At 64.1% G+C, this 192436-nt stretch carries 173 protein-coding genes, 2 pseudogenes and 3 riboswitches (1 of these 178 only partly in view); of the genes and pseudogenes, 92 read left to right on the forward strand and 83 right to left on the reverse strand.

Going from position 1 to position 192436, the window contains the following annotated elements:
* On the forward strand, positions 1–799 hold the end of the coding sequence (locus ACFQX9_RS02550) for an FGGY-family carbohydrate kinase (protein ID WP_085395492.1). The gene continues 848 nt to the left of window position 1, outside the view; the window shows 799 of its 1647 coding nt (coding positions 849–1647); its start codon lies beyond the left edge, outside the window; it ends in the stop codon at positions 797–799.
* Between the two features lie 5 nt (positions 800–804).
* Complete coding sequence (locus ACFQX9_RS02555) at positions 805–1740, forward strand: carbohydrate kinase (protein WP_377786419.1); 936 nt, start codon at positions 805–807, stop codon at positions 1738–1740.
* A gap of 7 nt (positions 1741–1747) precedes the next feature.
* On the opposite strand, the gene ACFQX9_RS02560 is transcribed toward ACFQX9_RS02555, so the two are convergent.
* A complete protein-coding gene (locus tag ACFQX9_RS02560; RefSeq protein ID WP_018458637.1) occupies positions 1748–2635 on the reverse strand; it encodes a LysR family transcriptional regulator in 888 nt (295 codons plus the stop codon).
* Positions 2636–2756: 121 nt separating this feature from the next.
* On the opposite strand from ACFQX9_RS02560, the gene ACFQX9_RS02565 reads away from it, so the two are divergent.
* From ACFQX9_RS02565 to ACFQX9_RS02595, 7 genes are all read left to right on the forward strand, one after another.
* The gene (locus tag ACFQX9_RS02565) at positions 2757–4178 is read left to right on the forward strand and encodes an amidase (RefSeq protein ID WP_085385944.1); all 1422 of its coding nucleotides are present in this window, start codon (positions 2757–2759) and stop codon (positions 4176–4178) included.
* Between the two features lie 99 nt (positions 4179–4277).
* A complete protein-coding gene (locus ACFQX9_RS02570) occupies positions 4278–5228 on the forward strand; it encodes an ABC transporter permease (RefSeq protein ID WP_026233628.1) in 951 nt (316 codons plus the stop codon).
* Entirely contained in the window at positions 5225–6118 is an 894-nt protein-coding gene (locus ACFQX9_RS02575) for an ABC transporter permease (protein WP_018458640.1), read from the forward strand. The genes ACFQX9_RS02570 and ACFQX9_RS02575 overlap by 4 nt, the downstream gene beginning before the upstream one ends.
* Positions 6119–6120: 2 nt before the next feature.
* On the forward strand, positions 6121–7134 hold the full coding sequence (locus ACFQX9_RS02580; RefSeq protein WP_247393840.1) for an ABC transporter ATP-binding protein: 1014 nt from the start codon (positions 6121–6123) through the stop codon (positions 7132–7134).
* Entirely contained in the window at positions 7131–8135 is a 1005-nt protein-coding gene (locus tag ACFQX9_RS02585) for an ABC transporter ATP-binding protein (RefSeq protein WP_377786422.1), read from the forward strand. The genes ACFQX9_RS02580 and ACFQX9_RS02585 overlap by 4 nt, the downstream gene beginning before the upstream one ends.
* A 55-nt stretch (positions 8136–8190) precedes the next feature.
* Positions 8191–9687: an ABC transporter substrate-binding protein gene (locus ACFQX9_RS02590; protein ID WP_377786424.1), complete on the forward strand. Its 1497-nt coding sequence runs from the start codon at positions 8191–8193 to the stop codon at positions 9685–9687.
* Between the two features lie 354 nt (positions 9688–10041).
* A complete protein-coding gene (locus tag ACFQX9_RS02595) occupies positions 10042–11016 on the forward strand; it encodes a magnesium transporter CorA family protein (protein WP_204510757.1) in 975 nt (324 codons plus the stop codon).
* Between the two features lie 42 nt (positions 11017–11058).
* Here ACFQX9_RS02595 and ACFQX9_RS02600 read toward each other — a convergent pair whose 3' ends face one another.
* Both ACFQX9_RS02600 and ACFQX9_RS02605 read right to left on the reverse strand, forming a co-directional pair.
* Positions 11059–11685 (reverse strand): alpha/beta hydrolase, encoded by a 627-nt coding sequence (locus ACFQX9_RS02600; RefSeq protein WP_247370821.1) that lies wholly within the window; start codon positions 11683–11685, stop codon positions 11059–11061.
* A complete protein-coding gene (locus ACFQX9_RS02605; protein WP_018458646.1) occupies positions 11682–12620 on the reverse strand; it encodes a ring-cleaving dioxygenase in 939 nt (312 codons plus the stop codon). Before ACFQX9_RS02605 ends, ACFQX9_RS02600 begins: the two co-directional genes overlap by 4 nt.
* Before the next feature lie 130 nt (positions 12621–12750).
* Here ACFQX9_RS02605 and ACFQX9_RS02610 point away from each other — a divergent pair, with 130 nt between their 5' ends.
* A complete protein-coding gene (locus ACFQX9_RS02610) occupies positions 12751–13662 on the forward strand; it encodes a LysR family transcriptional regulator (protein ID WP_247370820.1) in 912 nt (303 codons plus the stop codon).
* A gap of 52 nt (positions 13663–13714) precedes the next feature.
* Here the strand turns inward: ACFQX9_RS02610 and ACFQX9_RS02615 are convergent, their stop codons facing one another.
* The 6 genes from ACFQX9_RS02615 to cobU form a co-directional block, all read right to left on the reverse strand.
* A complete protein-coding gene (locus ACFQX9_RS02615) occupies positions 13715–14596 on the reverse strand; it encodes an alpha/beta fold hydrolase (RefSeq protein ID WP_247455170.1) in 882 nt (293 codons plus the stop codon).
* A 76-nt stretch (positions 14597–14672) separates the two neighbouring features.
* Positions 14673–17348 (reverse strand): hybrid sensor histidine kinase/response regulator, encoded by a 2676-nt coding sequence (locus tag ACFQX9_RS02620; RefSeq protein WP_247370818.1) that lies wholly within the window; start codon positions 17346–17348, stop codon positions 14673–14675.
* Positions 17345–18376, reverse strand: coding sequence for an ABC transporter substrate-binding protein (locus ACFQX9_RS02625; RefSeq protein WP_204510761.1), 1032 nt, complete (start codon positions 18374–18376; stop codon positions 17345–17347). The genes ACFQX9_RS02620 and ACFQX9_RS02625 overlap by 4 nt, the downstream gene beginning before the upstream one ends.
* Before the next feature lie 177 nt (positions 18377–18553).
* Positions 18554–19186 carry a 5,6-dimethylbenzimidazole synthase gene (gene bluB, locus ACFQX9_RS02630; RefSeq protein ID WP_204510762.1) on the reverse strand — a complete coding sequence of 211 codons (633 nt, stop codon included), beginning with the start codon at positions 19184–19186 and terminating at the stop codon, positions 18554–18556.
* A 4-nt stretch (positions 19187–19190) separates the two neighbouring features.
* Positions 19191–19973 (reverse strand): adenosylcobinamide-GDP ribazoletransferase, encoded by a 783-nt coding sequence (gene cobS, locus ACFQX9_RS02635; RefSeq protein WP_204510763.1) that lies wholly within the window; start codon positions 19971–19973, stop codon positions 19191–19193.
* A complete protein-coding gene (gene cobU, locus ACFQX9_RS02640) occupies positions 19970–20473 on the reverse strand; it encodes a bifunctional adenosylcobinamide kinase/adenosylcobinamide-phosphate guanylyltransferase (RefSeq protein ID WP_204510764.1) in 504 nt (167 codons plus the stop codon). Before cobU ends, cobS begins: the two co-directional genes overlap by 4 nt.
* Before the next feature lie 121 nt (positions 20474–20594).
* On the opposite strand from cobU, the gene cbiB reads away from it, so the two are divergent.
* Positions 20595–21536, forward strand: a complete 942-nt coding sequence (gene cbiB, locus ACFQX9_RS02645; RefSeq protein ID WP_085385847.1) for an adenosylcobinamide-phosphate synthase CbiB — start codon at positions 20595–20597, stop codon at positions 21534–21536.
* 11 nt (positions 21537–21547) lie between these two features.
* Complete coding sequence (gene cobD, locus ACFQX9_RS02650) at positions 21548–22510, forward strand: threonine-phosphate decarboxylase CobD (RefSeq protein WP_377786429.1); 963 nt, start codon at positions 21548–21550, stop codon at positions 22508–22510.
* Here the strand turns inward: cobD and ACFQX9_RS02655 are convergent.
* Complete coding sequence (locus tag ACFQX9_RS02655; RefSeq protein WP_377786431.1) at positions 22499–23947, reverse strand: cobyric acid synthase; 1449 nt, start codon at positions 23945–23947, stop codon at positions 22499–22501. The genes cobD and ACFQX9_RS02655 overlap by 12 nt on opposite strands.
* A 10-nt stretch (positions 23948–23957) precedes the next feature.
* A complete protein-coding gene (gene cobO / locus ACFQX9_RS02660) occupies positions 23958–24593 on the reverse strand; it encodes a cob(I)yrinic acid a,c-diamide adenosyltransferase (RefSeq protein WP_247338640.1) in 636 nt (211 codons plus the stop codon).
* Positions 24594–24633: 40 nt separating this feature from the next.
* Positions 24634–24852, forward strand: a riboswitch (cobalamin riboswitch).
* A 94-nt stretch (positions 24853–24946) separates the two neighbouring features.
* Between cobO and ACFQX9_RS02665 the strand changes: the two genes are divergently transcribed.
* From ACFQX9_RS02665 to cobJ, 7 genes are read left to right on the forward strand one after another with little or no spacing between them, the layout of a single operon-like run.
* Complete coding sequence (locus ACFQX9_RS02665; protein ID WP_018458658.1) at positions 24947–25330, forward strand: DUF1636 domain-containing protein; 384 nt, start codon at positions 24947–24949, stop codon at positions 25328–25330.
* Positions 25327–26376, forward strand: coding sequence for a cobalamin biosynthesis protein CobW (gene cobW / locus ACFQX9_RS02670; protein WP_085352367.1), 1050 nt, complete (start codon positions 25327–25329; stop codon positions 26374–26376). The genes ACFQX9_RS02665 and cobW overlap by 4 nt, the downstream gene beginning before the upstream one ends.
* Positions 26376–29624: a cobaltochelatase subunit CobN gene (gene cobN, locus ACFQX9_RS02675; RefSeq protein ID WP_377786434.1), complete on the forward strand. Its 3249-nt coding sequence runs from the start codon at positions 26376–26378 to the stop codon at positions 29622–29624. Before cobW ends, cobN begins: the two co-directional genes overlap by 1 nt.
* Positions 29621–30784, forward strand: coding sequence for a precorrin-3B synthase (cobG, locus tag ACFQX9_RS02680; RefSeq protein WP_377786436.1), 1164 nt, complete (start codon positions 29621–29623; stop codon positions 30782–30784). The genes cobN and cobG overlap by 4 nt, the downstream gene beginning before the upstream one ends.
* Positions 30784–31413 carry a precorrin-8X methylmutase gene (locus ACFQX9_RS02685; protein WP_018458662.1) on the forward strand — a complete coding sequence of 210 codons (630 nt, stop codon included), beginning with the start codon at positions 30784–30786 and terminating at the stop codon, positions 31411–31413. Before cobG ends, ACFQX9_RS02685 begins: the two co-directional genes overlap by 1 nt.
* 2 nt (positions 31414–31415) lie before the next feature.
* Positions 31416–32147: a precorrin-2 C(20)-methyltransferase gene (locus ACFQX9_RS02690; RefSeq protein ID WP_026233633.1), complete on the forward strand. Its 732-nt coding sequence runs from the start codon at positions 31416–31418 to the stop codon at positions 32145–32147.
* On the forward strand, positions 32144–32878 hold the full coding sequence (gene cobJ / locus ACFQX9_RS02695) for a precorrin-3B C(17)-methyltransferase (RefSeq protein WP_377786439.1): 735 nt from the start codon (positions 32144–32146) through the stop codon (positions 32876–32878). Before ACFQX9_RS02690 ends, cobJ begins: the two co-directional genes overlap by 4 nt.
* Here the strand turns inward: cobJ and ACFQX9_RS02700 are convergent.
* On the reverse strand, positions 32854–33600 hold the full coding sequence (locus tag ACFQX9_RS02700; RefSeq protein ID WP_377786441.1) for a cobalt-precorrin-6A reductase: 747 nt from the start codon (positions 33598–33600) through the stop codon (positions 32854–32856). The genes cobJ and ACFQX9_RS02700 overlap by 25 nt on opposite strands.
* Here ACFQX9_RS02700 and cbiE point away from each other — a divergent pair.
* From cbiE to cobT, 8 genes are all read left to right on the forward strand, one after another.
* The gene (cbiE, locus tag ACFQX9_RS02705) at positions 33599–34780 is read left to right on the forward strand and encodes a precorrin-6y C5,15-methyltransferase (decarboxylating) subunit CbiE (protein WP_085362420.1); all 1182 of its coding nucleotides are present in this window, start codon (positions 33599–33601) and stop codon (positions 34778–34780) included. The two genes, ACFQX9_RS02700 and cbiE, sit on opposite strands and share 2 nt — an antisense overlap.
* Complete coding sequence (locus ACFQX9_RS02710) at positions 34777–35145, forward strand: cobalamin biosynthesis protein (RefSeq protein WP_018458667.1); 369 nt, start codon at positions 34777–34779, stop codon at positions 35143–35145. The genes cbiE and ACFQX9_RS02710 overlap by 4 nt, the downstream gene beginning before the upstream one ends.
* Complete coding sequence (gene cobM / locus ACFQX9_RS02715; protein ID WP_085352374.1) at positions 35142–35924, forward strand: precorrin-4 C(11)-methyltransferase; 783 nt, start codon at positions 35142–35144, stop codon at positions 35922–35924. Before ACFQX9_RS02710 ends, cobM begins: the two co-directional genes overlap by 4 nt.
* On the forward strand, positions 35924–37234 hold the full coding sequence (locus tag ACFQX9_RS02720) for a cobyrinate a,c-diamide synthase (protein ID WP_018458669.1): 1311 nt from the start codon (positions 35924–35926) through the stop codon (positions 37232–37234). The genes cobM and ACFQX9_RS02720 overlap by 1 nt, the downstream gene beginning before the upstream one ends.
* Positions 37231–37962, forward strand: a complete 732-nt coding sequence (gene cobA, locus ACFQX9_RS02725; protein ID WP_018458670.1) for a uroporphyrinogen-III C-methyltransferase — start codon at positions 37231–37233, stop codon at positions 37960–37962. The genes ACFQX9_RS02720 and cobA overlap by 4 nt, the downstream gene beginning before the upstream one ends.
* 45 nt (positions 37963–38007) lie before the next feature.
* A riboswitch (cobalamin riboswitch) is annotated at positions 38008–38228 on the forward strand.
* A gap of 36 nt (positions 38229–38264) precedes the next feature.
* On the forward strand, positions 38265–38942 hold the full coding sequence (locus ACFQX9_RS02730) for an energy-coupling factor ABC transporter permease (RefSeq protein ID WP_085352375.1): 678 nt from the start codon (positions 38265–38267) through the stop codon (positions 38940–38942).
* A 45-nt stretch (positions 38943–38987) separates the two neighbouring features.
* Positions 38988–39737, forward strand: coding sequence for a precorrin-6A synthase (deacetylating) (gene cobF / locus ACFQX9_RS02735; protein ID WP_377786445.1), 750 nt, complete (start codon positions 38988–38990; stop codon positions 39735–39737).
* Between the two features lie 15 nt (positions 39738–39752).
* Complete coding sequence (gene cobT, locus ACFQX9_RS02740) at positions 39753–40805, forward strand: nicotinate-nucleotide--dimethylbenzimidazole phosphoribosyltransferase (RefSeq protein ID WP_247338652.1); 1053 nt, start codon at positions 39753–39755, stop codon at positions 40803–40805.
* On the opposite strand, the gene ACFQX9_RS02745 is transcribed toward cobT, so the two are convergent.
* A complete protein-coding gene (locus ACFQX9_RS02745) occupies positions 40806–41378 on the reverse strand; it encodes a histidine phosphatase family protein (protein WP_162496359.1) in 573 nt (190 codons plus the stop codon).
* Positions 41379–41450: 72 nt separating this feature from the next.
* Positions 41451–41653: riboswitch (cobalamin riboswitch) on the forward strand.
* Between the two features lie 116 nt (positions 41654–41769).
* On the opposite strand from ACFQX9_RS02745, the gene ACFQX9_RS02750 reads away from it, so the two are divergent.
* The 7 genes from ACFQX9_RS02750 (at position 41770) to ACFQX9_RS02780 (ending at position 52675) form a co-directional block, all read left to right on the forward strand.
* Positions 41770–44127, forward strand: a complete 2358-nt coding sequence (locus tag ACFQX9_RS02750) for a TonB-dependent siderophore receptor (protein WP_247370780.1) — start codon at positions 41770–41772, stop codon at positions 44125–44127.
* A gap of 11 nt (positions 44128–44138) precedes the next feature.
* Entirely contained in the window at positions 44139–45572 is a 1434-nt protein-coding gene (locus tag ACFQX9_RS02755; RefSeq protein ID WP_377786448.1) for a PepSY domain-containing protein, read from the forward strand.
* Positions 45573–46041: 469 nt separating this feature from the next.
* Positions 46042–48048: a hydantoinase/oxoprolinase family protein gene (locus tag ACFQX9_RS02760; RefSeq protein ID WP_247370776.1), complete on the forward strand. Its 2007-nt coding sequence runs from the start codon at positions 46042–46044 to the stop codon at positions 48046–48048.
* Positions 48045–49625, forward strand: coding sequence for a hydantoinase B/oxoprolinase family protein (locus ACFQX9_RS02765; RefSeq protein WP_247455103.1), 1581 nt, complete (start codon positions 48045–48047; stop codon positions 49623–49625). The genes ACFQX9_RS02760 and ACFQX9_RS02765 overlap by 4 nt, the downstream gene beginning before the upstream one ends.
* A gap of 10 nt (positions 49626–49635) precedes the next feature.
* Complete coding sequence (locus tag ACFQX9_RS02770; protein ID WP_377786450.1) at positions 49636–50931, forward strand: aminotransferase class III-fold pyridoxal phosphate-dependent enzyme; 1296 nt, start codon at positions 49636–49638, stop codon at positions 50929–50931.
* Between the two features lie 137 nt (positions 50932–51068).
* Positions 51069–52001, forward strand: a complete 933-nt coding sequence (locus tag ACFQX9_RS02775; protein ID WP_247370768.1) for an N-carbamoyl-D-amino-acid hydrolase — start codon at positions 51069–51071, stop codon at positions 51999–52001.
* Positions 52002–52006: 5 nt separating this feature from the next.
* On the forward strand, positions 52007–52675 hold the full coding sequence (locus ACFQX9_RS02780) for a flavin reductase family protein (RefSeq protein ID WP_085385942.1): 669 nt from the start codon (positions 52007–52009) through the stop codon (positions 52673–52675).
* Here the strand turns inward: ACFQX9_RS02780 and ACFQX9_RS02785 are convergent.
* Complete coding sequence (locus ACFQX9_RS02785; RefSeq protein ID WP_085385840.1) at positions 52672–53334, reverse strand: aspartate/glutamate racemase family protein; 663 nt, start codon at positions 53332–53334, stop codon at positions 52672–52674. The genes ACFQX9_RS02780 and ACFQX9_RS02785 overlap by 4 nt on opposite strands.
* Positions 53335–53390: 56 nt before the next feature.
* On the opposite strand from ACFQX9_RS02785, the gene hydA (ACFQX9_RS02790) reads away from it, so the two are divergent.
* The 13 genes from hydA (ACFQX9_RS02790) to ACFQX9_RS02850 all read left to right on the forward strand — a co-directional run bounded on the left by hydA (ACFQX9_RS02790) (position 53391) and on the right by ACFQX9_RS02850 (position 68966).
* The gene (gene hydA / locus ACFQX9_RS02790; RefSeq protein WP_377786453.1) at positions 53391–54860 is read left to right on the forward strand and encodes a dihydropyrimidinase; all 1470 of its coding nucleotides are present in this window, start codon (positions 53391–53393) and stop codon (positions 54858–54860) included.
* A 16-nt stretch (positions 54861–54876) separates the two neighbouring features.
* A complete protein-coding gene (locus ACFQX9_RS02795; protein WP_377786455.1) occupies positions 54877–55851 on the forward strand; it encodes an NAD-dependent epimerase/dehydratase family protein in 975 nt (324 codons plus the stop codon).
* Position 55852: 1 nt separating this feature from the next.
* Positions 55853–56602: an SDR family oxidoreductase gene (locus ACFQX9_RS02800; protein WP_377786457.1), complete on the forward strand. Its 750-nt coding sequence runs from the start codon at positions 55853–55855 to the stop codon at positions 56600–56602.
* Positions 56599–58035, forward strand: coding sequence for an NAD(P)-binding domain-containing protein (locus tag ACFQX9_RS02805; protein WP_377786459.1), 1437 nt, complete (start codon positions 56599–56601; stop codon positions 58033–58035). The genes ACFQX9_RS02800 and ACFQX9_RS02805 overlap by 4 nt, the downstream gene beginning before the upstream one ends.
* A 119-nt stretch (positions 58036–58154) precedes the next feature.
* Entirely contained in the window at positions 58155–59774 is a 1620-nt protein-coding gene (locus ACFQX9_RS02810) for an ABC transporter substrate-binding protein (RefSeq protein WP_085352389.1), read from the forward strand.
* 25 nt (positions 59775–59799) lie between these two features.
* Positions 59800–60834, forward strand: coding sequence for an ABC transporter permease (locus ACFQX9_RS02815; protein ID WP_377786573.1), 1035 nt, complete (start codon positions 59800–59802; stop codon positions 60832–60834).
* Positions 60831–61679 (forward strand): ABC transporter permease, encoded by an 849-nt coding sequence (locus ACFQX9_RS02820; RefSeq protein ID WP_027569265.1) that lies wholly within the window; start codon positions 60831–60833, stop codon positions 61677–61679. The genes ACFQX9_RS02815 and ACFQX9_RS02820 overlap by 4 nt, the downstream gene beginning before the upstream one ends.
* Entirely contained in the window at positions 61676–63346 is a 1671-nt protein-coding gene (gene nikE / locus ACFQX9_RS02825; protein ID WP_085352390.1) for an ABC transporter ATP-binding protein, read from the forward strand. The genes ACFQX9_RS02820 and nikE overlap by 4 nt, the downstream gene beginning before the upstream one ends.
* A 141-nt stretch (positions 63347–63487) precedes the next feature.
* Positions 63488–65089 carry an ABC transporter substrate-binding protein gene (locus ACFQX9_RS02830; RefSeq protein WP_377786462.1) on the forward strand — a complete coding sequence of 534 codons (1602 nt, stop codon included), beginning with the start codon at positions 63488–63490 and terminating at the stop codon, positions 65087–65089.
* A gap of 17 nt (positions 65090–65106) precedes the next feature.
* Positions 65107–66048 (forward strand): ABC transporter permease, encoded by a 942-nt coding sequence (locus tag ACFQX9_RS02835; protein ID WP_085352392.1) that lies wholly within the window; start codon positions 65107–65109, stop codon positions 66046–66048.
* The gene (locus ACFQX9_RS02840) at positions 66045–66968 is read left to right on the forward strand and encodes an ABC transporter permease (protein WP_018458693.1); all 924 of its coding nucleotides are present in this window, start codon (positions 66045–66047) and stop codon (positions 66966–66968) included. Before ACFQX9_RS02835 ends, ACFQX9_RS02840 begins: the two co-directional genes overlap by 4 nt.
* Positions 66969–66987: 19 nt before the next feature.
* Complete coding sequence (locus tag ACFQX9_RS02845; protein ID WP_204510786.1) at positions 66988–67977, forward strand: ABC transporter ATP-binding protein; 990 nt, start codon at positions 66988–66990, stop codon at positions 67975–67977.
* A complete protein-coding gene (locus tag ACFQX9_RS02850; protein WP_377786465.1) occupies positions 67974–68966 on the forward strand; it encodes an ABC transporter ATP-binding protein in 993 nt (330 codons plus the stop codon). Before ACFQX9_RS02845 ends, ACFQX9_RS02850 begins: the two co-directional genes overlap by 4 nt.
* 179 nt (positions 68967–69145) lie before the next feature.
* On the opposite strand, the gene ACFQX9_RS02855 is transcribed toward ACFQX9_RS02850, so the two are convergent.
* The 11 genes from ACFQX9_RS02855 to ACFQX9_RS02905 all read right to left on the reverse strand — a co-directional run bounded on the left by ACFQX9_RS02855 (position 69146) and on the right by ACFQX9_RS02905 (position 80020).
* Positions 69146–69433, reverse strand: a complete 288-nt coding sequence (locus ACFQX9_RS02855) for a YciI family protein (protein ID WP_018458696.1) — start codon at positions 69431–69433, stop codon at positions 69146–69148.
* Positions 69434–69513: 80 nt separating this feature from the next.
* Positions 69514–70488, reverse strand: coding sequence for a sugar ABC transporter substrate-binding protein (locus tag ACFQX9_RS02860; RefSeq protein WP_377786468.1), 975 nt, complete (start codon positions 70486–70488; stop codon positions 69514–69516).
* A gap of 42 nt (positions 70489–70530) precedes the next feature.
* Positions 70531–71508 carry an ABC transporter permease gene (locus ACFQX9_RS02865; RefSeq protein ID WP_377786470.1) on the reverse strand — a complete coding sequence of 326 codons (978 nt, stop codon included), beginning with the start codon at positions 71506–71508 and terminating at the stop codon, positions 70531–70533.
* Positions 71505–72455, reverse strand: a complete 951-nt coding sequence (locus ACFQX9_RS02870) for an ABC transporter permease (protein WP_204510790.1) — start codon at positions 72453–72455, stop codon at positions 71505–71507. Before ACFQX9_RS02870 ends, ACFQX9_RS02865 begins: the two co-directional genes overlap by 4 nt.
* Positions 72448–73974, reverse strand: coding sequence for a sugar ABC transporter ATP-binding protein (locus ACFQX9_RS02875; RefSeq protein ID WP_085352395.1), 1527 nt, complete (start codon positions 73972–73974; stop codon positions 72448–72450). Before ACFQX9_RS02875 ends, ACFQX9_RS02870 begins: the two co-directional genes overlap by 8 nt.
* The gene (locus ACFQX9_RS02880; protein ID WP_377786473.1) at positions 73971–75365 is read right to left on the reverse strand and encodes an FAD-linked oxidase C-terminal domain-containing protein; all 1395 of its coding nucleotides are present in this window, start codon (positions 75363–75365) and stop codon (positions 73971–73973) included. Before ACFQX9_RS02880 ends, ACFQX9_RS02875 begins: the two co-directional genes overlap by 4 nt.
* 57 nt (positions 75366–75422) lie before the next feature.
* Complete coding sequence (locus ACFQX9_RS02885) at positions 75423–76307, reverse strand: intradiol ring-cleavage dioxygenase (RefSeq protein ID WP_377786475.1); 885 nt, start codon at positions 76305–76307, stop codon at positions 75423–75425.
* A gap of 15 nt (positions 76308–76322) precedes the next feature.
* A complete protein-coding gene (locus ACFQX9_RS02890) occupies positions 76323–77225 on the reverse strand; it encodes an NAD(P)-dependent oxidoreductase (RefSeq protein WP_377786477.1) in 903 nt (300 codons plus the stop codon).
* Between the two features lie 20 nt (positions 77226–77245).
* A complete protein-coding gene (locus ACFQX9_RS02895) occupies positions 77246–78616 on the reverse strand; it encodes an amidohydrolase family protein (protein ID WP_377786479.1) in 1371 nt (456 codons plus the stop codon).
* A gap of 4 nt (positions 78617–78620) precedes the next feature.
* Positions 78621–79700 carry a maleylacetate reductase gene (locus ACFQX9_RS02900; RefSeq protein ID WP_377786481.1) on the reverse strand — a complete coding sequence of 360 codons (1080 nt, stop codon included), beginning with the start codon at positions 79698–79700 and terminating at the stop codon, positions 78621–78623.
* Complete coding sequence (locus tag ACFQX9_RS02905) at positions 79697–80020, reverse strand: Dabb family protein (RefSeq protein WP_247393752.1); 324 nt, start codon at positions 80018–80020, stop codon at positions 79697–79699. The genes ACFQX9_RS02900 and ACFQX9_RS02905 overlap by 4 nt, the downstream gene beginning before the upstream one ends.
* Before the next feature lie 108 nt (positions 80021–80128).
* Between ACFQX9_RS02905 and ACFQX9_RS02910 the strand changes: the two genes are divergently transcribed.
* The 6 genes from ACFQX9_RS02910 (at position 80129) to mdlC (ending at position 87870) form a co-directional block, all read left to right on the forward strand.
* Positions 80129–81052: a LysR substrate-binding domain-containing protein gene (locus ACFQX9_RS02910; protein ID WP_377786483.1), complete on the forward strand. Its 924-nt coding sequence runs from the start codon at positions 80129–80131 to the stop codon at positions 81050–81052.
* A 43-nt stretch (positions 81053–81095) separates the two neighbouring features.
* Positions 81096–81572, forward strand: coding sequence for a MarR family winged helix-turn-helix transcriptional regulator (locus tag ACFQX9_RS02915; RefSeq protein ID WP_085352402.1), 477 nt, complete (start codon positions 81096–81098; stop codon positions 81570–81572).
* 46 nt (positions 81573–81618) lie between these two features.
* The gene (locus tag ACFQX9_RS02920) at positions 81619–83328 is read left to right on the forward strand and encodes an FAD-dependent oxidoreductase (protein WP_377786485.1); all 1710 of its coding nucleotides are present in this window, start codon (positions 81619–81621) and stop codon (positions 83326–83328) included.
* An 89-nt stretch (positions 83329–83417) separates the two neighbouring features.
* Positions 83418–84743, forward strand: coding sequence for an MFS transporter (locus ACFQX9_RS02925; protein ID WP_085352450.1), 1326 nt, complete (start codon positions 83418–83420; stop codon positions 84741–84743).
* A gap of 35 nt (positions 84744–84778) precedes the next feature.
* Positions 84779–86227, forward strand: coding sequence for an aldehyde dehydrogenase (locus ACFQX9_RS02930; protein ID WP_377786488.1), 1449 nt, complete (start codon positions 84779–84781; stop codon positions 86225–86227).
* Positions 86228–86262: 35 nt separating this feature from the next.
* Positions 86263–87870: a benzoylformate decarboxylase gene (mdlC, locus tag ACFQX9_RS02935; protein ID WP_377786490.1), complete on the forward strand. Its 1608-nt coding sequence runs from the start codon at positions 86263–86265 to the stop codon at positions 87868–87870.
* Here mdlC and ACFQX9_RS02940 read toward each other — a convergent pair.
* From ACFQX9_RS02940 to ACFQX9_RS02950, 3 genes are all read right to left on the reverse strand, one after another.
* A complete protein-coding gene (locus ACFQX9_RS02940) occupies positions 87867–89402 on the reverse strand; it encodes a hypothetical protein (RefSeq protein ID WP_377786492.1) in 1536 nt (511 codons plus the stop codon). The genes mdlC and ACFQX9_RS02940 overlap by 4 nt on opposite strands.
* 30 nt (positions 89403–89432) lie before the next feature.
* Positions 89433–90608 (reverse strand): glycosyltransferase family 4 protein, encoded by a 1176-nt coding sequence (locus tag ACFQX9_RS02945; RefSeq protein ID WP_377786575.1) that lies wholly within the window; start codon positions 90606–90608, stop codon positions 89433–89435.
* A 308-nt stretch (positions 90609–90916) separates the two neighbouring features.
* Positions 90917–92263: a lipopolysaccharide biosynthesis protein gene (locus tag ACFQX9_RS02950; protein WP_377786494.1), complete on the reverse strand. Its 1347-nt coding sequence runs from the start codon at positions 92261–92263 to the stop codon at positions 90917–90919.
* Positions 92264–92696: 433 nt separating this feature from the next.
* Here ACFQX9_RS02950 and ACFQX9_RS02955 point away from each other — a divergent pair, with 433 nt between their 5' ends.
* A complete protein-coding gene (locus ACFQX9_RS02955) occupies positions 92697–93920 on the forward strand; it encodes an NAD(P)/FAD-dependent oxidoreductase (RefSeq protein ID WP_018458716.1) in 1224 nt (407 codons plus the stop codon).
* 30 nt (positions 93921–93950) lie between these two features.
* Here the strand turns inward: ACFQX9_RS02955 and ACFQX9_RS02960 are convergent, their stop codons facing one another.
* Positions 93951–95087, reverse strand: coding sequence for a GNAT family N-acetyltransferase (locus ACFQX9_RS02960; protein ID WP_377786497.1), 1137 nt, complete (start codon positions 95085–95087; stop codon positions 93951–93953).
* A 1067-nt stretch (positions 95088–96154) separates the two neighbouring features.
* Between ACFQX9_RS02960 and ACFQX9_RS02965 the strand changes: the two genes are divergently transcribed.
* On the forward strand, positions 96155–97303 hold the full coding sequence (locus tag ACFQX9_RS02965; RefSeq protein ID WP_085352421.1) for an ABC transporter substrate-binding protein: 1149 nt from the start codon (positions 96155–96157) through the stop codon (positions 97301–97303).
* Positions 97304–97337: 34 nt separating this feature from the next.
* Here the strand turns inward: ACFQX9_RS02965 and ACFQX9_RS02970 are convergent, their stop codons facing one another.
* The gene (locus ACFQX9_RS02970; protein WP_018458719.1) at positions 97338–98096 is read right to left on the reverse strand and encodes an SDR family NAD(P)-dependent oxidoreductase; all 759 of its coding nucleotides are present in this window, start codon (positions 98094–98096) and stop codon (positions 97338–97340) included.
* 163 nt (positions 98097–98259) lie between these two features.
* On the opposite strand from ACFQX9_RS02970, the gene ACFQX9_RS02975 reads away from it, so the two are divergent.
* The 6 genes from ACFQX9_RS02975 to ACFQX9_RS03000 are packed head-to-tail and all read left to right on the forward strand — an operon-like array spanning position 98260 to position 104125.
* Positions 98260–99519: an extracellular solute-binding protein gene (locus ACFQX9_RS02975; protein ID WP_085352422.1), complete on the forward strand. Its 1260-nt coding sequence runs from the start codon at positions 98260–98262 to the stop codon at positions 99517–99519.
* Positions 99520–99521: 2 nt separating this feature from the next.
* Positions 99522–100463, forward strand: coding sequence for a carbohydrate ABC transporter permease (locus tag ACFQX9_RS02980; RefSeq protein ID WP_377786578.1), 942 nt, complete (start codon positions 99522–99524; stop codon positions 100461–100463).
* Entirely contained in the window at positions 100456–101304 is an 849-nt protein-coding gene (locus tag ACFQX9_RS02985; RefSeq protein ID WP_085352423.1) for a carbohydrate ABC transporter permease, read from the forward strand. Before ACFQX9_RS02980 ends, ACFQX9_RS02985 begins: the two co-directional genes overlap by 8 nt.
* Positions 101305–101326: 22 nt before the next feature.
* Complete coding sequence (locus tag ACFQX9_RS02990; protein WP_247370706.1) at positions 101327–102424, forward strand: Gfo/Idh/MocA family protein; 1098 nt, start codon at positions 101327–101329, stop codon at positions 102422–102424.
* A gap of 10 nt (positions 102425–102434) precedes the next feature.
* A complete protein-coding gene (locus tag ACFQX9_RS02995) occupies positions 102435–103079 on the forward strand; it encodes a ThuA domain-containing protein (RefSeq protein WP_085352425.1) in 645 nt (214 codons plus the stop codon).
* Positions 103076–104125, forward strand: a complete 1050-nt coding sequence (locus ACFQX9_RS03000; protein WP_085352453.1) for a LacI family DNA-binding transcriptional regulator — start codon at positions 103076–103078, stop codon at positions 104123–104125. Before ACFQX9_RS02995 ends, ACFQX9_RS03000 begins: the two co-directional genes overlap by 4 nt.
* Before the next feature lie 23 nt (positions 104126–104148).
* Here the strand turns inward: ACFQX9_RS03000 and ACFQX9_RS03005 are convergent, their stop codons facing one another.
* From ACFQX9_RS03005 to ACFQX9_RS03125, 25 genes are all read right to left on the reverse strand, one after another.
* Positions 104149–104775: an FMN-dependent NADH-azoreductase gene (locus ACFQX9_RS03005; RefSeq protein ID WP_085352426.1), complete on the reverse strand. Its 627-nt coding sequence runs from the start codon at positions 104773–104775 to the stop codon at positions 104149–104151.
* Between the two features lie 3 nt (positions 104776–104778).
* On the reverse strand, positions 104779–106353 hold the full coding sequence (locus tag ACFQX9_RS03010; protein WP_085352427.1) for an isochorismatase family protein: 1575 nt from the start codon (positions 106351–106353) through the stop codon (positions 104779–104781).
* An 18-nt stretch (positions 106354–106371) separates the two neighbouring features.
* Positions 106372–107220, reverse strand: coding sequence for an MBL fold metallo-hydrolase (locus tag ACFQX9_RS03015; RefSeq protein WP_007593031.1), 849 nt, complete (start codon positions 107218–107220; stop codon positions 106372–106374).
* A gap of 41 nt (positions 107221–107261) precedes the next feature.
* The gene (locus ACFQX9_RS03020) at positions 107262–108146 is read right to left on the reverse strand and encodes an amidohydrolase (RefSeq protein ID WP_085394194.1); all 885 of its coding nucleotides are present in this window, start codon (positions 108144–108146) and stop codon (positions 107262–107264) included.
* Positions 108143–109264 carry a VWA domain-containing protein gene (locus ACFQX9_RS03025; RefSeq protein ID WP_377786503.1) on the reverse strand — a complete coding sequence of 374 codons (1122 nt, stop codon included), beginning with the start codon at positions 109262–109264 and terminating at the stop codon, positions 108143–108145. The genes ACFQX9_RS03020 and ACFQX9_RS03025 overlap by 4 nt, the downstream gene beginning before the upstream one ends.
* Complete coding sequence (locus ACFQX9_RS03030) at positions 109261–110142, reverse strand: MoxR family ATPase (protein WP_018458729.1); 882 nt, start codon at positions 110140–110142, stop codon at positions 109261–109263. Before ACFQX9_RS03030 ends, ACFQX9_RS03025 begins: the two co-directional genes overlap by 4 nt.
* Before the next feature lie 7 nt (positions 110143–110149).
* Positions 110150–111169: a xanthine dehydrogenase family protein molybdopterin-binding subunit gene (locus tag ACFQX9_RS03035; protein ID WP_247338708.1), complete on the reverse strand. Its 1020-nt coding sequence runs from the start codon at positions 111167–111169 to the stop codon at positions 110150–110152.
* Position 111170: 1 nt separating this feature from the next.
* Positions 111171–112766 carry a xanthine dehydrogenase family protein molybdopterin-binding subunit gene (locus ACFQX9_RS03040; RefSeq protein ID WP_247412971.1) on the reverse strand — a complete coding sequence of 532 codons (1596 nt, stop codon included), beginning with the start codon at positions 112764–112766 and terminating at the stop codon, positions 111171–111173.
* A gap of 11 nt (positions 112767–112777) precedes the next feature.
* Positions 112778–113254, reverse strand: a complete 477-nt coding sequence (locus ACFQX9_RS03045; RefSeq protein WP_085350838.1) for a (2Fe-2S)-binding protein — start codon at positions 113252–113254, stop codon at positions 112778–112780.
* Positions 113255–113259: 5 nt separating this feature from the next.
* Positions 113260–114078 (reverse strand): xanthine dehydrogenase family protein subunit M, encoded by an 819-nt coding sequence (locus tag ACFQX9_RS03050; protein ID WP_085350839.1) that lies wholly within the window; start codon positions 114076–114078, stop codon positions 113260–113262.
* Positions 114075–114524: an SRPBCC family protein gene (locus ACFQX9_RS03055; protein ID WP_018458733.1), complete on the reverse strand. Its 450-nt coding sequence runs from the start codon at positions 114522–114524 to the stop codon at positions 114075–114077. The genes ACFQX9_RS03050 and ACFQX9_RS03055 overlap by 4 nt, the downstream gene beginning before the upstream one ends.
* A 5-nt stretch (positions 114525–114529) precedes the next feature.
* Positions 114530–114967 carry an SRPBCC family protein gene (locus tag ACFQX9_RS03060; RefSeq protein ID WP_018458734.1) on the reverse strand — a complete coding sequence of 146 codons (438 nt, stop codon included), beginning with the start codon at positions 114965–114967 and terminating at the stop codon, positions 114530–114532.
* Positions 114968–114976: 9 nt separating this feature from the next.
* Complete coding sequence (locus ACFQX9_RS03065; protein ID WP_026233647.1) at positions 114977–117880, reverse strand: flotillin family protein; 2904 nt, start codon at positions 117878–117880, stop codon at positions 114977–114979.
* 25 nt (positions 117881–117905) lie between these two features.
* The gene (locus tag ACFQX9_RS03070; RefSeq protein WP_018458736.1) at positions 117906–118739 is read right to left on the reverse strand and encodes a phosphoenolpyruvate hydrolase family protein; all 834 of its coding nucleotides are present in this window, start codon (positions 118737–118739) and stop codon (positions 117906–117908) included.
* Positions 118740–118742: 3 nt separating this feature from the next.
* Positions 118743–120956 (reverse strand): ABC transporter permease, encoded by a 2214-nt coding sequence (locus ACFQX9_RS03075; RefSeq protein ID WP_247337534.1) that lies wholly within the window; start codon positions 120954–120956, stop codon positions 118743–118745.
* A complete protein-coding gene (locus tag ACFQX9_RS03080; protein ID WP_007593014.1) occupies positions 120949–121731 on the reverse strand; it encodes an ABC transporter ATP-binding protein in 783 nt (260 codons plus the stop codon). Before ACFQX9_RS03080 ends, ACFQX9_RS03075 begins: the two co-directional genes overlap by 8 nt.
* On the reverse strand, positions 121724–122845 hold the full coding sequence (locus ACFQX9_RS03085; RefSeq protein ID WP_018458739.1) for a branched-chain amino acid ABC transporter permease: 1122 nt from the start codon (positions 122843–122845) through the stop codon (positions 121724–121726). Before ACFQX9_RS03085 ends, ACFQX9_RS03080 begins: the two co-directional genes overlap by 8 nt.
* A 1-nt stretch (position 122846) precedes the next feature.
* Positions 122847–123857 carry a branched-chain amino acid ABC transporter permease gene (locus tag ACFQX9_RS03090; protein ID WP_018458740.1) on the reverse strand — a complete coding sequence of 337 codons (1011 nt, stop codon included), beginning with the start codon at positions 123855–123857 and terminating at the stop codon, positions 122847–122849.
* 200 nt (positions 123858–124057) lie between these two features.
* Positions 124058–124885, reverse strand: coding sequence for an AraC family transcriptional regulator (locus tag ACFQX9_RS03095; RefSeq protein WP_027569321.1), 828 nt, complete (start codon positions 124883–124885; stop codon positions 124058–124060).
* 130 nt (positions 124886–125015) lie between these two features.
* Positions 125016–126266, reverse strand: coding sequence for an ABC transporter substrate-binding protein (locus ACFQX9_RS03100; protein ID WP_026233649.1), 1251 nt, complete (start codon positions 126264–126266; stop codon positions 125016–125018).
* 339 nt (positions 126267–126605) lie between these two features.
* On the reverse strand, positions 126606–127571 hold the full coding sequence (locus ACFQX9_RS03105; RefSeq protein WP_018458743.1) for an ABC transporter ATP-binding protein: 966 nt from the start codon (positions 127569–127571) through the stop codon (positions 126606–126608).
* The gene (locus tag ACFQX9_RS03110) at positions 127568–128542 is read right to left on the reverse strand and encodes an ABC transporter ATP-binding protein (RefSeq protein WP_026233650.1); all 975 of its coding nucleotides are present in this window, start codon (positions 128540–128542) and stop codon (positions 127568–127570) included. The genes ACFQX9_RS03105 and ACFQX9_RS03110 overlap by 4 nt, the downstream gene beginning before the upstream one ends.
* A gap of 3 nt (positions 128543–128545) precedes the next feature.
* Entirely contained in the window at positions 128546–129406 is an 861-nt protein-coding gene (locus tag ACFQX9_RS03115) for an ABC transporter permease (protein ID WP_018458745.1), read from the reverse strand.
* Positions 129403–130347, reverse strand: coding sequence for an ABC transporter permease (locus ACFQX9_RS03120; RefSeq protein ID WP_085350845.1), 945 nt, complete (start codon positions 130345–130347; stop codon positions 129403–129405). Before ACFQX9_RS03120 ends, ACFQX9_RS03115 begins: the two co-directional genes overlap by 4 nt.
* Positions 130348–130425: 78 nt before the next feature.
* A complete protein-coding gene (locus ACFQX9_RS03125) occupies positions 130426–131967 on the reverse strand; it encodes an ABC transporter substrate-binding protein (RefSeq protein WP_085350846.1) in 1542 nt (513 codons plus the stop codon).
* A gap of 239 nt (positions 131968–132206) precedes the next feature.
* Here ACFQX9_RS03125 and ACFQX9_RS03130 point away from each other — a divergent pair, with 239 nt between their 5' ends.
* Positions 132207–133163 carry a MurR/RpiR family transcriptional regulator gene (locus ACFQX9_RS03130; RefSeq protein WP_377786513.1) on the forward strand — a complete coding sequence of 319 codons (957 nt, stop codon included), beginning with the start codon at positions 132207–132209 and terminating at the stop codon, positions 133161–133163.
* Positions 133164–133196: 33 nt separating this feature from the next.
* Here the strand turns inward: ACFQX9_RS03130 and ACFQX9_RS03135 are convergent, their stop codons facing one another.
* Both ACFQX9_RS03135 and ACFQX9_RS03140 read right to left on the reverse strand, forming a co-directional pair.
* A complete protein-coding gene (locus ACFQX9_RS03135) occupies positions 133197–134564 on the reverse strand; it encodes an amidase (RefSeq protein ID WP_377786515.1) in 1368 nt (455 codons plus the stop codon).
* Complete coding sequence (locus ACFQX9_RS03140; protein ID WP_377786517.1) at positions 134545–135741, reverse strand: MFS transporter; 1197 nt, start codon at positions 135739–135741, stop codon at positions 134545–134547. Before ACFQX9_RS03140 ends, ACFQX9_RS03135 begins: the two co-directional genes overlap by 20 nt.
* Positions 135742–135767: 26 nt before the next feature.
* Here ACFQX9_RS03140 and ACFQX9_RS03145 point away from each other — a divergent pair, with 26 nt between their 5' ends.
* Complete coding sequence (locus ACFQX9_RS03145) at positions 135768–136103, forward strand: hydroxyisourate hydrolase (RefSeq protein ID WP_026233653.1); 336 nt, start codon at positions 135768–135770, stop codon at positions 136101–136103.
* On the opposite strand, the gene ACFQX9_RS03150 is transcribed toward ACFQX9_RS03145, so the two are convergent.
* The 4 genes from ACFQX9_RS03150 to ACFQX9_RS03165 are packed head-to-tail and all read right to left on the reverse strand — an operon-like array spanning position 136104 to position 139971.
* A complete protein-coding gene (locus tag ACFQX9_RS03150) occupies positions 136104–136919 on the reverse strand; it encodes an ABC transporter permease (protein ID WP_377786519.1) in 816 nt (271 codons plus the stop codon).
* Positions 136919–137782, reverse strand: coding sequence for an ABC transporter permease (locus ACFQX9_RS03155; protein ID WP_085362425.1), 864 nt, complete (start codon positions 137780–137782; stop codon positions 136919–136921). The genes ACFQX9_RS03150 and ACFQX9_RS03155 overlap by 1 nt, the downstream gene beginning before the upstream one ends.
* Positions 137783–137799: 17 nt before the next feature.
* Entirely contained in the window at positions 137800–138846 is a 1047-nt protein-coding gene (locus tag ACFQX9_RS03160) for an ABC transporter substrate-binding protein (protein WP_007608710.1), read from the reverse strand.
* A gap of 30 nt (positions 138847–138876) precedes the next feature.
* The gene (locus ACFQX9_RS03165; RefSeq protein WP_018458754.1) at positions 138877–139971 is read right to left on the reverse strand and encodes an ABC transporter ATP-binding protein; all 1095 of its coding nucleotides are present in this window, start codon (positions 139969–139971) and stop codon (positions 138877–138879) included.
* An 88-nt stretch (positions 139972–140059) separates the two neighbouring features.
* Between ACFQX9_RS03165 and ACFQX9_RS03170 the strand changes: the two genes are divergently transcribed.
* Positions 140060–141451: an amidase gene (locus tag ACFQX9_RS03170; RefSeq protein ID WP_247370667.1), complete on the forward strand. Its 1392-nt coding sequence runs from the start codon at positions 140060–140062 to the stop codon at positions 141449–141451.
* On the opposite strand, the gene ACFQX9_RS03175 is transcribed toward ACFQX9_RS03170, so the two are convergent.
* Together ACFQX9_RS03175 and ACFQX9_RS03180 are read right to left on the reverse strand one after the other, a co-directional pair.
* On the reverse strand, positions 141448–142197 hold the full coding sequence (locus ACFQX9_RS03175; RefSeq protein ID WP_018458756.1) for an aspartate/glutamate racemase family protein: 750 nt from the start codon (positions 142195–142197) through the stop codon (positions 141448–141450). The genes ACFQX9_RS03170 and ACFQX9_RS03175 overlap by 4 nt on opposite strands.
* On the reverse strand, positions 142194–142910 hold the full coding sequence (locus tag ACFQX9_RS03180) for a GntR family transcriptional regulator (protein WP_018458757.1): 717 nt from the start codon (positions 142908–142910) through the stop codon (positions 142194–142196). Before ACFQX9_RS03180 ends, ACFQX9_RS03175 begins: the two co-directional genes overlap by 4 nt.
* Positions 142911–143116: 206 nt before the next feature.
* On the opposite strand from ACFQX9_RS03180, the gene ACFQX9_RS03185 reads away from it, so the two are divergent.
* The gene (locus ACFQX9_RS03185; protein WP_085394736.1) at positions 143117–143872 is read left to right on the forward strand and encodes an aspartate/glutamate racemase family protein; all 756 of its coding nucleotides are present in this window, start codon (positions 143117–143119) and stop codon (positions 143870–143872) included.
* Positions 143857–145278 carry a dihydropyrimidinase gene (hydA, locus tag ACFQX9_RS03190; RefSeq protein ID WP_201263813.1) on the forward strand — a complete coding sequence of 474 codons (1422 nt, stop codon included), beginning with the start codon at positions 143857–143859 and terminating at the stop codon, positions 145276–145278. The genes ACFQX9_RS03185 and hydA (ACFQX9_RS03190) overlap by 16 nt, the downstream gene beginning before the upstream one ends.
* A 225-nt stretch (positions 145279–145503) precedes the next feature.
* Here the strand turns inward: hydA (ACFQX9_RS03190) and ACFQX9_RS03195 are convergent, their stop codons facing one another.
* From ACFQX9_RS03195 to ACFQX9_RS03205, 3 genes are all read right to left on the reverse strand, one after another.
* Complete coding sequence (locus ACFQX9_RS03195; RefSeq protein WP_377786524.1) at positions 145504–145800, reverse strand: hypothetical protein; 297 nt, start codon at positions 145798–145800, stop codon at positions 145504–145506.
* Between the two features lie 141 nt (positions 145801–145941).
* Positions 145942–147102, reverse strand: coding sequence for an iron-containing alcohol dehydrogenase (locus ACFQX9_RS03200; protein ID WP_204510818.1), 1161 nt, complete (start codon positions 147100–147102; stop codon positions 145942–145944).
* A gap of 35 nt (positions 147103–147137) precedes the next feature.
* Positions 147138–147716: a TetR/AcrR family transcriptional regulator gene (locus ACFQX9_RS03205; protein ID WP_026233656.1), complete on the reverse strand. Its 579-nt coding sequence runs from the start codon at positions 147714–147716 to the stop codon at positions 147138–147140.
* Between the two features lie 86 nt (positions 147717–147802).
* Here ACFQX9_RS03205 and ACFQX9_RS03210 point away from each other — a divergent pair, with 86 nt between their 5' ends.
* The 5 genes and pseudogenes from ACFQX9_RS03210 (at position 147803) to ACFQX9_RS03230 (ending at position 153352) form a co-directional block, all read left to right on the forward strand.
* Entirely contained in the window at positions 147803–148909 is a 1107-nt protein-coding gene (locus tag ACFQX9_RS03210) for an efflux RND transporter periplasmic adaptor subunit (RefSeq protein ID WP_085350855.1), read from the forward strand.
* Between the two features lie 39 nt (positions 148910–148948).
* Positions 148949–149404 carry a nuclear transport factor 2 family protein gene (locus ACFQX9_RS03215; RefSeq protein WP_018458764.1) on the forward strand — a complete coding sequence of 152 codons (456 nt, stop codon included), beginning with the start codon at positions 148949–148951 and terminating at the stop codon, positions 149402–149404.
* Between the two features lie 65 nt (positions 149405–149469).
* Positions 149470–149862, forward strand: a pseudogene (locus ACFQX9_RS03220) (efflux RND transporter permease subunit); the annotation flags it as partial.
* Positions 149863–150292: 430 nt separating this feature from the next.
* Positions 150293–151492, forward strand: a complete 1200-nt coding sequence (locus ACFQX9_RS03225) for an ABC transporter substrate-binding protein (RefSeq protein ID WP_377786527.1) — start codon at positions 150293–150295, stop codon at positions 151490–151492.
* 57 nt (positions 151493–151549) lie between these two features.
* Positions 151550–153352, forward strand: a complete 1803-nt coding sequence (locus ACFQX9_RS03230) for an AMP-binding protein (RefSeq protein WP_247337503.1) — start codon at positions 151550–151552, stop codon at positions 153350–153352.
* Between the two features lie 26 nt (positions 153353–153378).
* On the opposite strand, the gene ACFQX9_RS03235 is transcribed toward ACFQX9_RS03230, so the two are convergent.
* A complete protein-coding gene (locus tag ACFQX9_RS03235) occupies positions 153379–153891 on the reverse strand; it encodes a helix-turn-helix domain-containing protein (RefSeq protein ID WP_018458768.1) in 513 nt (170 codons plus the stop codon).
* A 239-nt stretch (positions 153892–154130) separates the two neighbouring features.
* Here ACFQX9_RS03235 and ACFQX9_RS03240 point away from each other — a divergent pair, with 239 nt between their 5' ends.
* On the forward strand, positions 154131–154763 hold the full coding sequence (locus ACFQX9_RS03240; RefSeq protein WP_085351026.1) for a 2-hydroxychromene-2-carboxylate isomerase: 633 nt from the start codon (positions 154131–154133) through the stop codon (positions 154761–154763).
* A 99-nt stretch (positions 154764–154862) separates the two neighbouring features.
* Positions 154863–156062, forward strand: coding sequence for a CaiB/BaiF CoA-transferase family protein (locus tag ACFQX9_RS03245; protein ID WP_085350859.1), 1200 nt, complete (start codon positions 154863–154865; stop codon positions 156060–156062).
* A 33-nt stretch (positions 156063–156095) separates the two neighbouring features.
* Here ACFQX9_RS03245 and ACFQX9_RS03250 read toward each other — a convergent pair whose 3' ends face one another.
* Both ACFQX9_RS03250 and ACFQX9_RS03255 read right to left on the reverse strand, forming a co-directional pair.
* A complete protein-coding gene (locus ACFQX9_RS03250) occupies positions 156096–156773 on the reverse strand; it encodes a glutathione S-transferase family protein (RefSeq protein WP_085350860.1) in 678 nt (225 codons plus the stop codon).
* 1 nt (position 156774) lies between these two features.
* The gene (locus ACFQX9_RS03255) at positions 156775–157518 is read right to left on the reverse strand and encodes an SDR family NAD(P)-dependent oxidoreductase (RefSeq protein WP_026233658.1); all 744 of its coding nucleotides are present in this window, start codon (positions 157516–157518) and stop codon (positions 156775–156777) included.
* Between the two features lie 229 nt (positions 157519–157747).
* Between ACFQX9_RS03255 and ACFQX9_RS03260 the strand changes: the two genes are divergently transcribed.
* From ACFQX9_RS03260 to ACFQX9_RS03290, 7 genes are all read left to right on the forward strand, one after another.
* Positions 157748–157993 (forward strand): hypothetical protein, encoded by a 246-nt coding sequence (locus tag ACFQX9_RS03260; RefSeq protein ID WP_143273138.1) that lies wholly within the window; start codon positions 157748–157750, stop codon positions 157991–157993.
* A 14-nt stretch (positions 157994–158007) separates the two neighbouring features.
* On the forward strand, positions 158008–158745 hold the full coding sequence (locus tag ACFQX9_RS03265; protein ID WP_085350861.1) for an SDR family oxidoreductase: 738 nt from the start codon (positions 158008–158010) through the stop codon (positions 158743–158745).
* A gap of 9 nt (positions 158746–158754) precedes the next feature.
* A complete protein-coding gene (locus tag ACFQX9_RS03270) occupies positions 158755–159936 on the forward strand; it encodes an acyl-CoA dehydrogenase family protein (RefSeq protein WP_018458775.1) in 1182 nt (393 codons plus the stop codon).
* Between the two features lie 23 nt (positions 159937–159959).
* Complete coding sequence (locus ACFQX9_RS03275) at positions 159960–161090, forward strand: acyl-CoA dehydrogenase family protein (protein ID WP_018458776.1); 1131 nt, start codon at positions 159960–159962, stop codon at positions 161088–161090.
* Positions 161091–161104: 14 nt separating this feature from the next.
* Positions 161105–162292, forward strand: a complete 1188-nt coding sequence (locus tag ACFQX9_RS03280; protein WP_085350862.1) for an acetyl-CoA C-acyltransferase — start codon at positions 161105–161107, stop codon at positions 162290–162292.
* Between the two features lie 22 nt (positions 162293–162314).
* Positions 162315–163325: a nitronate monooxygenase family protein gene (locus ACFQX9_RS03285; RefSeq protein ID WP_018458778.1), complete on the forward strand. Its 1011-nt coding sequence runs from the start codon at positions 162315–162317 to the stop codon at positions 163323–163325.
* A gap of 154 nt (positions 163326–163479) precedes the next feature.
* Positions 163480–163776, forward strand: a complete 297-nt coding sequence (locus ACFQX9_RS03290) for a YciI family protein (RefSeq protein ID WP_085350863.1) — start codon at positions 163480–163482, stop codon at positions 163774–163776.
* A 24-nt stretch (positions 163777–163800) separates the two neighbouring features.
* Here the strand turns inward: ACFQX9_RS03290 and ACFQX9_RS03295 are convergent.
* Positions 163801–163968: pseudogene (locus ACFQX9_RS03295) on the reverse strand (acetyl-CoA C-acetyltransferase); the annotation flags it as partial.
* 170 nt (positions 163969–164138) lie between these two features.
* On the opposite strand from ACFQX9_RS03295, the gene ACFQX9_RS03300 reads away from it, so the two are divergent.
* The 7 genes from ACFQX9_RS03300 (at position 164139) to ACFQX9_RS03330 (ending at position 171140) form a co-directional block, all read left to right on the forward strand.
* Positions 164139–165026 (forward strand): AraC family transcriptional regulator, encoded by an 888-nt coding sequence (locus tag ACFQX9_RS03300; RefSeq protein WP_204510826.1) that lies wholly within the window; start codon positions 164139–164141, stop codon positions 165024–165026.
* Between the two features lie 206 nt (positions 165027–165232).
* On the forward strand, positions 165233–166306 hold the full coding sequence (locus tag ACFQX9_RS03305; RefSeq protein ID WP_377786533.1) for a sugar ABC transporter substrate-binding protein: 1074 nt from the start codon (positions 165233–165235) through the stop codon (positions 166304–166306).
* A 60-nt stretch (positions 166307–166366) separates the two neighbouring features.
* Positions 166367–167191 (forward strand): ATP-binding cassette domain-containing protein, encoded by an 825-nt coding sequence (locus ACFQX9_RS03310; RefSeq protein WP_085350866.1) that lies wholly within the window; start codon positions 166367–166369, stop codon positions 167189–167191.
* A complete protein-coding gene (locus ACFQX9_RS03315; RefSeq protein ID WP_085350867.1) occupies positions 167188–168444 on the forward strand; it encodes a sugar ABC transporter permease in 1257 nt (418 codons plus the stop codon). Before ACFQX9_RS03310 ends, ACFQX9_RS03315 begins: the two co-directional genes overlap by 4 nt.
* A 27-nt stretch (positions 168445–168471) precedes the next feature.
* Positions 168472–169200, forward strand: coding sequence for an SDR family oxidoreductase (locus ACFQX9_RS03320; protein WP_085350868.1), 729 nt, complete (start codon positions 168472–168474; stop codon positions 169198–169200).
* Positions 169201–169224: 24 nt separating this feature from the next.
* Complete coding sequence (locus ACFQX9_RS03325) at positions 169225–170850, forward strand: FGGY-family carbohydrate kinase (protein WP_377786536.1); 1626 nt, start codon at positions 169225–169227, stop codon at positions 170848–170850.
* A 113-nt stretch (positions 170851–170963) separates the two neighbouring features.
* Complete coding sequence (locus ACFQX9_RS03330; protein ID WP_158091523.1) at positions 170964–171140, forward strand: hypothetical protein; 177 nt, start codon at positions 170964–170966, stop codon at positions 171138–171140.
* Between the two features lie 23 nt (positions 171141–171163).
* Here the strand turns inward: ACFQX9_RS03330 and ACFQX9_RS03335 are convergent, their stop codons facing one another.
* The 4 genes from ACFQX9_RS03335 to ACFQX9_RS03350 form a co-directional block, all read right to left on the reverse strand.
* Positions 171164–172090: a calcium-binding protein gene (locus tag ACFQX9_RS03335; RefSeq protein WP_377786538.1), complete on the reverse strand. Its 927-nt coding sequence runs from the start codon at positions 172088–172090 to the stop codon at positions 171164–171166.
* A 33-nt stretch (positions 172091–172123) separates the two neighbouring features.
* Positions 172124–172366 (reverse strand): hypothetical protein, encoded by a 243-nt coding sequence (locus ACFQX9_RS03340; protein WP_377786540.1) that lies wholly within the window; start codon positions 172364–172366, stop codon positions 172124–172126.
* Positions 172367–172614: 248 nt separating this feature from the next.
* Positions 172615–172896 (reverse strand): hypothetical protein, encoded by a 282-nt coding sequence (locus tag ACFQX9_RS03345; protein ID WP_377786542.1) that lies wholly within the window; start codon positions 172894–172896, stop codon positions 172615–172617.
* Positions 172897–172919: 23 nt separating this feature from the next.
* Positions 172920–173816 carry a hypothetical protein gene (locus ACFQX9_RS03350; protein WP_377786544.1) on the reverse strand — a complete coding sequence of 299 codons (897 nt, stop codon included), beginning with the start codon at positions 173814–173816 and terminating at the stop codon, positions 172920–172922.
* A gap of 136 nt (positions 173817–173952) precedes the next feature.
* On the opposite strand from ACFQX9_RS03350, the gene ACFQX9_RS03355 reads away from it, so the two are divergent.
* Complete coding sequence (locus tag ACFQX9_RS03355) at positions 173953–174261, forward strand: hypothetical protein (RefSeq protein WP_377786546.1); 309 nt, start codon at positions 173953–173955, stop codon at positions 174259–174261.
* Positions 174262–174347: 86 nt separating this feature from the next.
* On the opposite strand, the gene ACFQX9_RS03360 is transcribed toward ACFQX9_RS03355, so the two are convergent.
* The gene (locus ACFQX9_RS03360; protein ID WP_377786548.1) at positions 174348–174740 is read right to left on the reverse strand and encodes a response regulator; all 393 of its coding nucleotides are present in this window, start codon (positions 174738–174740) and stop codon (positions 174348–174350) included.
* 197 nt (positions 174741–174937) lie between these two features.
* On the opposite strand from ACFQX9_RS03360, the gene ACFQX9_RS03365 reads away from it, so the two are divergent.
* The gene (locus tag ACFQX9_RS03365; RefSeq protein WP_377786550.1) at positions 174938–175243 is read left to right on the forward strand and encodes a response regulator; all 306 of its coding nucleotides are present in this window, start codon (positions 174938–174940) and stop codon (positions 175241–175243) included.
* Positions 175244–175271: 28 nt separating this feature from the next.
* On the opposite strand, the gene ACFQX9_RS03370 is transcribed toward ACFQX9_RS03365, so the two are convergent.
* On the reverse strand, positions 175272–175424 hold the full coding sequence (locus ACFQX9_RS03370) for a hypothetical protein (RefSeq protein WP_377786552.1): 153 nt from the start codon (positions 175422–175424) through the stop codon (positions 175272–175274).
* Between the two features lie 412 nt (positions 175425–175836).
* Here ACFQX9_RS03370 and ACFQX9_RS03375 point away from each other — a divergent pair, with 412 nt between their 5' ends.
* From ACFQX9_RS03375 to ACFQX9_RS03385, 3 genes are all read left to right on the forward strand, one after another.
* Positions 175837–176190 carry an MBL fold metallo-hydrolase gene (locus tag ACFQX9_RS03375; RefSeq protein WP_377786554.1) on the forward strand — a complete coding sequence of 118 codons (354 nt, stop codon included), beginning with the start codon at positions 175837–175839 and terminating at the stop codon, positions 176188–176190.
* A gap of 536 nt (positions 176191–176726) precedes the next feature.
* Positions 176727–178388 carry a cytochrome b5 domain-containing protein gene (locus tag ACFQX9_RS03380; protein ID WP_085350873.1) on the forward strand — a complete coding sequence of 554 codons (1662 nt, stop codon included), beginning with the start codon at positions 176727–176729 and terminating at the stop codon, positions 178386–178388.
* 1224 nt (positions 178389–179612) lie between these two features.
* On the forward strand, positions 179613–179900 hold the full coding sequence (locus ACFQX9_RS03385) for a hypothetical protein (RefSeq protein WP_377786556.1): 288 nt from the start codon (positions 179613–179615) through the stop codon (positions 179898–179900).
* 128 nt (positions 179901–180028) lie between these two features.
* On the opposite strand, the gene ACFQX9_RS03390 is transcribed toward ACFQX9_RS03385, so the two are convergent.
* The 7 genes from ACFQX9_RS03390 to ACFQX9_RS03420 form a co-directional block, all read right to left on the reverse strand.
* A complete protein-coding gene (locus tag ACFQX9_RS03390; RefSeq protein WP_338014023.1) occupies positions 180029–180472 on the reverse strand; it encodes a GcrA family cell cycle regulator in 444 nt (147 codons plus the stop codon).
* On the reverse strand, positions 180396–180566 hold the full coding sequence (locus ACFQX9_RS03395; protein WP_377786558.1) for a hypothetical protein: 171 nt from the start codon (positions 180564–180566) through the stop codon (positions 180396–180398). The genes ACFQX9_RS03390 and ACFQX9_RS03395 overlap by 77 nt, the downstream gene beginning before the upstream one ends.
* Positions 180567–180719: 153 nt before the next feature.
* A complete protein-coding gene (locus ACFQX9_RS03400; RefSeq protein WP_085350876.1) occupies positions 180720–181031 on the reverse strand; it encodes a hypothetical protein in 312 nt (103 codons plus the stop codon).
* Between the two features lie 158 nt (positions 181032–181189).
* The gene (locus tag ACFQX9_RS03405) at positions 181190–181555 is read right to left on the reverse strand and encodes a dodecin family protein (protein WP_094183281.1); all 366 of its coding nucleotides are present in this window, start codon (positions 181553–181555) and stop codon (positions 181190–181192) included.
* A gap of 2162 nt (positions 181556–183717) precedes the next feature.
* A complete protein-coding gene (locus ACFQX9_RS03410) occupies positions 183718–189597 on the reverse strand; it encodes an AAA family ATPase (protein ID WP_377786561.1) in 5880 nt (1959 codons plus the stop codon).
* A gap of 1650 nt (positions 189598–191247) precedes the next feature.
* A complete protein-coding gene (locus ACFQX9_RS03415) occupies positions 191248–191430 on the reverse strand; it encodes a hypothetical protein (protein ID WP_085350878.1) in 183 nt (60 codons plus the stop codon).
* Positions 191431–191844: 414 nt separating this feature from the next.
* Positions 191845–192436, reverse strand: a 592-nt coding sequence (locus ACFQX9_RS03420; protein ID WP_377786563.1) for a Crp/Fnr family transcriptional regulator, incomplete at its 5' end; no start/stop codon positions are given.

Genomic DNA, 192436 nt, shown 5'->3' on the forward strand with positions numbered 1-192436 from the left:
CATCATGGGAACGTCGGCCTGCATCATGGCGACGACGAAAGAACCGTGCTTCGTACCGGGCGTGTGGGGTCCTTACTATTCGGGCATGGTACCAAATTTCTGGCTCAACGAGGGCGGGCAGTCGGCTGCGGGCGCTGCGATCGACCATCTTCTCAAGTCGCATCCCGGCCACGCCGAGGCGAGCGTGGCGGCGCGCAGCGAGGGCCTCGACCTCATCGAGTTTCTCGAGCGCCGCATCATCGCGCGCGCAGGCGGCGCCAGCCGCGCCGTGCTGCTGGCCCGCAACGTCCATGTGCTTCCTGAGTTCATCGGCAACCGCTCGCCCTATGCCGACCCTGACACGCGCGCGGTGATCGCGGGCCTCGATCTCGACACCGACATCGCCTCGATGGAACGGCTGTTCGTCGCCGGTCTGTGCGGGCTCGCCTATGGGCTTGCCGAGGTGATCGAGGCCTTTGCCGCGCATGGCGTCCATTCCAGCATCATGATCATGGGCGGCGGCGCCAGCCGCAGTCCGCTGGTGCGGCAGATCATGGCCGATACGACTGGCCTCACCGTGGCGCTGCCGCAGACCAGGGAGCCCGTGCTGCTCGGCGCCGCGATGCTCGGCGCAGTCGCCGGCGGCGCCTATGCCTCGATCGGCGAAACCATGGCCAAGATGTCGGCGCTGGGACAGAAGAGCGAGCCCACTACGCCCGACATTGCCGCCTTTCACGCCCGCAAGCGCGAGGTCTACAAGTTGCTGCGCGAGGTCGATCGCGGCAGCCGCGCCGCGATGCGTGGAATGGCCGGAGGTTGAAACGGATGTTGATTTCCTGCGGCGACGCGCTGATCGATTTTGTCCCGACGCGAAATACCGACGGGCGCGAAGCGGTGATGCCGGCGGTCGGCGGCTCCTGCCTCAACGTCGCAATCGGCATGGCGCGGCTCGGCGCGCCGACCGGCTTTGTCGGCGGGATCTCGACGGACATGTTCGGGCGCATGATCGCCGACCACGCCGCTGCATCCAATGTCGAGCTCGGTCTCGCCACAAGCAGCGATCACCAGACCACGCTCGCCTTCGTGCGTATCGTCGCGGGAGAGTCGCATTATGCTTTCTACGACGCCGAGACCGCGACGCGGAATTGGACCTACCGGCGCGGCTCTATTCCCTTCGATACGGTCGAAGTTCTCCATGTCGGCTCGACCACGCTGGTCAATGACCAGGGCGCGAGCGAGACCATGGCCCTGATCGCGGACGCACGAGCGTCCTCGACAATCTCCTTTGATCCGAACTGCCGGCCCAACCTCGTGAAGGACAAGCCGGCTTATCTCGCCCGCATGGCCGAGTTTTCCGGCTGTGCCGATCTCATCAAGATGTCAGACGTCGATTTTACCTATCTGTTCGCCGACGAGCCGTATCACCAGCGTGCGAGCACGCTGCTTGCACGCGGCGCGAGCCTCGTCGTCATCACCCGTGGCGACAACGGTGCGATCGCGTGGCATGCGGGGGCAGGGCAGATCGAGGTCGCCGCCCCCAAGGTCGTGGTCGCCGACACCATCGGCGCGGGTGACAGTTTTCAGGCGGCGTTGTTGTTCGCCCTGCACAAGCAGGGACGCCTCGCCCGACAGCAACTGAAGGATATCGGCGCGGACGAGCTTCGCGGTGCACTATCCTTTGCTGCCAATTGCGCCGGTCTCACCTGCACCCGTCCCGGTGCCGATCCGCCGTGGAGTCACGAGATTATCTGGAGCTTGTAGCGTCGCGTCACAGCGGTGCCACGACCTTCTCGGCGCATTTGAGGAAGGTCCGGATCAGCGGGCTGTGAGAATCCCGCCGCCAGCAGACCGCGATGTCGATGGAATCGGTCGCATCCCGCAACGGCCGGAACACGATGCCGCGCGGCGCCCCGAGCTGGGCGCAGGCGGGCAGGATGGCGAGGCCTTCACCGGCGAGAACCAGGTTCATCGCCGAATGCACTGTCTCTACCCGGCTCGCAATCGGCATCACGATCTGATGCCGCCGCAGCAGGGCCGCGACCGCGGAGGAGGAGGGGTCCCGCTCCGGCGGCGGCAACGCGATCAGCGGACGGCCTTGTAGTCGTGTCATTGACACCGCGCTCAGGCGCGCAAGCGGCGAACGGTTTCGCACCGCCAGCACGAACGGCTGCGCGCCGATTCGGGCCACCTGGATCTCGGGATGGTGGATCGCCGGCATGCACAGCGCGACCGTGACGCTACGGTCGAGCAGACGCGGCTCGCGCGTCGTGGCACTGAGCTCGGCGAAATCGAGATCGACGCCGGGAACGGATCGCCGCAACTCGGGGATGAGACGCGGCAGCATCGCGTTCGCCAGTACGAACATGTAGCCGACGGACAGCCGACCACGGCTGCCGGCCGCGACCGCGCGCGCGGCCTCGATGCCGTCGGCCGCCAGCGCCAGCGCCTCGCCGGCGCGCGCCAGCAGCGCCTGGCCCGCTTCGGTCAAATCCATGCCGCGCGTGCCGCGGCGGAACAGCGGCGCGCCGACCTCGGCCTCCAGCTTGCGGATTTGGACCGAGAGCGGCGGCTGCGCCATCCGCAGCCGCTCGGCCGCCTTGCCGACGCTGCGCGCCTCGGCGACGGCAACGAAATAGCGGAGCCGGCGAAGATCCATTGGCATACCGAAATCGTATGGGTTGGTGCTCAAAATCGTATTGGACGGCGAGTTAAAAAAACTGTCATCCTGGCTGTCAATGCTATCGGCCAACGGCGGCCCGCTTCGGAGCGATGTGACGATGAACGGCGATCCTTGCCTGCTATCCGCAACCGTGCTGCGCGGTCTCATCGCGACAAAGCAGATCTCGCCCGTCGAGCTCACCCGCGCGGTGCTCGCCCGCGCCGAAGCGCTCCAGCCCGAGCTGAACTGCTTCATCACGATCTGCGGCGACGAGGCGCTTGCCGCCGCGCGCGAAGCCGAGCGCAAGCTGATGGCGGGCGAGCCGCTCGGCCTGCTGCACGGCATCCCCGCAACCGTCAAGGACATCGTCAACACCAGGGGTGTCACGACCAGTTTCGGCGCCATTCCCTACAAGGATAATGTTCCGAACGAGGATGCCGTCGCGGTTGCAAGGCTGCGTGCGGAAGGCGCCATTCTGATCGGCAAGACCACGACGCCCGAATTCGGCAGCAAATGCCTGACCGACTCGCCGCTGTTCGGCCGCACCCGCAATGCGTGGAGCGCCGAGCGCTCGTCGGGCGGCTCCAGTGGCGGCGCGGCGGTGGCGGTGGCGAGCGGCATCGCGCCGCTTGCGATCGCAACCGATGGCGGCGGCTCGACGCGGATTCCCGCCGCTTGCAACGGCGTGGTCGGGCTGAAGCAGAGCAATGGCGTAATCCCGCATAGCCAGGCGCTGGACGTGTTCGGCAACCAGACCTATGTCACGCCGATGACGCGGTCCGTCCCCGACACCGCGCTGATGATGCAGGCGATGGCCGGCGAGGATTCTTGCGATCCCTGGTCGATCGGCGTTCCCGTGCCCGACTTCATCGGCACGGCCGCCCCGCGTGGCGATCTGCGTGGGCAGAAAATCCTGTATTGCCTGTCGCCACCCGGACGCCCGGTATCTGTCGACGTCGAGGCCGGCTTCAAGGCGAGCCTCGATCGACTTGCGGGCCTAGGTGCCGAGCTCGAGGAGTTTTCGGGCGAGGGGTTCGACATCGAGCCGATCTGGCGCGCCATCAATCACACGGTCTGGCGGACGCGCTTTGCAAAATTCGCGGCCGAGCATGGGGACGCGCTGAGCGAGGCCTTCCTCAGGCAGCTTGCGCTCGCCACCGACTTCAGCGGCGTTGCCTATCAGGAGGCGATGTTCGCGCGCACGGCGCTGTTCCGCCGGGTGCAGTCCCTGCTTGCGCATGGGCATCTGCTGGCGATGCCGACCCTCACCCGCACCGCCCTGCCGATCGATCAGGACCTGTTCGGCACCATCGAGATCGACGGCAAGCAGTTTGGCAGCGTCCGGCCGCACTGGTTCCCCTGGACCATGCCGTTCAACATGACCGGACACCCCGCGCTCAGTCTGCCCTGCGGCTTCGGCCGCGACGGCCTGCCGATCGGCTTGCAACTCGTCGGCCGCTTCCGCGCTGATGCGCACTTGCTGCGCGTGAGCGCGCTGTTCGAGGCGTCGCATGACCTCCTGTCCCGCTGGCCCGGCTGAGGTGAGGCACATGCCGCAAGGGACTTGTTTGCAAAGCACTTGCCTCCGATGCCCGGACATGTTGATCGTGCTGCGGATGAGCCCTGAATCCGAGCGCGCATGAGCGTATTTGTCCTCCGACGTGTGCTGACCCTGCTGGCGACGCTGGTCGGCGCGTCCGTGATCATTTTCCTGGTGCTGGATGCGCTTCCGGGCAACGCCGCGCAGATGCTGATGGGCGCCGACGCCTCGCCAGATGCGGTCCGCGCGCTCACCGTCAAGCTCGGGCTCGACCAGCCGCTGGCGGTTCGCTATCTGCATTGGATCAAAGGGCTGCTCGTCGGCGATCTCGGCAACTCCTATGTCTACGGCACACCGGTCGCCAGCCTGATCGTGGAGCGGCTGGTGTTGACCATTCCGCTCGCGATGATGTCCATGCTGATCACGGTGACGCTGGCGCTCTCGGCCGGCATCTACACCGCCGCCAACCACAACAAGCTCGGCGACGTCGGCGTGATGTCGCTGACGCAGATCGGCATCGCGCTGCCGAATTTCTGGTTCGCAATCCTGCTGGTGCTACTGTTCTCGGTACGGCTGCAATGGCTCTCCGCGGGCGGCTTTCCCGGTTGGGAGGACGGCGTCTGGCTCGGCATCAAGTCGCTGCTGCTGCCGGCGGTGTCGCTTGCGGTCGTGCAGGCCGCGATCCTCGCACGCGTCACGCGCTCGGCTGTGCTGGAAGTGCTGCGCGAAGACTTCGTCCGCACGGCGCGCGCGAAGGGCCTCGGCAAGCGCGAGGTACTGTGGAGTCATGTGCTGCGCAACGCCATGATCCCTGTGATGACGGTCATGGGCCTGCAATTCGCCAATCTGCTCGCCGGCACCATCGTGATCGAGAACGTGTTCTATCTGCCGGGGCTCGGCCGCCTGATCTTTCAGTCGATCGCCAACCGCGACCTCATCGTGGTGCGCAACTGCGTGATGCTGCTCGCGACCATGGTGGTCATCGTCAATTTCGTGGTCGACGTGCTCTATGCCTTCGTCGATCCCCGCATCAAGGTCCACGATCTGTGAGCGCGCCGTTGACCACCCTCGTCGACGCGCCGGCCGTAGCGCGCCCTCTGCCGGCCCGGACCTTCTGGCGCCGCGCGCTGCGTCATCGCAGCTTCGTGCTCGGCGGCGCGCTGAGCCTGCTGGTTCTCGCCTCGGCGCTGCTGTCGCTGGTGTGGACGCCCTGGTCGCCCTATGAGATCGACATCGCGTCAAAGCTCCGGCCGCCCTCGGCCGCGCACTGGCTCGGCACCGACGTCTTCGGCCGCGACATCGTTTCGCTGCTGCTCGCCGGCGCCCGCTCCACCATCATGGTCGGCATCATCGCGGTCAGCATCGGCCTCACCTTCGGCGTCTGTCTCGGCCTCATCGCGTCGGCCAGGCGCGGGTGGACCGAAGAGATCATCATGCGCTTCTCCGATTTCACCTTCGCCTTTCCGGCCGTGCTCTCGGCGATCATGCTCGCCGCGGTCGTGGGGCCCGGCATGGTGACCTCGATCGTCGCCATCGGCATCTTCCAGATCCCGACGCTGATCCGGCTGACGCGCGGCTCGGCCAACGCGATCTGGGCGCGCGAATTCGTGCTGGCCGCGCGCGCCGCGGGGAAAGGGCGCTTTCGCATCACCATCGAGCACGTGCTGCCCAACATCATGTCGATTCTGATCGTACAGGCGACGATCCAGTTTGCGCTCGCGATCCTTGCCGAAGCCGCCTTGTCGTATCTCGGTCTCGGCACGCAGCCGCCGCAGCCGTCCTGGGGACGGATGCTGAACGACGCGCAGTCGCTGCTGTTCCAGTCGCCGATGCTCGCCGTCTACCCGGGTGCTGCGATTGCAATCGCGGTGCTCGGCCTCAATCTGCTCGGCGACGGACTGCGCGATCTGCTCGACCCTCGACTGGCGCGGGAGCGATGATGATGAGCGAGCGCTCGTCCATGCCGTTGATCGAGGTTGTCAATCTCGGCGTGCGCCTCAACACCAGCCGCGGGCCGGCGCAGGCCGTGCGCGGCGTCAGCTTTGCGCTGAAGCGCGGCGAGACGCTCGGGCTCGTCGGCGAATCCGGCTGCGGCAAGTCGGTCACCGCGTTGTCGCTGATGGGGCTGCTGCCGGATAGCGCGTCCGTCACCGGCAGCATCAAGCTGGATGGCGGCGAACTCGCTGGTTTGTCGGACGCGGAATATTGTCGGCTGCGCGGCAATCGCATCAGCATGATCTTCCAGGAGCCGATGACCGCGCTCAATCCGATGCACACGATCGGCAACCAGGTCGCCGAGCCGCTGCGGCGTCACAGGAAATTTTCGGCATCGCAGGCGCGGCGAGAGGCGATCGCCTTGCTCGACCGCGTCGGGTTGCCTGATCCGGCCAGGCGCGTCGACGCTTATCCGCACCAGTTTTCCGGCGGCCAGCGTCAGCGCGTCACGATCGCGATGGCGCTCGCCTGCGAGCCCGACCTTCTGATCGCGGACGAGCCGACCACGGCGCTCGACGTCACCATCCAGGGCCAGATCCTCGACCTCATCGCCGATCTCATCGAGGAGCGCGGCATGTCGATGATCCTGATCTCGCACGATCTCGGCGTCATCGCCGAGAACGTGCAGCGCATGATGGTGATGTACGGCGGCACGATCATCGAGAGCGGACCGACCGACGAGGTGTTCCGCCGGATGGGCCATCCCTACACGCAGGGCCTGTTCCGCGCCCGACCGAAACTCGGCGCACGCAAGGGGACGCGGCTGACGACGATATCGGGCACGGTGCCGGAGCTCGCCGATCTGCCTTCCGGTTGCACCTTCGCCGATCGGTGTCCGCTCGTGATCGAGCAGTGCCGGGCTGCGCTTCCAGCAATGGTGGACGTCGGACCGGGCCATTTCGTGCGCTGCATCCGGACGGACGTGTCGATGGCCGAACGCGTCGGAGCGCTGACCGTATGAGCACGGCGCCTCTTCTCGACGTGAAGGATCTCGAGCAGCGCTACACGTTGCCGCGCGAAAGCGTGTTCCGCCCGCCCGGGCAGGTGCGCGCGCTCAACGGTGTCAGCGTGCGGGTCGACGCCGGCAAGAGCCTCGGCATCGTCGGCGAATCCGGCTCCGGGAAGTCGACATTCGCGCGGGTGGTGATGGCGCTGGAGCGGCCGACATCGGGGCGGGTCGCGCTGCTCGGCCGCGACCTCAACCGCATCTCCGCCGACGAGTTGCGCCGCGCCCGCCGCGATTTCCAGATGGTGTTCCAGGATCCCTACGGATCGCTCGACCCGCGCCAGACCATCGCGCGCATCGTCGCCGAACCGCTCACCGTGCTGGAGGGGATTGATCGCACGACGCTACGTGCCCGCGTCTCCGCAGTGCTACGGCAGGTGGGTCTGCGCGATGCCGACATGGAGAAATATCCACACGAGTTCTCCGGCGGCCAGCGCCAGCGCATCGCCATTGCGCGCGCGCTGATCACCCAGCCGAAGCTGATCGTCGCCGACGAGCCGGTCTCCGCGCTCGACGTTTCCGTGCAGGCGCAAGTCTTGAACCTGATGCAGGACCTCCAGGAGCAGTTCGGCCTCAGTTACGTCCTGATCAGCCACGACCTGGCCGTCGTCGACTATCTCTGCGACGAGGTCGCGGTGATGTATCTGGGCCGGATCGTCGAACAGGGCAGGCCTGAGGATTTGTTCGAGCGTTGCGCCCATCCCTATACGCGAGCGCTGCTGGAGGCCGTGCCGCGGGTGCGCGCCGGCGGAGGCCGGCGGCGGCGCGGAGCCCAGGCGATCGCCTCGCAATCGGCGGCCGCGACCGGCTGCCCCTATGTCTCGCGGTGCGCGCTAGCCGACCAGCATTGCCGCGAGGTTCTGCCTGAGCTACGCAAGGTGGGCGAGACGCATCTGGCCGCTTGCCACAAGGCGGAAGCCGTGATGGCGTTGCCGCAATTGCCCGTGGAAGGTTAGCGTCCGCGGCAGGATTGGCGTAGGCTTGAGACAAGACAAGGCCGGGGAGTTACGCATGTTCAGGAAACTATCGATCGTCGCATTCGCCGCCGCACTTGCCGCTGCTCCGTTGCCGGTGCTGGCTCAGAGCAAGAAGGACAGCGTCGTCATGGCGATGGCGCTGGAACCGCCGGGGCTCGATCCCACCAACGCCGCCGCCGCCGCGATCGCCGAGGTCACGCTCTACAACATCTATGAGACCCTGACCAAGATCAACGAGGACGGCACCACCTCGCCCCTGCTGGCGGAGAGCTGGACTGCATCGCCCGATCTGAAGACCTATACGTTCAAGCTGCGCAAGGGCGTCAAGTTCCACAACGGCGAGCCGTTTGACTCCGCAGCCGTGAAGTTCTCGTTCGAGCGCAACGCGGTCCCCACCAGCACCAACAAGGACAAGAGCCTGTTCCAGAGCTTCGAGAAGGTCGATGCGCCCGACGCCGACACGGTCGTGATCAGCCTGAAAAATTCCGAGCCGAACCTGCCGTTCCTGCTGGGGCAGGCGAGCGGCTCGATCGTCGAGCCGAAGAGCGCTGCCACCAATATCACGCAGCCGGTCGGGACCGGGCCCTATCAGCTGGGCGCCTGGGCCAAGGGCTCCTCGATGACCCTGACCAAATGGGCTGACTATCGCAACGCCGCCGCGATCAAGCTCGCGAAGGTGACGATCCGCTTCATCTCCGATCCGTCCGCACAGACGGCGGCGCTGCTGTCGGGCGACGTCGACGCGTTTCCCCGGGTGTCGGCCCAGCGCACCATCGCGCAGTTCAAGGCGGATCCGCGCTTCAACGTTATGGTCGGCGGCTCCAGGGCCAAGACCATCGTCGGTATCAACCATCGCAAAAAGCCGCTCGACGATGTTCGCGTGCGCCGTGCCATCCTCGCCGCGATCGATCGCAAGGCGATGATCGACGGTGCGGTCGACGGTTTCGGCACGCCGATCGGAAGCTTCTACGTGCCGGGCGCGCTCGGCTATGTCGACACGACAGGCATCAACCCCTACGATCCCGAGAAGGCCAAGAAGCTGCTGGCCGAAGCCGGCGTTACCACCCCGCTCGAGCTGTCGTTGAAGCTGCCGCCGCCGTCCTATGCGCGCCAGGGCGGCGAGGTCCTCGCGGCCCAGCTTGCCAAGGTCGGCATCGTCGCCAAGATCGAGAACGTCGAATGGGCGCAATGGCTGTCGCAGGTGTTCGCCGGCAATGGTCCGCATAATTTCGACCTCACCATCGTCAGCCATGTCGAGCCGTTCGATCTCGTCAAGATCACCGAGCCGGACTACTATCTCGGCTACAACAACGACGCCTTCAACGCGCTCTACAAGCAGATCGTGTCGACGCCGGATGAAGCCGCCCGTGCCAAGCTTCTCGGCGACGCCCAGCGCATGCTGGCCACCGATGCAGTCTCGGGCTATTTGTACCAGCCGCAGCTGATCACCATCACCAACAAGAAGCTGAAGGGCGTCTGGAAGGACGTACCCCAATACGAGAACGATTTCTCGACATGGGCGTGGGAGTAGGGCGCGCATGTCGATTGCGCGATGTCGGTGACGATCTCTCCCAACGGAAGAGATCGTCACGAGACCGGTCCAAACAAAAAACCTGAAGAACAACCCCATGCACAGTAGCCGAGGGTAGTGATTTCAATGACTTGCGCGCGACGCGATTGATGAGTTGCGCGTCGCGCGATGCCGTTGACGCGTCGGGCAAAACACTGGCATGATGGCATCATCGAAGAAGGCCGCGCCCGCTTGGTTTGATTGGGCCGCTCGATGCTCCCCCGACTTTGAACGTTCGGAACCCTCATGCGTTAGCTTGGCGCAGGATGGCCGCAGGCCGTGCGATCCGGCGCGAGGGTATGCGGAGTTCGGTTCTTGCTCAAACTATACAGGTGGCCATCCGACGACTGGCAGAAGATCGGCGCGGAGATGCCCTCCGAGATCATCTGGGCTGATCTATTGGACGCAACCGCGGAGGAAAAGCAGTTCGTCGAACGATTGCTCGGGATACGCGTTCCGTCCGAGGATTCGCTCAGCGAGATCGAAGCGTCGAGCCGCCTGATCCTCGACAACGGCACGCTCTATCTCAGCTCGCCGGCGGTCCGGCTCAACGAGAACAACGAGGCCGAGATCACGCCGGTGGGATTCGTCATCGGACCGCACGTGCTGGTGACGGTGCGTTTCGCGCAGCTGCCGATCTTCGAGGACATCGGCAAGCGCATCGGTTCCGATGACAGCCTGGAGAACGGCATGTGCGTGTTCACCAGCCTGATCGAGGCCATGGTCGACCGCGGCGCCGATGTCCTTGAGCATCTCGGCGCGAAGGTCGACAGGCTCTCGCGGGACGTCTTCAAGGGCGGGCTCGTTCGCAGCAAGCGGCCGGTCCGCTCCAGCCGGCGGATGCGCGAGGCGCTGGAAAACATCGGCGAGTTGGCGGATCGGCTCGCCAAGGCGCGCGATGTCCTGCTTGGCGTTGGCCGCATCGCTTCATTCGCCGGCGATGTCGGGGGTGAATGGATCACCGCCGCGTCGAAGAAGCGGCTCGAAGCCGTCTCCAAGGATGTCGCTTCGCTCGGCGATTACGAGACGCGATTGTCGGACAAGATCCAGCTTCTGCTCGATGCCGTGCTCGGCTTCATCAACATCCAGCAGAACGAGCTGTTCAAGATCTTGACGATCGTCTCGGTCGTCGGCGTGCCGCCCACGATTCTGGTCGGCATCTGGGGCATGAACTTCAAGCACATGCCGGAGCTGGACTGGACCTTCGGCTATCCGCTGGCGTGGCTCGCCATCATTGCCAGCGGCGTGCTGCCGCTGATTTGGTTCAAGCGGCGCGGCTGGTTCGAATGAAGCCGCGGCGCACCGTTCGAAATCGATGCGCCGCTTCTTCTGTCAGGCGACTTCGGCGGCGAATTTGCCGATCCAGTCGCGGGCAAGCGTCAAATCGGCCTGCGATAATTGATGGCCCGCCGGCAGGACCTTGTGACCGACCTGCGCGCCCGCTTCGGAAAGCAGTGATGCGAGCCGGGCCGAATTGCTCGCCGGCACGATCGGATCAGCCTGCCCGGACAACAGCAGGATCGGCTTGCCTGCGAGGTTGACCTTGGGCGGATCCGACAGCGGCACCATGGCGCGGAGCAGGATCGCACCAGCAAGCGCGTCCGGCTTCAGCAACAACAGCGCGGCTGCGATGTTGGCGCCGTTGGAGAAGCCGACCGCGACCGGCGCGGCGAGGCCATATCGCTGCCGCGCTTCCGCAACGAAGTCGCCGAGCTCAAGGGCGCGGCGGCGCACGTCGTCCTCGTCGAACACGCCCTCAGTGAGGCGGCGGAAGAAGCGCGGCATGCGGTGTTCGAGCACGCGGCCGCGCGGCGATAGCAGGGCCGAGCCGGGCGAGATCATCTTGCCGAGCCCGAGCAGGTCGTTCTCGTCGCCGCCGGTGCCGTGCAGCAGCAGGAGAGGAGGAGAGCCCGCGTCACGCGCGGGCTCGAAACGATGGATGAATGAACTCTCGGTCACGACACCCTCTCTTCCAGGTTCGGCAACACGCCCTCGATCTGCTTGCGCTGTGCTTCGAGGAAGCTCGGCAGCTTCAGGTCGTGTCCCAGCGTTGCCACGGGCTCGTCGACGGCGAAGCCTGGGATGTCGGTCGCGATCTCGAACAGCACGCCGCCGGGCTCGCGGAAGTAGATCGAGCGGAAGTAGTTGCGGTCGCGCTGTTCGGTCGGGTGCAGGCCGTGATTGCTCACGAGCCTTTGCGCCATCTTGCCCTGCTCGGCGTCATCGGCCGCGCGGAAGGCGATGTGATGCACGGAGCCGCCACCTTGGTGTCCGCGCAGGAAGCCCTTGGCTTCGTAGATGTCGACGACGCTGCCTTCGGCATCGCCCGGTGCCTTGAAGCGGATCACCGAGCCTTCGCGCGCCGTCTCCTTGAAGCCGAACACGTCGGTGAGGACGGCAGCCGTTTTTGCCGCGCTGTCGAGCAGCAAGGTCACGCCATGGAAGCCGCGGATCGCATGCTCGGCCGGCACCTCGCCATTGCTCCAGCCGGGCTCGCTCTCGGCGCCGGGGATACCGACGAGCGCGAGCGCCATGCCATCAGGGTCTGTGAACGGCAGCACGGACTCGCCAAAACGCTTCTCCAGCGCCTCATAAGCGATGCCCTTCTCGACGAAGCGTTGCGTCCAATAGCCGAGCGAGCTTTGCGGCACGCGGAAGGCGGTCTGGTGCGTCTCGCCGACGCCGCGGCGCCCGGCCGGCACGCCGGCCCAAGGAAAGAACGTCAGGATGGTGCCGGGGCGGCCGGTCTCGTCGCCATAATAGAAGTGATAGGTGCCGGGATCGTCGAAATTGACCGTCTTCTTGACGAAGCGCAGACCGAGATCACGGGTGTAAAAGCCGAAATTCCTGATGGGGTCGCCCGCGATCGCGGTCACATGGTGCAGTCCAGACATTGTCGGTCCTCCAAAGCTCGGGGAGCGGTCTTGCTCTGCAGGGAAATATCGTTCCGCTTTGGATTGGAGACAATCCATGCAAATATGACGGCTATGTCTACGATTTGGAAACAATCGCCGGCGCCAGCCCGTGGATAAGGTCGCCAGCCTGCGAGCCTTCGTAAAGGTGGTCGAAAGCGGCAGTTTTGCCGAGGCGGGCCGGCAGTTGCGGCTGTCACGCTCGGCGATCAGCAAATACATCGCCGACCTCGAAGAAAGCCTCGGCGTGCAGCTCCTGAACCGGACCACGCGCCATGCGAGCCCGACCGAGAACGGCCAGCGCTATTTCGAGCGCGCGGTCGTGATCCTGTCGGAGATCGAGGCGGCCGACCAGGCCGTGGTGCAAGCGCAATCGGCGCCGCGCGGCCTGTTGCGCGTCAACGCGCCGATGTCGTTCGGCACCCTGCGGCTCGGGCCGGTGCTTGCCGATTTCATGGCGCGATATCCGGAGCTGCAGCTCCAGCTCGTGCTCAGCGACGACCTGCTCGATCCCGTGCAGGACGGTTTTGACGTGACCTTGCGCATCGCGGAATTGGAATCGTCGAGTTTGATCGCGCGAAAGATCATCCCGGTGGCGCGCATGATCTGCGCTTCGCCCGATTATCTGGCGCGTCACGGCACCCCAAAACATCCGCAGGATCTGCGCGAACATGTCTCGCTGACCTACGGCTTCCTGCTCACTGGCAATCAGTGGAAGCTCACCGGCACCGACGGCGATCATTGGATCCAGCCGGCCTGGTCGCTCTGCGTCAACAATGCCGAGGTGCTGCGCGATGTCGCGATCAAGGGCAGGGGGCTCGCGCTGCTCCCGGAGTTCATCGCCGCCGACGCCTTGAGGACAGGCGAACTGCGAACGGTGCTGGACGATTATTCTGCGCCGCCGCTTGCGCTCTATGCGGTGTATCCGCCGACCCGACATCTGTCGGTGAAAGTGCGGCTGTTCATTGATTTCCTGGTCGAGCGCTTTGGCCGGGAGGGCGAGGCGTCAACCCGATCAAAATGACCCGCGCGGAAGGGCTGAGCCGAGATATGTCGGCTCCGCGCGGCTCGCTGCTCTATTTTTTGGTATCGAGGAATTGGCGTATCGCCTTCACGGTCACCGCCGGTTGCTCTTCCATCAGCCAATGACCGGCGTCCGGAATGACCAATTCGGTGACGTCAGTCGCGGCGTTTCGCATCACGACGGCCTCTGTCGCACCGAAGGATTTTTCGCCCCCGACAGCCAGCACGGGAATGGTCAACTTGGTCGCGATCGCCTTCTTGTTGTCCTCGGCGTCGGTTCGGATCGACCTGAACTGGGCGAACGCAGCACGCATGGCGCCCGGCCGCGCATAGAGCGCTGCGTAATGACGGCGTGTTGCGTCCGCGATCCTGGAAGGCGTCCCCGCGAAGTCATTCCAGAAGCGGTCGAGGTAGATGCGCTCGCGGCCCTTGACCAGCCGCTCCATGTCCGGGCCTCCGAGATCAAAATGCCAAAGCTGCGGGCTGCGAACCACCTCGTCCCATGGCGGCACCCCAGGCACCGGGGCATCCATCACGATCAGCTTCTCGGCCAGGTCGCGATAACGGGCCGCGTAGGCATAGGCCACCATGGTTCCGATGTCGTGGCCGACGACGACGGCCTTTTCGATGCCGAGCGCTGCGAGAACGGCCCGCATGTCGGCAGCCTGGGTCCATTTGTCGTAGCCATTGTCGGGCTTGCTCGAGAGGCCCATACCGCGAAGATCGGGCACGACAACGGTGTGGTCGCGCGCGATATCAGCGGCGAGCTTGACCCACATGTCGCCGGTATCACCAAAACCGTGGATCAGGATCACGACAGGCCCCTGACCGCCGACGCGAACATGAATCTGCGTGCCGTTGGCCGCGATGGTTTTGGTCTTGAAGCCGGACGGAAACTGTTCGACCTCGGCGCGCGCGGCAGGGGCGAGCAGCATGAGAAGAATGGCGAGACATCTTGCGCGCACCGGCGCCTCCGATCATCTTGTATCTCAGTCCAGTGACTGAACGCTGTTAGGCCGGCCGGAGCAGATCGTCCAGCGCGCTCATCGAGGCCTCTCGAAGCGCGGCGAGTTCGCGGGCGGCTCTCTCGCATTCGGGCCGGGACATCGTGACTGCCGCCAGCTCGACCTCACGGCAGAATTCGAAAAGGCGGACGAGGCCGAGCGCACTCGCGCCGCTGCCGAGCTGGTGCGCGCAGCGCGCGAGCTGCGCGGGATCGTCAGTCGCCGCAGCCTTGGCAATCTCCTCGACCAGCTTTTCGCTCGTCAGTTCCAGCAGGTCGTGGAGTTTTGCGATCTGCGCCGCGCCCAGCAGCTCCTTCTGGTCATCAAGGAAATGCCGGTCGATCAATGCGCCTGCGGCGAGTTGCGGCGCGGCCGGCTGGTTCTGGGCATCGTCCTCGATCGCCTCGCGCAGCGCATTGATCAGGATCGGCTTGCTGACGATCCTGGCAATGCCTGCCCCCGCGAGCCGCTCGCGGGCGCGGCCCGACATGTCCGCGGTTACCGCGATGATGCGCGGCATGGTCGGCAGACCGAGCTTGCGGATCCGCGATGCCGCCTCGACGCCGTCCATGTCGGGCATGTGCAGATCCATCAGGATGATGTCGAACGCCTGATCGCGGGGGAGCGCGACGGCCGACGCGCCGTTCGTGGCGATGGTGGCGTGGTGGCCGAGCCTCTTCAACATCGCTTCACCGACCTCGCAATTGACGGGGTCGTCGTCGACCAGCAGCACGCGAAGCTGCCGTGATGGCGGCTGAACCGCGCCTTGCGCGATGTCGGTGGTGGCGAGGCCAAGCGGTACCTCAAGCATGAAGGAGCTGCCCGTACCCGGCGTGCTCGCCACCGTCAGCTCGCCGCGCATCAGGCGGGTGAGGCGCCGCGCGATCGCCAGTCCAAGGCCGGTGCCGCCGAACCGCCGCGCGATACTGTCGTCAGCCTGGACGAAATCCTCGAAAATCCGCTCGTGCATGTCGGGCGCGATGCCGATGCCGGTATCGCGCACGGTGATGCGCAGCAGGACATGATCGTCATGTCTCTCGGCGGCCGCGCTCAAGCCGATGCCGCCGCGCGGGGTGAACTTGATCGCGTTGCCGATCAGATTGAGCAGGATGCGATTGAGCCGCACCGGATCGCCGTGCACGGAGGTATTGACCGTCGCATCGCAGGCGAGATCGAAAGTCAGGCCCTTGTCAGAGGCCTGCGGACGCATCAGATCGGCGGCCGTCTCGATGAGCTGGTCGAGGCGGAAATCGCGGGTCTCCAGAGTCTCGGCGCTGGCCTCCAGGCGCGCATATTCGAGGATGCCGTCGACCAGCGCGATCAGCGTTTCGCCCGACGCGGCCGCGGTCGTGAGGTGGCGCCGCTGCGCTTCGCCGAGACTGCCGTCGTCGAGCAGTTGCAGCACGCCCATGACGCCGTTCAGCGGCGTGCGCAGCTCGTGGCTGACGACCGCGAGAAAGCGCGATTTGGTCTCGTTGGCCGCGACCGCCGCGCTGCGCGCACGCTCGGCGGCATCGTGCTCGGCAAGGGCCTGGTCGCGGGTCTTTTCCAGTTCGGAGGTGCGCTCGATCACCTTGCGCTCGAGCGTCGCATAGGATTCGCGCAAGTGAGCGGCCATCCGGTTGAATTGATCGCCGAGCGCCTCCAGCTCGTCGCCGGTCTTGATCGCGAGCCGCAGGCTGAGGTCGCCGCTGCCGATCCGCCGCGCGCCCTGCGTCAGGATCTGGATCGGCACGGTCATGCGCCGGCTCAGAAAGAGAGAGACCAGCACCGCACATGCCAGCAGGATGACCAGGAGAAAAGTCGAGCGCCCGATCGACGCATAGATCGGCGCATAGGCCTCGGTGAGCGGCAGCTCGACGAACACCAGCCAGCCCAACGAGGGGACCGTCGCATAGGTCGACAGCACGCGTTGACCGGACAGATCCTCCTTGACCAGGCCGCCGGAGGGCGGCCCGATGCCATCGAGCGCGGCTCGGACGTCGGGATGGCCGGAGAGATCGCTGCGGCGCAGCGCCCGCCACAAATCGGGATGCGCGATCAGGATACCCATGCGATCGACCACATAGGCCTTGCCGGTGTTGCCGACCCTGATTCCGGCGACGAGGTCCCAGATGAAGCGAAGATTGACCTCGGCGACAATCACATCCGGCGCCAGGCCCGTTCCGCGCGTGGCGAGTGTCATGAACGGCTCGGTGTCGCCGAGGAAGTAGACCGGCCCGTAATATGCGCGGCTTTCGTTGGCGCCGCGGAAGGCCTGCGAGGCGGAGAGGTCGGTCTTGCTGCCGATCCTGTCCGCGACACGGCGCGACACGCGCACCTGCTCGCGGCCTTGGGCGTCGAGCTCGGCGATGTCCGCAATCGCAGGCGAGAGGCGCAGGAGGCGGATGGCGTTCAGGCGCTGGTCCTCGTTCGTGGACAGCTCGGGGGGCAGGCGCGAGAGCCATCTGATCTGGTTTTCGATCTGGCCAATGAACTGGCCGATCTGGACGGCGGCGCTTGCTGCCTGCTCGCGCTGGGTCGCCGCCAGGAGTTGCTTCTGCTCGCGATAGGAGAACCAGACGTCGAAGCCGGTGTTGATGGCGAGCGCGGCGAAAGCGAGCGCGACGATCGAGTAGAGGTATTTGCGGAACAGCCGGCCGGGAGGTGGCCGCAAATCTCCCTGGTCGATCGTCTCGTTCACTCGCGGATCTCGTCGGCGCGCGCGAGCAGTGTGAATGGTATCGTCAAATCCAGCGTGCGAGCGACCGTGCGGTTGATCAGGAGCTCGTATTTTCGCGGCGATTGCACCGGCAGATCTCCGGCCTTGGTACCGCGCAGGATGAGATCGACATAGTCGGCCGAGCGCACTTCGAGCGTCGGCCCGTAGCTCATCAGCCCGCCCGCATCCATGAAATAATAGAACGGGTAAATCGCAGGGACGCGATATTTGGCCGCCGCCGCCACCGCCGCCTGCCGGTGGACCACCAGGAAGCTGTCGACCAGCGCAATCATTGCCGCCTTGGGGGGAGCGGAAAAGGGCCTGACGGCTTCGTCGATCTCCGTTGGCGCGCTGACGGGGGCGGGGATCACGGACACGCCGGCCAGTGCTGCCTCTTGCTCGATGGAATCGAGGAAGAAACGGCCGCCGCGAGGAGTGGTCGCCGGGTTGTACAGGATACCGACGCGCGCAAGATCCGGCACGGCCTCCCGGATGAGCTGAAGCCATTTGCCGCCCATCTCGGCGGTGCTGTTGGTGAAGCCGGTCACGTTGCCGCCGGGATGAGCAAGGCTTTCGACGAAGCCGTTGCCGACGGGATCGTTGGCGGTCGCGAACACGATCGGGATGGTTTTTGTGGCTTCCAGGACGGCCGCGGTTTCGACCGTCGAGCCGGTCAGGATCACATCCGGCTTGAGCGCCAGCAATTCCTGAACCGCGGTCTTCAGCCGATCCGGCGCGCCGAAGGTCGATCGGAGCTCGAGGCGGAAATTGACGCCTTCGACCCAGCCTCGCTGCCTCAAGCCCACGATGAGGCCACCCAGGCGGGAGGTCGGGCTGTCGATCATGCTCCTTCTGGTCAGCTCGTCGTCGAGCGGCAACGCCGTCAGCGATCCCACGACCCGCACGCGATCAGATGTTGCGCCGAGCGCCAGCCACCCCGCGGCGGTCGTGCTGGCAAGGCGAATGAACCCGCGGCGATCGACCGCGAGAGCGGAAGGCCGTTCGGTCATGACATTCTTTGCATGGTGGCTAGCCCCAGGCGCATGCTTAGCGCGAACGGCCGGCATCCACAATTGACGAAAAAATGCGCTTGTGACTGCTCATTCGCAGCGTTTGGCAGTCCGATACCGTATTCCTACGTCGGCAGTCGCTCGCAACACGGAAGATGGATATCCGGCGTGGCCTGATTAACGCTGCAGCGTGAATTCCTCTGCCCCCCGCCGCTGCTCCCACTTCGCCTGTTCCAGCTCGGGCCGGTCGCATTCGACTTCCGGATAGCCGATACAGAGATAGGCGATGAATTTCCAGGTGTCGGGCACGTCGAGAATGGCGTGGATGCGATTCGGATGGAGGATCGATACCCAGCCAAGCCCGATGCCCTCGGCGCGCGCGGCCAGCCACATCGCGGTGATCGCCGCAACCACGGAATATTCCGTCGTCTCCGGCATCGTCGCGCGGCCGAGGCCGTGACCGGTGTCGCTGGCCTTGTCCGCGAACACGGCGAGGTGGCCGGGGGCCTGTTCGAGACCCGACAGTTTCAGCGTGGCATAGCGTGCTGCGCGCTCACCGGCATAGGAATTCAGCGCGTCCGCGTTGCACGCTTTGAAGTCGTCGATCACGGCGCGACGCCGTGCGGCCTCATCGACGATGACGAAGCGCCAGGGCTGGCTGAGGCCGACCGAGGGTGAGAGACAGGCCGTCTCGATCAGGCGATCGATGGCGCCGTCCGGCAACGGATCGGCGCGAAAGCGGCGCACGTCGCGGCGCCACACGAACAGCTCGCGCAAGTGCTGGCGGAAGGTGTCGTCGAATTCGACCATTGCGTCACCCTCCGATCTGGAAAGCTGCGGCAACCAGCAGGATCAGAATCTCGCCGGTCTGCTCGAACGCGCCGAGGATGTCGCCGGTCTGCCCGCCGATCTGGCGGATGGCAAGTCGCGCCAGCATCAGGCCGGAGAGAGCGAGCAGGATCAGGCTCACCAGCGCCTTGCCCGGCCCAAGCGCGAGCACGAGCGCGAGGATTCCAACAGCGAATGCGATCGCAACGCTGCGGCCCGGCGGTGATCCCGCACTCGCCGACAGGCCGTCAGGTCGCGCAGGCGCGACCTGCGACATGAAGGCCGGCAAGCCCGCGCGGGCCGCAGTGTGCGCAGCGCACAGTGCGAGCGCGACGACCCACGGATTGGCGATCGTCGCGAGCGCGCTCCAGCGCAGGCCGAACGACAGGATCAGCGCGCAGACGCCATAGGTGCCGATCCGGCTGTCGCGCATGATCTCGAGCTTGCGCTCGCGGGTGCGGCCGCCGCCGAGCCCGTCGGCGGTATCGGCAAGGCCGTCCTCGTGCAGCGCGCCGGTGACGAGGGCGGTCGCGGCCAGCGCGAGCAGGGCGGCAAGGTTCGGCGACAGACCCAACAGGCTCGCGACCTTGTAGACTAAGGCGCCGGCAAGGCCGACCAGCAGTCCCGCGACTGGAAGAGCCCAGGTCGCGCGTGCGACGGCGCCGTCAGCTGCGGGCTTCGACAATGCGACGGGGAGGATTGTCACGAACGATGCCGCCATCCTGAGATCGGCGATGACGTCTCGCAAAAATTGGTCGCGCGGCATCATTTCAGTTTCATCGGCAGGCCGGCGACGACGAACTCGGCCTCGTCCGCAACGGCCGCGATGGCCTGGTTCATGAAGCCGGCGGCGTCGCGGAAGCTCCGCGCCAGCGCATTGTCGGGGACGATGCCGAGGCCGACTTCGTTGGTGACGAGAACGACGGGACTTTTCAGCCGGGGCAGGGCGCCGGCAAGCTCCTTGATCTCGCGTTCCCAGTCGCGCCCCCCATGCATCAGGTTGGAGAGCCAAAGCGTCAGGCAATCGACGAGCCGCGCGCCGCCGCCGTCGGTGGCGAGCAGCGCGGGCAAGAGATCGAGCGGCACTTCGCGTTCAATCCAGTCGGTTCCGCGGCGGGCGCGATGCATGGCGATGCGCGCCTCCATTTCGGCATCGAGAGCCTCGGCTGTCGCGAGGTAGACCGGCCGCCCGGGAAAGGCGCGCGTGCGCATTTCCGCGCGCTTGCTCTTGCCCGACCGTGCTCCGCCGGTGATCAAAATGACGGCCATGAAGTCTCCTGTCGGCCTGCACTAATCACCAAACGCGGCCAAAAACAAAGCCGAAATCCGCCAATCAGGGGCTTGCGCTCCGGCCACCCTTTGCGCAACAGGGGCAGGACAGGAGACGGGTGTGGGTTTTGCGGGTGCGATGGCGGTTGCGATGGTGGTGGATGCCCTGTTGGGCTGGCCGTCGTGGTTGTTCGCGCGGATCGGCCATCCCGTCACCTGGCTGGGCTGGCTGATTTCTGCCATCGACACCGCCTGGAATCGACCGTCTGATCCGCCGGCATTTCGCCGCGCCGCTGGTCTCGCCGGAGCGCTCGCGGTGATCGCGCTCTCGGTCGCGCTCGGCTGGGCGCTGCAGTCCCTGCTTCCCTTGGGCTGGATCCAGATCGTGCTGGTCGGCGTCCTCGCCTGGCCGCTGGTCGCCCTACGCTCCTTGCACGACCACGTTGCTGCCGTCGCAAACCCGATGCGAGCGGGTGACATCGCCGCCGCCCGAGACGCGGTCTCGCGCATCGTCGGCCGCGATCCCGCAGCGCTCGACGAGGCCGGGATCGCGCGTGCGGCGATCGAGAGCCTCGCCGAGAATGCATCCGACGGCATCGTCGCACCCGTGTTCTGGGGCGCGCTGTTCGGTCTTCCCGGCATTTTGGGCTACAAGGCGATCAACACGCTGGACTCCATGATCGGCCATCGCTCCGAACGCCACGAAGCCTTCGGCTGGGCCGCGGCGCGCATCGACGATGTCGCCAATTTCATTCCGGCGCGGCTGACCGGATTTCTGTTCGTGCTGCTGGCGCCCCAGCGATCCGAGGCGCTGTCGTGCATGACGCGGGACGCACGCCGTCATCGTTCGCCCAACGGCGGCTGGCCGGAAGCAGCCATGGCGGGTGGGCTCGGTGTGCGGCTCAGCGGTCCGCGGATCTATCACGGCAGCATCACGAACGAGCCATGGCTGAATGAAGCTGCGCGCGATCCGCTTGCCGCCGACATCGATCGAGGCTTGACGGTTTACCGCCGCACCATGCTGCTGCTCGCCGGCATCCTTGCGATCCTGGCCTTCGCGTGAAAGAACAGCGCATGCGCGAGCACGGTGGAAATCTCGATCAGGCCCAGCAGCGCTTCGGCGGTCGCGCGGAGGACTGGATCGATCTGTCGACCGGTATCAACCGCCTGCCTTATCCCGTGGGCGAGGTGAGTTCGCGCGCGTGGAGCGCGTTGCCGTCGCGCGCCGAGATCGAGGCGCTGCATCAGGCGGCGCGGCACGCTTACCGCACGAGCGCGGCGGTTGTCGCGCTCGGCGGCGCACAGGCGGCGATTCAACTGCTGCCGCAACTTGCGCCACCCGGCCGCGCGCGCATCCTCGCCCCGACCTACAACGAATATGCCGGGGTCCTCTCGGCCGCGGGCTGGGAGGTCCAGGAGGTCGGGGACTTCGACGCATTGGCGGGCGCGGACCTCGCCATAGTCGTCAATCCCAACAATCCCGACGGCCGATGCCACCCACCAAGGGATTTGCTGACGCTGCTGCCGCGCGTCGGTCGTCTCGTCGTCGACGAGAGTTTCGCCGATGTAGCCCCGCAGCTATCGCTTGCATCCGGGGACCGGCCGGGGCTGCTGATCCTGCGCTCCTTCGGAAAGTTCTATGGCCTTGCCGGCCTGCGGCTCGGTTTCGCGCTCGGCAATTCGTCCGACATCGCCAGGCTCGCCTCGATGTCGGGGCCTTGGCCGGTCTCGGGAGCGGCGATCTCCATCGGCTGCCGCGCGCTGCGTGACGATGCCTGGGCGGAGGCCACGTCCGCGCGGCTGGCGCGAGACTGCGGTCGTTTCGACGGCATGGTGCAGTCGCAAGGCTGGACGCTCGTCGGCGGGACCCAGCTGTTTCGTCTCTACGAGACGCCCGACGCGCCTGCCGCGCAGGAGAAGCTGGCGCGTCGCCATATCTGGTCGCGCGTGTTCGCGCGAGAGCCGACATGGCTGCGCCTCGGGCTTCCGGGCTGCGAATCCGAATGGACGCGCCTGGCCGAGGCTCTAGCGCGCTAGCGCGAGCAGGCCGTCGATGTCGAGATGTTGCTCGATGTGATCGGCGAGCGCATCGAGCGCGCTATCGACCCTGGCGTGATAGGGCTCGTCGCCGGCGGGAATGTCGAGCTTCGCCAAAAAGGCCTTGCGGAAATCATCCGACGTGAACAGGCCGTGCAGATAGCTGCCTTGCACGCGCCCGTCGCGCGAGATCGCGCCTTCCGGTTCGCCATTCAGCCTTGCGAATGGCCGCGCGCGATCCGGCCCATCAGTGCGGCCGATGTGGATTTCGTAGGCTTCGATCGGTTGATCCGTCGCGGCATGCACGGCCGCGACACGCGTCAGCGTCTTCTGCGGGCTCATCACCGTCTCGACATCCAGAAGTCCGAGACCCGGTGTGTCGCCGGCGGGGCCCTCGATCCCCTCGGGATCAGCGACGCTGCGTCCGAGCATCTGATAGCCGCCGCAGAGGCCGAGCACATGGCCGCCTCTGCGGTAATGCGCCAGGAGATCGATGTCCCAGCCCTGCGCGCGCAGAAAGGCGAGGTCGCCACGAGTGGATTTCGAGCCGGGAATGATGACGAGGCGCACGTCGCCGGGAATGGCCTCGCCCGGCCGCACCATCACGAGATCGACGCCAGGCTCGAGCTTGAGCGGATCGAGATCGTCGAAATTGGCGATTCGCGACAGCGCGAGACAGGCGATCTTGCATTGGCCCGGTTTGCGCGCATCGCTCAGGCCCAGCGCATCCTCGGCCGGCAGCTCGCCGGCGCGCGCGAACCAGGGCAGCACGCCGAGGCCGCGCCATGCGGTCTTTTCTTCGATTAGTCTGTAGCCGTCGTCGAACAATGTGGGATCGCCGCGGAACTTGTTGATGACAAATCCCTGGATCATCGCGGCATCGTCCGGGTCGATCACCGTCTTGATGCCGACGAGTTGCGCGATGACACCGCCGCGGTTGATGTCGCCAACCAGCACGACCGGCACGTCGGCCTTGCGCGCAAAACCCATATTGGCGATGTCGGCCTTGCGCAGGTTCACTTCGGCCGGACTGCCGGCACCCTCCACCAGAACGAGATCGGCGCGCGCCTTCAGCCGCTCGAAGCTCTCCAGCACGGCGCCCATCAATGACGGTTTCATCGCCGCATATTCACGCGCACGCGCGGTCGCGATGCGTTTTCCTTGCACGATCACCTGCGCGCCGACATCGGTCTCGGGCTTGAGCAGCACCGGGTTCATGTCGGTGTGCGGCTCGACGCCGGCGGCGAGCGCCTGGAGTGCCTGGGCGCGGCCGATCTCGCCGCCGTCAACGGTGACGGCTGCATTGTTCGACATGTTCTGCGGCTTGAACGGGACCACGCGCAGGCCGCGTCGCACAAAGGCGCGTGCGAGGCCGGCAACGATGAGCGACTTGCCCACGTCCGAGCCGGCTCCCTGGATCATCAATGCGCGCGCCATCGCGAGTTTCTTAGAACTCGACGCCGGCTTGCGCCTTGATGCCCGAGCGGAAGGGATGCTTGACCAGCGTCATCTCGGTGACGAGATCGGCGATCTCGATCAGCTCGTCCTTGGCGTTGCGGCCGGTGAGCACGACATGCGTCATCGGTGGCTTCTGCGTCGTGAGGAATTCGACGACCTCCGCGATGTCAAGATAGTCGTAGCGCAGCGCGATGTTGATCTCGTCGAGCACGACCATGCGGAGATTCTGGTCGAGGATCAGCTCCTTGGCCTTCTCCCAGCCGGCGCGCGCGGCGGCGATGTCGCGGGCGCGGTCCTGCGTCTCCCAGGTAAAACCCTCGCCCATGGCGTGGAATTGGCATAGGTCGCCGAAATGGCCGGTCAGCATGCGGCGCTCGCCGGTGTCCCAGGCGCCCTTGATGAACTGCACGACCGCGCAGGGGAAGCCATGGGCGACGCAGCGGACGATCATGCCGAAGGCCGAAGAGGACTTGCCCTTGCCGGCCCCGGTGTGGACGATGATCAGGCCCTTTTCGCCGCTCTTGGTCGCCATGATCTTGTCGCGGGCGACCTTCTTCTTCGCCATTTTCGAGGCGTGGCGGGCGTCGGTTTCGTCGGCCGTCTGGGTATCCGGTTCGGGCGTCATCGGACGGGGTCCTTCGGCTTGACAAGAGGCGGTCGGGGGCAAATGGTGGCCCGGCGTTGGTTCCTGTCCTACGACAGGCGAAGAGGGAATGCGATAGGGTCCGAATCGGCAAGATTTGGTTCCAAAATGCAGCCGCCCCCGCGACCGTGACCGGAGAGATGCCCGAAGCCACTGATCCCCTGGGGATCGGGAAGGCGGGGATCGAAGGGGAAACCCTGCTCCGCAAGCCGGGAGACCTGCCAACGCGGACGATTTTGGACCGGCGGACGGGGTGTTCCGCGACGGGGAAACGGGCCTTCGCAAGAACGGTTCGTGGGCCTCATCGCTTCCCGCTGTTTATTCTGGAAGAAGCGATGACCGTCACACTTCATGTCTGCATTACCTGCCGCGCCGGCGAGACACTTGGCGAAGGCGAGACGACGCCCGGCAAGCGCCTGCATGGCGCGATCCTCGAGGCCGGCGTGCCCGACGGCGTCAGCGTGGTTCCCGTCGAATGCCTGTCTGCATGCAACCAGGGTTGCTCCGTCGCGCTCAGCGCGCCCGGCCGCTGGTCCTATGTCTATGGCCGTCTGTCGGATGCGAATGCGAGCGATGTGGTCGCGGGCGCCGCGGCCTATGCGGCCGCGCCCGACGGCCTCGTGCCCTGGCGCAGCCGCCCGGAGATATTCCGCAAGCAATCGCTTGCCCGCATTCCCCCCATTTCCCCCTTGGCCGTCGTGCCGGAGGCCGCCGAATGAATTCGCTCGCAAAAGTCCCGGTCACGGTCGTCACGGGCTTTCTCGGCTCCGGCAAGACCACGCTGATCCAGCATCTGCTTGCCAATGCCAACGGCAAGAAGCTCGCGGTGCTCGTCAACGAGTTCGGCAGCGAGGGCGTCGATGGCGAGATTCTGAAATCCTGCGCCGATGCGAATTGCCCGGAAGAGAACATCATCGAGCTCGCCAATGGCTGCATCTGCTGCACCGTCGCCGACGATTTTATTCCGACCATGGAGAAGCTGCTGTCGCGGGCCGTCAAGCCCGATCACATCCTGATCGAGACCTCGGGCCTGGCGCTGCCCAAGCCGTTGCTCAAGGCGTTCGATTGGCCGGAGATCCGTTCGCGCATCACGGTCGACGGCGTGATCGCGCTGGCCGACGCCGAAGCTGTCGCCGCCGGCCGTTTTGCGCCCGACCCTGACGCCGTCGAAGCGCAGCGCGCGGCGGACGGCAATCTCGACCATGAGACGCCACTGTCGGAAGTGTTTGAGGACCAGATCGCCTGCGCCGACATCGTGCTGCTGACCAAGGCCGATCTTGCGGGCGCGGCAGGCCTCGAAGCAGCCAAGGCGGCGATCACCGCCGAGATGTCGCGCCGCGTGCCGATGCTGGCGATCACCGACGGCGCGATCGACGCGCGCCTCATCCTCGGCCTCGGTGCTGCCGCCGAGAACGATCTCGCCGCGCGTCCCTCGCATCACGACGGCGAAGAGGATCACGAGCACGACGATTTTGCGTCCGTCGTGATCGATCTTCCTGAGGTCACCGATATCGAAGCGCTGGTTGCATCCGTTCAGCGTCTGGCGCGCGAGCAGAATGTGCTGCGCGTCAAGGGTTACATCGCGGTGCAAGGCAAGCCGATGCGCCTCTTGCTGCAAGCGGTGGGCGAGCGCGTGCGCCACCAGTTCGACCAGCCCTGGGGCGCGGGTGCGAGGCAGTCAAAGCTGGTCGTGATCGGCGAGCACGGCGATATCGACGAGGCCGCGATCAAGGCGGGACTCGGTCTTTCAGGATCCGGTATCTGATGCACGTCGTCTTCCGCGAGAGCCGCGGTCTCGAGGAGATCGCGATACCAAGGGACATTGGCCAGGACCCGGCCGATCTCGTGGTGCTCTCGTATTCGGATTCCGATCTTGCCGCGTTCGCGGCCGGCTGGCGCCGTGGCCGCGACAGCCTGCCGTCGCTGCGGCTCGTCAATCTCGCAGAACTTCGTCATCCGCTCTCGGTCGACACCTATGTCGAACGCACGCTTGCGCACGCGCGCGGCATTCTCGTGCGTTTGATCGGCGGGGAATCCTATTGGCCGTATGGGCTCGCGGCCCTGCAGCAGCTGGCGAAGGAGCGCGGCATCGTGCTGGCCGTGCTGCCGGCCGACGGCCGCGACGATACGCGGCTGGACGCGTATTCGACCCTGCCGGTCTCGACGTTGCGGCGGCTCAAGGTGCTCTGCGACACCGGCGGCCCCGTCCCATCGCAAGCCGCGATCGCGCAGCTTGCGCTGGCTTCGGGCCTCTATGCGGGACCTGTTATCGGCGACATGACCGTGCCCGAGATGGGCTTTTACGATCCCGCGCGCGGCGTCATTGCCGCGCCGGCGTCGGGTGAGGGCAGGCCGCGCGCGCTCGTGGCCTTCTATCGCTCCTATCTCACCGCTGCCGACACCGGCCCGGTCGATGCCCTGATCGCCGCATTGCGCGAGAAGGGGTTCGACGCGTTTGGTGTCTTCGTTACCTCGCTGAAGGCTCCAGGCGTTGCAGATTGGTTGCGCGGATATCTCGCGCAAAATCCTCCGGCCGCGATCGTCAATGCGACCGCGTTCTCGGCGATGGGCGACGACGGCACGACGCCGTTCGACGCCGCATCCTGCCCCGTGTTCCAGGTCGCGCTCTCCACGGCCCGCCGCGAGGACTGGGCGAGCTCGCTCCGCGGCCTGTCGCCCGGCGACCTCGCGATGCATGTGGTGCTGCCCGAGGTCGACGGCCGCCTGTTCGCGGGCGTGGTGAGCTTCAAGTCTGCCGCGATGCGGGATCCCGATTTGCAATTTTCGCATCTGGCACACAGGCCTGACGAGGAGCGCGTGAAGGCCGTCGCCGCGCGCGTTGCGGCCTGGCGGCGCCTTGCGGAGACGCCGGCCGCTGACAAGCGGATGGCACTCGTGCTCTCCAACTATCCGGGCCGTCCGCATCAGATCGCGCACGCGGTGGGTCTCGATGCGCTGGCGTCGGTCGAGGCTTTGGTGTCCGACTTCGCGGAGGCCGGATTTGATCTCGATCCGGTCCATGCCCTCGGCGAGACGCTGCTCGAGCGGACCTTGAGCTGGAGCGTCGCCGATTACCGTGCTGCACTCTCGCGCCTTCCGCAAGTGTTGCAGGATGATCTCGCGCAAGCCTGGGGCGCGCTGGAGACCGATCCGGGTTGTCGCGACGGCGCGTTCCATTTCGCTGCGATTCAATGCGGCCGGTCGATCATCGCGGTTCAGCCGGAGCGTGGCGATGCGACCGCGCGCGATGCCGACTATCACGATCTCGCCCGCACGCCGCGCCATGCCTATGTCGCGTTCTATCTCTGGCTCCGCGAGCAGGGCTGTGATGCCGTCGTGCACATGGGCGCGCACGGCACGCTGGAATGGCTGCCCGGAAAATCCGTGGCGCTGTCGCAGGCGTGCTGGCCGGAAGCCCTGATCGGCGATTTGCCCGTCATCTATCCCTTCATCGTCAACGACCCCGGCGAGGCTGCGCAGGCCAAGCGGCGCCTGGGGGCCGTCACCATCGGCCATCTGCCGCCGCAGCTCGCAATATCAGCGGTGCCGGACGGATTGCGCAGGCTTGAACAGCTCCTCGACGAGTACTCGACGGCCGATGGTCTCGATCCCGCCCGCCGCCAGCGTCTGATCGCCGCGATCCGCGATGAGGCACGAGCGGCTGGCCTCGAAGACGATCTTGGCCTCGATGCAGCGGCCGCTCCGGCCGAAGCGATCCCGCGGATCGACCGCTTCGTCTGCGATCTCAAGGAAAGCCAGTTCGGCGACGGCCTGCACGTGTTCGGCCGCGGCGCCTGCGGTGAAGCAGAGCGCGACGCTTTGCGGGCCGCGCTTGCAGGCCGCCGCGTCGCGCCGGGGCCGTCAGGTTCGCCCTATCGCGGCCGCCAGGACGTGCTGCCCACGGGACGCAACCTTTTCGCCGTCGATCCGCGCGCGGTGCCGACGCCGTCGGCGCACGCGCAAGGCATCAAGCTCGCCGAAGAACTGCTACGTCGTCATTTGCAGGATCATGGCGACTGGCCAAAGGGCCTTGTCGTCGATCTCTGGGGCTCGGCGACGATGCGCACCGCGGGCGAAGAGTTTGCCATGGCGCTGCATCTGGCTGGCCTCGCACCGCGCTGGGATCATGCTTCCGGCCGTGTGACCGGCTACGACATCATCGCGCCCGCCGAGCTTGGCCGACCCCGCATCGACGTCACGCTGCGCGTCTCGGGCCTGTTTCGCGACGTCTTCTCAGGCCTTGCGCAATTGTTCCAGGCGGCAGCCGAGGCGCTGTCGGCCCGCGAGGACGAGGGCGACGAAAATCCCTATCGCCATCGCACATCGCGCGTGTTCGCGCCGCGTCCCGGGCAATACGGCGTGGGCCTCTCGGCAATCCCGGACGCCTTCACGCCCGAGACGCGCGAAGCCGCCGGCGAAGCGTGGCTCTCGGCATCGTCATGGGCGTTCTCGGCCGATGGCGAGGTCAAGCCCGATCGCGCCGGCATCGAGAAGCGGCTCTTGTCGGCCGATGCATTTGTTCACGTGCAGGATCTGCCGGAAACCGATCTTCTGCTCGCGGCCGACTATGCCGCGCATGAGGCCGGCATTGCGGCCGCCGCAGCACATCTCGGCGCGGCAGGACCATCGCTCTATCATCTCGACGCGACGCGCCCCGAGCAGCCGCATGCGCGTACGCTGACCGAGGAAATCTCCCGTGTCGTCCGCGCGCGCGCGGCCAACCCGGCCTGGATCGGGGGCATGATGCGCCACGGTTTTCGCGGGGCGGCCGAGATCACCGCGACGCTCGAGCACATGGCCGCCTTCGCGCATCTGGCCGGCGCCGTGCCGCCGCATCTGTTCGACCTCTACTACGATGCGACGCTCGGCCATGACGACGTCCGCGCCTTCATGGCCCGCGAAAATCCGGCGGCACTCGCCGCGATGGAAGCGTGTTTCACGCGCCTGCATGAAGCCTCGCTCTGGCGAACGCGCCGCAACTCGATTGCGGCTGCGCTGCGGGAGGCCTCATGAGTGCTTCCGTGGTCAAGGGCTGGTGTCCCGGCGCGCTGCGCCCGATGCAATCGGGCGACGGGCTGGTGGTCCGCGTGCGTCCGTTCGGCGGACGGCTCGACGCGGCGCAGATCTCCGGACTGGCTCATCTCGCCGAACGCCATGGCAATGGCCTGATCGACGTGACCAGCCGGGCCAATCTCCAGATCAGGGGCGTCAACGAGACCAGCCACAGGCTGCTGCTCGATGGCCTCTCCCAACTGGCGCTGCTCGACCCGGATGCGGAGACCGAATCCCGTCGCAACATCCTCGTGACGCCGTTCTGGCGTAGCGGCGACGCGACCCAATCGCTCGCCGCCGAACTCGAGGAGGCGCTTGCCGACAGCCGGCTCGAACTTCCAACCAAGTTCGGCTTCGCCATCGATGACGGCACCTCACGCGTGCTGGCGGGCGCTTCCGCGGACGTGCGGATCGAGCGCGATCGTTCCGGCGGACTGCTGGTGCGGGCTGATGGCGACAAACTCGGCCGCTCCGTCGCCCGTGGCGAGGCCGTGAGCACCGCGCTCGCATTCGCCGGCTGGTTCGTGACCTCAGGCGGCGCGAGAGGCGGGCGAGGGCGGATGGCGGCGCATCTTGCGGCCGGTGCAATCCTGCCGGCGGAATTGCGCGGCGAGGCCGAGCCGGCGCCGATCATGGCCGCGGCGCGTCCCGGCCTCTATGCGCAAGGTGCGATGGTCGGGGTCGCCTTCGGACAGATGGCGCATGCAACGCTCAACCAGTTCGCCGGTTGCGGACATGCGCTGCGCATGACGCCGTGGCGAATGGTTTTGAGCGAAGGCAAGCGCGTGATGCCGAACGCGACCGGCCTGATCACCGAGGCCTACGACCCTGCGCTGCGCGTCATCGCCTGTAGCGGTGCGCCACGCTGTCGCGAGGCGCATGCCGATACCCGTGGCCTTGCCGCGGCCCTGGCGCCGAACATCGGCGCGGCCGCACGGCTACACGTCTCCGGCTGTGCCAAGGGCTGCGCCCATTCTGGTCCCGCCGCCATCACTCTGGTCGCGACCGGCGCAGGCTTCGATCTCGTGCGCGCCGGGTCGACGCGCGATGAGCCCATCCTGCGCGGGCTGAATCGCGACGACATCGTCAAAGATCCCTCCATCCTGATGGGAGGGCACTGATGCCGCACACGTACGAGACCGACGGCGCGGCGATCTACCGGCAGTCCTTTGCCACCATCCGGGCCGAAGCCGATCTTGCGCGCTTCACGCCGGACGAGGAGCAGGTGGTGGTGCGGATGATCCATGCCGCCGGCATGGTGGGCCTCGAAGCGCATATCCGCTTCACATCAGGCATGGCGGTCGCCGCACGCGCGGCCTTGCAGAAGGGCGCACCGATCCTGTGCGACGCGCGCATGGTCTCTGAAGGAATTACGCGGGCGCGGCTTCCCGCCGCCAACGCCGTCATCTGCACGCTGGGCGACGAGACCGTTCCCGCGCTCGCGCAGTCCATGCGCAACACCCGTTCGGCCGCGGCCCTGGAGCTGTGGCGGCCGCATCTCGACGGCGCGATCGTGGCGATCGGCAATGCGCCGACCGCGCTGTTCCATCTCCTCAACATGCTGGAGGACCGGGACTGCCCACGGCCCGCGGCAATCATCGGCTGTCCGGTCGGCTTCGTCGGCGCGGCCGAATCCAAGGCTGCGCTGATGGCCGTTTCCCCGGTGCCGGCGCTGACGGTCGAGGGCCGCCTTGGCGGTTCCGCGATCACGGTCGCCGCCGTGAACGCGCTGGCGAGCCGGAGCGAATAGCGATGGGACGCATCATCTGCTGCGGTCTCGGCCCCGGTGACCCTGATATGATGAGCGTGCGCGCCGATCGCACGGTGCGCGGCGCGAGGCATGTCGCCTATTTCCGCAAAAAGGGCCGGCCCGGCCAGGCGCGCCGCATCGTCGAGGGCATGCTGGCTGCCGACGTCACCGAATATCCGATGGAATATCCTGTTACGACCGAGATCGCCTTCGACACGCCTGAATATGTCCAGTTGCTTGCCGGCTTCTACGACGAATGGGCGGAGCGACTGGCGCGGCTGGCGCGCGCGGTCGACGTCGTCGTGCTCTGCGAGGGCGATCCTTACTTCTACGGCTCCTTCATGCATCTGCACATGCGCCTGCAGGGCCGCGTCGAGATCGAGGTGATCGCCGGCATTCCCGGCATGGTCGGCTGCTGGAATGGCGTGGGACAGCCGATTGCGCTCGGCGACGACGTGACGACGGTGCTCATGGGCACGCTCGCCGAGGACGAGCTCGAACGCCGCATGCGCGATTCCGATGCGCTCGTGATCATGAAGACTGGGCGCAATCTCGCGAAAGTGCGCCGCGCGCTCGCTGCCGCCGGACGGCTGGACGATGCGTGGCTGGTCGAGCGCGGCACCATGCCGGGCGAGCGCGTGGTGCGGCTTGCGGAGATCGACGCCGCCGACTGCCCCTATTTTGCGATCGTGCTCGTGCACGGCAAGGGCCGGCATCCGGACGCCGCCGAATGACGGGCACGCTGACCATCGCTGGCCTCGGCCCGGGCAGCGCTGCGCTGGTGACGCCCGAGGTCTCCGCCGCGCTTGCCGCCGCGACCGACATTCTGGGCTACGCGCCCTATGTCGCGCGCGTGCCAGCGCGGGCAGGGCTCACTTTGCATCCTTCCGACAATCGCGAAGAGCTGCAGCGCGCGAGCGAGGCGCTGCGGCTCGCGGCCGAAGGCGGCCAAGTCGTCATCGTGTCCTCCGGCGACCCCGGCGTCTTCGCGATGGCGTCCGCCGTGTTCGAGGCGCTCGAACAGGCGCCGCAATGGCAGGAGCTGCCGATCCGCGTGCTGCCCGGCGTCACTGCGATGCTGGCGGCTGCCGCGCGCGCCGGCGCACCGCTCGGCCATGATTTCTGCGCGATCAATCTCTCCGATAATCTCAAGCCGTGGGCGGTGATCGAGAAGCGCCTGCGGCTCGCCGCGGAAGCCGATTTTGCCATCGCGATGTACAATCCGCGCTCGGCGAGCCGGCCGGAAGGATTTGGCCGTGCGCTCGCGGTGCTGAACGAGGCCGGCTGTGGCGACCGTCTTGTGATTTTCGCGCGCGCGATCAGCGCCGCCGACGAAAAGATCGAGACCGTCAGGCTGAACGAAGCCCGGCCCGAGATGGCCGACATGCGCACGCTGGTGATCGTCGGCAACTCGCAGACACGCGGCGTCGGCCGCTGGGTCTATGCGCCGAGGCAGGCCCGATGACCGAGCCACTGCATGATCTCGGCCACGCTCTCGACCCGCAAGCGTTCCGGCAGTTGCGGCCGCGAGATCATGATCACGGGCAGGCCGAGCCTGCGGGCGGCGTCGATCTTGGCGCGCGCGCCGTCGCCGCCGGAATTGCGGGCGACAATCCGGGTGATGCCTCGCGCGCGCAGCATCTCCAGTTCGCCCTCAAGCGTAAACGGCCCACGCGACACGATGACGTCCGCGGCGAAGGGCAGCGGCGCATCGGGCGGATCGACGAATCTCAGCGTGTAGGCGTGCTGCGGCTTGGTCGCGAACGGCGCGATGTGCTGGCGGCCGATGGCGAGGAACACATTTGCCGGCACTTCAGGCAGTGCGGTGACCGCGGCGTCGACATCAGGTATTTCGATCCAGTTGTCGCCGGGCGCTTTGGTCCACGGCGCTCGCTCGAGAGCGATCAGCGGCGTGCCGGTTTCCGCACATGCCGCGACCGCATTGCGGCTCATCTCGGCGGCAAAGGGATGCGTCGCGTCGATTACATGCGTGATGTGTTCCCGACCAATGTAATCGACAAGTCCGCTTGCGCCGCCAAAACCGCCGATCCGCGTCGGCAACGGCTGACCGGCGGGCGCGCGGGTGCGGCCGCCATAGGAATACACGGCATCGACGCCGGCGCGCGCGATCTCCGCCGCGAGCAGGCTCGCGTCGGCCGCTCCGCCCAGAATGAGGGCGCGCGTCATGGCTGATCCCTGGCTGACCATCATCGGTATCGGCGAAGATGGCCTTGCCGGGCTGTCCGAGGCAAGCCGAAAGGCGCTCGATGATGCCGAAACTGTCTTTGGCGGTGAACGGCATCTTGCACTCGCCGGCATAACCGGGCGCGGCCGTCCATGGCCGGTGCCGTTCGATGCAGAAATCGTGTTGAGCTGCCGTGGTCGCCCGACGGCGGTGCTCGCCTCCGGCGATCCGTTCTGGCACGGGGCCGGCGCGAGCCTCGCCGAGAAGCTCCATGGCGACGAATGGATCGCGTATGCGGCTCCCTCGACATTCTCGCTCGTTGCTGCGCGGCTTGGCTGGCGTCTGGAATCCGTTGCCTGTCTCGGTCTCCACGCCGCGCCATTCGAGCGTCTCGTGCCACACCTGGCGCGAGGGGCACGCATCATTTGTCTCGTGCGCGACGCAAAGGCGGCAGGCGATCTCGCGAAATGGCTGACGGCGCGCGGATGGGGTGCCTCGGCATTCTGGACACTCGCTGCGCTTGGCGGGCCGCGCGAAAGGATCAACGCGCATCGCGCCGACAGCTTCGCAGGCGATCTTGCCGGAAATCTGGTCGCGGTAGCCGTTGAGGCGGCGGGCGCGCAGGGCATCCCCCACAGCTCGGGACTATCGGACGAACTCTTCGTCCATGACGGCCAGATCACCAAGCGTCCGGTCCGTGCGCTCGCGCTTTCGGCGCTGGCGCCGCGTCCCGGTGAACGGCTATGGGACATCGGTGCGGGCTCGGGCTCGATCTCGGTCGAGTGGACGCTGTGCGGGGGCACCGCGATCGCCGTCGAGGCGCGCGAGGATCGCGCAGCGAACATTCGCAGCAATGCGACGGCGTTCGGGTTGGCACATCGGATCACAGTCATCGCGGGAAAAGCGGCTGAAGCCCTTGCTACGCTGGACGGGCCTGACGCCGTGTTCATCGGCGGCGGTCTCGACATCGCGATGTTCGACGCCATCTGGCCGCGGCTCTCGCCCGGTACGCGGCTGGTCGCGCATTCAGTAACGTTGGAGACGGAAGCGTTGCTCGGTGAGCTGCACCAGCGCCACGGCGGCGAATTGATGCGGGTCGAGATTGCGCATGCCGCTTCGCTCGGCCGCTACCGGTCCTGGGAGGCCGTGCGGCCCGTGGTGCAATGGAGCGCGGTCCGATGAAGGTCGCCGGGCTCGGATTCAAGCGGGACGTCACGCTGGCCTCGCTGCGTGAGGCGCTTCTGGCGGCCGGTGGTCCCGAAGGCCTCGCAGCAGTGGCGACGGTCAGCGATAAGGCCGACGAGGAGGTGTTGAAGCAGCTCGCGCGCGAATGCGGCTTGCCGATCAAGGCGGTTGCCGCCGAAATGCTTGTTGGCATCGACACGCCGACGCAGTCAAAGCTCGTCGTGGAAAAGTTCGGGACGGGATCGGTTGCCGAGGCGGCGGCGCTCGCAGCGGCCGGACCTCGCGCGCGATTGATTGCGACGCGGGTGGTCTCGCAGGATCGCACCGCGACCGCGGCGATCGCGGAAGGAGACGGCGCATGACGGTGCATTTCATCGGGGCAGGGCCAGGCGCTCCTGACTTGCTGACGTTGCGCGGCCGCGATCTCATCGCCGCCTGTCCGGTCTGCCTCTATGCTGGCTCACTTGTGCCCGAGGGCGTCTTGGCGCATTGCCCGCCCGGGGCGCGGATCGTCAACACCGCGCCGCTGTCGCTCGATGAGATCGTCGCGGAGATCGCCGCCGCCCATGCCGATGGCAAGGACGTTGCGCGGCTGCATTCCGGTGATCTCTCGATCTGGTCGGCGATGGGCGAACAGCTCCGCCGCCTGCGCACGCTCGACATTCCCTACACGGTCACGCCCGGCGTTCCCTCTTTCTCGGCCGCCGCGGCTGCGCTGGAGGCCGAGCTGACGCTGCCCGGCCTTGCCCAGACCGTGGTGCTGACGCGCACGCCGGGCCGCGCCAGCGCGATGCCCGAAGGCGAGAAGCTTGCCGCCTTCGCCGCCACCGGCGCGGTGCTCGCCATCCATCTGTCGATTCATCTGCTCGACAAGGTCGTCGCTGAGCTGACGCCGCATTATGGCGCGGATTGCCCGGTCGCGATCGTCTGGCGTGCGAGCTGGCCCGAGCAGCGCATCATCCGCGCCACGCTCGCAACACTCGACGCTGCTGTCGGGGGCGAGATGGAGCGCACCGCGTTGATCCTGGTCGGCAAGACGCTGGACTCGGCGGATTTTTCCGAGAGCCGTCTCTATGCTGCCGACTATGACCGCCGCTATCGGCCGGTCGGCGCCGAGCCGCGCTTTCCGGAGGTGTCGTGATGGCGGCAGGGCTCGTTATCTCCGCGCCGGCCTCCGGCGTCGGCAAGACCACACTGACGCTGGCGCTTGCCCGCGCCTGGCGCAACAGCGGATTGCGGGTGCAGTGCTTCAAGAGCGGCCCCGATTACATCGATCCCGCGTTTCATGCCGCCGCGACGGGACGCGCCTCGGTCAATGTCGACAGTTGGGCGATGGATCGCGGGACAATCTCGCATCTCGTCAGTCGCGGCATTGACGCCGATGTCGTGCTGGCCGAAGGCTCGATGGGTCTGTTCGACGGCGTCGCCGCGCGTGGCGTCTGCGGCACCGGGGCGACCGCCGACATCGCGGAGATGCTGGACTGGCCGGTGCTGCTGGTGATCGATCCCTCAGGACAGGCACAAACGGCGGCCGCGATCGCGGCGGGCCTTCGCGACTACCGCCCCGGTGTGCGCCTTGCAGGCGTCGTGCTCAATCGCGTTGCCAGCCCGCGCCACGAAGCCCTCGTGCGGCGCGCGCTGCTGGATGCCGGCATCGCCGTATTCGGCGCGCTGCCGCGCCATGCCGAGATCAGCCTGCCGAAGCGGCATCTCGGACTGGTGCAGGCCGAGGAGCAGGCGGAAATCGGCAAGCTGATCGACGAAGCTGCGCGCTTCGTCGCCGAGCATGTCGATCTCGACGCGGTGCTGCGTTCGGCGGCCACCTGGTCGCCGCAACCTGCCGCAAGCGGCGTCAACGTGACGCCGCCCGGCCAGCGCATTGCGCTTGCCCGTGATGCCGCGTTCTCCTTCGTCTATCCGCACATGCTGGAAGCGTGGCGCGCGGCGGGTGCGGAGATCTCGACATTCTCGCCGCTCGCCGATGAAGCCCCTGATCCGGTCGCCGATGTGTGCTGGCTGCCTGGCGGCTATCCCGAGCTGCAGGCCGGCAGGATCGCTGCCAATGCGCGCTTCCGCAGCGGATTGCGCGCCTTCGCCGAGACGCGCCCGGTGCACGGCGAATGCGGGGGCTATATGGTGCTGGGCACCGCTTTGACCGACGCCGATGGCATCAGCCACGAGATGACGGGCCTGCTCGGCCTGGAGACGAGCTTTGCCAAGCGCCGCATGCATCTGGGCTATCGTCTGGCCGAGCTCGCCGCGCCGATGCCGGGTCATCAGGCGGGTGCACGCCTGCGTGGCCATGAATTCCACTATTCGACCATAGTCGCGCAGCCCGACACGGCGCTGGCGGTCGTGCACGACGCGACAGGTGCGGTCATTGCCGAGACCGGCTCGCGGCGGGGACAAGCCACCGGCACGTTCTTCCATCTGATCGCGGAGGACCGGTGAGCGGTTTTGTCTCCTTTGTCTCCGCCGGGCCCGGCGATCCCGAGCTGCTCACGCTCAAGGGTGCAGCGCGGCTGCGCGAGGCCGACGTTGTGCTCTATGACGATCTTGCTTCAGGCGCGATCCTCGATCTGGCCCGGCCCGGCGCCAATCTCGTCGCGGTGGGAAAGCGGGCAGGGCGGGCCTCGACCAAGCAGCACCATGTCAACCGCCTGCTGGTCGACTATGCCGTGACAGGCGCGCGCGTGGTGCGATTGAAGTCGGGCGATGCCGGCATCTTTGGCCGGCTTGAGGAGGAGCTCGAGACGCTGCGCGAAGCGGGCATCGGCTACGAGATCATTCCCGGCGTCACCTCGGCCTGTGTCGCCGCCGCGCAAGCCGGCATTCCGCTGACCCGGCGTCACACCTCGCGCCGCGTGCAGTTCGTGACCGGGGCGGACGTCACCGGCGAGCTGCCGCCAGATCTCAATTGGGCGGCGCTGGCCGATCCGGAGGCGACAACCGTGGTCTATATGGGCCGGCGGACGTTTCCGGCGTTGGTCGTCAAATTGATCGAGCACGGGCTCGCCCCAACCACGCCGGCGTTGTTTGCCGAATCGCTCGGCCGTCCCGATGAGCGGCTGGTCCGCACCACCATTTCGGAACTTGCCGAGCAGCTTGCGCGGGGCGGAGCGGCCTCCACGGCGGCCGTCATCCTGTTCGGCGCGCTGGCGGGGAATTATCCGTCATGACCGCCTCGTCCGCCCGTCGCCCCTTGACGCCCGGCCGGCGAAAGAGGCACACAGGAGACGCATGGTGCTCGACGCGGCGCAAAGCGCCGGAGCATAATCGGGAATGGGGATGGGCGGACCCAGTTGCGGCGCCCAAAACCCCAGCCGCCCCCGCGACTGTAAGCGGTGAGGGACTTCGATCAGCCACTGGGCCGCGAGGCCCGGGAAGGCCGGAGACTCCCAGTGAACCGCGAGCCAGGAGACCGGCCGTGCATGTTTTGAGGCCAAGGCCGTCGGGTGTGACGGCAAGAAGGATCTGAGCCATGCATATCGAACCCGGACTAGTCTCGGACGCCAAGCTCGTATTGAGTTACGCAACCGGCATCGCTGTCGGCGGTGTTGCCCTGAAGCTCGCGGCTGAGACCGTGCGCGAGCAGGGCATCACGTCGTTCGCGGCGCGGACGCTCGCCACCACGGGACTTGTGTTTATCTTCTTCGAGATCCTGCCGCACTTCCCGGTCGGCGTCTCCGAAGTGCACTTCATCCTCGGCTCGACCTTGTTCCTGCTGTTTGGCGCGGCGCCTGCGGCCTTCGGCCTCGCGTTTGGCCTGCTGTTCCAGGGCATCTTCTTCGAGCCGCCCGACCTGCCGCAATATGGCATGAACGTCACCACGCTATTGGTGCCGCTGTTCGGAATCCAGGCGATCGCCACGCGGATCATTTCGAGCAACACGGCCTATGTCGATCTGAAGTACCGCCAGGCGCTGGCGCTTTCGACGACCTATCAGGCGGGCGTCATCGCCTGGGTGGCGTTCTGGGCGATTTATGGCTCCGGCTTCGGCGCGACCAACCTCGCCAACATCGCGACCTTCGCGGCGTCCTATGCGCTGGTCATCGTGATCGAGCCGCTCGCCGATCTCGGCGTGCTCGCGCTGGCGAAGTCGTTGCGCGGCGTCACCGCGCCCGGCCTCGTCACGCCGCGTTTGCACAACGCGGCCTAGAGACAAGCGAACGGGCGGCCATGATGGCCGCCCTTCGCAGCCACGATGCTCACGCTCTCTCTGATAGGCATCGGTTGCGGCGATCCCGAGCAGCTGACGCGCGCCGCGATTACTGCCATCAACGCGGCCGATCTCGTCCTGATCCCGCGCAAGGGGACTACAAAATCCGATCTCGCCGATCTCAGGCGGACGATCTGCGCGGATGCGCTCACCAGCGACAGGACGCGTATTGCCGAGTTCGATCTGCCCGTGCGGGACGCCGCTGAAGCGGACTATCGCAAGGGCGTGGACGATTGGCATGATGCCGTGGCCGCCGTCTGGTCGCAGACGATCGGGGATCATCTCGAAGGCGAAGGCAAGGTCGCGCTGTTGATCTGGGGCGATCCCTCGCTTTACGATTCCTCGCTGCGTATCGCGCGGCGGCTCGATCCCTTGCCGACAATCGAAGTCGTGCCCGGCATCACCTCGATCCAGGCGCTGTGTGCGGCGCATGCGTTGCCGCTCAACGACATCGGCGAGCCCTTTCTAGTTTCGACCGGACGCCGCTTGCGCGATGGCGGTTGGCCGGCAGGTGTCGATACCGTGGTGGTGATGCTCGACGGCGGCACGGCGTTCCAGTCGCTTGATCCGGCGGGCCTGCACATCTGGTGGGGGGCCTATCTCGGCATGCCCGATCAGATCGTCATGTCCGGCGCGCTGGCCGAGATCGGCCCGCGCATCGTCGCCGTGCGGCAAGAGGCGCGCGAACGGCACGGCTGGATCATGGACAGTTACATCCTCAAGCGCAGGCTGTGAGGCAAGCGAGGCAGCATGCTCCCCGAATGGGTCACCCAACAATGCCCCGACATCTCCGCAGTCCACCGCGAGGCGGCGGTGGCGCGGCAGGCGCAACTGACGAAACCGACCGGCGCGCTCGGCCGGCTCGAGCAGCTCGCGATCGAGCTTGCGGGCCTGCAAGCAACCGAGCAGCCGCGCGCGGCGCGGGTGCCGATCATCATCTTCGCCGGCGATCACGGCATCGTCGCGCAGGGCGTCTCGGCCTATCCGCAGGAAGTGACGATCGCGATGCTGGCGAACTTCGCCTCCGGCGGTGCCGCAATCTCGGTGCTGGCGCGTGAGCTGGGCTCCAGCCTGGAGGTCGTCGACGCCGGCACGCTGGCGCAGGAGGAGATGGCTGGAATCGTGACCGACAAGCCGCGCAGCGGTACGCGCGATTTCAGCGTCGAAGCTGCGCTCACCCCCACGGAGCTGGCATTTGCGTTCGAAGCCGGCCGACGTGCGGTGACGCGCGCACAGGCCGGGCAGCCCGATCTTCTGATCTTCGGCGAGATGGGCATCGGCAACACCACGACATCGGCGGCGATCGCGGCCGGCTTGCTCGGCGTGAGCGCCGCGGAGATCGCGGGCAGCGGTACCGGCATCGACGCGGCCGGCCGTGTGCACAAGGCGCGGGTGATCGACGCTGCAATCGCACGCCATGACGTTGCGGGCGCTGCGCCCGAAAAGATCCTGTGCGCCGTCGGCGGTCTCGAGATCGCCGCCATCTGCGGTGCCGTTATCGCGGCTGCACAGCACCGCATCCCCGTGTTGATCGACGGCTTCATCGTGTCGGTCGCGGCGCTGGCGGCGGTGCGGCTCAACCCTTCGTGCCAGCTGTTCCTGCTGGCCTCGCACCAGTCGGCGGAGCAGGGGCATCGGCTGGTGCTGCGCGCGCTGAACGTGCAGCCGCTGATCAGCCTGGATCTCAGGCTCGGCGAAGGATCGGGCGCGGCCATCGCGCTGCCGCTGGTGCGGTCGGCCTGCGCGCTCCACAACGGCATGGCGACCTTTGCGCAGGCCAATGTGCCTGATCGTCCGGCCTGATCAAATCGTCCGCTGATTGACGGAGACGACGCGCCAGCCGGTCGCGAGCCGGTCAATCCTGGTCAGCGACAGCGGATCGATCATGAAGCGCAGGGCCGCTTGTGGCGTCAGGTCGAGCGCGATGCACAGCGCCGCCCGGATCGTGCCGGAATGCACGACGAGCGTTGCGGCCCCGGTGCCGATCTTCGACAAACCCAGGCGGACCCGCGCGACCTGTTCCTCAAAGCTTTCGCCGCCGGGCGGCCGTCCGCGCGCCGGATCGCTCCAGAACCGTGCATAGGCCTCGCCACCGGTCGCGGCGAGTTCGTCATGCCGACGGCCGGTCCAGTCGCCAAAGTCTTGCTCGCTGAATTCGTCCAGCTGCAGCGGCTCGAGTCCCAGCGCGCGGGCCGTTTCGACGGTGCGCCGCGACGGGCTCGCATAGCTCGCGGCGTCCCGCGGCAAGCGCTGGCGCAGCGCCTCCAACTGCGCGCGAGCACCGAGATCGGCCGGCGCGTCGGCTGCATGGATGATCCCCGAAACGCCATCGACGGGCGCGTGCCGTATCAGCCAGAGGAAGGTCTCGCCTTCCATGCTTTTCTCCAAGGAAACTGGTCGTTGTGGCAATAGCGCCGCAACTGGCACATTGACTCTGTCTGGATCGTAATCCTAGATGCTCGCGACGGTTTCCCCGAGAGGGGATGAAAAGGGAATGCGGTGCGGGGACGTTGTCCCCAATGCCGTGGCTGCCCCCGCAACTGTAAGCGGCGAATCTTGCGTCACGAGCCACTGGGTATCTCGGTCCCGGGAAGGCGATGCAAGGTACTGACCCGCAAGCCAGGAGACCTGCCGTCAGCCGTGGTCACACGCGAAGATGTCGGTCGGGGAGTACAGACATTCGGCTTCACCGGAAGGCTGACAAGCCGGACGATGGGACCCTGGTTCGCGGTGACGTGCCACTGACGTCACTCCGAGGTCCAAGACCGTGTATTCCCTTCGTATTGTACGACCACGCCGTTTCCTACTGGCATCCGCCGCTCTCACATCTTTCGTCGCCATCGACATGCCAGCGGCCTTGGCGCAGCAGGCCCGCGAGCCACTGCCGCCCGTCGAGGTGTCGGCGCCACAATCCCGCAGGCAGGCCAAGCCGGCCGGACGGGACGCGCAGCGCTCACGCCGCGCAGCAGCGCGCCGGCCGGAGACTGCATCCGCAGTGCCCAAGCCCGTCGCGCCGACCACGGCGGCACAGACGCCGCTCAACACCAATGCCGTCGCCGAAAGCGCTTCGCGCCTCGGCCTGACCGTGCGAGAAACGCCCGCGACCGTGGAGGTGATCTCGGCCGCAACCATGCGCGAGCAGGGCTACCGCACCGTGTCCGACGTTGCGCAGGGAGCGGTGGGCGTCACAGCCGGCGACAATCCGGCCGAGCCTTCGGCTTTCTCCATGCACGGCTTCACCAACAGCCAGATCAACACGCTCTATAACGGCATCAAGATCGGTCCGCAGAACATGACCTCGCGGATCATGGACACGGCCAATCTGGAGGCAGTCGAATTCCTGAAGGGTCCGGCGTCGCTGATGTCGGGCGAGGGCGCCGCCGGCGGCGCGATCAACTTCGTCACCAAGCAGCCGCACACCGGTCCGATCCGGAACGAGGCAGATTTCTCCTGGGACTCGCTGAACTCGTTCCGGGCGCATTACGGCTCGGGCGGCAGCACCAATGTGCAGGGGCTGGACTACCGCTTCGACGTCAGCCGTTCCTCGCTCAACGGCTTTGCCGACGACACCAACACCAAGACGCTCGATGTCTCCGGCCAGCTCAACTACCGCATCTCCGACAGCCTCAAGGTCTGGGGCGCGATCGAGTATCGGGAAGATCGCTCGAAAGCCTATTGGGGTGCGCCGCTGGTGCCGATTGCCTTCAGCGGCTCGCATGCGACGACGGGGATCGTTTCCGGCAATTACGTCTCGAACTACAACAAAACCGATCTCGGTGCCGTCACGATCGACGACCGCACCTTCAATACTAACTACAACGTCCTCGACAACAGGAACGTGGCGAAGGAGGTGTGGCTGCGCGGCGGTTTCGAGCTGAATCTGGCGCCCGACCTGACGCTGAAAAGTCAAGCCTATGCTTACGGAGCTGAGCGCACATGGTTCAACAATGAGATCGAGGCGTTCAATTCCGGGACCAACATGGTCGATCGTGAGCGCTTCTATGTCGCGCACAGCCAACGCTTGGTCGGCAACGTCACCGATTTGATCTGGGATGCGAATATCGCCGGCTTTGACAACCGTTTGGTCACGACGCTTTCCTCAAGCTACCTTGATTTCGTGAGGCCGGGCGCCGCAAATTTCCCCGGCGATTCCGTTCCGCTGGTCGATCCGCCTCGCGGCTATTACGGCCTGCTCACCATTCAGCAGCAGACCGCGCGCATCGACAATGAGGCGCTGTCGTTCGAGGACCGGTTGAAGTTGACACGGACCTTTGCGCTGGTCGGCGGCCTGCGCGTCGAGCATATCGGGCTCGACCGCAATTCGACCGACAAGTTCGGTCTGGAGAAGGCGAACTTCCCGTTCTCGCAATCCTGGGTCCCGACCACGGGGCGTATCGGCTACACCTGGGAAGCCGTACCGGGCCTGACCTTTTTCAGCCAATACGCCACCGGCGCAGACATCTCGGCCAACAACATCTTCCTGCTCAATCCGACCGATCCGCTGAACCTGACCACCGCGCGCACCTACGAGACCGGCGTCAAGCACCTGTTCTGGGACAACCGGGCGGAGTGGTCGTTCTCGGCCTACGACATCCTGCGCAAGAACGTCTATGCCGCGGCCGGCGGCATGCAGCTCAACCTTGCCGGACGGCAGGAATCGAAGGGCGTCGAGCTTGCCGCGTCCGTGCGTCCGATCGGTCCCCTGCGTCTCTGGGGCAACATCGCCTATGTCGATGCGCGCTACGCCGACTTTAATTTTGTCGGCGGCTCGTTCTCCGGCAACACGCCGCCGAACGTGCCGCGCGTCGTGGCGAATGCCGGAGCGTCGTATCGGTTCTTCACGCCGTGGCCCGTGGAAGTCGGCGTCACCGGCCGTCACGTCGGCGACCGCTACAACACCGATGCGAATGTCGTGACGATGAAGGCCTACACTGTCGCGGACGTCTATGCCTTCGTCGACATCCCGAAGACGGTGTTCAACGCGGTCGACCAGGCTCGCCTGACTTTCCGGGTGCGCAACATCGCCGACAAGCGCTATGCGATCTGGGGCGATCCGTTCTATCCCGACCAGATCCTCTTGGGTGCACCGCGCACCTATGAACTCTCGGCCGCATTCAAATGGTAGGATGCTGATCGATGATGCGCGCGATCGTCCTGCTGCATCGATGGCTCGGGATCGCGTTCTGCCTGGTGTTCGCGATGTGGTTCGCGACGGGAATCGTGATGCACTTCGTTCCGTTTCCGTCTCTGACGGAAGCGGAACGCTTCGCCGGGCTTGGGCCGCTGGCGAGTGCTGGGACGAGGATTGCAGTCGCCGATGCCGTTGCCGCGAGCGGCATCGCGGATGCGACGCGCGTTCGCCTGATCCAGCGCAGCGACGGCCCGGTCTATGTCGTCTCGGGGCCATCGCGCGCAGGCGCAATCCGCGCCTCCGATGGGGGCGACGCGTCGGTCGCGTCTTCCGACGTCGCATTGGCCATCGCGCGAGATCACGCCCGCAGCCGCGGGCTGGATGCCGGACCAACCGAGATCGTTGCGCGCTCGGACTACGACCAATGGAGCGTGCCGAACGGCTTTGACCGCCATCGGCCCTTGTTTCGGGTTGCCCTCGGTGATGCCGACGGGAGGGAAGTCTATGTCTCCTCGCTCACCGGCGAGATCGTCCTGGATACGACGCGCAACGAGCGGACCTGGAATCTGGTCGGGAGTGTGCTGCACTGGATCTATCCAACGGTCCTGCGAAGCAACTGGTCGCTGTGGGATCGCGTGGTCTGGACCTTGTCGCTGCTGGCCCTGATCGCGGCTTTGCTTGGCTCTGTGCTCGGGCTTGCGCGGATCAAACCTCGCAGCGGTCTGATCGGCTCGCCCTATCGCGGCTGGCATGCGCTGCATCATCTCATCGGCCTCGTTGCGATGGTGTTCGTGCTGAGCTGGATTTTCAGCGGCTGGCTCTCCATGGATCACGGGCGGCTGTTCTCGCGCGGGCAATGGGCCTCCGCTGAATCCAGCGTGATGAACGCTTCACCGAACTGGACGGCGGCCCCATCGCTCGATCGGCAGCCTGTATCGCCATCGACCCGTGAAATCGAATGGTTTGCCTTCAACGGCACTCTCTATCGGCGGGATCGAACGGCCCTTGCCGGTCAGACCTTGATCAAGGCAGGGGACGCGCCCCGCGATGGACCGACGAGATCTCTGGATGTGCACGAGGTCCAGGGGTTGACCGCGCGCCTGGCGGCCGGCTGCGGCGGTCCGTCTGTACTTGCCGAGGACGACAACTATCCCGCGCGGTCCACTGTCCCGGGCGCCCCGGTCTACCGCTCGTATTGCGGTGACCTCTGGTTCGACATCGACGGCGCCGACGGCAATTTGCTGCAAAGGCTGGATCCATCGCGGCGGGCCTATCGCTGGTTCTACGGCGCGCTGCACACGCTGGATTTTCCGGTTCTCGTCGCGCACCCGTTGCTGCGCGACGGCTTGGTCGTCGGGCTCTGCTCCCTTGGCTTTCTGTTCTCCATCACGGGCATCATCATCGGCTGGCGCCGCCTGCGTCCGTCCTTCGCGGCCTGAGAGCCGGAGCGGGCAAAACCACCGCTTACTGATCGTACAATAAAGAGAGGCTGAGCCGACTGCCATGCATAGCTCATAAGCAATCGCATGGTCCGTAGGGCCGGTCGATCGCCTGCAAATTAGACAGTGCGTGCGGGGCGCGTGGATTGCGCTGCAGCGGATGTGGTGTTTCGTCCGGGAAAATTCGTGGTGCGCCGCACTTATGTCGCGTCGAACGATCCACACCGACGTGCTCTCCATGCGGGCAGGGCTGCACTAAAATGTGCCTCGCCGCGCCGCGCCGGTCGCGGGCTGGTCCAGTGCATTGCGACAACTCTGGCCCTATCCCGAGGCCATCGCTCTGTCGCACGCTCGCAAGCGGTGGCATGACAGGGGATGATGATGAGCGCTCTCGGTTTGCGATTGAACCTCGCGAAGGACGGGAACCACCCGGCGTCCGGTTCGAATGTCGTCCGCAGCTGACCCACACATGAGCACTGACGAAAATCACTGGGAAGTTGGCACCGATATCGGCGGCACCTTCACCGACATCATCGCGATCCGACACTCCCCCGCGGAGGCACGGATCGCGAAGGTGCCGTCGCGACCTCAAGCTCCGGTTCAGGCGATGCTGGAGGCGATCGAGGCGGTCGGCCTGCGCAAGAGCGAGGTCAAGCGCTTCGTCCACGGCACCACGCGCGTGACCAACGCCATCGTCGAAGGACGGCTGCCGAAAGTGGCACTGGTGGCGACCGAAGGCTTTGCCGACGTGCTGGAGATCGCGCGCTATCGTCGCCGCGATCTCTATCGTCTCGACGTCCCGCCAAAATCGCTGCCGCTGGTGCCGCCGGAACGATGCTTCGGGCTTGCTGAGCGCCTCGATCACGAGGGCCGGGTGCTGAAGGCGCTGGATGACGCGGAGATCGAGCGTCTGGTGGCCTGGCTGAAGGGGACCGGCGTGCAGAGTGTCGCGGTCGCGCTGCTGCATGCCTATGCCAATCCGGTGCACGAGAAGATGCTCGGCGAGCGGCTCAAGGGCGTCGTTGCCCACGTCTCGCTGTCGCACGAGGTCAATCCCGAGGCGCGCGAATACGAGCGGACTTCGGCGACCGTGTTCAACGCCGCGGCGATGCCGATTGCGGTGGAATATCTCAGCGAACTGGAGCTGCGGCTGCCGATCGGTCCCGGCCTGCAGGTGTTTCATTCGGCCGGCGCCATGGTGCCGATCTCGGCCGTGAAGCGGCGGCCGCTGGTGATGGCGATGTCGGGCCCCGCGGCCGGCGTCTCCGCATCGGTCAGCATCGCGCGCCAGCTCGGCACGTCCCGGATGCTGACGTTCGATATGGGCGGCACCACGACCGACGTGTGCCTGATCGTCGACGGTCAGGCCGAGATGACCGACGGCCGCATGCTCGGCGACAAGCCGCTGCGCCAGCCGATGCTCGCGGTGCACTCGATCGGGGCGGGCGGCGGCTCGATCGTGCGCAACGGCTCCGGTGGCCTGACGGTCGGACCGGAAAGCGCCGGCTCCGAGCCTGGACCGGCCTGCTACGGCCGCGGCGGTACCGAGCCGACCATCACCGATGCCAACGCCGTGCTCGGCTATCTCAATCCCGAAACCAAACTCGGCGACCGGATCGGAATCGATATCAAGGCAGCGACTGATGTCATCGCACCGATCGCGGGCACTCTGGGGCTGAGCCTGACCGACACCGCGCTCGGCATCATCAAGGTCGCGAACGCGACAATGGCGCGCGCCCTCCGCCGCGTCACCGTCGAGCGCGGCATCGACGGGCGCGACTGCACGCTGCTCGCCTTTGGCGGTGGCGGCCCGATGCACGCCGCGGGCCTAGCCGATCTCTACGGGATTGCCGAGGTCGTCATTCCCAGTGCATCGAGCGCGTTCTCGGCGCTGGGCTGTCTCACCGCCGATTTCAGCTTCCTCCAGCAGCAAACCCTGCGCGCGGCGCTTGACGACATCGACCTCGCCCGTGTGTCGGAGCGGATCGGGGTGCTGATCGACGATGCCTCGGCGCCGCTGATCGCCAACGGGGTTGCCGCGACCGAGATTCAGATTGAGCTGGTGGCCTTGATGCGCTACGCGGCGCAGAACGACGCCATTCCGGTGCCGTTCGTGCGACCGCTCGACATTATCAGGCTGAAGAAGGATTTTCTGGCCCGGCACCACGAGCTGTTCGGCTATGCGACGAGCGAGAGCTGCGTCATCGAATCCGTGCGGGTGCAGGCACGCCGTCCGTCGACGACCGTCGTGAGCCGGCCGGCCGTCGCGGCCAGGGTATCCGCCGGCAATCGCATTTGCTCGTTCGACGGCTTTCATGACATCGCCACAAGCATCATCGATCGCGCCTCGCTGACCGAGATCGTCAGCGGCCCGGCCATCATTGAAGACGCATGGTCGACCGTGGTGGTCCCGCCCGGTTGGCAGGCGCGGCCCGATGTTTCAGGCAATCTGTTCCTGACGCGGGGGGCCGCATGAAGCTCGATCCGTTCGTCGTCGAGGTCATCAGGCACGGGCTGTCGGCCGCGGCAGAGGAGATGAGCCTGGTGATGACGCGCTCGGCGCGCTCGCCGCTGCTGCGTGAAGCCGGCGACCTGTCGTCGGCGATCACGGACGGCCGCGGCGACCTGGTCGGGCAGGGCCGCGACATCCCGATCCATCTCGGCGCGATGGCCTATACGGTCCTCGAATTGCTGAAAGTGGTGCCGCGCGACAGCCTGAAGGACGGCGACGCTCTGATCTACAATGTCGGCCCGCTCGGCGGCAATCATCTCAATGACGTCAAGGTCGTGCGCCCGGTCTTCATCGACGGCGAGATCGTGGCGTTCGCGGTCAGCCTCGCACACTGGCCCGATATCGGCGGCACCTGGCCGGGCAGCTATTTTGCGAAAGCCATCGACACCTTCCAGGAGGCGATGCGCATTCCGCCGGTTCTGATCGCCACGGCAAGCGGCGTCAATACGCCGATCGTGCAGCTGCTCAAGGCCAATGTTCGAGATCCGGAATCCTGCGAGGGCGATCTTCTCGCCCAGATCGCCGCAACGAAAGCCGGTGAGAAGCGCATCGTCGAGCTATGCCGCGAGCACGGCAAGGCGGTCTTCACGGCGGCGCAGTCGCGCCTGCACGATCTCTCCGAAATCGAGATGCGCGAGGCGCTCCGCGAGCTGCCTGATGGCGTCTACGAGGGCGAGGATTATTTGGACGACGGTGGCGTCAACGACGCCCCGGCGCGCATTCATGTCAAGATCACCATTGCCGGAGACGAAGCGACCTTCGACCTCTCGGGAAGCTGCGGCCGCGTCTCGAATTTCTGCAACACGACACCGTTCATGGCGCGCTCGGCGGTGGCCTATGCCGCGCGCATCATGAGCGGGCGCGACATGAACCAGAACGCGGGCGCGCTGCGGCCGCTGACCATCATCACGCGCCCGGGCTCTATTCTCGAGCCGGGGTGGAATGCCTCGGTTGCGGCCGGCAATCACGAGACCTCGATGCGCATCGTCGATGCGATCTTCCGCGCTATGCAGGACACCATTCCCGAACGTCTGTCGGCTGGTGGGGCGACCACGGCAGGCGTCCTCTTCTTCGCCGAGCCGCGGCAAAACGGTTCGTGGAAGATGCTCTACGAGGTCCACGGTGGTGGCGAGGGTGCGCGGCATGATCGGGACGGCATCTCCGCGACGCGGGTGCATCTGTCCAACACTTCGAACACGCCAATCGAGGTGATCGAGGCGAATTACGCGATCCAAGTCGAGCAGCAGGCCATTCGTCGGAATTCCGGCGGCACGGGAGTCCATCGCGGCGGGGACGGCGTCATCCGTACCTATCGCATCCTGGCGCCGTCGATGCATCTGACCACCTGCATCGAGCGCATGGTGGTCGCGCCGTTCGGCATGCAAGGCGGCGAACCCGGCAAGGCCTGCCGCATCTCGCTGATCAGGCAGGGCGCGAACGTCGCGATCGACGGCAAGTCGAACCTGGTGCTGCAGCAAGGCGATCTCGTCACGATCGAGACCTGTGGTGGCGGTGGCTACGGCGCCGAGGCCGCGGAATGAAGGGATTGCGATGAGCAAATTGTTGCGAACCGGGCTGAATGCCGGCGACAGCGCGCCCATGGCCGTGGTCGGCGGCGAGGGCATCTATTTTCATCTGTCGGATGGTCGCAAGCTCATCGACGGCAGCAACACCGGCGGCGGTCTCGGACATCGTCATCCCGCGATGGTGGAGGCGATCCGCCGCGCCGCGGATACGCCCGTCGTGAACGAGGGCTGGACCTGGGTCGGCCGCGAGCAGGCGGCTGACGACTTGATGGCCACCGCGTTCAAGGGCGAAGACGATTGGGTTGGCGCGGTGCGCTTCTGCATCAGCGGCAGCGAGGCCAATGACATGGCGCTGTCGCTCTGTCAGGCCCTGACGCAGCGGTCTGCGCTGGCGACGCGCGAACGCGCCTATCACGGCATTACGGGCCTCTCGCGCAGCATGACCGTGCAGCCGCAATGGCATGGCGGCCTCGCGGTGCATTCAGGCGGTTCGCGGCTGCCCGCGCCGATGGCGCCGGTGCGGATATTGCCGCCACCGCACGGCGCGATCTACGGCGCGCCGGCCAACAATGTTCCGCCCAGCGAATATCTGGCCGATGCCACGCGCCTGCTTTCGGATACGGCAGCGACGATCATCGACTACACGCAAGGCGGCATCTACTACGATGGCGCCTATCAGGACGAGGTGGCGCGGTGCGCGCGGCAGGCCGGCTCCTACTGGATCGCCGACGAAGTGGTGACTGGTGCGGGCCGTGCCGGGCGCTGGTTCGCGTTCCAGGGAGCCGAAAGTCGTCCCGATATCGTGACGCTCGGAAAATCGCTCGGCGGTGGCGCGGCGGCGGTTGCCGCGGTCGTGGTGTCGAAAGGTATCGTCGAACGGCTCAAGGGCACCAGCTGGCAGAATTACGGCACGTTGCGCGGGCATCCCATCAGCATGGCTGCCGTCAGCGCCTATCTGAAGGTCGTGAACGATGACAAGATTTTGGAGCACGTCAGGGGCCTCGAAAAGCTGTTCACCCGCCGCCTGCTCGCCATCGCGCAGAAGCATCCAAGCGTGCAGCGCGTGGCGGGGCAGGGGCTGCACTGGACCGTGGAGTTGCACGGGCCGGACTGGCGCTCCTGGCACGCCGACACCGCCGAGGTGCCGATTGCCTCGCGCGTCGCGGAGCGGGCGCTGGAGGCCGGCGCCGTGATCGGGACCAGCGGCGAGCAGACTTCGCTGTTCCTCGCGCCGCCACTCGTGATTTCCGAGCATGAGGCCGGGCAGCTTCTGGACGCGCTGGACCACGGTCTCGATGTTGCGGATGAGGAGCAGACATGAGGATGGACCGTGCAGCGCACACGATGCCGATGTGCAGGCGCCGGCTGGCAAGTCCGGGCGATGCTGCGTTATGCTGCGCGCGCCAGCACGTACTTGAAACTGTAGCTTAGCTCAAAGACATCACCAGGAAATCGCTGATGCGTATCGTCAATGTTGCCGCCGCCCAGATGGGCCCGATCCAGAAAGCGGACAGCCGCGAGGCCGTGGTCAAGCGCATGATTGCGCTGATGGATGAGGCCAAGAGCAAGGGCGCCGACCTGATCGTCTATCCGGAATTGGCGCTCACGACCTTCTTTCCGCGTTGGTACGTGGAGGACCGGGCCGAGTTCGACAATTGGTTCGAGCGCGAGATGCCCAATGCGGCGACCCGGCCGTTGTTCGAGCGCGCGGCACAGCACGAGATGGCGATGAATTTCGGATATGCGGAGCTGACGCCCGACGGGCATCATTTCAACACTGCGATCCTGACCGACAGATCCGGCAAGATCGTCGGCAAATATCGCAAGATCCATTTGCCGGGCCATGTGGAATACGACACCAAGCGCTCGCACCAGCATCTGGAGAAGCGCTATTTCGAGCCGGGCGATCTCGGCTTTAATGTCTGGCGCGAGCTGGGCGGCATCATCGGCATGGCCATCTGCAACGACCGGCGCTGGCCCGAGACCTATCGCGTGATGGGCCTGCAGGGCGTCGAGATGGTGCTGATCGGCTACAACACGCCGTCGGTGAATGCGGAGAGGAGCGATGAAGGCGTCGAGAAACGGTTGTTCCATAACCGCCTCTCGGCGCAGGCCGGCGCCTATCAGAACGCGACCTGGGTTGTCGCGGTGGCCAAGGCCGGTAACGAGGACGGACACCCGCTGTTCGGCGGCAGCCTGATCGTCGATCCCAATGGCGAAATCGTCGCCGAAGCGAAGACGGAGGAGGACGAGCTGCTGGTCCACCCTTGCGATCTCGATGCCACCACATTCGGCAAGACCACGATCTTCAATTTCGCGCAGCACCGCCGCATCGAGCATTACGGCCTGATCACCAGCCAGACCGGCGCGGTGCCACCGCCGGAGAAGTGATGTCGATGGCGGACAAGGGCACATCAGGTATTCCCTTGCGCGAGCTCGATCCGCGCGACCGCTACAAGCTGCTTTGCGGCGTGGTGGTGCCACGGCCGATTGCGCTGGTGACGACGCTCGATGCCAACGGGGCGGTCAACGCCGCGCCCTTCAGCTTCTTCAACGTGTTCTCGGAGAGCCCGGCGCTGATCGTACTCGGGCTTCAGCACAAGCCGGATCACAGCCCGAAGGACACCACCCGCAACATCCATCGCGACGGCGAGTTCGTCGTTCACATGGTGGACGAGGCGCTGTCGGTGGCGATGAACGACTGCGCGGTTGATTTTCCGTCCGGCGACAGCGAGGTCGCCGCGGCCGGGCTGGCGACGCTTCCCTCAATCGAAGTGAAGGTGCCGCGCCTCGCCGCGGCCCCCTTTGCGCTCGAATGCCGGCGCCATGTCGCGTTGACCTTCTCGCCCGATCGCGAGCTGCTGGTCGGCGAGGTGCTCCGGGTTCACGCCCGCGAGGGCCTCGTCGATGAGGCCAACATGTATGTCGACCTCGACGCCTATCGGCCGATCGGCCGCATGTTCGGCAATCTCTACACGACGCAGCGGGACACGTTCGCGCTAGTCCGCGAGAGCCACGCGCAATGGCTCGCGCGGCAGGACGCCAAAGTGCTGAAGGACGCCTAGTGATTCGAGAACTGCACTGTACCCAGCGCCATGGTGACGGCCGCCTGTGTCGGGTCGATCACGGCAATGCCGAGCGCGTCTTCCAGCGGGCGGCGGTGCCGTGCCATGCCAGCGCAGCCCATCACGATGGCGCGGGCGCCGTCCTCGTCGCGCAGCGCGCGGCCGATTTCGATCATTTTGGCCAGCGTGCCTTCGCCCGAGGCGGTTTCGGCAACGCTCATGTTGAGCGGCCGCTCGCCGGCAAGACGTTCGGTCAGTCCCATCTGCCTGAGATAGCGCATGTGACGCGGGATCGAGCGCTGGGCGATCGCGATGACGCCAAAGGTCTCGGCGCGGGCCATCGCGGTCAGCACGCCGCACTCGGCAATGCCGAACACGGGGCGGTCGGTGCCTTCGCGACAGACCTGAAGCCCGGGATCGCTGTAGCAGGCGATGACAAAGGCCGCCGAGCTGTTGTCGCCCTCGACCAGCCGGCGCAGCGGCATGGCGACGCCATCGACATCGGCCTGGCTTTCGATGCCGAAGGGACCCTCGGCCAGCGTCTGGCAGACCAGTTCCGGCCCGCCCTCGAAACCGAGCGGCTTCAGCGCGTCCTCCAGCCCTCGCGTGACCGCAGGGTTGGAATTTGGATTGATGACGAGAATGCGCGGTCGGGACATGCTGGTCTTCCTGCAAAATTTCGATCACTTGGCTTGAGCCTATCATGGAGTGCCTCATGACTGAACCCGCTTACGACCTGATCATTCGCGGTGGGCGCGTCGCGACGACGACCGATGTCTTTGAAGCCGATGTGGCCATCTCCGGCGAGACCATCGCCGCTATCGGGCGTGGGCTTTCGCCTGCGAAGCGCGAGATCGACGCGCGCGGGAAACTCGTTCTACCCGGCGGCGTCGACAGCCACGCCCATATCGAGCAATTGTCCGCTGCCGGCATCATGAACGCCGACACCTTCGAGAGCGCGACCGTCTCGGCCGCCTTCGGTGGCACGACCACGGTGATCCCGTTTGCCGCCCAGCATGTCGGCATGAAGCTGCCGCAGGTGGTGGAGGATTATCACGCCCTCGCCAAGAAAGGCGCCGTGATCGACTACGCCTTTCACATGATCATTGCGGATGCGACCAAGGAAACGGTCGAGGAGCACATTCCGGCGCTGGTGAAGCAGGGCCACGCCTCGATCAAGATTTTCATGACCTACGACCGGCTCAAGGTCGACGACGAGCCGCTGCTGGACATCCTTCTTGCCGCGCGCCAGTCCGGCGCGATGTTGTGCGCCCATGCCGAAAACCACGGCATCATCGCCTGGATGGTGAAGCGCCTGCTCGCGCGCGGCTACACCATGCCGAAATACCACGCCGTCAGCCACGCCCGCGTGTCGGAGGCGGAAGCCTTTACCCGGCTGATCGGCATGGCGGCGCTGATCGACCAGCCCATCATGATCTTCCACGTCTCCACCGCCGAAGGCGCCAAGGTGATCCGCGATTCGCGCGGGCAGGGGTTGAAGGTGTTTGCCGAGACCTGTCCGCAATACCTGTTCTTCACCGCAGCCGATCTCGACAAGCCCGAGGTGGAAGGAGCCAAGTGGATGTGCAGCCCGCCGCCGCGGACGCATTCAGACCAGGAGGCGCTGTGGCAGGCGCTGTCGCTCGGCGATCTCCAGACCATCTCGTCGGATCACGCGCCGTATCGCTATGACGAGACCGGCAAGCTGCGCGCCGGCCCCAATCCGAACTTCAAGCAGGTCGCGAATGGCCTGCCGGGATTGGAGCTGCGCCTGCCGCTGCTGTTCGACGCGATGGTGTCGAACGGGCGGCTGGGCCTGGAAAAGTTCGTCGAACTGACGTCGACGGCGCCGGCCAAGATTTACAATCTGCATCCGCGCAAGGGCTCGATCGCGGTCGGCGCCGATGCCGATATTGCAATCTGGGATCCTAATCGCGAGGTCGAGATCGCCGATGAGATGATGCACGACCTTGCCGGCTACACGCCGTTTGCAGGCCGCAAGCTGAAGGGCTGGCCGGTGTCGGTGCTGTCGCGTGGCCGAGTGATCATCGATGGCAACAAGTGCCTCGCGAGCGCAGGCAGCGGCCAGTTCCTGGCACGCAGCGGCGGCGAGGCGGCCAAGCCCACCGGTCGGCTCGTGGCCGACATGGATCCGGAGCGGAATTTCGGAGCGAAGCTACTGTGACGGCGGATCGCGCGCGATGAAGATCGTCATCTTCGGCGGCACGGGGTTTGTCGGCCTCAATGTTGCGGAGGCGCTGCTCGCGCGCGGGCATGACGTCACGCTGTATGACCGTGCAGAGTTGCCGCCATCCGCGCGGCGATCTCTTGCCGACTACGGCGCACGGCTCCTAGCCGTACAGGGCGATATCATCGACGCAGAGGCCATCGATGCCCTCATCGCCGAAGGCGTTGACGCGATCGTGCTTGGAGCTGCGATCACCGCCGGTGACGAATTGGAGAGAGCATCGACCGCGCGCGTTCTCGAGATCAACGTGATGGCGCAGATCCCGATTCTGCTCTCCGCGATCCGTCATGGCGTGCGCCGGGTCGTCAATCTCTCTTCGGCATCGGCCTACGGCGCCACCGGTGCGCGGGTCGAGATTCTGGACGAGGACACGCCCTGCGATCCGGTCTCGTTCTACGCCATCAGCAAGTTCGCCTCGGAGCGTTCGGTCGCGCGTCACGCCGAGCTCTTCGGCGGTGATTTCCTGAGCGTGCGGTTGAGCGCCCTGTTCGGACCGTGGGAGCGACCGAGCTCCGTACGCGACACGCCGAGCCTCCAGTTCCAGATCTTGGCCGCCTTCGCCCGCGGCGAGCCGGCGATCATGCCCGAAGCGGGCATGAGGGACTGGATCTACGCGCCGGATGCGGCCGAGGCCGTCGCACTGCTGATTGAAGCCGAGCGGCCGCGCCACCGGCTCTACAACGTCTCCCGCGGAGGGCTTTGGCCTGCGTTGCAATGGGGCGAGGCCTATGCAGCGTTGCACCCCGGCCTGCAATGCCGGCTCGCGGCGCCCGGCGAGAAAATCGTCATCAAGCTGCATGGGGCCTATCGCGCGCCGCTGTCGGTGAACCGGATGGCGGATGAATTCGGCTGGCGCGCGCGGTTCGGCTGCGCCGAGTCGGCGGCCGCGATGAGCGCCTGGTTGACGCAGCATAAGGAGTGGATCTGAGATGCGGCTGCAGGGGCGCACGGCCATCATCACGGGCGCAGGCTCCGGCATCGGCCGCGCCAGTGCAAAGCTGTTCGCGGAAGAGGGCGCACGTCTTGCTCTGGTCGATCGCGATCCAGCCGGACTTCAGGAAACGTTGAGCTTGATCGGCGAGGCAACGACGCATATTGGCGACGTCGGCGATGCCGATTTCGCCGAGGCGGTGGCAAATGATGTGGTAGCACGGCACGGCCAGCTCGATATCCTGATGACTGCCGCTGGCTTCTCCTGTGGCGGCACCGTGTTGACAACGGACCCCGCCGATTGGGATGCGGTGTTCCGCACCAATGTCGGCGGCACCTGGCTGTGGGCGAGGGCAGCCGTGCCGCAGATGCAGCGGCAGAACAGCGGTTCGATCATCACGCTGGCGTCGCAGCTTGCGATTGCCGGCGGCAAGGGCAACAGTGCCTATATCGCCGCCAAGGGCGCGATTGTCAGCCTGACCCGGACGATGGCGGTGGATTTCGCGGCGGACGGCATTCGCGTCAACGCCATCGCGCCCGGTGCGATCGACACGCCGATGCTTCGCCGCAGCTTTGCGCGCCACGCCAATGCGGACGAGGTGCGCGAAGCCTCCCGCGACCGCCATGCCATGAAGCGGTTCGGCCAGGCCGATGAGATCGCGCAGGCCGCGCTCCACCTCGCAAGCGATGCCTCCTCGTTTACGACCGGCACCGTGATGGTGGTCGACGGAGGCTGGCTCGCGGCATGAGTGATGCGCTGACAGAGCTGGAAGCGAACGTTCGCGCCGATCTCGCGCGGATCGCGCATCCCGGTGCCGCCTGGCTCGAACCGAAGACGGGACCGGATGGCAAGCCGGCGCTGGATGTGCTCGTGATCGGCGCCGGTCAATCCGGCATCGCCATCGGCTTCGGCCTGCTGCGCTCCCGCGTCAGCAACATCCTGCTGCTGGACAAGGCCGAGGAGGGGAAGGAGGGGCCATGGCTCGCCTATGCCCGCATGCCGACGCTGCGCAGCCCGAAGGACTATACGGGACCTGACCTCGACATCCCCAGCCTGACCTATCAATCCTGGCATGAGGCCCGCTTCGGCACGGAGAGCTGGCAGACACTCGACCTGATCCCGCGCGGCCACTGGGCTGAGTATCTGCTCTGGCTGCGGCGCACAGTCGGCTTGCCGGTGCGCAACGGGAGCGAGCTTCTGGAAATCCGGCCGGCGCGGGATGGTTTGCTGGCCGCACGCGTGAAACGTGGCGATGGCGTCGAGACACTCCATGCGCGCAAGATCGTGCTTGCGACGGGGCAGGAGGGGATGGGGAACTGGATGATCCCCGAGCCGCTGAGCCATCTGCCCATGAGCTCGGTCGCAACCGTCGCCGACGACGTCGACTTCGAAAACCTTCGCGGCAAGCGCGTCGCCGTGATCGGTGCCGGCGCATCTGCCTTCGACAACGCAGCAACCGCGCTGGAAGCGGGCGCGGCGGAGGTGCACCTGCTGTGTCGTCGTGCGCAGATCCAGCTGATCCAACCCTATCGCTGGCTGACTTTCCGCGGCTTCCTCCGCCATCTCAGCGATCTCGACGATGCCTGGCGGTGGCGCTTCATGCGCACCATCCTCGACATGCGCGAAGGCTTTCCGCAGGCAACTTACGATCGCTGCGCAAATCACGCCAATTTCACATTGCACGAGGGCGCCCCGATCGAGGCGGCCCGCGAGACCGATCGTGGTGTGGAATTGCAGACGCCGCGCGGCGCCATACCTGCGGATTTCGTCATCTGCGGCACCGGCATCGACATGGATTTTTCCGGCCGTGGCGAGTTGCGCGCATTTGCCGGCAATATCGCAACCTGGGCCGACCGCTACCAGCCCCCGGAGAGCGAGCGCAGCGCGCGGCTCGGTCGCTTTCCCTATCTCGCCGACGATTATGCCTTCACCGAGCGTGTCGCGGGCGATACGCCGTGGATCTCGAATATCCATCTCTTCGCCATCGCCTCCACCATGAGTTTCGGTCCGTCGGGATCGTCGATCAACGCGATGACGACCGCGGCGCCGAAGCTAGTGAATGGCCTGACGCGCGGCCTGTTTCGTGCCGATGTCGAACGGCATTGGGCCTCGCTTCGCGCCTATGACGTGCCGCAGGCCGTGGTGACGCGGCCAGCGCGAAACTTGGAGGAATCGCGATGATCGTCCATGCGCCGCCGCGACAAAGCGTCCACAAGAGCGCATCAAGAGACTGGCGCGCAACTTGCTTCTTTCTTCACCTGTCCTGTCGGCGTTCTTGTCGAAAATTTTGGGGAAAACGAATGCGTTTTGTGTCTTTCAGGATGGCATCCTCCGTGCTCGCCACCACTGCGCTTCTGCTTGTCGCCGCTGCGCCTGCGCAAGCGCAAACCAGGGCGGAGACGCTGCGCTATGTCACCGGTGCATCGGTCAACACGCTCGATCCCAACATCCCGGGCTCGACGCGGGAATCCTTCGCACTGAGCATGAGCACTTACGACCGCCTTGTGGCGTTCGGCCGCAAGCAGCTCAACGGCAAATGGGTGTTCGATCTCGACAAGATCACCGGCGAGCTCGCCGAATCCTACGACGTCAGTCCGGACGGACTGAAGCTGACGTTCCGTCTGCGCAAGGATGCTAAGTTCCAGGACGGCTCGCCCGTGACCGCCGAGGACGTCAAATGGTCGCTGGATCGCTGCGTCACCGCGCCGATCCTCGGCAAGGCACAATTGCTGACGGGATCATTGACGTCGGCTGACCAGTTCAAGGTGATTGATCCCCTCACAATCGAAGTGACGCTGCCGAAACCCGACAAGCTCGCGCTGCCGAATCTCGCGACCGTCTACCCGCTGATCATCAACTCGAAAGTCGCCAAGGAGCATGCGACACCAGAGGATCCATGGGCCACGGCCTGGCTGAAGGAGCACACCGCCGGCAGCGGTGCTTATGTCATCGAGAGCTTCAAGCCCGGCGAGCAAGTGATCATCAAGCGCAACGAGGATTGGAACCGCGGCTCGCCCGACAAGCCGGCGTTCTTCAAGCGCGTAATCGTGCAGTCCGTGCCGGAGCCCGCGACCCGCGCCAATCTTGTCGAGCGTGGCGATGCCGATCTCGTCGTTGATCTCCAGGCCAGCGACGTGCAATCGCTCGAAGCCAAGGGCAAGCTCAAGGTGATCTCGACGCCGCAATACAATTCGATCACCTTCGTCTCGATGAACAACCAGATCCCGCCTTTCGACAACGTCAACGTCCGCCGCGCCGTCGCCTTCGCGCTGCCCTATGAGGACATGTTCAAGGCTGCCCTGTTCGGTCGCGGAGCCCCGCTGTTCGGTGCGACTTGGCCGGATGGCAAGCCGTTGAACGGCATCTATCCGTTCCAGGCGCCGGTGAAGACCGATCTCGACAAGGCGAGGGAGTATCTGAAAGCTGCTGGACTCCCGGAGGGTTTTTCGACCACCTTCAGCTTCAACGTCGGCCAGGCCTCGACCGCCGAGCCGATGGCGGCCCTCGTGAAGGAATCGCTTGCCAAGATCGGGATCAAGGTCGACATCCAGAAGCTGCCGGACGCGCAGATGTCGACGCAGATCAACGAGAAGAAGCTGCCCTTGTTCACGGAAGGCATCGTCGCCTGGCTGCCCTCGACCGATTACTTCTACCGCAACTTCTACACGGGCAATCAGCGCTGGAATTACAGCTCGATCAACAATCCGGAGCTGGCGACGATCGCGCAGGAAGCGCGCTTCGAGCCCGACAAGGCCAAGTACGAGGAGGATGGCCGCAAGCTCAACGCGATCCATTTCAGCGAGATGCCGCAGATCCCGCTGTGGCAGCCGAACCAGGACGCCGTGATGGCCTCGTCGATCGAGGGTTATACCTACGAGTTCCATCGCCAAGTGGATTATCGGGACGTCAGCCGCAAGTGATCTCGACATGCAAGGGCTCTGAATGGTGATGACAGGTCTTGGTGCGACGGTGGCGCGGGCGGGGAGGCGGCTTCTGTCGTCGCTGCCGGCGTTGTTCGGCGTGCTGGTCTTCACCTTTCTACTGATGCGGGTCCTCCCCGGAGATCCCGCGGTGTTCTTCGCCTCGGGGCCCAATGCCGGCAAGGAAGAGATCGAGCAGATCCGCAAGCAGATGGGGCTCGACAAGTCGGTGCCGGAGCAGCTCGTGTTCTATCTGTCCGATATCGGGCGCGGCAATCTCGGCCGCTCCATGATGACCGGCCAGCCGGTCCTGAAGGACCTTCGCGAACGGCTGCCGGCCTCGCTGGAGCTCACCTTCACGGCGCTGCTGATCGCGCTGATCGCGGCGGTCCCGCTCGGCGTGGTCGCAGCCTTGAAACCGGGATCGCTGGTCGATCACGGCGTGCGGCTGTTCTGTGCGCTCGGCGTCTGCGTGCCGACCTTCGTCTCGGGCCTGCTGCTGATCTATGTGTTCTACTATCTGCTCGGTCTTGCGCCTGATCCGACCGGGCGGATCGACGTCTTCACCTCACTGCCGCCGCAGCGCACCGGGTTCCTGTCGATCGATTTCCTGATCGCGGGGGACATCGAAGGCTGGTGGGCGGCCTGCAAGCAGTTGATCCTGCCGGCGCTGAGCATGGCCCTGTTCGTCATCGCGCCGCTGGCGCGGATCACACGTGCCTCGATGCTGGTCTCGCTCGGTAGCGATTTCGTGCGCACCGCGCGCTCCGTCGGATTGTCCTGGCAGAAGGTCGTCGTCACCTATGCGCTGCGCAATGCGATCCTTCCCGTCATCACCATTGCCGGCATCGTGTTCTCGACGATGCTTGGCGCCAATGTCCTGGTGGAGAAGGTGTTCTCCTGGCCGGGCGTTGCCTCCTACGCGCTCGATGCGCTGCTGTCGTCCGACTATGCGCCGGTGCAGGGATTTGTGCTGCTGATGGCTGGCATCTTCGTGCTGGTCAATCTGGTCGTCGATATCTGCTACGGCATCGCCGATCCCAGGGTGTCGATCGGATGACCAGCGCAACCCTCCGCCATTCGGTCTGGATTTTGCGCGGCAACCCGCTGACCGGCGTCGCCGCGGCCGGTGTCCTGCTGTTCGTCCTGGTCGCGATCTTCGGACCGTGGCTCGTGCCCTATGATCCCATCGTCTCCAATGTCTCGGAGGCCTTGCAGCCGCCGAGCGCGGCGCACCTTGCCGGCACCGACCAGCTCGGGCGCGACGTGTTCAGCCGCCTCGTCGTTGCGGCACGGCTCGACCTGGCCATCGCGGTCTCGGCGGTCGGCATCTCCTTCGTGATCGGCGCCGTCGTGGGCTCGTTCTGCGGCTATGCCGGCGGCAGGCTCGACCGCTCGGTCGGCCGCTTCGTCGATGTCATGATGGCCTTTCCGCTGTTTGTGCTGGCGATGGCGATGGTTGCGGCGCTCGGCAACCGGATCGAGAACATCGTGATTGCGACCGCGATCATCAATCTGCCCTTCTACATCCGCTTCGCCCGTGCCGAGGTCAACGTCCGGCGCAATGTCGGCTGGGTGGAGGCGGCGCGTTCCTGCGGCGAGAGTCATTTCTCGGTGGTGCTGCGCTTCCTGTTGCCGAACATCCTGCCGGCGATGGCGGTGCAAATCTCACTCAACCTCGGCTGGGCGATCCTGAACGCCGCCGGTCTTTCCTTCATCGGCCTTGGCGTCAAGCCGCCGACCCCGGAATGGGGCATCATGGTCGCGGAGGGGGCGCGCTTCATCTCGACGGGGCGGTGGTGGCTGGTGGCCTTTCCGGGCCTCGCGTTGATGATGGCCGTGCTGTGCTTTAACCTCCTCGGTGACGGGATGCGGGACATTCTCGATCCGCGCATGCGCACATGAGCGAGGAATTGCTCAGGATCGACGACCTCCACGTCGAATTCTCGACGCGACGAGGGATGGTCGAGGCCGTGCGCGGTGTGACGCTCACGGTCGAAGCCGGCGAGATGCTTGGCCTCGTCGGCGAAAGCGGCTCTGGCAAGTCGGTCACCGGTTTTGCCACGACGCGGCTGCTCGATGCGGCCGGCCGCGTCACCGCAGGCAAGATACTGTTTCGCGGGCAGGACGTCACAAAACTCAGGGGTGACGATCTCCGGCAGCTCCAGGGCGCCGCGATGTCGATGATCTTCCAGAACCCGCGGGCGGCGCTCAATCCGATCCGCGCGATCGGTTTGCAGATCGCGGACGCGATCCTCACGCACAAGCGGATATCGAAGGATGCCGCCCGCGCCGAAGCGCTGGAGCTGTTGCGCGCCGTCCAGATCCGCGACCCCGAGACGCGGATGAACGCCTATCCGCACGAACTCTCGGGCGGCATGTGCCAGCGTGTCATGATCGCGATCGCGATTTCCTGCAATCCCGCGCTGTTGATCGCCGATGAGCCGACGACCGGACTCGATGTCACCACGCAGAAAGTGGTGATGGACCTCCTGGCGGAGATTGCCGCCGCGCGCGGCATGGCGACGATCCTGATCACGCACGATCTCGGGTTAGCGGCGCGATATTGCCGCCGTATCGCGGTGATGGAACGCGGCCGCATCGTCGAAGAGGCAAGCCCCAGGACGCTCTTCGGCGCGCCGCAGCACGCCTATACCAGGCGTCTGGTGGCGGCGTCGCCAACCGCGACCTCCCGGATTGAGGATCTCGTGACGGAAGAGGAGCGGGAAGGCTACGCGGCTGTCATCGGCAGGCCCAGACGGGAGCCCGTCCACGGGACTCCGCCGCTGCTGGAAGTGCGCAAGCTCGCAAAACGCTTCGACGAGGGCGCTGCGGCGGTGGCGGACTTCTCGATGACGATGGCCGGCGGCGAGAGCGTCGGCCTCGTCGGTGAATCCGGCTCCGGCAAGAGCACGACGTCGCGCATGATCTGCCGCCTGATCGACCCGAGCGAGGGCGAGATCGTGTTCGACGGCCAGGCGATCGGCCATGTGGCGTCGCGCGACTTTCACCGCTCGCAGTTCCGCAAAGATATCCAGATGGTGTTCCAGGACCCGAACGAGAGCCTCAATCCGCGCTTCACCGCCTTCGACTGCATCGCCCATCCCCTGATGCGGCTCGATCGTATGCGTGGGGGCGATGCGCTGCGCAAGCGGGTGGAAGACTGCGCCGATCGCGTGGGGCTGCCGCTGGATCTGTTGCCGCGCTTTCCGCATCAGCTCTCCGGCGGCCAGAAGGCGCGCGTCGGCATCGCCCGCGCCATCGCCTGCCGGCCGCGCCTTCTGGTGCTGGACGAGCCGACCGCTGCGCTCGACGTCTCCGTTCAGGCCGTGGTGCTGCAACTGCTCGACCGCCTGCGGCGCGAGAACGACATCGCGCTGCTGTTCGTCAGCCACGATCTCAACGTGGTGCGGATGCTCTGCGACCGCACCATCGTGCTGCGCAATGGCGGCATCGTGGAGCAGGGCGAGAGCCGGGCGTTGTTCGACAATCCCAAGACCGACTACACGCGCAAGCTGGTCGAGGCGATCCCGCATATCGAGACCGGCCCGGTGCTGGCGGCCGCGCTTTGAGGTCTCGACTGGCCCAGCTAGTGCGGATATCGCGCTGGCGAAGGTCTGGTTAGTGGCATACCATTTGCACGCCAATGAGCTCTGGTTTCACCTGTTCTTGGCCAACGATGGCCGGCATCACGGCACTATTGGGAGGATTTCATGGATCGCAGGACCGTATTGAAGGGACTGGCCGGCGCGGGCGGTCTGGCATTGAGCGGCCTCTCGGCCCCTGCGATCGCACAAGGCGCCTCCGCGCGCACCCTGCGCTTCGTGCCGCAAGCAAATCTCGCCAATTTCGACCCGATCTGGGGCACGCAATATGTCGTGCGCAATGCCGCCGCGCTGGTCTGGGATACGCTCTACGGCGTCGATTCCGCACTGCAGCCGCAGCGGCAGATGGTCGAGTCCGAGGAAGTGACCGACGACGGCACCACCTGGACGTTCAAATTGCGGCCGGGGCTCAAATTCCACGACGGCGAGCCGGTGCTGAGCAAGGACGTCGTTGCGAGTCTCACTCGCTGGGCGGCACGCGATCCGATGGGGCTGATGCTCAAGGCGCTGCAGCAGGAACTCACCGCTGTCGACGACCGCACCTTCAAATGGGTGCTGAAGCAGCCGTTCCCGAAGATGCTCTACGCGCTTGGCAAGAACAATTCGCCTTGCGCCTTCATCATGCCGGAGCGCATTGCGCAGACCGACCCGTTCAAGCAGATCGGCGATTATGTCGGCTCGGGGCCGATGAAGTTCGCCAAGGGTGAGTGGGTCCCGGGCGCCAAAGCCGTGTTCGAAAAATTCGCCGACTATGTGCCGCGGCAGGAGAAGGCATCGTGGCTCGCCGGCGGCAAGCAGATGCTGCTCGACCGCGTCGAATGGATCGTGATGCCGGATCCGGCGACCGCCGCGGCCGCGTTGCAAAACGGCGAGATCGACTGGTGGGAGAATCCCATCGCGGACCTCGTCCCGGTCCTGAAGAAGAACAAGAACATCAGCGTCGACATCGGCGATCCCCTCGGCAATGTCGGCTCGTTCCGCATGAACTTCCTGTATCCGCCCTTCAACGACGTGCGGGCGCGGCGCGCAGTGCTGATGGCGATGAGCCAGGAAGACTATATGCGCGCGCTCGTCGGCGACGACAATTCGCTGTGGAAGTCGCTACCCGGCTTCTTCACGCCCGATACGCCGCTCTACACCGAGGCGGGCGGCGAAGTCTTGAAGGGCAAGCGCGATCTTGACGCTGCAAAGAAGCTGCTCGCCGAAAGCGGCTATTCCGGCCAGCCGGTGACGTGCCTGGTGGCGCAGGACCAGCCGATCACCAAGGCGTTCGGCGATGTGACCGCCGATCTCTTGAAGCAGCTCGGCATGAATGTCGATTTCGTCGCGACCGATTGGGGCACGGTCGGCTCCCGCCGCGCGCAGAAGACGCCGCCCGGACAGGGCGGCTGGAACATGTTCCACACCTGGCATGCGGGCTCGGACTGCATCAATCCGGCGCCCTACACCGCCATTCGCGCCAACGGCGACAAGGCGTGGTTCGGCTGGCCGAGCAGCCCCGGCACCGAGAAGGAGGTCACGTCCTGGTTCGAGGCCAAGAACCTCGACGAGGAGAAGGCCGCGGTCGCTCGCCTCAACAAGGTCGCGCTCGAGGACGTCGTCTACGCGCCGACCGGCTTCTTCCTCAGCTACACGGCCTGGCGCAAGAACGTCTCCGGCATCACGAAAGGGCCGCTGCCGTTCTTCTGGGGCGTGTCGAAATCCGCATGACCCTGCGCTGAAGCCAGATGCTCTCCTACATCCTCCGGCGTATCGCCTCGACCTTGCCCGTGATGGCGATCGTCGCGCTGTTCGTGTTCAGCCTGCTCTACATCGCGCCGGGGGATCCCGCCGTGGTGATCGCGGGCGATCAGGCAAGTCCGGAGGATGTGGAGCGCATCCGTCAGAGCCTCGGGCTCGACCGACCCTTCCTGATCCAGTTCGGCAGCTGGGTCTGGCGCATTCTGCACGGCGATCTCGGCACCTCGATCTTCACCAATCTGCCGGTCTCGACCATGATCGGCCAGCGTCTCGGGCCGACGCTGTCGCTGATGATGGTCACGCTCCTGCTCACGATCGTGGTCGCGGTGCCGCTCGGCGTGCTGGCGGCCTGGAAGGCGGGAAGCCTGATCGACCGGGCCATCATGGCCTTTGCCGTGTTCGGCTTCTCCCTGCCGGTCTTCGTCGTCGGCTATGTCCTCGCCTACGTCTTTGCGCTGGAGCTCGAATGGCTTCCCGTGCAGGGCTATACGCCGCTCGCCCAGGGCCTCTGGCCCTGGCTGCAAAACCTGATCCTGCCGTCGATCGCACTCGGCTGTGTCTACATCGCGCTGATCGCGCGTATCACGCGCGCCACCATGCTCGAAGTGCTGCAACAGGATTATATCCGCACCGCGCGCGCCAAGGGCCTCGGGCAGGGCGGCATCCTGTTCGTCCACGCGCTGAAGAACGCGGCAGTGCCGATCGTCACGGTGATCGGGATCGGCATTGCGCTTCTGATCGGCGGCGCGGTCGTCACGGAAAGCGTGTTCGCGATTCCCGGCCTCGGCCGGCTCACGATCGACGCGATCCTGCGCCGCGATTATCCCGTCATCCAGGGCATCGTGCTGCTGTTCAGCTTCGTCTACGTCCTCGTCAATCTGATGATCGACGTCGTTTATACGCTCGTTGACCCGAGGATCCGCTATTGACCGACACGACCGTCAATCCGCAAGCGCTGCCGGCGGGCTTCGTCCTCGCGCCGCAACTGCCGGAGATTCTTCGGCCCGTCGTGATCCGGCGCGGCTTCATCGGCCTGCTGCGGGGCCATCCCACCGTCGCCATCGGTGGCACGTTGCTGCTGATACTCGTCCTGATCGCGATTTTTGCGCCTTATCTTGGCACGGTGGATCCGACCGCACTTGCGCCGGCCAAGCGCACCCGCGCGCCGTCGGCGCTTTACTGGTTTGGCTCCGACGTGCTCGGTCGCGACATCTATTCACGCGTGCTGTTCGGCGCGCGCGTCTCGCTCACGGTCGGCTTGTCCGTTGCGATCTTCGCCTCCGCGGCCGGTCTCGCCATCGGCATCGTCTCCGGCTTCATCCGCTGGGCCGACGGCATCTTGATGCGCTTCATGGACGGCCTGATGTCGATCCCGCCGATCCTGCTGGCGATCGCGCTGATGGCGCTGACACGCGGCAGCGTCGGCAACGTCATTCTGGCGATTACGGTTGCCGAAATCCCGCGGGTTTCCCGCCTTGTCCGTAGTGTGGTGCTGTCGCTGCGCGAACAGCCTTACGTGGATGCGGCGGTCGCCTGCGGTACGCGCACACCGATGATCATCCTGCGCCACATCCTGCCCAACACGCTGGCGCCGATGCTGATCCAGGCGACTTACATTTGCGCCAGTGCGATGATCACGGAAGCGATCCTGTCCTTCATCGGCGCGGGAACGCCGCCGACCATTCCGTCCTGGGGCAACATCATGGCCGAGGGGCGGGCGCTGTGGCAGGTCAAGCCCTACATCGTGTTCTTTCCGGCGGCGTTCCTGTCGGTCACCGTGCTCGCCGTCAATCTGCTCGGCGATGGCCTTCGCGATGCGCTCGATCCGCGCATGGCCAAGAGCCTTTGATGGCGAGGGGCTGATCGCGATGGCACTGCTTGAAGTCGAAAACCTCCAGACCCACTTCCGCACGCCCAGCGGCATCAACCGCGCGGTGGAAGGCGTGTCGTTCCATGTCAACGAGGGCGAGACGCTCGCCATCGTCGGTGAGTCCGGTTGCGGCAAGTCGGTGACCTCGATGTCGCTGATGCGGCTGATCCCGGAACCGCCCGGCAGGATCGCCGGCAGCATCCGCTTCGCGGGCAAGGACCTGCTGCAAATGTCGGATCGCGAGATGCGCGCGATCCGCGGCAACGACATCTCGATGATCTTCCAGGAACCGATGACCAGCCTCAATCCGGTCCTGACTGTCGGCCGCCAGATCCGCGAGACGCTGATGATCCACCAGGGCCTGGACAAGCAGGCCGCGGAGGCGCACGCCATTGAGATGTTGATTCTGGTCGGCATTCCCGAGCCGACGCGTCGCGTGCGTGAATATCCGCATCAGCTCTCCGGCGGCATGCGCCAGCGCGTCATGATCGCCATTGCACTCGCCTGCAATCCAAAGCTTCTCATTGCGGACGAGCCGACCACCGCCCTCGACGTGACGATCCAGGCGCAGATCCTGAAATTGATGCTGGATCTCAAGCACCGGGTTGGCGCAGCCATCATCCTGATCACCCACGATCTCGGTGTCGTCGCCGAGATCGCCGAACGCGTCATGGTCATGTATGCCGGCCGCAAGGTCGAGGAAGCGCCGGTGGCGGACCTGTTCCGATCGCCGCGTCATCCGTATACGCAGGGCCTGCTCGGCGCAGTGCCGCGGCTCGGCTCGTCGCTGACCGGCACCGCGAGACGGCTGGCGGAGATCCCCGGGCAGGTGCCTGATCTGCGCAAGCCCATCGTCGGCTGCGTCTTCGCCGGACGTTGCGCGCTCGCGACCGATCTCTGCCGGCAGTATGCGCCGGGGCTCGAAGAGAAGGGGCCACGTCACGTCGCGGCCTGCCATTATGCGGCCAAGGGAGCGGTCGCGGCATGAGTCCCCCGCTGCTCCAGGTCAACGACCTCAAGAAGCACTTCCCGGTTAAAAAAGGCCTGTTCAGCCGCAAGTCCGAATCGGTCTATGCGGTAGACGGCGTGTCGTTCGAGATCGCGCGCGGCGAGACGCTGTCGCTGGTCGGCGAGTCCGGCTGCGGCAAATCGACGGTCGGCCGCGCCATTTTGCGACTGTTCGACATCACGGCAGGGCAGGTCATCCTCGACGGCCAGCGTATCGACGACGCTCATCCGAGCACGATGCGCCAGATGCGCCGCCGGGTGCAGGTGGTGTTCCAGGACCCATTCTCGAGCCTCAATCCGCGCATGCGCGTGCGCGACATTCTGGCCGAGCCGATCCGCAATTTCGGCCTCGCCAAATCCGCGATCGATCTCGAGACACGCGTGACGGCGCTGATGGACACCGTGCGCCTGCCGCGCGAGGCGCTGAACCGCAGGCCGCACGAATTCTCCGGTGGCCAGCGCCAGCGCATCGGCATCGCGCGTGCGCTCGCCGCCGAGCCCGAGCTGATCGTCTGCGACGAGGCGGTGTCGGCGCTCGACGTCTCGGTAAAGGCCCAGATCGTCAATCTGCTGCAGGATCTGCAGCGCGAGTTCGGCCTGGCGCGGCTGTTCATCAGCCATGACCTCGCGATCGTCGAGCACATGACCCATCGCGTCGCGGTGATGTATCTCGGCAAGATCGTCGAGGTGGCGCCGCGCTACGAGATCTTCGCCGCGCCAAAGCATCCTTACACCAAGGCGCTGCTCTCGGCGGTGCCGCTGCCCGAGCCTGGCGCTCAGCGCAATCCCATCATCCTCAAGGGAGACGTGCCGAGTCCGATCAACCCGCCGAGCGGGTGCCGCTTCCACACCCGTTGCCCATACGTATTCGATCGCTGCCGGACCGAGGAGCCGACGTTGCGCGCGGCTGGACCCGAGCAGTGGGTGGCCTGTCATCTCGAAGAAGGTGCGACGGTGACGAGCGGCTAGCCGTCTGGGCGGTCGCAAAGCTCTGGATCGAGGCGCAGGGGCGTCAATCGGGCGAGGATGACACTCTGCTCCTGTTTTGCCCGACGAGTCAAAAACGTTTGCGAGGAAAATTCATGTGTAAAAACAACCTCATTCTACTGTGCATGGGGTTGTTTTCGCGTTTTTTGTTTTAGCCGCCTTCAACCCTGGCGGCGCAGGAAGCCCGTGATCGTGACCTTTTCCCAGATGTCGGCCGCGGCAAACGGATCGGCTTGGTTGAAAGCCTCGACCTCGCTGCGGCCGGGCGCCTCGATCAGGAACAGGCTGCCAATCATCCTCTCGCCGTCGTCGGAGACCAGCGGCCCTGACATCACGATCTTGACGCCGAAGCGCGAGGTGTCGCTCAGGAAAGCCTTGTGGGCGTCGTAATTGGCGAGCCGGATCGGCAGCGCGCCGGCGCGGTCGAGGGCGTGAATGGCGAACAGCATGATGGTCTCCGTTTATATCACGTTTTCTTGGGACGGCCGCGGCTGCGGCCGTCCGGGCTTGTCGTGATGGCGGCGGTTGGTTACTTGCCGCCGAGCTTGCTGGCTTCTTCGAAAGTCGGGCAGCTCCGTTGCTCCAGCGGCACGTCGAACGGCTGGTAATTGTCCTTGGTGATCACGGTCGGCTTCAGCACGATCTCAGCAATGACGGGCTGGTTGCGCAAGGAGCGGATCGCCATCATGGTGCCGAGGCAGCCTTGAAAGAATCCGTTGTAATCGCCGCTCGCGAGCAGCTTGCCGGACTTAATCGCGTCGATCGCTTCCTTGGTGCCGTTGATGCCGATCACCTGCGCCTTGCGGTTGGCGCCGTCGAGGGCCTCGATCGCGCCGACCGCCATGGCGTCGTTGGCGGCGAGCACGCCGTCGATCTGCGCGTTCGACTGCATCAGATTCTCCATCACCTGGAGCGCCTGGAGCCGCTGGTAATTGCCGGGCTGCGAGGCCAGCAGTTTCGCACCGGCGTTTTCCTTCAGCGCGTCGTTGAAGCCGCGGACGCGGTCGACATTGGTCAGCGAGCCCTTGACGCCCTCGATGATGACGATGTTGCCCTTGCCGCCGAGCGTCTTGAGCAGGAAGCGCGCGGTCTCGAGCCCGAGGCTGTAATCGTCGGCGCCGACGAAGGACAGGAACTTGCCGCCGGCCGAGCGGTCGGTGATGTTGACGACGGGGATCTTGGCGTCGTTGATTTTCTCGACGCCAGGCACCATCGCCTTGTAGTCGACCGGCGTGAAGACGATGGCGCTCGGCTTCTTCACCACGACGTCTTCGATCTGGCTGAGCTGCTCCGGAATGCTGTCGGGCTTGGTCGGGATGTACTGCAGCGTCTTGGCGTTCAGCATCTTCGCGATGTTGTCCGCGCCGACTCGCACCGTCTGGAAGAACGGGTTGGTCTGGTTCTTGGTGAAGACGGCGATGGTCTCGCCGTCGGCTCGCGCTTGCGTGGTGAGCGCAGCCGCCATCAGCAGCGGCAGCGCCAAATAGCCCAGTGTCTGTTTCATGTTGCCTCCATCCCTCGTTTTGCTTGTTGGTCGTTCAAGAACTCATTGCGCGCGGCGGCGGGTCTTCATGTCGAGCCAGACCGCGAGAATGACGATGATGCCGGTGACGAGCGGCTGCCAGTTGGCGCTGACCGACAAGAGGTTCATGCCGTTCAGCACCAGCGTCAGGATCAGTGCGCCGATGAAGGTGCCGAACACGGTACCGACGCCGCCAAACAGCGAGGTGCCGCCGATCAGCACCGCGGCGATCGCGGGCAGCGTCAGGCTTTCGCCGATGTCGGCCTCGGCCGAATTGAGCCGCGACAGGAAGATGATCGAGGCGAGCCCCGCCATGGTGCCGGAGACGGCGTAGACCAGCAGCAGGCGTCGGGCGACCGGAATGCCGGAGAGCCGCGCCGCGATCGGATTGGCGCCGATCGCGTAGATCTCCTGGCCCCAGATCGTTCGCTGCGCAAACAGCGTTCCGATCCCGAGGAACACCAGCAGCAGATAGACCGGGATCGGCAGGCCGAATAGATAGCCGCTGCCGATCTGGCGGAAGCCGGCCGGGAAGCCGTGAAGGGTTTCGCCCGCCATGTACCAATAGGTGAGGCCGTTCAGCACCCAGAGCATGCCGTAAGTGGCGATGAAGGAGGGGATGCGCAGCGCGGTGACCATGACGCCGTTGAGGAGCCCAACGATGCCGCCGCAGGCAAGCCCCGTGAGTATGCCGAGCGCCGGCGAGCCGGTCTTGTGGATCACGGTCCCGGCGATGCAGGCGGACAGCGCCACATTGGCGCCGACGGAGAGATCGAGGCCCGCGGTCAGCACCACCAGGGTCAGGCCGGAGGCGATGAAGAAGGTCAGGCTCGCCTGCCTGAGCACATTGAGAATGTTGCCGAGGCTCAGGAAGGAATCGCTGAGCACGGCGAGCACCGCACAAATCAGCAGCGCCGCAAGCAGGCGATAGAACATTTGGATCGCGTCCTGCGACAGGAACGAGCGGGGCGGCGCGATGGCGTCTTTGCTGATGTCGGTCATGCGCGGCTCCGCAGGCCGTCAAGGAAGAGGGCAACGATGACGAGGACGCCGACGCTTGCGACCTGCACCGAGGACGGCAGCGAGATCAGGTTCAGCCCGTTGCGCAGCACGCCGACCGAGAGCACCCCGAGCAGCGTGCCGAGCAGCCAGCCATTGCCGCGCTCGAACGATGTGCCGCCGACGGCGACGGCCGCGATCGCATCGAATTCGAGACCGAGGCCCGCGGTTGGATGCCCGGAATTCATCCGCGCAGTCATCAAGAGGCCGGCGATGCCGGCCATGGCGCCGCCGATCGCATAGACCGCGATCAGCAGCTTGTTCGGTGAGAGGCCGGCGTAGCGCAGCGCCTCGCGGTTGCCGCCGAGCGCGAAGATGTAGGTGCCGAAGCGGGTGTGATAGAGCAGGCCGTGGAAGACCGCGTAGGTCACGAGTGCCATCACGATCGGCACGGGAATTCCCAAAAGCGTCGCCGAATAGATGTCGCGCACGCTGTGGGGGATGCCGACCACGCTGTGGCCGTCGCTGACGATCAGCGATAGGCCCTGCGCCATGCCGAGCGTGCCCAAGGTCGCAACGAAGGGCGGGATGCCCACGATGGCGACCAGCCAGCCATTGGCGAAGCCGAAGGCCGCGCCGACGAGGAGCCCGGCACCGAGGCCGAGCAACATCGAGTGGGTGGTGAGCGAGACGATGGCGACGCAGAGCGAGGTCAGCGTCAGCACCGCGCCCATCGACAGATCCAGCCCCTCGGTCATGATGATCAAGGTCATCGGCAGCGCGAGCATGGTCAGGATCGTCGACTGCACCAGCACGTTGGAGAGGTTGGCGACCGACAGGAAGCCGGGCGCGATCGTGCTGAACAGCGCGATCAGCAGCACCAGCACGATGGCAACGCCGGGAATCCGTTGCAGCGGATTCGGTTGAGAGACGACCGCGGCCTCACGCATGATGCATCCCCAGTCGCACGATGTTCTCCTCGGTCAGCTCGCTACGCGCGAGATGCCCGGCGATGCGCCCTTCGCGCATCACATAGGCGCGGTCGCAGACGTGGCAGATCTCGACCTGTTCGGACGAGATCATCAGCGCCGCCGCGCCTTCCGCGACAAGGCGGTCGATCAGGGCGAAGATTTCGGCCTTGGCGCCGATGTCGATGCCCCGGGTCGGCTCGTCGAAGATGAAAAGTTTCGAGCCGGCGGCGAGCCACTTGCCGATCACGACCTTCTGCTGATTGCCGCCTGAAAGCAGGCCGACGGTCTGCCGTGCGCTAGGCGTCGCAATGCGTAGCTGACGGATCAGGCCGTCGGCAGTGCGCTGCGCACTGCGCTGGTCGAACAACCCGCTCGGGAACAGTTTTCGCAGCGCCGACACTACCAGATTGTCGCTCACCGATCGCAGCAGCGCGAGACCTTCGCTCTTGCGGCTCTCCGGGATCAGCGCAATGCCGCGGCGGGCGGCGAGGTCGGGCTCACCGGAAATGACTTTGCCGTCGAACACGATCTCGCCTGATGTCACGGGATCGGCACCGAAGATCGCGCGCGCGACTTCGCTGCGACCGGAGCCGACCAGGCCACACAGGCCGACAATCTCACCGCGGCGCACCTCGATGTTGATGTCGGCGATCCCCGTCGATGAACTCAAGGCCTTGACCTCGAGCAGCAGCTCGCCGGGCTTGTCGGCAAAATTGCGCGGGTAGGTCATGTCGACGTTGCGACCGACCATCATGCGGACGAGCTGGTCCGGCGTGACGTCAGCAGGTTTGACGCCGTCGATGCGGCGGCCGTCACGCAGCACGGTGATGCGGTCGCCGAGCGCGAACACCTCCGCCATGCGGTGCGAGATGTAGACGATCGAGACGCCGTCGGCCTTCAGCCGCGCGATCAGCGCGAACAGCAGCTCGGTCTCGCGATCGGATAGCGCCGCAGTCGGCTCGTCCATCACCAGGATGCGGGCGTTCTGGCTGATCGCCTTCGCGATCTCGACCATCTGCTGCTGCGCCACCCCCAGCTTGTCAACGATGGTGGAGGGATCGATGTCAAAGCCGATCGTGCCGAGCACGCGCGCCGCGTCGGCCAAAATCTTGCGGCGATCGATCGTGCCGGGGATGCGGCCCTTCGGCTCGCGGCCGAGAAAAATGTTCTGGGCGATATCGAGATGGGGGACGAGGGAGAATTCCTGGAAGATCACGGCAATGCCGAGCTTCTGCGCGTCCGCGGCCGAGTGGATCGCGACCGGCTCGCCTCTGTAGTAGAACTCGCCGGCATCGGCGCGATAGGCGCCGCACAGCACCTTCATCAGGCTCGACTTGCCGGCGCCGTTCTCGCCCAGCAGCATGTGGACTTCGCCGGGGAAGACGGCAAAGGAGACGTCGTCCAGCGCCTTGACGCCGGGAAACTCCTTACTGATGTCGCGCAGCTCAAGGAGCGGGACAGGTGAGGCGGGCTCGACGGCTAATGCGGCGGTGCTCATGCCTGCGCTCCGCCTGCAAAGATCTTTCCGGGGTTCATCAGTCCGTCAGGGTCGAGCGCGGTCTTGATCGACCGCATCACATCGACGGCCTCGCCGAGCTCGTCGGTGAGATAATCGATCTTGCCGAGCCCAATGCCGTGCTCGCCGGTGCAGGTGCCGTCCATGGCAATCGCGCGGGCGACCATGCGGGCCTGCAGCGCCTTGGCGCCTTCGGCTTCCTCGGGCCTGGCCGGATCGATCAGAATCAGCATGTGGAAATTGCCGTCGCCGACATGCCCGACGATCGGCGCCGTAAAACCGTGCTCGTCCGCGTCGCGCCGGGTATCCGTGAGGCATTCCGCCAGTCGCGAGATCGGCACGCAGACGTCGGTGATCACGGCACGCGCGCCGGGGCGCAGGCCCAGGCCCGCATAGAGCGTGTTGTCGCGGGCGTGCCAGAGCCGGCTGCGATCCTCCGGTGCCTTGGACCAGGCAAAGCCGTGGCCGCCATGGTCGGCGGCGATGGCCTGTGCGGCCTCGGCCTGCTCGGCGACGGAAGTCTCGGAACCATGGAATTCAAAGAGCAGCGTCGGGGCTTCGCGATAGCCGAGCTTCGCGTAGGCGTTGATGCCGCGCATCATGACGTCGTCGAGCAACTCGATACGCGCGATGGGGATCGCGGACTGGATCACGGAGATCGCGGTGTCCACGGCGTTGTGCAGGGTGTCGAAGCTGCAAACCGCGGCCGAGATCGCCTGCGGCACGGGATGCACCTTCAGCGTGATTTCGGTGATGAGTCCGAGCGTGCCCTCGGCGCCGACGAACATGCGCGTCAGGTCATAACCGGCGGCTGACTTGCGCGCGCGTCTGGCGGTCCGGATCACGCGGCCGTCGGCCAGAACCACCTCCAGCGCCATGACGTTGTCCTTCATGGTGCCGTAGCGCACCGCCATCGTGCCGGAAGCTCGCGTGGACGTCATGCCGCCGATCGAGGCGTCGGCGCCGGGATCGATCGGAAAGAAAAGCCCGGTGCCGCGCAGCTCCGCATTGAGCTGCTTTCGGGTGATGCCGGGCTGCACGACGACGTCCATGTCGCTATCGTGCACCGTCAGCACCTTGTTCATGCGTGCGAAGTCGAAGCAGACGCCGCCCGCGACCGCGGCCGCATTGCCTTCGAGCGAGGTCCCGGCGCCGAACGGTACGATGGGCATATTCGCGCCAGCGCACAGCTTGACGATCTCCGCGACTTCCTGCGTGGTTTCAGGGAAGACGACGATGTCGGGCGGCAGGTTGCGATAATGCGACTCGCTCTGCCCATGCTGATCGAGCACGCCACGCGCGACGCTCGCGCGCGGGCCGATCATGCCTGTGAGGCGATCGGCCAATATGCTCGTGCTGACTCGCGGTCCCATTCTTACTCCCTGTCTGGCCCTGTTGTCGGACTCTTGTCTGGTCCGCCGTCGTTCAGCTTAAGCGGCTCTTGCGCTGCTAGCGACCTGCTTCAGGCCGAAATCATAGTTGAGGTGAAAATACTCGATGTCTACCATGCGACCATCGGGCGCACGGCCGGGCGGGCACTGCACAAATTCGCGGATCAGGCTGTCCTTGACGCCGAACACCACGTCGCTGTCGAGATACTGGTCGCCGGCCACGAACACATGGGTCACGAGTTGCTCGAAGCCGGGCGCCGAGATCATGAAATGCACGTGCGCCGGGCGCCAGGGATGGCGGCCCTGGACCGCCAGCATGTCCCCAACTGTGCCGTCATGTGGGATCGGATAGGCAGCCGGCTTGATCGACCAGAAATTGAAGCGGCCGTTCTGGTCGGTGTGGAAGCGCGCCCGCATCGCAAGATCGCCGATCTTGTCGAGCTGCTGCACGTCGTAATAGCCATCATCGTCGGAATGCCAGACATCCACGACGGCGCCGGCAAGCGGCCGTCCGTCGACGGTCGACACCGAGCCGGTGACGAGCATCGGATCGCCTTCCATCGGGCCGGAGATGTCAGCGCCGTTGTCTTTCTCGGGCGACGCCTGCACGAAGAACGGACCGAGCACCGTGGTTTCGGTGGCGCCTTCCGGCACGGGATGATTGATCGCGTCGACCAGCATGGAGACGCCGAGCGCGTCCGACAGCAGGATGAACTCCTGGCGCTTGTCGTCGCACATGTGGCCGGTGCGGGTCAGGAACTCGATGCCGTGTTCCCATTCCTTCTGGGTCGGTCGCACCTCGCGGACGAAGGCATGAAGGTGGCGCACCAGCGCTTCGCTGACCTGCTTGATCCGCGGATCGGTCGCGCCTGCGATCCGATCCAGCACCGCGTCCGTGATCGTGTTCTCGTTGAAATTTCGCATAGGTGCCTCCGTGAATCAGAGTTTGGGCTCGCCAAGGCCGGACAGCCGCTCGAGGTGCTTGACGGTCGCGATGAAGTCGGCGTCGCCGTCGCCCTGCGCGACCAGCGAGCCATAGGTCTCGCGCACCTGGGCCGCGAGCTGAAGCGGCACGCCGACGGCGTGGCCGGCACCGAGGATCAGATCGAGATCCTTGGCCATCTGCCTGCAGGAGAAAGTCGAGTCGAAATCGCGGCTGCGCAGCGGCGCGGTCTTGTATTTCACCATCGGCGAGGCGACCGCGCTGTCGTCGAGGACTTTCAGAATGTCCTGCCAGCCGATGCCGCCCTTGCGCGCCAGCGCCAGACTCTCCGCCATCATCGCGGCCGACACCGCGATCATCAGATTGACCGCAAGCTTCGCATATCGCGCTTCCTCGCCAGGCCCGAGATAGGTCTGGGCGCGGGTGAAGGCGGCGAGCAGCGGCTTTGCGTTTTCGTAGGTGTCCTCCGGGCCGGAGACGAAGCAGCTCAGCGCGCCGGTGTGGACGATACTGGCATTGCCCGAGACCGGCGTACGCAGGTAGAAGACACCGCGCGCCTGGGCGGCGGCGTCGACCTCTGCCGACGCCTCGACGCTTACGGTGCTGGTCTCGATCAGGACAGATCCGGCAGCCATCGCGGCGATGAGGCCGGTGGAGCCGAGCAATGCGCCGCGCAAGGCAGCGTCATCGGGCAAGGACGTGACGATCGCGGCCTTGCCATCCACGGCCTCGGCCGGTGAAGCGGCAATCGAAATGCCTTGCGTGCGAGCCTCCTCGAGCCGTGCGGCGCTCCGGTCGAACGCGGTCACGGCATAACCGGCCTTGGCGACGAGCACCGACATTGGCAGGCCCATCTTGCCGATCCCGATGAAAGCGATGTGTTTCGAAGCGTCCGTCATCGTTGTTGTCCTTGACGCCCTCAGGCGGCGTGTCCCTGTCGTTCGATGTCGTGCACCAGTCGCCGGCCGGATTGCACGAGCAGTTCCTTCTTCGCCCCCAGGCCCTCGGCCAGCAGCCGACCATTCCGCTTCTTCCACACGCCGCCGATCATCACGGCCTCGATATTGGCAAGGCTCGTCTGCATCACCACGGTGGAAACGGGATCGTGCACCGGGACGAGGTTGAGATCGGAGCAATTGATGATGACGAGGTCGGCGAGCTTGCCCGGTGTCAGCGAGCCGATCTGGTCCTCGCGGCCGAGCATGCGGGCGCCTTCCGTCGTGATCCAGCGCAGCGCCTCGCGGACGGGGATCGTGGTCGTCGCTGGAATGGTGCCGCTGGCCTTGCGCGACTCGGCGTTGTCGAGCGCCCGCTGCATCGAGAGCGCAACGCGCGCGGCGGAGAAGAGGTCGCCCGCCAGTACGGATTCCAGATCGATGCCGATGGTCGGCCGCACGCCGCGCTTGAGCAGCCGTCCGGTGATCGGAAAGCCGTGGCCCTGGATCATTTCGTTCTCCGGCGTCACCGAGAAGGAGACGCCGAGATCGACCATCCGGTCCAGCAGTGGGTCAGGCAGGTCGTTGCCGTGGACGATGTTGATTCCGGCGCCCACGAGACCCGCCTCGATCAGCTTCTCCCAGCCACCGGGCGTCTTCGCAGGACCACCGCCCTGATGCATCGATGCGATCAGCTTGAATTCCCGCGCCATGCGAAAATCGTGCATGGCGACGTCCAGCGTCGAATAGTGCGGGCCGAGGATCGCGAGTCCAAGCGTGACGAGGCCGTCGCGGTCCGCGAGGGGCCCCGCCAGCAGTCGTTCGACCTCATTGCGTGGATGCGGCACTTCCGAGAAGTGCCGCTCGCCCGGCTTCGGTTCGGGCTTGGGCGAGCCGTGGAAGAAGGCCGCACGGATACCGCTCTCGATCAGGCCGCGCACGGCGGCGTCGGTATGATCAGGCGTCGGATTGTTGTGGCACCAGTCGACCAGCGTGGTGGTGCCCTGGTTCATCTGGTTCAGCGCGCCGACCAAGGTCGCGATATAAATGTCCTCGGGCCTGAAGACCGTAGCGAGACCCGCATGCATGCGGCGGAAATATTCCAGCAGCGTCCAGTTGGCGGCATAGCCGCGTAAGCCCGTCTGCCAGGTGTGCATATGGGCGTTGATCAGGCCGGGGATGACGATGCGCCCGGTGCCGTCGACGATCTCGGTCTCGGCCGCGCCGCCGACGTCGATCGATGGACGGACGTCAACGATGCGGCTGCCCTCGATCAGCACGTCGCCGCCAGGTAAATCGCCGATCGTGTCATCCATGCTGATGATGACAGCGGATTTGAGGAGCGTGCGCCGCATCGAATCAAACTGCCGTTTTGATGGCGCCGGGCGGCTCGCCGGCCCAGGCGCGCGTGATCAGGTCGCGGATGGCGTCGCGTTCGAGCGGGCGCGGGTTCCAGTAGGCGTTGGTGACCGCGAGGTCGGCAGCCTTGTCGATGCCGCCTTCGGGCATGCCGATGTCGCGCAATGCGACCTTCGCACCCAGCCGCTTCGCGAGCTCGAAAAGTCCTTGCGGTGCATCGGCGGCGCCGATTGCGCGTGAGATCCGCGCCATCGCATCGGGCACGGCCGGCGCGTTATAGGCCAGCGCGTGCGGCAGCACGATGGTGTGGGTCTCGGCATGCGGCAGGTCGAAGGTGCCGCCGAGCGTGTGGCAGAGCTTGTGATGCAGCGCCATGCCGACGGTGCCGAGGCAGACGCCGCACAGCCAGGCGCCATAGAGCGCTTCGGTGCGAGCCTCGCGATCGTCGCCCTTGGCGGCGATGGCGGGCAGGGCACGCGCCAAGGCGCGAATGCCTTCTTCTGCCATCAGCGAGGTGACGGGATTGGTGTCGCGCGCGTAGAGCGCTTCTACCGCATGTGCGATGGCGTTGATGCCTGATGTCGCGGCCAGGCTCGCCGGCAGCGTCAAAGTGAGATCGACATCGTAGATCACGGTCTCCGGCAGGATGGCGGCGTCGCGGACCGTGGTCTTCAGGCCATTCTCGGTCTGGCCGACGATCGGCGTCATCTCCGAGCCGGCATAGGTCGTGGGAATGCAAAGCTGGTTGATGCCGGTGCGCAAGGCCAGCGCCTTGCCGAGGCCGGTCGTGGATCCGCCACCGAGGGAAATGACGCAGTCGGCCTCGCACGCCTTCATCGCCGCGAGCGCCCGCTCCGTGACCTCGACCGGCGTGTGCATGGTCGCGCCCGGAAAGATGCCGCCGTAGAGCGGACCGAGCGCCGCGCCCAAACTTTTGCCTTGCGCCTCCTGCTGCGGCGTCGTCAGCACCAGGGCGCGCTTGCCACCGAGCCGCTCGACCTCGGCCTTGGCCGAGGCCAAAGTTCCGCTGCCGAACACGACGCGGCAGGGCAGGTTTTCAAAGGTGAACGTACCGATCATGCGCCGGTCTCTTTGATGGGATAATCGACCTGGAAGCGTCCGATCCGCAAGTCGCCCAGCGCCTCGCGCACGCGCAGATGTTCCGGGTGGGTGGCATAGGCCGCGAGCGCAGCGTGGTCGGTGAATTCGGAGAACAGAACGACGTCGCAGGCGTAGTCGACATCGCTGACATCGAGACCGACTTCGATATGGGTGAGGCCGTCGATCCGGCCGCGCAAGCCCTCGAACAGGGTCTTGACCTTGACCCGGGCGGCGGCCCGCTCCGCGGGCGTCTCCCCGCGCAGCCGCCACATCACGATGTGCCTGATCCGGCCCGACATTTCCCTGTTTCCTCGCCTGCTATCTTGCTCGTGTTTGGGCCATTTTGACTTGCGGGATACGGAAATAAAGCTCAATAATCGTAAGTCTCTTTTCCCGTTTGCGAAAAAATGGACCGCCTGCTCCAGTTGGAAGTATTCGCCAAGACGGCTGAGCTCGGCAGCATGTCCAAAGCTGCCGAAGCCCTGCGCATGTCGAACGCTGCCGCGAGCCGCCATCTCAGCGCTCTCGAGGAGCGCCTTGCAGTCCGGCTGATCGAGCGCAACACCCGTCGGCTGTGGTTGACTGAGGCGGGGCAGGAGCTGCTGGAGCGCTCGAGCCGGGTTTTGAGCGAGTTGGCGGAGGCCGAGGACATCGTCAGCGATCGGGCGCTGTCGCCGCAAGGCATGCTGCGGGTCACGAGCTCGCTGTCCTTTGCGGTGATCTATCTGGCGCCGATGCTGCCAGCCTTCCGCGCGCGCTATCCGAAGCTCAACATGCAGATCACCACCGCCAACCGGTACTCCGATTTCATCGAGGCCGGCATCGACGTGGCGATCAGGACGCGCGAGCAGGAGCCGGATTCCAACATCATCGTCCGCCGCATCGGCCAGATGCGGCGGGTGCTCGCTGCTGCGCCGTCCTACCTCGCAAGCTGCGGCGAGCCGGAGCAGCCCGCCGATCTCGCGCGCCACAACATGCTGATCTACAATCTCGCCAACGATCCCTATTCGCTGCGCCTGCGCAAGGGCAATGGCGCGCAGATTGTTCGCATCACGTCGACGCTCGACAGCAATGACGGCCAGGTCATCCGCGGCGCCGCGCTGGCGGGGCTCGGCATCCTCGTCCAGCCGCTCTATATCGTGCAAAGCGATATCGCTGCGGGCCGCCTCGTCCCCGTTCTGATGGACTGGGAGCTGCCGCTGCTCACGATGAACATCGCCTACCAGAACCGTGCCGGACTGCCTGCCAAGATCAGGGTCTTTTCCGACTTCCTGGTCAGCCACATCCGCGAGCATTCGCAGCCGGGGATCTGGATCGACGCGGCGAAGTGAGCGACATTTTCGAATTCAGGCGGCTTTGCAGAAGGCACATCCATTGAAAGCCAGGACATCCGGCACCGCATGGCGGCATGCCAACATCGGTCGGCTGCTCAACAACGCTGTGCGGCGCTTCGAAGGTCGTGTGCTCGAACTGATGAGCGAGAAGGGGCATGGCGAAACGCGGATCGCGCATGTCGGCCTCACACGCAATCTCGACGTGGAGGGGACCAGACTGACGGAGCTCGCCCGGCGCGCCTCCATGAGCAAGCAGGCGATGGGCGAGCTGGTCGATCAATGCGCCGAGCTCGGCCTGGTCGATCGGATCGCCGATCCGACCGATCGGCGCGCGCGCATCGTCATGTTCACGCCGGCCGGGCGCAAATGGCTCGATGCGTTCCGCGACGCCGTCGACGTTGCCGAGCAGGAGATGCGCGCCGAGCTCGGCAAGGCCACGATGGACGCGATCCTGAAGGGACTGGCGGTCTATGGCGCGACGTTCGATACGCTCGATACGCTCGACGACGCCAAGTAGTCAGGCTACTTGACGATATCGTCAGGCGACCTTACCATGCGGAATAATGCTGGTAGGGAGAAGCGCCTTGGAAACATGTCTGACGGCCTCGGTGCTCATCGTGGGTGGGGGGCCCTGCGGCCTGATGCTCGCCAACGAGCTCGGCCGGCGCGGCGTGTCCGCGATCCTGGTCGATGAAAAGCCGGGCACGGCATTCAATCCGCAAGCCAATGCGACGCAAGCGCGCTCAATGGAGCACTATCGGCGGCTGGGTTTTGCCGACGAGATCCGACGCGAAGGTCTGCCTGCGGATTATCCGACCGACGTTGCGTATTTCACGCGCTACACCGGTTACGAGCTGGCCCGATTTCAATTGCCGTCATCGTCACGCGCGGGCGAGCTCGTCAAGGGCATGTCGGGCTCCTGGAGCGCCGCCGAGCTGCCGCATCGGGTCTCGCAAAAATACGTCGAGGCGGTGCTGCGCCGCCACGCCGAACGGCTTCCCGGAATACGGCTCAGCTACGGTCATCGTCTGATCAGCTACGTCGAGAGCGATGACGGCGTTATCGCCGAGATCGAATGTCTCGATGACAACAGCCGCTTTCAGGTCCGGGCCGACTTCCTGGTCGGAGCCGACGGGCCGCGCTCGATGGTCCGGCAATCGCTCGAGATCGTCTACGGCGGCGAAACCGGAACGCAGCGCGATTTCATGGGCGGCCGCATGCTGGCGGTCTATCTCCGTTCGCCTGGCTTCTACGCGAGCATCCCGCATGCCAAGGCGTGGATGTACAATTGCTTCAACGGCGACCGCCGCGCCTTCATGGCATCCGTGAATGGTCGCGACGAATTTGCGTTTCACACGCAGCTTCGGCCCGGCGAAGACGAGAGTGCGATCACAATCAACGAGGCCAAAGCAGCGTTCCAGCGCGCTTGCGACGCGCCGATTGACTGCGAAGTGCTGTCATTCGTGACCTGGACCGCCGGCCACGCGCTGGTCGCGAACGGAATGCAGCGGGGCAGAGTGTTCCTCGGCGGCGACGCGGCGCATCTGTTCACGCCGACCGGAGGCCTTGGCTACAACACCGCGATCGAGGATGCGGTCAACCTCGGCTGGAAGCTCGCAAGCGTCGTCAAGGGTGTGAGCCCGGCGGGGCTGCTCGACAGCTATGAGGTCGAGCGGCGTCCGGTGGCGCTGCGCAACACCGATTATGCGCGTCGCTTTGCCGACTCGCTCGGTCTGTTCGCTCCCGCGCCTGACATCGAGGACGCCACCGAGGCCGGCGACGAGGCGCGGCGGACGGCGGGCGTCTATCTCGAACAGCACGCCCGCGCGGAATTCAACATTCCCGGCGTCACCTTCGGTGGGCGCTACGACGGCTCGCCGATCATCGTCTCCGACGGCAGCCAGCCGCCGCCCGATGCCGCGAACGTCTACGTTCCGAGCGCCTGTCCCGGCGGCCGCGCCCCGCATACGTGGTTGGAGGACGGCGTCTCGCTGTACGACCTGTTCGGGTTCGAGTGGACGCTGCTCCAGTTCGGCGAGGTCATGACCTCTCAAGCGTCAGTCGTCGAGACCATCCGTGCGATCGGGGTTGATGTGAAACTCGTCACGCTGCCGAAATCCCTGCGCGATCTCTATGAGGCGGATCTGGCTTTGATACGCCCCGACCAGATCGTGGCTTGGCGCGGCAGCGCGTCACAGGCTGGTACGATCGGGCGCGTTCTTGCCCGAGCACTCGGACACAACGCGAGCGACGGCGCACGGCTGGCAAGCTGATCGACTCTCGCCGTTGCATCCGACCAGCGGCTGCGGCGGCCAATAACAACAAGACAACAAAACGACAAATGACACCGGAGGAGGAAACCGTGACGACAAGAGCATTGGAGCACTACGACGACCATGCCGCCGCCGGCGCCACTGCCGAGCAGACGGCGAGCAGCCGCCGGCGTATCCTGATCGCCGGCACCATCGGCACCGCGATCGAATGGTACGACTTCTTCATCTACGGCCTGATCGCGCCGCTGGTGTTCGATCAATTGTTCTTTCCGAAGTTCGACCAGCTCACGGCGACGATTGCGGTGTTCGCGACGTTTGCCGTCGGATTTTTGGCGCGTCCGCTCGGCGGGCTTGTATTCGGCCATTTCGGTGACCGTCTCGGCCGAAAGTCCGTCTTGCTGTGTACGCTGCTCATGATGGGACTTGCGACCATGTCGATCGGGCTGTTGCCGACCTACGCCAGTGCAGGTGTGGCTGCGACCGTCGCGCTCGTGGCGTTGCGCTTCGTTCAGGGGTTTGCGCTCGGCGGCGAGTCGACCGCGGCGATCCTTATGGCGATCGAGACGGCGCCCGGGCACCGGCGCGGCTTCTCGGCCGCGGTGATCCAGGCCGCAGGACCCGTCGGTGTCGTGCTCGCCTCGTTTGCGGCGCTCACGATCGCGCGGCTGCCGGAAGCGGACCTGCTGTCATGGGGCTGGCGCGTGCCGTTCCTGATCAGCGCGGTTCTGGTCGCGCTCGGCGTCTATATGCGCCTGCGCATCGAGGAGAGCGCGACATTCCGAAAGGCGAAGGTGACGGAAGCAGCGCCTGTGGTCGAAGCGCTGCGGGAACATTGGCGGCCGATCCTCATCGTATTCTTCGCCGAGATGGCGCAGACGTCCTATTTCTATCTGACAGCCATCTTCACCATCTCCTTCGCGACCCGTCAGCTCGGCGTCCAGAAAGACGTCATCACGCAGGCCGTGCTGTTCGCCAATCTCGTCGGGCTCGTTGCGATGCCACTCATCGGAGCCTGGTCCGACCGTATCGGACGAAAGCGTCTGTTCTTGGCCGGCGTGGTGCTTGCAGCCATCTCGATGTTTGCATTCTACGGTGTGGTCGCGAGCCGCGACACGGTGCTGGTGACGGGCGCGGTGATCCTCGCCGCGGGGGTGATCCATCCGCTGATGTTCGGCAGCGAAGGAAGCTATTTTCCGGAATTGTTTCCGACCCGCATTCGCTTCACCGGCGTGTCGATCGGAAAGCAGCTCGGGACGGTGCTCGGCGGCGGCATTGCGCCGCTGGTCGCCACCAGCCTGTTTGCGCAGACGGGCTCCACCTACGCGATCACAGGATACTACGTTGCGCTCGCGCTCGCGGCGATGATTGCGCTCGGCTTTGCGCGTGAAACCGGAAAATCGCGGCTGCTCGGCTAGAGCGAGCGCCATTATCAACCCCAGGGAGGTTTTTCATGGACGTCAGTCTTCTCATCAACGGGCAGGATCAGGCCGCTTCCAGCGGCAAGGTGTTCGAGCGGCGCAATCCGCTGTCGCAGGAGGTCGCAAGCCGCGCGGCCGCCGCGACCGCTTCCGATGCCGACGCCGCGGTGGCGGCGGCCTCCGCCGCGTTTGCCGCATGGTCGGCGCTCGGCCCGAATGCGAGGCGAGCCCTGTTGCTGAAGGCCGCAGATGCGCTTGAGGCCAAGCGCCACGCCTTCGTCCGGATCATGATGGCCGAGATCGGCACGACGGAGATCTGGTCGGCCTTCAACGTCAAGCTCGCGACCGGCATGCTGCGCGAAGCGGCGTCGCTCACCACGCAGATCGCCGGCGAGGTGATCCCGTCGGACAAGCCGGGATGCCTCGCGATGTCCATTCGACAGCCCGCCGGCGTGTGCCTCGGCATCGCCCCGTGGAATGCGCCGATCATTCTCGGCGTTCGCGCCGTGGCGACGGCGCTCGCCTGCGGCAATTCCGTCGTGCTCAAGGCCTCCGAGATATGCCCGGGGACGCACCGGTTGATCGGCGAGGTCTTCAAGGACGCAGGCTTTCCGCCCGGTGTCGTAAATGTTCTGACCAACGCACCGGCCGATGCGCCCGCTCTGGTCGAGCGCCTGATCGCCAATCCGGCCGTGCGGCGGATCAATTTCACCGGCTCGACCCGCGTCGGGCGCGTCATCGCGGAGCTCGCCGGGCGCCACCTCAAACCGGTGCTGCTCGAGCATGGCGGCAAGGCGCCTCTTGTCGTGCTCGACGATGCCGACCTCGATGCCGCCGTCGCGGCGGTCGCGTTCGGCGCCTTCATCAATCAGGGCCAGGTTTGCATGTCGACCGAGCGGGTGATCGTCGACGAGGCGGTGGCGGCCGCCTTCGTCGACAAGCTTGCGAAGAAGACAGCTGCGCTTCCGGCCGGCGACCCGCGCTCCGGTCCGGTCGTCGTCGGCTCGATGATCGACGAGGCGCCGGCCAAGCATGTCGTTGCGTTGATCGACGACGCGATCGCCAAAGGCGCCGTCAAGCTCGCGGGCGGCGACCGGGTTGGCACGGTCGTCCCGGCCACCGTGCTCGACCGCGTGGTGCCCGGCATGCGCATCTATACCGAGGAGAGCTTTGGTCCCGTCGTCTCGGTGATCCGGGCAAGTGGCGTGGATGACGCGGTGCGGCTTGCCAACGATACCGAGTACGGCCTCTCGGCCGCCGTGTTCGGCCGCGACGTCGCGCGTGCGCTGACGGTGGCGCAGCGGATCGAAAGCGGCATCTGCCACGTCAACGGCTCGACCGTGCATGACGAGGCGCAGATGCCGTTCGGCGGCATGAAGGGATCGGGCTACGGCCGCTTCGGAGGTCAGGCCGGGATCGCCGAGTTCACCGATCTGCGCTGGATCACCATCGAGACCCAGCCGCAGCACTATCCCTTCTGACCGCGCAACAAGCGAAGCCCATCAGGACGCTATTCATGAATTCGAAAGTTCTCACGGTTCGGGAAGCGACCCTCGGTGTGCTTCGCTCCTTTGGCGTCGATCGCGTTTTCGGCAACCCCGGCTCGACCGAGCTTGCCTTCCTTGGCGACTGGCCCGACGACATCGACTACGTGCTCGGATTGCAGGAAGCCTGCGTCGTCGGCATGGCAGACGGCTATGCGCAGGCCACGGGACGAGCGGCGTTCGTCAATCTGCACTCGGCGGCTGGGCTCGGTCATGCCCTCGGCAATCTCTTCACCGCATTCCGCAACAAGACACCGATGGTCGTGACAGCCGGGCAGCAGGCGCGCAGCCTATTGCGGATGCGACCCTATCTCTTCTCCGAGGACGCCGCACAGTTTCCAAAGCCCTATGTGAAATGGAGCGCCGAACCGGCGCGCGCCGAAGATGTTCCAGCGGCGATCGCGCAGGCCTTCCTCACCGCCATGCAGCATCCCCGCGGTCCGACATTCGTGTCGGTCCCGTCGGATGATTGGGCGCGGCCCGCAACCGCTCCACCGGTCCGCTGCATCGCGACGGAGTTTGCACCCGATCCGGCGGCGATCGTTCGGCTCGGCGCGGCGATCCGAGCCGCCAAAAAACCTATCTTCGTTGTCGGACCCGAGATCGATCGCAGCGGCTGCGTCGACGCGATGGTCGCTGTGGCCGAGCAGGCGAGCGCGGCCGTTTGGGCAAGCCCGATGTCGAGCCGTTCGAGCTTTCCGGAATTGCATCCGCTGTTCGCCGGCTTCCTTCCGGCAGCACCGGGAGGGCTCGCCCGCGCATTGCGCGGCGCCGATCTGATCGTCGTGGTCGGCGCGCCGGTGTTTACTTTCCATGTCGAAGGACAATGCGAATTGCTCGACGATGAAACGCCGGTCTGGCAGATCACGGATGATCCGACGGAAGCCGCATCCGCTTCTGTCGGTGACACCATCATCAGCACGCTCCCGAAGGCGCTGGCTGGGCTGCTGTCGGCGATGCCAGGGATCGCGGAGCGCGAGGTGCCGGCCGCGCGGATGCGGCCTGCCGTTCCTGCCGCGCAAAATCGGCTTCCGCCCGCTTATGCGCTCGCCCGGCTCTCCGCGTTGATGCCGGCCGATGCGATCGTGGTCGAGGAGGCGCCGTCGCATCGTCCCGCCATCCAACAATTCCTACCACGGCCTGGCGCGGACAGCTTCTACACGATGGCGAGCGGCGGACTTGGTTATAGCCTGCCGGCCTCGGTCGGCGTGGCGCTGGCGCGGCCAGGCCGCCGCATCGTCGCCCTGATCGGTGACGGATCGGCGATGTATTGCATCCAGGCAATCTGGACCGCGGTGCAACGCCGCCTGCCGATCACTTTCGTGATCATGAACAATTCAGGCTATGGCGCGATGCGCGCCTTCAGCCAGCTGATGCAGGCGCATCGCCCGCCCGGGATCGACCTGCCCGGGCTCGACTTCGTGGCGCTCGCAAGGGGAATGGGTTGTCCGGGGCAGCGCGTGACCGATGTCGGCGACGTCGACGCCATCTTGACCGAAGCGTTGGCATCAAGCGGTCCCGCGCTGGTCGATATCGCCGTCGACGACGCCACGACGGACCTGTTCAGCCATCCGCGCTAGCTGGCGGCAGAGGGGCTGGTCCGCGGCGACAAGACAGCCGATGGAAATTTGCCTCCGAAGGCACGGGTCTTGGGTTGGACACGCGACCCGTCGATCACCTCGAGTTGTCCGCAGCGATTCAAGGTATGCAACTTCCTGCCGGGCCATGCTGGCCCTGGCCGCAGAGAGTGGCGGATAATCTGCTTGAACGTCGTCGGCGACAGTTCGACGATTTCCGCCAGGGCGAGCGCTGCCCCATATCCGCCGGCACAATCCTGGACCGGGCGCCACAATTTGTCATTGATGGTGACGAAATTCCCCGCAGGCCGCGTGCTCGCGCGGTCGATCAGGACCGGGTTGCTGGCATGCGGCAACCACGGGCCCATGAGGTGCTCGGCGTGATAGATCGCCAACGAATCCGAATACCCGCCAGTGCCATCGCGCCAGGCTCCGAACAGATAGTGCAGGCCGTTGTGCCGCGTGATCGTCACATCGGCGAGTTCAAGTCCTGAAAGCAGCGTCGCGTGGCGCTCCCATTTGTCCGGGAACCGAACGCATTTATAGATGGCGACGTCCCCATTGGTCGAGCTCTCCGGGATCATCCACAATGCGCCATCGTCCTCGATCAGGAACGGATAGGAGAGGTGCCAGGGCTCGTCCAATACGGGCACGACCGCTCCGACCGGGCCCTTATCGTCGAACTCGATCGCGGAAATGATTCCTTTTCCAATCCGGTGATCGAGATCCTCAAAGAAGACGAATGTTCTTCCCTGCCATGTGATGGGGAAAGGATCGGCGTAGAAGTGGTTTCCGGGATCGGCAAGGACGTTCCAGCGAGGCCCTGACAGGTCTCCGGTCTGCCAGACGCCTGCGCCCTTGTTGATGCGCCATCCGACATGCCAATGCGGGGCATAGCAGCAGAGGCGATAGATCTCCTTGGCGATCGATATGGTGAGGCCGCGCGCGACATAAGCCGTTGGCGGGCGGCCGTTGTCCGCTCGGGCCGGTCGTGCCAGCTGCGGCACGATGCGCGGTCGTCCCGACAGGATGGCGGCCACCATGGTCAGGGTTCGCGCCATGACCGTTTCCAGGCCCCCGCTCAGACCGGCCGCGATTTCGGCGGAGGGATGGCCACGATCGAGGACTGCACCGTCGACCTCGTCGACGATTTCGATCACCGGCAGATCGCCGGCGAGAATGGCGGCAAGAGCTGCGTTTTCGCCTGCCACTCCATTGAACAGCGGGCGGAGATACTGCCGGGCGGAGCAGTTCGGATCCCGCGCGCCACCGGTGAAATCGACGATGACGTCTGCCGTGCCGGCGCGAGCCTGCATCCGGTCCGGACTGATCTTCAGCCTGTCGGTGCCGCTGTGTTTGCCCTTGTGCAACACCAAACGTTCGAGCTCGAACAGCATGTCGAGACCCGCCGGCCGCGGCTCCGCCGTTGCCGTCCACGCGATCTGGACCGGTACATCCCGCCCGTCGATCGACAGCGTCTCGCGGCCCATCCACCGCCGCGCATTCTCAATTTCACAGCGAAACTCGATGGTCATGTCGAGCCGATCCGTTTCAATGCGCCCCGATCAAATTACCTGGCCGAGAATTCGAACGTATTCCTCCACCATGGCGTCCACTGAATAGCGCAGCTTCAGGCCTTTGGCGTTTTGCCGCAGTTCGTCGCTCAGTCTTTGGTCCGTCAGGAGCCTCGAGACGGCCGCTGACAGCTTGGCGTGATCGGAGGCATCGACGAACAGCGCTGTCGGCTTCCCTTCGACGGACAACACTTCGCGCAAGACCGGAAGATCGGTGACGACCGAGGGAACGCCGGCGTTTGCAGCCTCCACGGCGGCGAGGCCGAAGGTCTCCGCCTGCGTCGGAAATACGAACACGTCGAGAGCGGCGAGAAACTCCGCCATCTGGCGCGGGGTGATTTCGCCGAGCAGATGCAGCCTGTCCGATACTCTCAGCTCATCCGCCAACTGCCGCAGCCGGGCCTCGTCGGCTCCCTGGCCGGCCAGCGAGAGATGCCAGGATGGTTGATCCGGCAGCAGCCGTATCGCCGCGTCCAGCCGCTTGTGCGGGTGCAATCTTGCTGCGCAGCCGAGCAGGGGGCTATCCGGCGGGAGATTGAACTTCTGTCGCGCAGCTTGCTTCGACAGGGTGAGCGCCTTGTCGTCGAAGCCGTGCGGGACATGCACCATGCGCGCGCGATAAGCCCTGGGGTAGCGCGAATACTCGCGCTGCATGTCCAGCGAGTTGAGCGTGATGCGGTCGAAGAAGCCGAGGCTGCCCATGACGATGTCGGCCGTACGGACCGGCCAGCTCATCGACAGCGCGGATGAAACCTGATTGGCGATGACAGGTGCGCGGCAGATCAGGCGCGCCACACCGGCGCCGATGACATTGCCGAAGTGCTGAAAGGTCAGAACGGCGTCAGGCCTGGTGGCCCTGATATGGCGGCCGAGCGTCCACAGCATTTGCAGCAGCGCCAGCGGATTTCCCGGCCGGCTCGACGCGCAATAGACCGTGTGGGGCGGCTCATCGAACGAATCCGACTTGCGGAAGAAGAAAAGATTGGTGACGCGATAGCCGCGGGCGGTCAGCCCGGCGCCAAGCAGGCGCGAGATCTCCTGCGCACCGGCGTTCTCAGCCTGGGTCTGTACGAGCAGCACGTGCGGCTTGCGTCCGCCACCGTTGGGCGACGGGAGTGCTGTCGCAGTCGTCTCGCCCAACGCCTTGTTTGGCTGGTAATGCAGCACGGATCCCGACCCATTAGAGAAGCGAATTTTCACCTTCTTAACTCCGTATCTACCATGCGGGCATCGCGCGGACACCGACTAGCAATAAACGGAGTTAATGCGCCCTGCCGCAAGGGCATCGTTCGTGAGGGAATTCCGCTGGTTCCCGACGAAGTGCAGAGGACGCGGGCAACCGCCGATTAACCATCGATATTTGGGTTGGAGCGGGCCCACTAAAGCATACGAAAACGACGCACATTCCGCCGGTGCGCCGACGGCTGCTGGTGCGCTCTCCTTCATGCGGGACACGCGCGACATATGCTGACGCTCTATTCGCCGGAGTCCGCGCCACGGACCGCGTAGGCGCTGCGCTTCGATGCCGAGAAACGCAGAAGCCCCAGAATCGAAGGATCGACGCCGGTTCGTCGGCGACAGAGGATGTTGAGGACGATGGTCGCGAGCGCCAGCGACACAGTGGCCGAGATCGCTGCGCCAAGAACGCCGAGCCAAGGAATGAGGACGAGAAATCCAACCAGCCGTAGCGCTACGTTCCCGGCAATCACGGGGACATACTCGCGCTCATGGCCGGTCAGTTGCAATATCGCCGCAGACGGACCGCCCGCCGCCTGGACCGCCGTTCCGATCGCGAGCACGATCAGGACCCAGTGCTGCGCAGCGAAATGTGGCCCAAACAAGTTGAGTAGATGGGGACCTCCAACCCAGATCAGGAGGAGTCCGCTGACCACGCACACCGCGGTCACTTCCGCCATGAGCCGCAACGTTCGCTCGAATTCCTGATGGTTCTTGCTGAAGTACAGCGAGGGGAGCCGACGTGCGCCAAAGCTGTACAATGCGGCCGACAGCATGGCGAAGATGTTGGCCAGGCGCGAAGCGGCAAAATAAATTCCGGCGGTTGCCGGGTCCAGCATCCAGTAGACCAGAATGACGTCGAAATATTGGTTCGCGGCTTCGAGAATGGATGCGACCCAGAAATGAAGCGCGCTCGATCTCCAGCGCGACGGCTCGGAACGCACCCCCGTGCCGCGGAAATCCGGTAGAACTCGCGCAATCGCGATGATCTGTGCGACCAGCCCGACCGACATGGCAATCGTCATCACGGCGATCAATTCGGCGGGATCAAGCTGCCGATGGCCGAACATGATTGAGAGCAGAAACAGCACCACGCTGACTCGCCAGAAGAACTCCCTGTTTCCTTCCCCCATGAGAATGCTGACCAGCGAGCGTGCGATCTGGCTGCCAAGCATCAGTCCGGCATTCACGGCTGTGTAGGCCGACACCGCGACAACCAGCAGCCACGAGGCGCCTTTGATGTTCGCGCCGATCGCGATTGCGCCGATCGCAATCAGCATCGCGACGGAGGAAATCTTGAAGCTCGATAGCAGCACGCCCTTGGTGAGATCAGGCTGATTTCCCACCCGATACTCGTTCAGAAATCGCACCAGCAGCGATTCCTGGCCCACCAGACCGACGACCGCTGCCATCTGGGCGACCGAAAGCCAGGTCGCAAAGATGCCAAACCCATTGGGCGACATCGTTCGTGCCGCAAGCGAGAACAACGCGAACGCAAGCGCGCCGCTACCAACCTTGAGAAGGATGGTTCCGGCAACACCGCGCGTCACGTCGCGCCGCATGAACTGGACGATGGATTCAATCATGGAGATTTAAGGGGCAACTTCCCCTGAAGAGACATTTTCCGATTACCTGCGACAGCCTAGCATGCCGAAAAACCGCGAGTGTTAATGGACGGCCTCCATGATCCCGCCGGCCGCGGCGACGTCGCGGCCATGCCTGTTGCTTCACTATGGAACATCGCTGACCCCATTGTCCCAGATAGAGCAAAGTGCGGCCCGGTCGCGTGGCGGCAGAGCGCCGCATCGACGGCCGATGAGGCGAGATGAGCCGTTGGAATGCGGACCGGCTCGGCGGGAATGGCCATCCCGAGCAAGGCGCGTGCCGGATCTCATCGGGCCGGGCAGGTCTCCGCTGCGTTAACCGAGATATCGAGAAATGATCGCGTTTGGTCCTACGATGCGACATCAGGCGAGAGAATTGCACGGGCAACCATCGTTGACCGTGGGAGCCTGGACCATGACGGCGGATAGCAACGTGACCGAGCCGAGCGCTGGATCTGCGACCGCGGCGATCGTCGTCGACATCGCGATCGTCGGCGGCGGCCTTGCGGGCTCGCTCGCGGCGGCCGTGCTCGCGCGGGCAGGGCATCGTGTCGCTCTCGTCGACAAGCGCGCGGTCCATCCGGACGAGTTTCGGGTCGAAAAAATAGGCGGCCGTCAGCTGGAGATGTTGCGCAAGCTGGGCTTCCTCGATGCGCTCGACAACGTGGCCTGTCGATATGATCAGGTGCTCAACATCAGGGAAGGCAAGGTGGTCGATGTCAGCGTCGGCCGGGCTTACGGGCTTCCATATGCCGATCTCGTCGCCATGGCGCGCAGCCAGCTGCCTGATCCGTCCAGCCTCATTGTCGATGAGGTCACTGCGGTCAATTGTCGCGACGATCTCCAACATGTCGAGCTCGCGTCAGGGGGGCGCATAACTGCGCGCCTCGTCGTGCTGGCCACGGGCATGGCGGGCGTGCTCGGCTACAAGCTCGGCATCAAGCGGCGCGTGCTGGCCGAGCGCCATTCGGTTTCGTTCGGCTTCACGATCGCCCGGCGCGACCACGCGCCGTTCGATTTCGAGGCGTTGACCTGTTATGGGGAGCGCACAGCGGACGGCATCGATTATCTCAGCCTGTTTCCCGTGCGTGCCGGCATGCGGGCAAATCTCTTCATGTTCCGAGACCCGACCGATCCGATCATGCGCGAGCTGCGCCGTGAACCGGAGGCGACGGTCTTGCGCCTGCTTCCGGGATTGCGGCCCTACCTTGGCGATTTCCACGTGATCGACCGGGTGCAGAATTGGGTGATGCACCTGTCCGTCGTGGAAGGACATCTCCAGCCCGGAGTCGTGCTCATCGGTGATGCGTTCCAAACGAATTGTCCGGCCGCCGGCACGGGCGTCGCCCGTCTGCTGGTCGACGTCGAGCGCCTCTGCACCGAATATGCGCCGCGTTGGCTCGGGACCGAGGGCATGGGCCGGGAGAAGATTTCTGAATTCTATTCCGATCCCGACAAGGTCGCGGCGGACCAGCAGTCACTGAAGATGGCGCGCTTCCGGCAGGCCCTGACGTCCCGCAACGATATTGGCTGGGACGTGCGGCGGCGGCTGCACTTCCTGCGACGCAGTATCACCCACCGGCTCGATCAGATGCGGCCCGGCTGGCTCGCGCAGGTTCGAAGCGCGCTACGCGCCTGAGAGCGGCACCCGGTCGGCCCCTCGCACCGGTCAGCGCGTCGGCGTTGAGGTCCGGGTCGGCAGGAACCTGAACTCCGACATCCGCTTGGCGGCCAGCTTGAGCCAAGGCGCCTGTTTCAGTGCGAACAAGGAGATGGCGCCCGTGGTGCTGCCCGCCTGCGTGACCGTCCACATCGGTGAAGGCTGAGCGCCGAACTGCTTCTTGTAGGGCTCGTCGCCGATGGTGAAATCGAGCATCTGATCCCCGCGCTCGATGCAATCCTTCGCCACCTGCTCGAACATCAGCGCGCCCAAGGACTGGCTTTTGTATCCGGCAATGTCGAAGGCGCCCATGATCACGAGGAAGCTGCCGTGATGGCTGAGTCCGAGCACGGCTGCGATGACCTCGCCGTTCATCTTCATCGCATAGAGCCGGACAAAGGAGCCGAGGCCGCGCTGCGCCACGTCGGAATAGAAGCCGTAATATTCGGGGCGCTGGAGCAGATCTCCGTCGCCGTGTGCCTGAAAGCGCGGCCCGCGAAATTTCTTCATCACGTCCAGCACCTCCAAGACAGCGGCACTGTCGCGGCAGCATGAAAAACTCAAGTCCCCCTTCTTCTGGAGCTGCCGGGCTTTCTTTGCGAGCTCCTTCTGGTAGGAACGGTCCAGCGCACTGGCGCGCCATTGCTCGAACGGCGCGACCAGAACGGTCGCATGGGCATTGGTGTCCATCGCTATGCGGCGGGGCGCAGCCAGCAGGTTCTCGATCGGAAGCCGTCCATCCGGCAGCTTGGTCATCCGGAGCAGATCGAACGGGCGGACGAGGCACCGGATTTCTGCGCAGGCACTCTCGTCCTTGAGCAGCTCGGAAAATACCTGCGGGCTGCATACGGGCGCGAGGTAGTCGGAAACGCGGAGGTCGGCGAATTCGACGGTCCGTATCGGGCCGCGCCGGATCCGCAGCAAGGGCAACACCATCGCAAGGGCGCCCGTCGCGCGGTGGCGGACCACGACAACCAGAGGAGTTGCGCCCACATGAGACGCGAGCCTGGTGTAGAGGGTGTCGAGCCAGAGCGGATGCTGGAACGCGGTGGCGGCCGAGTTGTCGAACAGCTCCGCGTAGTCCGGCGACAGGAAGTCGAATCCCTGCTCGATGGCGATGTCGAATGTGTTGCTAGGTCTGTTCATACGCAACCAAGAAAGCAGATGGCTCGGGACGATTGATGGAGCCGGATCTACGCTCTATAGCAGGGTCGTTACGGGGGAGACACCGGCGGCGTATGATTTGCATTAATCCTTCGAGCGAGGCGCGTATGGTTACCAAACCGCTAATTCCTCATCGAGCGGCCTCGCAGCCGAAACAGCCACGACCGCGTCAACCCCCCTCGTCAGAAATATTCCACTTTACCGAAATTCGGTTTTAGCGTATGTGTCGTCCATCCCGGCTCATCCTTGAGGGGCGATCTTGTGGTCGTCATGTTCGCGAGCCGGGCTTGCGGTGGACGCGGCAGCGTTCGGGTGCGAGAGGCTAAGGGCAGGGCGGATTGCTCTCCGTGAGCCCAGGCTGCGTTCCGACGAGCGGCGCTGCTAGGCTTCGTCTCGTCTGTAAGTTTCCGGCTCCGTCGACAGGGCTGGGAAAACTGCGGCGAAATGGCGAACCGTGCGTACGGCAAAAACCGTGTGGTCCTGGCCGTCGTTGCTACGGTCAAGCCCTGGCGAATGCGGCATCTGCGTCAACCGGCGCGGTGGCGGTGACTTTCGTTGGGACGAGGGAGGCCAAAGAGAACTCGGCTCCCGGGAGAGCACGGCATAAGCCGTCCAACCATCGCGCAGGGAAGGCCGAGTGATTGGCTACACCTGTATGCTGCTGTGCGGTTTTCCTGCGTGTGCTTTTCGCGCAGCGGACCGCGGGTGCCAGCCGGCACCCGGCCTTCCCTGCGCCCTCTTGGACAAGAGGGTGAAGCGACCAAGCGAAGCTCGGGCGAAATGCGCCGCGAGAACGCGAAGGCGTGTCCGTCTACCTCGAGATTCCGGTTCGAGCACCGATGTCTTGTCCCTAACGCTAGGGACAGACACGTTGCCGCGATCCGCTTAGCATGATCCGCCCGCTTGCTCGGGACCGCAGGAGGGAACGCGTATGTCGGACGACGTGCCTTCTGGGCAGCGTCGGTGCGTCCCGGAGAGCAGTGCAAGCTCGAGCCGGGGCGCCCGATGCAGCCGGCGGAGTCATCAAAGCGGACAGGGAGGAACGGGACATGAAGATCGGTTTCGCGCGAGCCTCGCTTCTTGTGGCATGCGTCCTTTTTGGAAATGCTGCTCACGCGGACATCAAAATTGGAATTGTGATTTCGGCAAGCGGCCCGGGATCCGCTCTGGGACAGCCGCAGCTCAAGACGGTTGCAGCTCTTCCGAAAGAGATCGGTGGAGAGAAGGTGACCTATATCGTCCTGGACGACGAGTCGGATTCGACCAAAGGGGTCCAGAACGCACGCCGGCTGGTGATCCAGGATAAGGTCGACGTGCTGGTCGGCTCCTCTCTGACCCCGGTGACCATGCCGATGCTGGATGTCGCGCTCGAATCGAAGACGCCGCTGCTGTCGCTCGCTGCCGCTACGGCCATCGTTCAACCGATGGATGAGAAGCGTGCCTGGGCTTTCAAGGTCGTTCCCAATGACGACCTCATGGCGGCCGCCATCCTCAAGCATATCGCGACATCAGGCGTGAAGACGCTCGGCTATATCGGCGTTTCGGATGGCTACGGCGAGGGCTACTACAAGGAGGTGAGCCGCCTCGCGCCTGCGTTGGGGCTGACCGTAACCACACATGAGGTCTACGCGCGCGCCGACACCAGCGTCACCGGTCAGGCGCTGAAGGTGATGTCGACCAATCCCGATGCCGTCTTCATCGCGTCCGCAGGAACTCCGGCCGTCCTGCCGCAGCAGGCGCTCCGCGAGCGCGGATACGCCGGGAAGATATTTCAGACACACGGCGTGGCCAGTGAGGAGTTCATCAAGCTCGGCGGCGCGAACGTCGAAGGTGCGGTATTCGCGGGCGAAGCTTTTACCATTGCCGCCGATCTTCCCGCAGGAGATCCGTTCCGTCGTTCGACGGAGGAGTTCGTGACCGCGTATGAAGCGGCGAACGGACAAAAGCCCAACATGTTCGCTGCTCACCTCTGGGATGTCGTGGCACTGATCGGAAAAGCTGCACCGGATGCGCTGAAGACGGCAAAGCCTGGCACAATCGAATTTCGCGCGGCGCTGCGGGACGCACTCGAGCGTGGGCAGAACATCTATCTCAACAATGGGCTGTCGAACATGAGCAAGGCCGATCACAACGGCTATGATGAGCGCTCGGCCTTTCTCATCAAGGTCGAAGGCGGGAAGTTCCGCCTGGCAAAGTAGCGGCGCGCCGATGCACGATCTGGTCTGGTCCGCCTCAGACCCAGCCGCCATCGACGATGTAGTGCTGGGCTGTGCAGGCAGAAGCCTCGTCGGAAGCGAGGAAGATGGTGAACTTCGCGACCTCGTCGGGCATGAGCTTGCGCTTCAGGCATTGTCGTTGCATGAGCTCGACCTCGCCCTGGGGTGTCATCCATTTATCGAGCTGGCGCTCAGTCATGATCCATCCCGGCGCTATCGCGTTCACGCGGATATTGTAGGCGCCGTAATCGCGCGCCAGAGAGCGTGTGAGACCGATCACACCCGATTTGCTGGCGGTGTAGGCGGCCATGCCGCCTTGTCCGGCGATCCACGATACCGAGCCGAAATTGATGATAGCGCCGGCGTTCGCCGCCTTCATGTCCGGCAACACGGCCTGCGCAGCAAAGAACTGGTGCTTCAAGTTGACCCCGATGCGGTCGTCCCAATATTCCGGTGTCATTTCCTCGGTGCTGTGCCGCTCGTCATGCGCGGCATTGTTGACGAGGATGTTGATCGCGCCGCGCACATTGCGCGCCTCCGCGACACCGGCACGTAACGCGGCAATATCGGTCAAGTCGACACGCATGAAACGCGCGCTAAGACCTTGATCCGACAGCTCGCGTGCCAGCGATTGGCCCGCGTCGACATTGATGTCGAAGAACACGACATTGGATTTCTGCTGTGCGAAGCGCCGCACGATCGCAGCGCCAATTCCCGATGCGCCTCCGGTGACGAGAACGACCTTGCCGGCGAGGTCGGAATAAACGGCAGCCATGGATATCCCTCGATTTGCGTTGGGGGCAGCGCGACGCGGCCCGACTCTCCCGCTCACCTTAGCGACCTCCCTCGTGAGGTGCATAGGTCAGAATTTCAGTTGCGTACCTCAAAAATCGAAGGCAGGATTGCATCAAAGAATAAGAGCCCTTGGGAGGAATGTGATGAGACTGCTCGGGAAACTGGGACTAGCCGTTGTCGCATGCCTGTTCGGAGCGAAACTCGCTGCGGCCGAAACGACGGTCAAGTGGCTGCACATCGAGGCCAACCCGGCCCAGGTCAAAATCTGGGAGGAGGTTGCGCGCGCCTATGAGGGGTCGCATCCCGGCGTCAAGGTCGAGATGCAGTTCCTCGAGAACGAGGCCTACAAGGCCAAGCTGCCGACCATCCTGCAATCCAAAGACCGGCCCAACATCATCTACAGCTGGGCCGGCGGTGTCCTGAAGACGCAGATCGAGGCCGGTGTGCTCGACGACATCACCGATTCTGTGAAGGGCTACAGCGACAGTCTCACACCGGCGGCGCTCGCCGCCTTCACCAGCAACGGCCGTGTTTATGGTCTGCCCACGGCGCTCTCGCAGGTCGGCTTCCTCTGCAACAAGGAGCTGATGGCCAAGGCGAAGGTCGACCCTGCCGGGATCAAGAGCTGGGACGATCTGCTTGCTGCCGTGAAGACGTTGAAATCCGCCGGCGTGACCCCGATCGTGGTCGGCGGCGCCGATAAGTGGCCACTGCACTTCTACTGGACGCATCTTGCTGTGCGCATCGGCGGCAAGGCGGCGTTCGATGCGGCGTTGCGTGGCGAGAACGGCGGCTTTGCCGGGGAAACCTTCCAGAAATCCGGCGAGCTGTTCAAGCAACTCGTGGATCTCCAACCGTTCCAGAATGGCTTCCTGGGTTTCAAGAACCCGCAGGCGGTCGGCTATTTCGGCGACGGCAAGGCGGCGATGACGCTCGCGATCAGCACGGTCTATCATCTGCAGCGCGCTCTCGCCGCCGACAAGGTCGGATTGATCGAAGACAAGATCTGCTGGTTCGACTTCCCGGTCGTGACCGGCGGCAAGGGCGCTCCGACCGATACGCTCGGGGGCATCACCGGTTGGTTGATCACAAAAGGCTCGCCGAAGGAGGCTGTCGATTTCCTGAAGTACTTCGTCTCCAAAGAGGTGCAGACGCGGCTTGCCGCGGGCAACTTCATCATCCCGGTGGTGCAGGGTGCGGATGTCGGCCTCAACAACGCCTTCATGAAGCTGATCGCCGCCAATCTAGCGAAGTCGAACTACCACCAGAACTTCTATGACCAGAGCCTGGGTCCGTCGGTCGGCCGCGTCGTCAACGACGTTACTGCCGAGATCGCCGGCGGCAGCATGAGCCCGCAAGAGGCTGCCAAGGCGATCGAGGCGGCGTGGAAACAGGGCAACTGACGGTGACGCGGCGGACCGCGAGCGTGTCGGCGATCGGCGCTGCTGGCGAGATGATCCCGCAGGTCACGGTCCGTGGCCCGAGTTGGGACGGCAGGCTGACGGTGCTCATCCTGTTCCTGCCGCCGGCGCTGCTGTTGTTCACGTTGTTCGTTGTGCTGCCGATCGGCGAAGCAGCCTGGTATTCGGGCTTCAATTGGAACGGGTTCGGCAGGCCGACCAACTGGATTGGCCTGGACAATTACCGCTTTGTGCTGGAGACCCGCGCCTTCTGGCTCGCTCTGCGCAACAACGGCCTGATCATCGCTGTTTCGCTCGCCATCCAGCTGCCGCTTGCGCTCACCCTTGCCTTGACGCTCGCCGAACGCTTTCGAGGGGCGGTGGCGCTGCGCATGCTGTTCTTCATGCCCTATATCCTGGCGGAGATCGCGACCGGGCTGATCTTCAGCTTCGTCTATGATGGCGACTACGGCCTTGTGGCCTCGATCTGGCGCAGCTTCGGCGCCGAGCCGCCGCATCTGCTTGCATCGACGGATACGGCCATGCTGGCGGTGCTGAGCGTGGTCGTCTGGAAGTACTTTGGCTTCCACATGATGCTATTCATCGCAGCGCTCCAGGGCCTCGACAAGAGCCTGGTCGAGGCGGCGCGTATCGACGGCGCGACCCGATCGCAAGCCTTGCGACATGTGGTCATCCCCTTGCTCTATCCGACGATAAGGCTCTCCGTGTTCTTCGCCATCGTCGGCTCGCTGCAGCTGTTCGACCTCGTCATGCCGCTGACGCGCGGGGGGCCAGCGGACTCCTCGAACACGATGGTGAGCTTTCTTTACAACAATGGCATCTCACGCATGCGGGTCGGCTACGGCAGTGCCATCGGCGTCATCCTGTTTGCGATCTGCGTGACCTTTGCCTTCACGTACAAGCGATGGTTCATGCGCGATGAGTAACGCCAGGACCATCCGCGCGCCGTTCGATCCCTCAGTATTGTTCAAGCTGGTGTTCCTCGCCGTCGTTGCCATCATCGTAGTGGTGCCGCTGCTCGCGACCTTGTTCGGTGGCTTCAAATCGCTCGGCGAACTGCGCGTCAATCCGTTCGGCCTGCCACGCCACTGGGAGTGGCAGAACTATGCCGACATCCTGTTCTCGGCACGCTACTGGCAGCTCTTGCGCAACTCGCTGATCATCTCGACCCTCACGGTGGCCCTGACCCTGATCGTCGCCTCGATGGCGGCGTTCACCTTCGCCCATATCAGGTTCTATGGCAGCTCGATGCTGCTGAGCTACCTGACGCTGGGCCTGCTGTTTCCGGCCGCGACGGCGGTGCTGCCGCTCTTCATCAAGGTCCGCGATCTCGGGCTGCTCGATACATATTTTGGCGTTGCCCTGCCGCAGACGGCCTTCAGTCTTGCGATGAGCGTGTTGCTGCTGCGGCGCTTCTTCAAGGACATCCCGTACGAATTGCTGGAGGCCGCGCTGGTCGACGGGTGCAGCTATATCAAATTCTTCCGCTATGTGACGTTGCCGTTATCGCGGCCGATCCTGGCGACCGTCGGTACCATCACCTTCGTCAACAGCTGGAACGCCTATCTGCTGCCGCTGGTGATGCTCAACACCGACGCGCTCTATCCCTGGCCGCTCGGTATCATGATTTATCAGGGCGAGTATTCGTCCGAGTGGCATCTGATCCTGGCCTTCATCACGTTGACCATCCTGCCGACGATCATTCTCTTCCTCCTGGCGCAGAAGCACATCGTCGCAGGCCTCACCGCCGGCGCGGTCAAGGGATGAACGGTACCTCACGGAGATCACAATGAGAAAAGTCGGCATCGGCATCATCGGCTGCGGCAATATCAGCACCGCTTATCTGAAGGCGGCCCAGCGCTTCGCGGTCATGGAAATCAAGGCGCTCGCCGATATGCGCAGCGATGCGGCAGAGCGGCAGGGCGCCGCCTTCGGGTTGCCGGCGATGCGGGTTGATCAGCTGCTCAAGCGAGACGACGTTGAGATCGTCATCAATCTCACTGTGCCACTCGCCCACACCGACGTCAGCCTGGCGGTGCTGAACGCCGGCAAGCACGTTCATTCCGAGAAGCCGCTCGGCATTAACGTCACGGAAGCGCGCAAGGTGATGGAGCTCGCCGCGCAGAAGAATCTTCGCGTCGGTTGCGCGCCCGATACGTTCCTGGGCGGTGGGCACCAGACCGCGCGCAAGCTGATCGACGATGACGCGATCGGCACGCCCGTGGCCGGCAGCGCGTTCTTCGGCTGCCCCGGCCATGAGCGCTGGCATCCGGCGCCGGGTTTCTATTATTTGCGCGGCGGCGGCCCTATGCTTGACATGGGCCCGTACTACATCACCGATCTCGTGCAGCTGCTCGGCCCGGTGGCGAGCGTGATGGGCTCGACCGCGCGTCCGAAATCCGAGCGGCTGGTCACCAGCCAGCCGATGAACGGAACGCTGATCCCGGTCGAAGTTTCGACCCATGTCGCCGGCACGCTCGAATTCGAGGGCGGGGCGGTCGTCTCGATCGCGATGAGCTTTGATGTGCCGAAGCACCGGCACGCGCCGATCGAGATCTATGGCGACAAGGGCAGCATGCTCGTGCCCGATCCGAACCGCTTCGGTGGCGAGGTGCAGGTCGCCAAGACCGGCGGCGACTGGGAACCGGTGTCGCTGACCCACGGTCATGTCGATGGCGAGTTCCGTTCCATTGGCGCCGCCGATATGGCCTCCGCGATACTGAACAACCGGCCGCATCGTGCGAGCGGCGCGCTCGCTTTCCACGTGCTGGAGGTGATGGAGGCGTTCCAGATCTCTGCCGAGGAAGGCCGGCGCGTCAAGATCGAGAGCCGCGTCGAGCGGCCGGCGATGCTGCCGGCCGGGCGTGAAACCGGACAGATCGACTGAGGACAGAAACATGCGCAAGGCAATGATTGTATGGGGCGGTTGGCCCGGGCACGATCCCGATCTCTGTGCTTCGATGATCCGTGGTTGGCTGAAGGCTGAAGGCTTCGAGGTGCGGATCGAAACCACCACCGCCGCGTTCGCCGATCCCGCGATTCACGACCTGTCGCTGATCATCCCGATCTACACCATGTCGACAATCGAGAAGGCGGAAGCGCTCAATCTCTGCGCTGCGGTCCGGAGCGGCGTCGGGCTCGCCGGCCATCATGGCGGCATGGGCGACGCATTCCGCGATTCCGTCGACTACCAGTTCCTGTGCGGCGGGCAGTGGGTTGCGCATCCCGGCAACATCATCGACTACAAGGTCGACTTGACGAAGCCGGATGATCCCATCATGAAGGGCCTGAAGAGTTTCGAGCATCGTTCCGAGCAGTACTACATGCATGTCGACCCCGCCAACGAGGTGTTGGCGACGACGACCTTCACCGGCGAGCACGCGCCCTGGATCGAGGGCGTGGTAATGCCCGTGGTCTGGAAGAAGCGATACGGCGCGGGCAGGGTGTTCTATTCCTCGCTCGGCCACCGCGCTTACGAACTCGACGTACCGGAAATCCGAACGTTGATGACCCGCGGCATGCTGTGGGCGGCGCGCGAATGAATGCTGGTGCGAGCCAGCCGGTGATTCGTGCCACGCTTGAGGACGTTGCGCGCACGGCGGGTGTTTCGCTCGCCACGGTCGACCGCGTCGTCAACCGGCGCGAGGGCGTGCGCGCCAAGACCGTCGCGCGGGTCGAGGCCGCGGTGGCAAAACTCGGCTATCGAGCCGACGTCGCGGCCGCGCGGCTTGCCCGCGGGCAGACGTTCCGCTTTGCCTTTGTGCTGCCGACGGGCAGCAACAGCTTCATGACCAACCTGACCGAGCAGGTCCAGCGCACCGCAGACTGGCTCGCCGGCCAGCGCGGCTTCATTGATATCCTGCGTGTCGACGTGTTCGATCCGGACGTACTCGCCGCCGCGCTGGAAAATCTCTCGCCTGCCTATCAGGGCGTCGCCGTGATCGCGCTCGACCATCCCAGGGTGCGCGCCGCGATCGACGAACTCACTGCGCGCGGGGTCGCTGTGGTGACCCTCGTGTCGGACGCGCCGAGCTCGCGCCGGCTGCACTATGTCGGCATCGACAACCCGGCGGCAGGCCGCACCGCTGCAACGCTGATGGGACGGTTCCTCACTGGTCGCAAGGGGACGGTGGCCGTCATCGCGGGATCGTTGTCGCTGCGCGATCACACCGAGCGGCAGTTCGGCTTCCACCAGATCCTGTCCAGCGAGTATCCGAACCTGCACGCGCTGCCCGTGATCGAGGGCCGCGACGACAGCGAGCGCACCCGGGAGCTCACTGCGGCACTGCTCGCGCGCCAGCCCGATCTGCGCGGCATATACTGCTGCGGCGCCGGGAACCGTGGCATCGCCGACGCGCTCGAGGCCTCGGGACGGGCGCGCGAGGTGGTCTGGATTGCCCATGAGCTGACCCAATACACGCGGCGTTTCCTGGTCCGCGGCACGCTCGATGCCATCATCAACCAGGATCCCGGCCACGAGGCACGGTCTGCGGCGCGAGTCCTGCTCGCGCATTGTTCGGGTGAGCCGATCAGCCCCGACCAGGAGCGCATCCGCATCGACATTTTTCTGCGGGACAATCTGCCGTAGCCTCGACTGACCTGCGGGGCGCATCAGAAGCTCTCGGCCATTGCGGCCAGGCGTCGATGGGCTCGTTCGCGAGCCACCTCAATGGGCTGTTGCGGTCCGGTGGTTGGTCCGATCGGAATGAAACGGACATTGTTGATACCGACAAAACGCAAAATTTCGCGCAGGTAAGGCGCTGCCATGTCGATGCGCCCGCGATTCATTCCGGTGGCGAAATCGCTGCCACTGGCAATGATGACGATGGTCGGCCGGTCCTTCAGCAACGGGATATACCCCAGCGACGGATCGAACCGAAAGGTGAGCCCGGGCTGGACGATGATGTCGAACCATTGCTTGAGCTTATAGGGAATGCCGAAGTTCCACATCGGCGTCGAAATCAGCACCCGCTCGGCGAGCGCTAAGCGCACCGCCATCCGCTCGGCTTCCGCGAAGCTGTCCCGCTGCGAGTCGTTGAAGGCCTGCGCCTTCATCCGTGCATATTTGGCTTCGACAATGGGGCCTGAAAATTCCGGCAAGCGCTCGCGCCAGAGATCCATAACGTCCACGTCCCAGTCGGGCCGAGCTCGGCGAAAGCCGTCGAGGAAAACGCGTGCGCCGGCGCCTGACCAGGAGTCGCCGCGGGGCGAGCAAGACAGGTGCAGGAGCTTCGCCACCGCTCATCCCAGCGCTTTGATGACCGCATCGGCCTTGGTCACGACGGCGACGTTCTGCATGGCGAAATCGATCGACGCGGCGTGCCAATCGGCGTTCATGGTCGAGCAGCAATCCTCGGGAACGATCATGAAGTAGCCCTTGTCGGCACCGGTCCGCGCCGTGTGCTCGACCGACATGTTGGTCCAGGCGCCGGTGTTGATGATCATGTCGCGGCCGGTGGCTTTCAGGATCGTTTCGAGCCTCGTGCCTTCCCAGGCGCTCATTCGTACCTTCTCGACCACGAAATCGCCGGGCCGTGGTTCGAGACCTGACACCGGTGCCGCCCCCCAGCTTCCGCGCACCATCGCCTTGCTGTCGACGAGACCCTCGAACAGCGGCGCATTCAGCGTCACGCCGGGCGCGCCGGGCTCGACGACGAACCAGACATGAATGATGGCGACGCCGCGCACCCGTGCCGTTTCGGCCAGGCGGCGGACATTCTCGACGACGCGCTGCTGCTTCGCGTGACCTGGCGCGCCGGAATCGGCAAAGGCGCCGCCGTCCATGATGACGTCGTTCTGGAGATCCTGGATGATCATGGCGCAGCGTCGCGGGTCGAGCTGCATTTCGCCGTCGGCAAGGATGGGGGCAGCGGAAGCAGAGCCCGCGGCCGCCGTGCCGCTGCCTCGCTTGCCGCTCATATAGGGCTCGTGGCGCGGTCCGACCCTGGTGGGAATGGCATAGACCGAGTGCGTCGAAGTCAGATACAGCGTGCGGAAATCCGGCCCGCCCCAGGTAAGGTTGGCGACGAGTTCGGGCAAGCGGAGCTTGCCGAGCAGCTCGCTCCGCGGCGAATAGACCCAGACCCCGCCGGGTGCCGTAACCCAGACGTTGCCGTGCTGGTCGCACTTCATGCCGTCGGGCAAGCCGGGCTCGAGCTCGGAGCGGATACCGCTCGCGAACACACGCGCACTCGACAGCGAGCCGTCGCCGTTGACGTCGAATACACGGATGAGTGCCTGCACGGTGTCGTTGACATAGAGCAGTTTCTCGTCGGGCGAGAAGCACAGCCCGTTCGGCTGGTCGAACAGATTGCGGTCCACGACGAGCTTCGGGTCGGCGCCGGGCACGACGCGATAGACGCCTTGGAAACCGAGCTGCCTCGGCCGCTCGACGCCATAGACCGGCATGCGGCCATACCAGGGGTCCGAGAAATAGATCGCGCCGGAGGAGTGCACGCAGACGTCGTTGGGGCTGTTGAGCTCCTGTCCCCCAAAGTGCGAGGCCAGCACCTCGCGCCGTCCGTCCGGCCGCTCGCGGATCAACGACGATGTCGCGTGCTCGCAAACGATCAAATTGAGCTCGGCGTCATAGGTCATGCCGTTGCATTTGTTCGAGGGACGCTTGACCTCGGCGACGCCGCGCCGCGCATCCCAGCGCCGGCGCACGTCGCCCGGCATGTCTGAGAACAGCAGATAATGATCCACCGGATGCCAGATCGGTCCTTCCGTAAAGTCAAAACCGGTGCCGATTTGCGCGACTGGTGCGTAGGGATCGATCAGGGTCTCGAATTCGGAGCGCAAGGTGACGTGGGTCATCGGTCGATCCTCTGGCGTCTAGGCCGGAAACCAGTTGCGCTGGGGCAGAGACTGCACGACCGGCCCAGGCACCTGGTCGTGCAGCCGGCCGACGACGTTGCCGCCTTCGATCTTGGCGGGGCGGTCGTGGACCGGCAGCAGATAGCGCGAATTGCTGAGCAGCTTTTTGATGGCGGCCTTCTCGGCCCGCTTGGTGGTGCCGTGGTTGCCAGTGGTGCGCGGCTCCCAGTCGTGGATCTCGTTGAAGGGCGTCACGATCTGGTCGTTGAAATCATAGATGACGTCGCCGCAGATGGTGGCGATGCCGTCGGCAGTTTCGACGATGATATTCATCGATCCCTCGGTATGCGCATTCGCGGCGTCGCAGTAGACACCCGGCATCAACTCGATGGGACCTGTGATCTCGAGGTCGAGAAAGCGCAGCGCACTCTTGGTGTGCAGACGGTCGATCAGATGCTTGATATCCGGTGCCGGATATTGCGGATGCATCAGGCCGGACACAGAATATTCAAGCTCCCGACGGTTGAGGACGACGGTCGTGTTCATCGGAAACAGATCGTCCTTGCCGGCGTGGTCGATGTGCAGATGGGTGTGGCAGACGAAACGCACATCGCCCATCCGCACGCCGTGCCGCGCAAGCTGGTTCTCGATCATGTGCTCGTGATACTGCAGGCCGCGCATCCCCAGCGTTTCCATGATCTGGTTGGAACGGTAACCGGTGTCTACCACGACCGGATACTTGCCGCCGAGGATCAGGAAACCGAGGGTGAGGACGCGGCGGGTGCGGCCGCAATCGCGGCCGAGAACCAAAAAGCTCGATTCCAGCTCAATATCGCCATAGTCCAAAATCTTGATCTCCAGCGGCATTCCGTCCCTCCCTGTGTCCGTTCTCGTTGTTTCCTCGGCGCTCAGAGCCGATAGACGCGCATAGCGGTGGTCTTGAAAATGGCTTCGCGCTGATCATCGCGTAGCGGCGCCGCGGCGGCACGGAATGCATCGATCAACGCGCGATAGCTGGTCCACAATTTCTCGATCGGAAAATTCGAGCCGAACAGGCAGCGTTCGGCGCCGAAGATCGCAATCGTATCGGTCAGGACGGATGCGATATGCGCGGGGTCGTTGCGGTGGATGAAGGTTCCGAGCCCCGATAGTTTCGACACGACGTTCGGGCATGCGGCGAGGCGGGCCATCCCGGCGCGCCACGCGGCGCGGCCTGCCGGTGAAAGGTCCTCCAGCATGCCGGCGTGCTGGAGGATAAAGGTCACCTTAGGGCAGGATTCCGCAAGGCGCGCAGCGTCAGGCATCTGTGGCGTGAACACCTGAAGGTCAAAGCTCCAGCCATAATCCGCAAGGCGGGCGATATTGCGCTGGATCACGGGATCGGTGCAAAGGTCCGGCCGCGCGGCAAAGCGATAAAGCGGGTTCTCGTGCCAATGCAGTTGCATGCGAACGCCGCGTACGAGGGCATAACGCTTCAGGCGGTCGAGCTGTGGACGCACGTCGTCCACCGAAAAGTCGGCGTAAGCTACGATGGCATGCGGCCAGCCGTGCTCCTCGGCGGTCTGCTGCACCCAAGCGGCCTCGTCCTCGAAGCGGTCATTGGCCCAGTTGGTCTGGACATAGACCGAGCGGGTAACGCCGCTGCCCTCGATGTCGCCGAGATATTCCTCGATCGGGTAATCGCGCCGGATCGGCTCGTACGGACCGAAGATGCGCGGCTGCATCGGACCCACCAGCCAGGGCAGGTCGGTCTGGCGCCAGATATGATGGTGCCCATCGACGACGTCGGTCACGCAACTCTCCTTTGTCCCAGCGCCAGCACATGCGCGACGATCGACGCGCTCGAGCCACCATCGACGAGGTCGTCGACGAAGCGTTCGATCGCGACCAGCGCTTCGGTCTGCGGGCGAAAGTCGGGACCAGCCGCGAGCGGTGTCAGCCAGCTCACGCGCCACGCACGGCGCGATAGTTTCGCGACCGCATCGCGCAGCGCATCGGGTTCGCCCCGTTCCAGGCCGTCGGAAACGATGATCACGGCAGCGCCCCGCGCGTATCCACCGAAGCGGGGCACGGCGAGAAACGCCTGAAGCGCATCGCCGATTCGGGTGCCGCCGTCCCAGTCGCTGACCGCATGGGCCGCCGCCCTGAGCGCCTGCTCTCGGCGTTTGAGTCGCAACGGGCGGGTGATGCGGGTCAGCCGCGTGCCGAAGGTGAAGACCTCGACGTTGGGTGCCGCCTGCACCAGCGTGTGCGCGAACTTCATATTCTCTTCGGTGCGGGTCTTCATCGAGCCGGAGACGTCAATCAGAAGCAACACCTTGCGCGGGCGTTGCCGCCGCTTCAAACGTCCCAGCCGGAGGATTTCGCCATCGCTGCGAACGGAGTCGCGCAGGGTGCGGCGCAAATCCGCGTAGGGTCCGCTGCGAGCCCGCATGCGGCGATGGCCGCGCCGCTTCGGCAGGCGCCTCGGCGCCTCGCGGGACAGCCGGCGCAGCGCATCGGTGGTCGAGAGCTGCGCAAAGCGGCGCTCGACCAGGGCTCCGGCGCGCGCAGCTGCGAGACCGGACTCGTTGGCCTCGTCCGACAACAGCGGCTCGTCGTTTCCACGGGCCTCCTCTTGCAGCCGAACAGTCTCGTCGTCCTCACCGTCATTGACGCGGTCGATTGCCTCGTTCCCGCGAAAATGCAGATCGAACAGCCGGTCGAACGTTGCGCGACGCTCTGGTGGAGGGGCTAGTGTTGCGAGGGCTGCCTGCCGAATGTCCTCCAGGCTGCGGGGACCGAGCAACTGGATTGCGGCCAGGAACGACGTCGTCTGTTCCGGTGCGACGGCAAATCCGTTCGTTCGCAACAAGCCGACGAACGAGATGAATACACGCGCAGCGCGCGGCAATTCGGGTTCGGCGCTCATGCAGAGGCCTCCGCCAGCAGGGCATCGAGGCGCGGCGAAATGAAGTGCAGATCCTCCTCGTCTTTCAAGGCAACGCCGATCGAGCGCCTGAAGGCATCAGGCCACCGTGCGCCGCCCTTGTGCAGCAGCGTGGCGGCCTCGGCCCAGTCGACGGCCTCGGCGATCCCGGGCGCCTTGCTGAGTGGTTCGCGTCGCAGCTTCTCGACGGCGGCGACGACGGCCCGCGCGGTGCCCTCGGCGACGCTGGAGGCCCGCATCATCACGATGCGCGCTTCGCGCTCGGCGGAGGGATAGTCGATCCAGTGATAGACGCATCGCCTCCGCAACGCTTCATGAAGATCCCGCGTGCGGTTCGAGGTCAGGACGACAACCGGGCGCTCAGAGGCGCGAACCGTACCGCGCTCCGGAATCGAGATCTGGAAGTCGGACAGGAACTCGAGCAGGAAGGCTTCGAATTCTTGGTCGGCGCGGTCGATTTCGTCGATCAGCAGCACAGTTGAGTCAGGTGCGCGCAGCGTCGCCAGCATCGGTCGCTCGATTAAAAACGTTTCGCCGTAGATGTCGACGCTCTCATCGCCGGCCTGGCGGATTGCGAGCATCTGGCGCGGATAGTTCCATTCGTAGAGTGCGGCAGATGCGTCGATGCCTTCGTAGCATTGCAGGCGGATCAGGCGGCGGCCGAGGACCGCGGCAATGGCTTTGGCGGCCTCGGTCTTGCCGACGCCCGGCGCGCCCTCGAGCAGCAATGGCTTGCCGAGTGCCAGCCCGAGATAGGCTGCGGTCGCCAGCCCCTCGTCGGCAAGGTAATAGGCTGCCCGAAGCGCTTTCTCCAGTGCCTCTGGGCTGTCGATGCCGACGATGTTGCTGCGGACGGCCATCGAGACCTCAGCGCCGCGCCTGAGGGCGCGCGCCGCCCTCCTTGATCGCGCGCAGCACCTTCTCCGGCGTAATCGGCAGATCGTCGATGCGCACGCCGACGGCGTTGAAGATGGCGTTCGCAACCGCCGGCAATACGGGATTCGCGCACATTTCGCCGGGCCCCTTGGCGCCGAAGGGGCCATCGGGAGCGGGGCGTTCCAATACGGCGATGTCGTGCGGGCAGATATCGCCAGGACCGGGCATGACATATTCGACGAAGTCGCGAGGGCCGTGGACCGGGTCGGGATAATAGGGTTCTGGCGTCTCGTAGAGCGCGTGACTGACGCCCATCCAGGCGCCGCCGACGAGCTGTTGCTCGACCAGGCGCGGGTTGAGCGCACGGCCGAGCTCATAGGCAGAATCCATGCGGATCATCGTGACCTCGCCGGTCTCGTCGTCAACCTCGACCTCGGCGACGAGACAGGCATGGGCGTAACAGGTCGCCGGCGACATCTCGCCGGTTTCCGGATCGACATTGGACAGAGGAACCAGGAAGATGCCACGGCCGGCGATGGTCTTGCCTTGCTTGAACTGCGCGGCGATGGCGACGTCCTTGGTGGAGATCGAGCGGTGCGGCGCGCCCTTGACGTGGATGTTGCCACGCCCGTCGGTTTCAAGATCGGCGGCGTTGACCTCCAGTTCCTCCGCGGCGGCCTCCATCATCACGCCGCGGGCCTCGCGCGCCGCCGCCATCACGGCATTGCCGACGCGATGGGTGCCGCGCGAGGCGAACGAGCCCATGCAGTGCGGGCCGGTGTCGGAATCGGCGGTGTCGACATAGACGTCCTCGACGGGCACGCCGAGCGTCTCTGCGCAAATCTGCCGCGTTACCGACTTCATGCCCTGGCCGAGGTCGATCGAGGATAGCGCCACGGTGAACTTGCCGCTTGGATTGGAATGAACCAGGGCTTGGCTGGGATCGCCGCCGAGGTTCATGCCGATGGGATAGTTGACCGACGCGATGCCGCGTCCGCGATGTCGGGTCATCTTAACGTCTCCTGGTGCCGAACACGGATGAGAAGCGGCCCGCCCCATGCGAGGGCGATGCCGGCCGCGGTGGCTGCGGCGGGGGCGGAGCGGGTGGTGGGGGCTCGCGCGGCGGTTCCCGTAACCCGGCCGTCGGCAGGCGATCATAGCTCGTGCGCTGCTGCGCCGGCGCAGCTGTCCTCGCGGAGGTGTCGGAAGGCGTCCGCGGGATGGCGGCGCGGCTGCCGCCACCGTCCTTGCGCGAGGAGGCGCGCTTGAACTCGTCGCGGATCGGCCATTTGGCTTTCTCCGCGGCGACCTGGACGCACTCGATCAGCGCCGTGTTCTTGGCCTCGCGCCGATGCGCCTTCATGTCGCCGTCGCGATAGGCATTGAGAATGCGGAACTCCATCGGATCCATGCCAATGAGATTCGCGAGCTTGTCCATCTGGCACTCAATCGCAAAATCCATTGCGGTGACGCCGAAGCCGCGCATCGCGGTCGCCGGCGTACGGTTGGTGAAGACGCAGTAGACGTCGCCATAGACGTTCGGGATGGTGTAGGGCCCTGGCAGGTGGGCTGCGCATTTCACGGCTGCATAACTGGAGAGCCGGGTATATGCGCCGCTGTCGAAATATGCGCGGATCTTTCTCGCGACGACCCGGCCATCGCGCATCACGCCGTCCTTGATGTAGATGCGCTCGGCGCCGCGCGGCGGGCCGTATTGCATCTCTTCTTCGCGTCCGAACACGTAGCGCACGGGACGTCCCGTTAGCATCGCACCTAGGATGCATAAAGGTTCGGTCAGCGTGTCCACCTTGCCGCCAAAGCCGCCGCCGACGGTGCCGCCGATGAAATGGAAGGTGTTGGAGGGGACGTCGAGAATCTTGGCGCAGGTGTCAACCGAGAAGAACAGCGCCTGCGTCGACGTATAGACGACATAGCGACCGTTGGTGTCGGGCGCCGCGATCGACCCGTTGGTTTCAGTCGGCGCGTGCTCGATTGGTGACATCTGGTAGCGTTGTTCGAGCACGTGATCGGCAGTCGCGAGTGCGGCATCGGCATCGCCGAAGCGGAGCTTTTGGTGGTCGTATCTGTCGTGATAAATGAAGGCATTCTTCGGATAGGTATCGTTGACGACGGGCGCGCCCGCCTTCAGCGCATCTTCCACGTCGAACACGGCCGGCAGCGGCTCATAGTCGATCCGTACCTTCGCAATGGCCTCAAAAGCCTCGCGCTCGCTGTCGGCGACGATGGCTAGGATCGGCTCACCCTTGTAGCGGACCTTGTCGACGGCCAGCGACGGCTCGTCGTCCTTGCCGAAATTGATCAGGCTCAAAAGTGTGTTGAGGTTGCGGGGCACGTCCGAGCCGCGGATGATCCGGCGCACGCCGGCTGAGCGTTCAGCGTCGGTTGTGTCGATCCGCCGGATCCTTGCGTGCGAATGGGTCGAGCGAACGACTTTCAGGTGCAGCATGCCCTGGAGCTTGTGGTCGTTGAAATAGCTCGATGTGCCCGTGACATGGCCGAGCATGTCCTGGCGCTGTGTGCCCTTGCCGATCTCCTTGAGATCGTCGTCGCGCTCGTCGGCGAAAATGTCTTTGCGCAGTTCCAGCATGATCTGGTCCTTCAGGCGCTCACCCGGCCGCCGGAGGCAGCGAGGATGGCGTTGATGATCGGCTCGTAGCCGGTGCACCGGCAGATGTTGCCGGAGATCGCCTCGACGACTTCAGCGCGGCTCGGGGAGGGATTGCGATCGAGCAATGCCTTGGCAGCCATCAGCATGCCCGGCGTGCAATATCCGCACTGGGCAGCAAAATTCTCGGCAAAGGCGCGTTGCAGCGGATGGAGGTTCGGTCCCTGCTTCAGGCTATCCAGCGTCTCGACGGAGCGGCCCGCGACCGTCTCGGCCAGCGTCAGACAGGAGAGATGAAGCTCGCCATCGATCAGAACGCTGCACGTGCCGCAGCCGCCCTGGCCGCAACCGAATTTCGGCGTTATGTCGCCGATCAATTCGCGGAGGGCGACGAGCAGGTTGGTGCCGCCATCGACGAAAATGGCGACCTCGCTGCCGTTGTGACGAAATTGCAGGGCAGTCTTGGCCATACGATCTATTCCTGACCCAAGAGAAGACGACGCAGATGTACGCCGACGATCTCGCGGCGATACCAGGCGCTGCCGAGCGCGTTGTCGGATGGCGATGTTCCTTCCGCGGCTGCGGAGGCTGCGGCCGCAACGGTCGCGGCATCGAGCGATCGGCCTTCCAAAGCGCGTTCGGCCGCCCGCGCACGTATTTGCGTCGGCGCCATCGATCCCAATGCAATTCGTGCCCCGGCGATCCGTCCGCCACTGATTGGTAGATGTGCGGCGAGCGTGATGACCGAGCCGCCTTTGGGCTTGATCCGCGCGATCTTGCGGTAGCGGAAAGCCTCCGGGCTTGTCGGTCGCGTGCAGGACACCGACAGCACGAGCATGCCCGCCTGCCTTTCACGCGACTGCAAAAACTCCTCAATTGGAATGTCGCGCGATCCAAAGCCGCCTTGCAGGGCCACCGTGGCATCGAGCGCAAGCAGGGCGACGGTGAAATCGCCATAGGGATTAGGCGCAAACAGATTGCCGCCCACCGTACCCATGTTGCGCACCGCCGGGCCGCCAATCGAGCGGGCAGGGGCGTGCAGGAAAGCGAGGTCACGCTCGCCCAGAATCCGGGCGAAAGTTACGCCAGCACCCAAGGTGATCCGCGGACCAGATGGGTCGATGCGCGTCAAGGCTTGGTCATTGGCGCGCACGATGGTCGAGAGCGAGATATCGCCTTCGTTCAGAGCGCGCATCACGAGCGTGCCGCCACCGAGATAGCGAGCGGTGCGATCGGACGACAGCGCGGCGGCGGCCTCGCTCGAGCTTGTGAAGGTCTTCACCGTCACAGTCATGTTGACACAGCCTCCTTGAGGTGTCGGCGGATCGCTACGAATCCCGCTTGGTAGATATCTTCCGCGACCATGTGGGTGATACGATCCTTGTCCTCCGGCCGCGTCGAGAAGCGCGATTCCCAGTGCCAGAAGGTACGGTCGCCGTCCGTCACGGGCAGCAGGCGGACGTGGGCTACGTAGTTGAACATCGGGACCGGCGTATCGAGCAGGCAGTAGCTGAAGGTCTGCTCCAGATCCGACAGCGTCAGCAATTGCTCGCGCAGCTCCGAGCCGTCCTGCAGCTTGAACCGCCTGACGCAGCCGATCTTGTCCGAGGCCTGCGCCCGCTCGATGGTGGAGGCCGCGACCGCCGGATGCCAGCGATCGTGCCCGTTGAAATCGCGCAGCACCGCCCACACGGACCCGGTCGGCGCATCCAGGATCGTGCTCTTGACGATATGCGGCACTGCGCTCAGCCTCCGAACTGGCGTTTGAGGGCGTCGAAGCCGCCCTGGAACACGCCGCCGCCGATATTCGCGACAAGCTCCGCCTCCCGCTCGGGTGCGCATTCGAACTCAGCGGTCCATTCCATGAAGGTCTGGTCGCCATCCGTGACCGGCGTCAGCCGAAGCGTCGCGACGTAGTCCTCGACCCCCATCGGGGATTCGAGGATCGAGTAGGTGCAGAACATGTCGTAATCGGACAGGCCAAGCAGCTTTTCCCGGATGCGATCGCCGTTGCGGAGGCGAAAATCCCTGACGCAGCCGATCTTGTCGGAGGGCTCGCCACCCTCGATGCGGCTTTCCGCAATCGCGGGATGCCAGTTCGGCAGACCGTTGAAGTCGCGCACTCGCGCCCAGACGCGATCGTTGCGCGCCTTGACGACGGTCGAGACGTAGACGCGGGCCATGGTGCGACCTCAGCTCTTCTTTCGGGGGCTGCGCTCGGCGGGCGGCTCGCCGTCGGCTGCAGGCGAGGGTGCAGCGGCTGGCTTCTCGCCACCGCCGCCGCTCTTGCGCGCGGAGTCCTTGATGCCCTGCATGTCGCGAGCTTCCCGGATCAGGCCTGGCATCTTGGCGAGGCTGCCACCTTCGACGCCGATGTCCGCCAGAAGCGAATCGATCAGCGGCGCCTGGACGCGGTAGCGCAGCGCCGAGTCGATCACCTCGTCGGTGGCGCTGCGGCCGCCATTCCCGCCATGGCCGTTGCCGTTGAGACCATCGACTTGCAGGATGCGGATGCCCTCGATCTTCTCCATCGGCTTGACGCTCTCACGGACGATGCCCTCGATGCGGTCGAGCAGCTTTCTACGGAATAGCGAGTAGCGCGCCTGGTCGGTCAGCACGTTCTCGGCCTCGTTGAGCATACGCTGCGCCTCGGCCTCGACTGCAGCGCGGATCCGTTCGGCTTCCGCGGCAATTCGCGTCTCCTCGGCCTGCTTCTCGGCGATCAGGATCTCCACGGTCTTGCGACGCTTCGCGATCTCGCTCTCGCGCGCGGTTATGACGCGCTCGGTGGCTTCAGTGGCATGCACCCGCGCTTCCTCAGCCGAGGCCTTGGCCGCGGATTCCTCCAGCGACTTGAGGTGGATAGCAATCGCCTTTTCCATCAAGACGGTCTCGACCTCCTTCTCGCGATTGATTTCGAGCTTGCGCAACTCGCGCTCGCGGCCGATGCGGGCCTCGTCGAGGCCGCGATCGGAGGCGATGCGGGAGCGCTCAACCTCTTCCCGCGCGGCAATCTCGGCTTCCTGGAGCGACTGGACGCGAGCGACTTCGAGCTGTTCGATCGAACGGCGGCGCTCGATTCGCGCCGCCTCCAGCGCATGCTCGCGCGAGACGTCGGTGGTCTCGACCTCCTTGCGCGCGACAATCTCGGCCTGCCTGACCTGGCGGTCGGCGTCGATGCGCTCGGACTTCTTGGTCGAGAGCGCGATGACGCGGTCCTCATCCGCGATCTCGATCGCCTTCTTGTGCTCGATATTGAGGACTTCGCGCTTCTTGGAGGACGTGATCCGCTCGGCCTCGAGCGCGAGATCGACGCCGATGCGCTGGCGCTCGATGGCGTCGCGGCGCTTCAACTCGGCCGCCTCGAGCACGGCTGAGCGCTCGATCTCGAGCGCGCGTGTGTCACGCTCGGCCTGGATACGCTCGGCTGCAACGGACTTCTCCTGCGCGATCCGGGCGGCTTCGATGGCTTCCCGCGAGGCAATGTCGGCTTCCTCGACGGCGCGGTTGCGGGCGATTTCCAGCGACCGCACGCGCTCTTGCTGGGTGATGCGGGCAGCTTCGGTGGCTTCGCGCGCCGCGACCTCTGCGACTTCCAGCGTCTGATTTCGCTCGATTTCCAACTGCCGGGTATTCTGCTCGACCGCGATGCGCTCGACGGCGAGCCTGTGCTCCCGGTCGATTCGCGCCGCCTCGACCGCGCGCTGCGCCTCAATCTCGGCTTCCTGGATGTTACGCACCTGCTGGATCTCCAGCGCACGGGTGCGCTCATCGGATGCGATGCGCTCGACATTGACAATCATGGTCTGGGCGATGCGGGCCTTTTCGGTCGTCTCGCGGGCAGCAATCTCGGCTTCGTCCACGGCGCGGGTCCGGTCGATCTCGCGGCGCCGGGTCTCCTCTTCGTTAGCGATGCGGGCGTCGGTCACGACGCGGTCCTGCTGGATACGCGCTTTCTCGATCGCTTCGCGGGCGGTGATCTCGGCTTCCTCGACGGTCCGCATCCGCTCGATTTCGCGCTGGCGCACCTCGCGCTCGGAAGCGATGCGGCTGGTATCGATCGAGCGCTGGTTGGCGATCCGGGCTTTTTCGATTTCCTCCCGTGCGAGCAGTTCCTTCTCCTCGATGGTGCGGGTGCGCTCGATCTCCCGCTGGCGGGTCTCACGCTCCGAGGCGATACGGGCTTCGGCGATCGCCTGGTCGTTGGCGATTCGCGCCTTCTCGATGGTTTCACGGGCGGAAATCTGCGCCTGCTCAGCTTCGGTCTCGCGCAGGGCCCGTTCGCGTGCGACCTCGGTGCGTTGCAGGGCGCGGCGCATCTCGATGTCACGCTCCTGTTCGAGGCGCGCCGTCTCGCTTTCGCGTTCGATCTCGAGAGCCTGCCGCTCGGCCTCCAGGTTGCGGGAGCGGATCTTGATCATCGAATCCTGCTCGATGTCGTTGCGCAGTTTGCGCTTGGCCTCGATGTCCTCCATCAGGCGGGTCAGACCTTCGGCGTCGAAGCGGTTCGAGGGGTTGAAGAATTCGAGATCGGTCTGGTCGAGATCGGTGATCGCGACTGATTCCAGCTCGAGCCCGTTCTGGGCGAGGGCCTCTGCGGCGTTCGCCTTGAGGCGGGCGACGTACTCACCGCGCTGCTCGTGCATCTGCTCGAGGGTCATCTCCGAGGCAACGGAACGAATGGCCGAGATGAATTTGCCGGCGAGGAGGGCGTGGAGCTGTTCGGGCTCCATGGTGCGGCGGCCGAGTGTGGCGGCCGCGATAGACACGGCTTCGCGGGTCGCCTGCACGCGGACATAGAAATCGGCCTCGATGTCGACGCGCATGCGGTCACGGGTGATCACGGCGTCCTGGCGGGAGCGCACGATGCCCATCGGCTGCACGTTCATGTTGACGGGCGTGTAGTCGTGGATGAACGGCAGCACGAAGGCGCCGCCGTTGATCACAACGCGCTCGCCGAGCAGGCCGGTCCGGACGAATGAGGTCTCCTTGGACGAGCGGTGATAGAGCCAGTTCACGATGTAGACGCCGACCACGATCACCACGACGGCGACGATCAGCCAGAGGATCAATTCACCGACCAGAGTCCCTGACATGTTTCTCTCCCTCGACCTTTCGGCGTTATCGCGCGCCGATCGCCTTGAATTTGCGAACCTGATCCGTCAGCGCCCGCTCGACCGGCAGCCGTTCCATTGAGGAGGCGCCGTAGAAGCCGTGGCAGTTGCGTGTGTTCCTCATGATGAAATCGGCATCGTCCGGATCGGAGATTGGTCCGCCATGAGCGAGCACCAGAATGTCCGGATTGACGCCGAGCGCGGCGGAGGCCCAGGTGTCGATGTGCGCTGGGCAATCGGTCAGCTTGAGTGCGGTCTGCGCGCCGATGCTGCCCCCGGTCGTCAGGCCCAGATGACAGACGATGATATCCGCGCCTGCGATCGCCATCGCGGCAGCTTCCTTCTCGCTAAAGACGTAGGGCGTCGTCAGCAGGTCCTTCTCGCGCGCCTTTGCGATCATGTCGATCTCGAGGGCATAGGACATACCGGTCTCTTCGAGATTGGCGCGGAACACGCCGTCGATAAGGCCGACGGTCGGAAAGTTTTGTACGCCAGCGAATCCGAGCGCTTTCAATTGGTCCAGGAAAAGATCCATGTCGCGGAACGGATCCGTGCCATTGACGCCGGCGAGCACTGGCGTCCTGGTCACCACGGGCAGCACTTCGCCGGCCATCTCCAGCACGATGGCGTTGGCGTCGCCGTAAGCCATCAATCCCGCGAGCGAGCCTCGGCCGGCCATGCGGTAGCGGCCGGAATTGTAGACGACGATGAGGTCGACACCGCCGGCCTCCTCGCACTTGGCCGACAGGCCGGTGCCGGCGCCGCCGCCGACGATGGGCTCGCCGCGCCTTGCCATCTCGCGGAAGCGATTCAACAGTGCAGCGCGTTCAAACCGGGCCATCGGTCACCTCGCTAGTCTCCGGCGCGCCCCAATGCGGCCGAACAATGTTCGGAACGCGCTGACGATGGTGGAGGCGAACTCGGGGTCATTGATATTCTTGGGAATGCGGATGAGCTGACGGTTGGCGGTCTGCCGCACGTTGCGCTCCAGCGTGCGGAACAGCGCCGCATCGGCGTCCGGATCCCAGAATGACTGTCCTCGCGCGTCGAGCGCGGAGACACCGCCCTCAGGCAGGAAGAAGCGCACCGGGCCGTCCATCCGGTTGAGCCGGTCGGCGATCCAGTGCCCCATGCGCTCGTTCTCCTCTGCAGTGGTGCGCATCAGCGTGACCTGCGGGTTGTGGACGTGGAATTTCCTGCCGCGGTAGCGCTCCGGGATGGTCTCGGGGGCGCCGAAATTCACCATGTCCAGAGCGCCCACCGAGCCGACATAAGGCACCCGGCTGCGGATGATGGCGCCAAAGCGGTCGTCGATGGCCGGGAACACGCCGCCCATCAGGAGATCGCCGACCTCCGTGGTCGTGAGGTCGATGACGCCTGCGAGCTGTCCGGAATCGACGAGCTTCTCCATTGAGCGTCCTCCGACGCCGGTGGCGTGGAAGACCAGGCACTCGAAATCCTCGCGCAAGTCGGCCGCGATCTTCTGCCCCGCCGGCGTGGTGACACCAAACATGGTGATGCCGACCGACGGCAATCCGCTGTCGCCGCGATCCTTCCGCGAATGCTGATCAAGGCGCGCCTTGACCATGCCGGCCAGCGCGTTGGCGCCGTTGGCCAGCACGGCGCGCGAGATCGAGTTGAGGCCCTGAACGTCGGTAACCGAATGCATCATGGTGATGTCCGCGGGGCCGACATAGGGCCCGACGTCGCCAGAGGCGACGGACGAGACGATGAGCTTCGGCACCCCGACAGGAAGCATCCGCATACCGGGCGCGACCAGCGACGCTGCGCCCGAGCCACCGGCAGAAATCACGCCGGCAACATTGTTCTGGCGTCGCAACCAGCTGGCGAAGGCCTCGGCCATCGCGGCGACGGCGGCGCCGCGGTCGGGTCCGAATACCGCCGATCCGCCGCGACCATGGTTCAAGGCAATCTCCTGGGCGGAGACGTCGCTGGCCGCGTGCCTGCCGCTGGTGGAGACATCGACCAATCGGGTTCGCAGGCCGGTCCCGGCGATGATGTCGCGGATGAAGCGGAGCTCCGTGCCCTTGGTGTCGAGCGTACCGACGACGAGGACGACCGGAGGGCCCTGCGTTTGTGCGGCGACCGGTTCGCGCCGTCGCCGTGCCGTCTCGTCGAGTCGCATCACCTGTGTCGAGAACATGCGGGCCGCAGCCTCGATGCGGGCGATCGGCACAGGTTGCGACCACCGTGTCGGCGGCGTCGGGTTTGACATGTAGATGCGGATCGCGCCGCCTGGACGCGTCTGCTGCGGAGGAGGCTTCGCTTCCGTATCCGCCGGTGGCACGTCGAGGTCGAGCTCGAGTCCGGCGTGCATTCCGACACCGAGCAGGCGCTGCTGCAGTTCGCGATCGGCGGCAAGCCGCACCGAATCGATGATGCGGTTGACGCGGCCGTTGACCATGATCGCGACATTGCGCGACACGGCGGTCGCCACGCCGATATTCTGCTCGATCACGAGCACGGACATGTCGCCGTCCTCGCCAAGTCGTAGCAGCATCTCCTCGACCTGGGCCACGATGACGGGCGCGAGCCCCTCAGTGGGCTCGTCCATGATCAGGAGCCGCGGGTTGGTGAGCAACGCGCGCGAGATCGCAAGCATCTGTTGCTCGCCGCCGGAGAGCTGGCCGCCGCCGTGATCCTTGCGCTCGGCCAACCGCGGAAACGTCTTGTAGATGCGCTCGACCGTCCAGGCGCCGCGGCGCAAGCCGGCGGCAAGCCGCAGATGCTCATCGACGCTGAGTGAACGCCACAGCCGCCGTCCCTGCGGAACGTAGCCGACGCCGAGTCGGGCTATGTGGGCAGGCGGCTGTCGGGTGATCTCATCCCCGCGGATGCGGATCGAGCCGCCGCTGACCGGCACCAGCCCCATGATGGCCTTGCATAGCGTGGTCTTGCCCATGCCGTTGCGGCCAACGACCGAGAACACGCCGGCCTCGAGCGTCAGATCCACGCCCTGCAGCGCATGCGAATGGCCGTAATAGACGTCCAGGCCGCGGACTTCGAGCGCGGCGGCGGTACGGCGGACCTCATTCATGGCCGCCTCCGAGGTAAAGCTCCTGCACTTCGGGATCGGACTCGATCTCTTGCGGACGGCCTTCCTTGAAGATCCGCCCGTTGTGCATCATCGTGACGCTCTCGACGACGCGCAGGGCGACGTCCATGTCGTGCTCGATGATGATGTAGCCGATATGCGCGGGCAGGGAGGTCAATATCTCGATCAGCTCGGCACGCTCGGTCGGCGACAGCCCCGCGGCGGGTTCATCGAACAGGACGAATCGCGGCGCGCCGGCAAGCGCAAGTGCGATCTCGAGCTGGCGCTGCTGGCCATGCGCGAGCTCGGCAACGCGCTGATCCTTCACGCCCGAGAGATGGACGGCCTGCACGAGATTTTCGGCCGCGTGCATCAACGCATCGTTCTGACCGGGGCGGAGAAACGAGAAGCGTCCCCGTGAGACGCCACGGCAGGCGAGGTAGACATTGTCCTGGACGGTAAGGCCCGGAAACAGCGCGGAGATCTGGTAAGTCCGGCGCAGGCCACGGCGGATGCGCTCATAGGGCGGGAAGTGCGTGACGTCCTCGCCGAAGAAGCGGATGGTGCCGGAAGAAGGTGGGAAGTCGCCGGTGATGCAGTTGAACAGCGTAGTCTTGCCGGCGCCGTTAGAGCCAAGCACGGCGCGCCGTTCGCCGGGGCGGACGGTAATGGTGATGTCGGTGAGTGCCGCCAGCGCGCCGAACAGACGTGTCACGCCGCGCAGCTCCAGCGCCGCGCCGGCGCCCACGACAGAGAGGCGTTGCGCGACGCTATCCATGGTGGGATCCTTGGCTGGATCCTTGGTCAGATTCTCGGCCACGTCGTCCGCTTGAACTTGCCGCGCCGGAGCGTTGGCGGCGCCGCCAGCTCTGCCAGAGTCCGATGACGCCGTCCGAGGACCAGAACACGATAGCGAGGAAGCCGAGGCCGATCAGGAGCCGAAAGCGGTTGCCGTCGAGCCCCAGCTTGACCAGGAAGTCGAGTGCGAAGGTCCGCAGCAGTACGAAGATCAGCGCGCCGATAAAGGGTCCGATGGGACGCGTGATGCCGCCGACGACTGCGATGATGAGGATATCGATGCAGGCCCCAACGCTCACGGATCCCGGCGAAATCTGCCGGTAATTCCAGACCTGGAGTACCCCTGCCAGCGCCGCGACGAAGGACGCGAAGACGTAGGCCGCGACGCGATGCGCATTGACGTTGAAGCCGAGTGCCGCCATGCGGCGGGGATTGTCGCGGACACCTTGCAACGCGAGGCCGAACGGTGCGCGGGAGATGTAGTCGACGGCGAAGTAGCACAGCGCGGCTACTGCGAGGACGATATAGTAGAATGGAATGTCGGCGCGCCAGTTGACGCCCCAGAAATGCGGTGTGGCAACGGTATTGATGCCGGTATGACCGTTGAAGATCGCCCAGTTCTGGTTAGTGAAATAATAGAACGCCGCGCCGATCGCGAGCGTGATCATGATGGTGTAGATGCCCTCGGTGCGCACCGCCAGCGCGCCGCCGAGCGTGCCGAATATGGTCGCGAGCGCGAGCGCCATTGGGACCGCAAGCCACCACGGCCAGCCCAGGCTGATATTGGCGTTGCCGCTGACGCCAAACACCGCGACCATATAGGCGGAGAAACCCGCGATGGTGAGCTGCATCAGGCTGACCATGCCGCCATAGCCGGCAAGAAACATCAGACTCAGCGCCATGGTTCCGAGGATCAGCGTGGTCGCAAAGATCTCGATCAGGAAGAAGCCGTTGGCGATCAGGGGCATGATTAGGAGAATGGCCGCGACGGCCCAGGCCGCCGGATTGTCGATCTCCGGCCATCCGCGCAATTTCGAGCGCTGCACCGCAGTGGCGGGACGAACCGGGACGCGGGCGTCGTGGGCGAGGGACATGTCAGCGCCTCGTCAACAGGCCCTGCGGCCGAATTGCCAGCACCAAAACCATGATCAGGAAGGTCACGACGATGGCGTAGGTCGGGATGTAGACCGAGCCGAGCTGTTCGGCGAGGCCGATGATGAGCGCGCCCAGCGCAGCCCCTGGGATCGAGCCCATGCCACCGACGATCACAACGACGAGGGAGGCGAGCAGGAAGCGGATATCCTCGCCGGGTGAGAGCGACTGGAACGTTCCGCCGACAACGCCCGCAACGCCAGCGAGGCCGGCGCCGAGCGCAAACACCACCACGAAAACGAGTTGGATCCGTACTCCGGTCGCAGCCAGGATGTCGCGATCGTCGACCCCGGCGCGGATGATCATGCCGATGCGCGTGCGGTTGAGCGCCAGCCACATCGCCACGCCGATCACGACGGAGGCGACGAAGATCACGAGTCGGACCAGGGGATAGCGGAGATAGACCGGCTCACCAGAGGACTTGACCGCAGTGACCAGCGGCAGCTCCACAGGTCCGATCAGCCAGTTCGGGGTCTGGATCTGATAGAAATCGCCACCGCATGCCCACAGCATCAAATCGGCGAACACGATCGAGAGTCCGATCGTCACCATGGTCTGGCGCAGGTCCTGGCCTTCCATGCGGCGGAAGACGAGGACCTGGAGCAGGACGCCGACCAGTGCCGTCAGGATGAAAGCGACGATGAAGCTGAGGACCCATGAACCGGTCGCGACGCTGATGGCGTAGCCGACATAGCCGCCGAACAAATAGAGCGAGCCGTGCGCGAGGTTGACGTTACGCATTAAGCCGAAGATCAGCGTAAAGCCGCTGGCGACAAGGAAATAGAGACCGCCGAGCGTGATGCCGTTGAAGAGCGCGTTGAGGAAGACCCGCTTGCGGCCGAACGCATCTTCGACGCTCTGCGGCCACACTGCGAAAATCAGCCAGAGTGCTACCGCGATTGCGATGATGACAATCAGTGCCCAGGCGGGATGGCGTTCGACAAAGCGGGTCATTATCGCCGCTCCGTCTTCGCGTCACCCCATCTCTCACCCCGCAAGCGGGGCGGAGGGGCACGCAGACCGTCGCCGGCCGCAAGCCCTGCCATGAACGTGCGCTCCCTATCGCGCGCGATCCTCGTTTCGGGATCGCGTTTGTCGCATCCTAATGCGGCTGTAACGGAGGCGCTTGATCGTGAGTATCTTTTCGCGTGACCTCAGGCGCGCAAAACCTTGGCCGCGCGGCGATAATCGGTCGGCGCCATGCCGACATTGGCAGCGAAGAAGCGGGTGAATCCGCTCTGCGACGAGAAGCCGAGATCGAAGCCGATATCGGCGATCGGCGCTTCGCTCGCCACCAGCGCCTCCAGCGCCTGCTCCATCATCAGCGTGTTGAGATAGAGGTGTGGCGTGACGCCGGTCTGGGTGCGGAAGAGCCGGTAGAAATGCGGCCGGGAAAGGCCAGATTCGCGCGCGATGGTATCGAGCTCGATCTCGGCGCCAGGACTCTCCGACATCATCTTGATGCACTTGCGCACGCGAAAATCCGTGACGGAACCGTTTGCGCGCGGATCGCGCGCGGTCGCCGCCTGTTGCCAGCTTTCGTCATAACAGATGTCGATCAGGCTTCTCAGCTCGCCATCGAGGCTGTTGAGCGAGGGAGCGCCGCACACGAGGGCGGCTGCGTGCCTGATGTGCTTGTCCAGCGCAACGGACCGCGTGAACTGGGTGCGGCCGAAGCGCAGGCGGTCGGCGCCGGGCGCGTCGGGCGCAAACCACTCCGCATTGACGTAGAGCACGAAGAAAACGGCGCCGCCTTCGAGATCGGACGGCAGGAAATTATGCGGCTCCCACGGATTGACCGCGACGACGGAACCTTCGGTGAGCTCGTAACGTCCGTCACTGACATCGATGCATGCGGAACGCCCGCCGACATGGAAGATCAAATGACCTTCGCGATGTGCGTGGATGTTGAAAGGGCGGTTCAACTGATAGACCGTCGCCCGACCAAAGCGGCCGTGGAAGACGGCGAGCGCCCGGCTCATGCCTCTCCTCCCAAAAGCTCTTGGTATTTTTTGGTAGCGTTCAACAACCGAGGAGAGAATGCAAGGGCGCACGTGTCGCGCTTCTGGCAAATCTCTCCCCGGCCGGTCATCGCTCGCGAATGAGACTAGGTCAGTATTTCTTACATTCCGGTACTGTGCGGCTCGGCAAACCGATTTTGGCGAACACCGCGGGATCGTAGCCCAGCGTTTGGTTGACGTCCGGGATCACCTTCACGACCTTCGAGAACAGCGCGCCCTTGCCGTCGTCGACAACCTCGGTGACGAAGTTGGTGCCGATCGCCTGGCGGTTGGAGTCCAGCTTGATCTTGCCGTTGGGTGCGTCGATCTCGATCTTGGCAAGGGCCTCCTTGTACTTGGCCTGATTGTTGGAGAGATCGCCATTGACCTGGCGGAGCGCCTGGATCAGCGCCATGGTCGAGCCGTAATAGTTGGTGGCGAGCAGCGATGGGCTCGGGAAGCGCTTGTTGGGCGGGAAGGCGTCCTGATAGTCCTTCACGAACTTCTGCCAACTTGGGTTCTCCCAAGTGTCGGCCTGGCCGCTCGCGGCCAGCGTGCCGATCAGGGCATTCTTGGCGTTTCCCTTGGACGACAGGATGGTCTGGTCGATCATGATCGAGCCGCCCATCAGATGCGCCTTGCCGCCGGCCTGCTGGTACTGATTCAGGAAGTTGACGGCGTCGGCGCCGCCGAGGCCGAGATAGATTGCGTCGACGTCGTCGGGCAGTGCGGCGATGACCGAGGCAAAGTCCTTGGTGCCGAGCGGCACCCATTGCCGGTTGGTGACCTGTCCGCCGGCACCGCAGAACTCGAGCACGAGGCCGAACACCTGCGTATAGATGAAGGAGTAGTCTTCGCCGACGGTCGCGATCTTGCGATACTTCTTTTCGTCATAAGCATATTTGCCGAGGCCCACCTGCCACTGCGCACCGTCCATGTTGTAGCGGAAAAAGTTCGGAGCCGGATCGACATAGGTCGTTTCCTGGGCCCCGGAGGCGGCGTTGATGAAGGTCAGTTCGGGATGGGTCTTTGCAAAATTTTTGACCGCGATGCCTTCGTCACCAGAGAGCGGCGACAGCAGGATCTGTACCTTGTCCTGCTCGATCAGCTTGCGCACGGCTCGTACGGCGGAGTCCGGCGTCGCGTCGGTCGAGGCGATGACAAATTCGAGTTCCTTGTCGCCGACCTTCTTGCCGAGGACGTTGAGGGCCGTCTGGAAGCCGCGGATGCCGTCCTCGCCGAGTACGGTGTAGGTGCCTTCGAGCGTCGCGGTGACGCCGACCTTGATCTTCTCCTGTGCGAAGGCGGTGCCCGAAAGTAACAGGCTGCTCAACGCGATCAGTCCTAGACTGCCTTTCAACATTGCTCTCCTCCCTGGGCGTTCTTGTCACTGTTTTTCACCGCGCCTTGACGCGCCCGCCGCGCGGTGCGGCGTTCGGACAAGGCTAACGGTGCTTGAAACGGAGGCTAACCGAACTCCGATGCAGCGCACGTGCTGGAGCCGTGCGCGGCTTAACGGGCAGTCTCATTTTGAATGTTGCGTCGCGATTAACATCGCGGTGCAACAGGCGTCAGGCTTCCCGATTTGCACCCGCCAGCCGCATGGCGGCCGCGGACTGCCGCCGCTTGAATTGGATCGCTCGAATAGAGGAGAAATCAATCGTAGGCGTTGCGTCATTTCGCGGCGCGCGGCACTCGCTGGTTATACGTTGTGGCAGGCGATCGTCCGACCGTCCGCACCGACAAATCGAAGTTGTGGCACATCGACGAGACAGCGATCGCTGGCCATAGGGCAGCGGGGCGCATATGCACAGCCGTGCGGTCGCGTGAAGAGGCTTGGCGGTTCACCCATTTCGATCGCGCCCTGGATCCGTTTCGATGGATCGGGCTTCGGAATTGCCGCCACCAACGCGCGCGTATAGGGATGGAGCGGATGATCCAGGACCGTCCGCGTCCCGGCCTGCTCCACGATGCGGCCCATATACATGACAGCAACGCGGCTGCTGATCTGCCCGATCACGCCAAGGTCGTGCGAGATGAAGAGCATCGACAGTCTCAATTGGTCACGCAGATCCATCATCAGATTGAGCACTTGGGCCTGCACGGACACGTCGAGGGCCGAGACCGGCTCGTCGGCGACGATGATGCACGGCGTGGGAAGAATGGCGCGTGCGATTCCGACCCGTTGCCGTTGCCCGCCACTCAGTTCGTAGGGGTAGCGAGCGGCGAAAGACGGGTTCAACCCGACGGCCGTCAAGGTGGCAGCTATGGCCGCGCTGCGCTCGGCGCGGTTCTTGAAGAAGCCGCTGATGTCGGCCGCCTCCGCCACCGAATCTCCAATTGCGCGCCGCGGGTTGAGCGATGCATTGGGGTCCTGGAAAACCATCCGGACGCTCAGACGCATCTCGCGGAGGCCGGAGCCGCGGGCTCCGATCATTTCGGTTCCCTTCAAATTGAAGTTGCCGCTGTCGGGCTGGACCAGCCCGACGAGGGCTCGGCCCAGCGTGGTCTTGCCGCAGCCGGACTCGCCCACGATCCCGAGGACCTCGCCTTCGGCCAGCGACAGCGATACACCATCCACCGCCTGCACCCGGTATTTCCGACCGGCCCGCCTGGCACTGAACGAGACCATCATGTCCCGGACCTCGAGGATTACATTGCCGCTCATGGCAGCTCTCCGCCGGCCAGCGGAAACGCGCAGAGCACCTCGTGCCCTTGGGAAGCCTCCAGGCGGGGCGGGGTCGCCACGCGGCACTCATCGCGCACCGCTGCGCAACGCAAGGCAAACACGCAGCCAGCGGCGACCGAACCTGGCAGCGGCGGCTGACCAGAAATGGTCGGCAGCCGGCGCGCGCCGGAATTTCGCGACGGCATGCAATCCATCAGTCCGCGGGTGTAATGATGACGGGGTGCGCCGAACAGCGCATCGACTGAAGCGGTTTCCACGATCTGGCCGGCGTACATGACAGCGACACGATCGGCGAGCTGCGCAATGACTCCCATGTCGTGAGTGATGAACAATATCGCCATATCGAGCCGATTGCAGAGCTCGCGCAAGAGCCCGAGAATCTGAACCTGTATGGTGACATCCAGCGCAGTGGTCGGTTCGTCGGCGACCAGCACCTGTGGCCTGCAGGCCAGCGCAATCGCGATCATGACCCGCTGGCGTTGGCCTCCGGACAACTGATGGGGATACGCGGACAGCTGCATTTTGGGGTCGGGCATACGTACCAGTTCGAGCAGTTCGCGCGCACGGACCAGCGCCGCTGCGCCCGAAATTCCCTCATGCACGCGTACGGCTTCGGCGATCTGATCGCCGATCCGACGAACAGGGTTCAGTGAGGTCATCGGCTCCTGAAAGATCATTGCCATGCGGCCGTGGCCCGCTTCGACACGTTGCCAGGGCTGCAGCTGCGTTACGTCGCAGCCCTCCAACAGGACGCGCCCGGCCCGGACTCGGGGACCGGGCTGCGGCAGCAATCCCATGACCGCAAGCGAGGTCATGCTCTTTCCGCAGCCGGACTCGCCGACGAGGCCGAGGATTTCGCCCTTGGCCAAGCCGAAGGACACGCCCGCGACGATGTCGACCGGCGCGGTTTCCGGCCCCACTGACACCGTAAGGTCGCAAACTGTCAGCACGGCCTAACCCTTCTCACCAAAGACTTGACGGAACCGCGGATCGAGTCGATCGCGCAATGCATCGCCGACCAGGTTCAGAGAAAATGCCGTCGCCACGATCATCATGCCCGGGAAGAAGAGCAGCCACGGCGCGCGGGTGATGAAGGTCCGTGACTCCGCCAGCATATTGCCCCAGCTCGGAATGTCCGGAGGGGCGCCGAGGCCCAGGAAATCGAGTGAAGCCGCGCCGAGCTGCGCGAACGCGAAGACGAAGCTGGCCTGCACGAGAAGTGGCGAGACCAGGTTCGGCAAGATGTGCCGACTGATGAGCCATGCCGCTCCGGCGCCCATGCTGCGGGACGCCTCGACATAGGTTTCCGCGCGCAAGCGCAGCGTCAGTCCGTAGACGATGCGGGTCGTCGTCGTCATGTAGCCGATCCCAATGGCCAGAATGACGGTGGCCACACTCGGGCTCAAGATGACAATCAGGCCAAGTGCGAGAAGCAGAGTCGGGAAGGCCATCAGCACGTCGACCATGCGCATCAGCAGGTGACCCAGCCGCGGGAACAGTGCGGAAAGTACGCCGGCCGGAACGCCTGTCGCGAGAGCGAAGACGACCACGCCCGAGCCGATCAAAAGTGCCATGCGTGCTGAATGAATGGTGCGCGACAGGGTATCCCGGCCGAATTGGTCGGTGCCGAACCAGTGGGTCATGTTCGGGGGCGTCAGGCGGATCAGGGGATCGATGGCATACGGATCGTAAGGCGACAGCCAGGGTGCGAAGACCGCGGCGAGCACAGTCGCCAGAAGGACGCCGAGCCCGGCCAGCGCGATCGGGCGGGCGATGAACGGCTTGAGCCACAATGTCACGCTGTTGCTGCTCATTGAAGTTCAACCCGCGAATCGAGCAGACGATAGCTCAGATCGACGATCAGATTGATCAGGAGATAAACCACCACGATGACCAGGATGACGCCCTGGATCACAGGGTAGTCTCGGCGAAGGATCGACTGAACGACGAGGCGTCCGATGCCGGGCAGGGCAAACACGGTTTCGGTCACCACCGCCTCGGACAGCAGCGCGGCGAAGGTGAAGCCAAAGGCCGAGACGACCGCCAGGAGTGCATTGCGCCAGATGTGGCGGCGCACGACCTGCCACGGCCGGATTCCCTTTGCCCGCGCCGTGCGCACGTAGTCCTCCCGGGAGACGTCGAGCATGCTGGCGCGCGTCAGCCGCAGGATCAAAGCAGCATTCGGAGCCGCAAGCGCCAGGCTGGGGAGGACGAGATAGCGGAGATTGACGACACCGCCTTCGAAGATCGACGGATAGCCGGAGCTCGGAAACCAGCCGAGCCACGCGGCGAAGATCAGGATCAGATAGAGCCCGACCCAGAACGTGGGTATCGAGGCCATCAGCATCGCCCCACCGGACAATCCCTGATCGAGCCACGTGCCGTGCCGGACCGCCGCAATCATTCCGATCGGCACGCCGATGACGGCAACCCAGATCATCGTCATGGTGGCGAGCAAGGTGCTGGTCTCGGCGCCATCGGCAATCACCGACAGCACGGGCGCCTGGAAGAAGATCGACCGCCCGAGGTCGCCCTCGAGCACATGGCCGGCCCAAGTGAGATATTGCAGGATGATCGGCTGGTCGAGACCGAGCTGGTGTCGCAAGGCGTCGATCTGGTCGGGAGTCGCGGTATCACCGAGCAAAACATAGATCGGGTCACCCGGCACGATATGGATGAACGCGAAGATGATGATGGACGCTGCCAGCAGCGTCACCGCCGTCGTTCCTGCGCGCTTGAATGCGTAAGACCACATGTGATTGGGCGCCTGTCAGCGGCAACGATGCGCGCCGGCGCCGGCGCTCGACAGTCCTCGCGGCCTCATTGCCCGTCCTTATTTCGTGGACACATTCCAGAACACGGGACCGTTTGGGTTGAGCCCCTTGAGCTTGGGAGAAGCAATGTCGTAGGTGTAGGCATCGCCTACTTTCATCACCGGTACCTGCTCATAGATCAGCGACTCGATCTTGTCCCATGTCGACTTGCGCGCGGCTGGATCGGTCGTGTTGATCAACTCGGCCCGAAGCGAGCCGATCTCCGGGCTGTCCCACCAGCCGGGATAGCTCGCATTCAGGAACGTGAGCAGCAGCGGGTCCGGCGCGAAGGAATGGTGGGTGACGAAGATGTCCCACTGTTCCGGCTGGCCGCGCATCTTCAGAAGGGTCGCCCAATCGACGACCATCATCTGAACATTGATTCCGGCGTCGGCCAGCTGACGGGTGAAGACAGAGGCTTCGTCATAGTGTGCCTGATAGTTCGTCGAGACCAGCAGGCGGATCGGCGTCCCCGTGTAGTCCGCCTCCTTTGCGAGCTCCTTGGCCTTCTTCGGATCGTGCGCACTATAATTTGAGGCGCCTTCCGTCGAGTACCAGGGGGTGCCATTGGGAAAGATCGATCCTTCGGCATTCCACAGGTCTTTGGGACCGAAGGCGACGCGCAGCGCCTGCGACTTGTCCAACGCGGTCTGGATGGCGCGGCGGAGCTTGTAATTGTCCTTCAGGATTCCCTGCTTCGAGTTCATGAAGAAAAGGCCGAAGATCGGCGCGTTGGTACGCTGCACCTGAACCGATGGATCTTTGCTCAGGGACTCGTACAGATCGCCGGAGATCATTTCCGCGTAGTCGTAGTCACCCGCCTGCACGCCGCTCACGCGCGTGCCGACGTCAGGCACCGGAATGAACCGGATCTTGTCGAAGCTCGCAACGCGGGCGCCGGCGAACCCGTCACCCTTTTCCTTCACCGGCTTGTAGCCCTCGAACCTCTCCACCTCGACATAGCGGTTCGGCCGCCACTCCACGAACTTGTAGGGCCCGGTGCCGACATAGTCCTTTTGCTCGATCGGCCGGTTCCCCGCTTTGGCGGCTATGTCTTCCGGATAGATCACAAGACCGCCATTGACGTCCGCAATGAGAGCCTTCCAGGCGCCGTTCGGCGCGGACAATTTCAGCGTGACTTCATACTTTCCGGTCGCCTCGACCGACGTAGCCGCCGCCATCAGGAGCTTGCCGCGCGCACCGAAACTGCCCCATCGCGTCATCGAGGCGACCACGTCCTTGGCGGTCATCTCCTTGCCGTTGTGGAAGAGGACACCTTCGCGGAGCTTGATGACGATGGTCCGACCGCCGTCTTCCGTGCGATCGCCCTCGGCCAGCATCGGACGCGGCGTATAGGTCGAGTCTAGCGCATACAGGGTCTCGAAGATGTGGCGGCCGATGACCGATGCGACGTCGGCGGTCGTCAGCATGACATCGAGCGGCGGCGGTTCTCCGATGGTGGCTTCGCGTAGCAGGGTGGCGGCATTGGCCTGCGCAATCAAAAATGACGCGGTGGCCAGCCCCACGACGCCACGCATCAAGACACTTGGACCGTATCTCATGATCGCCCTCCCGCCTTGTTGAGCCGCCTGCTTCCCGGTGCAGGGATGTGCCTTTCAGCTGTTGGGCTGACGGCACGCTATTGCTTGTTTGAAAGTTACATACACAATTCGGCGATTATCAAGCGAAAAATGCTGTTCTTGATGAGGCATGCCGATATACGTTTGGTCGATGCTGAAGGTTTCTTACGGCAGCTTCTTGCCAAGGGCGCAGGTTGATCTGACCTGGGAAAGGGCGGGCAATGGCGCGTGCAAAGCGAAATCACCCGGCGAGAGCCGTTGGTGCAGCAGTCTCGAAGCCGCCCGGCGACGACAATGTCGTGGCCGGCGACATCATCTCCCTCATCAGGCAGAGCGCTCCAAGCCTCAGCCCGTCCGAGCAACGCGTTGCCACGGTGCTGCTGGCCGATATGGAGTTTGCCGTTCACGCCAGCAATTCCGAGTTGGCCCGTCGGGCGCGCGTCAGCGAGCCGACGGTAACCCGGTTCAGCCGCTCCGTCGGTTGCCGGGGCGTCCGCGACCTCAAGGTGAGGCTGGCTCAAGCAATGGCGGTCGGGCGGATTTACGTTGAGCTTCCCCCGCATGTCGGGACCGATCTGGCGCGCCCCGCGCTCTGGCGGTCGGTGTTTCAGGAAATTCGCCGTGCAATTGCCGCTGCCGAGGAGGGACTTCGCAAGGAGGACATCGAGCGGGCTGCCGAAGCTATCTCCCGCTGTTCGAAGCTTGCAGCGTTCGGGGTGGGGGGCGGTTCCACTCTTGCGGCGGCGGAGGTTGAGAACCGGTTCTTTCGTCTTGGGATTGCCGTCTCGCATGCCTCCGATCCGAGCTTGATGCGCATGATTGCCGCGACCTTCGGACGGGATGATGTCGTCGTTGCCATCTCGACCACCGGTGCAGCCAACGAGGTGATCGAGGCAGCCAGTATCGCCAAGCAATACGGCGCCTTGGTCATCGCAATTACCAAGCCGCAAAGCAGGCTGGCCTCGATCGCCGATATTGCGCTTGGCGTACACGTGCCCGAGGCGCCCGACGCGCTCAAGCCGACGGCGTCGCGCTATGCATTTCTCGCCACCATCGATCTGCTTGCGGCGTCAACTGCCTATTGCAAACCGCTCGAAGCCCAGGCGCGCATGCGGCGGATCAAATACGAGTTGCTGAAGGGGAGCGACGGGGACGCCAAAGGGCCGCTGGGAGACTGAGCGGGCAATTAGCGCACCGCCCGCCTCTCGGGATTATATTCGCAGCATGGCCGCGATCTCTTGCGCTGCTTCAAGCAGCGTGCGGTCTTGTCCGCGCGCGGCGATGACCTGAAGGCCGAATGGAAGTTCGCACCGATCCGTTCCGCACGGCAGCGAAATCGCCGGCAGACGAGCATGATTGACAAAGGGCGTTAACGCCGCGTGCGCGCGCGGGCTCGCCGCGCGGCCACCGATCATGTCGGGTCCGAGCTGGGTGAATGGCCAGGCGACACAGGGAACGGTTGGCGCCAGCAGCAGATCAACCTCGGTGAAGAATGCCGCGAAAGCATTGGCGATTGCGGCGCTTGCCAGCAGCGCACCGGCAACGTCGGCGCCCGACCACGACAGCCCTCGCTCGATCTGTCTGGCGATGTCAGGATCGAACACGGTCGGATCCTCGCGGAAGGCATCTCGATAGAGTGCGGCGAGGCCGGCCTGCTGAAGCGGCATGATAGCCTCTTCCGTCGCGCCCGCCGGCCAGACGGGATCGCGCTGCGCGATGCTGAGGCCAGCGGCGGAGAGACGCGCGATGGCGAAAGCGAGCCCTTCAGCGACAACATCGTCGACGGCGACGTCGAGCCCAAGGCGCGGCGAGAACGCGATGCGCAGACCGGCGATGTTTTTGGCCTCTTGAGCGATGCCGGCTGAATCCGGATCGCGCGGATCGACGCCGGCCATGGCCTCGAACGCCAGCGCGATATCGGCAACGTCAGTGGCGATCGGCGCGATGACGGAGAGGCCGAAAAACGGTTCGGCGAAGCCTGGCCCATAGGGGATCGCGCCATAGGACGGTTTGAACCCCGCGACGCCGACATGGGCCGGCGGCCTGCGGCTCGAGCCGCCCGCATCGGTGCCGATCGCTAGCGGCACGAGGCCGGCCGCAACCGCCGTGGCAGGGCCGCCCGACGAGCCGCCGGGCGTCAACGTGGGATCCCGCGGATGCCGCGTTGGCCCATACAGCGGCGAGGTGGTCACGCCCTTGCAGGCGAATTCCGACGTTGCGCCGATGCCGACGACGACGGCGCCGGCCTTGCGCAGCTGCTCGATTGCAATCGCATCCTGCGGCGCGACGAATTCGGCGAACAGGCGCGAGCCCTGTGTCACACGCCAGTCACGGACCCAGATGTTGTCCTTGACGACGACGGGGACACCGGCGAGCGGCATCGTCTCGCCGGCACGCAGGCGATCATCGACCGCTGCGGCGTCGGCAAGCGTACGCGCAGGAGCGGTCGTCACCACTGCGTTCAGCGCCTTGGCGGCCTCGATGCGCGCAAGCGCGGCCTTGGCGGTCTCGACCGCACTCGCTCGTCCGGCGGAGACGTCGGCCGCAATCTCGCACGCGCTACTTCTTCCCTTTGTCATGGCCTCCCCAGACCAGTGCCAATGTGCCGCAGAGGGCGAGGCAAGCCAAGGCGAAGAAGGCGGCACCGAGACTGGCTGCGCTGTCCAGGAAGGACACCAGCGCCGGTGCTGCCAAGAGGCCGGCGTAGGATGCGGTCAGCACCGCGCCGGTGGTTTCGCCAATCCTGTCCTGCGGGGCGAGGCGTGCGATCTCGGCGACGAAGACACCGTTCCACCCGGAGGCCGTCAGGCCGAACAGAGTTGCAATCGCGAACTGGCCGGTCCGCCCGAGCGATACGCCATCGAGACCCAGCAGCGCGGCGCAGAACGTCATACCGAGGCCGATGACGACGAGAACTCCGCGCGAGGCATTGAGGCGCGTTGCGACGAAGCCCCAGCCGAGCCGGCCGATCAGGCCGCCGGCCTGGGCGCAGGCAAGCGCCATGCCGGCCTCGACATGGCTGAGGCCGAGCTCGCGGGTGCCGAGCGTGACGAAGACCGTATTGAGCGACACCTGCATCGCGCTGAAGGGCATCGAGGCCAGCGCCAGCATTGCGATGCACCGGTCCGCGGTCACCAGTGCCAGCCGCGTGCGAAGGCTAAGCTCCGGCAGTGGCACGACCTTGACGGCGTAGGCGGGCCGCAGGCGCTCGAACCACGCTATCGCCAGCAGCGCACAGGCGCCCACGGCGGCATAGCACCAGGCGGGCCCGAGCGAGATTGCGATCGCGGGCAGAACCAGCGAGCCGCAGACGGCGCCGATCTGGTTTCCGGTCTGGCGAACCGAGAACACGAACGCGCGCCGCTCGGCCGTCACGAGCCGCGCCAGCAGCACCGCGCTTGCGGGCGTCTCCGGTCCGAAGGCGAGGCCAAGACAGAGGCCGGCTGCGAGCAGGGCCGCCGTCGAGCCGAGCGAAGCCAGCGCCATGCTGGCGATGATCGCCGCCGCGCAGAGGCTCGCGATCCGCATCGAGCCCAGGCGGGCGATGAAGCCGCCGCCCCAGAACGAGGCGGGAATGCCGACCGCGAACACGGCGCAGGAGAACATCGAGAGCTGCCAGACCTCGATATGGGCGCGCGGTGCCACCACGCCCGGCGCGAACAGAGCCAGAGCCACCAGCGCCTGCAATGAGGTCGTGGCGCCAAGCGCGGGCAGCAATGCGGGGACTGGTCGAACGGCCGTGTTTGCGTCTACCATGGTGCAGCGCTCTCGGGGGGAACATTGTGGCAGGTGGCATTTCCATTCACGCGGTCGATGTGGCGAGCGGACGCCCGGCGCAGGGTCTGCGCGTCGAGATCTGGCGGATCGATCCGGACTCGCTGCGCGTCGCCGACGGACGGCTTGGTGTCAACGGCGTGCTCGATCATCCCGTTGCGCAGGGGGCGGGCGTGACGGCGGGCGAGTATGAGGTCCTGTTTCATCTCGGCGAGTTCTTTGGCGAGCGCGACGGGTTTCTCACGGTGACGCCGTTCCGCTTTCGCATCAAGAATGTTGACGAGCATTTTCACCTGCCGCTGAAATTCACGCGCTGGGGCTATTCGCTGTTCCGCGGCGCCTGATCAGTTGGTCAGCCGCCGCGATAACCCCGTTACGCGCTCCATAATCGCGACCAACGCGACGGTTGCAATGATCAGCACGCCCGACAGCGCGGCGATGGTGACGTCGAGCTTGCCCTCGAGGTCCTGCCACATCCGGATCGGCAGCATGTCGGTGGCGGCATCACGCAGGAACAGCGACACCGGCACGTTGTCGAAGGACGACATGAAGGCGATGAAGGCGCCCGCGATGATGCCCGGCCGGATCAGCGGCAGCACGATGCGCCGGAACGTGTAGATGCGGCCGGCGCCCAGCACGGCCGAGCTCTCCAGCAGGGTCGGCTCCAGCTGGGCAAGCGCCGCAATCGTATTGCGCACGACATAGGGCACGCAGACCACGGTGTGGCCGATTACCAGCGTCAACGGCGACACCGGCAGGCCGACCAGCGAGAACAGCATCAACGCGGCAAGGCCAAAGGCCAGCGCCGGCAGAACCAGCGGCGACATGAAGAGGGAATCGAGCAGCCGCGCCGACAGCGTCGGTGAGCGCGAGATCGCGAGCGCGGCGGCAACGCCGAGCACCACGGACAGGCCCGTCGCCCACAGTGCCACGATGAGGCTGTTCTTGGCTGCGAAGTGCAGCTGCCAGGCGTTCCACAATTCGGCGTACCAGCGCAGCGAATAGCCCGGCGGCGGAAAACGCAGCGAGAAGCCGCTGGTGAACGAGACGATCAGCACCACCAGCGACGGCGCGATGATGATGATCAGCGCAATCGCGGCGATCAGGCTCAAGACCAGCTCGAAACTGAACGCCTCCAGGGTGCGCTTGCGCCCGCTCATCACGCACCTCCATAGCCGCGCGACAGGCGGCCGAGCGTGGTGAAGACGGAGACGACCGCGAGCACCGCGAGCAAAAAGATGATCGAGATTGCGGAGGCAAACGGCCAGTTCTGCAGGGTCGAAGCCTGCTGGTAAAGATACATCGGCATGAACAGCATCTGTCCGCCGCCGATCAGCGACTGGGTGATGAAGGCCGTGATCGCGGCGGCATAGGTCAGCGTGCAGCCGGCGATCACGCCGGGCAGCGACAGCGGCAGCACGATCCGGAAGAACGTGCGCCAGCTTCCAGCGCCGAGCGAGCAGGAGGCGTCGTCGAGATTGGAATCGATCCGGCCGAGCGCGGTGATCAGCGGCAGCGTCATCAGCGGCATCTGCACCTGCGCCAGCGCGAGGACGACGCCGAACTGGGTGTAGAGCAGTTTCAGGGGCGTCTCGATAATGCCGAGCGATTGCAGCGTCGCGTTGATGATGCCCTGGCGGCCCAGGATGACGATCCAGGCGAAGGTACGGACCACGACGCTGGTCAAAAGCGGCAGCAGCACGATCAAGATGATGATGGTCTGAAGCCGCGGCCCGACCCGCTGGTAAAGCCAGGCGATGGGAAAGCCGAGCACGAGGCAGACGGCCGTCACCTCGGCCCCAAGCAGCAGCGTCGAGCCGAGCACGCTGAGGCTGAAGGGATCGGTGAGGAAGTGCAGATACTGGCCGAGTCCCCAATGGAGCGCGGCCGTGTCGTTGTGCAACGAGAGCCACAGTAATTGCAGCAGCGGCGCCACGAAGAACACTAGGAAGAACAGCGCCAGCGGCGCTGCCAATCCCATCCCGTAGGACGTGACGTCTCGTGATGCCGGTGCTGTGCCCATCATGAGTCCTTGAAGCTCTAGATCTTGATCTCGCGGTTGAAACGCTCGATCCAGGCCGAGCGCTGCTCGTTGATCTTCTTCCAGTCCTGGAACACGAATTTCTGCTTCAGCTCGGCCGTGTCCTTGGCGAGCACGCGCGCGATCTCGCCGCCCATCGCCACCTTGGAATTGGTCGGCACGATCAGGTAGGGCGGGTTCATCAGCGTGGTCTGCACTTCCGGGGTCAACGACGCCTCGATCAGCTTGAAGGCGAGCTCGCGGTTGGGCGAGTTCTTGACGATGTGGATCGTGGTCTTGAAGGCGATGGCACCTTCCTTCGGGGCCACGAACTCGACCGGCACGCCGCGCGCTTTCAGGATCTGGATGGCGTTGAAATTGCCGGGCGAGATATCGATCTGGCCCTGCTGGAACAGGGTGGCGAGCGCGCCGGGATTGGCGGCGACCGCGGCGAGGTTGGGCTTCAGCTCCTCGATCGCCTTGAAGCCGGGATCGACATTGGCTTCCGAACCGCCGCGCATCTTGGCGATCTCGACCAGCCAGCCGGTGCCGAGCGTCGAGTTAAGGTTGGTGATGCCAACGCGGCCCTTGAACTCGGGCTTCCACAGATCGGCCCAGGAGGTCGGCGGCGTCTTGACGGCTTCCGGATTGTAGGTGAGGCCGACGACCTGAAAGAAGGGGGCAGGGCCCATCGGCTCCTGGGCCTCGGCGATCAGGTCCTTGTAATAGGCGCTCTTCTCGACGGGGTATGGCTCGACCAGATCCTGGCCGATTGCGACCAGGGCCGGGCCGGGATCGTGCAGCATGACGTCAATCGGCGGATTGGCCTTGGCGGCGTTCACCTTGGCGATCTGGTCGACCGAGAGCATGGGGTCGAGCACCATCGCGGCATCGGCGTTCGCCTTGCGAAAGGCCGGCACCAGCACGGCCTTGTGCGCCTCCTCCCAGCTTCCGGTGAAGGTCGCAAACACCAGCGGGCGGGCCTGGGCGTAGCTCAGTCCGGGAAACGCCTTCATGGCGCCGAGTGTGAGTGCGGTCGTCATCAGGCTTCGGCGGTTCATGATCATGGTCGAACTCCCTCTGGACAAAAACTGAATTCAAAGCGTTGCAGGAAAAGCGTTTGCGAGCGACGGGGCGAGCGGCGCGAGGCGCACCGCGGCGCCGCTCTCCAGGGTGCGCGTCTCGCCGATGCGCGCCTGGGAGATCTTGACGCCGGAGCCGTCCGCGGTGGTGACCTCGTGGACGACGGTGGCTCCTAACGGCAGCGACATGCCGACCACGCCGGCAAAGCCGGTCTCGTCGCCAACGAATTGCAGATGCTCGGGGCGTATGCACACGGTGACGCGGCCGCCCTCGGTGAGAGCGCCGCCGGCGGGACGCGCAATGATTTCCGCGCCGGCATCGAGGCGGACTTTTGCGGCCGTGCGGTCTGCCGAGACGACCACGCCGGGCATGCGGTTGCTGGCGCCGACGAACGTGTTGACGAACAGGGTCTGCGGCCGGTCGTAGACGTCCGACGGCGACCCGAACTGCTCGAGCTTGCCGTGGCTCAGGACGGCGACGCGGTCGGCCATCGACAGCGCTTCTTCCTGGTCGTGGGTCACGATCAGCGTGGTGATGCCGGAGACGCGCTGGAGCCGCTTGACCTCGATCTGCATGTCGAGCCGCAGATTCTTGTCGAGCGCGGCAAAGGGCTCGTCGAGCAACAGGATTGACGGCTTGATCGCGAGCGCGCGGGCCAGCGCGACGCGCTGCTGCTGGCCGCCGGAGAGCTGCCGTGGCAACCGTTCCGACATGGTCGGCAGCTGCACCAGATCCAGCAAGCGCTGTGCTTCGCGCTGGCGGGTCGCCTTGTCGATCCCGCGCGCGGCAAGCCCATAAGCGACGTTCTCGCTGATGCTGAGATGGGGGAATAGTGCGTAGTTCTGGAACACGATGCCGACCGCGCGGCGGTTCGGCGGTAGCGCGTCGACGATGTCGTCGCCGATGATGATCCGCCCCTGCGTCTGCGCGATGAAGCCGGCGATGATGCGCAGCAGGGTAGTCTTGCCGCAGCCGGAGGGGCCGAGCAGGGCGATGATCTCGCCCCCTTTGATGTTGAGATTGATGTTCTCGACCGCGAGCGCGCCGCTCGGATAGCGGTGGGTGACGGCGTCGACCACGAGCGATCGGCCGCCTTGCGCTTCAGCCATGGTGTTGCCTCCCGTTGCCCCGGAGTAGAAAGCAAGTCTCATGCCCGCACCGGTCGCTTTTCGCCGCGAGGTTTGGCATGGTGGGGTGATGACGTCGGATCGATCGGTTTGCGACCTCACTGCCACGGCCCTCGCACGCGCCCTCGCGAAGGGCGAACTCTCCTCGCGCGACGCGGTCGAGGCGCATCTGGCGCGGATCGCGAGTCTTGATAGCCAATTGGCGGCCTTCGTGACTGTCGATGCGGAGGGGGCCCGCCGTGCCGCTGATATCTGCGACGCCGCGCCAACGCGGGTCGGCCCGCTGCATGGGGTGCCCATAGGGATCAAGGACCTCACCGACACTGCGGGGGTTGCGACCACGTACGGATCGGCTCTGTTCCGCGATCATATTCCGGCCGAAGACGATCTCGTGGTCGCGCGATTGCGGCGCGCTGGCGCGATCATTCTGGGAAAGACCAACACACCCGAATTCGGCTTCGGCGCGGTCTGTACCAACAAATTGTGCGGGCCGACGCGCAATCCGTTCGATCCGGTACTGACTTCGGGTGGATCTTCCGGTGGCTCCGCGGTTGCGGTCGCGGCCGGCATGGTGCCGTTGGCCCATGGCACCGATTTCGGTGGCTCCGTGCGCACGCCCGCAAGTTTTTGCGACGTCGCCTCGATCCGGCCGACGCCCGGTCGCATCCCGGCGCCGCATCGCCCCCTCGGCTGGGACATGCTCGCCACCCACGGTTTTCTCGCCCGCGGCGTCGACGATCTCGAGCTTGCGCTGTCGATCTGTGGGGGAGGCGATGTGCACGACCCACTCTCGATCGGTGTCGTCAATGAGGATCGGCCGGTTGCAGTGCGTCCCCGGATCGCAGCGACGCCCGATTTCGGGATCGCGGCCGTCGCGCGCGATGTCCGTGCACGTTTCGCCGCGGCCTGCGAGGCGCTCGGAGCCGTGGCCGATGTGGTGCCGTCCGCGCCCGATTGCGGCGGTGCGATCGAGGCATTTCGGACGCTGCGCGCCGCGCACATCGCCAACGGCTATGGCGAGCTGCTGAAGTCGCGCCGCGCCGAGCTGACGCCCACCGTGATCTGGAATATCGAGGCGGGCGCAAAGCTCTCCGCGGAGGACTATCTCAATGCCGAGCGTCGCCGCACCGCGATCTATCGCAGCTTTCGCGAGCTGTTCAGCCGCGCCGATTTCCTGGTAGCGCCGGCGGCGTCCGTTTTGCCCTGGCCGAATGAGATCAGCGACGTCACCACGATCGATGGCGCGGCGCTGGAGACGCCGATCGATTATCTCGCCGTCACCTTCATCGTGTCGCTGGTCGGTTTCCCGGTGCTGACCCTGCCGGCCCCCCGAGCGGAGAACGAGCTGCCGTTCGGTATCCAGATCATTGCACCGCCGGGATGCGAATCCCGCCTGTTTGCCTTCGGCCGTGCGATTGAGAACAAGCTTGGTTTTTCGCATCGCTGGCCGCAGCTCCCCTAGTTATCGCGATGCTCGAGCCGGGCGGCGAGCGCATCGGCAAGACCAAGGGTGGGTTTGGCAGCGGGCCGGCGGTACGTGCCTGCGGTTGCCTTGCGCAGGCGAAGCGCGACCAGGGCCTCGGCCTGCTTCACCGACGCGATGACTTGATCGACGACTGGGACGGGGATCCGGTCGGCCACGCGCTCGGCGAGGCCCGAGAGCGGCGCACCTGCAAAAATCAAGACGTCCGCGTCGTCCTCCACGATCGCGCGCCGGGCGAGATCGACCAGCACATCCTCCTTCTCGGTGCCGACCTCGGAGATCGCCTGGAACGGCGTATCGAGCATGCGGATGCCGGCGCAGCGCTCCCACAGCCCGTGGGCGCGGACGCATTCCTCGTACCAGGGGCCGAGCGCCTGGGCGAAGGTGACGATGGCGAAACGCCGTCCGGCCATGCAGGCGGTCAGCATCGCCGCTTCCGCCATGCCGACCACGGGAATGTCGAAGGTTTCGCGCGCGGCGAACAGGCCGGGGTCGCCGAAGGCGGCGATGATCGCGGCGTCGACCTTGCGATGCTGCCCGGCCAGCATCTCCAGCGCAATGGCACCGCCGATCTGTGCCTCGGTGCGTGTCGAGATATAGGGCACGCCGCGGGTCGCGGTGCAGGGGATCAGCTCGGTCCCGGGCGCAGCCGCGCGCTGCCCGACATCCGTCATCAACTGGGTGACTGCGGTGCTGGTGTTCGGGTTGAGCAGCAGCAGCTTCATGATTGCGCCGCCGTCTGCTTGGCTTGAGAGGCCGCGATGACTTCGAGCAGCGCCGTGCCGGTGCGCCGAACATGGGCGCCGAGCAGGCGTCCTGCGGTTTCGCTATCGCGCGCCTCGAGCGCGGCCAGGACGCCGGCATGCTCGTCGACCGAATTGCTCCAGCGCCGGTCGGCGCCGAGCGCGAGGTAACGCGCGCGCTCGGCGCGGGAGATCAGCGTCACGTGCGCCTCGCGCAGCGGCGTGTTGCGCGCCATGCGGACGATGGTGTCGTGGATCTCGCCGTTGATGGCGAAGTACTCGTCGAGCTTGCCGTTGCGATGATGACCTTCCATGCGGGTCTGAAGCGTGCGCAGGCGGGCGAGATCGCGCTCGGTGGCGCGCTCGGCGGCGAGCTCGGCGGCCAGCCGCTCGATGCCGGCCAGCGCCTCGAACAATTCCGAGATGCCGTCGACGGCGAGGTCGGCGATGCGCGGGCTGCGGTTGGGGCGGAGCTCAATCAATCCCTCGGCCGCGAGCACTTTCATCGCCTCGCGCAGCGGAGTGCGCGATACGCCCAGCTCCTTCGACAGCCTGGTTTCCTGGGTCTGCGATCCCGGCGGCAGCTCGCCGCGAATGATCATCGTCCGCATCCGCGCGGCGGCGCGCTCATGCAGGCCCATTCGTTTGAGTTTGGGCGACTTTCGGCCCGGGTTCGGTTCGGATTTTTGCGGCACGCCGGCCTTCCTGCTGACGTGCGATCGTAGCTAATTTCCTTCACGTGAGGTGCCCAAATAGAAGACGTATGTGGCTCAAAACACGTGCATATCGAATAAATTGTATGCAGCATGCAGATTGCGGGTTGCGTGGACCGATGCGGACGCGGATGATCCTTTTGAGGAAGCCGAGGAGCGCTTTCGCCGCAACGGAGCGACTGCGATCGATGTCAATTGTGCGCAAACGCCTCGGCATGATCACGCCGTCCTCCAATTCGGTGCTGGAGCCCGTCACCAGTGCGATGCTCGCCGGCGTGGCCGATGTCACCGCGCATTTCTCGCGTTTCCGCGTCACCGAGATCGCACTCGACGCCGCCGCGCTGAACCAGTTCGACGCCTCGGTGATGCTGCCTGCGGCGGACCTGCTGGCCGATGCGAAGGTCGATGCCATCGCCTGGAACGGTACGTCCGCAAGCTGGCTCGGCATCGGCAGAGACCGGAGCCTTTGCGAGGCAATCACGGTGCGCACCGGCGTGCCGGCGACGACCTCCACGCTCGCCTGCATCGATGCCGCTCGCGCGCTCGGCGCCAAACGTGTCGGCCTGGTCTCGCCCTATACCGACGACGTGCAGCGGCGGATCGGTCACGTCTGGGCCGAGGAGGGGATCGCCCCGCACGCGGAGCGGCACCTCGGACTGCGCGACAATTTCTCTTTCGGCGAGGTCGCGCCTGCGACGATTGCTGGCATGATCCGCGCTGTGGCGGCTGACGGCGCCGATGCTGTCGTCATCCTCTGCACCAACCTCGACGGCGCCGCGCTGGCGGCTTCGCTCGAACGGGAATTGAATGTCGCGGTGGTCGATTCGGTAGCGGTCACGCTGTGGCGAACCCTGGAGCTCGCCGGCGGCGATGCCGGGGCTCTTGCCGACTGGGGGCGGATCTTCCAGACATCGACGGTCATCAAGTCATGGAGACTCCTGTGACGCAGCTCGATCTTGCTATTCGCGGCAGTACCATCGTGACGGCCAGCGACGAGTTCCGCGCCGATATCGGCATTCGCGACGGCCGCATCGTCAGCATTGCCGATCATCTCGAAGGCGCAGCGCGCGAGATCGACGCGACCGGGCAGCTGGCCCTGCCGGGCGGGATCGACAGCCATGTCCACATCTCGCAGGCCTCCGGCCCCGACGTGGTGATGGCCGACGACTTCGCCTCAGCGACCCGTTCGGCAGCCGCCGGCGGCAACACCATGGTGCTGCCGTTCGCGCTGCAGGAGAAGGGCACGTCGCTGCGGACCTGCGTCGAGAACTACCGCAAGCTTGCCGAAGGCGAGTGCTATATCGACACGGCGTTCCATCTCATCATCTCCGATCCGACCGCGGTCGTGCTCGGGCAGGAGCTGCCGGCCCTGGTCAAGGACGGCTACACCTCGTTCAAGGTGTTCATGACCTATGACGACCTCGTGCTCAGTGACAAGCAGCTGCTCGAGGTCTTCGAGGTCGCGCGCCGCGAGGAGGCGCTGGTGATGGTCCATTGCGAGGGTTACGACGCCATCCGTTTCCTGACCTCCAAGCTGGAACGCGAGGGCCATATCGCGCCCTATTATCACGGCGTGTCGCGGCCACAGGCGGTCGAGCGCGAAGCCACGCATCGCGCCATCAGTCATGCCGAGGTGATCGGCGTTCCCATCATGATCGTGCACGTCTCCGGGCGCGAGGCGATGGAGCAGGTGCGCTGGGCTCAGCAGCGCGGATTGCCTGTTCATGCCGAGACCTGCCCGCAATACATTACGCTGACGGCTGACGACATGAAGGGTCTGAACATGGACATGTCAGGCGCGAAATATGTCTGCTCGCCGCCGCCGCGCGACGCGGAAAGCCAGCAGGCGATCTGGGAAGGCATCACCACGGGCGTGTTCCAGACTTTCTCGTCCGATCACTGCCCGTTCCGTTACGACGATCCCAGGGGCAAGCTGACGCCGAACGGCCGCACCTCGTTCCGCTGGGTGCCGAACGGCATTCCAGGTGTCGAGACCCGGCTGCCGATTCTGTTCTCCGAAGGCGTGTCGAAGGGACGGATCAGCCTGCAAAAATTCGTCGAGCTGACCGCGACCAACCATGCGCGCATCTACGGCCTCTATCCGCGCAAGGGTTCGATCGGCGTCGGCTTCGATGCGGATATCGTGCTCTGGGATCCCAAATTGAAGAAGCCTATTCGGCAGGCCGATCTGCATCACGGTTCGGACTACACGCCATGGGAAGGGTTCGACGTCACCGGATGGCCGGTAACGACGATCGCCCGTGGCCGGGTGGTGTACGAACACGGCAGGATCGTCGGCGACAAAGGCGCAGGCGACATTCTCAGCCGCGGCAGGTCGAGCCTGATCTGATCGGACTCAACGCGTTGCTGCTCAGCTATGGCGCCCGTGCGCGCGGCGCGAGGGCCGTCTCAAGTCCACAGATCATGCCGGTCATATGTTCGTATCCAGCCTTCGCATGCGGCAAAACGAATCTAATCAATTCGGACAAGGTTGTCAGGCCGTCCCCCATAAGGCGACGTCCTTGACACGATTCTCGAAGCTGCCTGGTGGCGTCGTCCGACCTGTGCCGGGCGCTCAGCCGCGCGGAATGAAGCCGTTCAACGAAGCGTCATGGCGCAGATGTTCGACCAGCCCGGCGGCATCGCGGCCGCCATTGCGCTTGGGATCCTTCATTTGCGCGCAGATCTCGGCGCCGCTTTTTCCGAACCGGATGAAGTCAACGGGAGCGAGTTGCCAGTCGATGCCGGCGCGGGGCGGAGCGGGAGCCGGTTCGTTTACTTGCGTCGAAGTCATGTGACAGCTTGAGCAAGGGATCGCCTCCTTGTCTTTACGGCTTTCTCCACCGTGGATGTTCATGCCAGCGGGCAGCATCCGCGCTCTCCTGCATGAACAGTTGATAGACGGTTGCCGGCGCGTCGCCGGCCCTACTTGCCGGCGTGGGCGCGGAGCTGATGTCATGGCTGGATTCTCCCGCACGTCAATTTGGGCAAGTATCAGTTCATTCGGATTTGGCTAGGCGGCCATTCGCAACAGATCGACGATGTCGGCTTCGCTTTTAAAAGGCCGCGGATTGGCCTGCACGAAGCGATGATTGATCGCAATCTTGCTGATCTGCTCGAACTTGTCTTCGCCGATCCCGACGTCGGCAAGGCGACCGGGTAGTCCAAGTCTCCTGGTGAATTCTGCGAAGGCGGCTGCCGCTTCCATGCCCGGCTCGCCAAGAGCCGCTGCTAAGCGCGTTTGCGCATCCTCTGTGAACGCCTTGTTGTAGCGAAGTAGGCTCGGCATGATGACCGGTGTGCAATAATAGTGTGGTACGCCGAAGGTCCCGCCAAGCACGTGGCCGATGCCGTGACTGGCTCCCATCGGGACCCGCGCCTGGAGGCCGAAAGCGGCGAGCCACGCGCCATATTGAGACAGTCGACGCGCCTCCAGATCATCGGGTTGCTGCAAGGTCCGTTGCATTCCCTCCCGAAGCGTGCGGATGCCGGCCAGGACCACCTCGTCGCTAAGCGGCGTGCCGGCGGGTGAGCACAATGCTTCGATGCCGTGGTCCATCGAGCGCGTTCCCGATCCCATCCAGAGCTTCGAGGGCGTATGGACGGTAAGGGCAGGGTCGAGAATGATCGCCACCGGCATCATCAGAGAATGGAAGAAGATCTGCTTCAGCCTGCTGCGTTCATCGGTGACGAGCGCTGCTGCATTGTATTCGCCGCCGTTCAGCGTGGATGGCACCGCGATCTGTCGAACCTTTGGCGATCGGAACGGAGAGACGGTGACGCCCGGGCCCATGGGAAATGGATCGAAACCCGCTTCGTCACGGATGTCATGTTCCATCGCCATGATGACGATCTTGGCGAGATCGATCGCCGAGCCTCCCCCGACGGCGACCACCAGGTCGGCTCCGGCGTCTTTGGCTTGACGGGCAACCTCGGCAGCTTGCTTGCGCGTGGTGTGCTCTGCAATTCCATCGAAGGTCGCGACATGTCTTTCGCCGAGCGCACGCCGGATCTTCTCGATCTCGTCGGTCTTGGTGTTCAAGGTGCGGCTGACGATCAGGAAGACGCGCTTGGCATCCAGCCGCACCGCTTCATCGTTCAAGGCCTCAGACGCAGCTTTGCCGTAAACGACACGGTCGATCGCCGGAAAATTGTGTATCCCTGCTTTGCGCATTTGCGTTCTCCCTGTGAGTTATCAAGCACCGATCTTCAAGCGGCGACAGTGTCGCGAATCTGTCGCGACGCCGTTTCCAGAAAGGCCTGAGCGAGATCGGGATCGTTGACGACGCGTGAGAGTGTCAACGCTCCGACCATCGTCGAAAGAATGGCCATGGCTTTGCTCCTGGATTCCTCGTCGCTCGTTTCGGCAATCAGGCGGCTGAGGATTTCGATATGCGCTTTGATCCCGCCTTCGAACGACGCTTTAACCTCGCTGCTCTGTCTGGCCACATCCGAGCCGAGCGCCACGATCGGGCAACCGTCCATCTTTTCGTCGCGATGATCCGTGCTGAGATAGAACCCCATCACCGCCCCGAGGGGATCCTCAGGGGCCGCGGCGATGGCGGTCGACCATCGCAGCGTGGCGCTCTCCAGCGCGCGCGTCGACGCCTGCGCGGCCAGGTCCTCCTTTGACTCAAACTGCTTGTAGAATGCGCCTTGGGTCAGCCCGGCAGCTTCCATCAGGTCCTTGAGGCCGATGCCGTCAAATCCCCGCGACCGAAACAGGCGGCTTGCGACATTGATGACGTTTTGCCGGTTTTCCTCAGCCTGAATGCGACTCACTCGCATCATTGGTCTCCCCATTTTAGATTGCGTTCGACATCTATTATCCGGTATAGAGCTCGAACGCAATCTATCTGGCATGAGGCCACGTTATGAAAAAGCGACAGATGATCGTGCTGGGGAGCGTCCTGATCGCGGGATGCGCGGTGGCCGCATTCGTTACGCTTCGCGCGCCGGCGGCCTCGGCCGTGAGCGATCCGAGGCAAGAAGCCCCGATCGTCAGGATCGCGGCCGCGGCGCGGGTGACCGGATCGGAGCGTGGCTTCACCGGCATCATCGGGGCGCGGGTGCAGAGCAGCCTCGGTTTTCGCGTTCCCGGCAAGATCGTGGAGCGGCTTGTGAATACCGGTGAGCAGGTCAAAGCCGGTCAGCCGCTGATGCGGATCGACGAAACCGACCTTCGTCTTGCGGTCACGGCGAAGCGCAACGCCGTTGCTGCCGCGCGCGCGTCCGTCGTGCAGACCGAAGCGGACGAACCGCGATACGCCAAGTTGGTGAGCAACGGCTGGGCTTCCCGACAGCGCTACGAGCAAGCCAAGGCCGCGCTGGATACGGCCGAGGCGCAGCTTGCGAGCGCTGAAGCCGATGCACGGGTTGCCGAGAACGAGGCGACGTACTCGATCCTGGTCGCGGACGCGGACGGAACGGTGGTCGAAACGCTTGGCGAGCCCGGGCAGGTCGTTTCGGCCGGCCAGACGGTTGTTCGGATTGCCAAGGCCGGTCCTCGCGAGGCGGTGGTCGCGCTCCCTGAAACGATCCGGCCGGCAATCGACTCCGTGGCCGAGGCCGGCGTGTACGGAGCAGCCGAAGGGTGGCGCTATACGGCGCGTTTGCGGCAATTGTCCGACGCCGCCGATGCCCAGACCCGAACCTATGAAGCCCGGTATGTCCTGGACGGTGAAGCCGCGGCCGCACCACTTGGCGCGACGGTGACCATTCGGCTACCGAGCCAAACGAGCGAGCCGCAAGTTCAGGTGCCGCTCGGAGCAGTGCTCGATGATGGCCGCAAGACCGGAGTTTGGATCCTCGACAGCGCCACCTCAACCGTACGCTTTCGGCCGATCAAGCTTGTTCGGGTGACCGACGAAACCGCCGTGATCTCCGGCTTGAATTCTGGTGATCCAATTGTTTCGCTCGGCGCTCACCTCCTGCTGGAGGGCGCTCGTGTCAGGACCGCCGCTGAAAGCCGGAGCAACTGAAGAGTCTCAATCGTTCCGCGCCAGCCGCTGGAGAAGCACATGTACAGCTACATCGTCGAGCAGGAAATCCGAAAGACCTTCGACCATGTCAACAACCATCGCTGGGATGAAGCGGTGAAGGCGGTCGCGCCGCACATCCATCACCGTGTTTCCGGCCATCACGCGTTGGGCGGGGAGCGCCACGACAAAGCGGCCCTGCGCCGCTGGTTCGAGCGGCTCGGACGCGTCCTGCCCACGCTCCATATCAGGGTCAACAACGTCTGGGTGAAGGGCTGGCCCTGGAACACCACCGTGTTTGTCGAATGGGACGGCACCGCAACGCTGCTCGATGGCGACGGCTCGTACGTCAACCGCGGTCTCCACGTGTTCACCCTGCGGTGGGGCAGAGTCCATGCCCTCGAGGAATTTCAAGATTCACAGGAAGCCGCGCGCGGGCTTGCCGCCCAAGCGGCAGCTGGCCTCAAGGAAGCTGCCGCCCAGCCAATTGTAAGTTAGCAGATGAACCTTAATCTTTCCGCGATCGCCGTTCGCGAACGGGCCGTTACCCTGTTCTTCATCATCCTGCGTTCGGGTTCAACGCCATTCTTGGCCTGATCGGACTGGCAGGCATCCTGATGCGCAATGCCCTGATCCTGACCGAACAGATCAAGGAGAATCGTGCTGCCGGCCTCGATGACTATCACGCCGTCATCGAAGCCACCGTGCAACGCACCAGGCCGGTGATCCTGACCGCACTGGCCGCCGTGCTGGCCTTCATTCCTCTGACGCATTCCGTGTTCTGGGTATCGATGGCCTATACGCTGATTGGCGGCACGGCAGTTGGCAAGGTCCTGATCCTGCTGTTCCTTCCTGCGCTTTATGTGGCCTGGTTTCGCATCAAGCCGGCCCCGGACGAGCTCTATGAGCGTTCGGCGAAGGATGCCGAATTGCGAACAGCAATCGCCGCCGAGTAGGGCGTCGGCGAAATCTATCCCTGCTGCGCCGTGGGTGCCTGGCTAGATAAGCCAGGCACTGCGTGGTCTCGCGGCGGCCTTATAGTTCAAAAAAAGAATGTGTGCAGCAGCATCGAAATGCGCCAGCGATCCTGTCCTAGACAGCCGAAAACGCGGCCTTATACGCAGGATTTAGACCAAATTATTTCCAAGTACGAGGACGGGGCCTGTCGTCCAAGTCACGGCACGTGAGCATCTAATCGCTTGACGAGTTCAAAAAAAGAACTGTAGGCTGCGCACAAGATGGCCGAACGCAACGGCCGCGACGTGCCGGATTTACGGCTGGACCTGTTCTGCGCGATGCCTCTTCGCAAAGGGCGCGACGAGCCGCCACCGGCGCAACAAAACAAAGCCGCACACTCGAGAAGGGGTGCAAGTTTGGGAGGACGCAATGCTGGTGAGATGGAAGATCGTCGCGGCTCTGGCTCTATTCCTGAGTGGTCCCGCATTCGCCGCCGACGAGCCGGGAATCTCTGCTACCGAAATCAAGATTGGCGGGGTTTTTCCCTTCAGCGGACCGGCATCATCGATCGGTCTCGTGGGCAAGGGGCTCATGGCCTACGTTCAGGCGTTGAACGACCGCGGCGGCGTCAAAGGACGCAAGATCAACTACATCGCCTATGACGACGGATATAGTCCTCCCAAAGCGGTGGAGCACGTCCGCAAGCTGGTCGAAAGCGACGAAGTGTCGTTCATGTTCGGCCAGCTCGGCACGCCCGGCATCTCAGCCACTGCAAAATACCTGAGGGCCAAAGGGGTACCGAGTGTCGCCATCGTCAGCGGCTCGTCCAAGTTCACGGACGTCGCCAATTACCCGCTGATCACCACGGGTCTTGTCAGCTACGACACCGAAGGAAAAATCTACGCCAAATACCTGACGAGAACGCTACCGAACGCCAAGTATGCCATCCTCTATCAGAACGACGATCTTGGCAAAGATTACGTCGCTGCCTTCAAGGCGTTTCTCGGCAAGGATTTCGACCGCAAGGTCGTCAGTGCTTCCTACGAGGTCACTGAACCGACGATTGACTCACAGATTACCAATCTGAAGAGCTCGGGTGCCGAGGCCTTGGTGATCGCCGGGACGCCGAAGTTTGCGGCGCAGGCCATCCGGCAAGCTTCGGTGATTGGCTGGAAGGCGACCGTAATCATCAATTTCCCGTCCGGATCGGTCGGAGGCACGCTCGCACCGGCCGGCCTCGACAAATCGGTCGGCGTGATGGTCGGGACCACCAACAAGGACGTCCTGGACGAGACATGGAAAGACGACCCGGGTATGCAGGCCTACCGGGCGTTTTTCGAAAAGTATCTGACGGGCGCCGATATCACCAACGGCAGCTATCTGACCGGTTATCAGCAAGGCGTCCTGCTCGAGCGGATCCTCAAGCAATGCGGTGATGATCTGTCGCGGAAGAATATTCTGGCGCAGGCGAAGAACCTGAAAGACGTCGTCGTTCCGACTGTGCTGCCCGGGATCAAGGTCAACACGAGCGAGACCGAGAACATGATCTGGACGCAGATGCGGCTGCAGCGCTGGACCGGCACGACGTGGCATGCGTTCGGAGACGTCCTGGACGCCAGGTCGGAGTGACGCTTGGCGCAGCCCGCCCGTTCTATCCATCCGCGGTAATTCAGGAGATCGTTTTCGATGTCGGCGAAGCCATTGACGTTTGCGCCACGGGAGCTCTCTGTCGAGCGCCGCACCGACGGCACGCTCATATTGAGGTCGCCGCTCGAATTGGGGCCATGCGACTGGCGCGTCACCGATTTTCTGCCGCGCTGGGCAAACGCGGCTCCGGACAGAATATTCCTCGCGCAACGCAATCCCAAAGGGGGATGGGACGAGATCACCTATAGCGAGGCATGGTCGCAGGTGCAGGCGGTCGGCCAGAGCTTGATCGACATGGGCGCAAAGCCGGCTGACAGGCTGGCAGTGCTTTCGGGCAACTCCATCGAGAACGCGGTGATCTCCTTTGCGGCGATGTCGATAGGTGTCATTCTGGCGCCTATATCGCCGAACTACACGCTGATGCCCGGCGGCCTTGCGCGCCTCAAGGACATCGCGCAGGTGCTGCGTCCGAACTTCGTTTTCGTTCAGAGTGGACGCGACTTTTCCGCGGCCCGTTCCATCCCCGAATTGGCAGACTCGACCTGGATCAGCGTCGATGGCGCGCCGGAGACGACGCCCTTCCGGGTCCTGACGGATCGAACGGACCGTGAAGGATTCACGCGTGCGTCGGGTGCAATCCCCAGCGACGCCGTTGCAAAAATTCTCTTCACCTCCGGTTCGACCGGCCTGCCAAAGGGCGTGCTGAACACGCATCGCATGATGGCGAGCTCGCTGCAAATGGGGAGCCTGCTGGTGTCGCCTCCGGAGGCGCCGGTTCAGGTCGAATGGCTGCCGTGGCACCATACGATGGGCAGCAACGTCATTCTTCACGGCATTCTCAGGAACGGCGGGACGCTCTACATCGATGACGGTCGGCCGCTGCCTCAGCTCTTTCACAAATCGGTGGCGAACCTCAAGGAGATCTCGCCGACGGCGATGTTCAACGTTCCCGCCGGCTATAACCTGTTGTGCGATGCCATCGAGAACGACTTCGCCCTCGGCGCCAGCATCTTCAAACGGCTGGATCGATTGAGCTACGCGGGGGCTGCCATTTCGCAAGGAACGCTCGAAAAACTCTATCGGCTGACTTCATCGGTCACGGGCCGGCGGATTCCGGTGATGTCGGGGTACGGGACGACCGAAACGGCGCCGACAATCAGCACGACGCATTGGGCAACGGATCGGCCGGGCGAGATTGGCCTTCCCGCGCCGGGCGTGCAGCTGAAACTGATCCCTGTTTCCGACACGTACGAGGCCAGGGTCAAGGGCCCCAACGTCACCCCCGGTTATCTCGGCAGAGCCGATCTGACGGAGAAGGCTTTCGACGAGGAGGGGTTCTACCGCATCGGCGACACCGTGTCGTTTATCGATCCCGAGAAGCCGGAGCTCGGTCTGCGTTTCACCGGCAGAATTTCGGAGAACTTCAAGCTCGCGAACGGCACCTGGGTTGCGATCGGCAATATGCGTGCCGCCATCCTGGCCGCAACGCGCGGCGTCCTACTGGACATTGTCGTTGCCGGAGAAAACCGTGATGCCTGCGCGCTGCTGTGCTGGCTGAATCCAACCGAGGCGGCGCGGATTTCGAACGCGCCGGCTGCGGATTTGACCTGCGACCCCAAGGTGATCGAATTCCTGAGACATCGTTTGCAGGAATACAATGAGGCCGTCGGAAGCAGCGAAAAAATCTGCACGTTCACCCTGCTGAAGGATCCGCCCTCATTGGCCGCGGGAGAAATCACCGACAAGGCCTATGTCAATCAACGTGCTGTGCTCAAGCACCGGGCTGAACAAGCGGACCGTCTCCACTGCAACGAACCCGACGCAGCCGTGATTCGAGTCTGATTCAGTGCCTGACGCCGGTGGCCGGCTCAAGCGGCGCTGCGGCGCGCCTTTGCCTTCGGCTTGTCAGGTGCGGCTGTCGTCAGCGGGCTTTGGGCGCCGGGGCCTGGATGGGTATGAACCTCCTTGGCCGAGAGCGGCTCGCCGCATTCAGAGCACACCATGACCGGGTCGAAGTCCTTTCCGCACTTGCGGTGCTGGTGCAGCAGCGGCCGGCCGCGCTCGTCGACCATGTGAGTGTCGCCCCAATGCACGAGCGCCATCATGATCGGATAAAGATCGAGACCCTTCTGGGTCAGGATATATTCGTGCCGCTTTGGCGCCTCCTGGTAGGGAATGCGGCGCAGAATGCCCTGCCGGACCAGCTTCTTCAGGCGTTCCGCAAGCAGATGGCGTGTAATTCCAAGCGCCGACTGGAATCCTTCGAAGCGCCGCGTGCGCAGAAAACATTCGCGCAGGATCAGAAGGGTCCAGCGGTCACCGATCACGCCGATGGTTCGGGCCATCGAACACGGCTCTTCCTCCAGTTCTTTCCACTTCATCCGTATTCTCCAATCATCCCAGCGAGACCCGCTCGAATCGCTGCCGAGGCCGCCACGTTTGCCTTACATTCTAGATAGGTACTGAATTCCAAACAATACCCGATGAATCGGTCAAACCAGCATAAATCTAGCCGAATTTGACAGTTCGTTTTTAGAACTATAAAGATGAGAACAGGCAAGCCATGCGATTGGATCGCCGGTCCCTGACCATCCAATACGCTCTGCGGGAGAAAGCGGTCATGACCCTCAAGGTTGAATTCCAGTTCGATTTCGGCAGCCCGAACGCGTATCTGGCGGAGGTCGCCATCCCCGGGATCGAGCGGCGGACCGCGGTAAAATTCGAGTACGTCCCGGTCCTGCTCGGCGGGATCTACAAGGCGACCGGCAACATGTCCCCGTTCGACTCGCTTCGCGGGATCAAGAACAAGCCGGAATACCAGGCGCTCGAGACCCAGCGGTTTATCCGCCGCCACAACATCACGAAATTTCGTCAGAATACCTTCTTTCCAGTCAACACTTTGATGCTGATGCGCGGCGCCGTCGCGGCCCAGTTCGAAGGCGTATTCGAACCCTATTTCCGCGCCGCCTATCATCACATGTGGGAGGAGCCCAAGAAGATGGATGATCCCGAAGTGTTCCGGACCGCATTTGCCTCCTCGGGGATCGACATCGACAGGCTGGTTACGCGCGCGCAGCAGGATGACGTCAAAAAGAAGCTGATTGACCTGACCAATGACGCCGTCGCCCGCGGTGCCTTCGGCTCGCCGACATTCTTCGTCGGTAAGGAGATGTTTTTCGGCAAGGATCAACTCCGGGACGTCGAGGAATCGATCGTCGAACAGACCCGGCAGCCCGTTTCCAAGACCGGCTAGTTACCGACTTGCGGTCCGTGCGGGTTGAGGCGAAGGGCTGACGGTAAGCCGGAGTTTATCCTCGGCCCGTCGGCAGAAAAACAATCCAGGGAGAGTGAAATGGCTGGTCCGCTTAGCGGCGTTCGTGTCCTCGATCTGACCGGCGTGGTGTCGGGCCCGTTTGCGACCATGTTTCTGGCGGACCAGGGCGCCGACGTGCTCAAGATCGAGCCGATCGGTGGCGATATCACCCGTCGCAGCCGGGCCACCATCGACAAGGACGGCGAGTTCTCCGCGCTGTTCATCTCGTCCAACCGCGGCAAGCGTTCGCTCTCGATCGACGTCAAGAGCCCCGCCGGGCACGAGGTGCTGGCCAAGCTGGTCGCGCAGGCCGATGTTCTGGTGCAGAACTTCCGGCCCGGCACCATGGAGCGCCTCGGCCTCGGCGTCGAAGAACTGCGCCGGCGTCATCCGCGCTTGATCTATGTCTCAATCAGCGGCGTCGGCGACACCGGGCCCTATGTGAAGAAGCGCGTCTACGATCCAATCATTCAGGGCCTGTCGGGCTTTGCCGATATCCAGTCGCAGCCGGTCACCAATCGCCCGCAGATGATCCGCACCATCGTGTGCGACAAGACCACCGCCGTGTTCACCGCGCAGGCGGTGGCGGCGGCGCTCTACGCGCGTGAGAAGACGGGGCAGGGGGATCATATCCAGGTCGCGATGCTGGACGCGATGATTTCCTACCTCTGGCCGGAAGGCATGATGCAGTACACGGTGGTCGGAGCCGAGGCCGCTGCCGCCGATCCCAACGACCGCCCGGATCTCGTGTTCAAGACCAGCGATGGTTACATCACGGCCGGCACCATCTCAGATTCCGAATGGCAGGGCTTCTGCCGCGCGTCCGGCGATCCCGAACTCGCCAACGATGCCCGGTTTGCGACCCCGTCCGCGCGTTCGGTGAACGCCACGGCGCGCATCAACAAGATGGCGGAGTATATCGGCCGGCACACGACCGCCGAATGGCTGGAGCGGTTGGACGCTGCGGATGTCCCTTGCGCGCCGATCCTGCGGCGCGGCGAGATCATCCACAATGAGCAGGTCGTGGCGCGCGGAATCATCGCGGAGTTCGACCAACCGAAGGTCGGCCGTGTGCGCCAGCCCAAGCCCGCGGCTCGCTTCGAGGTCAACCAGGCTGCCATCGGCGGACCGGCCCCGCGCGTCGGGGAGCACTCGCGCGAGGTGCTGCGCGAACTGGGCTACGATGATGGCGCGATCGACGATATGGTCGCTGCACGCACGTTACGCGTGGCCATGTAGGTCGATGCACTTCGCGCGTCCGGCGAACGGTTCTCAGGCCTTGGCAGGCGTCGGTTTAATTGGTGCGCGCGGAGCATTCGCGGCAACCGCTCGCTGGTAAGCCTCCCGGCTTCGCATGCGCTCGAGATAGGGCTGCGCATTGTCGCAGATGCCTACCCCGTAGGCGATCGCCCAGTCCAGGCACGTCGTCAGCAGGATGTCGGCGCTGCTGAATCGCTCGCCCATGATAAAATGTCGGCCGTCGGCCAGCGCGACCTCGACATGGCGCAGCTGCGCCCGAAAGTATTCTGCGGCTTGAGCTACGACCTCCGGCGCGACGCCGTAGATCGGGCCGAGCGCATCGGCGCTGTGACGGCGCATCACGTACAGGCTGGTGGAGTCGAGCTCGGTGACGATAAAGAAGCACCATTCCAGCCACGCGGCATAGTCGCGGGTGGCTTCCGGAATCAAGGCACGCTCCGGCGTCGAGTACATCCGCGACAGATAAGCGACGATCGCGGCGCTCTCGCCGATGCGGAAATCACCGTCCTGCAGCAGCGGAATCTTCTGGCGCGGATTGAGCCTGGTATATTCGGCGGTCTTGGTCTCGCCGGTCCGTGGGCCGATCGGTTTGATCTCGTAGGCCAGCCCCAGCTCGTGCATCGCCCAGTGCGGCCGAACGGTGCGGCTTGTCCCGACGCCCCACAAAGTGAGGTCTGGATTGTCGCTCATGTCACCATTTCTCTACGGCGGGGCGAAGATCGAGTTCATGGGTCCAGCCGTCGCGGCTTTGCTGATGGGCAAACCAATACGCTTCGGCAATTGAGGAGGTCTTGGTCAGGCTGTCGGGCGGGATCTCACTGGCCTCGATCCCCCTGGCCGCTTTCATGCGCTGATGAATAGCCTCGCTATCGACGCCAGCGTCGATGATGAGATGGACGACGTGAATGTTCTTCGGCCCGAGCTCGCGCGCCATCGCCTGGGCCAGCGCGCGAAGGCCGAATTTTGCCGACGAGAACGCGACAAATCCCTTGCTGCCCCGGATGCTTGCGGTCGCACCGGTAAAAAGAATGGTGCCGCATCGGCGCGGCAGCATGACGCGCGCGGCTTCGCGTCCGACCAGGAAGCCGGCGTAACAGGCCAGCTCCCAGGCCTTGAAGAAGAGCTTTTCGGTAGTCTCCAGCAGGGGCTTGTTGACGTTCGAACCTGCATTGAACAGGCAGATCTCGATCGGACCGATGTCGCGCTCGACGCCCGCGAATAGCTTCTGGACTTCTGCTTCCTGACGGGCGTCGACGCTGAAGGCGTGGATGTTGTGGCCTTTCGCCCTGAGCTCGTCGACAAGCGCCTGAGATTTGGTCGGATCGCGTCTGCAGATGCAAATAGTGTAGCCGCCGCTGGCAAACCGCCGCGCAACGGCAGCGCCGATGGCATCACCCGCGCCGACCAGCATCGCGACCCCGCGACTTTCTCCCATGCTGCCTCTCCAATAAGTTCTTATTTGATACGCTAGGGGTATCGGTTGGAAGTCCGGTTGTAAACGGTGTTCTCAAGAGCGCTGGAATAGGGCAGTAAGCTTGCCGTTTTCTGATCCGATCGTGACAACAAAATAGCGATTGACGAGTTCTAAAAAAGAACGCATGTTTCACTTCGAGGCGCAATGCTGAAAAAGGCGCCGATGTTTTTCAGTCGGGAGGCGGTTAGTCGTGGCGAAGCTGTCGCAAGCACTCGGTCTCGATCAAACCGCTTTTCGGTTTGCTGGCCGCATCGACCAATCGACAGATCGCCATCTTGCCAAAGCGGTGGACCAGATCGGGCCGATCGAGGACTGCGCCACGACCATGGTAGCCTCGATCGGCGCGATGGCGGATCCCGATCGTTCTGGTCTCGCTCAAAAAACGTGGTCCACCAGGGCCGATAGAACAGCTTCGCACACAGCGCGCCTAACCTAACTGGGAGAAGTTCCTTGAAAAAGAGAAATGCAACCGTCGCCGTGATCGGCGCGGGCGATTTCATCGGCGGCGAGATCGCCAAGAAATTTGCCTCCGAGGGCTTTACTGTCTTCGCGGGTCGCCGCAACGGCGACAAGCTAGCGCCGCTGGTCAAGGAGATCGAGGCCGCCGGCGGCGAGATCCACGCACGTTCGCTCGACGCGCGCAAGGAGGAGGAGATCGTCTCCTTCCTGAGCGACGCCGACAAGCACGCGCCTCTGGATGTCTGCATCTTCAACATCGGTGCCAACGTCAACTTCCCGATCCTCGACACGACCGAGCGCGTGTTTCGCAAGGTCTGGGAGATGGCTTGCTACTCCGGCTTCCTCGCCGGCCGCGAGGCGGCCCGGCTGATGCTGCCCCGCGGGCAAGGCAACATTTTTTTCACCGGCGCGACCGCGTCCTTACGCGGCGGCAGCGGCTATGCCGCCTTTGCCAGTGCCAAATTCGGGCTGCGCGCTGTGGCGCAGGCGATGGCGCGAGAGCTCGGCCCGAAGAATATCCACGTCGCGCACCTCGTTATCGATTCCGGCGTCGACACCGAATGGGTCCGCCAGCGGCGCCTGGAAGCGCTCGGGCCTAATGCGCTCGACGATCCGGATCTGCTGATGCCGCCGGCCTCGGTCGCGGCGTCCTATTGGCAGCTGTATCAGCAGCCGAAGAGCGCCTGGACCTTTGAGCTGGAAATCCGCCCCTTCGGTGAGAAGTGGTAGGAAGCGCAGATGGAACTCGCACTGTCTCCCGAAGATGCGGCCTTCCGTGATGAGGTGCGCGCTTTCATCGCCGAAAACTATCCGAAGGAAATGCGGGTCCCTAATCCGGAGACCGACCTGACCAAAGAGCAATCGTTGCTCTGGCACCAAATTCTCTACGAGAAGGGCTGGATCGCGCCGCTTTGGCCCAAGGAATTTGGCGGCCCCGGCTGGTCGATCACCCGGCGTTTCATCTTCGAGCAGGAGACCAGCCGGGCCGGGACGCTGCCGCCGTTGGCGTTCAGCGTCACCATGGTTGGTCCGGTCATTTACACCTTCGGCAATGATGCCCAGAAGCAGAAGTTCTTGCCGCGGATACTGTCGGGTGAAGACTGGTGGTGCCAAGGCTATTCCGAGCCGGGCTCAGGCTCAGACCTCGCCACCGTCCGGACCAAGGCTGTGCGCGACGGCGACCATTACATCGTCAACGGTCACAAGACCTGGACAACGTTGGCGCAGCACGCCGACTGGATCTTCTGCCTGGTGCGTACTGATTCGAGCGCCAAGCCTCAGGCGGGCATCTCGTTCCTCCTGATCGACATGAAGTCGCCAGGCGTGACCGTGCGTCCGATCATCACGATCGACGGTTCGCACGAGGTCAATGACGTCTTCCTCGAGGATGTCCGCGTTCCCGTCGAGAACCTGATCGGCGAGGAGAACAAGGGCTGGACCTACGCAAAATTCCTGCTGGGCAACGAGCGCACCAGCATGGCCGGGATCGGCCGGTCGACGCGCTACCTCGACCGGTTGAAGAAGATCGTGAAAGCGGAGATCGCAGCGGACGATCCGGCGCATCTCGAATTTCGCAAGGAGATCGGCCGGCTCGAGCTCGATGTGCTCGCGCTCGAGGCCACCGAGCTGCGGGTCGTTGCCCAGATGGCGCGCGGCATCGATCCGGGGCCCGCGGCCTCGCTGTTCAAGATCCGCGGCACCGAGATCTTCCAGGGCATTACCGAGCTCACACATCGTGCCATCGGCAACTATGGCCTGGCGCTTCGCGAGCAACCGTCGGGCGCAAACCAGTTCATGCCGGGTGCCGATTACGGCCACACAGCGTCGGAGAAATACCTGAACGCGCGCAAGCTCAGCATCTACGGTGGATCAAACGAGATCCAGCGCAACATCATCGCCAAAGCGGTGCTCGGTCTCTAGCAACAGCGCAACAAGAGGATCGGATGGATATCCAGTTCACGGAAGAGCAGGAACTGTTGCGTTCCAGCGTACAGCGTATGCTACGCGACCAATACAGCTTCGAGGCGCGCCGCAAGATCGTGGCCAGCGAAGAGGGCTGGAGCCGCAAGCAGTGGGGCGCTTTTGCGGAGCTCGGCCTGCTCGCCGCGCCATTCTCCGAGGAGAGCGGCGGACTTGGTGGCGGCCCGCTCTCTACTATGATCGTTGCCCAGGAGTTCGGCCGCCACCTTGTCGTGGAGCCGTACGTGGAGACGGTCGTGCTGGTCGGCGGCTTGATCGAGCAGGCAGGGACGAAAGAGCAGAAGCAGGCCTTCATTCCCGATATCATCGCCGGACACAAGATCTGGGCGCTGGCCTGGACCGAAAAAAACTCGCGCTTCGATCTCGCCAATGTCGCGGCCACGGCGCGGCGAGAGGGAAAGGACTACACGCTTAGTGGTGAGAAGACCGCCGTCATAGCGGCGCCTTGGGCCGATTATCTCATCGTCTCCGCCCGGACTGCCGGCAAGCGCGACGATTGTGGCGGCGTCAGCCTGTTCGTCGTCGACGCCCGGGCGGCGAATCTCGAATTGCGGAGCTTCAAGACCATCGACGGCCGCCGTGCCGCGGAGATCACTTTCCGCGATGTGCGCGGCGAGTTGCTCGGCAGCGAGGGCGAAGGCGTCGCCCTGCTGGAAGGCTGCCGCGACAGGGCCATCGGCGCGCTCTGCGCCGAGGCGGTCGGCGCGATGGCCGAACTGAACTCTGCGACGCTGGAATACGCCAAGGCCCGAAAGCAGTTCGGCGTCACCATCGGCAGCTTCCAGGTGTTGCAGCACCGGATGGTCGACATGTTCATCGCGCATCAGGAGGCGCTTTCCCTGATGCAGCATCTCAGTCTCAGCCTCGGTGCCGGCGAAAGTGGCATCTCGCGCCTCGCCTCCGGCGCCAAGTCGAGGGTCGGCTATGCCGGCAAGTTCATCGCCGACCAGGCGGTGCAGCTCCACGGCGGCATGGGCATGACCGACGAATTGAACGTCGGTCACTACTTTAAGCGAATCTCCTCGATCAATATCCAGTTCGGCGATCCCGCTCACCACTTGCTGCGTTATGTGCAGCTCGACGCGGCAGCGTAACCAAAGAGGCAGCCATGACGACAGAGGCAGTTATCGTTTCCACCGCCCGCACCGGCGTCGGCAAGGCCTATCGCGGTGCGCTGAACAACACCGAGGGGCCGACCATGGCTGGCCATGTGATGGCCGAAGCGGTGAGGCGCGCGGGCGTTGAGCCGGACGAGGTCGAAGACGTGGTGATGGGTTGCGCGATGCAGCAGGGCACCATGGTGATGAACGTCGCACGCAAGGGGGCGGTTCGTGCCGGCCTGCCGGTCACCGTCGCCGGCACCACGATCGATCGGCAGTGCGCCTCCGGCCTGCAGGCGATCGCGGTCGCGGCCCGCTCGATCATGCTGGATGGCGTCGAGATCGCGATCGGAGGCGGCATCGAATCGATCAGCCTGGTGCAGAACGACCACATGAACAGGTTCCACGCCGTCGACGACGAGCTGATGGCGATGAAGCCCGAGATGTACATGTCGATGCTCGACACTGCCGAGATTGTCGCCGAGCGCTACAAGATCGGTCGCGACCGGCAGGACGAATACAGCCTCGAATGTCAGCGCCGCATTGGTGCCGCGATGCAGGCCGGTCGCTTCAATGACGAGATCGTCCCGATCACAACGACGATGGCCGTCGTCAACAAGGACACCAGGGAGGTCTCCTATCAGCAGGTGACGCTGTCGAAGGACGAAGGGCCGCGCCCCGAGACCACGGCGGAAGGACTGGCGAAGATCAAGCCGGTATTCGAAGGCAAGACCATCACGGCCGGCAATGCCAGCCAGCTCTCCGACGGAGCATCGGCCTGCGTGCTCATGAGCGACAAGACCGCCGCCAAGAAGGGCCTTAAGCCGCTCGGCATCTTCCGCGGCTTCGTCGCCGCCGGAGTCGAGCCGGACGAAATGGGCATCGGTCCGGTCGCGGCGATCCCGCGCCTTCTCAAGCGCCACGGCCTGAGGATCGATGACATCGATCTTTGGGAGCTGAACGAAGCCTATGCTGTCCAGGTGATCTACTGCCGCGACAAGCTCGGCATCGATCCGGACAAGCTGAACGTCAATGGCGGCTCGATCGCGATCGGCCATCCCTACGGCATGACGGGCAGCCGGCTTGCGGGCCATATCCTGATCGAGGGGCGGCGGCGCAAGGCGAAGTACGGCGTGGTGACCATGTGCATCGGCGGCGGCATGGGCGCGGCCGGCCTATTTGAACTCGTCAACTGATCGGAAAGCGGAGAAAGCGCACGTGAAGACAGCAATCACTGAACTGTTCGGCATCCAGCATCCGATCATCCAGGGCGGCATGCATTATGTCGGCTTTGCCGAGCTTGCCGCCGCGGTCTCGAATGCCGGCGGTCTCGGCATCATCACCGGCCTGACCCAGCGGACGCCGGAGCTGCTGGCGAAGGAAATCGCGCGCTGTCGCGACATGACCGACAAGCCGTTCGGTGTGAACCTGACCTTCCTGCCGAGCTTCACTGCACCGCCTTATCCGGAATATATCGCCGCCATCAAGGAAGGTGGCGTCAAGGCGGTGGAGACCGCCGGCCGCAGCCCGGAAGCGTACATGCCCGCGCTGAAGGCTGCCGGCATCAAGGTGATCCACAAATGCACTTCGGTGCGGCATTCGCTGAAAGCCGAGAAGATCGGATGCGACGCCGTCAGCGTCGACGGCTTCGAATGCGGCGGCCATCCCGGCGAGGACGATATCCCGAACATGATCCTGCTGCCGCGCGCGGCGGATGAACTGAAGATTCCGTTCGTGGCCTCGGGTGGCATGGCGGATGCGCGCAGCCTCGTTGCTGCGCTGTCGATGGGCGCCGCCGGCATGAACATGGGTACCCGCTTCGTCGCAACCAGGGAAGCTCCCGTCCACGCCAACGTCAAGCAGGCCCTCGTCAAAGCCACCGAACTCGATACCGTGCTGGTCATGCGCGCGCTGCGTAACACCGAGCGCGTGCTGAAGAACAAGGGTGTCGATCAATTGCTCGAGGTCGAGCGCGAGAAGGGGGCGAGCCTCAAGATCGAGGACATCCATGAGCAGGTCGCGGGTGTCTACCCCAGGGTGATGGTCGATGGTGACATGGATGCCGGTGCTTGGAGCTGCGGCATGGTGGTCGGACTGATCCACGATATCCCGACGGTGAAGGAGCTGATCGACCGCATCATGAGGGAAGCCGAGCAGATCATCCGGCAGCGGCTGACTGGATTTCTTGACGGTACTGTCGCCGATCTGGCCACGCGCGCCGTTGCTTGACAAAGGTTTGCATGCGAGCGCTTCAGTGCCGAGATCAATGCTCGCTGATCGCATTGAGCAGCGGATCGGCGTGACCGATTGATCTCTCAAGTTGGGGGGGGGCGGGCCAGGCCGACAAGCAAGCTGAAATGTCGTTTTCACCGAGGAGCGGCCAATGAAGTACTATCTCTGCAAGTACATTCCGCCCCGGGCGGATTTCCTGGCGACCATGAGCGCCGCTGAGAAACAATGGATGAAGCAGCACGGTGCGTTCCTGGATGATCTGCTCGCAAAGGGGCAGATCGTCGCGCACGGTCCCGTCACGGACCCGCGTGGCGGTTATGGCGTGTCGCTCTATCAGATCCCGGACGATCTCGACATCGAGGCGGTCACCTCGGAAGATCCTGTCGTGAAGAACGGCGCCGGCCACTATGAGCATTACCCGATGATGCATTTGAAGGCGCGCGGCTGAGATCCTCCCCTGGACCAATTTGGCAGCGTGGGTGGCATGACCTTTGATCTGTGCCAGCACGGGTAGGCCATCGCGATCGGCGAGACAGCGTTTTGCAAGGATGGGATCCGCGGCGCCGTCGGCATTGGCGGGGGAGGCGGCCGGCGTAATAGTGCCGTTGGTGCGGAACGCTGCCTTCAATCCGGGAACTTGGCCGGACGGCGTGCTGCACGTCAAAAAAGTATCAGTTCACATCTGAAATGGTGGTGGCGTGCCTAGGTACTGGTCGCTACTCTGCCAACGAGAGGAAGCGCTGAACCAATCAGCCGATAAGGGAGCGGAGGCGGATCATTACAAGCCGCACCGGCCTGAAGGGAGGGGACATGGAACCGGACCTGGAAGTTGTCCAGATACGGCGCGGCGAGTCATTCAAGGCGTGGTCGCACGGCTACCCATTCCACACCGTCCGCTGGCATTTCCATCCCGAGTACGAGCTCCATCAGGTCGTGGCCACCAGCGGACGCTATTTCGTCGGTGACTTCATCGGCGACTTCGAACCAGGTAATCTCGTGCTCACCGGCCCCAATTTGCCGCACAATTGGGTGAGCGATCTGCCGGCAGAGTGCGCCATCCCGCTACGCGGACGCATCCTTCAATTCAGCGAAGAATTCATCGGCGACCTGATGAAGGTCATGCCTGAGCTTTCGGGCCTTGCCGCACTGCTGGATTTTTCCCGGCGTGGTGCGCTGTTCACCCGCAGCACGAGCGATGCGCTCGTCCCACTCATGGAGGAGATCGTCACGGCGAACGGCGTGCGCCGGATCGAGCTGTTCTTGATGATCTTGGGGATACTCTGTCGCGCCGCGCGACAGGCGCGTCCGCTGTCCAGCCCAAACTATCTGCCCGATCCGTCTGGCTACATGTCCGTGGGAATGAACAAGGCACTCGCATTCATCCGGAAGAATCTGACGCAACCTTTCGGCGAAGCGGAGCTTGCTGCGATCGCCGGTCAATCGCAAAGCGCATTTTCGCGCTCGTTCCGCCGGCACACGGGCATGTCATTGGTGCAATACGTTAAGCGGCTGCGTATCAATCTCGCTTGTCAGATATTGATGAGCGACGAGCAGGCTTCCATCACCGACATCTGCTTCGAGGTCGGCTTCAACAATCTCTCCAATTTTAACCGGCAGTTCCTGGCCGAGAAAGGCATGCCCCCTTCGCGCTTCAGACGATTGTTGGCGCACAACATCGATGCGGCGCACGCGGCCTAGCCGCATAGGAGCAAAGAAGGAGGATCGTTACGGAAGAATGACGCGGACACGCCGACGGCGGTCCGCGACAGCAATCGTTCGACCAGAATTCTGCGCGGCTCCGAGCACCGGCGCTCATCGTGCCGTCGGAAACGGAAGCAGCGAGGGCCTGACTTCGAAGGATCAACGACGACACCCTGACACCCAGTCTGGAAAGGAAATCTGAAATGAGAAAGTTCTCTGCTAAATATGCGGGCACAATTGGCATAGCCCTCTCGCTGCTCGGCACAACAGCCATTTCTTCGCGGGCCGCAGAGGTGAAGAACGCGACCGTCGCCTTCCTGATGCCGGACCAGGCCTCCACCCGCTATGAACAACATGATTATCCGGGCTTCGTCGCGGAGATGAAGAAGCTGTGCGACAGTTGCAAGGTGATCTACCAGAACGCCAGCGCGGATGCCGCGCGGCAGCAACAGCAATTCAACTCGGTGATTTCGCAGGGCGCCAAGGTAATCGTGCTCGACCCCGTCGACTCCACTGCCGCGGCATCCCTGGTCAAGATGGCACAATCGCAAGGCATCAAGGTCATTGCCTATGACCGGCCGGTCCCCGACGCCAAGGTCGATTTTTACGTGTCCTTCGACAATCAAGCCATCGGCAAGGCTATCTCCGAATCGCTCGTCGAGCATCTTAAGGCCGCCAACGCGACGGCGAAGGAGGGCGAAGGCGTACTCGAAATCAATGGATCGCCGACCGATGCCGCTGCGGGACTCATCAAGAAGGGGATCCACGAGGGGCTTGATAAGAGCGGCTATCCAATTCTGGCCGAATACGACACGCCGGACTGGGCGCCGCCGAAGGCGCAGCAATGGGCGAGTGGCCAGATCACCCGCTTCGGCAAGAAGATCCTCGGCGTCGTAGCTGCCAATGACGGCACGGGCGGTGGCGCAATTGCCGCCTTCAAGGCCGCAGGTATCGAGCCGGTGCCGCCGGTGACGGGCAACGATGCGACGATTGCCGCGCTTCAGCTCGTCATCGCAGGCGATCAGTACAACACGATCTCCAAACCCAGTGAGATCGTGGCAGCTGCTGCGGCGCAAGCGGCGGTGAAATTCCTCTCCGGAGAGATGCCCAAGGCGGAAGCTACGCTATTCAATGCGCCATCGAAGTTGTTCGTGCCGGCCGTCGTCACTCAGGAGAACCTGAAGGCGGAGATTATCGATAAGAAGATCCAGACGGCCGATCAGCTCTGCACGGGCCGATATGCCGCGGGTTGCAAGAAGCTTGGCATCACGCAGTGACGACGTCGGTCCCGGCCGCTTCCGGCGGCCGGGACGAAGGATGAGAGGGCGAATTGGGACATGACCACGATCTCGGATGCCGATGACGCGCAGGGCGGACCGCGCAAGCCGGTCTTGAGTCTTCGCGGAATTTCCAAGCATTTCGGCGCCGTGTCCGCCCTGACCGATGTTGATCTCGATGTGCATGCCGGCGAAGTCGTGGCACTTGTGGGTGATAACGGTGCAGGAAAATCCACGCTGGTGAAGATCCTTGCCGGCGTGCACCAACCCACCTCCGGAACGATCACGTTCGGCGGTGAACATGTTGTCCTGTCCGACCCATCCATGGCACTCGGCCTCGGCATCGCCACCGTTTTCCAGGATTTGGCCCTCTGCGAGAATCTCGACGTGGTCGCAAACATCTTCCTCGGCCGCGAGCTCAACCCGCTGCGGCTCGACGAGGTCTCCATGGAGCTTCGCGCCTGGACCTTGCTCAACGAGCTGTCAGCGCGGATCCCGAGCGTGCGAGAGCCCGTGGCGTCGCTCTCCGGCGGACAGCGCCAGACCGTGGCGATCGCGCGCTCGCTGCTGACTGAGCCGAAACTCATTCTGCTCGACGAGCCGACTGCGGCGCTCGGCGTTGCCCAAACCGCTGAGGTGCTAGACCTCGTCGAACGCGTTCGCGCACGCGGTCTCGGCGTCATCATGATCAGTCACAACATGGAGGACGTCCGCGCGGTTGCCGATCGGATCGTGGTGCTGCGCCTCGGTCGCAACAACGGCGAGTTCGATCCCGACGTGTCCAATCAGGATCTCGTTACGGCGATTACCGGAGCGGACGAAAATTCTGTCTCGCGCCGCGCCAGGCGGCGCCGCGCCCCTCAGTCGCCGGAGCTTGGGCGATGACCGACGACACGCAACAGGTTTCGACGGCGCGGTTGCTCGACCGCAGTGACGAACGAGTCAAGCACGCGGACACGCTTGGAAACATGATCGGCGCCTTTGTGGACCGTGTGCGGTCGGGTGATCTCGGAGCGCTGCCGGTGGTCGTCGGGCTCATCGTCATCTGCGCGGCGTTCGAGACTCTCAACCCTGTTTTTCTCGCGCCGAACAATCTGGTCAATTTGCTTTTCGATTGCGCGACAGTGGGTGTGATCTCGCTGGGCATCGTCTGTATCCTGATGGTCGGCGAGATCGATCTGTCGGTCGGATCGGTGAGCGGGTTCTCTTCGGCGCTCGTCGGCGTGCTTTGGGTCGCTCAGGATTGGCCGGTCGCCGTGGCGATCGTCACGGCGTTGGTGCTGGGCGCTGCCATCGGCGCGCTCTATGCATTTTTGTTCAATCGTCTGGGTATGCCGAGCTTCGTCTCGACGCTGGCCGGCCTGCTGACGTGGCTCGGCCTGCAGCTGTATCTGCTCGGCTCCTCCGGCTCGATCAACCTTCCGTATGGATCGACGCTGGTCAATTTCGGACAGATGCTCGTCATGCCGTCGATCGTATCCTACGTGCTGGCGGCGGTCGCGAGCGTGGTTATGTTCGTGACCGGCTACCGAACGGCCGCGCGCCGGCGGGCGGCGGGGCTATCGGCCAGTTCGCTTGGCCGCATGGTGCTGAAGGCGCTGCTGGTCACCATCGTGCTCGAATTCGTTGTCTATTATCTCAATCTCGGGCGCGGCATTCCCTGGATGTTTGGTCTGTTCGTCGGCTTGTGCGTGATCATGAATTACGCATTGACGAGAACCAAATGGGGCCGCTCGATGTCTGCCGTCGGCGGCAATCGCGAGGCGGCCCGTCGGGCTGGCATCAACGTTCGCCGGGTCTATTCGACCGCATTCATGTTGTGCTCCACGCTGGCCGCTGCCGGCGGCATTCTGGCCGCAGCGCGGCTGGCATCTTCCAGCCAGCAGGCCGGGACCGGGGATGTGAACCTCAACGCGATCGCCGCCGCGGTCATCGGTGGCACGAGCCTGTTTGGCGGCCGCGGGAGCGCCTATTCCGCGCTCCTCGGCGTCATCGTCATCCAGTCCATCGCGAGCGGCCTCACGCTGCTCGATCTCTCCTCGTCGCTGCGGTACATGATTACGGGCGCAGTCCTTGCCATTGCAGTCATCGTCGATTCGCTGGCACGGCGCTCGCGCCTTTCCCACGGCCGAGCTTGAACAACTCTCATAGGAAAAGGACAAGCCTTGGCCCAGGAACTTGCAGAAAAAGTCGCGGCGATCACCGGCGCCGCATCGGGCATCGGTCTCGAATGCGCTAGAACATTGATCGGGGCCGGCGCGCGGGTAGTGCTGATCGATCGGGCGGAGGAGGCGCTGAGCAGCGCCTGCGTTGCGCTGGGCGATCAGGCGATTCCTTTACGTATCGACCTCACCGATCCCCTGAGCATGGAAGAGATGATGCCGCAGGTGCTGGAGAAAGCGGGTCAACTGGACATCTTCCATGCGAATGCTGGTGCCTATGTCGGCGGCGAGGTGCTTGGCGGCGATCCCGACGCGTGGGACCGCATGCTCAATTTGAACGTCAATGCGCTGTTCCGGTCGATCCATGCGGTGCTGCCGCACATGGTTGAGCGCAAGAGCGGCGACATCATCGTCACCAGTTCGATCGCAGGTCTCGTGCCTGTCGTCTGGGAACCGATCTATACCGCGTCCAAGCACGCCGTGCAGGCTTTTGTGCATACTCTGCGCCGGCAGGTCGCGAAACACGGTTTGCGCGTCGGCGCCGTTGCGCCCGGTCCAGTCGTGACCGCGCTCATCAAGGATTGGCCCAAAGAGAAGATCGAGGAGGAAATGGCGGCCGGTGGCTTGATGCAGCCCGTGGAAGTCGCGCAGGCAGTGCTCTTCATGTTGACGCGCCCGAGAAACGTCACCATCCGCGACCTCGTCATTCTGCCGCAGAGCAACGATCTGTAACATCTTCCGATCGGCGATCCTGAGATGAACAAGCAACCCGATAACCGCCATTTCCTTGGCATCGATGTCGGCACCGGCAGCGCACGGGCCGGACTCTTCGACCGCTCTGGCAGGCTCCTGGCGAGTGACAGCGCCCCTGTTGCACTTTGGCGGGAGGCTGGCGAAGTCGTCGAGCAGTCGAGCGAGGATATCTGGCGTGCCGTATGCCGCAGCGTGCGTAGCGCGGTGGTGCAGGCGGGTATCGCGGCGGACAGTATCGCCGGCATCGGCTTTGACGCGACCTGCTCGCTGGTGGTGCTTGGCGAGGCGGGTGTGCCGCTGCCCGTCGGGCCGTCCGGCGATCCTGCTCGCAACGTCGTTGTATGGATGGATCACCGCGCTGCGGATCAGGCGCGCCGTATCAACCAGACGGGCGAGAAAGTTCTCGACTATGTCGGCGGAACGATCTCTCCCGAGATGGAGACGCCGAAACTGTTGTGGCTCGCCGAAAACATGCCCGAGACGTTCTCCCATGCGTGGCAGTTTATGGACTTGACTGATTTTCTCACTTGGCGTGCAACAGGGAGTTTGTCCCGCTCCATTTGTACCGTGACGTGCAAGTGGACCTATCTGGGCCACGAAGACCGCTGGGACGATCAATTCTTCCGCAGCATTGGCCTCGGCGTGCTGCCGGATGAGCAGTTCCGCAGGATCGGCACCGAGATCGTGCCCGGCGGGACCAGGCTGGCAGCGGGCCTGACGGCGAAGGCCGCGGCCGATCTCGGACTCGCGATAGGTACGCCGGTCGCCGCCGGCCTCATCGATGCACATGCCGGCGGTGTGGGTACGGTGGGGGCGCGCGGAGCAGCGGGCACGGTGCTCACGCGCATGGCCTATGTATTCGGAACGTCCGCCTGCACCATGTCGACCACCCCGGACCCGTCCTTCGTCCCTGGCGTTTGGGGACCCTATTTCTCCGCCATGGTGCCTGGACTTTGGCTCAATGAAGGCGGACAGTCGGCCGCCGGCGCTGCGATCGAGCATCTTTTGCAGATGCATCCGAATTCGGCGCAAGCGACAGAGGCTGCGGGCCAGAAGCAGCAGACGCTTGCCGATTGGCTTGCCTCGGAAATCGAATCACGCGGCGGTGCCGAAATGCTCCCGGAGTTGGTCGGCGAGATTCATGTCGTCCCCGAATTCCTCGGCAATCGCGCGCCGTTCGCCGATCCCGGCGCGCGCGCACTGATTGCGGGCCTTGATATGCGCTCGGATATGGAAAGTCTGCTGGCACTTTATCTTGCCGGACTTTGCGGCCTCGGCTGCGGGGCCCGGCAGATCGTTCGCGCTCAGCAAGACAAGGGCATTGCGGTCGATACGATCGTGGTCAGCGGCGGTGCTGCAAAGAGCCGCCTCGTGCGGCAGGTCCTTGCCGATATGACGGGTTTGACGGTCGCTGCGTCGGCCTCTCCGGAGGCCGTCCTGCTCGGCTCCGCGATGCTTGGATCAGTTGCCTCCGGCGACCATACCGACCTCAGCGAGGCGATGCAGGCGATGTCGGTCTTGGGAGACATCCATCAGCCCCAGGCCGCTTTGGCAGGCTGGGTTGATCAGCGCATGGGAGCCTTCGAGGCTCTGCAGAAGGTCGGCCGGGCAATTAGAAGTGCTTCTTAGCTCTTGCCAACTGGACCCGGCACCAAGCACGGCATCTGACCGGGCCGAGCCGCGATCCTAGACCATCCGTGGTTCTGAGAGCCCATGGGGCAAGGTCGTTGCGATCGTGAACGGTGAGCGCCAATGAGGCAGGACCGCTGCATCCTGGCACGACGCATCTGGTCGCGGACCTGACGGAGAAGTTCGACGACATCAACTGGCTCGTCGCGGCCAAAGGCGGTCGCCAGCGTCAGGGGGCGGCTGAAGGGATCCTGTGGGCGGGGAGTAACCCGGGTCTCGCCCCGCTGTAGGCGGGGCGAGATGCCTGCTTTTCTCAGATGAGGAAGTCGGTCGGGTGCAGGCTCGCGGCGTGGACACCGTCGAGTGTAATGGTGTCGCTCGCCGATACATGAATCACGGCATCGCCGTCGGCATTGTCGCTGATCAGCTTCGACAGCGCCGTCCAGTCCGCAAAGCCGTAATCGTGCAGGTTGATCAGATCGTGCTCGGTCACGGTGCTGCCGACCGCCTTGTTTCCTTGATCGAAGTCGGTGATGAGGTCGTTGCCGGAGCCGGTGTTGAAGACGAAGGTGTCGCTGTTCCCGCCGCCCGAAAGCTGGTCATTTCCGGCGCCCCCGTTGAGCATATCCTTGCCGCCGGTGATCGAGCCCGGTGTTGCGGGATCATAGACCTTTGCATCGCCATACAGAAAGTCGGTGGCCGCTCCGCCGGTGAGGATATCGTTGCCGCCATGGGCATTGCCGGACATGGTCGGAGCGTCGCCGAACAGCATATCGCGCGCATCGTCGGTGTACTCGGTGCTGATCTTGACCGTGAGGATGTCGTCGCCACCCTGGGCGTTGTCGGTCAGGGACGTGGAGGAATCTCCCGACAGCGACGCACCGGCCCAGACGTTTTCGCCGCTCATGGTCAAGATGATGTTGTCGTTGCCGCCATGCGCATCGCCGCTGATGGAGCCGATGGCATCGCCGCTGGCTCTCGCTGAACCCTCCCGGGTGTTCAAGCTGATGTCGAGCGTGTCGTTGCCGCCCTGCGCCGTGCCGCTCATGGAACCACCGGCATCGCCGGCGTACACATTGTCGAAGCCTCGCCAGCCCACAGCGCCCGTGATGGTGTCACTGCCGCCGTGCGAACTGCCGGACATGCCGCCGGCGACATCGCCGAAAGCATGCACGTTGGTGTACATCGAGTGGTCTTGGGTATCGATCGTGTCGTTGCCGCCCCTGGCGTCGTCCGTCATCGCCTGGGCATCGCCGACCACGAGGGCGGCGTTTCAGCCGTAGTTGACGTTGACCGTGAGCGTGTCGTTGCCGCCGTGGGACTGGCCATGCAGCGTCGTGTTGTCGTCGCCAAAGATCGTGACCTCTGCTTCGGGCTGAGTGATGGTTGCGGTCACGGTGTCGTTGCCGCCCCAGGCGTCCGTTGTGGTCGGAAAGTTCGGATCTCCGATGGCGGTTTCGATTTGGCCAAATTGGTCGAGCAGGATGTCGATGGTGTCGTTCGGCAGATGCTGCATGGCGTAACTCCCATTTCATTGTCGGAGGCGGGCCTGGCATCGGCAAAACTCTTGAGCGATGTGCCGTGACCACGCTTCACGGAGACGAATCTAGTTTTTGTCGATGGCGGAGATTTGCTGGAATTCGGGACAGAGTTTGTTCGCGACAGGTTTCGCTGCGCCGTGCGGGAAACTGGTCGTTGCGCACTCGCGATTGCGATGTCGCCCCGCGCGTCGGGGTACGACATCGCCGCTTTGATTTAATTCCCTCAGATGATGAAGTCGGTCGGATGCAGGTTCGCCGCGTGAATCCCGTCCAGCGTGATCGAGTCGTTGCCGGAGAGATGAATCACGGCATCGCCGGAAGCATTGTCGCTGATCAGGCTCGACAGCGCCGCCCAGTCCGCGAAGCCGTAATCCTGCACATCCATCAGATCGTGTTCCGCTGCGGTGCTGCCGACGGCCTTGTTGCCCTGATCGAAGTCGGCGATCGTGTCGTTGCCGGAGCCGGTGCTGAAGGCGAAGAAGTCGCTGTTTCCTCCGCCCCACATCCAGTCGTCGCCCGCTCCGCCGTTCAGCGTGTCGCTGCCGCCGGTGATCGAGCCTGCGTCGCCGGTTCATAGATTCCTGCATCGCCATACATGAAATCCCGGCCGACGGCGCCATTGAGAATATCGTTGCCACCATGAGAATGACCGGCCATGGTCGGCGCGTCGCCGTACACTGACGAGACCGCATCCGCGTACTGGCCTTCGATCTTGACGGTCAGGACATCGTCGCCGCCCTGGGTAAGATCCATCAGGGACGTCGACGAGTCCCCCGACAGGGTCGCGCCGGCTATGGCGCTGTCGCCGTTCAAGGTGACGGTCATATTGTCATTGCCGCCTTGCGCAAGGCCGCGCAGGGCGCCGATGGCATCACCGCTGACAGTCGCCCCGCCGTCCATGGTGAGCACGCTGACATCGAGCGTGTCGTTGCCGCCGTGCGAGGTGTCGATCATGGAACCGCCGGCATCGCCGGCGAATTGGTTGGCGCCACCGCGCCACCCGATCGAGCCGGTTATGTCGTCATGGCCGCCCTGCGCGTTGCCCGACATGTCGCCCGCGACGTCGCCGAAGGCCGAGACAGTGGTGTAGACCGTGCCATGGGCATCCGCGACGATGGTGTCGTTGCCGCCGTTGGCGTCGTCGATCATCGATTGGGCATCGCCCACCACGAGAGCGGTGTTCCAGCCGCCGCCGATATCGGCGAACAATGTGTCGTTTCCGCCTTGCGAGTGACCAAGCAGCATCGATTGGTCATCGCCGAAGATCGTGAGCCTCGTATTGAGCTCGGTGACGGTTGCCGTCACGGTGTCGTTGCCGCCCCAGACGTCCTTGGCTGCGGGAAATCCGAGATCTCCGTACACGGTCTCGATTTGACCAAACTGGTCAAGGATGACGTCGAAGGTATCGTTCGGCAGATGCTGCATGGCGTAACTCCCATTTCATGTCGGTAGCGGGCCTGACGTGTGCACCAGTCTTGCGACACGCTTGATCGACACGCTTCACCGGAAGCAAATCTGCCCTTGGTAAATGGCAGAGATTTGCAAGAATTCAGGAGAGAGTTTGATTGCTCGCATGGATCTGCGGTCGCGCTACGAGAAAGAGAATGTTGATGGAACTGTCGGCGAGGATCTACCGCGGATTGGCGCAATCGACTGCGAGCTTACTTCTCCTCTGGTTGGGATGAAGTGCCGCTTTCTCCGTCGTCATTTCCTCGATCAAGTCGGCGATACCCTCTCTCGCGATCTTGTCAGTGACAAGAGACAACAACCGGCTATGGTGCGCGATCTTGTTGTCGATCTCATCGCATTTGCCGCACGTGAGCATACCCTGCGCCATTGCAGGCAGAGCGAACGAGCCACCTGGGACTAAAAAATGTTCATTGCCGAGCTTCGTTCCTGCCGCCATGGACGGTTGGGACGCTGGCTTGCTGTGCGAGCCAATGACGGCCGCGGTTTTTACTTGTGCGTCGGAGGGACCTCATTGAGGAGCTTCGAGACCGCAGTGACAAGCTGGGCCGGTGCAAGCGGCTTCTGCAACAGGATGCGATTTGGGACGCCCTGCGAACCCCAATCGTTCGCCGCAGCGCCCGTCATGTAGACCACGGGAAACGTCGGCTCTCGTTGTCTGAGCTGTCTGGCCAATTCCCAACCGCTGAGCGTGCCCTTGAGGTTCACATCCGCGACGAGCGCCCGGTACTCCTTCATGCCGCTTCTGAAGAGAGTCAGAGCTTCCTCGGCAGACGAGAGGATGTCAGTCGCGAAGCCTGCCTCCAGCAGGGCTTCCTCAACCACCGCCTGCAATGGGTATTCATCCTCCACCACCAAGATGAGAGGCGACGGCGCTGTCATGTTCACTCCGTCTCGGAACGCTGGAACTTACCTATGTTGAGGCGGCTTTGTTCCCTGAAAATGTGTCCAAAAGTGAACATAGGCCGATCCGAGGGCCCCAGGGAGCTGGCCGGCTGCATGGCGGATATCAAGGCCGACGAGACGGAGCATGGGCGCACTCTCAATCTTCCGTTGTGGAGGACGTAGCGCCGATCCGCATGATGGTCTGCGACATGCTGGAGGAGTTGGGCCACAAGGTCATCGCCGAAGCGGGCACCCTGAAGGAAGCAATCGAGGTCGCGCGGGTGGCTGACTTCGATCTGGCCATTCTCGACCTGAGGCTTGTCGATGAAACGACTGAACTGGTGGCGGAGATCACTCGTGGTCGCGGGTTGCAATTTTTCTTCCTGACCGGCCACACATCCGATGGATTGCCGGGCGGCTTCCGCAATGCTCCCCGATTGGAGAAGCCCGTCCTCTGCTCCGCGCTCGCGAAGATGATCGAAAACTGCGCCAGGTCTTGACCAGCGAACAGGCCGCTCGCGGCGAGCTTCACGCTGCCAACTTGCCCTTCGCCAAGCTTTCAAGATGCTTCCACGCCAAAGCGGCCCTCAACCACTTCAAACGCTCGGCAGCACCGGTCGCGGCGACCGCTTTGCGCATTGCGGCGATGGCCTCTGCTTGATGGTCAAGGTCTCCGGTCATCGGAGCGATCATTCGCTCGAATTATTAAAGCCGACGAAAATTTACGGCCCGGAAAACTACCGGCTTGCCCCGCCGTGGAGCCTCCATCCAAGCCCTGTGCTCGCTCAGTCCGGCGCCATCCGCTCGCCTCGTCCTGCGAGATAGGCATCATATGTTAAAGCGCGACTCGGCAATTGCAGCCCGCCGATAACCTGGCAACAGGCTGGGGACGCGGGACGATGGCACAGTCACGCTATCCGTTGATCCGGAGGTGGACACCGGAAGAGCATCAACAGCTGCTGGTGATGGCGGCGGCTGGGCGCCGACCCGACGAGATCGCCCAGGCGCTCGGCAGGACAGAGCCGGCCGTGCGAGGCCGCGCCAACCTGCATAACATCCCGCTGCGACTGGTGACGCAAAAGCGAAACGGCCCATGATCAAGGGCGCGTTTGGACCAATGCCGATGGACTATTTCGTGTGGCCGGCGAGGGGAGGCGGCCGCATCTTCGTCATCGACACCGGCTTCAATGCCGAGGTCGCGAAGCAGCGCAGGCGAAATTACCTGCGCTGCCCGGTAGAGACGCTTGCCGCGTTCGATATCGACGCTGCCCACGTCAAGGACGTGATTCTCACGCATCTGCACTACGACCACGCCGGCAATTTCGACCGATTTGCGCATGCGCGGTTTCACGCTTCAGGAGCGCGAGCTTGCCTGTGCGACCGGGCGCTACATGCTTTATCCTCGGCTGTCGCATTCGTTCGAAGTCGAGGATGCCGGGAAGCGTAGCTGTGCACGTTACATCGGTGCGGTCGCTGCTCGCCGACGAGACCTCGACCAAATGGCTCGATGCTGCCGTGAATACCAGGCTGCCTTGGGGCGCAGGGTACCGGACCCGCTGCCGGGCGCCAGGGCGCCGCCATTCGTGCCGGTGCTGCCGATGATGCCTGTACCGCCGAGTATACCGCACCGTCTGGCTGCTGGCTGCGAGGGCCGATGAAAGGATCGGGTAGGTCCGACGACCTTTCGCACTGCCCGGTCGCTGCCTTCGGAAGGCGGCGCCAAATGTCGGTTCGTAGACGAGGACCGAGGTTTGCAACGCAGCGCCAAGCCGACGCGACTGGCTCATCCTCAATGGAAGTTGGCGCTCGGTCGGCGTGTTTGCTCACGGAGGCCGATGACCGAGGAACTCCAGAACTCTATTTGGCGTGCGACAAGATCCTTTATTGCCAATCAGCCCGGCGCTAGTCTCGAGCCCATTGAGGCGCCGTAAACTTATTCCAGCCGCGAGTTGAGGGGCGTTCGTTGCATCGGAAGGAAGATGGATGAGGGCAGTGATCGTCGGTGCGGGAATGGGCGGGTTGATGACGGCCTTGGCGCTGCGTCAGTCGGGAGTGTTCGCATCGGTCGATGTCTACGAGCAAACGAAGGTGCCTAGCACCGCAGGCGCCGGGTTGAACATCCCGCCCAACGGGGCGCGAATATGTCGTTGGCTAGGCGTCGACCTGGATGGGGGAGATTCCAAAGGCCCCGACGGGGTCATTGACGGCGGCCGCGCGGCAATCCTGGAGTCGACACGACAGTTCAACGCAGATGGGAGCGTGACAAAGAGGCCATTCGATCATGTCACCGCCGCAGGCGACGGCGCCGGCTTTCATCACATGCACAGGCTGGACCTTTTGATGTGCCTGTACAAGCGAGTGTCCGACTTCGGTATCGACAGCGGCGCGCCATGCCCGATCGCGGTGCACATGGACTGCAGACTGACGCAGCTGCGTCAGACCGCAGGCGAGGTAATAGCGACCTTTTCGAATGGTCGAACCGCCACGGGAGAGCTTCTCGTAGGTGCGGACGGGATCAACTCTGCGACGTTACAGCTGGCGTGGCCGAATTCGCGTCCCAAGCGTTGGACGGAGGTAACCTGCTTTCGAGGACTCATTCCGCGGACGGGGGTTGCGTCCCTCCGCAAAGCGAACGGTAACCCGCTGGACCACAATCCCATCAACTCCTTCAGCATGGACCGCCATCGGGCGGATAGGAGCGGCGCGACCACGTACTGGGTACGCGGCGGCGAGTTGTTGAACGTGTGGATCGCGCATTATGAGCCTGAGTCCGCCGCGTTCGAGCAGGAGGAGGGCGACTGGTTTCCCGTCAGTCAGCAGGAGATCGTTCGCGAGGTCGGCGAGGCATTCGCGGGCCATCCCAGCAGAGACGACCTCATCGCTCTGTCGGGGGCGATCGTTCGTCCTACCAAGTGGGGTCTCTACGATCGCGATGCGCTCGAAACCTGGGTGCAGGGCCGCATCTGCCTGCTCGGTGACGCGGCGCACCCGATGCTTCCCACATTCGGTCAAGGAGCTGCTCAGTCCTTCGAAGACGCCGCCGCCCTTGCCAGCGCGTTTGCGCTTCACCAGCGCGATGTGCCTACAGCCTTGTTGCACTACGAACGCGTGCGGCATTACCGCGCTACCCGCTTTCAATTGGGATCCAAATTCGCCTTCGACCATTTGCGAGCGAAGGACACCGCTGAGCAGAAGGCGCTACTGGAGAGACTCGATGAGCGTGTGAGTCCTGCCTTTGCCCACGATAAGCGCGGCGGCGAGGACGATTCCTGGATCTACGCCTACGACGCCCGCAAGATCGGCAGCGAGTTGCCTGCCAAGAGGCTAGGTCCGTGGGACTTCCGCCGAACCGCCAAGGTAAGGTACGGTGGGATCAAGCTCTGGATGCCCGCCAATCCGGCGAAGGGTACGCGCCGCGTCACGCGCGAAGAGGTCGCTCTGCACAACACACAGAACGACTGCTGGATCATCATCTCGGGAAAAGTTTATGACATCACCGAGTGGGCCCCTCATCACCCTGGCGGCGCTGGAATCGCACGAATGTACGCTGGCAAGGAGGCCACTGCCGAATTCGGTGACTATCACAGCACCGAGGCCGTCGCGCACATGGCAAATTTTTGCGTGGGCGCTCTCGTCGAGAATTGAACCACCTCGTCGTAGCCGGGCACCCGGCGGCACTGCCGTAGGCCGCATCCGAGCCGCGCCATCGACCCGCCTCGCACATCGCGAAGAGAATTCCGACAGCCGGTAGACTTCCAAATATCGTGCCGGCTCGCGACGGCTGAGGCGCACGACATTCGCGGGCCAACGCACTTACCGTCACGCGAGACGACCGCATCGGTCGCCGAGGCGAGTAATGCCATTCGAGTTCTGGTCGTGGAGGATGAAGCTCGGATCTGCAGCTTGATCGAGGACGCCTTTTCGACGGCGGTTTCGAGGTGCCTACTTGATCAATTCGGGGGACGGTCGCGCGGACGACGAACCGGCCGCGCGAGTAGCCGCCGGAAACCGAGGCTCGCAATCCTCGACCTGCGCCTCGAGGAAGCCGTTCGCGACAATGAGCGCCTTGACCGCCTCCCGGGTGTCTCGACCTCAGGCAGCGATGGCCTGGTCGGCGGCAGCCTCCAATTCGAACGGTACCGGTCGGGATGGCTCCCGATCCCGATTCACTAACCCAAGTCTACCTAAGTATGGTCACTTCATACCTGCGCGCGATGGCGCCGACCAAGGGCTAATGTTACTGATACATCCAGACTGAAAAGTAACGGAACCGGCCCTGCGAGCCGGCAGTTGCGGGACGAGACCGGCGGCGTAGCGCCCGCCGGCCCTTCTCCCGATCTAGCGGCGCTTCGCCGCTCAACTGACGCTTACGGCCGTAGTTTGTGCAGAGAGTCCGCCATGAGAAACATCGCCGACCTCCTGATGTGGTTCAGACGGGGAAGCCCACGCGTGTCCAATACTCAGGTTGCAGCTATGGCTGAAGATCGATCCAGCATGGCTGATTTTGTCCGGATCCTGCAGGCCTGCGATCAAGCCCAGTAAGACAGGGGTTTGGTGCGAGCGCGTCAGTCCGTGATGCGGACGTCCGAGCAAACCAAAGCCAAGACCTCACACCACACTGCGTCCAGCTGTTTATGCCTAGCACTTCCGTTCAGGGTCAAACAGCGACAAGAGCAGAGGACTCTGATTTGCAGCTTCGGGCAAACTGCGGAAGTCACTCGGCTCCAGCCTTGGTTCAGTTCGGCGCTGATGTCAGTCAGCCCCAACGGTTCGCGCGCCGCATACAATGAAGCTAGCGCGGGATTCTGCTAGGCCCGGGCCGGGCCCAGCAACCGCCTGCTGAGACATCCAATGACTTCGCACTCTTGATTGGCCCCGCGGCTGATCGAACAATTAAAGGTGCGGACGGTTAAAGCACGGCTGATGCAATCGTTCCTCGCGGCGGAACAGGTGAGTTGGCCGCAAGCAGCGCCTTATCGTTGGCAAGCATCGCTTTTCGAGCGCACGACGATCGCCATCGACGTTGCGGCGTCATCGATATCGACGGCAGGTCATTCAAAGGGCCAGATCCGGCATTACGGCTTCCACTTCGTGCCGCTTAGTCGAAGATCTCTTGAATCGGTGACATGTCGGCTTTCGGCGGCAAACCACAAGTAAGTTCAGCCTAGCATCTACCGCTGCTGTTGACTCCAAGCAGATGAAGCCTTGGGATGGGTATACGACTGCCGAACCCGTCGAACTGGGCCAGGGACTTGCGGGAGCACAACCACATTCTTGGTGAGCTCTTAGCCAGTGTTTCTGACCGCCTCTGCCAGCATGGAGTAGAGCTGCTGCTTGCTGAATTCCTTGGGCGGCTGCCTCTGCACTGCGTTCCGCGACACCTTCCGTGCGACTGGACGGGCGCAGGCAGCCGACGAGGTCGGCCTCAGCTTCGGGCGCGGCCTTATCTTGGGCGTTGCTGTGGGCGGCTTGTGGCCGCGCTTCAAGCCCAGACGGGTCAGCATGCCGCAGACCGCGTTACGACTGCACCCGAGACGACGCGCAATCTGCGCCGCGCTCTGTCCTGCGGACCAGAGCCTGTTGAGGAGCGCTATGTCTTTCGCATCCCAGCCCATGAGAGATATTATAGCGCCGGCTGCCGAACACGCCAGTCTAGTCTTCGTCCGGCTCGCGCACGACCGGCGGTTCGTCGGCGTCATCTTTCTCTTCGTCGTCCTCGTCGTCTTCATCGGGATCTCTTGGCGGCATCGCGGTGCCCATAAGCACAAGCGGTGTCCAGTAGATCGCGGCGGTGGAAAATGCTTTGAAGGTATGTTGCTTCATGTGGCTGCTACTCCTCGAGAATACGCGTAGTTCGCATATTCATGGCGGACGGCACGCGCGTCCAGGGCGCGATCGGTGCAAACGAGATGGAAACATCAAGTCGACGACATGAGCAAAGGAGGGCAACCGGCACGCAAATGGCGGCGTTTTCAGCTACTTTATGCCCGAGAACTCATTCGGCTCTATGTTCACCAAAACCTCGCCGGTGGTGATTTCGGGAACTCCAAGATCGAGGTCATGTAGACTTGCTTGAACAAACGCGAGTATCTTGTCGTTCGCTGCATTGGCGCTTTCGCGATCGTCAAATATCATCACGGCGATACCAACGCCGTCGCCCGCATCCAGAACTTGGTAAGATCTGAAGCCGTGCGATTGCCTTAGGATCTGGCCGACGCCGCTCTTGGCGCGGCGAGCGGCGTCCGCTACCGAACGAACCTTGGTGTACTTGCGAATGACCATGTACATGAGGCCACCATCACGCCTCGACGCATCAAAGCATATCGGTCCCGGTCGGACTAGGGCCAACTTCCGAGACCGGGCCACAGTGTCCGGCTAGGCGAACAGGGCAACGCGCCTTTTCCAATGAGTCCTCCTCCCCCGCGCATGGGGCGAGGTGCTGAGGCTCAGGAGCCCTCGAACTTGAACGATACGTTGAGCTTGGCGCGATAGGCCTCGACCTTTCCCTTGCCATCGAGCTGCATATCCAGCTTGACGACCTCTGCAATGCGAAGATCTCGGAGAGATTTTGCAGCTTGCTCGACCGCATTTGCGGCGGCCTTCTCCCACGAGTCGTTGCTGGTACCGACCAGTTCAATGACCTTGTAGACGCTATCAGGCGTGTCGTCCTCCTGTCCGGGATGACGAAGGAAATCTAGCATCAGGATCTCGACCCCGATACGGGGATGCCGTCCGGAGCCGGAAAGGGACAAAATTGCATTTGGCGGGGGCAGCTTTTGGCCGGAGCCAACCTGCCGGGCCAGCGCCATCATGTCCGCTCCTAGCGAGCAGACGGAAAAACGTCCGATTGCCTGTCACTTTCCTGTTTGACCCGGTGCCGACCATTTCAGTCTCGGGTCACTCGATCGCGGCTGCTGAGACTAACCAAAAATACGAACCGGCTAAGCCGTCCAAGCCCCTGGCTCCGGCGCTTGCCACCAGGCAGGGATTCGCATCCGTGCTGGCTTGCCCTTGTCCACCTGCTCTAGCGACGGTCTGTAGATAGCTATCGGTCAGATCTCATGATTGGCCGCGGAAGCAGGAGCACTACATTGATCTGGCGATCGAGGATCGTCGTGGCGATGATCGTCGTCTTCGAACTCATCGTGGCGGAGCATTTAACTTAGTGCTAGAGACAACCCTCGCTCAGGCCGGCAGACCGGCATCACATCCACAATCTTGTCTCCCGACCGGTTGCGCTTTCACATTGCCATGCCAGCGTGGAGATCGGTCCAAATCTTACCGCAGCGTCGCCCATCAACCGGGTGGTTGCGTCGCGGACCGAGGACAGGATCGTCGCCCGGCGAAACGTGGACGGCTCGATTAATTGAGCGCGCTGCCGCGTATTGCCGCCAAAGTGAGCTTATGAATTCGGAGGCCAGGCCCGCAATTAATCCATCACGCTGCCAGATTTAAGCCGCATGGGGCCCATATCGCCGCGAAGGCTTTGCCGGAGGGGACGCATTGGCGCGAATATCGGTGTTCGCAGTGCAATAGATCTTGCTCACTGTCCATTCGGTCTTGAACGAGGAGCAGAAGCCCTCCGTGGCCGCGTCGTTCCTTCTTGCTCGCAATTTGCGTTCGACCTTTATGGATCACTCGGCCTCGAGCTTCATGCCTTTCGGCTCGGCCAGAGATCAAAGAGCGTCAAGATGTTCTGCCGACCCCCGCCGCCCTGGAGCAGGACAACGCGACATGCTCGCGATGCTGGCGACGCTGGAGTTCTCGATCTCTGCTCTGTCGCGCCTTGGCCCCTGTCGCTAGCGCCCTGAAACCTGAACAGCACATCCTGCATGAGCCTCATCCCGCAGGATGCGCTCTTCAGAAGCTAGAACCGACAGCTATCAGCGGCAGCCGTAGCGACCGTTAATCAGAACGCGGAGACATGCCGTGCCAACCGCGGCCGCGCCAACGGCCGCGCCGCCTACGACCGCGCGCCATGTGGTGCGCCGTGCAACGCCGGCGACTGACACGAGTGTCAAGGGGCGCCCGACGCGCAGGGCGCCAATTTCCTCTATGTGCGCCGTAATGGGCCCTAGGGTTACCGGATCAACCAATTTGCAGCGCCGCGCGCCAATCAGCGTGAGGATGATTGGGGGGGCGTGCCCCGAATCGATGTGGTTTGCCATCGAAGCCGTGTGCGAGCGGCCACTAATCCTTACCTCCTCGTGATCTATGGCCTTTCCATGCTCGATCTAGTGGAAGGCGGATGCACTTAGGACGAAGTGATGCACTGGCGCGAGCGGTTCAGGGCTCGCTGCGGGGCGGCCTGACGTTGCTCAGCAACAAGTCCACTGCCAAGATCGACACGCTGGTCTATCGCATCAATCACGCCCCAACCGCGCCCTGTTTCGCCGGGGCAATTCGGAAGAGCGGAAATCGATCCATTGCCAGTGATCGTCCCTGAGGCACGGCTTACGGGCACCGAGTCGGCCATAGGCTCGATTGCCGCAGTGGCTGACGTGACGAGCGCGAACAGAGCGATGAGAACGAGCGGCGATGTTGGATCAGCGGATCCCCGGTTCGAGCCCTGGTGCGCCAACCATATCAAAACTGTTCGTGTTCAATTAAATTACGGATGGGGTCGACGAGAACAAGGCGGATCTGGTGCGACGTTTTTTGCGTATCGTGCCCCGGATAGCAGTGCGACTTATGCTTTTCCTTTGTTTCTGCATCTTCGCGCAATGCGATACGGTGTGCAGATTAAACGGCACAGGTCGATTACGCGCTCGTCGTAGAATAGGATACCAAGGCGCGCAAATGCACAACCTGTTTTGCCTAGTCGCCTCGTGATCCCTCGACCGTTTCTGCGACAGCTTGGTGATTTAATCCCCGTCGCGGCAGCCAGGATCGGCAGGGCTGCGATCGACTTGATCTTCTCGATCGCAAAGCGCGAGGTGCGTGCTCGAAGTTGGAACCAGCAATCCGGCCATAATCAAGAAGCGTCGGCAGGGTGGGCTGGTACGGTGAAGTGAAAAATTGCGCCGTGGGGCTGGTTGCGCGTCACCCACAAGCGTCCGGCATGCGCTTCGATAATCGAACGACAGATCGACAGTCCCACCCCCAAACCGCTGGGCTTCGTCGTGTAGAAGGGGGCGAAGGCGTGCTCGAAGGTTTCAGAGCTCATCCCCGGTCCCGAGTCCTTCACCTCGACGAGAACACCGTCCGGTGCACCCTGCGCGGTGGTGATCAGCACTTTCTTGGCTCCATTCGCGACCGTGCCGATTGCCTGGACAGCGTTGATAATCAGGTTGAGAACCACTTGTTGCAATTGGACGCGGTCGCCCTCGACAAGCGGTAAGCTGTCTGCAAATTCCGTCTGCACTGAGATGCCGTTCTTCATCGCTTCGCCGCGGGTAAGCTCAATAACGTCCCTGATCGCCTCATTGATGTCCAAGCGATCCTTCCGGGGCGGTGCTTTTTTTACGAGATCGCGAATTCGTTGGATGATGTCGCTGGCCCGAGCGGTATCGTTCATAAGCCAGTCCAGTGATTCCCTGACCCTCTCAAGATCCGGCGGATTTCTGTCCAGGAAGCGCGCGGCCGCACCAGCATTCATGGATGCCGCGGCAATCGGCTGGCTCACTTCATGCGCGATCGAGGCCGTGAGTTCGCCCATGGTGGCGAGGCGGTTAGCGTGCGCAAGCTCCTTCTGTATCTCGCGCAGCGCCTCTGCGGCCCGCTTCTGTTCGGTGATGTGCCGTCCAACGCCGCGATAACCGATGAAGTGCCCGGACTTGTCGAGCACCGGTAGCCCGGAGACGGACACGTAGCGCTTGCCGCCATCGGGCGTAGGGCGCGCGAGCTCGAAATCGCGGAACGGCAGGTGGGCATCGAGCGTCTCCCGATGCTTGCGCCAAGCCTCCTCGTCGGGCTCCAAGTAGGGCACTTCCCAGCGCGTCTTACCAAGTTCAGAGTCCGACGCGGGTGCGTCGACCATGCCTTCGGCGAATTCCTGGCGAATGAAACGATGCCGCGCATCGGATTCCCAGTACACGTCGAAAGAGAACTGTACGAGAGTCCGGAAACGCTCCTCGCTCTCCTGCAGAGCCACTTCCGATCGTTTGCGCTCCGTCAGGTCAACGACAAAGGAGACACCCTGGTCTCGTTGTTCGTCGAACGCAGCCATGCCGATCAACACCGACACGCGGCTTCCGTCCTTGCGGAAATACTCTTTCTCGAACGGCTGCACGCTACCCATCTTTTTTAGTTCCGGGATCCACCATCGCTCGTGGCGGTCGAGCCATTCAGGCGGCGTCAGGTCAGTCCAGCGCAGGCGGCCCGAGACGAGATCCTCACGGTCGTATCCCGCGATGTTGAGAAACGCATCGTTGGCCTCCAGAATCGAACCTTCAAGCTCCCAGATGATGATTCCGATGATGTTGGCATCGACAAGGCGTCGGATTTTCGCTTCCCGTTCTCCGAGATCGCGGTACAAAGCCGCATTTTCCAGCGCGATTGCTGCCTGTGAGGCGAGCAGCTTCAGCACCGCAATTCGCGCCGGTGCAACAACGTAGGGCGTCAGTGTATTCTCGAGGTAAAGCACGCCGATAACTTTCGCACGGTTGATCAGGGGCATGCAGAGAATGGAACGAGCGTTGCGCTGATTAACGTAGGGGTCCGCGGCAAAGGGAGGCTGGACCGTGGCATCCTCGAGAACCGCGCACTCTCTGGTTCGCAGTACGTAATGGAGAACGGATTCGGGAAGGAGATCCGCGGTCACCGCTGTATTGCGCATTTCAACAGTAACTTCATCGCCGGTTGTGGTGGCTTCCGCTTCGATGCGCGGCTCGGTGTCGTGCGACAGGATCAGCAGACCGCGTTCAGCCCCTGCTTGTTCGATGGCAGTGCGCATGAGCGTCTCGATAAGCGTCTCCAGAACCATCTCACCTGACACCGCTTCCGACACCTTGATGACAGTGGCGAGGTCGAGATGCTCGACCGGCGCTCCAATCGTGCTCATCGGGCCTGGCTCTGATCTCGCCTCCCTGAGGTGCGGATGCATATCCTCAAGTTGCCGCACTTTGCCGTCTGCCCCCCAACGAACATAGCAGTCGCGCGCTCTCCGCAAATAGATGCCAGAAAAGTCTTCGAAACCACGCTCGCCGTAAAACCGCGCGGCCAATTCATAAGCGAGCGCCTCGTGGTGGACGAAGCCGTTGTCGCGAGCGGAGCGGATGGCTTGTTCATAGAGACGCTCCGCGTCCAGTTCTCTGCCTTGGAGACGGGCGATCTCGGCGCCGGTTAGAATAGCGCGGTCCGCGAAATTCTCCGGGCAATTCTGTGCCCACAAATCGAGCTGCGTGTGGTGCCCAGTCAGGGCCTCAAGGTGCCCTTGACGTTGTTCGGGCTGTGCCGAATTCCAGCATGCAGCGTGCGATAGCGCTGCATAGAACTCGTATTCCACCGTCTCGAGTAGCTGCGGTGGTGACCACGGCAGTCTCCGTGCCTTCGATGCGGCGTCGACGGCCGACGAATAGTCGCCGGCAAAGAAGCACGCTTGCAGCTTGCGGATCCAATACCAGCTCTCGGGCAGCGCGAATGCCGGATCGGCGGCCAAACGCCGTTCGAACCGAAGCTCGTCGGACGGGTCGTCGTGCAGAGCGCCGAAACGCCGCGTCAGGCCGCGCAGCATACGGATTAGCCCAACCTGCGGCATTATGATGTCGGCCACCAACGCAAACTTCGCCTTCTTGCTCAACTGCAACCCGTGCTCGGCTTCGCGCTGCGCTTCTGCAAGCGCATCGCCCGCCGCAAGGAAATTCGTATTCAAGCTGGCGCAGCTGAAGGCCGCGAACGTGACATCGCCACTGCTACTCGCGGCCTCAAATGCCCGCTGAAAGGCGTCTCGGGCATGCCGGAGCTGCTTGGTCCATGAAAGGACAAGGTTGCCGTAGTTCAGGTAGGTCCTGGCGTGCACGCGCGAAAACCCGCACCGCTCGACCAGCTCAGTGCCGATACGGCTGAATCGAAGGCCCGCCTGATAGTCGCCGAAGCGCGCGCCGGCAATGGCGCCGAACATGACGTAAGGAACGCATGAAGCATCGTTGTTCCCCCACTCGAGGCTGATCTCCACCGCTTTTAGGGCCACCAGTGAGCGAAGGTTCGCATCAGTGAAAAACGCCGGCGGCATGAGCGCCGTCAAAAGATCTATGGTCGCTAGTGCGAGTGCATCACTCATTAGCGGCAGATCCAATAGCTCCTCGACCGACCGATTCCCGAGCCGAGATCGGACGTGCTCGTATTCGCGTCGGACGTCATCATCGCTTGGGTGGACTACCCATCGAATCCCGAGTTGTTCCAGATAGCTGAGACCGGCGCTAACCGCGCGGTCCGGCTCACTGAGCGCCGTATACAGATCCACCCGGCGGCGCGCGACGACAGCAAGGTCGGCGGCGGTCGCGGTTCGCGTCGTCAGCTCCTGTAAGCGCTGTTCTGCCTCCAGGACCGAGCCGGTCACGAACTCGCATTCGGCGCGATGCAACTCGAACGCAAAGGCAAGCTGCTGGCGTTGTTCCCAGCAGTCGTCTGGTAACATTGCGGCACCGGCAGCGGCATAGTTGAGCGATGCCGCGTAGGCCGCCGCCCCCCACGCGCGCAGGCTGGCTGTCAGATTAAGCTCTGCGAGTTGCTCGCGTTCGTCTCGCGAGGTGATCAAGGACTCGCCACGGTTGAGCTGGTTAACGATCTCGAAAATAGCCTTCTCCCACTTCTCCCGGGGGGTCTGCGCCAGTAGCTCCCGACCGATTCGCAAATGCAGCGCCGCGCGTTGATCATCAGCAATCAGCGAGTAGGCGGCTTCGTGCACTCGATCGTGGACAAACCGATACACTCCTGGCTGGTGCTCGACCAATTCCTGGCGAATGGCCTCCCACAGATCCGCGTGTACCCGCTGCTCGGAGCGACCGAGGACGATCGAAATTGTCCTCGTGTCGGCGACGTTGCCGAGACAGGCCAGCCGCTGCAGCGTGATCTGCGTCTCGGCAGGCAGGCGGGTCAGCTTTGCGATCATCAGATCCACGACATTCTCGGTGTGGCCCTTGACGCGAATGCGAGCGAGATCCCAGCACCAGAACCGTGCGTCATGATCGAAGCGGACCAATCCCTCTTCGGCAAGCGCCTGAAGGAATTGAATCACAAAGAATGGGTTGCCGGCCGTCTTATCGTGAATCAACTTCGCGAGTGGCGCGGCACGCTTCGAATCGCAGCGAAGAGCATCGGAAATCAAACGCGAAATGTGTGAGCTGGCAAGCGGCTCTAAAATGATCTGCTGCACGTTAGCGCCAGCACTCTTTATGGCCTCAAGCCTGTACCACAATGGATGAGCGAAAGTGACCTCGTTGCCGCGAAAGGCGCCGATGAGCATCAGGTATTGCAGATCGGAGCGGGTTAAAAGGTCCTCAACCAGATCGAGCGTGGCGGCATCGACCCACTGGAGATCGTCGAGGAACAACGCCAATGGATGCTCGGACTGTGCGAATACCCCTATGAAGCGCCGGAGCACGAGACGGAAGCGGTTCTTTGCTTGCTGCGGGGGGAGCTCAGGGACGGGTGGCTGCTCTCCGACGATCAGCCGCAATTCAGGGATCAGGTCGGTAACGAGTCGTCCATTGGCGCCCAGCGCACCATGAAGCGCTTGGCGCCAGTGCGTCAGCTCGGCTTCGTTCTTGCTCAGAAGGAACCGCACGAGGCTCTGAAAAGCCTCCACTACCGTTGAATAGGGAATATCGCGTTTGTACTGGTCGAACTTGCCTGATGCGAACAGCCCGTGGGACGGAACGAGGCGACGATGGAGCTCATTGACTACCGAGGATTTACCAACGCCGGAATAGCCGGTAACCAGCATCAATTCCGGCGCGCCGCTCTTGATCATCCGGTCAAAGGCGGACAGCATGGCTTCAATCTCGCGGTCCCGTCCGTAGAGCTTCTCAGGGATCCGCAGTCGGTCGGGCGTGTCGTATTGTGCGAGCGCAAACTCTTCGACGCGGCCTCCGGTTTCCCATTCGATCAGGCAGCGGCGTAGATCATGTTCGAGGCCTGAAGCGCTCTGGTAGCGTTGCTCGGCGGATTTGGCGAGCAGCTTGAGGACTATGGTCGAGATTGTAGCCGGTACAGTGCTTACCCGCTCGCCGGGCGCCACTGGCTTTCGCGCAATGTGGCAATGCACCCACTCCATGGAATGTGCCGCTGAGAACGGCAACGAGCCGGTCAGCATCTGATAGAGCGTAACGCCAAGTGAATAGAGGTCACTGCGGAAATCGATCGAGCGGTTCATCCATCCGGTCTGTTCGGGCGCCATGTAGGGCAGCGTGCCCACGATGAATTCCGGCGGCCCAGGGGCGCGTCGCTCGCGGGCGAGGCGCGAGGCGATACCGAACCCGGTGAACCGGACCCGTTCGTCCTCGCAGTTCACCATAATATGCGCCGGCTTCACGTCCTTGTGGACGAGGCCGCGTTGGTGCACCTTGTTCAGGGCTGCGGCGATGCCGATCGCGAGCTGCAAAAAGCGTCCGATGTCCATGGGCGCACCAAGCAACTGTTCGAGCGGCTGGCCACCAGGATCCTCAAGCAGCAGCACTGGACGGTCACCATCGCACTCCAGCCCGAGCGGCCGCATTGCCCAGGTCTCATCTAATTGGTCTTTCAGCGCAAACTCGTGATCAAGACGATCGAGGAGGCCGGACGAAGCGTGTTTCGCCTTGGGAAGTACCGCCAATACAGTTCTGCATGCGCCATCGGAAGCCGGACGCAATGGCCGACAAAAGATGCGGTCATCGTCCTCCCATAGCACTTGGAACCTGCTGTCCATGCGCATCAACCCAAAACACTGGGTTCAACCCCGAAGCCTCCGCGTGACCAATGTCAGGTGAGGAGGTACTGTGTTGCGCTCTGTGGCCACATCGACACTGCCATAAAAGCGGGGTTCTGCCCAGCGTAAGCTGCGGCGCCAGGCAGATGACGGCGAGAAAGCCGAAGCGGCGCTAGCCGGACATCAACCGTGATCGCGCGCGAGCCGGCGGGCGAATTCAGCGGTGTATCGAACTCGAAATATGCTGCCCGATGCGTCGCCCCAACTTCTGCTGGCCGTCCGGACCGGCTCGAATGCGAACGGCTTCTGCGGCTCAGGTGTGGTCTGGGCACCGGATTGCTGTGCGGTGCGGCCCACGAGCTGATTGGCTCATAAAGCGGACGCGCACCGCCTTTGATTTCGGTCGCCGGCCTTCATCCTACTCAGTGGTAACAATCCGTGGTTAATGTCACCATCATTCAGAATTCAGAGCTATCGGATGTAGGCGCGCCAGCCGCTGACAGCGCCCTTTACATCCCGCGGCGTCGATTGGCTTCGGCGCTGGCGTTTCGGTTCTCATGTTGTGCGCGGATCGGCCGATCCGTCGACCGTGCAGGCCACAGCCTCAAATAGCAGTTTGAGATAGTTGCAGGTCCTGATTTGCACTTATGCGGCTGTGTCGTTGGTTCGTTGGTTCGAACGTTTGTGAGATAGTACGACGTCCGAGGACACTTCCTGAAAGTAGCTCAAACTTGCCCATGATGGACTGGAGCGAGAGAGGATGATCGTACCGGTGGTCATCCGCGCAGAGGGTTGAATTGCTGGTCGGCATCGTGAGGTCCTCCCCAGGCGGCGCGGGAGAGGTTTGTGCCCGTTAACAGCGGCGCCGGCCGGCGTGTCGCGCCCTTGGGTTCCTGAGATGATCAGAGCGGCCTGTCCCGTTGCGCAATGCAGCTTACATGGGAACGTCAATTGTCGCACATCTGTGTCGACGAGCCTGGATTTGTACGGGGTTCGCCAGCATAGGCGGGCCGGTGCTCACGAAGCTGGGGCATGAAAGCAACAGTCCACAACACGTTGCACCAGCGCACCACTGTTAATTTGCGCGATCGGGACGATTCAGGCCTGCTCTCTGCAACGAACCTAGTAGCTGCGGGGGATGACAATGACTGTCACGCGTGCGATTGGCGCTGCTGCCTTGTTTCTGATGACGCTTAGCTCTGAAGCCTATGCTGCGCGCCAGCACAGACCGGGAGAGCGGATTTCTTGCTCAGAGGTCAAATACTACGTTGCTAAGTATTCGGCGGCCCTGGCTGAGATGTATGCCCGTAACCACGGGGCCACCGGCGCCCAGATCGAGCGGGCGCGGCGTTGCTTGGCCTCGAATGAGGCTGCCGAAACAGGGCAACGCAGGTCCTATAGCGAATGAGCATGACGCAGCCTTCGTAATAAAGCGCGCTGGCCGGGGATATCCTGCAAGGTCAGGGCTGTACGCCTACCCGCGGTCGCAGCTGACGATCGAAGTTAGCTGATTGCCTTGCACGCGCAGATAGGCCTTCCGACTAGTGGCCAGGCGAGCGCGCGATTGCACACTCGCACGCGAGGCCGCTCCGCAGTCATGTCCTCCTCCGCTCATCGCATGCTGATTCCCAATCATCGGTGTCGGGCCATATCCTCTTATCGCTCCAATTTGGTGCCAAAGGCTGTCGCAGCAATTGCACGCTCGACCTCGGAAGCCAACACGCTCAGATGATCGGCGAGCCTCGCGAACAACTCTCGCTTTTGCAGGTCGGTGGCCAGATCGCTGATCGATTTGCAGTCGGCTGCGGCTTTGAGGAGGTTCTCCAGCTGCTCTTGCATGTCTCTCATCATCTGTGTGCCCCAAAGGCACCCTCGGCTTCATTCAGTTGAACCGATTGAGGCGTACTTGAGCTCCCGCCGATCCATTTCCGAACGGAGCGATTCAGCATAGGTGCGCAGATTGTCACCGACAACGCGGGAGCGTCCGCCATTTGCGCGATCAGTCAACACCAGTCGCCGCACGCTTTCCCAAAGAGAGAATAAGGTCTGATCTTTCGTTTGAAAAGTTCATCCACAGATCCCCAGTACATGGCGCGCCGATAGTACCGCGTACCTCATGAGCGAGATTGTTCGGTCGCGGACATTGCCGTGGAGAAGACAGGCGCCCGTTGCACATTGGCCACATCGTTCATGTCCGGGATAACGGTTGATCACGCCGAAAGGCGCGATGGTTTGCGGCATCCCCCGTTTCAGTTACTGCGTCGGCAGAACCAAAGCGCGAGATCGGGCTGCATTCATAGAGAAGATCCCCTCGATTTCGAGACGCATGGTATCGTGGCATTCGCACGCCACCGCTGCGAGCCGCAATGGATCAATCTCGATTTCTCCTCGCCGTTCAGATCTGATCGCTCCGGAAGCGCGCAGGTTGCGCATCAGGAGCGTCACTGTCGTTCGTCGCACACCCAGTATTTGCGAAAGCGCCTCTTGGGTGAGTGCGAGGACGTCGTGGTCGGCACGGTCGCGAAGATGGAGCAGCCAGCGTGCCATGCGGGCTTGGGCCGGATGCAGCGCATTGCAGGCGCCGCCGATTTGTAGCTGTATCAGCATCGCTTTGAAATGAATCTGGACTGCGTGGCGGATCGCGGGGCTTCGGCTAAAAGCGGCGTGGAATCGCGATGAGGGGATCCGCGAGGCGATGCCCGCGGCACGAACGACGGCGGTAACGGCCGAAGGGGACGGCCCTAGCACGGAAAGAGTGCCTACTGCTCCCTCGCGCCCTATTGCGGCGCTGGCGACCGTCTGTCCGTTGGCCATGTCGATCATCACAGAAATGGCGCCACTATGA

Origin of the sequence: Bradyrhizobium sp. GCM10028915 (assembly GCF_042666195.1) — a bacterium.
Classification (GTDB): domain Bacteria; phylum Pseudomonadota; class Alphaproteobacteria; order Rhizobiales; family Xanthobacteraceae; genus Bradyrhizobium; species Bradyrhizobium canariense_D.

What these genes read in the sequence shown, in the direction of transcription:
- ACFQX9_RS02555 (WP_377786419.1), top strand. Translation starts at nt 805, where the DNA reads ATGTTGATTTCCTGCGGCGACGCGCTGATCGATTTTGTCCCGACGCGA.
- ACFQX9_RS02560 (WP_018458637.1), bottom strand. Translation starts at nt 2,635, where the DNA reads ATGGATCTTCGCCGGCTCCGCTATTTCGTTGCCGTCGCCGAGGCGCGC.
- ACFQX9_RS02565 (WP_085385944.1), top strand. Translation starts at nt 2,757, where the DNA reads ATGAACGGCGATCCTTGCCTGCTATCCGCAACCGTGCTGCGCGGTCTC.
- ACFQX9_RS02570 (WP_026233628.1), top strand. Translation starts at nt 4,278, where the DNA reads ATGAGCGTATTTGTCCTCCGACGTGTGCTGACCCTGCTGGCGACGCTG.
- ACFQX9_RS02580 (WP_247393840.1), top strand. Translation starts at nt 6,121, where the DNA reads ATGAGCGAGCGCTCGTCCATGCCGTTGATCGAGGTTGTCAATCTCGGC.
- ACFQX9_RS02585 (WP_377786422.1), top strand. Translation starts at nt 7,131, where the DNA reads ATGAGCACGGCGCCTCTTCTCGACGTGAAGGATCTCGAGCAGCGCTAC.
- ACFQX9_RS02590 (WP_377786424.1), top strand. Translation starts at nt 8,191, where the DNA reads ATGTTCAGGAAACTATCGATCGTCGCATTCGCCGCCGCACTTGCCGCT.
- ACFQX9_RS02605 (WP_018458646.1), bottom strand. Translation starts at nt 12,620, where the DNA reads ATGTCTGGACTGCACCATGTGACCGCGATCGCGGGCGACCCCATCAGG.
- ACFQX9_RS02615 (WP_247455170.1), bottom strand. Translation starts at nt 14,596, where the DNA reads ATGCTGCTCGCCCCTGCCGCGCGCGCCGAGGTCGAACAGTTTCCGTCC.
- ACFQX9_RS02625 (WP_204510761.1), bottom strand. Translation starts at nt 18,376, where the DNA reads ATGACCGAACGGCCTTCCGCTCTCGCGGTCGATCGCCGCGGGTTCATT.
- bluB (WP_204510762.1), bottom strand. Translation starts at nt 19,186, where the DNA reads ATGGTCGAATTCGACGACACCTTCCGCCAGCACTTGCGCGAGCTGTTC.
- cobS (WP_204510763.1), bottom strand. Translation starts at nt 19,973, where the DNA reads ATGATGCCGCGCGACCAATTTTTGCGAGACGTCATCGCCGATCTCAGG.
- cobU (WP_204510764.1), bottom strand. Translation starts at nt 20,473, where the DNA reads ATGGCCGTCATTTTGATCACCGGCGGAGCACGGTCGGGCAAGAGCAAG.
- cobD (WP_377786429.1), top strand. Translation starts at nt 21,548, where the DNA reads ATGCGCGAGCACGGTGGAAATCTCGATCAGGCCCAGCAGCGCTTCGGC.
- ACFQX9_RS02655 (WP_377786431.1), bottom strand. Translation starts at nt 23,947, where the DNA reads ATGGCGCGCGCATTGATGATCCAGGGAGCCGGCTCGGACGTGGGCAAG.
- cobO (WP_247338640.1), bottom strand. Translation starts at nt 24,593, where the DNA reads ATGACGCCCGAACCGGATACCCAGACGGCCGACGAAACCGACGCCCGC.
- ACFQX9_RS02665 (WP_018458658.1), top strand. Translation starts at nt 24,947, where the DNA reads ATGACCGTCACACTTCATGTCTGCATTACCTGCCGCGCCGGCGAGACA.
- cobW (WP_085352367.1), top strand. Translation starts at nt 25,327, where the DNA reads ATGAATTCGCTCGCAAAAGTCCCGGTCACGGTCGTCACGGGCTTTCTC.
- cobN (WP_377786434.1), top strand. Translation starts at nt 26,376, where the DNA reads ATGCACGTCGTCTTCCGCGAGAGCCGCGGTCTCGAGGAGATCGCGATA.
- cobG (WP_377786436.1), top strand. Translation starts at nt 29,621, where the DNA reads ATGAGTGCTTCCGTGGTCAAGGGCTGGTGTCCCGGCGCGCTGCGCCCG.
- ACFQX9_RS02685 (WP_018458662.1), top strand. Translation starts at nt 30,784, where the DNA reads ATGCCGCACACGTACGAGACCGACGGCGCGGCGATCTACCGGCAGTCC.
- ACFQX9_RS02690 (WP_026233633.1), top strand. Translation starts at nt 31,416, where the DNA reads ATGGGACGCATCATCTGCTGCGGTCTCGGCCCCGGTGACCCTGATATG.
- cobJ (WP_377786439.1), top strand. Translation starts at nt 32,144, where the DNA reads ATGACGGGCACGCTGACCATCGCTGGCCTCGGCCCGGGCAGCGCTGCG.
- cbiE (WP_085362420.1), top strand. Translation starts at nt 33,599, where the DNA reads ATGGCTGATCCCTGGCTGACCATCATCGGTATCGGCGAAGATGGCCTT.
- ACFQX9_RS02700 (WP_377786441.1), bottom strand. Translation starts at nt 33,600, where the DNA reads ATGACGCGCGCCCTCATTCTGGGCGGAGCGGCCGACGCGAGCCTGCTC.
- ACFQX9_RS02710 (WP_018458667.1), top strand. Translation starts at nt 34,777, where the DNA reads ATGAAGGTCGCCGGGCTCGGATTCAAGCGGGACGTCACGCTGGCCTCG.
- cobM (WP_085352374.1), top strand. Translation starts at nt 35,142, where the DNA reads ATGACGGTGCATTTCATCGGGGCAGGGCCAGGCGCTCCTGACTTGCTG.
- ACFQX9_RS02720 (WP_018458669.1), top strand. Translation starts at nt 35,924, where the DNA reads ATGGCGGCAGGGCTCGTTATCTCCGCGCCGGCCTCCGGCGTCGGCAAG.
- ACFQX9_RS02730 (WP_085352375.1), top strand. Translation starts at nt 38,265, where the DNA reads ATGCATATCGAACCCGGACTAGTCTCGGACGCCAAGCTCGTATTGAGT.
- cobF (WP_377786445.1), top strand. Translation starts at nt 38,988, where the DNA reads ATGCTCACGCTCTCTCTGATAGGCATCGGTTGCGGCGATCCCGAGCAG.
- cobT (WP_247338652.1), top strand. Translation starts at nt 39,753, where the DNA reads ATGCTCCCCGAATGGGTCACCCAACAATGCCCCGACATCTCCGCAGTC.
- ACFQX9_RS02745 (WP_162496359.1), bottom strand. Translation starts at nt 41,378, where the DNA reads ATGGAAGGCGAGACCTTCCTCTGGCTGATACGGCACGCGCCCGTCGAT.
- ACFQX9_RS02755 (WP_377786448.1), top strand. Translation starts at nt 44,139, where the DNA reads ATGATGCGCGCGATCGTCCTGCTGCATCGATGGCTCGGGATCGCGTTC.
- ACFQX9_RS02760 (WP_247370776.1), top strand. Translation starts at nt 46,042, where the DNA reads ATGAGCACTGACGAAAATCACTGGGAAGTTGGCACCGATATCGGCGGC.
- ACFQX9_RS02765 (WP_247455103.1), top strand. Translation starts at nt 48,045, where the DNA reads ATGAAGCTCGATCCGTTCGTCGTCGAGGTCATCAGGCACGGGCTGTCG.
- ACFQX9_RS02770 (WP_377786450.1), top strand. Translation starts at nt 49,636, where the DNA reads ATGAGCAAATTGTTGCGAACCGGGCTGAATGCCGGCGACAGCGCGCCC.
- ACFQX9_RS02775 (WP_247370768.1), top strand. Translation starts at nt 51,069, where the DNA reads ATGCGTATCGTCAATGTTGCCGCCGCCCAGATGGGCCCGATCCAGAAA.
- ACFQX9_RS02780 (WP_085385942.1), top strand. Translation starts at nt 52,007, where the DNA reads ATGGCGGACAAGGGCACATCAGGTATTCCCTTGCGCGAGCTCGATCCG.
- ACFQX9_RS02785 (WP_085385840.1), bottom strand. Translation starts at nt 53,334, where the DNA reads ATGTCCCGACCGCGCATTCTCGTCATCAATCCAAATTCCAACCCTGCG.
- hydA (WP_377786453.1), top strand. Translation starts at nt 53,391, where the DNA reads ATGACTGAACCCGCTTACGACCTGATCATTCGCGGTGGGCGCGTCGCG.
- ACFQX9_RS02795 (WP_377786455.1), top strand. Translation starts at nt 54,877, where the DNA reads ATGAAGATCGTCATCTTCGGCGGCACGGGGTTTGTCGGCCTCAATGTT.
- ACFQX9_RS02800 (WP_377786457.1), top strand. Translation starts at nt 55,853, where the DNA reads ATGCGGCTGCAGGGGCGCACGGCCATCATCACGGGCGCAGGCTCCGGC.
- ACFQX9_RS02805 (WP_377786459.1), top strand. Translation starts at nt 56,599, where the DNA reads ATGAGTGATGCGCTGACAGAGCTGGAAGCGAACGTTCGCGCCGATCTC.
- ACFQX9_RS02810 (WP_085352389.1), top strand. Translation starts at nt 58,155, where the DNA reads ATGCGTTTTGTGTCTTTCAGGATGGCATCCTCCGTGCTCGCCACCACT.
- ACFQX9_RS02820 (WP_027569265.1), top strand. Translation starts at nt 60,831, where the DNA reads ATGACCAGCGCAACCCTCCGCCATTCGGTCTGGATTTTGCGCGGCAAC.
- nikE (WP_085352390.1), top strand. Translation starts at nt 61,676, where the DNA reads ATGAGCGAGGAATTGCTCAGGATCGACGACCTCCACGTCGAATTCTCG.
- ACFQX9_RS02830 (WP_377786462.1), top strand. Translation starts at nt 63,488, where the DNA reads ATGGATCGCAGGACCGTATTGAAGGGACTGGCCGGCGCGGGCGGTCTG.
- ACFQX9_RS02835 (WP_085352392.1), top strand. Translation starts at nt 65,107, where the DNA reads ATGCTCTCCTACATCCTCCGGCGTATCGCCTCGACCTTGCCCGTGATG.
- ACFQX9_RS02845 (WP_204510786.1), top strand. Translation starts at nt 66,988, where the DNA reads ATGGCACTGCTTGAAGTCGAAAACCTCCAGACCCACTTCCGCACGCCC.
- ACFQX9_RS02850 (WP_377786465.1), top strand. Translation starts at nt 67,974, where the DNA reads ATGAGTCCCCCGCTGCTCCAGGTCAACGACCTCAAGAAGCACTTCCCG.
- ACFQX9_RS02855 (WP_018458696.1), bottom strand. Translation starts at nt 69,433, where the DNA reads ATGCTGTTCGCCATTCACGCCCTCGACCGCGCCGGCGCGCTGCCGATC.
- ACFQX9_RS02860 (WP_377786468.1), bottom strand. Translation starts at nt 70,488, where the DNA reads ATGAAACAGACACTGGGCTATTTGGCGCTGCCGCTGCTGATGGCGGCT.
- ACFQX9_RS02865 (WP_377786470.1), bottom strand. Translation starts at nt 71,508, where the DNA reads ATGACCGACATCAGCAAAGACGCCATCGCGCCGCCCCGCTCGTTCCTG.
- ACFQX9_RS02870 (WP_204510790.1), bottom strand. Translation starts at nt 72,455, where the DNA reads ATGCGTGAGGCCGCGGTCGTCTCTCAACCGAATCCGCTGCAACGGATT.
- ACFQX9_RS02875 (WP_085352395.1), bottom strand. Translation starts at nt 73,974, where the DNA reads ATGAGCACCGCCGCATTAGCCGTCGAGCCCGCCTCACCTGTCCCGCTC.
- ACFQX9_RS02880 (WP_377786473.1), bottom strand. Translation starts at nt 75,365, where the DNA reads ATGGGACCGCGAGTCAGCACGAGCATATTGGCCGATCGCCTCACAGGC.
- ACFQX9_RS02885 (WP_377786475.1), bottom strand. Translation starts at nt 76,307, where the DNA reads ATGCGAAATTTCAACGAGAACACGATCACGGACGCGGTGCTGGATCGG.
- ACFQX9_RS02890 (WP_377786477.1), bottom strand. Translation starts at nt 77,225, where the DNA reads ATGACGGACGCTTCGAAACACATCGCTTTCATCGGGATCGGCAAGATG.
- ACFQX9_RS02895 (WP_377786479.1), bottom strand. Translation starts at nt 78,616, where the DNA reads ATGCGGCGCACGCTCCTCAAATCCGCTGTCATCATCAGCATGGATGAC.
- ACFQX9_RS02900 (WP_377786481.1), bottom strand. Translation starts at nt 79,700, where the DNA reads ATGATCGGTACGTTCACCTTTGAAAACCTGCCCTGCCGCGTCGTGTTC.
- ACFQX9_RS02905 (WP_247393752.1), bottom strand. Translation starts at nt 80,020, where the DNA reads ATGTCGGGCCGGATCAGGCACATCGTGATGTGGCGGCTGCGCGGGGAG.
- ACFQX9_RS02910 (WP_377786483.1), top strand. Translation starts at nt 80,129, where the DNA reads ATGGACCGCCTGCTCCAGTTGGAAGTATTCGCCAAGACGGCTGAGCTC.
- ACFQX9_RS02920 (WP_377786485.1), top strand. Translation starts at nt 81,619, where the DNA reads ATGCTGGTAGGGAGAAGCGCCTTGGAAACATGTCTGACGGCCTCGGTG.
- ACFQX9_RS02930 (WP_377786488.1), top strand. Translation starts at nt 84,779, where the DNA reads ATGGACGTCAGTCTTCTCATCAACGGGCAGGATCAGGCCGCTTCCAGC.
- mdlC (WP_377786490.1), top strand. Translation starts at nt 86,263, where the DNA reads ATGAATTCGAAAGTTCTCACGGTTCGGGAAGCGACCCTCGGTGTGCTT.
- ACFQX9_RS02940 (WP_377786492.1), bottom strand. Translation starts at nt 89,402, where the DNA reads ATGACCATCGAGTTTCGCTGTGAAATTGAGAATGCGCGGCGGTGGATG.
- ACFQX9_RS02950 (WP_377786494.1), bottom strand. Translation starts at nt 92,263, where the DNA reads ATGATTGAATCCATCGTCCAGTTCATGCGGCGCGACGTGACGCGCGGT.
- ACFQX9_RS02955 (WP_018458716.1), top strand. Translation starts at nt 92,697, where the DNA reads ATGACGGCGGATAGCAACGTGACCGAGCCGAGCGCTGGATCTGCGACC.
- ACFQX9_RS02960 (WP_377786497.1), bottom strand. Translation starts at nt 95,087, where the DNA reads ATGAACAGACCTAGCAACACATTCGACATCGCCATCGAGCAGGGATTC.
- ACFQX9_RS02965 (WP_085352421.1), top strand. Translation starts at nt 96,155, where the DNA reads ATGAAGATCGGTTTCGCGCGAGCCTCGCTTCTTGTGGCATGCGTCCTT.
- ACFQX9_RS02970 (WP_018458719.1), bottom strand. Translation starts at nt 98,096, where the DNA reads ATGGCTGCCGTTTATTCCGACCTCGCCGGCAAGGTCGTTCTCGTCACC.
- ACFQX9_RS02975 (WP_085352422.1), top strand. Translation starts at nt 98,260, where the DNA reads ATGAGACTGCTCGGGAAACTGGGACTAGCCGTTGTCGCATGCCTGTTC.
- ACFQX9_RS02985 (WP_085352423.1), top strand. Translation starts at nt 100,456, where the DNA reads ATGAGTAACGCCAGGACCATCCGCGCGCCGTTCGATCCCTCAGTATTG.
- ACFQX9_RS02990 (WP_247370706.1), top strand. Translation starts at nt 101,327, where the DNA reads ATGAGAAAAGTCGGCATCGGCATCATCGGCTGCGGCAATATCAGCACC.
- ACFQX9_RS02995 (WP_085352425.1), top strand. Translation starts at nt 102,435, where the DNA reads ATGCGCAAGGCAATGATTGTATGGGGCGGTTGGCCCGGGCACGATCCC.
- ACFQX9_RS03000 (WP_085352453.1), top strand. Translation starts at nt 103,076, where the DNA reads ATGAATGCTGGTGCGAGCCAGCCGGTGATTCGTGCCACGCTTGAGGAC.
- ACFQX9_RS03010 (WP_085352427.1), bottom strand. Translation starts at nt 106,353, where the DNA reads ATGACCCACGTCACCTTGCGCTCCGAATTCGAGACCCTGATCGATCCC.
- ACFQX9_RS03015 (WP_007593031.1), bottom strand. Translation starts at nt 107,220, where the DNA reads ATGCCGCTGGAGATCAAGATTTTGGACTATGGCGATATTGAGCTGGAA.
- ACFQX9_RS03025 (WP_377786503.1), bottom strand. Translation starts at nt 109,264, where the DNA reads ATGAGCGCCGAACCCGAATTGCCGCGCGCTGCGCGTGTATTCATCTCG.
- ACFQX9_RS03030 (WP_018458729.1), bottom strand. Translation starts at nt 110,142, where the DNA reads ATGGCCGTCCGCAGCAACATCGTCGGCATCGACAGCCCAGAGGCACTG.
- ACFQX9_RS03035 (WP_247338708.1), bottom strand. Translation starts at nt 111,169, where the DNA reads ATGACCCGACATCGCGGACGCGGCATCGCGTCGGTCAACTATCCCATC.
- ACFQX9_RS03040 (WP_247412971.1), bottom strand. Translation starts at nt 112,766, where the DNA reads ATGCTGGAACTGCGCAAAGACATTTTCGCCGACGAGCGCGACGACGAT.
- ACFQX9_RS03045 (WP_085350838.1), bottom strand. Translation starts at nt 113,254, where the DNA reads ATGGCCAAGACTGCCCTGCAATTTCGTCACAACGGCAGCGAGGTCGCC.
- ACFQX9_RS03050 (WP_085350839.1), bottom strand. Translation starts at nt 114,078, where the DNA reads ATGACTGTGACGGTGAAGACCTTCACAAGCTCGAGCGAGGCCGCCGCC.
- ACFQX9_RS03060 (WP_018458734.1), bottom strand. Translation starts at nt 114,967, where the DNA reads ATGGCCCGCGTCTACGTCTCGACCGTCGTCAAGGCGCGCAACGATCGC.
- ACFQX9_RS03065 (WP_026233647.1), bottom strand. Translation starts at nt 117,880, where the DNA reads ATGTCAGGGACTCTGGTCGGTGAATTGATCCTCTGGCTGATCGTCGCC.
- ACFQX9_RS03070 (WP_018458736.1), bottom strand. Translation starts at nt 118,739, where the DNA reads ATGGCCCGGTTTGAACGCGCTGCACTGTTGAATCGCTTCCGCGAGATG.
- ACFQX9_RS03075 (WP_247337534.1), bottom strand. Translation starts at nt 120,956, where the DNA reads ATGAATGAGGTCCGCCGTACCGCCGCCGCGCTCGAAGTCCGCGGCCTG.
- ACFQX9_RS03080 (WP_007593014.1), bottom strand. Translation starts at nt 121,731, where the DNA reads ATGGATAGCGTCGCGCAACGCCTCTCTGTCGTGGGCGCCGGCGCGGCG.
- ACFQX9_RS03085 (WP_018458739.1), bottom strand. Translation starts at nt 122,845, where the DNA reads ATGTCCCTCGCCCACGACGCCCGCGTCCCGGTTCGTCCCGCCACTGCG.
- ACFQX9_RS03090 (WP_018458740.1), bottom strand. Translation starts at nt 123,857, where the DNA reads ATGACCCGCTTTGTCGAACGCCATCCCGCCTGGGCACTGATTGTCATC.
- ACFQX9_RS03095 (WP_027569321.1), bottom strand. Translation starts at nt 124,885, where the DNA reads ATGAGCCGGGCGCTCGCCGTCTTCCACGGCCGCTTTGGTCGGGCGACG.
- ACFQX9_RS03100 (WP_026233649.1), bottom strand. Translation starts at nt 126,266, where the DNA reads ATGTTGAAAGGCAGTCTAGGACTGATCGCGTTGAGCAGCCTGTTACTT.
- ACFQX9_RS03105 (WP_018458743.1), bottom strand. Translation starts at nt 127,571, where the DNA reads ATGAGCGGCAATGTAATCCTCGAGGTCCGGGACATGATGGTCTCGTTC.
- ACFQX9_RS03115 (WP_018458745.1), bottom strand. Translation starts at nt 129,406, where the DNA reads ATGAGCAGCAACAGCGTGACATTGTGGCTCAAGCCGTTCATCGCCCGC.
- ACFQX9_RS03120 (WP_085350845.1), bottom strand. Translation starts at nt 130,347, where the DNA reads ATGTGGTCTTACGCATTCAAGCGCGCAGGAACGACGGCGGTGACGCTG.
- ACFQX9_RS03125 (WP_085350846.1), bottom strand. Translation starts at nt 131,967, where the DNA reads ATGAGATACGGTCCAAGTGTCTTGATGCGTGGCGTCGTGGGGCTGGCC.
- ACFQX9_RS03130 (WP_377786513.1), top strand. Translation starts at nt 132,207, where the DNA reads ATGGCGCGTGCAAAGCGAAATCACCCGGCGAGAGCCGTTGGTGCAGCA.
- ACFQX9_RS03135 (WP_377786515.1), bottom strand. Translation starts at nt 134,564, where the DNA reads ATGACAAAGGGAAGAAGTAGCGCGTGCGAGATTGCGGCCGACGTCTCC.
- ACFQX9_RS03140 (WP_377786517.1), bottom strand. Translation starts at nt 135,741, where the DNA reads ATGGTAGACGCAAACACGGCCGTTCGACCAGTCCCCGCATTGCTGCCC.
- ACFQX9_RS03150 (WP_377786519.1), bottom strand. Translation starts at nt 136,919, where the DNA reads ATGAGCGGGCGCAAGCGCACCCTGGAGGCGTTCAGTTTCGAGCTGGTC.
- ACFQX9_RS03155 (WP_085362425.1), bottom strand. Translation starts at nt 137,782, where the DNA reads ATGGGCACAGCACCGGCATCACGAGACGTCACGTCCTACGGGATGGGA.
- ACFQX9_RS03160 (WP_007608710.1), bottom strand. Translation starts at nt 138,846, where the DNA reads ATGATCATGAACCGCCGAAGCCTGATGACGACCGCACTCACACTCGGC.
- ACFQX9_RS03165 (WP_018458754.1), bottom strand. Translation starts at nt 139,971, where the DNA reads ATGGCTGAAGCGCAAGGCGGCCGATCGCTCGTGGTCGACGCCGTCACC.
- ACFQX9_RS03170 (WP_247370667.1), top strand. Translation starts at nt 140,060, where the DNA reads ATGACGTCGGATCGATCGGTTTGCGACCTCACTGCCACGGCCCTCGCA.
- ACFQX9_RS03175 (WP_018458756.1), bottom strand. Translation starts at nt 142,197, where the DNA reads ATGAAGCTGCTGCTGCTCAACCCGAACACCAGCACCGCAGTCACCCAG.
- ACFQX9_RS03185 (WP_085394736.1), top strand. Translation starts at nt 143,117, where the DNA reads ATGTCAATTGTGCGCAAACGCCTCGGCATGATCACGCCGTCCTCCAAT.
- hydA (WP_201263813.1), top strand. Translation starts at nt 143,857, where the DNA reads ATGGAGACTCCTGTGACGCAGCTCGATCTTGCTATTCGCGGCAGTACC.
- ACFQX9_RS03195 (WP_377786524.1), bottom strand. Translation starts at nt 145,800, where the DNA reads ATGCTGCCCGCTGGCATGAACATCCACGGTGGAGAAAGCCGTAAAGAC.
- ACFQX9_RS03200 (WP_204510818.1), bottom strand. Translation starts at nt 147,102, where the DNA reads ATGCGCAAAGCAGGGATACACAATTTTCCGGCGATCGACCGTGTCGTT.
- ACFQX9_RS03205 (WP_026233656.1), bottom strand. Translation starts at nt 147,716, where the DNA reads ATGCGAGTGAGTCGCATTCAGGCTGAGGAAAACCGGCAAAACGTCATC.
- ACFQX9_RS03210 (WP_085350855.1), top strand. Translation starts at nt 147,803, where the DNA reads ATGAAAAAGCGACAGATGATCGTGCTGGGGAGCGTCCTGATCGCGGGA.
- ACFQX9_RS03215 (WP_018458764.1), top strand. Translation starts at nt 148,949, where the DNA reads ATGTACAGCTACATCGTCGAGCAGGAAATCCGAAAGACCTTCGACCAT.
- ACFQX9_RS03225 (WP_377786527.1), top strand. Translation starts at nt 150,293, where the DNA reads ATGCTGGTGAGATGGAAGATCGTCGCGGCTCTGGCTCTATTCCTGAGT.
- ACFQX9_RS03230 (WP_247337503.1), top strand. Translation starts at nt 151,550, where the DNA reads ATGTCGGCGAAGCCATTGACGTTTGCGCCACGGGAGCTCTCTGTCGAG.
- ACFQX9_RS03235 (WP_018458768.1), bottom strand. Translation starts at nt 153,891, where the DNA reads ATGAAGTGGAAAGAACTGGAGGAAGAGCCGTGTTCGATGGCCCGAACC.
- ACFQX9_RS03240 (WP_085351026.1), top strand. Translation starts at nt 154,131, where the DNA reads ATGACCCTCAAGGTTGAATTCCAGTTCGATTTCGGCAGCCCGAACGCG.
- ACFQX9_RS03245 (WP_085350859.1), top strand. Translation starts at nt 154,863, where the DNA reads ATGGCTGGTCCGCTTAGCGGCGTTCGTGTCCTCGATCTGACCGGCGTG.
- ACFQX9_RS03250 (WP_085350860.1), bottom strand. Translation starts at nt 156,773, where the DNA reads ATGAGCGACAATCCAGACCTCACTTTGTGGGGCGTCGGGACAAGCCGC.
- ACFQX9_RS03255 (WP_026233658.1), bottom strand. Translation starts at nt 157,518, where the DNA reads ATGGGAGAAAGTCGCGGGGTCGCGATGCTGGTCGGCGCGGGTGATGCC.
- ACFQX9_RS03270 (WP_018458775.1), top strand. Translation starts at nt 158,755, where the DNA reads ATGGAACTCGCACTGTCTCCCGAAGATGCGGCCTTCCGTGATGAGGTG.
- ACFQX9_RS03275 (WP_018458776.1), top strand. Translation starts at nt 159,960, where the DNA reads ATGGATATCCAGTTCACGGAAGAGCAGGAACTGTTGCGTTCCAGCGTA.
- ACFQX9_RS03280 (WP_085350862.1), top strand. Translation starts at nt 161,105, where the DNA reads ATGACGACAGAGGCAGTTATCGTTTCCACCGCCCGCACCGGCGTCGGC.
- ACFQX9_RS03290 (WP_085350863.1), top strand. Translation starts at nt 163,480, where the DNA reads ATGAAGTACTATCTCTGCAAGTACATTCCGCCCCGGGCGGATTTCCTG.
- ACFQX9_RS03300 (WP_204510826.1), top strand. Translation starts at nt 164,139, where the DNA reads ATGGAACCGGACCTGGAAGTTGTCCAGATACGGCGCGGCGAGTCATTC.
- ACFQX9_RS03305 (WP_377786533.1), top strand. Translation starts at nt 165,233, where the DNA reads ATGAGAAAGTTCTCTGCTAAATATGCGGGCACAATTGGCATAGCCCTC.
- ACFQX9_RS03310 (WP_085350866.1), top strand. Translation starts at nt 166,367, where the DNA reads ATGACCACGATCTCGGATGCCGATGACGCGCAGGGCGGACCGCGCAAG.
- ACFQX9_RS03315 (WP_085350867.1), top strand. Translation starts at nt 167,188, where the DNA reads ATGACCGACGACACGCAACAGGTTTCGACGGCGCGGTTGCTCGACCGC.
- ACFQX9_RS03325 (WP_377786536.1), top strand. Translation starts at nt 169,225, where the DNA reads ATGAACAAGCAACCCGATAACCGCCATTTCCTTGGCATCGATGTCGGC.
- ACFQX9_RS03335 (WP_377786538.1), bottom strand. Translation starts at nt 172,090, where the DNA reads ATGACGGACGACGCCAGGGGCGGCAACGACACGATCGATACCCAAGAC.
- ACFQX9_RS03340 (WP_377786540.1), bottom strand. Translation starts at nt 172,366, where the DNA reads ATGCAGCATCTGCCGAACGACACCATCGACATCCTGCTCGACCAATTT.
- ACFQX9_RS03345 (WP_377786542.1), bottom strand. Translation starts at nt 172,896, where the DNA reads ATGTGGGGCGGAGGAAACAGCGACTTCTTCGCCTTCAGCACCGGCTCC.
- ACFQX9_RS03350 (WP_377786544.1), bottom strand. Translation starts at nt 173,816, where the DNA reads ATGCAGCATCTGCCGAACGATACCTTCGACGTCATCCTTGACCAGTTT.
- ACFQX9_RS03360 (WP_377786548.1), bottom strand. Translation starts at nt 174,740, where the DNA reads ATGACAGCGCCGTCGCCTCTCATCTTGGTGGTGGAGGATGAATACCCA.
- ACFQX9_RS03365 (WP_377786550.1), top strand. Translation starts at nt 174,938, where the DNA reads ATGATGGTCTGCGACATGCTGGAGGAGTTGGGCCACAAGGTCATCGCC.
- ACFQX9_RS03370 (WP_377786552.1), bottom strand. Translation starts at nt 175,424, where the DNA reads ATGACCGGAGACCTTGACCATCAAGCAGAGGCCATCGCCGCAATGCGC.
- ACFQX9_RS03375 (WP_377786554.1), top strand. Translation starts at nt 175,837, where the DNA reads ATGATCAAGGGCGCGTTTGGACCAATGCCGATGGACTATTTCGTGTGG.
- ACFQX9_RS03380 (WP_085350873.1), top strand. Translation starts at nt 176,727, where the DNA reads ATGAGGGCAGTGATCGTCGGTGCGGGAATGGGCGGGTTGATGACGGCC.
- ACFQX9_RS03390 (WP_338014023.1), bottom strand. Translation starts at nt 180,472, where the DNA reads ATGAAGACGACGAGGACGACGAAGAGAAAGATGACGCCGACGAACCGC.
- ACFQX9_RS03395 (WP_377786558.1), bottom strand. Translation starts at nt 180,566, where the DNA reads ATGAAGCAACATACCTTCAAAGCATTTTCCACCGCCGCGATCTACTGG.
- ACFQX9_RS03400 (WP_085350876.1), bottom strand. Translation starts at nt 181,031, where the DNA reads ATGTACATGGTCATTCGCAAGTACACCAAGGTTCGTTCGGTAGCGGAC.
- ACFQX9_RS03405 (WP_094183281.1), bottom strand. Translation starts at nt 181,555, where the DNA reads ATGATGGCGCTGGCCCGGCAGGTTGGCTCCGGCCAAAAGCTGCCCCCG.
- ACFQX9_RS03410 (WP_377786561.1), bottom strand. Translation starts at nt 189,597, where the DNA reads ATGCGCATGGACAGCAGGTTCCAAGTGCTATGGGAGGACGATGACCGC.
- ACFQX9_RS03415 (WP_085350878.1), bottom strand. Translation starts at nt 191,430, where the DNA reads ATGCAAGAGCAGCTGGAGAACCTCCTCAAAGCCGCAGCCGACTGCAAA.